Source organism: Nocardia sp. NPDC059236 (assembly GCF_042754085.1).
Classification (GTDB): Bacteria; Actinomycetota; Actinomycetes; order Mycobacteriales; family Mycobacteriaceae; genus Nocardia.
This window is the reverse complement of the sequence record NZ_JBHZAF010000006.1, coordinates 229,576-460,261: the sequence shown is the minus strand read 5'-3', so window position 1 is coordinate 460,261 and position 230,686 is coordinate 229,576. Positions and strand designations below refer to the sequence as shown.

Sequence of the window (230,686 nt, the reverse complement as noted above, 5' to 3'; positions counted from 1 at the left end):
GCCGGGCGGCGCGTTCGTCGGCCGGGGGGATGGCGAACGGAACCTGTGCCACCGCAAGGGTTTTCTTGGCGCGGGTGATGCGGGCCTGCACCGTCGCGGTGGGCACCAGGAAGGCCTTGGCGATCTCGTCGCTGGTCAGGCCGCCGACCACGCGCAGGGTCAGCGCCACCTGTGCTTCGCGGGACAGCACCGGATGGCACGACACGAACATGAGCGCGAGCACGTCGTCGTCGATCTGATCAGGATCCCAGAGCGGTTCCGCCCCTGGCGTTTCCGCGGGTGTCCCGCCGGTGGCGACCCCGCCCTCGCCCAGGTCGCGGGCGAGGGCGCGGTACCGGTCGTCGCGGGTGGCGCGGCGGCGGAAGGCGTCGATGGCACGACGCCGGCCGACGGTGAGCAGCCAGCCCGCGGGATTGCGTGGCACGCCGTCGCGCGGCCAGGTCACCAGCGCCTCGGCCAGCGCCTCCTGGGCGAGGTCTTCGGCCAGGGTGAAGTCGCCGGTGTAGCGGGCCAGGGCGCCGACGATGCGCGCGGATTCGATGCGCCACACCGCGGCGACGGCGTCACGACCGGTGGGGTCGGCCATGGCTCAGCGGCTCACAGCTGCCCGGTGGCCTCGCGCCAGGCGCGTTCCTTCTGGATCCACTCGTTGTCCTGCGGGAATTCGTCGATGGTGGTGACGCGCCGGATCTCGGTCTTGAATCCGGGACCGAACGACGGCGCCCGCCTGGCCCATTCGACGGCCTCCTCCTTGGAGGCCACGTTCAGGATGTAGAAGCCGCCGAACAGCTCCTTGGTCTCGCCGTAGGGTCCGTCGGTGACCAGCGGCGGCTCCGACGAGAAGTCCACCACCACACCCTCTTCCGCACTGTCGAGACCCTCCGCGGCCAGCAGGACCCCAGCGCGGATCAGCTCGTCGTTGAAGCGCCCGACGGATTCGAGCACCTTCTCGAAGTCGGCCTCGGCCATGGCCGCATTGCCCTCGTCGCTGGCGCGCCAGATCAGCATGTACTTCACGGGATTGTCCTCCTTGTCGCGGGTCGCTGTCCGACCCTCTCACACCAAGGTCGAACGACCTCCCCGACAGATCGACACGGCCGCGAAAAAAGATCGACAGGGCCCGATCGCCACGAGTGGTCAGCGACAGCCGCCGAGCTGTTGGAGGACCGCCCGGTAGCGGGTGTGCCATTCCGCGTTGCCCTGGCCAGCGAAGTCCCCGTCGCCAGTGAACTGCACGGTATACGCGAAGCGCACGCCCGTCAGGCAGCCCGCGGGGCACGCTTCCATCCCGGCGGGCTGCCACAGCTGCTGGGAGAGAATCTCATTGAACGGCTGGTCGTAGACCTTCTCCAGCAGCCAGGCGAGCACCTGGGTGTTCGCGCTGTTGTAGTTGAAGTGGACGCCCTGGGGTTCGACCCCGGGCAGTGATTTCAGGAATTCGTGGCGAAGTAGCCGGCGACGAGCGTTCCTCGATGTACGAATTCGAGGGCACGCTAACGGCGCCGCGACCAACGGGGCGTCGAGTGTGCCGATCCGGTTGTCCGGTTTCCCCACTCTTATGGCCGGATCGGCCCTCCTGGATTCGCGGCTCCGGCGGGTTGAATCCCCTTATTCTTCGGCACGCGAATGGAGAGTCCATGGCAGACAACGAAACTCAACCGGCACAGCGGCGAGTGTGCATCGTCGGCGCCGGTCCGGCCGGGCTGTCCGCGGCGCGGGCACTGAAGCGGCTGGGCATCGCCTATGACCAGTTCGAACGGCATTCCGATGTGGGCGGAATCTGGGATCTCGACAATCCGGGTTCACCGATGTACGAGTCCGCGCACTTCATTTCGTCGCGGAAGACCTCGGGATTCTTCGACTTCCCGATGCCCGATACCTATCCGGACTACCCGGGCAATCGGCAGATCCTCGACTACACACGGGCTTTCGCGGATGCCTACGGGTTGCGCGAGACCGTCCGGTTCAACACCGAGGTGACCGATGTCGAGAAGGACGGCGGCGACTGGCTGGTGACCCTCGCGGACGGCGCGCAACATCGCTACCGGGCCGTCATCTGCGCCACCGGCGTCACCTGGGCGCCCCGCCGACCCCGGCATCCGGGCGAATTCGCCGGCGAGATCCGGCACTCGTCGGAGTACCGCAGCCCGCTGGAGTTCCGCGGCAAGCGGGTACTCATCGTCGGCCTGGGCAACTCGGGGGCCGATATCGCGTGTGATGCCGCAGCCAATGCGGCCGCCGCATTCGTCAGCATCCGGCGTGGCTATCACGTGATTCCCAAACATGTCCTCGGGATCCCGAGCGATGAGCTCGCCGATACCGGGCCGCAACTGCCGCTCTGGCTGGAGCGGCCGTTCTTCCGCGCGTTACTCCGGCTCGTTCAGGGCGATCTCACCAAATACGGTCTGCCCGAGCCGGATCACAAACTGTTCGAATCGCATCCGCTGCTCAACAGTCAGCTCGTCCACCACCTCCAGCACGGCGATGTGGCGATCCGGCCGGATATCACGAGCCTGGACGGCACTCGGGTCCGGTTCGCCGACGGCAGTAGCGAAGAGGTCGACCTGGTTCTCTACGCCACGGGCTACGACTGGGCGATCCCCTATGCCGAGCGGCATTTCACCTGGAACGAAGGACGACCGGATCTGTATCTGTCCGCGTTCAACCGGCAGCATCGAAATCTGTTCGGGCTGGGCTATCTCGAGGTCAATTCGAGCGCCTACACCCTGTTCGATCACATCAGCAATGTGCTGGCGCAGTACCTGCACGATCAGGACCATGCCCCGGCGCGGGCGGCGGCGTTCGACCGCTTGATCGCCACCGATCATCCGAAGCTCAACGGCGGCATCAACTTCCTGCCCACCGCACGCCACCGCGCCTACGTCGACGCCCGCGCGTATCACCGCTACCTGGGCGCGCTGCGCCAGCGCCTGGGCTGGCAGACCCTCACCCCGGGCATGTTCGACGCGGTCGGATCCGCCCGCGATGTCCGGCAGACGCAGGCCTGAGCGCCCGGCACGGCACCGGTCTCACTCCGGTTCTCGCCGTATGGAACTCGGCGGATGCCCGTTCCAGCGGATGTACGCGCGTCGGAATTCCCGGATATCGCTGTAGCCGACTTCACGGGCGACCGCGCCGATGGACAGACCGGATCGGCGCAGCAGGAAGATCGCGCGCCGCTCCCGCACCCGGTCCCGCACCGTGCTGAAACTCGCACCGGCGGCGGCGAGTTGGCGGCGCAGGGTGCGCTCGGTGACATGCAGGTGGGCGGCGACCTCGGCCATGGTCGGCGGATGGCGGAGGTCGCGCTCGAGCACCGCTTCGACGGCCACCACGATGTCCGGGGCCGGACGGCCGACATCCAGCAGCCGCCGGCAGGCCGCGATGGCGACGGTCCGGGTCGGCGCACTATGGGTGGGCAGCGGAAGCTCCAGTGCGGCAACGGGAATGACCGCGCGGTTGGCTCCGGCGGAGAAGTCCACCGGGCAGCGCAGGAAGCGGTGGTACTCGGCGGCGTACGGCGGGGGCGGATAGCCGAGTTCCACCCGGGTCGGCGACCAGCCCGGGCCGAGCACCGAGCGCATCAGAATCAGCACGCTGCACAGCACTTCCTCGCACAGGAAGGCGAGCAGCCGGGGTTCGGGCCGGCGCTCGTGCAGCCGCAGCGCGACCTCCTGGCCCGAGCGCTCGACCTCCACATCCATCAGGGTCCCCGATGCCTGATGCAGATCGATCCCGACCGACAGCGCCTCGCCCACGGTGGCGCACGAGCGCATGGCCACCCCCAGCATCCCCATCGACAGCAGGCTGTCGCGCATGCCCACCCGCATGCCGAGCGGCCGGCCGGGCAGCGCCTCCACCGCGCGACGCAGGACGGTCACAGCTTCCTGGAACGACACCTTCACCGAGTCCACCGCGACCAGGCTGTCCGGATCCAAACCTGTTCCCGCGAACCAGGATTCGACGTCACAGCCGTCACGCCGCCCGATCTCGGCGACCCCGATCAGCACGGCGGGCGGAATGATCGGCAGGTCCAGCCGGGCGTCCACCCGGTCCCGGTGCCGCACGGCGGGGTCGGTCACCGCGCTACTCCTGAGGTGCCGGCTGCCGCCTGAGTTGCAGGGCCGGCTCGATATGCCCGCTGTCGAGCAGGAATCCGAGGAACATCGCACGGAAGGCCGCGTGCACGGTGTCCGGCGGCAGCGCACCCGGCGAGGCCAGCTCGTGCAGCGCGAGCCCATGCGCCAGCGCCGTGAAGGCAGGCGCCATGGCATCCGGATCCGGGGCCCCGGCCGCCCGCGCGCCCGCGGCGGCGGCCCGGCGCGCGGCGGTCAGCGCGCGGGTGACCGCGTCACGGGATTCCGGCCGACGCGCCGCGTGCAGGTAGGCCTCGAACAGCGCAAGGGTTTCCGGTGTGCGCGGCGTGGCGGCCGCGGTGAAGGCGGCCGCGATCTCGTCGGGTGAACCGTGCGCCTCGGCGAGCGACTCCGCGATCGCGATCTGGGTGTCGGCATCCTCTTCGGTGTAGACGCGCAGCGCCTCCTCGGTCAGCGCGTCGATGGAGTCGAAGAAGTAGCCGACGGTGGTCAGCGGCAGCCCGGCCTTCTCGGTGACCGCGCGATGGGTCACCCCGGCCACGCCGACCTCGGCCGCCACCTCGACTGCGGCTTTGAGCAGGGCTGCTCGCCGGGCCAGGGCGCTCGGGCGATGGCGGCGTTCGGTCACGCCACCCACCCTAGTCGCTCTCTGTAATTCCTTACAGATTTACCTGGGCAAAGTCTGTAAGTTCTTCTAGGCTTGCTCGGCATGACGCCCCTCCACGCCTTTCGCGACGATGCCCTCGGCGAACACGACGCGGTTGCCCTCGCCGACCTGGTCCGCGCCGGCGAGGTGAGCCCGCGGGAGCTCGCCGCCGCCGCCATCGACCGAGCCCGCGCGGTCGACCCCGAGCTGCACGCGGTCGCCTGCCCGCTCTACGACTCCCCGCGCTATGCCACCCGGCCCGGCAGCGCGCTGTACGGGGTCCCGACGTTCGTGAAGGACAACACCGATGTCGCGGGCCTGCCGACGAACCATGGCAGCGAAGCCTTCCGGGCCCGGCCCGCCGCGAAGGACGGGGCCTACACCCGCCAGTTCCTCGGCACCGGACTGACGCTGATCGGCAAGTCGCGACTGCCGGAGTTCGGCTTCAACGCCTCCACCGAGTACATGACCGAGCCGGCCGCGCGGAACCCGTGGAGCCTGGCCCATTCGATCGGCGCGTCGTCCGGCGGCTCGGCCGCGCTCGTCGCCGCCGGCGTCGTCCCGATCGCGCACGCGAACGATGGCGGCGGATCCATTCGCATTCCGGCCGCGTGCGGCGGACTGGTCGGACTCAAGCCGAGCCGCGGCCGGCACGTGGACGGCGAACAGGTGAAACACCTTCCCGTTCACATGATTTCCGAGGGCGTGGTCACACGCACGGTCCGCGATACCGCGGCGTTCGTGGCCGCCGCCGAGGATGTGTGGCGCAATCCGAGACTCGCACCGGTCGGGGCGGTGCACGGCCCGGCCCAGCGCCGGCTGCGAGTGGGGCTGATCATGCACAGTGTCACCGGCGCCGAGGTCGACGTGCCCACCCGGGCGGCGGTCGAGCACACCGCGAGCCTGCTGGAACGGGCCGGTCACATCGTGGAACCAATCACGCTGCCGGTCACCGCGCAGTTCGCCGCCGACTTCGTGCAGTACTGGGGATTGCTCGCCGATCTCGCGGTCAGCACCGGGAAGATCATCCTGGACCGGTCCTTCGACGCCGCCAAGGCCGACGGCCTCACCCGCGGCCTCCGCGACCATCACCGCCGCACCCTGCACCGCACCCCGGGTGCGCTGCGGCGACTGCGCCGGGTGCCGGCCGCCTACGCCCGGATGTTCGCGCGGCACGAAGTGGTCGTCTCGCCGGTGCTCTCGCACACCACACCGGAACTCGGATTCGTCTCGCCGACGGTTCCGTTCCCCGAATTGATCGAGCGGCTCACCGGTTACGTGGGCTATACACCGTTGAACAATGTCGCCGGAACCCCCGCCATATCGCTGCCCATGGGCCGAACCAGCACGGGACTGCCGGTCGGCGTGCAACTCTCCGGTGCGCACGGCGACGAGCGAACCCTTATCGAACTGGCGTATCTCCTCGAATCCGAACAGCCTTTCCCGCGTATCCACCTCCCGACGGAGGGCCAATTGCTGGGATGATTCCCGAAATGACGCCTGAGAATCGGGCATTCTCTCCGAAATTTCAGGACATTACTCGCACGTAGCCGCAACACCGGGTGCATTCTGGACTACAGGTAAGGAGTCTTCTCGGTTCGAGGGAGGTAGGGACATGGTCAGGGTGACGGCGGTCAAGCCGAACGGAGAGCACTGGCATCCGCATCCCGGTGACGCCATCGAGGACCCGGGCGAAGGCCCAGCTCTGGTGCTGTGCCTGCTCGGCATCGCAAGCCTCGGCATGACACTCACTGCCGCCGCGTCCGGCTACCACGGCTGGGCGATACTGGGCGCGATCGCGACCGCGGTGCTCATCGTCTCGGGTTTGCTGATGATCCGCTTCGAATATTTCCGCGAATTCAAGCGGGAGCAGCGTGCCGGGCGCCAGGGGCACAACCCTCTGGTCCGCGGGGCATGGCGTCCGCGTCAGGTCAGTTCGTGGCAAGCGCGGCGTGGAGTCGAGTCGTGACCGGTCACCCGGCCACGACCCGGAACTGAACTACTGAACTACGGAACCGAAAACGATCGGCTAGTCGGAGGTGACGGAAAGCAGGCCGAATCGGTTGACGGCGGCGTGATTGTGGCCGTCGGCGCTCGTGATGACCACCTCGGCGGGATTGGTCAGGGCAATGCAGCAGAAGAGCCCGTCATCCTGCTGAATGCCGAGCGACAGGAACCGATGATTGTTGGCCTGCTGCCACTCGTCGAGAGCGGCGCAGAGCCCTCGCATGGTGGCACTTTCGAAGTAGACGACATTGTGCTTGTTGAGTTCGGACACCGACCGATCATGCACCGGCCGCCATCAGGGCGGCCCGCAGATCGATGCGATCGTCGAGGCGGGACAGGTCGCGCCCGGTCAGGCGCTCGATCCGTTCGATCCGGTAGTGGACCGTATTGACGTGCAGGTAAAGGGCTTCGGCGGTGCGGGTCCAGGAGCCGTTGTGATCGAGGAAGGCGATCAGGGTGGCGCGCAGGGCCGCATGCGAGTCGTCCTCTTCGAGCAGGGAACCCAGGACGCGGGTCCGATAGGCGTCACGGATCGGTTCGGGGACGCCGGCCAGGAGCTCGTGCAGGGTGGCCAGATCCTCGGCGGCGGTGACGCCGGAGCGCAGGGCGTGGGCGGCGCGGCGGGCGTGGCTGGCGCGGATGCGGGCATCGGGGAGGTCGGCGAGCCCGGACGCGGTCGAGATACCCACGGCGAGAGTCGCATTCGGGTCGCAGGCGGCGACCGTGGGGTGGGCCGCGCGCAGGCGGTCGAGCAGATCGGGACGGTCGGGGATGAGGGCGAGCGCCTGGTCGCCGTCGGTCGCGATCGGGGTCGGCGCGTCGATCAGCTGGGCAACCAGCTCGCGCAGGGCGTCGGCGGCGGCCACGGGATAGCAGTGCGCGACGGTCGCGCACAGCATCCGGTACGGGCCGGGCTCGGCAGCGCCGAGCGAATCCACCTCCGTCGCAACGGAACCCGTCTGTGGCGCGCTCATCCAGAGCACGAACTCCGTTGCGGCACGGTCGCGTTCGTCCCGCTCCGCCAGCGTCCGGTCGCGGTACCGGCCCAGCACGTCGGCGATCTCGTGCACCAGTCGCGGCGGGGCGTGCGATCCGGCCGGTAGGTGCAGATACCACCGGTCGTAGGAGGAATCCGATTCCCCGACAGGATGATTCGAATCCGGCGCCCCGCGCAGTTCGCGCCGCACGGTCGCGGCGGTCGCCACCCGGGCCCCGGCCGATGCGGCCAGCACCCGCCCGGTCGCGGTGACCAGTGCGCAGGGCAGCCCGCCGAGCTGTACGGCGATCGCGTCCAGCAGTGTCGCGGGCGCAGCGCCCTCGCGAACGAGCCGGTCCAGCTCGGCCCGGTCGGACAGCGAATGCTGTTCGGACGCACTGAGATCGCTCCAGCGGCGCAGATAGATGGCGTCGGTGATGGTCCGGAAGGTGATGTCGGCGGGCACGGCCAGCAGCGGTAGGCCCTGCTCTCGGCAGGCCGCCACGATATCGCCGGGCACGCCGCCGTGCCGCGCGGTCCCGGCGACCAGTGCGGCCGCCCCGGCCGCCCGCAGGGCCGCCACGAACCGGTCGGCCTTGCCGCGGCCGCCGCGCGCGGTCCACCACACCAGCCCGCTGAGCACGACCTCACCCGATTCCAGGTAGCAGGTCGGGTCCTGCAGATCGGTGGCGGTGACGCCGCTGACCTCCCGCCGCAGCAGCGCGGGCTCGCCGCACACCAGCTGCAGGCCCAGCGCTTCCAACCGAAGCAGGTCATCCACCCGCATGAGCTGCTCCTAACGCACGTCCGCCCCGACTGCCGATATCGCATCGTAGAGGCGTTCGCAATCCTCACGGTCTTGGTCGATCAACCGAGAACTCGCGCGACGCTACCGGATTTTCCGTATGCCGCGGCCGATGGCAGGTCCCGGCCCGCGGATTTGAATCGGACGGCATGGACTTGAACACGGTGCTCGAGGTGTGCGATGCCCGCCACCACCGGAATTGGCAGGTCGGGGATGCCTGGCTGGGTGGCGGCACCTACCTGTTCTCGGAGCCGCAGCCGCATGTGCGCCGCCTGGTCGACCTGAGCCGGACCGGCTGGACTCCCCTGCGCCGCCTGCCGGACGGCGGCCTGGAGATCGCCGCGACCTGCACGGTCGCCCAGCTCTTCCGGGGCACCGACCGTCCCCTGTTCCGCGAGGGCTGCCATGCCTTCCTCGCCTCGTTCAAGATCTGGAACATGGCAACCGTCGGCGGGAACCTGTGCAATTCGCTCCCCGCCGGTCCGCTCATCTCCCTCACCGCGGCCCTGGACGGCGTGTGCCTGCTGCGCTCGCGCAGCGGCGCCGAGCGGCGACTGCCGGTCGCCGACTTCGTGACCGGCGCCGGAGCCAATGCGCTGCGGCCGGGCGAGCTGCTGCGTTCGGTGACCCTGCCCGCCGCGGCACTGGCCCGCCGCACAGCCTTCCGGCAGGCCTCGCTCTACGGCCTCGGACGGTCCGGCGCGCTGATCATCGGCACCGCCGACAGCCGGGGCGCGCTGCGCCTGACCATCACGGCGTCGACCACGCGCCCGTTCCGGGTCTACTTCCCGCAGCCGCCCACCCGCAACGGGCTGGCCGCGGCCATCGAGCGCACCGTGCCCGGCGACGCCTGGTTCGACGACATTCACGGGCTGCCGGAGTGGCGCAGGCACATGACCTTCCGCCTGGCGGAGGAGATTCGGGAGGAACTGGCATGAGCTTCGAAATCCAGGTCAACGGTGAGACTTTCGACGCGCAGCCGCGCCCGGGCCAATGCCTGCGCACCTATCTGCGCGAGCAGGGCTGGTTCGGGGTGAAGAAGGGCTGCGACGCGGGCGACTGCGGCGCATGCACGGTGCACGTCGACGGCGCGCCGGTGCACAGCTGCCTCTACCCGGCGTTCCGCGCCGAGGGCCGGGCGGTCACCACGGTGGAGGGACTGGCCCGCGACGGCGAGCTGCATCCGGTGCAGCAGCGCTTCCTGGCTGCCCAGGGCTTCCAATGTGGTTTCTGCACAGCGGGTTTCCTCATGACGACCGCCGCTCTCGACGACGAGCAGCGCGCCGATCTGCCGCGCGCGCTCAAGGGCAACCTGTGCCGCTGCACCGGGTACCGCGCGATCGAGGACGCCGTGCGCGGCGTCCGCCACACCGAGGATGCGGCGGCGGGCGCGGCCGTGGGCAGCAATCTCGGCGCGCCCGCGGGGCCGCAGGTGGTCACCGGGACCGCGCGCTACACCTTCGACATCGAGGTGCCCGGGCTGCTGCACATGAAGCTGCTGCGGTCGCCGCGCGCGCATGCCCTGATCATGGATATCGATGTGTCCGAGGCGCTTTCGGTGCCGGGTGTCGCGGCCGTCCTCACGCATCGCGACGCACCCGACCGCCACTATTCGAGCGCCCGCCACGAGCATCCCGAGGAGGATCCGGACGACACCCGCGTGCTCGACGATGTGGTCCGCTATGTCGGTCAGCGGGTGGCGGCGGTCGTCGCCGACAGCGAGGCCGCCGCGGAGGAGGGCTGCCGTCGCATCCGCGTCGACTACCGGGTGCTGCCGTCCGTGCTCGATCCCGAGGCGGCCATGCGCCCGGGCGCGCCGATCGTGCACGACAAGGATGCCGCGACGGCCCGCATCGCCCGGCCCGAGAGCAATGTGGTCGGCGAGGTGCACGGCGAGATCGGTGATGTCTCAGCCGGTTTCGCCGAGGCCGCGGTGGTGTACGAACAGACCTTCCGGACCCAGCGCGTCCAGCACGCCAGCCTGGAAACGCACGGTGCGGTCGCGTGGTTCGACGACGACGGCCGCCTCACCGTCCGCTCCAGCACCCAGACCCCGTTCCTGACCCGCCGCGCCCTGTGCGCGCTCTACGATCTGCCGCTCGACCGGGTCCGGGTGGTGGCGGGCCGGGTCGGCGGCGGTTTCGGCGGCAAGCAGGAGATGCTGGTCGAGGACATCGTGGTGCTGGCGGCCCTGCGGTTGCGGCGGCCGGTGAAGCTGGAATACACACGCGCGGAACAGTTCTACGGTGCGACCACCCGGCATCCGTTCACGGTCCACATCAAGGCGGGCGCCCGCGCGGACGGCCGGTTGTCGGCCCTGCAGGCGCGGGTGGTCTCCAATACCGGCGCGTACGGAAACCACGGTCCGGCAGTGCTCTTCCATGCCGTCGGTGAGTCGATGGCGGTGTACCGCTGCCCCGGCAAGAAGGTCGACGGATATTCCGTCTACACCAATACCGTTCCGGCCGGGGCTTTCCGGGGTTACGGGCTCGGGCAGGTGGTGTTCGCCATGGAGTCGGTGATGGACGAGCTGGCCCGCCGGGTCGACCTCGACCCGCTGGTGTTCCGCGAGCGCAATATGATCGGCCCCGGCGAGCCCATGGTCACCCCCGGCGGCCACGAGGAGGATCTGCACATCGCCAGTTACGGCCTGGACCAGTGCTTCGGCATCATCCGCCGGGCCCTGGCCGAACCGTTTCCGCCGGCCCCGCCGGGCTGGCTGACCGGCAGCGGCACCGCCCTGTCCATGATCGCCACCGGACCGCCCGGCGGACACTACGCCGACGCCCGGATCACATTGCTGCCCAATGGTTGCTACGACCTGGCGGTGGGCACCGCGGAATTCGGCAACGGCACCACGACCGTGCACCGGCAGATCGCGGCTCAGGAGTTGGCCACCGTCCCCGACCGCGTCGCCATCCGCCAGTCCGATACCGATGTGGTCCGCCACGACACCGGCGCCTTCGGGTCCACCGGCACCGTGGTGGCAGGCAAGGCGGTGCTGTACGCGGCGCGCAAGCTCGCCGCCGCGTTGTGTGCCACCGCCGCAACACATCTCGGCGTTGCTGCCGAGGACTGCGAGCTCGGCGCGGACTCGGTGCGCTGCGGCGATCGCCGCATCTCCCTGCAGGCGCTGCACGCGTTGTCGGCCGAGTCCGGGGAATCCCTTGCCGCGGACGGTCATTGGGGCGGCACACCCCGCTCGGTCGCCTTCAATGCGCAGCTGTTCCAGGTGGCGGTCGATCCCGATACCGGCGAACTGCGCATCCTGCGCAGCGTGCACGCCGCCGACGCGGGCCGGGTGATCAACCCGATGCAGTGCCGCGGCCAGGTGGAAGGCGGTGTCGCCCAGGCGCTCGGCGCGACCCTGTTCGAGAATGTCCGCCTCGACGAGCACGGCGCGGTCACCACCGCGGCCTTCCGCCGCTACCGTCTGCCCGCCTTCGCCGATGTACCCCGCACCGAGGTCACCTTCATGCGCACCTCGGACGAAATCGGCCCGCTGGGCGCGAAGTCCATGAGCGAGAGCCCCTTCAACCCGGTGGCCCCCGCCCTGGCCAATGCCCTCCGCGACGCCACCGGCATCCGCTTCACGGACCTGCCGCTCACCCGGGACCGCATCTGGCAGGCCCTGCACCACCGCCGGACCCGCCTCCCGGTCCGCGCGGCCACGCCCAGCCGCGCCGAATTGGCCCTGCTCACGGACTATCGAAAGCCGTAGGGCCCGTCAGTCGATGGTGTAGGCCTGGCGGGAGAGGCGGAAGCCGTGGCCCGCCCCGGCGCATTCGACGTAGTCGGTGGTGCTCAGGCAGGTGAGGCCGCCGACGGTGACGTTCGTGCCGTAGTCGAGGACCGCCGCGGTGGATTCGACCAGACGGTCGCCGTGGCAGTGGAAGTCGACGACGCCGGTGCTCTCCAGGACCAGGCGGTCCCCGTACTGGAGGTGGCAGTTCTCCGGCCGGGGCGGGGTGGCGTAGTCGTGCTGCGAGATCTCGCAGGCCGCGGTCGTCGCGGAGACGATGCAGCCGATATTTCCCGACGGCGTGCGGAACTGCACGAAGTCGGGCGGCGCCGCCTGGGCGATCGCCGGGCCCAGCGTGGACACGGCGATCAGGGCGGCGGCCCCGGTCAGGGCACGGATCGGAAATTGCATGTCGACTCCCCGGTTCGGCAGGTTTACCGGTTGATCGTCGCCACCGCCGGATGCGATAACGGACCCGGCGGCCATGAATGTTTGCCACGGAGTGGCCCTGGTCGGACCGGGTTGGGACACAAGGGATTACGAGGAACCGACCGGCCCGGATTTGACAAGCGGAACGACCGGGCTCACCATTGCCCAGTCAGCACCTCGCTAGGCGAGGCTCCTGTACGAACACAGGCCACTGATCCGACGACGTCGAGAGACGCCCAGGGTTAGGACAGATCACCCCGGATTAAGGGGTGATCCGAAGTGGCTTCCCGGGCCGCGAGCCCCCGGATACGTCGTGCAGTGCCGAAGCTCTGACGAGAGGGGTGCAGGGTCCACGCCATCGCGCGGGGCCCAGATCCCTCTTGCTGTGCGCGATGCGACACCCGATGTAGTGACGTCCACGTACGTCCCGGCGGCAAGGAGGTGAGGGACGAACAATGAGTTCCGGCGATAGTCCGTATCCGAGTACGGATTTCACTCCCCCGACGTCCCCGGCTTGCCGCATTCCGGTCACCGGCTGACCCGTTTCCCGCACAGGCGTGCCCGGCGTTCCACCGCCGGTCGGTAGCCCGCGCGTGCCCCGGGCCGGTCGATCCGTGCCCGAACTCGCTCGGCGGCCGGGCGTATTCCGCACGCCCGCACACCTGATGATCGAAAGCGAGGGACAGGCCATGGCCTTCTTCGCGAACGGCTCCAGCCGCCGCACCTCCACCGTCGCCGTGCCCGCCGCAGCCGGCCGGCCCGCTGCCGACGTCCACCCCACCGGCGCCGTCATGGACAGCGCGCACATCGGCGATATCGTCGGCGCGCTCGGCTCCATCGGCCGGCACGACACCCTCGAAGGCCGTTCCCGCCTCCAGCGTTTTCGCATGCTGCTGGCCATCATCGGGCCCGGCCTGATCGTCATGGTCGGCGACAACGATGCCGGTGGCGTGGCCACCTACGCGCAGGCCGGACAGAACTACGGCATGGCGCTGGTCTGGACCCTGGTGCTGCTGATCCCGGTGCTCTACGTGAACCAGGAGATGGTGGTCCGTCTCGGCGCGGTCGCCGGAGTCGGCCACGCGCGCTTGATCTTCGACCGCTTCGGCAAGTTCTGGGGCGCGTTCAGCGTCGGCGATCTGTTCATCGTGAACGCGCTCACCATCGTCACCGAGTTCATCGGTGTCTCCATGGCGCTCAACTACTTCGGGCTGCCCAAGGGCGTCGCCGTGCCGCTGGCCGCGGTCGCGCTGTTCGCCATGGTGGCCGGCGGTTCGTTCCGGCGCTGGGAGCGGTTCCTGTTCGGGCTGATCGCGCTGAACATCGTCATGTTCCCGCTGGCATTCCTGGTGCATCCCAAGGCATCCCAGGTCGCGCACGGATTCCTGCCGTCCTTCCCGGGCGGGCTGAACTCGACGCTGCTGCTGCTCATCGTGTCCATCGTGGGCACCACGGTCGCGCCGTGGCAGCTGTTCTTCCAGCAGTCCAACATCGTCGACAAGCGCATCACCCCCCGCTGGATCCGCTACGAGCGCATCGACCTGTGGGTCGGCATCGTCGTGGTCATGGTCGGCGCGGTCGCCATCATGGCGGCGACCACCTTCGGCCTCGCGGGCACGGCCGCGGTCGGCAACTTCACCGATGCCGGGGCCGTCGCCCACGCGCTGCACGACCACGTGGGCACCACCGCCGGCGCGCTCTTCGCCATCCTGCTGCTGGACGCCTCGCTCATCGGCGCCAATGCCGTCGGCTTGGCCACCACCTACGCCCTCGGCGACACCCTGGGCCGGCGGCACTCGCTGCACTGGAAGGTCTCCGAGGCGCCGGCCTTCTATATCGGATACGCGGCGCTGCTCGGCGTCGCCGCCGCGGTGTCGTTCAGCCCCGATCATGTGCTGGGCCTGCTGACCCAGGGGGTGCAGGCGCTGGCCGGCGTGCTGCTGCCGTCGGCGACGGTGTTCCTGGTCCTGCTCTGCAATGACAAGGCTGTGCTCGGCCCGTGGGTGAACACGGTCAGGCAGAACATTGTCGCCGGGGTCATCGTCTGGTCGCTGGTGCTGCTGTCGCTCGCGCTGACCGCGGCCACCTTCTTCCCGGACCTGGCCACCACGACCCTCGAAATCGGCTTCGGCGCGGGCGCGCTGGTCGGTGTCCTGGGCGGGGCGGGCATGCTCATCGCCTGGCAGCGCGGCCGGCGTCGCCGGGCCGAGCGGACCGCGGCCGAGCTCGGCGGACTGGATCCGGATCAGGTGGAGGAGCTGGACTCCACTCGCCTCACCAAGGCCGAGCGCAAGGCCATTCTGGCGGCGGACCGCGACACCTGGCGCACCCCCGCGCTCGACACCCTGGCGCGACCGGCGTTCTCCACGGCGCGCACGGTGGGTATGTTCGCCCTGCGCGGCTACCTGCTGCTCGCGGTGATCCTGGTGGGCGTCAAGATCTTCCAGTCCATCGGCGGCTGATCAACCACGGCGCGGCCGCAGTTCCCGCACATCGTCACCGATGCGCTTGGGCTGCGGCCGTTTTCGATGAAGTTCAGCAGGGTGCGGGATGAAATCGGACGGCACCGCACAGGTTTGGACGAATCCGGTTCGGGGAATACCCGGGGTGCACGAACGTCAGAGATCGTCGAGATCGGGAATGGGGGGCAGAACCGGCTCTGGCCACTCCTCCAGGGTTGCCACCTGCAGGTGGATGAAGGCTGCGATGCGGTGCCGGGCCGAGGACGGGAGTCGCTCGATATCGGCCGGGCTCAGGACGTGCGCGCCGAAGGAGTGGGACTGTGGCGCTTCGGGGTCAGGCGATTCGGGAACAACCTCTAGCTTTGGCCGCGAAGCAGTGGCCGGAATGTCTGGCTCATCCGGGTCTGCAGCAGCGGCGGCGGTTCGCACCATGCCGTGACCATAACCCTTTGATAACGCCCACGGGGAGGCGTTGGCGCACTTGTGTCTTCGGGCTGCGAATTCAGCGAAGCCATTGTATTGGCGAGATAAATGTGCAGGCAGCGGCGGCCCTTCGGAAATTCGGTGGGCCTGCGCCGGAACACTATGGTGATGGGCGTCACTCTGTCAACACTTCGGACAAAACTCCCCGGAATGGCGCGAAACCCCCCGGACTCCCCCGAAAACTCCCGCGGGCGATTCAGAGTGCGCGGCGCGCAATGGCATACAAATCACGCGCCGGACCGGTCGGCTTCTGTCCGATCGGCCATACCGCGCGCAGTTGTCGTTCCAGATCCAGACCGGTCACCGTGGGCGATATCAGGATTCCCTCGGCCAGTTCGGTGGCCACCGCCAGGGAACTCAGCACGGCCGGCGCGATGCCGTCGGCAACGGCGGTCTTGATGGCAGTGGTCGAGGACAGCTCCAGCGCGACATTCGGCTCCCAGCCCGGCATTCCGGCGGTCATTGCGCGCTCGAAGGAGTTCCGGGTGCCCGATCCGGGTTCGCGATAGATGAGCGGGCTGCGCGCCAGTTCGGCCGCGTCGATCTCGGACCGGCGGGCCCAGGGGTGACCGGGCGCGACCACCACGACCAGCCGATCCTGGCCCACCACATGGCTTTCCAGTTCGGTCGGCAGGCGCGGGCTCTCCACGAACCCGATCCCGGCCCGGCCCTCGAGCACCGCCTTGGCGACCTCGGCCGAATTGCCCGATTCCAGGGCGATGGAGGTATCCGGCATCCGGGCCCGCAGGCCCACCAGCCATTTCGGGAACAGGTACTCCGCGACGGTCTGGCTGGCCGCCACCCGCAGCCGCGAATCCCGCTGCGCGCGTAGGCTGTCGATCCCGGCGTCCAGCCGCGCGGCCGCATCCACGACAGTGCGCGCCCATTCGGCGATGAGCGAGCCGGCCGCCGTCGGCCGCGAGCCGAGCGTCGTCCGCTCCAGCACCGGCACGCCCACCAGCTGCTCGAGGTAGCGGATGCGCGAGCTGGCGGAGGGCTGACTGATGCCGTGCGCCTTGGCCGCCCGCCCGAGACTGCCCAGCTCGATCACCGACAACAGCAGATCGAGGGCGGCCAGATCGGGGACGCGCGGGGACAACGGCACAGAGCGAGTCTATGCAGGCCGCCCGGCCGGGCCCGGCGACCCGCGGTCAGCGAGCGGCGGCCACCCGCTCGACCACCGGCCGCCAGGCCTCGAGAGGATGGACGGTCAGGCCGGCCACCTTGCCCGCATCATCGGCGCGCCGCAGCGCGAGGGCCGCGGCGAAATCGGGATCGCACTCGAAGGCCGTGATCTCCGCGGGCGTCATGGGACCGCCCTGCGCGATCAGGGTGCGCCGGCTCGACGGCGAAAGCGCCTCGGCGTGTACCGAATCCGTGGCCGCCAGATACCGCTTGGCCACCACGTGCAGTTCGACCAGCCGCGCGACCCGTGCGCCGAGCAGGGCGCGGACCGCGTCGCCGCCGTGGACTCCGTGTCCCGCGTCGTCGCCGGGCACCAGCACGTGCCCGATGTCGTGCACCAGCCCGGCCACCTGGAGTTCCTCGTCGCCGGGAAAGTCGCGGCGCAGGAGCTCGGCGCACTGCCGGTCGTGGTCGAGGATGTCGACCGGATCGCCGCTGCGGTCGGGCATGTCCCAGGCGTCCGCGCAGCCGGCCAGCAGGGTCATGAGTTCGTCGACGGTGCCGATGGGCGCGCGGTTCACGCCCGCACCCTACGGGAATACCCGCGCCGCCACCCGGGTCGAAGTAGTTGACATATCAACGATATGGATTCGGGTGCGCCGCCGAGCCGATTCGGAACGCATCGGACACTATTCAGCAAACCAACTGTGTGGCCGGCGAACGGGTCACCACGCCTGCGCGCCGGTTCCTCTGGAAGGAGCCTCCCATGCACGACCTGAGCGGCAAGACGATTCTCATCACCGGCGCGGCCCGGGGCATCGGCGCCGCGGCCGCCCGGCAGGCGGTCGGGGCCGGGGCGAATGTCGTGATCGCCGACGTGCTCGACGAGGAGGGCAAGGCGCTCGCGGCCGAATTGGGCTCGCGGGCCGCCTATCAGCACCTCGACGTCACCTCCGAACTCGACTGGACCACCGCGCTGGCCGCGGCCTGCGACGCCTTCGGCGGCAGCGTGCACGGCCTGGTGAACAATGCCGGCATCTCGACCGGGGAGCTGCTGGCCAATGAATCGGTAGAGCACTTCCGCAAGGTCATCGACATCAATCTGGTCGGCGTCTTCCTGGGCATGCGGACCTTCATCCCCGCGCTCAAGCAGGCGGGCGGCGGATCGATCGTCAATATCTCCTCCGCCGCCGGGCTCATGGGCCTGGCCCTGACCGGCAGCTACGGCGCCTCCAAGTGGGCGGTGCGGGGGATGTCCAAGGTGGCCGCCATCGAGAACGGCACCGACCGGATTCGAGTGAACTCCGTGCACCCGGGCATGACCTACACCCCGATGACCGCACAGGTCGGCATCCAGCAGGGTGAGGGCGGCTATCCCAATACCCCGATGGGCCGGGTCGGCGAGGCCGATGAGATCGCCTCGGCCATCGTCTTCCTGCTCTCGGACGCGTCCTCCTACGTCACCGGCGCGGAACTCGCGGTGGACGGCGGCTGGACCGCCGGCCCGACGGTGAAATACGTGATGGGCCAATAGCACTCCAAGGCTCCCGGTCGAGGGGTTCCGGCGCTAGTGCTTCTCGATGCGGCTCGCGGGCGGGGTGACCGCCCCGCGGCCGCGCAGGTAGTTCTCCAGGGCGTCGAGATCGATGGGGCCGACCAGGGTTTCGCGGCTCTGCTGGAACACGGTGAAGCCGTCGCCCCCGGCGGCCAGGAAGTTGTTGGTCGAAACCCGGTAGACCGCCACGGGATTCAGCGGCTGCCCGGCCACCCGGACGCTGCCGTCGACCACCTTGTGTCCCTTGGGCGCGCCGTCGGAGTAGGTGTAGGTGATGCCCGCGACCGACAGCACGCCGGGCTTGCTGACATTGTCCCATTGCTGCTCCAGCAGATTCAGGATCTGCTGTCCGGTCAGCGCCACCGCCACCACCTGATTGCCGAAGGGCTGCACGGTGTATGCCTGCTCGTAGGTGATGTTGCCGCCGGTCAGCCCCGCGCGCACCCCGCCCGGATTCATGAAGGCCGCCACGGCCTGCACGGTGGTCATGGCGTCGAGCATGGCGTCGGCGATGACATCGCCGAGCGGGGAATCCCCGGCCGGAGCGGGCTCGGCGGGCACCGGCGCGGTGGCCTGGCCGATCACCCGCTCGGCCAGCGGTTTGGCTTGTCCGGCAAAGTAATCCACCAGCTGGGCGGCGGCGGGCGCGGGCGTGACATCGCGGGTGACGACCCGGTTGACGGCCTTCGCCTCGACCTTGCCGTCGTGGAAGCGCAGGGTGACGTCGGTGACGAGGCGGCCGAAGGAGGCTGCCTGGGTGACCACCTTGCCGTCCAGTGTGCAGTTGTAGGCCTGGTGGCTGTGCGCGGTGAGCAGCACCGACACCGCGGCATCGGTCCGGTGGGCCAGTGCCTGGACGTCGGGTGAGATGCCGGCGCAGCCGTTGTAATCGACCGGGCCGCCGTGGGTTTGCTGGGCGCCGCCGTCGTGCAGCAGCGCCACCACGGTTTCCGCACCCGCGGATTTCATCTCGGGCACATACTTGCCGATGGTGTCGGCCTCGTCGCCGAAGCGGTAGCCGCGAATGCCCTCGGGCGTGACGATGTGCTCGGTGTCTGTGGTGACGACGCCGATGACGCCGATCTTGTGGCCGCCCAGTTCGAGCATGGTCCACGCCTTCAGCCCGGGCGGCAGCTGCCCGTTGCCGTCGGTGACATTGGCGGCCAGGTACGGGAACTTCGCCCCGGTGAACGGCTCGCCCGGCGTGCAGCCGTCGGCGGCGCATCCGCCCTGCTGGAGTCGGCGCAATTCGTTGACGCCGTGGTCGAATTCGTGATTGCCGACCGCGGAGGCCGCGACACCCACCGAGTTCAGGAAGTCGATGGTCGGCTCGTCGTGGAACAGCGAGGAGACGAGCGGGCTGGCCCCGATATTGTCCCCGGCCGACAGGATGGCGCTGTCCGGATAGGCCGCCTTCAGCCGCGCCAGATGTGCGGCCAGGTACGCCGCTCCCCCGGCGGTGTACGTCCCCACCTTGCCGTTGGCGCCGTCCGGCGGTTGCAGATTCCCGTGCAGGTCGTTGATCCCGAACAGGTGTACTTCACCCGGTTGCGCCTTGGGCAGGTCGCCGGTCGACACCAGCGGCACCGCGGTCGAGGTGGCGGGGGCCGGGTTGTCCGCACCGCCGCAGCCCGCCACCAGGGCCAGACTCAGTACCGCCGCGCACAGACCCAGAACACGCCGCCGACCATTCATACCTGTCGACTGTGTCAGACGCGGTCGACGGTCGCACTACGACAGGGTGAATTCCGGCGTCTCCGAACCCTGTTCATCGAGGCCGCGATCCTCCCTGTTCACCCCGGCCACGGTCGGCGTGATTCACCCAGGCCACGATCTGCGCACGATTGGTGAAGCCGAGTTTGGTGAGGATGTGCTGCACATGGTTCTGCGCGGTGCGCTCGGACAGCACCAGGGCGGTGGCGATCTCGCGATTGCTCAGCCCCGCGGCGACCAGCTGCGCCACCTCCCGCTCGCGTGGGGACAGCACCGCCCGCGCGGACGCCTCGGCGGCAATGCTCCGCAGTCGGTCCGTCCACGGCGGCATGCCGATCGACTCGGCCTGCGGCAGCGCGGCTTTCGCCAGTGCCAGCGCCTCCTCGGTCGCCCCGCGCTCCAGCAGCACCGCGGCCAGATCAGTGCTCGCCTCGACCACGAAACCCTGGGCGCCGGTGTCCCTGCAGATCTCCAGCGCGGTCCGCAACTCGCGTTCCGCGGCTGCCGAATCACCCAGTGCGGCGGCGAATTTACCGAGCCAGAGCGGCACCGGGCCGAAGTAGTGCGCATTGCCCGCACCGCTGACGACGTGCCGATCGCGGTAGGGCCGCAGGCCCAGCTGCCGCGCCCGCAACGCCGCCACCAGCGTCTCGGCATCGCCGCAGCGATCGGCCAATGCCAGTGCCCGCGAGCTGGTCTCGCCGATCTCGTCCCACCGGCCCAGATACGACGCAGCCTCGGTCGCGCGGGCGAGCAGCCGTGCCCGCAGCGATTCCGGCAACCGTCCGGAAGGGCAGAGCGCCATGGATCGCGCGTCGAAATCCACAGCGCCGAACAGACTCCCCGCACCAGCGGCCAGTGCCGGATCGCTGCCGCCCGGCTCGGCCGTGGTCTTGTCCGCCTGGTAGCCATCTCCAAGTAACGCTTCCGCCGTCAGCGCTTCGATGCACCACTCGTGAATATCTCTGTCCCACAGATGATTTCCCACTGGATCCAGGATCAGGGCGCGCTCGGCGAGTAGGTTCGCGTCGCCGGTGCGGCGGGCCAGTTCACCTGCGGCCAGGCAGTCGGCGCGGGCGGGTTCGAGGTTCCCGGCACGGAAGTGGGCGGTGGCGCGGGTCAGCAGGAGGCGGCCGCGGTCGGCGGGCGGGCCGCCGGTCGTGTGGTCGAGGGCGACGGTGTACAGCCGGGCGGCTTCCTCGAAGGCCAGGTCGCGCACGGCATTGTCGCCCGCGCGGCGGGCCCAGCGCAGGGCGGGCGCGCGGTCACCGGCGAGCGCGGATTCGGAGTAGTGACGGGCCAGGGCGGCGGCGTGCTGGTCGAGGGCGTCGGGATACAGCTCCTCGATGGCGCGGGCGGCGCGCGTGCAGCAGCACCCGCTGTTGCAGGGGCAGTCCGTCGTGCAGGGCCGCGCGCACCAGGGCGTGCGTGAATCGCACAGTCCCGCTATGTGATTCGAGGACGAGCAGGCCGGAGGCGACGGCGGCGTCCAGCGCGGGGAGGCATTCCAGCACCGGGCGGCCGATCAGCCGCGCGGCGATCGCGACGGGGAAGGCGTCATCGAGGATGGCGGCCGCCCGCAACAGTTCCTGGGCGCGGGGTGGCACGGTGGCGAGGCGGCCGCGCACCACTTCCCGCAGCGTGGCGGGCAGGCGCAGCTCGTCGCCGGCGGCGCCGCGCAGGCCCCGCCCGAGTTCCCTCTTCGCACGCCAAGCCTCTCCGCCCGGAATGCGGATCACCGACCGCTACCCGCGCCGGTCGGTGATCTCGCCCTCGAAGGCCTCGCTGGTGGCGTCCGGGCCGGGTGCGATGCCGGTGCGCTCGAAGGCCGGGAAGAGCCGTTCGGCGGCGAATCTGTCTGCCGCGGCGGCGGATTCCCAGACGTCCACGATGTGCAGGGTGCCGTCCAGTTCGCCGACGATGTGCAGCAGGTTGCCCGCCAGGGGCTCGGGCCCCAGCGCCTCGTACACCTCCCGGTACCGCTGCAAACCGACGCCGGGCGTATGGCTGATGTGGATATAGGACATGGTCTCCTCCTCTCGGAGTCACCCGCGGTGGGTGCTGCCCGAAGCGTAGGAAGACCTGTCCCGCTGCCGCTTCCGCCGAATTACTCACGGCACGTACTCACCGGCCGCCGCGCCCTCGGGGTGCGGCGGCCGGGCCCGGCTACTTCGGGTCTAGCTGCTGGACGCGCTGGCGAACGGGGTCGAGACGGGAACGGCCGGGCGGCGGATCGGGTGCTGCCACAGGCCCTTTCGCTCCAGGATCGGCAGCACGCCCTCGCCGAACCAGTAGGCCTCCTCCAGGTGCGGGTAGCCGGAGAGCACGAAGTGGGAGATGCCGGCCTTCGAGTATTCGACGAGGCGTTCGGCCACCTCCGCGTGCGAGCCGACCAGCGCGGTGCCCGCGCCACCGCGCACCAGGCCCACACCCGCCCACAGGTTCGGGGCGATCTCGAGCCGGTCGGTGCTGCCGTTGTGCAGCTCCGACATCCGGCGCTGCCCCTCGGATTCGCTCTTGGCCAGGGCGTTCTGGACGCGCTCGATATCGCCCGGGTCGATCCCGGCCAGCAGCTTGTCGGCCACTGCCCATGCCTCCTCGGAGGTGTCGCGGGTGATGACGTGGATGCGCAGGCCGTAGTCCAGCTTGCGGCCGTGGTCCACGGCCAGCCCGCGGATCCAGTCGAGCTTGCGGCTGACCGCCAGCACCGGTTCACCCCAGGTGAGATAGGTGTCGGCGTACCGGGCCGCGACGGGTCCCGCCGGGGCCGAGGAGCCGCCGAAGAACACCGGCGGCACCGGATCGGGCCGATTGCTCAACAGCGCGTTCTCGACGTGAATGTGCTCGCCGCGGAACGTGACCGGCTCGTGCGAGTTCCACAGCGACCGCACCACATCCAGGAACTCTCCCGTCCGGGCGTACCGGGCCTCCTTGTCGGCGAAGTCGCCGTAGGCCGCCTGCTCCAGCGGTTCGCCGCCGGTCACCACATTGATGAAGAGCCGTCCCGCGGAATGCCGTTGGAAGGTGCCCGCCATCTGCGCGGCCAGGGTGGGGCTCATCAGGCCCGGGCGCAGGGCCACCAGGAATTTCAGCGTCTCGGTGGTCTCGACCAGCATGGCGGTGGTGAGCCAGGCGTCCTCGCACCAGGAGCCGGTGGGGGTGAGCACGGCCTCGAAGCCGTTGGTCTCGGCGGCCGCGGCGATCTGGTTCAGGTAGTGCAGCGAGGCCGGGCGGTCACCCGACATCGGGGTGCCGTGCCCGCCGGCCACCAGGCCGCGGGAGTCGCCGGAGGTGGGCAGGAACCAGTGGAACGACAAGCTCATGCGGGGACTCCTAGGAGGTGAATCGGTCGTTGTAGCGGGTGTCGATGAAGTCGGCGATCCGGACCTTGCCCGGAATCAGCTTGGCGTCGGAGAAACCGTCGGCCACTTGCTGTTCCGCGGCGATCGTCGCGTCATCGAGCGGGTGATCCTGGTAGTTGGCGCGGTTCACGGCCAGGAGCGTGACGTCGTAGGGCACCCCGGTGATGGCGGCCGACTGTTTGGCCCAGTCCTCCCGATGCCCGGTGATCCACCCGTGCGCACGCTGGATGCGCAACAGCAGGTCCCGGACCGCGGCCGCATTCGCCTTGTTCTGCAACGTCTTCGAGCCCGTGACGAAGAAGCTGTCCGGCTTCACGTAGCCGGTGCCGTCCACCAGTACCCGATTGCCGCTCAGTTCGGCCTGGGCCACATAGGGATCCCAGACCGTCCAGGCGTCCACCCGCCCGGTGGACAGCGCGGCGAGCGCGTCGGCGGGTTGCAGGTACTGCGGCTCGATATCGGAGAAGGTGAGCCCGGCCTTGGTCAGTACCGACAGCAGGTGGTAGTGCGCGGAGCTGCCCTTGGTAACCGCGATCTTCTTGCCGCGCAGGTCCTTCGGATCCTTGATCGACGAGTCCTTGGGCACCACCAGACCGTTCCCGGCCGCCCCGGAGTCGTAGGAACCGATGATCTTGATCTGGGACTTGGCCGCCGCCGCGAACACCGGCGGGGCGTCGCCGACGCCGCCGAAGTCGATGGATCCGGCATTGATGGCCTCGAGCAGGGGCGGTCCGGCGGTGAAGGTGGACCATTCGACCTTGTACGGGAGTCCCTTGCCCTCGCCGGAGACCTCCAGCAGGGCTTGCAGCGCAAGACCTTTCTGATCACCGATGTGCAGGGTCACCTGTGACAGGTCCACCGATCCGTCCGCGTTCACGCCCTTGGTGTCGTCATTGCCGGACGAGCACGCCGCGCTGACGAGGGCCGTGGCGACCGCCAGGGCGGCGAACAGGCGCTTGGATCTCATTCGGTGGTTCCTTCCGGGGTGACACCCAGCTCGGCGAGCAATGCCGTACGCAGGGCCAGGAATTCGGGATGGTCGCGCCGGCGCGGACGCGGCAGGTCGATGGGGATCTCGCGGGCGATGCGGCCGCCGTCGAGTACCAGGGCGCGATCGGCCAGCAGCACCGCCTCGTCCACGTCGTGGGTGACCAGCAGCACGCCGGGCCGATGCCGGGCCCAGAGGTCCAGTACCAGGCCGTGAATCGTGATGCGGGTCAGGGCATCCAGGGCGCTGAAGGGTTCGTCGAGCAGCAGCAGCTCCGGCTCCCGGACCAGGGCGCGGGCCAGTGAGGCCCGCTGCGCCTCACCGCCGGAGAGGGTCAGCGGCCAGGCCTCGCCGCGGGCCGCCAGGCCCACCTCGGCCAGCGCGGCTGCGGCGGCGGCCCTGGGGTTTTCGTGGCGCAGTCCGAGAGTCACGTTGTCGCGCACGCGTTTCCACGGCACCAGGCGCGGTTCCTGGAAGGCGACCGCGACCTCGCCGGACACGGTGAGCTCGCCACCCGTCTCGTCGTCCAGGCCCGCCAGTGCCCGCAGCAGGGTGGATTTGCCGGAGCCGCTGCGCCCGAGCAGGGCCACGAACTCGCCGGGGCGGATGTCGAGATCCAGTCCGTGCAGGACCCGGCGTTCACCGAAGTCCTTGACCAGACCCCGAATTCGCACCACCGGGGAATCGGCCGCGGCCGGGGCCGCCGCCGTCTCCTCCAGTTCGGCCAGCGTCGCCGCGATCACCGAATCGGTCAGGGTGCCAGGAAGCCGCGTCGCCATGACAGCGCTCTCCTCTCGATGGAACGAACGAGCGCGTCGGTGAGCAGCCCGAGCACGCTGTAGACGAGCAGGCCGACCACGATCACGTCGGTACGCAGGAACTCGCGGGCATCGTTGATCATGAAACCCAGACCCGCGTCGGCATTGACCTGCTCGGCGACAATGAGCGCCAGCCAGGCCACGCCCAGCGACTGACGCAGGCCGACCAGTGTCTGCGGCAGCGCGCCCGGCAGCACGATGTGGCGGATCAGGCCCGCCCGGCTCAGCCGCTGCACCCGGGCCAGCTCGGCCAGCTTGCCGTCCACGCCGCGGATACCCGCGAAGGTGTTGAGGTACAGGGGAATCGCCACCCCGAAGGCGACCAGCACGATCTTGGGCAGCTCCCCGATCCCGAACCACAGGATGAACAGCGGGATCAGGCCGTAGAACAGCAGCGTCCGCAGCATCTGCATCAGCGGGTCGACCAGGTACTCCCCGGCCCGGCTCAGCCCGGCCAGCAGGGCCAGCCCGATGCCGGCCACCGCGCCGATGACGAAGCCCAGCGCGGCTCGCTGCAGCGACACCGACACGGCCTTGGTGAGTGTGCCGTCCTTGATCAGGTCGATGGCCGTCTGCACGACGGTCACCGGGGAGGCGAGCAGCCGCTCGGGCAGTACGCCGGTCGCGCTGGCAATCTGCCAGACCACCACCAGCAGCACCGGCGCGACGAAGCGCGCCAGCACGGAGACGCTCGGCAGGCGTGGCCGGCCGGTAATGGGCCTGGCCTGCACGGCAATTGCGGACACGACAGCACCTCGGGCGAACGGGGACGGGGACGGTGGCGGCCGCGGGCCTTCGTCCGCCACACCCCGACCCTGCCGGTCCGGCCTCGCCCGGTCACCGGTTGTAATCGGCGTGATTCTGGGCCTGCCCCCGCCCCAGCTGCCACAGGTGGACGGCGACAGCCTCCGCTCACTGCTGCACCGGCACGGGCCGGGCACGCCGGAGGACGCGGTCGCGGTGGTCGAGCAGGTCGCCGCCGCGCTGGACGCCGCGCATCGGGACGAGCTGCTGCACCGGGACGTGAAGCCGGACAACATCCTGGTCACCCATGAGGGCTTCGTCTACCTGGTGGATTTCGGGATCGCGCAGTCGGCCACCGACGAGTCGCTCACCCAGGTAGGCGGGGCGGTCGGCTCCTTCCGCCGCGTTCGCGGTCCGGAATCGGAAGAAGTGCGCCTCGGGTGCGCCCAAGAACGACGCGGCCCTGCTCGCCTGGTTCCAGCAGCATTTCACGACATGGAAATAGGTGGTGCCGGGTTCCCTCCGCAGCTGGGAACCCGGCACCGGGTCGGCACCGGTGTGGGCGGTGGCCGACGTCTAGTGGCCGTCGCGGACGATCTCCACGGCGCGGGTGAGAATGCCCAGGCCGTGGGTGATCTCGTCATCGCTGACGGTCAGGGGTGGGAGCAGCTTCACGACTTCGTCGTTGGCGCCGGAGGTTTCGACCAGCAGGCCGTGCTCGAAGGCGACCTGGCAGACCTTCTCGGCCTGCGAGGCGTCCTCGAAGACCAGGCCGTGCACCAGGCCGCGGCCGCGGGTGGAGATGCCGGTGAAGGATTCGGTCAGCGCGACCAGGTGCTCGTGCACGCGCGCGCCCTTGGCCAGGGTGGCGAGCTGCAGACGGTCGTCGGACCAGTAGTGGCGCAGCGCGACCTCGGCGGTGACGAAGGCGGCGTTGTTGCCGCGGAAGGTGCCGTTGTGCTCACCGGGTGCCCACTGGTCCAGGTCCCGGCGCATGAGCACCAGCGCCATGGGCAGGCCGTAGCCGCCGATCGACTTCGAGAGCGCGACGATATCGGGGGTGATGCCCGCGACCTCGAAGGAGAAGAACGGGCCGGTGCGGCCGCACCCCATCTGCACGTCGTCGACGATGAGCAGAATGCCACGGGCCGAGCACAATTCGGACAGCTGCCGCAGCCATTCGGCGCGGGCCACATTGATCCCGCCCTCGCCCTGCACGGTCTCGACGATGACCGCGGCGGGCTTGTCCAGCCCCGACGAGCTGTCGTCGAGGGCGCGGCGCATCCACGAGAAGTCCTCGGGCTCATCCAGATAACCGTCGTAGGGCATCGGGGCGGTGTGCACCAGCGGGACGCCCGCGCCGGCGCGCTTGGCGGAATTGCCGGTGACCGACAGCGCGCCCAGCGTCATGCCGTGGAAGGCGTTGGTGAAGTTCAGGACGGTGGTGCGGCCGGTGACCTTGCGCGCCAGCTTGAGTGCGGCCTCGACGGCATTGGCTCCGGTCGGGCCGGGGAACTGGACCTTGTAGTCCAGCCCGCGCGGGACGAGCACCAGGTCGCGCATGGCCTCGAGCAGCCGGCGCTTGGCGACGGTGGACATGTCCAGGGCGTGGGTGATGCCGTCGCCGAGCAGGTAGTCGATCAGCGCCTGCTTGAGCAGCGGGTTGTTGTGGCCGTAGTTGAGCGCGCCCGCGCCGGCGAAGAAGTCGAGGTACTCCTTGCCGTTCTCGTCGGTGAGCCAGGCGCCGCTGGCGGTGTCGAACACCGTCGGCCAGGAACGGCAGTAACCACGCACATTGGATTCGAGAGCCTCGAAAACGTTCGTGTCGGCAATGGTCATCAGCGGTCCTAGCGTCGCAACTAAGTGAAACGCTGATGTTTCTATCACAGGAACCGGGCTGTGAAACCGTTTTCCCGCGAATCGGACGCGGATGCTCCGCGCGTGACGCACACCGCAACAAACCGGCATCGAGCATAACTCGGTCCCGCGCGAGGGGGCCACGCAACTCCATTGCACGACAACGACCGCACCCGTAGTGTCAACCTCTTGTGCGCAGCGACGTGGGGGTCTACTGGCAGCTGGCCAAGGCAGGGTTTCGCAGGCAATCGCATTACCGGCTCGCCATGCTGGCGGGCCTGTTCACCAATCTCGTGTTCGGCTTCGTGCGGGCGGCCGTGCTCATGACGGCCGTGCGCGTGAACAGCGGATTCGGCGGCTACGACCGCGGGACCATCGGCGCCTACATCTGGCTGTCGCAGGGACTGCTGGGCGCCATCGCCTTCTGGACGCTGCCCGACATCGTGGAGCGCATCCGCACCGGGGACGTCGCCATCGACTTCCTGCGGCCGATCGACATCCAATTCGCGCACCTGGCCGAATATCTGGGCCGGGCGGCGTTCTCTCTGCTACCGCGCGGCATACCCAGCATTCTCGTCGGCGTGCTCACCTTCGGGCTCGCGTTCCCGGATACGCCGGGACCGTACGTGCTGGGCGCTCTCAGCCTGCTGCTGGCGATGACGCTGTCGTTCCTGTCCATGTTCGCGGTCAGCCTGGCCGGGTTCTGGCTCATCGAGACCCGTGGGCTGCGCGCTCTGCACATGATCCTGGGCACCTTCCTGGCCGGGCTGTTCGCGCCGGTGCACCTGTTTCCGAGCTGGTTGCGCGACATTGCCTACGCCACGCCCTTCCCGTCCATGCTGCAGTGGCCCATCGATGTGCTGTCCGGTCGCACGGCCGGCCGGGATGCGGTGGAAATCGTTGTCGTGCAATGCTTCTGGTTGGTCGTCCTGGTGGGCGCCGGGCAGCAGCTACTGCGGGCCGGGCGCCGCAAACTGGAGGTGCAGGGTGGGTGAGGCACGTCCCTCCCGGCTGACGCCCTACCGTGCGGTGCTGGGTTCGCGGGTGCGCGCGCAACGCGCCTATCCGCTGTCCTTCGCCGCGGATGTGGTGAGCGCCTTCCTGATCGGGCTGGTGGAGTTCGCCGAGATGTGGGTGATCTTCCACAATGTGCCCCGGCTGGGCGGCCTGGATCTCAACGCCATGCTGCTGCTGTTCGGCATGAGCAACACCTGTTTCGCCATCGCCGACATGGTGGTCGGGCACGCCGACACGCTCCCCACCTACATCCGGATGGGCAAGCTGGACGCCTTCTACCTGCGGCCACAACCCCTGCTGCTGCAGCTCATGACCAGCGATATCCAGCTGCGCCGGGTGGCGCGCATCGCGGTGGCCGCCACCGTGCTGTCATTCGGCCTGGCACGCAACGACATCGAGTGGACCCCGGCGCACCTGGTGCTGTTCGCCGTCACGCTGCTGTCCGGAATCGCCATCTTCGCCGGGCTCTTCGTGAGCGCGGCCGGGGCGCAGTTCTTCCTCATCGACGGCGCGGAGCTGACCAACGCCTTCACCTACGGCGGGTCGTACGCGTCCATGCAACCCACCTCGGTGTTCCCGGCACCGATGAAACTCGTGTTCGGATTTCTGGTTCCGGTCGCCTTCACCTCGTATCTGCCCGCCATCGCGCTGCTCGGGCTGCCCGGGCCCGCCCTGCTGCCGAGCTGGCTGGCCTGGGCGGCGCCGGTGGCGGCGGCGTGGGTCTGGGCGGCCGCGCTGTTCCTGTGGCGACTCGGGACCAGGCACTATCAAGGAGGCGGCGGGTGAACCGTGACATCATCGATATCGAGGGCCTGACAAGGACTTTCGTACTGAGCAAGAAGGAGGGCCGCTGGCGGCGCCGGCGCGAGGTGCTCACCGCGGTGGACGACATGAGCTTCGGGGTCGAGCCGGGCGCGGCGGTCGGCTACATCGGTGCGAACGGGGCGGGCAAGTCCACCACCATCAAGATGATCACCGGCATCCTGGTGCCCTCGGCCGGTCGGCTGCGCACCTGCGGGCTGGACCCGGTGCGGCAGCGCCGCGAGCTGGCCGGGCGAATCGGCGTGGTGTTCGGGCAGCGCTCGCAGCTGTGGTGGGATCTGCCACTGCGCGAATCGTTCTCGATCCTGGCCGCCATCCACCGGCTCACCCCGGCGGCGGCGCGCACCCGCACCGCCGAGCTCGTCGAGCAGCTGGAGATGGGCGGCACCCTCGACACCCCGGTCCGGCAGCTGTCGCTGGGCCAGCGCATGCGCGCGGAAGTCGCGGCGGCTCTGCTGCATTCGCCCGAACTGGTCATTCTCGACGAACCGACCATCGGCCTGGATGTGCTGTCCAAGCAGCGATTACGCGAATTCCTCCGCTACGAGCGCACCCAGCGCGGCACCACCCTGCTGCTCACCACCCACGACATGGGCGATATCGAGCGGCTGTGCGAGCGGGTGCTGGTGGTGGATCACGGCCGGCTGGTCTACGACGGCTCGCTGACCGGTCTCGGCGCGACCGTCGGTGCGCAACGGGTGCTCACCGTCGATCTCGCCGAGCCCACCCCCGACCTGGCCGACCTGCCCGGCGCCAAACTGCTCGACAGTCAGGGCGCGGGCATGCGGCAGCGGCTGGCCTTCGACACCGAGACCACCACTGCCGCACAGCTGCTCACGGCCGTCTCGGCACGCGCGGAGGTCCGCGACCTGTCCATCGAGGAACCCGATATCGAGGCCGTGGTGCGGCGCCTCTACGAGGCCGCGGCGTCGGGCTCCCTCGCGCCCTGATCGAGCCGGAACGGTGGGTAGGCGTCGGTCATCAGGGACGCATAGGCGCGCACCCGCACCGTCCAGCGGTTGACGCCCATGGCGAAGTCGTACAGACCCCGCGGATACGCGCCGGTGAACAGCAGGCCGATGACGGCGACGATCAGCAGGATCGGCAGCAGTGACAGCTGATTGCGGCCGCCGCTCATGAACGCGGCGACGATCAGATACTGCGGAATCGCCAGCAGCCACCACTTGATCAAGACCATCCAGCGATTCAGTTGCTCGGGATAGTCGACTTCCAGATCAGCCGGGTAGTCCGGATCGGGTTGCAGGCTGAACGGCGGGTAGCGGTCGGTTCCCAGTTGCGAGAGCGCGTAGAAACGTACTCGCCAGCTCCAACGCAGCACGCCGACATTGAAATCGAAGAGCCCTCTCGGATACGAGCCGGTTATGAGGATCGCGAAGAAAGCGATGATGCTCACCACGAGATACGCGATGCTCAGGAAGATCAGCACAACATAGTGTGGAATGGCGAGTATCCACTTGACTATCCACATCCAGCGGGACAACCCCGGGTCGAGGTCTCCTCGCACACGCACCGGATAAGCGGGACTGGGCTGCATGTCCGTCACTCCTCTCGAGCGCGGCGGCCTCCTTCCGGCTGCCGCCGGAACAGCGGTGAGCCGTTGTTCACCCCAATGTTTCCCCGGCGACGCGAAGATCACATCTGCTTCTCACACATTGTGACCAGATTTGTAATAGCGCGCGCGACGGCGAGTTCCGCACACCACATCGACTTGTTTCGAATTGCGGCCCGGGGTCGGGTGTGCGACGTTGCTGACTATTCTCCATGTGCCCGGCCCGGGTCGGCACGACAGCTGATTTACGGGAGACCGAGTGAGAGTGCGTCCGGCGAAACTGTTGCCTACAGGTAACGTAAAGCTCACGCCGCCAATGGAATTGATCCGGCCACGCACTATCCGGGCTCGTCTGCGCCGCATTCTGATCCTGTCGGTGGCGCTGGTGCTGGCGCTGCTGACGATCGTCATCACCCGCGAGGTGAACGACTACCGCGACACCGGGGACACCGCCCAGTCGGTCCATCTCGCGCTGGCGGTACAGGACCTGGTCCACGAGGTGCAGCGCGAGCGCGGTCTCACCAATGGACTGCTCGGCGGCGACAACGCGTCCCGCACGGCGCTCGGCACTCAGCGCCTGGCCACCGACAGCGCATTGCAGGAGCTCAACTCCACGCTGAACCAGCAGCCGCCGGGCGCCGATCTGGTGCGCACCGCGCTCCAGCAGTTCTCCGGAGTAACCGCCACGCGCGCCGATGTGGACGCCGGTCGCGCCGACCGGTCGGCCTCGTTCACCTTCTATACCAACGCGATCGGCACGCTGAATCAGGCGCGGCCCGGCCTCGATCACGCTCTCGACAGCCGGCTGTGGCGGGGGCTGCAGAGCCTCTACGCCCTCGGCGACGTCAAGGAGTTCACCGGTCAGGAACGCGGCTTCCTCAACGGTGTCTTCGCCGCGGGCGCGTTCGCACCGGGCGAGTACGTGAAGTTCCTCGATATCCGAGCGGCCAAACAGGCCGCGGTGACGGCCTTCGAACGCGATGCCACACCCGCGCAGCGTTCGCAGCTCTACACCGCGATGCGAACCGACGAGTCGGCGCGGGCGGGCGACGCGGAGACCATCGCCCTGGCCTCCGAGCGCGGTCCGATCACCGAATCGGTCAACCCCGCCGACTGGTGGCGCCAGATGAGCTCCATCATCGACGGCGAACGTACCGTCCAGCGCAATATCGGCGGCGAGATCACCTCCCGGGCAAGCGAACTGCGCCGCGACGCCGCCCTACGCCTGTCCCTCTACGTGCTGGCCGCCCTGCTGGCCATCGCCGCCGAGGTGGCGTTGGTGATCGCCACCGTGCGGGCGATCGTGCGGCCGCTGGCCGAGCTGGCCGAGGAGGCCGACCGGGTGGCCGGTAAACGACTGCCGCAGCTCATCGAAGCCTGGCAGACCTCCGAGGGCGCGGACCCGGACCCGCCCGAACCGGTGCGCGCCGATGAGAGCGCGGGTGCCGAGATCGTGTCCGTGGCACGGGCTTTGGACCGGGTGCAGACCACCGCCTACGAACTCGCCTCCGCGCAGGCGCGGCTGCGCCGCAACAGCACCGAATCCATGGCCAACCTGGCGCGGCGCAATCAGAACCTGGTGCGCCGCCAGCTCGGGCTGATCAGCGAGTTCGAGCGGGAGGAGCTCGACCCCAGCACACTGGCCAACCTCTTCGAGCTCGACCACCTGGCCACCCGCATGCGGCGCAATGCCGAGAGCCTGCTGGTGCTGGTCGGCGAGTCCAGCCCGCGCCGCTGGTCGAAACCGATTCCGCTGACCGACGTCATCCGCGCCGGCCTGTCCGAGGTCGACGACTACCGGCGGGTGGTGCTGCGCCGGGTGGACGAGATCTCCATCGCGGGCGCGCATGTCAGCGAGGTCGCGCACATGCTGGCCGAACTCATCGAGAACGGGCTGTCCTTCTCCCCGCCCGATCTGGAGGTGGAGATCTACGGCCGCCGGCTCGGCTCGCGCTACATGCTCGCCATCGTCGACCACGGCGTGGGCATGCCGCCCGACCAGCTCAGTACCGCCAATGCCCGCCTGCGTGGCGAAGCCGACTTCCTCGTCGCGCCCACCCGCTTCCTGGGCCACTACGTGGTCGGCCGGCTGGCCCGGCGCCTGGGCATCGAGGTCGAGCTCACCGTGTCCCCCACCAGTGGCGTGGTGGCCCGGCTGCTGCTGCCGCGCGACCTGCTCGGCGACCCCGGCGCGGAACTTCCCGCCCCGCCCGAGGATTCGAAACACGCTGCGGGCGCGCAGCTTCCGACGGTCGCCGACACCATGCCGGACCCGAAACCGGGCCGCCACAGCTCGGGGCACACCCCCGGCTCCGGCGATACGGAACGTCCGCAGCCTGCGACACCCGTCCACGACGACGTCGCCAATGGCGCACCCGCGAGCCCGAACTCGATCAAGCTCGTTCCGCTGCCCACCCCCACCCCGACCGCTCCGCCGCACACCCCGGCGGCCCCCCCGCACGCCACCGCCGCCGAGCGTCTCTTCGGCGGGCCGACCACGGGTTCGTTCGCCATTCAGCTGCCGACGGCAGGGCCCCCGGCGGGCCCGGTTCCGGCGAGCTCACCGGGAGCGGCGACCGAGGTTTCGGGAGCTGTCCCGGAGGTGCAACGTACGCGAAACGGTCTCGTCAAGCGGAACCGGAAGACTCGCGAGAATCCGGGCGTCACACCGGGCGGCGCCCAACCGGCGGCCGCACGGCCGGCCGCCCCGCCGGTCGCGGACCGCTCCCCCGACGAGATACGCAGCATGCTCGCCGGATTCCGGTCCGGCCATCAGCGCGGGCAGACCGGCGAACCGCCGCGGCCCGGATCGACAGCATAGGAGGACACCGGGTGACGACCCACTACACCGACACCGATCCGCACACTTTCAACTGGCTGCTGGCCGACTTCGTGCGTACCACCGACGGGGTGCGCGACGCCGTGGCGGTGTCCTCCGACGGACTACTCATGGCCATGTCCCAGGGCCTGGACCGGACCGCGGGCGACCGGCTCGCCGCCATCGTCTCCGGGCTCACCAGCCTGGGCCGAAGTGCTTCGCGCAGTTACAATTTCGACGGCCTGCGGCTGATCATGATCGAGATGGGGCGCGGATTCCTGCTGGTCTCGGCCATGAGCAATGGCAGCTGCATCGGCGTGATCGCCGACAACGGCGCCGATGTGGGCCTGGTCGGCTATCAGATGGCCGTGCTGGCCGACCGCGCCGGCGCACTGCTGACCCCCGCCCTGATCACCGAATTGCGGGAGTCCTTGAGCCGATGAATGATTCGCATCGGTTGCCGGACGCGCGCATGATCGCGCCCGGCCGCCCGCGCGGCTGGTCCGGTGCCGCCGCGTCCGAAAAACCCACGCGAGATACGAGATTGGCCGACGATGAGGAACAGGTGGTGCGACCGTTCATGATGACCTCGGGGCGCACCACGCCGGTAGTCGACGGCCTGCGCATCGAAACCCTGGTGCGCGCCACCCCCGCGGCACTGTCCGCGCCGCTGCGGTTCGAGCTGGAACGGGTGGTACGACTGTGCCAGCGCCCGCACTCCATCGCCGAAATCGGTGCGGCCCTGCGGGTTCCGATCGGGGTGGCGCGGGTGCTGGTGAGCGATCTGGTATCCGAAGGACACGTCTCGGTCGGCCGGACCGATGAACTCTCCACCGCTGCTCTGGAAAGGATCCGGGACCTTGTTCGGAACCTCTGACCCCGCCGACGTACCGCTGGCCTCCTCGGTGAAAATCGTGACCAGCGGTGGATTCGGCGTCGGCAAGACCACTTTCATCGGAGCGATCTCGGAGATCGAGCCGCTCGCCACCGAAGCCGCCATGACCGAAGTGTCGGTGGGACTGGACGATCCGGGCCTGGCCACCGGCAAGACCACCACCACCGTGGCTCTCGACTTCGGCCGCATCACCCTCGACCCCAGCCTGGTGCTCTACCTGTTCGGCACCCCCGGCCAGGAGCGATTCGAATTCCTCTGGGACGACCTGCTCGACGGCGCGCTCGGCGGCGTCATTCTGGTCGACACCGGCCGCGTCGAGGACTGCTACCCCGTGCTGGACTTCTTCGAGCAGCGCGGCACCCCGTTCGTGGTGGCGGTCAACCGCTTCGAGGCCGGACCGCGCTTCGCGCTCGACGAGGTCCGCGAGGCGCTGGACCTCTCGCCCACCATCCACCTCATGGATTGCGATGCCCGCGACCGTGAATCGGTGAAACTCGTCCTGGTGGCCCTGCTCGAGCAGATCCTCCAGGCCCGCCGGGCTCCCGCCCTGGCCGTCTGACAAAAAGATCGCCCCGGATGCGAACGCACCCGGGGCGATTGCCCGAAAACCCTTCGCTCTATTGCGAATTAACGGCCGAAGGATCCCGTCCACAGGGTGTTGAGCAGACCACCCAGGGCCGCGCTACCGGTGTTCAGCACGCCGTTCAGCGCAGCGGAACCAGTCTGGATGATAACCGGGATCATGTTTCAACCTCTCTCTAGTGGACGCCGCCGTCCGGGATTTCCGTTCGGCGACCGGACCCACACTGCCGAGGGACACTGAGGCGAACCTTGTCGGTAGCTGAGAGGTCGCTAAGACGGGCTGTGCGACCCGTCACAGGGAGAGGACCGTCCAGTTCCTACTGCGGCGGCGCCGCGCCCGCCGAATACAGGCTCACTTCGCCGTCCTCCCCCAGAAACGCGTTGACCAGCATCGTTCCGCTGGAACGTAATTCGTCGGGGTCCGGCGCGGCGGTCGTGACGGAGACCTGCGGCAGCGCGCCCCAGTTCACGACAAACCGATCGGGCGGTCCGTTGTCGCTGGACAGATGCGCGAGACGGAACACCGACACCGTCCGGCGAACAATCAGATTACGGACGACTTCGGCAATTCGCTCGGGGTCTTCCAGCGCGAACATGAAACCGAATCGCAGTTCCGGCGATGACGCATAGGCGGGCACGAATATCGAGGCTAACGGACTACGGCGCGTCGCGCCCTCGGCGCGCCGCACAGATAGCTATTCATAAGCCTTGGTAACTGAACCCGTCGACGGCAAGCCTCGCCCCGGTCGAGCCCAGCCCTCGAACCTGTCTCACACACCGCCCGCAGAGGTGTCGATCGGCCTTCAACCGCCGCGGCCATGTGACCGTCTTGTAATGCTGTATAACGATTTTCAAGCAGCTTCGCCGATCACGCGCCGGATGGTTGCGCCCCTCCGACTATCGCGCTTTCCTGAATATGTCCCGCATTATCGGACAGTCTTCTCATCGCATCGTCGCGGATTTCCCGGTTACTTCACCGTGTCGCTGGTGGTGGGCTGTTGCGTTCCGGGTGCGGGGCTGCGCCGGAGCCGAGGGGAGCCCCTCCCCGAAACCCCCTCGGCCCTGGCGCATCCACGCATGCGACGCCGAGGGTGGGAATCATGGCAATCGACTACACCGGAGCGGGTTTCGGGGCCGAGCTCCCATCGCCATCAACGCTGTTGCGCGCCTTCCGGGAACCGGTCAGCTCCGATCGTCGCGATCGCGACGTCCTCGAATCAGCCCACGAACTGGTGCGATGCCATGAGCATCGATATCGCGCCCTGGACACGGCGCATGCCGCCGACGCCACCCCCGACGATGTCGCCGACAGCACCCACCGTGTCGACCGGATCGACGAGCGCCGGGCCGAACTGGTGGCCCGCATCGACGACTGGGTGGCGGTGAACATTCCGCACCGCGCCGGGGCCTCGTTGCACACCGAGACCCTCGGCGCGGTCATCGACCGGATGGCCGCGAAATGGGTTGCCGCACAACGGGCTCTGGGCAATACCGAGTCCGAGCCGGCGCGGGCTTCGAAAGCAGGCGACGGGCGAGCGCGGCCCCACCATGGGGTGGAGAAGGAGACACACCGCGCGGTGGCGCATCGCATCAGCGAGGACCGGCCCCGCCGCGGGGTGGACACGGAGGCCCACCTGCAGTGGTACCGGCTCGCCGAGCTCGCCGACGGCTATCGGGATCTGATCACGGAGGTCGCCCAGCATCGCCGGCGACTGCCGACCTGGTGAGGAGCCCGACTCTCGGGGCTCTCAGGGGCTTCGCCCCCGCACCCCCGAGAGCTAACGCGGGTCGATGACCTCTGCGTCGATGACGTCGGAATCGGTCACGCGCTCGCCACGGACCGGCTTCGTCGCCGAATCATCCTGTGCGGGTGCGGATTCCGGGGCTTCATCGACCTCGTCGTCGAGGTCGTCGGTCAGGTTCGCGGCGCGCTGGGCGGCCGCGTCCTGCGCGGCAGCGGCGGCAGCCTCACGCATCTCGATGGCGTCGGTGATCCAGTCACCGATCTCGCGGGTCACCTCGGCGACGGTGCCGGTGATGATCGAGGCGATATTGCCGACGTGTCGTGCTCCCGACGACGTCAATTCCTGGATCAGATCCTTGTTGCTCTCGAATTTGGAAATCATTTACACGCCCACTTCGCTCGCCTGCCCCCGGCGCATCACGATAACACCGGCCTGTGCTGAATTCTTGACCAGGAACGGCGGCAGCGCCAGCTTGAACAGCTTCAACCACACCGAACCGATCTGCCGGGAGAAGCGTCCGGTGTTGTAGGGCAGGCCGTGCTTTTCGCACAGCGCCTTCACCTCGGGGGCGATTTCCGGGTACCGGTTGGCCGGCAGATCCGGGAACAGGTGGTGCTCGATCTGGTGCGACAGGTTGCCGGACATGATGTGGAAGAGCTTGCTGCCCTTGATATTGGCCGACCCCAGCATCTGGCGCACGTACCACTCGCCCTGGGTCTCGTCGGCGCACTCCTCCTGGGTGAACGTCTGTACGCCGGTCGGGAAGTGGCCGCAGAAGATGATCGAGAACGTCCACAGGTTGCGCACGATATTGGCGGTGAAGTTGGCCGCCAGCGTGGACAGGAACAGCGGTCCGGTCAGCGCCGGGAAGACCACATAGTCCTTGAGCACCTGCCGGCTGGCCTTGCGCCACTGGCCCTTGACCAGCGTCTTGACCTCCTGCCAGGACTTCTTGCCCCGGACGATGTTCTCGACCTCGAGGTCGTGGCCCATCACGCCCCACTCGAACGCGACCATCAGCGCGAAGGCGTAGAGCGGGTTGCCCAGCCGCAGCACATTCCAGCTCTGCGCCTCGTCCACGCGCAGGATGCCGTAACCGATGTCGCGGTCCATGTCGAGGATGTTGGTGTAGGTGTGGTGCATGTAGTTGTGCGAGTGCCGCCACTGGTCGCCCGGGCAGACCGTATCCCATTCGAAGACACGGGAATTCAGGGTCGGCTCACGCATCCAGTCCCACTGGCCGTGCATGACGTTGTGGCCGATCTCCATATTGTCGAGAATCTTCGACGTGCTCAGCGCGGCCACGCCCGCCAGCCAGAACGGCGGCAGGAAGCCCAGGTAGAGCAGGCCGCGACCGGCAATCTCCAGGCCGCGCTGGGCCTTGATGACCCGGTAGATGTACTCGCGGTCCCGGTCGCCCAGGTCCGCGGTGATGCGGGCGCGCAGCGCGTCGAGCTCGCGGCCGATCTCCTCGACCTGATCGACGCTGAGCACCAGCGGGCCCTCGGTGGTTTCGGTGAGGATCGCCATGATCCCTCCTGTTCAGATGGCAGAAATGAGTCAGAGAGCGAGGTCGACGTCCCCGACGGGGGCGTTTATGCAGATCTGGATGGGCTGATCCGGGTCGCCGTCGAGCTCCCCGGTGCGCAGGTTGCGGGTGCAGCCGCTGCGCTTGACGGCCGTGCAGGAGAAGCAGATGCCCATGCGGCAGCCGTACTCCGGGCTCAAGCCCGCGGATTCGGCCTGCTCGAGCAGGCTCGCGCCGGTGTTCTCGGCGACCACGCCGCTGCCGGAGAAGGTCACCTTCCCCTCGGCCTTGGCCGGGTCCACGACCGCGGTGGTGAGGGTGAACTCCTCGCTGTGCAGCCGATCGCCGAGCTGTTCGGCCTCGTAGACGGTGCGTACCGCGCCCATCAGGCCGGGCGGGCCGCACAGGTAGGTCTGCGCGGTCGGGAACCAGGGAGCGAGGGACTCCAGCTCGTCGTAGCCGAAGTGGGCGTCGCGCTGGGTCTCCGGATAGCGGAATTCGATGCGGACATTGCCGTGTTGCATGGCGATCGCCTCGAGTTCCTGACGATGCGGCACCCATTCCGGAGAACGGTTGTAATGCAGGAACAGGATGCGGCCGCGGTAGCCCTCGTTGGCGAGGGTGCGCAGCATGGACAGCACCGGCGTGATGCCGCTGCCGCCGCTGATCAGCACGATCTGCTCGGGCCGCGACTCGGGTAGGCGGAACACGCCGGCGGCGGGCTCCAGGTCCACCACCATGCCGGGAATCGCGTTCTCGTGCAGGTGGTTCGAGACCAGGCCGTGCGGGTGGGCCTTGACGGTGAGTTCGATGTGCCGGTCGCGGCGCCCCTCGGCATTGACCGGCGAATAGCAGCGGGTGTGGCGGACGCCGTCGATCACGACACCGATCTGCACGTATTGTCCCGCCACGTGCCCGGACCACTGCCGGGCGGGCTCGAGGGTGAGGGTGACCGAGCCGACCGCGCTGCGCCGCACGTGGGTGATCTCGGCGCGCATCGAGCGCCGGGTCAGGGTCGGGCGCACCAGCTCGAGGTAGCGATCCAGCGGGTGCGGGGTGGTCATTGTCTTCTGCACCAGGTCGAGTAGTCCGACCATGTGAGCCTCCTGTCGCGTCGCCGGGCTGAGCGACGCCTCTTCGCAGTCGATGCGCCTCCGGCGTGACCTCGATGTCATACCGGACCCCGATACGGTTTCGGTGCACATCTGTACACTGAAATAGTGTGCCGGGCGAAGCCACTCCAGTTCAACCGGCAGTTCGTGTGACCCACACGACATCTTGCGAATGGAACGAATGTGAACGCATGTATGGTGATCGAGATGAGCGAGCAGGCAGCTACCCGAGTAGAGCGCAAGGAGCGCACCCGCGCGGCGCTACTCGACGGCACCCTCGCCCTGGCCGCGGACCGCGGCTTCGCCGCCCTGTCCCTGCGTGAGATCGCACGCTCGGCCGGCATCGTGCCCACGGCGTTCTACCGGCACTTCGCCTCACTCGACGAACTCGGCACCACGCTGGTCGAAGAGGGTGTGCGTCAATTGCGCTTGGCGCTACGGGAAATGCGGCGCACCCCCAACCCGACGCTGGCGCAGACCGTGCGCTTCGTCTTCGACCAGGTCGACGGCAAACGCGATCTGTGGGGCTTCCTGATTCGCGAACGCCACGGCGGCTCGGCCGCGCTGCGCGGGGCCATCGCGGTCGAAATGCAGCTCATCGAACGGGAATTGGTGGTCGACCTGTCCCGGGTGCGGGCGCTGGACGCGTGGTCACCCGATGATCTGGAGCTGGCCGCGGATCTCATCGTGTCCACGGTCGCCGACCGGATCGCCGACTACCTGATGGCCGAATCCCGGGAGAGCGTGCGGACCGTGGAGCGTGCGGTGCTGCAGGTGCGGCTCATCTCGCTCGGCATGGGCGCGTGGCGGCCCTCATAAGTGTGGTTCGTCCCTGAAATCAGCGGCCGCGCACATCATCTCCGTGCACCGGCAGCAAGAGCATCAGGCCGACGATCAAGACGAGCAGCAGGCCAACGATTCCCGCCCGCTCGGCGTCGAACGCCCAGACGAAGAAGCCGAAAAGGGTTGGGGCCAGGAAGGATACGGCGCGACCCGTGGTGGCGTAGAGCCCGAACATCTGACCCTCGCGGCCGGGCGGGGACACCCGGGCCAGGAACGAGCGTGCGGAAGCCTGTGCGGGGCCGACGAATACGGTCAGCGCCAGGCCGAAGATCCAGAACATGAGCGGGCCGGACAGCACCAGCAGGAACGCTCCGCACACGATCATGCCCGCCAGCGAGGTGACGATCACCGCCTTCGGGCCGGTGCGGTCGTCGAACCGGCCGCCGACCAGCGCGCCCAGGGCCGCAACCACATTCGCGGCAATGCCGAACAGCAGCACATCCGAGTCCGCGATGCCGTACACCCGCACCGCCAGGATCGCGCCGAAGGTGAACACCCCGGCCAGGCCGTCCCGGAACACCGCGCTGGCCAGCAGGAACGCCACGGTACGCCGATCGACGCGCCACAGTTCCCGGATGTCGCGGAAGAGCACCCCATACGAGCGCAGGAACGACCGGCCCCGCACCGCCGCACCGGGGTCGGCCGTGGTGCGCGGCACCTCGGGAACGAACAGGAACAGCGGCACCGCGAATCCGGCGAACCAGACCGCCGCCAGCACCGCGACCAGGCGGATGTTCAGCCCGTCCTCGATCGGCACGCCGAGCAGTCCGCGATAGTCGCCCTTGCCCGCGATGAAGCCGACATAGCTGATCAGCAGCAGGATGATCCCGCCGAAATAGCCCATGGCCCAGCCGAACCCGGACACCCGCCCGACATTGGCGGGCGTGGACACCTGCCGCAGCATGGCGAAGTACGGCACATGCGAGAGCTCGAACGTCGCCGAACCCACGCCCAGCAGGGCCAATCCCAGCCATAGGTAGTGGTAGTCGGCATGCACGAAGAACATGGCCGCCATCACCAGCACCGTCACCGAGGTCAGCAGTCCCAGCGCCAGTTTGCGTCGGGCGGTGGCGTCGAACCACTGCCCGGCCACCGGCGCGGTCACCGCCACCACCAGCCCCGCCGCTCCGAGCGCCCACCCGAGCCAGGCGCTGGGCGAGATCCCGCCCGGCAGATCCTTGCCCACCTTGTCGGTCAGATACACCGAGAACACGAAGGTCAGGATCACCGCGTTGAACGCCGCGCCCGCCCAGTCCCAGAACCCCCACGCCAGCACCGTCGCCCGCCCGGTCGCCTGACCCACGGTGACGTCTCCCGAGCGCTCGCTCATGCAGCGCAGACTAGGCGACCCACTCCCCTCCCGCGCGACATCCGCACACCCCGCGCGTCACGCACATGCGAGAACCGCTCACGCCCAGGCTCGGTCGTCGATCGCGAGGGTTCGGCCGTGGGCCTGCTCGACGTGTTCGGACCAGGGGCGACGGCGCTCTTCGGTCGTCATGGACAGCAGGGCGTGGAGTTTGTCCCAGGCTTCGGGGTCGGACGGCGTCCAGACCTGCATCCACGCGCCGGCGATGGAGGGCAGGGACATGCTGGTCATGTACATCTCGAGTTCGCCGACGGCGAGGTTGCGGATGATGCGGGTGCGGCCCAGTGGGAGGGCGACGTCGTTACGCGCCCAGAGTGCCGCGAAATGCGGGCTCGCCGAGACCATGTCGTCGATGAACTCCACCCATTCGGGGTCGCCGAGGTTGCGGGCGTACGCGGCGCGCAGGTAGCCGACCATGCGGGCCAGGTGGTCCGGCTCCGAGTGCGGCGGGTAGGGCGTGCAGCACTCGTCGGCCAGGAAGACCTTGCGCAGCACGTTCCCGGAGCCGCTCATGAACATCGGATACATCGTCGCGTAGGCGGTATTGCAGGCCAGCACATCGTATTTGGCGCTGAACAGGGCGGCGGGCAGCGGATGCATGTGGTCGAGGATGATCTGCACCTCCTCGGGCACCAGCTCCTCGACGATCGGCGTCGGCGCGGTCGGAACGTCGGCGAGCCGGTAGAGGTGCGCGTGCTCCGCGCCGTCCAGGCACAGCGCCCGGGCGATCGCATCCAGCACCTGGACACTGCAATTGATGTCGCGCCCCTGCTCGAGCCAGGTGTACCAGGTGATCCCCACCCCGGCCAGCTGCGCCACCTCCTCGCGCCGCAGCCCCGGGGTGCGCCGGCGCGCGCCCGCGGGCAGGCCGACATCCTCCGGGCGGATGCGCGCCCGCCGCGACTTCAGGAAGGTCGACATCTCCTCGCGCCGGGCCTTGCGCACCGACCGCGAATTGCCATTGCGCATCGCCACCTCGATGACGACATCGGTCACCTCACGGGATCCTGTTCCTGACACCATGACTCCATGGTGGCGACAACCGCGATCGGTATCCAGGTGGTACCAGTACCGGTATAGGCAGGCTCCTGGTATCAGGATCCGGCCCGGCGCAGACGATCCTGGCACGTGATGTGGCGCGGTCGACCCACGACAACGACCTGACCACTGGTGCGGGCCGCAAGAGCTTCATGTGCGGTCGCCGGCCTTACCCTGCCCTACAGCAACGGGCCAGTCGAAATCCGAAACCCCCGAGCGCGAGCACATCCTGCGCTCAAACATCTCTTTTGCGCCATCTGGCCGTTCCTCCATGGCCGCATCTGCGGCGTACAACGGGGCATCGCATCTCCGCGAACCTCTAGGAAGCAAGAATGAGCAAGCAAAAGAACTGGTTCGTTACCGGCGCAGGTCGAGGATTCGGTCGAGAGTTCGCCACAGCGGCGCTCGAGCGCGGCGACCGCGTGACGGCCACGGCGCGCCGGAAAGACACGTTGCGGGACTTGGCCGATCGGTACGGGGAGGCGCTGTTAGCGTTGCCCCTGGATGTGACCGACCGAGCGGAGGCCCAGGCTGCGGTCGACGCGGCGGTCGAACGATTCGGCGCGCTGGATGTGGTTGTCAATAATGCCGGCTACGGGTTGTTCGGGGCGGTCGAGGAGATCACTGACCAGCAGTTGCGGGATCAACTCGAGGTGAACCTGTTCGGGGCCTTCCACGTCACGCAGGCGGTGCTGCCGATCATGCGTAAGCAGGGGGCAGGGCACATCATTCAGATCTCCACCATCAGTGGTATCGCGAGCTTCCCGAACCTCGGTGGATACAGTGCGTCGAAGTGGGCGCTCGAGGGGTTGTCGGAGGCGTTGGCGCAGGAAGTCGCGGGATTCGGGATCAAGGTGACACTTGTCGAGCCCGGACAGTTCGCCACCGATTGGGCCGGCAGCTCGGCGGTGCACGCTGATCCGCTGCCGGAATACGACAGCCTGCGCGCCAGGTTCGACAAACAGCAGTCGGCGATGCCGGCGAAGTTCATCGGGGATCCCAAGGGAGTGGGCCCGGCAATGCTCGAGGTGGTCGACGCCGAAGAGCCTCCGCTGCGCGTGCTGTTCGGCGCGATGCCGACCAGCCTCGTTCCCTTCCTGTACGAGCAGCGGCTGCAAACGTGGAAGCAGTGGGAGCCGGTTGCTTTGACCGCCAACGGGCACTGAACCGGGAGCAATCCGTGAAGAGGCAGATGTGCCTTTGAAATAAGACCCAGCTGCGCCACCAGGTGGTGCCAGTACCCGTATAAACAGACTCCTGTCCGCCGGTTCGGCCGCCGCGCACGCTGATTCCCATGACCCAGAGCCTGACTCAGTCTCCACCCGCGGCGGCTCCCGCCCCGGTAGCCGTCCGACGTCCCCTCGCAGTCCTGACCGTCATCCTGCTCGGCCAGTTCATGGCCGTACTCGACGCCTCCATCGTGAACGTCGCCATCCCCTCCATCCGAACCTCCCTGCACGCCACCGGTTCCGGGCTGCAGCTCATCGTCTCCGGATACGTGATCGCGTACGCGGTGCTGCTGGTCACCGGCGCGCGGCTGGGTGACCGGTTCGGGCAGCGCACCCTGTTCGTCACCGGGCTGGCGCTGTTCACCCTCACCTCGCTGGCGTGCGGGCTGGCCTGGAGCTCCGGGGCGCTCATCGTCTTCCGGTTCCTGCAGGGCGTCGGATCGGCGGCCATGGTGCCGCAGGTGATGACCATCCTGCAGCGCTCCTTCACCGGACCCGCCCGGGCGCGGGCGCTGTCGGCCTACGCGACCGTCATTTCCGGCGGCATGGTCGTCGGCCAGATCCTCGGCGGCCTCATCGTGAGCAGCGATATCGCCGGAACCGGCTGGCGCGGCGTGTTTCTGGTGAATGTGCCGATCGGCCTGGCCCTGCTCGCCGCCGCCCCGCGCATCCTGCCGGCCGTCACCACCGGCGTGGACCGCAAACTCGACCTGGCCGGTCTCGCCGTCCTGACCGCATCTGTGCTGGCGCTGGTGCTGCCGCTGGTGTTAGGGCACGAACAGGATTGGCCGCTGTGGACCCGAATCATTCTGGGCGCGTCCGTGTTCGGCTTCCTCGCCTTCGCGTTGGTGGAGCGCTGGGTGCACCGCCGCGGCGGGGAACCGCTCTTCGCCGACCGCGTACTCCGGGCCCCCGGCCTGGTACACACCGCGGCCACCCTGTTCCTGGTCATGTGCACCTTCGGCGGCTGGGTCTTCGTCCTCACCATCCACCTCCAGTCCACCCTGGGCTACAGCGCTCTGCACGCCGGACTCCTGTTCCTCCCCAATGGCGTGACTTTCGGCCTGGTGAGCCTGAATTGGACCCGCATCCCCGCCCGCTTCCACCGCGCCATGATCCCCACCGGCCTGCTCATCGCGGCCGTCACCACCATCGTCATGGGCCTTTTGATGCGGAGCGGCCACGATATCGGCCCCCTCGACCTGACCGTCTTCGCCCTCATGGGCATCGGCTACGGCCTCGCCTTCAGCCCCCTCATGGCCCGAGCCACCAGCAAGATCCCCCTCGCCCTCGCCGCCGACGCCAGCGGCATCCTCGTCACCTGCGTCCAACTCGGCGTCGTGATCGGCGTGGCCGCCTTCGGCACGGTGTTCCTCACCCTCGCCGGTTCCACCGCCCTCTCCGCTGCCCACGCCGTCGGCACCACCGCCACGGCCGAGGGCATCACCATCCTGGTCGCCGCGGCCCTCGCGGCCAGGGCCGTCCGCTGACCCGCCGACCGCTGGGGATTCGAATCAGCGGTCGACGAAGCCGGATTCGTAGGCCAGAATCACCGCCTGGGTGCGGTCCCGGGCATCGAGTTTGGTCAGGATGCCACTGACGTGGGTCTTGACGGTCTCGGGTCCGATGTGGAGTTGGCCGGCGATTTCCCGGTTGGACAGTCCACGCGTCATCAGCAGGAGGACGGTTTCCTCACGGTCGGTGAGACCGGCGCGAACGAGTTGCTCACGGGCGCGCGGATTCCCGCGCCCGTGAGCGAGCGCGCGGACGGCGGCGGGATACAGCAGCGAATCGCCGGTTGCGACAGTCCGCACCGCGTTGGCGATTTCGGCGGGGCGGGCGCGTTTGAGAAGGAACCCGTCGGCGCCGGCGCGCAGGGCGGCGTAGACGTAATCGTCGTTCTCGTACGTGGTGATCACCAGGATCTTCGGTGGCCGCGCGGTGGAACGCACGATCGCGCGGGTGGTCTCGATGCCGTCCATCAACGGCATTCGCACATCCATGGCGATCACATCGGGATTCAGCTGTCTGCACAGCGAAACGACGGCCACGCCGTCGGCGGCCTCGCCGATCACCTCGATGTCGGGCTGGGCGTCGAGGATCGCGCGCAGGCCCGCACGAGCTAGGGGTTCATCGTCGACGAGCAGGACTGTCACCGGCATTCGATCACCTCCGGACCTCGATCGGTAGCTCGACTCGGACCTGCCACCTGCCGTCCTCGGCACCGAGCCGCACCGATCCGCCCAGCAGTTCGGCACGCTCGCGAATGCCGCGGAGCCCGGTTCCGACGCCGGCGGAGATCGGGCCGATCAGCTCGTTGACGATATCGAGGTCGAGCCGGTCCGGCCCGGACCGGACCCGAACCTCGATCGGCGCCCGTCCGGCGTGACGCATGGCATTGGTGATGGCCTCCTGCAGGATTCGGTAGCCCTCCCGCGAGACCGGACCCGGAATCCGGTGCAGCGGACCGATTACGATTGCGTCGACCGTCGCACCGGCGGACCGGGCTGCTTCGAACAGCCGCTCGGCGTCCGCGAGGGTTGGTCTTTCATGGATCGGACGGTGGGGCTCGCGCAGCACGAGCAGGACCCGATCCAGATCCTCGAGTGCGGCCCGCCCGGTGTCCTCGATGGCGGTCAGGGCGCGTTCGGTGAACTCGGGGTCGCCGGTCGCCCGCGCGGCACCGGCCTGCAGGACCGCGGCGGTCAGGGCGTGGCCGATCGAATCGTGCAGTTCGCGCGCAATCCGATTGTGTTGCAGCAGTTGCTCGGTGCTCTCCTCCAAGGCTCGCAGCCGCTGCGTCGCGGACGGCGCCAGCAGCGTGCGTGCCGCGGCGGTGACCAGGTCGCCCAGGACGATGACGACGATGCCGAGCAGGGCGATGGTCAGCGGTATCAGCAGCCCGAACCACCAGTGCGGGTGCATGATTCGGACGATGGCGTCGTGGGCGGGCGGGCTCCCGGTCGCCGCGCGCACCAGGTCCCGGGTGAGCAGCACGACCGGCACACACGTTTCCAGCAGGATCGCGCTCAGCCCGAGCCGGACTTCCAGCCACAGCACGGTCCGCCATCGATCCGACCGGTCCACCGAACGGGCGGCCGTGATCGAACGTTGGGGCGCACCGTGTTCGCGGTGGATCAGGAACAGCTGTGCCTGCAGACCCTCCGCCAAGCGTGTCGCAGGGACCAGCCCGACCGGTACGGCGAGCGCCGCAGGCAGGTACCAGTGGGTGCGATCGATGTACAGCCACACCGCCACCACGGCGAGCGGCAGCGCCAGATGCAGCCCGCGCGAGTACGTCACCGGATCGGAAAGGCGTGACGCGACCGAACTGATCATGGCTTCATCGTGCCAGCCGCCTTCCGGGGCTCGGCTCCCCCGAATTGGGGAGACGATTCACCCGGCAGCGGGAGGACACGGCCGCGACGCGGAACCAGGCTGAGGTCCATGACCACCATCGACCTTCACGAGCTGACCAAGGACTACGGCCCGAAGCGGGTGCTGGACCGGGTCACCTGCGCGGTGCAGCCGGGCCGGGTCACCGGTTTCCTCGGTCCCAACGGCGCGGGCAAGTCCACCACGATGCGGCTCGTGCTCGGCCTGGATCGGCCGACCTCGGGCCGTGCGACGGTGGCCGGTCGCCCGTTCACCGCTGCGCACCGTCCGCAGGGTCTCATCGGCGCACTCCTCGACCCGTTCGCGATGCATTCGGGCCGCACCGCGTTCGCGCACCTGTCGGCACTCGCCGCCGCGGGCGGGATTCCCCGGCGGCGCGTGGACGACGTGCTGGGGGTGGTCGGTCTCGAGACCGTGGCCGGCAAACGGATCAAGACGTTCTCGCTGGGTATGCGTCAGCGGCTCGGGATCGCCGCCGCGCTGCTGGGCGACCCGCCGGTCCTGATGCTCGACGAGCCGTCCAACGGGCTCGACCCGGAGGGCATCATCTGGCTGCGCAGCACGCTGCGCGGCCTTGCCGACGAGGGCCGGACGGTGTTCGTCTCCAGCCATCTGATGACCGAAACCGCGTCCTTCGCAGACCATCTCGTGGTGCTGGGTCGTGGCAGGGTCCTCGCCGACTCCGGACTCGACGACTTCATCGATCGCCATGCCCGGCCGCGGGTCCGGATTCGCACCGACTCCCCCGAACCCTTGCGCACCGTGCTGACCGATGCCGGCTTCGATCCGGTCGCGGATGATTCGGGGCGCTGGTATGTCAACGGGGCGCGGGTCGGCACGGTCGGTCCACTGCTCGTCCGGGCCGGGGTTGCGGTCCTCGAACTTGCCGACGAGTCGGGAACTTTGGAGCAGGCGTACCTCGCTCTGACAGCGGACGCCGCCGAGTTCGCCTCTGCCAGCTCGGCCCTCGCGACACCGGAAAAGGTGATGTGACAATGTCTTTCACAGCCGTCCTGCGCTCCGAATGGATCAAGGCCCGATCGCTGCCGGTGCTCAGCGGCCTGGTCGCGCTGATGTTCGCAGCCACCGTGGGGTTTTCGCTGACCGGGACCGCCAGTCTCGGCAGGCACGACGCGGGCAAGCCGGGTTTCGATGCGCTGCTGATCTCGTTCTACGGCATCAATTTCGGTCAACTCGCCGCCATCTGCGTCGGAGCCGTCTGCGCGGCAGCACAGTTCAGGAACAACGGAGCGCGCATCTGGTTCGCGGCGGTACCGCGCCGGGGCCTGGTCTATTCGGCGAACCTTCTGGTGATCGGCGTGAGCACACTACTGGCGGGTCTGCCGACCGCGGCGCTGTGTTTCCTCGTCGGGCAACCACTGCTGGGGGCACACCGGGTGCGGGTCGATGATCCGGCGGCGTGGCGCGCAATCATCGGCTGCGCACTCTATCTCGCACTGATCGCCCTGTTCGCCGCCGGCCTGGCGACAATGTTCCGAAACGCCATGGCCGCCATGGGAATTCTCGTACCCGTGGTCCTGCTGCTGTCGTTCACCCTCGGCGACGTCACCCACGACGGCGGCCTCGTCCAATTTCTCCCCGACCGGGCGGGCAGGCAGGCACTCGTCCATACCCCCTCGGGAACCCTCGGCCCCTGGACCGGCCTCGCCGTCACCGGCATCTGGGCGGCCGCCGCGATGTGGGCCGGATGGGAAACCCTGCGCCGCAGAGATTTCTGACTCCGGCAGCGCAACGCCTCGAAAAAGCACGAAACCCGCGCCGATCGGCGCGGGTTTGTGTTGTGTCGGCTCCTAGATGGCGCGGACGTTCTGCGCCTGCGGACCCTTCTGGCCCTGGCCGATCTCGAACTCGACCCGCTGGCCCTCGTCGAGGGACTTGAAACCGGAGCCGGCAATCTCGGAGTAGTGGACGAAAACGTCGGGACCGCCGCCGTCCTGCGCAATGAACCCGAAGCCCTTTTCGCCGTTAAACCACTTCACACTGCCTTGCGACATTCTTTTTAAATCTCCCTGTTGCGAGCCGAGTGATCACATCAACAACCCGTGCTCGCTACCAGCATGTCACACTCCCGCAAGCCGGTCAGCAACGCCCCGATCAGCGGCGTCCCGCGCGCCGACGGCGACGGGCTCCGCACCCGCCACAGAAGCAACATGACAGCGCACCCGACCTGCGGTCTGCTCCGAATTAACAGCCCCACATATATGAAATGCCATAGTTCCAAAGTGATCGACGGAACCATGACCACCAGAATTGGCCGTCGCCACACCGGCACCGGCCCGAGCGTGCGAGTCCTATGACGGCCGACACACCGCTTCGGTGTCACGGTCGAGACTCGGGTGGTGTCTCCGAGCATGTCCGATCGATGCGGGTAGCGAAGGAGCGTTGTGATGAAGGCCCTGATCGTGTGCGTTTCGGTGTCACATGGCAATACGCGGCGGGTGGCGGAGGCCATGGGCGAGGTACTGGAGGCCACGATCCTGGAGCCCGAGCAGGTCGAGGTGAGCTCACTCGGGGAGTACGACCTGGTGGGGTTCGGGTCGGGGATCTTCAACCAGATGTTCCACCCCCGGCTGCGCGGGTTCGTACGGTCGCTGCCGAAAGCGGAGCGCGGCAGGGCATTCGTGTTCGCCACCAGTGGGTTTCCGCCGCAGCTGTGGCCGATGGCACGGCTGGTCCGGCGCGCTGGGTTCGACGTGGTCGACACCTTCTCGGTTCGCGCGTTCGACACCTGGGCACCGCTGCGAGTGGTCGGCGGCGTCAACAAGGGGCGGCCGGATGCCGGTGATCTCGAGGCGGCGCGGGTCTTCGCCGCCGGACTGTGAGCACGACGACGCTGAACAAGCGCGCCCGAATGTGTATTGGATCCGGAAAGACGTGATGGTGTTCTTGTAGGTGATGTCCACCCGCAGCTTCGCGCCGCCGAACTCGTCCGGCGTGACGGTGGCCTTGTCGACGGTGATCTGAAATCAGGTTCGTGACCGGCCGCGTTAACCGACACACCAGCGAGTCCGCACCACGCCGAATCGTTATGCACTGAATTGCATAGTACGTCTCGTCTCAGTTACCCTGGCGGCATGGCCCTCGAACACGCGCTACTGGTATCGCTGACCGAACGTGCCAGCTCGGGATACGACCTGGCGCGCCGTTTCGACAAATCCATCGGATTCTTCTGGAACGCTACCCACCAGCAGATCTATCGCGTGCTCAAGCGCATGGACGAGCAGGGCTGGGTCATCGCGGAGACCGTGGCCCAGGAGGGCCGCCCGGACAAGAAGGTCTACACCGTCTCCGACGCCGGCCGGGCCGAACTGATCCGCTGGATCGCCGAACCCGCCGACCTGGAACCCATGCGCAATGAACTCGGCGTGAAGCTGCGAGCCGCCTCCCTCGGCGATGTCGGCGCGCTCACCGCCGAGGTGCAGCGCCACCGTGACCAGCACGCGCACCGGCTCGACCTGTACCGCACCTTCGAGAAGAAGGACTACCCCGCGCCGGATCAGCTCACCGGCCCCAAGCTGCACCAGTACCTCGTCCTGCGCGGCGGCATCCGCGTCGAGGAGGGAATCGTCGACTGGTGCGAGGAAGTACTCGACGCCCTGAAGCGCGACTCAGCCCGGTCGCAGGCGTCCGAACCGAAAGGCTCTCAGCGATGAGCGCGTACCCGCACCTGTTCGAGCCCCTGGACCTGGGATTCACCACGCTACGCAATCGCGTGGTCATGGGTTCCATGCACACCGGCCTCGAGGATCGGGCCTGGCACACCAACCGGCTGGCCGCCTACTTCGCCGAGCGGGCCAAAGGCGGTGTCGGACTGATCATCACGGGCGGCTACGCCCCCAACCGCACCGGCTGGCTGCTGCCGTTCGGCGCCAAGCTGACCAACAGGACCGAGGCCTACCGGCACCGCGCCATCACCAAGGCGGTGCACGCCGAGGGCGGCAAGATCGCGCTGCAGATCCTGCACGCGGGCCGCTACTCCTACATGCCGACCAGCGTGTCCGCCTCCGCCATCAAGGCCCCCATCAACCCGTTCAAGCCCCGCGCACTCTCGTCCAAAGGCGTCGAGGAGACCATCGACGATTACGCGCGCTGCGCCTACCTGGCCAAGTTCGCCGGGTACGACGGCGTCGAAATCATGGGTGGTGAAGGCTATTTCATCAACCAGTTCCTGGCCGAGCGCACCAACAAGCGCAAGGACAAGTGGGGCGGCTCGCCGGAGAACCGCCGCCGCATCGCGGGCGAGATCGTGCGCCGGGTGCGCAAGGCGGTCGGACCGGACTTCATCATTGTCTTCCGCCTGTCCATGGCCGACTTCGTGGAGAAGGGCCAGACCTGGGACGAAATCGCCGCCGTCGCACGGGATGTGGAGGCCGCCGGCGCCACCATCATCAATACCGACATCGGCTGGCACGAGGCCCGGGTGCCCACCATCGTCACCTCGGTGCCGCGTGCGGCGTTCGTGGAGTGGACCGCGAAGGTCAAGGACCTGGTGAGCATTCCGGTGTGCGCGTCCAACCGCATCAATATGCCGGAGACCGCCGAGGAGATCCTCACCCGCGGCGATTCCGACCTGGTGTCGCTGGCCCGCCCGCTGCTCGCCGACCCGGACTGGGCGCGCAAGGCCCAGGACGCGCGGGGGGACGAGATCAATACCTGCATCGCCTGCAACCAGGCCTGCCTGGACCACGCCTTCCAGGCCAAAACCGTGTCCTGCCTGCTGAATCCGCGCGCCGGGCACGAGACGGAGCTGAAGCTGCTGCCCACCCGCCGGACCCGGAAGTTCGCCGTCGTGGGCGCGGGCCCGGCCGGACTCTCGGCCGCGGTCAGCCTGGCCCAGCGCGGGCACCACGTGGACCTGTTCGAGTCCGACGACAAGATCGGCGGGCAGTTCGACATCGCCCGCCGGATCCCGGGCAAGGAAGAGTTCAACGAGACCCTGCGCTACTACACCAGGCAGCTCGAAATCACCAGTGTGCGTGTGCATCTCGAGACCCGGGCCACCGCCGAGCAGCTCATCGCGGGCGGCTACGACGAGGTCATCCTGGCCACCGGCGTGAAGCCGCGCATCCCCAATATCCCCGGCATCGACCACCCGAAGGTGCTCACCTACGCCGAGCTGGTGCGCGACGGCAAGCCGGTGGGCAAGAAGGTGGCGGTCATCGGCGCCGGCGGCATCGGCTTCGACGTGAGCGAATTTCTCAGCGTCGAAGGACATCCCAGCCTCAAGCTCGACGAGTGGAAGGAAGAGTGGGGCGTCTCCGACGATCCCACCGTCCCCGGCTTCGTCACCACCCCCAGGCCCTCCCCCGCCGCCCGGGAAGTCGTGCTGCTGCAGCGCAAGTCGTCCTCCTTCGGCAAGGGACTGGGCAAGACCACCGGCTGGGTGCACCGGGCCGCGGTCAAGGCCAAGGGCGTCGAGCAGATCGGCGGCGTCAACTACGAGCGCATCGACGACCGCGGCCTGCACATCAGCTTCGGCGAGAAGCGCCAGCGCCCGCAGATCATCGAGTGCGACAACGTGATCCTGTGCGCAGGCCAGGAATCCGTGCGCGACCTGCACGAGCCGCTGCAGAACGCGGGCGTGAAGGTGCACCTCATCGGCGGCGCCGACCTGGCCGCCGAACTCGACGCCAAACGTGCCATCAACCAGGGCACCCGGCTGGCGGCGGCCCTGTAATGCCGAACCTCACCCGCCTGGGACTGCCCGGAGACGAGCAGTCCTGGGCGGCACTGGGTTTCATCGTCAGCGGCGGCCGAGTGCAGATCGGCCGCGTCGCCTGCACCCTGGGCGAGCCCGCCTGGGGCTTCGACGAAACCCATGCCGCCCCCGAATCACTCGGCATCCCGTACCTGGAATCGACTACACCCGAAGCTGATTCCATGCCGGTGCATCCGAACGGCGTGACCACCGTCGATCACGTCGTCTACTGGGTGCCCGATCTGGACGACGCCGTCGCCGATCTGACCTCCGTCCTGGGTGTCCCGCCGCGCCGGCGCTTCTTCCCGCGCGGCCCGGAAGGACCCGAAATGGCCTTCTACCGGGTCGGCGAACCGTTCATCGAGGCCGTGTCCTCCGGCCGCGCGCCCGCCCTGACCGGCGTCGCCTTCCTGTCCCCCGACCTGGACGCCACCGTCGCCGCCGTCCGCGCCGCGGGCGGCCCCATCGGCGACCCCAAACCCGCCGTCCAGGGCGGCCGCATAGCCAGCGTGTGGCACGGTCACCTGAACTGGGGCATCGCCTTCATGGAGCCCAAGCCCCGCAATTGACCGGTCACGACATTTTCGGCCGGAATCCCGAAATGACCTATACACCAACCGATTCAGATGGTCGGGAATGTCGTACCACCCTGCCATGATCGCGGAGCACTTGCTTCAACGATCCTGGGGGAGAAATTCTCTATGCATCTGTCTCGTAAGGCCGCCGCCGGTGCGGTGGCCTCCGCCGCCGCGCTGATGAGCACCGGTATGGGAACGGCGCACGCCGACTACGACTACTACGGCTCCTTCGCCGTCGCCGACCGGGGCGACCAGTGGTCCATCGGCTACGCCTACAACGCGCCCGACCAGGGCCGCGCCGACGCCGACGCCATGGACGAGTGCGGCTACTCCAACTGTGTGGTGGCGCTGCGCTGGAACAACGGCTGCGCCGCCCTCGTGGACCGCGACGGCCGCCTGTACACCGGCCTGGGCAACAACCTGGCCGCCGCCGAGCGCAATGCTCTCGCGGCCAGCGGCCCGGACCCGAACCCCCTGATGGTGAGCCTGGGCAGCGCGGATCCCTCCCAGGCCAGCGTCCTCATCTCGAAGTGCACGGCCTGATCTCGAAGTGCACCGCCTGATCCGGGCAGGCACTTCCTGATCCGCCCGCCGGACACGCGCTGAACGGCGTGAACGCGGGCGTGCGGGTGGGGTGGTTCCCCTTTCGTCCACTCCACCCGCACGCCGCGCGCCCCATCCGCGCGAACATCGGTAGGCTCGGGTCCCGTGAGCCTGCCTGTACCCACCGCCGACAATCGTGCCGTCGTCACCGGAGCCTCCTCCGGGATCGGCACCGCCCTCGCCGAAGAGCTTGCCTCGCGGGGCTACTCGCTGATCCTCGTCGCCCGCCGCGGCGACCTGCTGGCCGAGCTGGCACAGCGGCTGACCGAGCGGTACGGCATCACCGCCGAGGTGCGCGCGGTGGACCTGTCCGACCGCGATCAGCGCGCGCCGCTGGCCAAGGAGCTGGCCGCGCGGGACATCGCCATCCTCTGCAACAACGCCGGTGTCTCCACTTTCGGCCCGCTGGCCAAGCTGGACCTGGACTACGAGCGCGACATCATGGAACTGAATGCCGTTGCCGTGCACGATCTCACGCTGGCCGTGCTGCCGGGCATGCTGGAGCGCCGAGCGGGCGGCATCCTCGTCACCGGGTCGGCGGCGGGCAATATGCCGATTCCGAACAACACCACCTACTCCGCGAGCAAGGCGTTCGTGAACACCTTCTCCGAGTCGCTACGCGGTGAGCTCAAGGGCACCGGCATCAATGTCACCCTGCTGGCTCCCGGCCCGGTCCGTACCGACAACCCGGACCAGGAGGAGATGGGCAACAAGATCCCGGAGTTCATCTGGGTCACCGCCGCCCACACCGCCAAGATCACCATCGACGCGCTCGCCCGCAACAAGATGCGCGTGGTCCCGGGCCTGATCAGCAAGGGTATGAGCCTGGCCGGGCAGTTCGGCCCGCGCTCGATCACCTCGGTGGTGGCCGGCGCCGCCTACAAGAAGCTCGGCAGCTGATCAGCAAACCGTCAAGATCGGCGGGACGCTCGTAAAGGGGACGTTGCCGGACATTTCCGGACCCCGTTATCGGGCGTAGTCCTGGTGTCGGCCCCGCATGAGAGAAAGCGGGGGGCTCTCACCAGGAGACGTCTTGACGCTGCTCGAGATCTTCCCGTCGCTGCGTGACGGGGGCATGGTTCCCCGGCTCGATCCGGCGGTCTGGCCACGCGAAACCCACTACGACGCCGACGGGCGCATCACCGTCGGCGGCGTGGCGCTGGCCGACATCGCCGATCAGTACGGCACGCCGACGTATGTGCTCGACGAGGGCGAGGTGCGCACCCGCTGTCAGGCCTACCGCACTCGGTTCCCCGACGCCGAGATCATCTATGCGGGCAAGGCGCTGCTCACCCGCGCGGTAGCCGAATGGATCACCGACGAGGGACTGTCGCTGGACGTGTGCTCGGCCGGGGAACTGGCGGTGGCACTGTCAAGCTGGGCCGACCCGGAGCGGATCGTGCTGCACGGCAACGGGAAACCCTTCGCCGAGCTGGAGACGGCTGTGAACTGCCGGGTCGGGCGCATCGTGATCGACTCGCTCACCGAGATCACGCTGCTCTCGGCGCTGGCCGAGCGGCCGCAGCGGGTGCTGCTGCGCGTCACCCCCGATATCGACATCGACGGACATCCGGCGGTCCGCACCGGCGTCACCGATCAGAAGTTCGGTTTCCCGATCGGCGGGCGGGCGGTGATGGAGGCGGTGGATCGCATTGTGCGGCAACCGAATCTGACCCTGGCCGGGCTGCACTGCCATATCGGGTCGCAGATCTACAACACCTTCCCCTATGGCGAGGCGGTGCGGCGCATGATCGCCGAAATGGCCCGCATCCGCGACGAATTCGGCGTCACCCTGACCGACCTGGACCTCGGCGGCGGGCACGCGGTGGCCTACCGCAGCGGCGACGCCGAGATGAACCTGGCCGAACTGGCGGACATCATCGAGGATTCGCTGGACGCGGCCTGCGCCCGGCACGGCTTCCCGCGGCCCCGCATCGCCCTCGAGCCCGGCCGCGCCATCGTGGCACGGGCGGGCGTCACGCTGTACCGCGTGCTGTCGGTCAAACACGTCGAGCACGGCCACACCTACGTGACCGTGGACGGCGGTATGAGCGACAACCCGCGGGTCGCCCTCTACGGCGCGCGCTACGACGCCGTGGTCGCCAACCGGCATCCCACCGGCCCGCACATGACCGCCACCATCGCCGGACGCTACTGCGAGGCGGGCGACATCCTGGCCCGCGACGTCCGGCTGCCGGCCGACCTGCGGCCCGGCGAGGTGCTGGCCATGCCGTGCACCGGGGCGTACCACCACAGCCTGGCCTCGTCCTACAACGGCGTCGGCCGCCCGCCGATCGTCGCGGTCCGCGACGGCGGGTGCCGGGAGCTGGTCCGCCGCGAAACCATCGACGATCTGCTCAGCCGCGATATCGGGCGCTGAGCCGAGCTACCGTTTCCGGGTGCCGAAGATGCTGCGGCTGATCTCGCGCCCGGCGACGGTGGCCGCCGACCGCAGGAAGTTCTTGAAGGCGGGATTCTTGACGATCTTCTCGGCCATCGAATCCTCCTGCGGGGCGGGCCTGGCCGAGCGCGAGCTCTTGGCCGCCGCCTCGTCGGCCTGCCGCTGCGCGGTCGCCTGAATCTTCGCGGTCAGGATCTCGTAGGCCGATTCGGCGTCGATGGTGGTCCCGTACTTGCCGTACAGCGTGGACTGCTGTGCGCGGGAACGGATTCCGTCGTCTCCGATGGTGTCCATGAGCGAGCGCGGCGGCTGCATGCGTGCCCAGGCGACCGGTGTGGGCGCGCCCTTCTCCGACAGCACCGTCACCACGGCCTCACCGATACCCAGTGAGGTGAGCGCCTTTTCGAGATCATAGGTAGCGGTCTTGGGATAGGTGCGCACCGTCTTCGACAGTGCCGCTTGATCTTCCGGCGTGAACGCGCGCAGCGCGTGCTGGATGCGCGCACCCAGCTGGGAGAGCACCGGATTCGGGATGTCGGTGGGCAGCTGGGTGCAGAAGAAGACGCCGACGCCCTTGGAGCGAATCAGCTTCACCGTCTGCTCCACCTGGTTCAGGAACGCCTTGGAGGCGTCGTTGAACAGCAGGTGCGCCTCGTCGAAGATGAACACCAGCTTGGGCTTGTCCATATCGCCGACCTCGGGCAGCGTCTGGAACAGGTTGGCCAGCACCCACATCAGGAAGGTCGAGAACATCTGCGGCCGGGCGGCCTGCGCACCCAGCTCGAACAGGGTGATGACGCCCTGTCCGCCCGCGGTGCGCATGAGATCGGCGGGCTCCAGCTCGGGCTCGCCGAAGAAGGTGTCGCCGCCGTCGGCCTCCAGATTCACCAGTGCGCGCAGGATCACACCCGCGGTCTGCGCGGAGACGCCGCCGATGCCCTTGAGATCTTCCTTACCCTCCGGGCTGGTGAGGTATTGGATGACCGCGCGCAGATCCTTCAGATCCAGCAGCGCCAAGCCGTTCTGGTCGGACCAGTGGAAGATCAGGCCGAGGGTGGATTCCTGGGTTTCGTTGAGCCCCAGCGCCTTACTGAGCAGGATCGGGCCGAACGAGGTGATGGTGGCGCGAATCGGCACGCCGATCCCCCCGGTGCCGAGGGAGACGAACTCGCACGGGAAGCCCTGCGGCTTCCAGTCCGGATCGCCGGTCTCCCGGGCGCGGGCCAGCAGCTTGTCGTTCGCCTGCCCGTGCTGCGCCAGACCCGACAGGTCGCCCTTGATATCGGCCAGCACCACCGGCACGCCCGCCGCCGAGAGCTGCTCGGCGATGCCCTGCACGGTCTTGGTCTTACCGGTACCGGTGGCACCCGCGACCAGGCCGTGGCGGTTCATGGTCTTCATCGGAATCCGCACCCGCGCATCGGGATGCACGGTGTCGCCGACGATCACGGTGCCCAGCTCCAGCGCCAGACCCTCCATGGCGTATCCCGCCGCGATCTCCTGTGCGGCGGCCTCGTCCTCGGCGGCCTGATCAGATTCAGCGGCAGCGGTTTTCGCCTTGCCGTTGCCCCCCGGAGCCGTCTCAGCGGCCTTGGCCGCCGCCTCCTGATCGGCGGCTTCCCTTTCCGCGGCCTCGGCGGCGGCCGCCGCCTCCGCCGCGATCCGCGCAGCCGCCTCCGCCGCCTTCCGTGCCGCCGCTGCCTTCTCCTGCGGGGTGGTCATCGCGCATCCTCCGTCTGCTCTGCCAACTGCGACTGCCCAGTGAACTACTGCCCTCGGAACTGCCCAACCAACATGCCGACCGCTCGTTATGCGGGACTGGTGTGAACGATACTGCTCGGTCGGGCGGCCGAGCGGGCTCGACGCGGCCGGGCCTCCGGGTCGCGGAACGCCGAAGCGTTAGTGTTTGGCGGGTGGACAAGTACGTGGTGTGGATGGACTGCGAGATGACCGGCCTACAGCTCGACAGCGACAAGCTGATCGAGGTGGCCGCACTCGTGACCGACAGTGACCTCAATATCCTCGGCGACGGCGTGGACATCGTGATCCACGCCGACGACGACGCGCTGGCCGCCATGCCGCCGGTGGTGGCCGAGATGCACGCTCGCTCCGGACTCACCGAGGAGGTCCGCCGCTCCACCGTCTCCGTCGCCGAGGCCGAGCAGCAGATCCTCGACTACATCAAGCAGTACGTCCCCACCGCGCGCACGGTCCCGCTGGCCGGCAACTCCATCGCCACCGACCGCGGCTTCATCGCCCGCGACATGCCGGCCCTCGACACCCACCTGCACTACCGCATGATCGACGTCAGCTCCATCAAGGAACTGGCCCGCCGCTGGTACCCGCGCATCTACTTCGGCCAGCCCGAGAAGGGCCTCGCCCACCGCGCCCTCGCCGACATCAAGGAATCCATCCGCGAGCTCGAGTACTACCGCCGCACCGCCTTCGTCCCCGCCCCCGGCCCCTCCACCGCCGAGATCGCCGCCGTCGCCGCCGAACTCTCCACCCCCGGAGCAACCGCTCCCGAGGCTGGCTAAACCCCATCTGAACAGCCGATTAGGTACTCGTCGTGGCGACACGTTAATATCTACCGCGCCGGAAGTTACGGCAATGGTGGCTGTAGTTCAGCTGGTAGAGCACCAGGTTGTGATCCTGGGTGTCGCGGGTTCGAGTCCCGTCAGCCACCCCGACGCGAGGCCCCGATCCCCACCGGATCGGGGCCTCGCCGCATTCCACCCGAATTCCGCTGCACCCCAATTCGATCCGCCCCGTCGGCGCCCGACGAGGGTTGAGCGCCGACCCATGTGGGGACGCGCCGCGGATTCGAATCCGTCTCACATGAATCGGATGATCGACAGCGTGCCCGCGATGATGCAGTAGGCCGCGAACGGGAGGAGGGTGCGTGTGCGGAAGTAGCGCTCCAGGTAACGCACCGCCAGCCACGAGCAGGTTCCGGAGACGAAGGCGCCGAGGAGTACCGGGCCGCGGATGGCGGCGATCCTCGGCTCGGCGAGCTCCGGCAGCTCGACCAGGCCGGCGCCCAGAATCGTCGGAGTGGCGAGCAGGAAGGCGAATTTGGCGGCGTGCTCGTTTTCCAGACCGCGCCACAGGCCACCGACCATGGTGAGTCCCGCGCGGCTGAAGCCGGTCAGCAGTGCGCCGGCTTGGGCGAATCCGACACCGATGGCGTCCAGGGGGCTCAGGGCGGCCAGCGGGCGGTCGGTCTGACGGGGGTGCTTCGGTCCGGCGGGGTGAACGGACCGGTGGGCCTCACGGCGGCCGAACCGGCGACCGTATTCCGCCAATGTCGGTTCGTTGCGCCTGCGCAATCCCTCGCCGATGACGAGCACGACACCGTTCAAGGTGAGGAAGACGCTGGTGTCGACGGGCGTGGTGAACAGCGCGTGCAGCGGACGATCCAGGAAGGGGCCCAGGACCGCGACGGGAAGAGTGGCGAGAACGATCAGCCAGGCGAGTCGCTGCGGAACGGTTTCCGCACGCCGGGTTCGCAACGTGGCCAGGAAACCGGCGATGATGGCCAGCCAGTCACGCCAGTAGTAGCCGAGCAACGCGATCGCCGTGGCCACGTGCAACGCCACCACGAAGGCCAGATAGGTCGCGCCCCGGCCGGATCTTCCTACTGTCACCTGCTTCCAGCTACCACCGACCCAATCCGCGACCAGGACCGAGTGCCCCAGGCTCGAGATCGGGAACAGTTCGGTGACACCTTGTACGGCGCCGATGACAGCGGCTTGCAAGTAGGTGATCATCGGCTCGAGTTTCGCACGGGTGTTTCGCCGCAACCCTGAGACCCCGATCGATGGGCAAATTGTCCGAATTCACTACTCCGCCAATCACTTACGAGGCTCGAGCACCGGACGCCGCACGCATCATTCGGCCTGTTCACACGGCTACCACGAGGCGAAAAGCAGTATGAGGACAGCAGATTCGCTGCCCGAAACCCGAATCTGGCGTCGACTGAGTGAATTTCGGGTCATCCCACCCTGTGAGCCGGAGTAGCCACCCGGCGGGTCCGACAGTCCACCAACCACTTGCTTGCCGAGAAAGTGAAAAGACGATATTTTGCTTTATCTGTCAGACGCTGTGACCTGCGTCATGGTCGACACCCTATGCGGGCTGGCCGTGGCCCGATGAGGATTTGCATTGACCAGTTCCTGGACTACAGGCCGGGCCGTGCTCCGGCTCCGGCTGGGCGCCGCCGTCGGCGTGCTCGCCGCGGCCGTGTCGGTGAGCACGGCCGACGCCGAACCGGCACCGGCACCGGGCCGCGCGCTCGTCGTGCTCGGTGACTCGTACACCGCGAACCCACCGTGCGATGCGGTGCTGGTGAAGTGCGCCGACGAGAACAGCACCGGTCTGCAGGCCTGTTTACACGGCCCCACCTCGTGGCCCGTTCAACTGAGTGGGCTGATGGGCATCGCCGCCGAGGACTTCGAGAACAACTCGTGCTCCAGCGCGACCATCGATACCGGTCCGGTGACATCGACCGGGGAGAAGGTTCCCGGCCGGGACGGATACACCCTGACGCAGGAGGCGCTCGAAGCCGCTCGGGACGGGTCGTTCGGGCCGCGGACCCAGGTGGTGGCGATCCAGCTGGGTTTCAACGACGCGTGGCCGAAGGATGACGCGATCACCGCCGACGCGACCAGGGTGTTCACCTGTGTGTTCAACGTCGTCGAGGGCTGCGACGAGAACGCGGTGGCCGAGGGCCGGTGGCCGGCGCTCGATGCGATCACCGGAGCGGCCTACGCCGACCGCATTCGCAAAGTCGTCGACTACGTGAAGTACTACGCGCCGAACGCGAGGATCGAACTGGTCGGCTATCCCGAGGTGGCGCCGGAGGACGCCTCGGAGTGGTGCTTCGACTTCCTCGGTCTCGTCCGCTGGGTGCAGCCGCGGGCACGCGCCATGGTCGAGTTCTGGAACCGGCTCCAGGATGCGCAACGCGACGCGGCCGGGATGCTCCAGATCGACTTCGTCGACGTCAAGCAGGCGACCGCGGGTCACGGATTGTGTGCTGCCGATCCGTGGTTCAACGGCTTCCTCGATCCGCAGATCAACCTGGCCGGCTTGCCGTTCCATCCCTCCCCCCGCGGGGACGCCGTCGTGGCCGCCACCGTCTACAGCCACATCGCGCACTGACACGGCCTCACCCTGCCAGCCGGTCGAGTACCGCCGTGGCGCATCCATCGGAGAAGCAATGACGCTCACGTACACCCCAGAATCCGAATCGACCTCGGCACCACCCGAATTCGCGTGGCGGGGCGTCCTGCTGGTCTCGGGGTTGATCACGCTCGTCTGGTCCGTCTCCGCGGCACGGTTCCAGCTCGCCGGTGACGAGCTGTACTACCTCGCGTGTGGCCGGCGACTGGCGGTCGATTACGTCGACAACGGACCGGTGATACCGCTGATCGCGCGGGCAGCCGACGTGATCGCCCCCGGATCTGTTCTCGCGCTGCGGATCCCGGGGTTGCTGCTGCTGATCGCGGTGTCCGTCCTCGCGGCGGCGGTGGCCCGAGAATGCGGTGCGCGGCCGCGCTACCAGATGCTCGCCGCGGCGGGGTACGCCGTCTCACCGTTCGTCGTCGCCTACACCGTGCTGGACAGCGTCGCATTCGACGTGGCGTTCCAGGCGTTGATCATCTGGCTGCTGGTTCGCTGGGTGCGCACCCGCCAGGACCGCTTGCTCATCGCCGCGGGTGTGGCGGCGGCGATCGACGTGCAGGACAAATGGCTGGTGCTGATGCTGGGGGCCTGTGTCGCCCTCGGCGTTCTCGCCGTCGGACCCCGCGAGGTCTTGCGCCGCCGCGCACTGTGGGCAGGGCTGTCGATCTTCGCGGCCGCCATGACGCCCGCCCTGCTGTGGCAGGCCTCCCACCATTGGCCACAGCTGGCGACCAACAGCGCCATCGCCCAGGAAACGGCGGGGAGCGACGGCGGACAGCTGGGGACGGTCGTGGCGATCATGGTGGTCACCGGATTCCTCGGCGGCGGGCTGGGCGTGCTGGGCCTGTACGGCCTGGCTCGGGAGCCGAAGCTGCGGCCGTATCGGTTCGTGCTGATCGCCGCCTTGCTGATGGTGGTTCTGGTCGTTGTCGGGCACGGCCGGTCCTATTACGTCGCCGGGATCGTTCCCGCGATCTTCGGCGCGGGCGCGTCGATCCTGTCCGGCTTCCTGGACGTCGCGGGTACCCGCGCCGTGCTGCTGCGGCGGTTGTTCACCGGCCTCACCGTCCTCTCCGCGGTGCTGACCGCCTGCTCGGCGCTGCTCCCCTACCCCAAGAGCTGGATCGACGTGCCGGACACCGGCTACTGGGGCTTTCTGCAGCACTACGGCAACGACAACTGGGAGGACCTGGCCGACGCGGTGCACAAGGTGGCGATCGGTCTGCCGGCCGAGGAACAGGCCGGTGCCGTCGTTGTCACCGAGGCCTACAACGAGGCCGGGGCGCTCGACCATTACGGTCGGTCGGAATGGATTCCGCCGGTCTACAGTCCCAATCGTGGCTTCGCCGAATGGGGCCCGCCGCCGGACTCGGCCACGACCGTCATGTACGTCGGCTACAACGACGGACCGGAGCTGCGGGCCTTCCTGGCCAATTTCGCCCACACCACACCGGCTTTGCAGATGGACAACCCGCTCGGCATCGCCGGACAGAATCACCACGTGACCGTGTGGATCTGCCGCGAGCCCCTGGTTCCCATGTCCGTCGCCTGGCCGAAGTTGACCTATATGGTTGTCCCACCGGCCTCTTGAGCGAGAGTGCCGACGTCATCGAGGATTTGCATTGATCAGTTTCAGGACCAGCAGCGGGGCCGTGCTTCCACTCAGGCTGGCCGCCGCCGTCGCCGTTCTCGCCGCGGCCGGCTCGATAGGCACCGCCGCCGCCGACGAACCGGCTCCGGTCGAGGGCAAAACGCTTGTGGTCATGGGTGATTCGTTCGCCGCGAACCCGCCGTGCGATGGGGTCCTGGTGAAATGCGACGGCAACAACGACGTCGCGGCACACGAATGCCTGCACCGCGACACGTCCTGGCCCGTCCAGCTGAGCACGCTCATGGGCGTCGCCGGAACCTCGGACTTCGAGAACGCCACGTGCACCAACGCGTCGATCGACAGCGGCCCCGTGACCTCGAGCGGGCAGCAGGTTCCGGGCCGCGACGGCTACACCCTGGCGCAGCTGGCGATCAAGGCCGCCAAGAACGGGGCGTTCGGGCCCCGCACCCAGGTGGTGGCGATCCAGCTGGGAGCCAACGACGAGTGGCCGCATGATTCGGCGACCACCGCCGATGCCCCCGCCCAATTGACCTGCGCGTTCAACATCTCTCAGGGTTGCGACGCCGATGCGGTGTCCCAGGGCCGATGGCCCGACCTCGACACGGTCAACGGACCGGCCTACGCCGACCGCATCCGCAAAGTGGTCGACTATGTGAAGTACTACGCCCCCAACGCCAAGATCGAACTGATCGGCTATCCCGAACTGGCCCCGGCGAACTCGACCGCCTGGTGTCTCGACGTCCTGGGCGTCTTCCGCTACGTCCAGCCCCGAGCCACTGCCATCAACGAATTCTGGAACCGCCTGGACGACGCCGAACGCGATGCCGCCCAAGCCCTTTCCATCGACTTCGTCGACGCCCGGACCCCCACCGCCGGCCACGGCCTCTGCTCCCCCGACCCCTGGCTCCTCTCCGTCCTGGACCCCAAGGTGAATCTCGTCGGCCTCCCCTTCCACCCCACGCCCCGCGGCGACGCCGCTTTAGCCGCCGAGGTCCACAGCCGCATCACACAGACCCGTTGATCCGAAGTAGCCGCTATCCCGCGTAGGCGGTTTTGCCGCCGTCGATCACCATCTGGGCAGCGGTCATGTACGGGAAGTCGTCGGAGGCCAGGGCCAGGGCGAAGGCGGCTATCTCGTCGGGGGTGGCCATGCGGCGCAGGCCGGGGACGTGCTGTTTGCCGTAGACCTCGGTCATGGTCTTCCATACCTCGTCGGGGAGGTTCATCGCGCCTGCCGCGCGCCGGACCAGTTCGGTGTCGGTGGTGCCGGGGATGAGGGTGTTGATGCGAATGTTCTTGTCCGCGTAGTCGTAGGCGGCCGCTTGGACCATGCCGACCAGCCCGCGTTTGGCGGCGGTGTAGGCGGCCCGGCCCTCGGTGGTGGCGATGGCGTTGGACGAGGAGGTGACGACCACGACCCCGCCGCCGCGGGCGATCAGGTGCGGGATCTCGTATTTCAAGGCCAGGAAGTTGCCGCGCAGGTCGGTGTTGACGACGTCGTCCCATTCGGCGGAGCTGTACTCGTGCAAGGCTTTCTGCAGCGTGATGCCCGCATTGTTGAAGCAGACGTCGAGCCCGCCGTACTTGTCGGCGACCGCGTCCACGAACTGGCGCACATCGGATTCCACCCGGACATCGGCCCGGATGTAGGTGGCTTCCCCGCCCGCGGCCCGGATCTGCTGTTCGACCTGGCGGCCGAGTTGTTCTCTGCGGCCGCAGAATCCGACGTGCCCGCCCTCGGCGGCGAACATCAGGGCGGCCGAGCGGCCGATCCCGGAGGTGGCGCCGGTGATCAGCACTACCTTCCGGTCGAAACGCCGTGCGCCGGAAGGCTTTACCACGGGGGTCGGCGCTCCGCCCTGGACGAGGGCGATGCCGCCGGCCGCGCCCGCCGCCGCGGTGAGGGTCGCGGCGACTCCGGTGGTGGTGAGGAGCCGTCGCCTGCTGACCCCCGAGGCGGGGCCGGGTTCGGCGGCGGATTCGGGCTCAGTGCTGGCATCCATAATGGATAGCGTAACTATCGGATAGTTCTACTGTCTACTCTCCGGATGGAGTTGCCGCACAGCCGGAACCGACCTCGAACATGGCCACACCGTGCGCCGGAATATCGGCGGCGCTCAGTGCACCGGTGGTCGTGGTGTCGGTGTGCGTCCACAGATTGCGCACCGAGTAACACTCGGCCTGCCGCAATCCGGTTGCGGCCAGCCCGGTTTCGATGGTCGCCGCCCGATCGCCAGGATTGAACACGGCCACCGCCACCGCGCCGCCGGCGAGCTGCTTGACCAGAATCCGCCCGTCCCCCGGCAGCGGCGTCGCCTGCGCCACCCGCGAATCCTGGTCCACGGCAATGACATCGGCATTGGTCAGCAGGGCGCGTGTCCGCTCGGACATCGCGCGTACATCGTTTCCGGCGATCAGCGGCGCCGCGAGCATGGCCCACAGCGAGAAGTGCGCGCGCTGCTCCTCGGGATCAAGGCTGAACTGCGGATCACGCAGGCGGCCGACCACCTCGGGCGACAGATCGAACGACGTCTCGAGTTCGAGAATCTGGCGGGTCGTCAACGGCCCGCCCAGAACGTCGGCGGGATAGCCCGCCAGATGCGCGCCGATGAACTCGGTCAGCGGCAGCCCGACCACCATCATGTCGGGATCGTTCCAGTAGCCCGGGCGGGTGCGGGTGGCCAGCGGCTCGGCGGCCCCCAGCTCGTCGGTGACACCGATCAGGCCGCGCCCGGATCGGGTGGCCAGGTGCTGATCCGGCGACCCGTTGTGCCACAGCGGAATCAGATCCGCGGTATTGCGGGTCATATCCGAGATGGTCGACCAGTCGTAGTCCCCGCCCGCGTGCAGGTTGCCGGAACTGTTCGGGTTGATGCTGTAGACGATCCGCCGCCCGCTGGCGCGCAGGGCATCCCGCATGGCGGTGAAGGCGGGCACCTGCTCGGCGAGGTCGGTGTCGGCCCGGCACCAGTCGTATTTGAGGAAGTCGACGCCCCAGCCCGCGAAAGTCCGTGCATCCGCGGTCTCGTGCCCGCGACCGGCATTGTCGGGCGTCTGCCCGCAGGTCTCGTTGTAGGGGCTCGAGTACAGGCCCAGATACATGCCGCGCGCGTGCGCGTAGTCGGCGAGCGCGGCCATGCCGTGCGGGAACCGCCGCGGATCGGCCCGCAGGTTCCCGGCGGCGTCGCGTTTCGGGGCAGCCCATCCGGCATCCAGATTCACGTAGCGGTATCCGGCGTCGCGCATGCCGGAGCCGACCATGGTGTCGATGACCTCGTGGATGTTCTGCTCGGTCAGCGGAATTCCGGAATTCCACGAATTCCAGCCCATGGGCGGGGTGAGCCGGCCACCGACCGCTGCGATCGGGGCGGGACGCGGCGGCGCGGCCGCGGTGTCGGCGGTCAGCAGGGCGGTGGCGACGACCAGCGCGAACGACAGGATTCCAACTCGCACGCGGGACGTCTCCTCGGATGACGGAAGGTTCAATTGTGCGGCGGGAGCTGGCCGTCGGCCTTCACAGTAGTGCCGGTGAGAGTAAAGGTGACCACGCTGGGTCCGCCCTGGGGGCAGCACATGGGGTCGTTGCCGTTGAGCCAGTGGTAGGTGAGCGACAGCGAGGTGCGGGTCTTGCCGGTCACCATCGTGTACATGTACGGGTTGGGGGTGGCCGTCCCCAGATACGTGCCGTTGGTGAAGAACAGAACGTGGGTGTACGGGTGGTTGGTGTCGGAATTCACCGTCATCCAGGACAGCACCCCGGCACAACCCGCGGAGATCTGATCATCGGCGGCCTGACCCGTCTTCCACCCGCCGACCGGCGGCGGCGACAGCCGCGCGATGGCCTCCCGGGCCAGGTCGGAATTGATGTCGAGGCAGAGCCCGTGGCCGCTGCCCGCCGGGGCGTCGGACTGCTGGGCGGCGACGGGAGCCGAGGTGGGGGCCGTGGAACTGGGGCCCGTCGAAGTGGTGGTCCCACAGCCGGTGGCCACCGCCGCGAGGGCAGCGCCCATCGCGAGAATCGCCACTGACCTGGTCTTGATGGCATCCCGCCGTGCACCTGTCACCTCTAGATCATCGGGGTGCCGGGAACTCGCGTTAGCGGCAGGGTCCCGATACGGGGGTCGCCGGCATGCCGTCGGCGGGTACCGCGTTCTGCCACAAGCGATTCGCCGGACTGTCCCCAGCCCCTACCTCTGATACGCCGCCACGAGCGGCGTGTCGACGCCCGCCGCGCCGAATCGGAAGGCGCGGCCGGCGCTCCGAGCGCCTCGGTGCGGCCGGGCAGTGGCTCGTCGAAGAACCGCCGATCCTCGGCGATGAACTCCTCCTGCCCGTCCGGCATATCGTCCTCGTAGTAGATGGCCTCGACCGGGCAGGCCGGTTCGCAGGCGCCGCAGTCGGTGCATTCGTCGGGGTTGATGTAGGCCATGCGGTCGCCGATGCAGACCGATCCGATCCGGGTCAGCGGCGGCTGCCGGCCGAGCCTGGGGCGCGGCGCAATCTAGGTGGTCCGGGGTGGTGGGGCGGTTGAGGATCGGATCTCGAGGTGGACCGGGACGACGATGTTGGGCTGGTCGATCGGGCGGGAGTGGAGGGCGTCGATCAGGAGGGTGGCGGCGCGGCAGCCGATGGCGTGGCGGTCCACGGCCAGGGTGGTCAGGGCCGGAGACAGGGAGGGGGAGGTGGGGAGGTCGTCGTGGCCGATGACCGAAACGTCCTCGGGTACACGGAGTCCGCAGTCGGCGGCGGACAGGTAGACGGTGTGGGCGATGTAGTCGCTGTTGGTGATGAACGCGGTGGGCCGCTCGTCCGGGTGCGCCCGCAGGGCCGCGGTGACGGCGGCGCGGGCCGCGGCGGCGGAGAGTTCGGTGGTCACCGGGAGGGCGGTGAAGCCGAGTTCGGCGCCGAGCCGCCGGAAGCGTTCCAGCCGTTCGGGATCCGGGGACTTCTCCGGTGGCGCCACCACCATGGCCAGCCGCCGGTGTCCCAGGCCGAGCAGATGCCGCACCGCGAGATCGACCGAGGTCTCCTGGTCCGAGCGCACGCTCATGGTGAGCCCGGGATGCTCGCGGTCGGCGGTGTCGAGCAGCACCACCGGCCGTCGGGTGACCGAATGCCATTCCCGCGCATGCGGACTCGTGCCGATGGGTGCGATGGCCAGCCCGTCCACTGCCCGATGCTGGAAAGCGTCGAGCAGCTGACGCTCCCGGCCGGCGTCGTAGCGCGAGGAGCCGACCATGACGTCGTAGCCCGCGGCGGAACAGGTTTCGTCGAAGCCGTCGATCACATCCAGGAAGTGCGGGTTGCGCAGGTTGCGGATGAGCAGTCCCAGTACCCGGGTGCGCCGGGTGCGCAGGGCGACCGCGGAGGCATTGGGCCGGTAGCCGAGTTCGGTGGCGCGTTGGAGAATGCGCTCTCGCAGCTGGTCGCTGACGCCGGGCCGCCCGGCGAGTGCCAGGCTGACCGCCGAAATGGAGACTCCGAGCGATATCGCCACATCGCGCTGCGTGATCGGTTCGCTCCCGGCTACCACGGAGAGAAACACTAGCGAACGGAGGCTGAACTCGGATGACCGCACTCTGAACTCTCGACAACGTCCGGGGCGAGTGCTCGCTTCGACGCCTCTACCTTTGCTAAAACGATTGAGCAATTCGATCTCCCCAGGAAGGACCATCGTGTCCAGCGATGCCTTTTCAGTCCTCGACTCCACCGAGCTGACCACCTTCCACCGCAAGGTGACCGTGCTCTCGGCCGCCGGCATGTTCCTCGACGGCTTCGACATCACGGTGATCGCGGTCGCACTGCCGACCGTCACCAAGCAGTGGCACCTGTCCACCTTCATGGCCGGTGCGCTGTCCGCGGCCGCGGTGGTCGGAATGTTCGTGGGCGCGTTGGTCTTCGGCCGCCTCACCGACCGGCTGGGCCGCAAGAAGATGTACCTGGTGAACCTCATCGGGTTCGTCTTCTTCGCCCTGGTCGCCGCGCTGGCCCAGGACGCCTGGCAGCTGCTGGTCTGCCGCTTCCTGCTGGGCCTGGCCCTGGGCGCGGACTACACCATCTCCACCTCGCTGCTCGCGGAATACGCACCCGCCCAACGCCGCGGCAGCCTCATGTGCCGCCTCGGCGCCACCTGGTTCGTGGGCGCGGCGACCACCTACGCCTTCGCGCTGGCCCTGCTCCCGCTCGGCGACGCCATGTGGCGCGTCATGCTGGTCCTGGGTGCGGTATTCGCGCTGATCGTGCTGTGGATGCGGCGCAGCATCCCGGAATCCCCGCGCTGGCTGGCCGCCCAGGGCCGCGGCGAGGAGGCGAACGCCGTGCTCACCGGACTGGGCGACGCAACCGCACGGCTGTCCGGACCCGCTGCGCCGCAGCATGATTCGCCGTGGCGCACGCTGCTGACCATGCCGCTGCTGCGCTACACGTTCTTCTGCTGCGGGTTCTGGTTCATGTACACGCTGTCGTACTACGGCATCACGCTGTATACGCCGACCATCCTCAAGCAGGTCACGACCAGTACGACCGGCACCTATACGGGTTCGCTGATCATCGCCCTGGTCGGCGTCGCGGGCGCGTTCACCGGTGTCGCCCTGGTGGACCGGGTGGGCCGCCGTCCGCTGCTGATCGTCGGCTTCATCGGCATGTTCCTCGCCCTGACGGTGCTGGCGCTGTGGCAGAACCCGGGACTGACCGGCCTGGTGGTGCTGCTCGGCGCGGCGGTGCTGTTCGCCAATTCCGGGCCGGGCATCGTGAACCTGGTCTATCCGAGCGAGGTCTTCCCGACCGCCGTGCGCGCCACCGCCAATGGCCTGGGCACCGCGGTGTCGCGGATCGGCGCGATCATCGGCACCCTGTGGCTGCCCACGCTGATCAAGTCGTGGGGCCTGCACCACGTGCTCTGGCTGTTCGTGGGCGCGAGTGTCATCGGCCTGGCCATCGCGGCCACGCTGGCCCCGGAGACCAAGGGCCGCACGCTGGAAGAGCTCTCGGCGGAGATCTCCGGCCGCGCGCAATCCGGTTCGGCCGCACCGGAATCCGTGGGCTGATCCGGTGACCTTTCCCGATCACACGATCCGGCCGGGCGCGGCACTCGACGCGGATGGCCGGTATCGGGGCCTGGAACGCGGTCCGGCCGAACCGCGGTCGGCCCGTACCGAACTCGCCCCCGGCGCCACCCTCGACCCGGGTGCGACCGTGGCGCGATTCGTCCAGCTGACCGACTTCCAGATCGCCGATCCCGTCTCCCCAGGCCGTCTCACCTTTCTGCACGGATTGGCGGGCCGGCCCGGGTGGGAGTTCATGTTCCCGGCCTACCGCCCGCAGGAACCGGTGGCACTGCAGGCCTTCGAGGCCACCATTCGCACACTGCGCGAACTCGGAACGGACACCATCGATTTCGTCGTCACCACCGGCGACAATATCGACAGCGCGCAATCCAACGAGCTGTCGGCCCTGTTCGCGCTGCTGGACGGCGACACCGTACTCGACCCGAACTTCGGTGCGACCGAGACCAGAACACTGCCCGCGTACGCCGTCTCGGCCGAGTTCTACAACCCGGAACCGGAATCCCGCGACGTCTACAAGCGCGAGCACGGATTCCCCGACGTCCCGGGCCTGCTGGCGGCCGCCGCCGGCCCCTTCCGCACCCGCGGCCTGGGCGTGCCCTGGCTGGCCTGCTTCGGCAACCACGACTGCCTGGTCCAGGGCCGCGCGCCCGTCACCGCGGAGTACCAGGCGCTGGTCACCGGCGACAGTGCGCCCACGGCGCTGGGCATCGACCCGCCCGCCGATCCGATCCGGCGGTACCTGCCCGATCCGACCGTGCTCTCGCAGGGTCCGGCCGTCCCCATCGCCGCCCGGACCGACCGCCGGGTCATCAGCCCGGCCGAATACGTGCGCGCCCATCTGGACAGCCCCACCGAGCCGCGCGGCCACGGCTTCACCGAGCAGAACCTCATCGAGGGCACCACCTACTACAGCTACGACGCGGTCCCCGGCGTGCGGATGATCGTGCTGGACTCCACCCACCCCGCCGGGCACGTCACCGGCAGTATCGGTGCACGCCAATGGGGTTGGCTGGTCGATCAGCTGATCGCGGCGCACTCGTCGTATCGCGGCGAGGACGGCGCGATCGTCCGGACCGGGAACCGGGACCGCGCCGTGATCATCGCCTCCCACCACGGTCTGGGCATGCTGACCAACACGACACCCGACCCGGACGGCGAAACCCGCTACCTCGCCGCCGATCTGGAGGCGCTGCTGCACCGCTTCGGCAATGTGGTGCTGTGGATCGCCGGGCACGAGCACCGCAACGAGGTGACCCCGCGCCACCGTCCCGATCCGCAGGAGGACCCCGCGGGCGGATTCTGGCACGTACTCACCTCCGGCCTGTGCGAATGGCCCTGCCAGACCCGCCTGCTGGAACTGGTCCTCCCCCAGCAGGATTCGAATCACCTGATCATCCGCTCCACCATGATCGATCACTCCGCCCCCGAACGCCCCGGCCCGGCCCTGGAGCTGCTCGACCTCGCGTCCCTGCATCGCGAGCTGTCGTTCAACGAGCCCACCCGGGTCGGCGGACCGCACTCCGCGGGCACCCCGGCCGATCGCACCGTGGACCTGATCGTCCCCGTACCCCCCGCGCTGCTCGCCTCCCTGCGCGGTGCAATCGCGAGTAGCGAAAGGCCCTCGACGGGCGATCATGACGGGAATGCCGTGGTCCTGGGCCTGAGCTGAGCCACGGCCGGCGGGCCGGAGCGACTTTTCCGGCCCGCCGGCCCCGGCCTGCGGCTGTGCGACAATGCGGCATGAGCATCAAGATCGACGGCCTCGATTCCGCGCTGCTCGCGGAGTTGGCGGCCGATCCGCGGGTGCCGATTCTGGAGTTGGCGCAGCGGCTGGGGATCGCGCGCAACACCGTGCAGGCGCGGATGAAGCGGCTCGAGGCGTCCGGCGCGGTGCGGGGGTATCCGCCGGATGTGGATCTGCAGGCCATCGGGTTCGCGGTGCACGCATTCCTGGGCATCGAGCTGAACCAGAACAAGATGAACGACATCGTCGAGGCATTGCGGGAGTTCCCGAACGTGCTCGAGGTGCACGCGACGACCGGGCGCGGGGATCTGCTGGTGCGGATCGCGGCCCGGTCCCAGCCGGATCTACTGTCCATCATCCAGCGCGTGCACGCGATCCCCGGTGTGAAGCACACCGAAACAATGCTGGCCCTCGCGACTCCGGTCGAGTACCGGTCGCTGCCGCTCGTCGAGCATCTGACGAGCCAGCCCCCCGAATGACGAACCGGGGGACTCGAGCGGACTTCCACGTGAACGCTCGAGCAAAATGCTACGTACGTCACAGTGTTCCAGATCACTTTTGAGCAGTCTGATCAACTTTTCGCGCATCTGTTGACACGGATCACACACCACGGCAGATTTCGCTGCACCGATCGCTTTGGTCCCTTGGTTTGCAGCTCACGATCTGGGCTGTGGAGAGTGTGGTGACTGTTCATGACCGACGTTGCCTGCGCGCCTGTTCGACAGGCCGAACCGGCTACGCCCTACGACCTCGCCGACCGCTACCGGTCCGGCGCAGGCCCGGTCCTTCTTACCGGTGTGCAGGCCATCGCCCGCCTGCTGGTGGAACAGCATGTCCGCGATATGCGCGCCGGCCACCGGGTCGCGACCTTCGTGTCCGGGTATCAGGGGAGCCCGCTGGGCGGGGTCGACAAGATGCTGCTGGGCATGCCGAATGTGCTGTCCGAACACGACATCGCCTTCGTGCCGGGCTTCAACGAGGAGCTCGCCGCCACCTCGGTGTGGGGTAGCCAGGCGGATCTGCCCGCCGGGACGGCGACCCACGACGGCGTCGTCGGTGTGTGGTACGGCAAGGGGCCCGGCGTCGACCGGGCCACCGACGCCATCCGGCACGCCAATATGTACGGGGTGAATCCGCGCGGGGGCGTGCTGCTGCTGGTGGGTGACGATCCGGCCTCGAAGTCCTCGACCGTGCCCGCGGTGAGCGAGCGGTCGCTGGCGGCCATGGGTGTGCCGGTGCTGTTCCCGCGCAATGCCCGCGAGATCATCACCATGGGCATGCAGGGGGTGGCACTGTCGCGGGCCTCGGGCTGCATCGTGGCCCTGAAGATCGTGGCGGATGTCGCCGACGGCGCGTGGACGGTGGATTCCTCGGTCGCTGAGCTCCCCATCGACGTACCCGAAGTGCAGTGGGAGGGAAAGACTTTCGCCTACCGGCAGCGGCCGATGGCGGCGCCCGCGGACAGCGTGCTGGCCGAGGCCGACCTGTACGGGCCACGCTGGGCCACCGTGCGCGCCTTCGGGACGGCCAATGACCTCGATGTCATCGAGGTGGATCCGGCGCACGCGCGGATCGGCATCGCGGCCACCGGCACCACCTTCGACGCGGTGCGTCAGGCGCTGGTCGATCTGGGTGTGGACGAGGAGGCCATGCACCGCGCGGGCATTCGCCTGCTGCGCATCGGCATGCCGTATCCGGTTGGGGCACAGCGGGTCACCGAGTTCGCCCGGGGTCTGGAGCAGGTGATCGTGGTCGAGGACAAGACCGCCTTCATCGAGACCCAGATCCGCGAAATCCTGTACGGCACCGTCGATGCCCCGCAGATCCTCGGCAAGCTGGACGGAAACGGCCTGCCGCTCATGCCGTTCGACGGCGAGCTCACCGCGGGACGGCTGCTGGCCCCGCTGCGGCGGGTGCTGCGCGAGCGGGTCGAGCTGAAGAAGGCTCCGCCGCCGGCGCTTTCGCTGGAGGTGCTGTCCGCCAAGCGCACCCCGTACTTCTGCAGCGGCTGCCCGCACAACCGCTCCACCGCCCTGCCCGAGGGCTCGATCGGCGGTGGCGGCATCGGCTGCCACACCCTGGTCACCCTGTCCGGGCGCAGCGACAGCGCGGTCACCGGCCTGACCCAGATGGGCGGTGAGGGCAGCCAGTGGATCGGGCAGGCGCCGTTCACCGATGTGCCGCACCTGTTCCAGAACATCGGCGACGGGACCTTCTTCCACTCCGGGCAGCTGGCCATCCAGGCGTGCGTGGCGGCGGGGGTGAACATCACCTACAAGCTGCTCTACAACGAGGTCGTCGCCATGACCGGCGCGCAGGATGTGGAGGGCGGGCTGACAGTCGCGAAGCTGACCCACAAGCTGACCGTCGAGGGTGTGAAGCAGATCGTCATCTGCGCCGACGATCCCAAGCGGCACAACAGGAAGGCGCTGGCCAAGGGCACGCTGCTGTGGCATCGCGACCGGCTCGACGAGGCGCAGAAGATGCTGCGCGAGATCGAGGGCGTCACCGTCCTGATCTACGACCAGCACTGCGCCGCCGACGCCCGCCGCCAGCGCAAGCGCGGCACGCTGCCGGTGCGCAATACCCGCGTGGTGATCAACGAGGCGGTGTGCGAGGGCTGCGGCGACTGCGGCACCAAGTCGAACTGCCTGTCGGTGCAGCCGGTGGAGACCGAGTTCGGGCGCAAGACGCGCATCGACCAGACCTCCTGCAATACCGACTACAGCTGCCTGGACGGCGACTGCCCGTCGTTCGTGACGGTGGAGTTGAACCCGGATGCCAAGGGGCGCAAGGGTTCCAAGTCGGCCGCTCCGAAGCGCCGGAAGGCGGCCGAGCCGCCCGTGGTGGCCGATCCGGGACTCGGCGCGCCGCTGGGCACGCAGAACGTGCTCATCGCGGGCATCGGCGGCACCGGCATCGTGACGGTGAACCAGGTGCTGGCCACCGCCGCGCTGCGAGCCGGGTACGCGGTCGAGAGCCTGGACCAGATCGGGCTCAGCCAGAAGGCCGGGCCGGTGCTGTCCCACCTGCGGTTCTCCACAACGGAATTGGAGCCGTCCAACCGGCTCACCCCGGGCAGCGCGGACTGCATCATGGCCATCGATCTGCTGACCGCCGCTGATCCCAAGAACCTGCAGTACGGCAATCCGGTTGCGACGGTCGTGGTCGCCTCGACCAGCCGGACCCCGACCGGTGACATGGTCTACGACAAGTCGGTCACCTACCCGGAGACCGGTCCGCTGCTGGATCGGCTTGCGGCGGTGTCGGATTCGCAGTTCGGCTTCGATGCCCTGGCGGCCGCACAGCAGCTGTTCGGGAATACCGCCGCCGCCAACTTCCTGATGGTCGGCGCGGCCTTCCAGACCGGCGGCCTGCGGCTGCCCGCCGCGGCGATCGAAGAGGCGATCACCATCAACGGGGTCGCGGTATCGGCCAATATCGCGGCATTCCGTTGGGGTCGCGTGGCCATCGCGGATCCGGCCGCCTTCGCGGCTGCCACGGATTCGGCGGCGGCACAGCGCACTCCGCGTATCGCCCCCGCCGAGCTGCTGGCGGGCACCAGCTTCGAGGGCGAGGTCCGGCGACTGGTGGAGCTGCGGGCCGCCGAGCTGATCGGCTACCAGAACGCCAAGGTCGCCCGCCGCTACATCGACACCGTCCAGGCCGCCTGGAACGCCGAGCGCGCGGTCACCGACCGCACCGAGTTCAGCGAGGCCGTGGCACGCGGGCTGTACAAGTTCACCGCCTACAAGGACGAGTACGAGGTGGCCCGGCTGCTGGTCGACCCGGCCTTCCTCGACGAGGTGCGGGCCCAGGTCCCCGGCGGCGAGAACCTCACCTACAAGCTGCATCCCCCGGTGCTCCGCGCCCTCGGCCGCAAGAAGAAGATCGGCCTCACCCCCAAATCCCATGTGGCCCTGAAGCTGCTCGCCAAGGGCAAGTCCCTGCGCGGCACCAAGCTCGACCCCTTCGGCTACGCCCATGTCCGAAAGGTGGAGCGGGAGTTGCTGTCCCACTACACCGGCATGGTCCGCCGCCTCGCGGCCGATCTCACCACCGACGGCTACGCCACCGCCACCGAGGCGGCGGCCCTGCCCGACCTGGTCCGCGGCTACGAGGACGTGAAGCTCGGCAATGTCGAGCTCTACCGCGCCCGCCTCCGCGAGCTCGGCCTCGACGGCTGACCCGGGCCGCTCACCCTTCCCAATTCCATACCCGACGCAGTACGGCGGCATCGTTCCCGCCGCCGTACCGCGGAGACCTGTGCCCGGAATCCGGGCACGACACCCGGCCGCCCACCACGCGGCCACCACCCAGCCGCCACAAGCGGCGTCCACGAAAGGAATCGATTGTGACCGCAATGCACACCGACGCAGGGGTTTTCGGCCGCTCGCGCGAGTTGAGCGCCCGGCGCCACGAGCAGGTGGTGTTCTGCGAGGACGACAAGAGCGGACTCAAGGCGATCATCGCGATTCACTCGACCACGCTGGGCCCGGCGCTCGGCGGCACCCGGATGTACCCCTACGCCTCGGAGGCGGCAGCGCTGGACGATGTGCTGCGACTGTCGTGGGGCATGACCTACAAGGCGGCGGCCGCCGGTCTGAACCTGGGCGGCGGCAAGGCCGTCATCATCGGCGATCCGGCCCTCGACAAGAGCGAGGAGCTGTTCGCGGCCTACGCGCGGTTCGTCGAATCGCTCGGCGGGCGCTACATCACCGCGGGCGATGTGGGCACCAACACCGATGACCTGGACGCCATCGGCCGCTACACCAGCCATGTCACCGGTCGCAGCACCGCGGCGGGCGGTTCCGGCGACAGCGCCCGGCTCACCGCGCTGGGCGTGTTCAACGCCATGCGCGCCGGCGCCGAATCCGTGTGGGGCGCACCCACGCTGGCGGGCCGCACGGTCGGCGTCGAGGGTGTCGGCAAGGTCGGCCGCGAACTCATCCAGCTGCTGCTCGCCGACGGCGCGGAGGTCTGCGCGACCGACGTGAACGAGGCGGCACTGGAACGCATTTCGAAGGACAATCCGTCGGTTCGACTGTTGAGCAACGTATCCACCGCTCCGGTCGACGTCTACGCCCCCTGCGCCCTCGGCGGCACGCTCACCGCGTCCAGCGCCGAGGCCATCGAGGCGAAACTCGTCTGCGGCGCCGCCAACAACCAGTTGGCCACGCCCGCAGTGGAATACGCCCTGAACGAGCGAGGCATCACCTGGGTCCCGGATTTCGTGGCCAATGGCGGTGGGCTCGTTCAGGTGGCCGGTGAGCTGCGTCAGGCAGCGCCGGCCGAGGTCGAAGATGCGGTGAGGGGCATCTTCGACCGCTGCCGCGACATCATCGCGGAATCCAAAGCCGAGGGAATCGGCACCGGAGCGGCGGCCAACAGGTTCGCGGAGCGGCGTCTCGACGCCATCCCGCGGGCCCTCTGATCGCCGCACCGTAGTTTCAGAGAGGAGACGACAAGTGGCGTTCGCGAGCGGAGTGTTCCGCACCAAATCGGTCGAGCAGTCGATCCGGGATACCGATGAGCCGGATTCCAAGCTACGCAAGGATCTGACGGCGAGGGATCTCACCATCTTCGGTGTCGCGGTGGTCATCGGGGCGGGCATTTTCACGCTCACCGCCCGGACCGCGGGCACGGTCGCGGGACCCTCGGTCTCGCTGGCCTTCGTGTTCGCGGCCATCGCCTGCGGGCTGACGGCGTTGTGCTACGCCGAATTCGCCTCGACCGTGCCGGTGGCGGGCAGTGCGTACACGTTCGCGTACGCCACTTTCGGCGAGATCATCGCCTGGATCATCGGGTGGGACCTCATTCTCGAGTTCGCCCTTGCCGTTTCGGTGGTCGCCAAGGGGTGGTCGCAGTATCTCGGCGAGGTGCTCGGCGGCCTGGTGAATCCGGTCGCGCACGTCGGATCCATCTCGTTCGACTGGGGCGCGGTGGTCATCATCGCCATCGTCGGCGTACTGCTGGCCACCGGCACCAAACTGTCCTCGCGGGTCTCGGCCGTCGCGGTGGCCATCAAGCTGGCCGTGATCGCACTCGTGCTGGTGGTCGGCGCCACCTACTTCAAGGCGTCCAACCTCAGCCCCTACATCCCGCCGTCGCAGCCCTCCGCGCAGGCCGGCGGCGTGCACCAGTCGCTGTTCTCCTTCCTGACCGGTTCCGGCGGAACGAGTTTCGGCTGGTACGGCCTGCTCGCCGCGGCCTCGCTGGTGTTCTTCGCCTTCGTCGGCTTCGACGTGGTCGCCACCACCGCCGAGGAGACCCGCAACCCGCAGCGTGATGTCCCGCGCGGCATCTTCGGCTCGCTGGCCATCGTGACGGTGCTCTACGTCGCCGTCTCGCTGATCCTCACCGGCATGGTCCCCTACACCGAGCTCGCGAGCGGAAACGCCACCCTGGCAACCGCTTTCGCCCTGCACGGTGCGACCTGGGTGAAGAACATCATCTCCATCGGCGCGCTCGCGGGCCTCTCCACGGTCGTCATGGTCATGTTCCTCGGCCAGACCCGCGTCCTGTTCGCCATGGCCCGCGACGGCCTGCTCCCCCGCAGCCTCGCCCACACCGGCAAGCACGGCACCCCCGTCCGCCTGACCGTCATCGTCGGCGTCGCCTGCGCCCTCCTGGCCGGTTTCGTCGACTTCGGCACCCTCGAGGAAATGGTCAATATCGGCACCCTCGTGGCCTTCGTCCTCGTCTCCCTCGGCGTCCCCATCCTGCGCCGCACCCGCCCCGACCTGAAGCGCGGCTTCCGAGTCCCGCTCGTCCCGGTCATCCCCATCCTCGCCGCCCTGGCCTGTCTCTGGCTGATGCTGAACCTCTCCATCGAAACCTGGCTCCGCTTCGTCATCTGGATGGTCCTCGGCATCGTCATCTACTTCACCTACAGCCGCCGCCACTCGATTCTCGGCAAGCAGCAGGCCCCCGCCGCCGAATCCATCCCAGCCCCCGAACCCGACCCCGTGTCCTGACCCAGCCCCGACAAGATCAGGGAGCTGTCACCGTGGGAATTCGCCCGAATTCCCACCCCGACAGCTCCCTGATCTTGTTCCCCGGCCGCCTGACGAGGGACGATAGCCCGATGGAACTGACAGCGGTGCCCATCGAGAATCCCGATGAGCTCAATGTCATCATCGGGCAATCCCACTTCATCAAGACCGTCGAGGACATGCACGAAGCCCTCGTCGGCACCGGCCCGCAACTCCGCTTCGGGCTGGCCTTCTGCGAAGCCTCCGGCCCGCGCCTGATCCGCTGGTCCGGAAACGACAACGACCTCGTCGACCTCGCCACCAAGAACGCAACAGCCCTGGCCGCCGGCCACTCCTTCATCGTCTTCCTCCGCGACGGCTACCCCGTGAACGTCCTCAACGCGATCCGCCACATCCCCGAGCTCTGCACCATCTTCTGCGCCACCGCCAACCCCGTCGAGGTCCTCATCGCCGAAACCTCCCTCGGCCGCGGCATCATCGGCGTCGTCGACGGTGCACCGCCCCTCGGAATCGAAACCGAGACCGACCGCACCGACCGCCACCACCTCCTCCGCGCCATCGGCTACAAACTCTGACCCCACCACCTCGGGGAAGTCGACCGCCGCTCTCGCATTCCAGCAGCGCTCGCGCTGCGTTCATTGCGAAGTGGAATCGGGCGTTTGTCGTACAGCGTCTAGTGGGTTGGACGTGGGCTGATACGTTGGCTGGGTGACGCAGATGCATGACGTGACAGCGGTGGAGCGGGCGGACTTGGAGGAGGCGGGGACCAAGGCTTATTACGTCGCGCAGGGGGTGGGGGATGAGGGGTTCGAGCGGTTTGGGGCTACCGGGTCGACGGTGAGTGTGTGGGCGGCTTCCATGCAGCACGGGGCGCCGCCTTCGGCGCTGCTGGCTCGGGCGGTGGAGCGGTGTGTGCCTCGGGAGGGGGCGCGGGTTGCCCGGTTGACGATGGAGATTTTGGGGCCGGTGCCGGTGGGGGAGGTCGAGGTGCGGGCGTGGGTGGAGCGGCCGGGGAGGCGGGTCGAGTTGGTGGGGGCGGAGTTGGTGGCGACGCAGGCGGATGGGAGCCGCCGGGCGGTGGCGAAGGCTTCGGCATGGCGGATTGCCACGTCGGACAGTTCGTCGGTGGTGCATACGGCCGACGCGCCGCTGCCGACGGTGCCGGAGGCGTCCGAGATCGGGTGGGGCGTGCCGGACGGGTGGGATGTCGGGTATGTGAAGTCGGTGGACATCCGGGCGGTGGAGAGTGACGACATCACCCGGCGGGTGTGGGTGCGGCCCCTCGTCGAGGTGGTCGAAGGGGAGGAGATCTCACCGCTGGTGCGGGTGTTCTCGGTGGCGGATGTGGCCAATGGGATTGGGGCGCAGCTGGATCCGTATCAGTGGACGTTCCTGAACACCGACCTGACGATCGACCTGTTCCGGCTGCCGGAGGGCGAGTGGATCGGGCTCGCGGTGCAGACGTCGATCGGGCCCGACGGGGTCGGGATGTGCTCGACCGTGCTGCACGACGAGCGCGGGCCGATCGGGCGCTGCCTGCAGATTCTCGAGGTGCGCGCCCGGGCCTGACCCGGCGATAAGGAAACCGATATCGTCGGTCGGGTGGATCCGCTGCGTCAGTTGCGCTACTTCATCGCCGTGGCCGAGGAGTTGCACTTCGGCCGGGCGGCCGAGCGGCTGCGGATCGCCCAGCCGGCGCTCAGCCAGCGAATCCGCAAGCTGGAGAGCGATATCGGGGCCCGGCTGCTGGAACGCGACAGCCGGCGGGTGGAGCTCACCGAGGCGGGGCAGATCCTCCTGGTGGAGGCGCGGGACCTGATCGCGCGCTGGGAGCGGGCGAAATCGCTGGTCGGCAAGGCGCATCGGGGTGAGATCGACGCACTGCGGGTGGGCGTGCCGCCCGAACTGGCGGGCCGCGTGCTGGCCGCCATCCTCACCGCGTTCGAGAGCCGCCAGGTGCGGGTGGACCTCCAGGAGCTGACCACCGCCGAACAGGTGCGGCTGCTGGCGGATCGGCAACTGGACGCGGGGCTGCTGCAGTACCCGGTGGATGTGGTCGGCCTGGATTCGGGCCCGGCGGTGGAGACCCCGCTGGGCGTGGTGCTGCCGCGCGATTCCCCGCTCGCCGCGCGGGCCGCCCTCACCCTGGCCGATCTGGCCGGGCACGGACTGGTGATCTTCCCGCGCGCCGCCGCGCCCGGCCTCTACGACGCCACCCTGCGCACCTGCTGGGAGCACGGTTTCCGCCCCACCTCGGTGCAGCACGCCCGCAATCCCGAATTCGTGCTCGGCATGGTGCTTTCCGGCCGCGGCGTCGCCTTCGACCAGGGCCTGGTGGCGCAGAAGGAGCCGCGCGTGGTGTGGCGGCCACTGCCCGAGGGCACGCTGACCTGGCGGCTCGCCCTGACCTGGCCCGCCGCCGCCCCGCACCCGCTGGTCCGGGAACTCGCCGACCTCATCGTCACGGTGGTGCAGGGTGACGGCGCGTCCCGTCCGGCCCCGATTCAAGACACGCCGCAGCGCCGGCCCTGGGACGTGGTCGCGGGCCGGCCGTGATCGATGCGCTCGACGGCCAGTCGCGCCGCCGCGCCGATGGCCCGATCCACCGCGGGCTGCCGCCCGGCCAGGCTGTGTGACGCGGTGAAAACCGCGACCGCGTACCGGCTTCCATCCGGATACCCGACCACCCCGATCTCATTGCGGATCCCGGGCAGCGTCCCGGTCTTGGACCAGATGTCCGTGCCCGGCGGAAACGCCGACGGCAGCCGATGCCCGAACACCTGCTGCCGCATCAGATCCCGCACGAACCGGCACGCCTCGGGCGAGCCCGCGCGATCCTCGCCGATGAGCCACAGCAGCCGGGTCATATCCCGCGCGGTCCCGGCCGTGGTGCGCAGCGGATCCACCGCCCGCGAGCCGAACACCTCCGCCGCGCTGGATTCCGGGTAGCGCCGGGCGAATTCGTACAGGTCACGCGCCCCGATGTCCTCGGCCATGCTGTAGAGGATGTCGCGCAGCGAGCCCATGATCCGGGTGCCGGTGAGCCCGAGCTCGCGCGCCAGCGACCGCACATTCTCCACGCCGACCCGATCGAACAGCAGGTCAGCGGCGGTATTGTCGCTCACGGTGAGCGCGAAGTAGGCGGCGTCACGCAAGCTGAATTCGACATCGTCGTGGCAGCCCGCGGTGCCGACGCCGCCCAGCCGGTCCGCCGCCGTGGCCCGCACCCGATCGGCCGGATCGAGCTGCCCCGCCGCCACCTGCCGCGCGAACTCCAGCACCAGCGGCACTTTCACCACCGAGGACAACACCACCGGTTCGTCGGCGGCCCAGCCGAATTCGCCGTCACAATCGAAACAGCGGGCATGCACCCGGCCCTCGACACCGGCCGTCCGGAAGATCTCGTCCACTCCCCCAGCATTCCCGGTGCCCCGATCGGCCCGTCAACCGCCCGTGACGCCACCCCAAGACACCCCGCACGCTGCGACGATATCGATTGCTATATCGGTTCTCATCCGTGTTGGTCTTGGACAGCCACCGGTGATCCATGTTGGGGTGGCTGTCATGGCAGAGTTCAGCAGGAAGGCCCTCACCGGTGTCTGCGCCGCGGCCATGCTGGTCACGGCGACGGCATGCTCCGGATCGGATGCCACGTCCGGACTGCCCAAGACGGTCGACGGCTTCGCGGACGCCCTCAACCGCGACGACGTACCGGCGGCCGCCAACGCCACCAGCGACCCGGCCAAGGCCTCCGCCGCACTCGGCCCGCTCTACGACAGCCTGGGCAAGCAGGTGCATTTCGCGGCGAGCAAGGTCGAGAAGACCGACGACGGCGGCACCTTCACGCTGGCCGCCACCTGGAAGCTGGGCAAGGACGGCAAGAACGAGTGGACGTACACCACCTCGGGCCGGGCCACGCAGTCCGGCGGCGACTGGAAGATCCAGTGGGATCCCGCGACCGTCGCGCCCGGCCTCAATTTCGGCCCGCTGTCCTACAGCCTCGTCTACCCCGACCCCGCCAAGGTCCTCGACAGCGCCGGCGGTGATCTGCTCACCCAGCAGGTGGTGACGCTGGTCAACGTCGCGCCCGGAGCCGACCCGGCGGCCGTCGCGGCAGCACTGCAACCGGTCGCACCGGATGTCACGGCCGCGAGCCTGCAATCGGATCTGGCCGCGGCCCAGGGCAAACCGATCACGGCGGTCACTCTGCGCGAATCCGATTACGCCACCGTCCAAGCCGCCCTCACGAACCTCGCGAATGTGACCACCGCCCAGCAGACCCGGCTGCTGGCCGTCGACAAGGCCCTGTCCTCCCCGACCTTCTCGGGCCTCTCCGACCTGTGGCAGCAGCAGGCCGACGCCGCCGCCGGCTGGGCCGTGCGCGCCCAGGGCAGTGACGGCACGCAGCGGGTGGGCGGTCCGGATCCCAAGCCGGTCACCGATATTCACACCACCCTCGATATCGGTTTGCAGCGGGCCGCCGAGGCCGCGCTGGCCCCGATCACCACCCCGGCGGCCATTGTCGCGGTGCAACCGTCGACCGGAAACGTGCTGGCCATGGCACAGAACGCGGCCGGTGACGCGCAGGGACCGATCGGGCTGACCGGGCTGTACCCGCCGGGCTCGACCTTCAAGACGGTCACCGTCTCGGCCGCGCTGCAGGCCGGCCAGGTCACTCCCGACTCCATGGTCGCCTGCCCCGGCAAGGAGAACATCGAGGGCCGGGAGATCCCCAATGACAACAACTTCGACCTCGGCCAGGTGCCGCTGCACACCGCCTTCGCCAAGTCCTGCAACACCACCATGGGCCGGCTGGCGGTCCAGCTCGCACCGGACGGGCTGACCAATGCCGCCGCCCAGCTCGGGCTCGGCATCGACTATGTGACGCCCGGACTGACCACCGTCACCGGCAAGGTGCCCACCGCCGACACGCCCGCGCTGCGGGTGGAGGAGGGCATCGGGCAGGGCAAGGTGACCGCCTCGCCGTTCGGCATGGCGCTGCTGGCCGGCGCGCTGGCGCAGGGCCCGGTCCAACCGCCGACGGTGGTCCAGGGCCAGCCCGGCAAGCCCGACAGGCAGCCGCCCGCGCTGCCGCCGGGGATTGCCGATCAGGTGAAATCCATGATGCGGGAAACGATTACGGGCGGCACGGCCACGGAACTGCGTGATATTCCCGGTCTGCTCGGCAAGACCGGCACCGCCGAGTACATCGACGACAAGCACGCGCACGGCTGGTTCGTCGGCATCGATGGGGATCTCGCGTTCGCCGTCTTCATCAGTGACGCGGGCAGCTCCGAGCCCGCCGTGCAGGCCGCGGGCCGCATGCTGCGCGCCCCGCACTGACTCCCCACGACACCGATTCCGTTTCTCCTCGACACCAATTCCATACGGCGCGAGCCGCATACACCTTCAGCACTCGAAAAAGATTGAGAGGCTTGTTTTGTCGACCCTGAAATATCGTGCCCTGATTTCGCTCCTCTTGCTGACACCACTCGCGGCAGGCTGCACGTCGGCGACGAAAAGCGAAGCTGCCCAAAGCAATTCCACCTCGGTCACCAGCACCGACACGGCGATCGAGACGCTCGAGCGCGACCACGGCGCCCGCGCGGGTGTATTCGTCACCGACACCGGCACCGGGAAATCCTTCGGCCATCGCCAGGACGAGCGCTTCGGCTTCGACTCGACGTTCAAGGGCCTGGCCTGCGGCGCGCTGCTGCACACGCACCCACTCGCCAGCGGATTCCTGGACCAGGTCATCCATTTCACCGCCGACGACGTGATCGGCGGCAGCGCCATCAGCAAGACCCGGGTCGACTCGGGCATGACGGTGCGCGAGCTCTGCCACGCGGCCATCACGATCAGCGACAATACGGCGGGCAACCAGGTGCTGAAGCTGATCGGCGGCCCGGAGGGTCTCAATACCTTCCTGCGGTCGATCGGCGATCAGGTCACCCACATGGATCGCTGGGAACCGGACCTGAACTCCAATATCCCAGGCGACCAACGCGATACCAGCACCCCCGCCGCCCTGGCCGCCGACTACCGCGCCCTGGTGCTGGGCGACGCGCTCGCCGCACCCGAGCGCGCCCAGCTGACCGACTGGCTGCTGGCCACCAGCACCGGTAAGGACCGCATCCGGGCCGGAGTCCCCGCCGACTGGAAGACCGCCGACAAGACCGGCACCAGTGACGGCCACGGAGCGGCCAACGACGTCGCCATCACCTGGCCCGCAGGCAGTTCCGCACCGCTGGTCATCGCCGTCCTGACCGACAAACCGGAGCAGACCGCCACGCCGGACAGTTCGCTGGTCGCAGCCGTCACCAAGGCGGCCGTCGGGGCCGTCCGCTAGCCCGCGGGCCCGGCAGCCGACGCGGGTCAGGGCTGCCGGGTCGAGCTGCCGCTGGCGAGGAAGGACGAATCGCCCTGCGGGTCGGTGCTGTTCATGATGGAGATCAGGTGCGTGCCATCGCTGGCCATCGACCAGAACGACACGGTGACGGTGCCACCGGGGGTTTGGCAGGTCTGGCCGGCGGGTGCGAGTTCGGCGGTGTTGCCGTGGGCGTCCAGGGTCCACGAGCAGCCGTCGTCGGTGTGGGCGGTCAGCGGTCCGGCACTCGAATCGATCTGCACCACACCTGTTTTCGGCTGGTATCCCGGTGAGGTGAGGTTGTTCAGGTAGGCGAGATTCGTGGGGTCGTACGCCCAGGAGCCGGTGAACAACCGTGCCGCGTCACCCGGATCGGCGGCGTCGGCTCTGGTCCGCTTGCCATTGGCGAGTTCGAAATCGAAAGTGCCGTACGGGAGATAGCTGTTGGCGCGGATCACCTCCTGCTCGTGCCCGTCGTGCACGGTGACGTGCCAGTAGTAGATGTTGTAGCCCGAGCCGATCACCGAGTTGAAGCAGTACTGGTCGGTGCTGGTCAGATCCAGGGCGTCGCCGTTCACCCGGAAGTGCCACGTGCAGCCCTGATCGGTGTGGCCGGTGATGTCCCCATCCGCACTCCTCGCGAAATCCACCGTCCCGACCTGCGGAAACGTCAGCAGCCCGAGGCCGAACTGCCCGACCGAGGCGATATCGGTGGCATCCGCGCGGTTGGGCTGATCGTAGTTCCAGACACCCAGGTACCGGTCCGCATCGGCAGCCCGATCGGCGTGCGCGGCCGGCGCGCTCCAGGTCAGCATCATCCCGAACAGCGCCGCTACCGCGAGTTTTCCGTGCCGCGCACGAATCCTGTTGTGAGTCATGAATTCAAGACGGGACGCCCGCCCGGAAAGTTACCTCACACATCCACGGTCGCCTCGATGCTCACGATCCGATCGCCCGCAATGGTCAGCACCAGCACGCCGAACAGCTCCCGATCCCGGTAGGCCAGCAAGGCGGGCCGCCCGAACGCCGAATGCGTGACCAGCGTGACCCCGGGCCCCCAGAACGCGATCATATTGGCGGCCACCATCTCCGGCCCCCGGCTCGGCCGCGCCACGATCGGCGAGTCCGGCCGGAACGACGCGATGCCCCAGACCTCCGGATCCAGCACCGCCAGCAATTCGTCCAGATCCCCACCGGCACAGGCGGCGATGAACCGCTCGGTCACCGCCCGGTGCTCGGCCGGGGCCACCGGGCCGCCGGGCCGCCGCGCCTCCGACATCTTGATGCGAGCCCGGCGCGCCAGCTGCCGGCAGGTGCCGACCGGCCGCCCGACGGTGTCCGCGACCAGCTCGAACGGCACCGCGAACACATCGTGCAGGATCAGCACCACCCGCTCGGCGGGCGCGAGGCGCTGCAGCATGCGATACAGCGCCAGCTGCACCTCCTCGTCGAGGGTGATGCGGTCGACCGGGTCGAGGGGCACGGCGTGCGCGACCGGTGTCTCGGCCTCCAGCTGCCCCGGATCCCCGGCCTGCTCGCGACGCGCTCGCGCACTGCGCAATTCGTCGAGACACAGGCGGCTGGTGACGACGGTCAGCCAGGCGCGCTCGTCGCTCACCTCGCCGGGTCGCATGCGGGCCAGCCGGGTGAACGCCTCCTGCGCGGCGTCCTCGGCCGCGCCGATATCGCCCAGCAGCCGGAAGGCCAGGTCCACCACGTACGCGCGATGCCGCCGCCAGGCTCCGGTGAACGGGTCGTCCGGCCGGTCTTCGGTGCTCATACCCATATGACGGGACATGCCCGCCGAAAGTTACCGGCCGCCGGAAACACTGAGCGGCGTGACGCGGGATGGGCCACCGCCGCTCGATCGGCGCGCTGCTCGGTTGATGACGCGATTCGGTTGGGGCGCGGTTCAATTGGTGATGCGCCCGCCCGCCACATCGGCGGGCAATCCCATGCGCCGCAGCGGATGCGACGCCGCCACCTGCTGCCGCACCACCTCGGGCATGTGGGTGGCGACGTTCTCGGTCTTCAGGTCGAGCAGCAGGTGAATCGGCAGAGCGCCGGGCGGTTCAGCGCCGGGACAGCACGGCTGCCACGGCAATCAGCCAGAGCAGACCACCGAAGCGGACCACCGGCAGCAGGAAGGCGAACCCGGAGACGATCAGCGCCAGCGTGGACAGCGCGGCCGCGGCGGCGACGGCCAATCCACACCAGATCAGCCAGGTCGGCAGCTTCCGTTCCAGCAGCGCCGGAATCGCGATGCCGACGGCCAGCAGCCCGAAGCCGGCCGCGTAGGCCGGGCCGCCGGACAGGAAGCCCAGATCGGCGATCGCGCGGGCCAGTTCCGGTGCGGCAGCAGCGTTCAGCCGCCCGCCGGCCCAGGAGAACAGCGCGCTGAAGGTGAGCCCGCCGGCGGCGAGCGCACCGCCGATGGTGGCGATGGACGGACCGCGCAGCACCTGTTGGATGAGCCCGGCGGCAATGGCCAGCGGCGCGGCGGACAACACCAGCAGCAGCGCTCCGGCATCGATGAGCCCGGCATGCGCGGTGGTGTAGGCCAGCACATCCGCACCGCTCGCGTCCGGGTGCGGGGTGCGGGCGTTGGTGGCGACGTAGGCGATGGTGAGCGCAGCGAACGCGGCGACGGGAGCGAGAACTGCGGGGTTGGTGCGAGCGATGGTGGTGCTCATCAGCGGTGATCCTCAATCTCGGGCGAACCGTGCTGACCTAATAATGATTACAGACTGTAATGATTGTCAATCGTCTATTATTTTCCCACTGCTACCATTTCGGCATGGATGCGAAAGATGAGGTCGCGCCGCAGCGCGCCGTGACGGCCGTCGGGTTCCTGCTGGCCCAGATCGGCGCCTATGCGGCCAATCGATTCGCCGAGCGCACGGCCACCCTGGACCTGACGCCGGCGCAGGCCGGACTGCTCCGGATGCTCATCGTGCAGCCGGGCCGCAACCAGCGTGAGCTCGCCGACGAACTGGGCATGCCGCCCAGCCGGTTCGTCCAATTCGCCGACAAGCTCGAGGAACGCGGAATCATCGAGCGCAAACGCAATCCCGACGATCGGCGGCAGCATGCGCTGTTCCTGACCGCGAAGGGACGAACCACCCTCGTCGAACTGGGCGCGGTCGCCCGCGAGGCCGAGGAGCACATGTGCCGGTCGCTGACGCCGGAGGAACAAGCACAGCTGTCCGGGCTGCTGGTTCGCCTGGCCGCCGACCATGGACTGACCCCGGGCGTGCATCCGGGCTACAAGACGGAGTGACGCCCCGCCGTGCCGTGGGATCGCTCAGATACGGTGCGGCACAGCGGTTGTCACGGGGTCAGCGCGTCGATGGTGGCGATCCGGCCCGCCATGACCTCGTGCAGCAGGCGCCGGAAGGTCGGGCATTCCGCGTGACTCGGGGCCGGGCAGGCGGCGGCGTGCCGCAGGCCGTCGCGCACCGCGGTCAATTGCGTGATGGTGCGGTCCAATTCGTCCGCCTTGCCGAGGAGCGCGGCACGGTCCACACGCAGGTCGCCCTGGGGACCGAAGGCGACGACAATGTCGTCGAGGGAGAAACCGGCGGTGCGGCCGAGCGCGATCAGGGCCAGCTGTTCCAGCACGGATTCGTCGAATTGGCGGCGGAGCCCACGCCGGCCGGTCGAGGCGATCAGGCCCCGCTCTTCGTAGTAGCGCAGTGTCGAGGCCGGGACGCCCGATCGGCGAACGACCTCGGCGATATCCAGATTGCTCACGGGATCACCTCGGAGCTTGACCTCGAGCCGACTTGAATTGGGACAGTGTAGCTCTCCGGCCCGTCCACCGACGAAGGACAGCAACCATGACGGCACCGCTCGACAATGACCAATCCGCCCGCTGGAACGGCGCTTCCGGCAATGCCTGGGTCGACGCCCAGGACCTCATCGCCCAGGTGATGCGACCGCTCCAGGACATCCTGGTGACACTGACGCGCGACACCGGGGCCCGGGACGTCCTCGACGTCGGCTGCGGCACCGGCGGTACCACCCTCGCCCTCGCGCGGGAGACCGGCGCACACTGCACCGGCGTCGACATCGCCGAACCGATGATCGCCGCCGCTCGCGCCAACGCCGAGCGGGCAGGCCTGCCCGTCGACTTCATTCGCGCCGACGCCCAGACCCAGCCCTTCGAAACCGCCGCCTACGACCTCATCACCTCCCGGTTCGGGGTGATGTTCTTCGCCGACCCGGTCGCCGCCTTCACCAACCTGCGCCGAGCCACCCGGCCCGGCGGCCGGCTCGGCTGTATCGTCTGGCGCGATCCGGAGGCGAATCCGTTCTTCACCGCGGCCGAACGCGCCGCGGCGCCGCTGCTGTCGAATCTCGAACCCCGAATCCCCGGCTCACCAGGCCAATTCGCCCTCGCCGACCACGATCACGTGGCCGGGATGCTGGCGGCGAGCGGCTGGGCCGATATCGATATCCGCCCGCTCGATGTCGACTGCGTCATGCCCGAACCTGCGCTCGTCGGTTACCTCTCGCGGCTGGGACCGGTCGGCCTGGCGCTGCTCGAGGTGGACGAAGCCACCCGGCAGCGGGTCATCGAGACCGTCCGGGCGGCCTTCGAACCCTTCGTGCACGGCGACGAGGCCCGCTTCACCGCCGCCTGCTGGCTGCTCGACGCCCGGGCTCACTGACCGGTCGCGACAGCTCCCTGCCGCGGCCGGACCTCCGGAAACTGGCGGATCTCATCGGACTTCGCTGAGCAGCCACTGGTCGCGGGGCGTGCGGCGGCGCTCGCGGCGGCTGCCGACCCGGGCGCGCATGGTGTACCGCGCGGGCTTGCTCTCCGCGGTCAGCTGGTGCCAGCCACTGCCGCCATTGATGTCGAACACGCCGATGTATCCGCCGGGCAGCAGCTGGAACGGCGCGGTGATGTGATTGCCGTAGTCGAACTGGGTGCTGCCCGCCTTGCGGAAGTTCTCGAACCAGGCGGGAAACACGAAGTCCGACACCTGGATTCCATTGATCGCGTACCCGTACTGGTCCGCCTCACAGGCGTCGGCGACCTCGTAGGCGTAGATGCGTCCAGCGGTGGCGCTGGAGAACACGTAGGCGGCCAGGTTGATATCGGGGTCACCGAGCATCTCCAGCAGCTCGTGGCTGGCCGTCACCGTCCACTGCAGGCCGGCATCGATGTCGCTGCGCGCGAACACCTTTCCCATCGGCAGACCCTCATTCGTGAGGTCGTGGTAGCCGAGCGCACCGGCCTGATCGGAGTCGTCGGAGACCACCAGCCACCAGGCGCCGGCCGGGGGCTGCGCGCCGGTCGCCACGAAACTCAGGTCGGCGTCACTCCCCCACACCGGTGCCCAGTCCCGGTGCACCTGCGTCTGCAATGCCGGGACCACGGCAGAAACCTGCGCGTCGGTCAGTACGGTACTGCGGTTCAACACGGCAATATGTATGGCAGACATAGCGATTCTCGAATTCCTCATCGGCGACTGTATTCGATCTTGCTGACTGTCATCATCGCGTGAAATCCACAGGGAGGCAGGCGGAAAGTGCGCATCATCGATCTTTCGGTACCGATTCGGTCCGGTATGCAGGTGTATCCCGGCGATCCGGAGGTCACCATCCGGCCCGCGCTCACCGTGGCCGCCGACGGGGTGAACGTGCTGCACCTCGATCTCGGGTCGCAGACGGGCACGCACGTGGACGCGCCGCGGCATATCGACGACTCGCTGCCGGCGCTGGACGAGCTGCCGCTGGACCGGTTCACCGGTCCGGGCGTGGTCATCGACGCGCGGGCGGCCGGGGCGGGCGGGGTGATCGGGCGGGAGTACTTCGCGGACCGGGTGGCGGCGGGGCAGATCGTGCTCATCGCCACCGGGTGGTCGCAGCACTGGGGCACCCACGCGTACCTGAACCATCCGCATCTCACCGTGGAGGCGGCCGAGTATCTGATCGCGGCGGGCGTGCGGACGGTCGGGATCGACGCGCTCAGTGTCGACCCGACGCCCACCGAGGAGATCCCCGTGCACCGGATTCTGTGTGGGGCGAACGCGGTCATCGCCGAGAATCTGACCGGATTGAGCGAGGTGCTCGCGGCGCAGCAGGCCGGGGAGCGGGTCGAGGTGTCGATGTTCCCGCTCAACCTGCCCGGTGCGGACGGCGCTCCGGCGCGGGCCGTGGCGCGTCTCGGCGGCTGAGACAGCGCGTCTCGGAGTGTGACAGAAACACCAGTGTGTCGCATTTTGCGGCGCAGGTCACGCGATCTTCGTACACTGCTCTGGACACCGGGGAGTCGGGGCCCCGACCCATGCTCGATCCGAAGGACTTCGCACGTGAACCGCTATGCCGTAACCACTTTGCTAGCCGTTGCGGCCATTCTGCCCGCCGCGCCCGCCGCGTCTGCGGAGATCGTTCTCACCGACGCCTCGCAGACCGCGACCACGCCCGGCACCACGACGACCACCCCGGGCACCACCACGCCGGGCACGACCACCACGCCGGGCACGACTACCGACCCGACCGCGGACAGCAACCCGATCGAGTCGGATGTCAATTTCGGGTCCTCCGCCATCAAGCTCGGCGGCGCGACCGGTTCGGCGACCACGGGTTCCTCGAAGAGCGGCTGCACCGTCGCCGGCAGCGCGGCGGCGCTCGCGGGCTACGCGGGACTGGGCTGCGGCAACCTCAATGGCGGCGGCGGCATCGGGCCGGGGACCATCGGCTGACCCCCACCCCCGAGATCGAGCGCGTCCCAAGGGGCATCGGCGAACACGCTGATGCCCCTTCGGCGCGTCCGCGACCAGCGGCGGGCGTCGGGGATCAGCGGTTGTCGTCGGCGTTGCCGGCCTTCCACTGCTCCCACGGAATGTTCCAGTCGCCCAGCCCGTCCAGACCGGACAGCGTGCCGCCGACGGTGTTCTTGACGATGGTGATGTCGCCGCGCTTGACGTTGTCGTACACCCACTTGGCGTCGGCCGGGCTCAGATTCAGGCAGCCGTGGCTGGTGTTGACCGAGCCCTGTGCGCCCACCGACCACGGGGCCGAGTGGAAGAAGATGCCGGAGTAGGAGATCCGCGTCGCCCAGTCGATCGGGGTGCGATACCCGGCCGGCGAGTTCACCGGGACGCCGTAGGTGGAGGAATCCATGATGATCTTGTCGAACTTGTCGCCGACGATGTAGACGCCGTTGTCGGTGGGCGTGGAGTTCTTGCCCATCGAGGTCGGCATGGTCTTGATCACCTCGCCGTTGCGCTCGACGGTCACCATCTTGGTGTCGTCGTCGGCGCTGAAGACGGTGGCGTCGCCGACGGTGAAGCTGGAGTGGATGTCGCTGTCGCCGACCAGGCCGTTGCCGAGATCCCGGCCGTAGGCGTTCACCGCGATGTCGACCTTGGTGCCCGGGGCCCAGAAGTTCTGCGGCCGCCAGCGCACCTCGCGATTGTTGACCCAGTAGAAGGCGCCCTCCACCGCGGGCGTGGTAGTGATCTTGATCGCCGCCTGGGCGGCCCTGCGATCCGGAATGTTCTCGTCGAACTGCACGGCCACCGGCTGGCCGATACCGACCACGTCGTCCTCCGCCGGCAACAGGTACGGGTGGGTGCGGTTATTGGGCGAGATAGTGGTGAAACTCATAGTCGTATTGGTCGCGCCGCCAAGGCCGATCGCGTCGACGCTCAACTTGTAGGTGCGCCCGAATCCCAGCTGCTCGGTCAGCCGCCACGAACGGCCGTCCGCCGCCAGCTCGCCGGGTACCGGCTTGCCGTCCGGACCGGTGAGCGCCACGGTCGCGAGCTGGCCGTCCTCCACCTTCAATGTCAGCTCCCCCGGTGACACCCCTTTGTCGCCGTCCTTCACCGGTGAGATCAGCTTCGGCTTCATGAGCTCGCCGATGGGATTGGAATCGATTGCCACCGTCGAGGATTGACCCTTACCCCCCGACGAGCACCCGACCAGCGCCAACGTCAGCACGGACACCACCACCCCGACACCCAGCAGCCGTCGCCGCCCCCGACCTTCACTCATCGCAACCCCGCTTCACGTCTCGGTGCACAACCGGCCACCGCACTACTCCCGGCCCCGACCACGCCTGTTCGATCACCACGCCCACCCCATCCGACCGAGACCCCCGCCCTGGCAGTCACAACCACCCCGGCTTCCAACCAAGCGTCCCGCCCACAGGGGCTTCGTCCGAAACATCCGTGATCACCCCCGCCGCGTTAACAACTCCCCAACCCTCCACAAACCCGCAGCTCAGGCGCCCGATTTCACTTTCCGCACTCCGCCCTGTTAATGTTCTTCTCGCACCGCAGAGCGGCCCAAGCGAAAGCCCAAGCCCCCTGGGGAGTAACACGCGCCATTAGCTCAATTGGCAGAGCAGCTGACTCTTAATCAGCGGGTTCGGGGTTCGAGTCCCTGATGGCGCACCACGAAAGGCCCCTTCCAACAGCAGCAATGCTGAACGGGAGGGGCTTTTCTCGTTGGCACTGCACATTACGCCACACACCAACCGCTCCGATCAGATGCTGTTGCGTCGAGCGCGCACCACCACGGCCGGGCCCGCTGATCAAATCCAGCGAAGACGACCGCTGCCGCCGAGCGGGCTGGTTGCGTGCGTTGGATCGGCACGCGCAGCCACTGCTGCCCCTACGATCCCCGCAGTGTTCTGCAACGCGGCGGCCACCACCGGCGTGCGGTTCTTCAGCAACGGAATCCATTTGTCGCCCTTGCGGCTGACCCCGCCACCAGCGATGAACAGGTCGGGCGACATCGCGTTTTCGATGGCGACCAGCACCTTCGTCACCTCCGGGGCCCACCGCTTGTAGCTCCAGGCGTGCCTTTCCTTGACCGACACGGCGCCCCGACGCTCGGCCTCCATTCCGCCGACCTCGATGTGACCGAATTCAGTGTTGGGCAACAACACCCCGTCATGGATCACCGCTGAACCGATGCCGGTGCCGAACGTCAGCAGCACAATGACGCCGTCCTTGTCCTTGCCGGCACCGAACTGGACTTCGGCCAATCCCGCCGCGTCGGCGTCATTGAGCAAGGTCACCGGCTGTCCGCCGAGTTCGGCGCTGATCATCTCTTGGGCGTTCACTCCGATCCAAGACTTGTCGAGGTGCGCGGCAGTACGGACTACGCCGCCACTGACCACGCCCGGATAGGTGACACCAAGCGGCGCGTCCCACTGGAAGTGCTTCACCACCTCGCGGATCGTATCGGCGAGAGCCTCCGGAGTAGCCCGCCGCGGGGTCGGGAGTCTGAAGCGGTCGCCGATCAGCCGCCCGGTGCCGAGATCGACGACGCCACCCTTCACGCCGCTACCGCCCACGTCGATGCCGAAGCCCCAGCGATGCGGCCCCTGGCTCGGCGTTTCGGTGACCGAAGCAGTGGTATCGGTCATGGACACTCCAGTACGTGGCGGCGGCGGCCCGGGGTCGGCTCGCCCCACAGATTCCGGGCTGGTCGTTACTGTGGGTTTCATCGAGTCCCCTGGTCACGAATCGGATATCGAGGCAGAGATTTCGGGAGGCTGCCCGTATTCCAACAAAAGGGCGCAAAGAGTTCATTCACAACGGCACTGCCCGCTTCGGGCACCCCGCTGAACGGACACGGCGCATGTCAGGGACATACCCCCAATATTGATGGTGCACATAACATCAAGCTTCTATTCTCTCTCCCGGACCGATATTCCTGCTACCTGCAAAAGCGGGCGACCCCGGCATAGGTGCGTGCGCACCCTTCTGCATGCTGCTGTGCTGGTAGGCGTGCACGGTGGCCTCGATGGTCTCGGGATCGAGATCGGCGGTGAGGCGCGTAAAGCCGACTGGCTGTGCCCCTGTCATGCTTGCGGTATGGCGGCAGGGGCGGTCGAAATGTTCGAGCGGCATCGGGCACGATTGCTCGGTCTGGCGTATCGAATGCTCGGTTCGGCGGCTGACGCCGAAGACATTCCGATGGCCTGCCACGGAATCGCCGCGATAGAGGAGCAGTCGTGGACACGCCTGTGAACTCTGCCGATGTCATCGTGGTGGGTGGTGGCCCCACCGGCATGACGGCCGCCGGTGATCTCGCTCGCGCCGGACGGTCGGTGACCGTGCTGGAGCGATGGCCGCAGATCAACCCGGCCAGCCGGGCATTCGCGACCATGGCTCGCACCCTGGAGATCCTCGACGCCCGCGGTCTGGCCGAGGATCTACTCGCACAGGGCAGCACCACACCGGCGGTGAACCTGTTCGCGGGCGCGAAGGTCGATCTGACTCGTCTGCCCTCGCGGTACCGCTGCGGGCTGATCACGCCGCAGACCAATGTCGACCAGGCCCTGGCCCGCTATGCCGAAGCACAGGGAGCGGATATCCACCGCGGTGTCGAGGTCGTCGGCCTGGTGCAGGATCGCGACCGTGTCACGGTGACGACCCAGCACAAGGACGCACCGGTGGACACCGAGACAACCCGTTGGCGCGCACCGTATCTGGTGGCCGCCGACGGTGCCCACAGCACCATCCGAACCCTGCTCGGGGTGGAATTCGCGGGCAAGTCGGTGTTGTCCTCGGTGGTGCTGGCCGATGTGCTCCTCACCAATGGACCAGCCGGTGTGGCTTTGACGCTCGGCGACACTCACGACGGCTTCGGATTCCTCGTCCCCTACGGCGACGGTTCCGGCTCCCGCTGGTACCGGTCGATGACCTGGGATCGCCGCAACCAGCTGCCGGACTCCGAGCCGGTGGACGAGCACGAGGTGGAGGACGTGCTCACGCGGGCGATGGGACGTGATGTCGGCGTAGCCGAGATCAGCTGGTGTTCCCGCTTCCACTGCGATGAGCGCCAGATCCACGAATACCGTTCCGGACGTGTGTTTTTCGCAGGCGACGCCGCACACGTGCACTCCCCGATGGGCGGGCAGGGCATGAACACCGGCATCCAGGATGCCGCCAATCTCGCTTGGAAACTGGACGCCGTCCTCGGCGGCGCGAACGACGCGGTGCTCGACACCTACCACGCCGAACGCCACCCTATCGGCCGCCGTGTCCTGCGGCAAAGCGGTGCGATGATGCGCGCGGTCACGGTGAAACCGCGCGTCGCGCGCTGGATGCGGGACCGCATCGCCCCGAAAGTGCTTGGCTTCGGCCCGATCTCGGACGCGATCGCGGGCAGCTTCGCCGGAGTTACCCTGCGCTACCCGTCCGGCCGCGGCCAGTCTCCGTTGGTCGGAACCCGCGCCACGGAGACTCCCCTGCGGGGAGACCGGCTCACCGTGCTACAGCGCACACCCGGCTTCGTCCTCATCCGGGAACGCGGCGCCGCCCCCGTCGCAACGAATCTCATCCAAGCCGAACGTACCGACACCGGCCCCGCCCTGCTGGTGCGTCCCGATGGCTACATCGCCTGGGCCGGACGCACCGCCGCCGACCACGGCTGGCGCGACACCCTAGCCTTCTGGACCCAGAAGAGTTGAGCCCCAACCCCGTCGAAAGGCGGCTTCGCGGCCGACAGGCAGGCCCTGCATAGTCAGGGTGCCAACGCCGACAAGCGGTTCTTCCTGACCTCACCAGGGTGAGCGCGGTCATGCTCGGACGTGCTGCCAGTCCTCGAGGCGGAGGTGGCGGCGGTCGCGGCGGAGGGTCCAGGTGCCGCCCGGGTAGGTGAGGGTGTTGGTGCCTTCGGGGTCTACGAAGTAGCTGGTGCAACCGCCGGTGGACCAGATTCGGGTGCTGAGGAGAGTGCGGGCTCGCGATACCCAGGCGCGTTCGGCGGATTGTGCAGGGGTGTAGCGGGGGACGGCGTGGGTGTGCATGTGGGTGATGGTGCGCGCTATGAGGCGGGCGGTGGGTTCGATGGCCAGGAATTGGGAGGTGTGGGGCAGGGCGGTGTTGGGGCCGGTGACGGCGAAGAGGTTGGGGAGGCCGGCGAAGGCTATGCCGCGGTAGGCCGTGAAGCCGTCCTCGGTGAATTTCTTTCGAGTGGACGTGGTTTCGGTGCGGAAGTCGGGGAAGCGGGCGATGGAGTCCTGGACGTGGAAGCCGGTGGCCCACACGATAGCGTCGACTTCGTGGTGGGCGCCGTCGGCGGTGCGCAGGCCGGTGGGGGTGATCTCGATGATCTTTTCGGTGACGAGGTCGACGGTGGGCCGGGCGAAGGCGGCATAGTACTCGTCGGACACCATCGGGCGCTTGCAGCCGAAGCGGTAGTCGGGGACCAGCTTTCGGCGAACCTCGGGATCGGGAACCTGATGCCGCAAGGCGGCCAGGCAGATTCGCTCGTAGAGTCGCACCAGGCGGGGATGGAACTCGGCGAAGTGCAGCGCCTCCAGGAAGGCGAAGACGAAGCCGCGGGCGGCGAGCCGCAGCGGTGGGATGTGGCGGAACAGGCTCCGGACCGCCGGCGGGATGGGGCGATCGCCGCGGGGCAGCACCCAGGCGGCGGTGCGCTGGAAGGACACCACCCCGCCGGCGGTGCGCGCCAGGGCGGGCACGATCTGCACGGCGCTCGCGCCCGCACCGACCACGGCGATCCGCTTGCCGGCCGGCTCGAAGTCTCGATCCCAGGCGCTCGAATGCATTTGCGGGCCGGTGAATTCGGTGCGGCCCGGGATGTCGGGGATGGCGGCGGTGTGCAGTGAGAAGTACCCCATGACGACGGCACGCGCCCGCACCGTCCGGCCGTCGCTCAGCCGGATCACCCATTCCGCGCCGGCTTCGTCGAAATCCGCGTCGGCCACTTCGCTGTTCAGCTGAACATGCCGTCGCAGGTCGAAGCGATCCACCACCGACTCGGTGTATGCGCGCAGCTCGGGCTGGGGCGCGTAGAGGCGCGTCCACTCCGTATTCGGTGCGAACGAATACGAATACAGCACCGAGGGCACATCGACCGCGCATCCGGGATAGACATTGTCCCGCCAGGTGCCACCGATGGCGTCGGCCCGCTCGAGCATGACGAAGTCGTCCATGCCGAGGCGGCGGAGATTGATCGCCACAGCCAGACCGCTGAATCCGGTGCCGATGATGGCGACGTCGTAACGGTCGGGGCCGGAGGGGGACTCGGACATGCGGGCACCTCGGTTCGTGAATGAGAAGTAGTGATGGGCGGCGAATCGTCAGGCGGAGACGGCCGCGACTTCGGCGGGCGCGGCGCTGCTTTCGCGCAGCCCGAATCGGGTGTGCAAGCGGCGCAGTGATCGCGGAGCCCACCAGGTCCAGCGTCCGCCCAGGCGCAGCATCGCCGGGAGCAGGAATCCGCGCACCACGGTGGCGTCGGCCAGCACCGCAAGCGGCAGCCCGATGCCGAAGGCCTTCATGAAGGTGATGTCGGAGGCGAGAAAGCCCAGGAACACGATGGAAATGAGGACCGCGGCCGCGGTGACGATGCGGCCGATCCGCTCCAGCCCGATCGCGACCGACGCCGTTGCGTCCCCGGTGTTCTCGTACTCCTCACGGATGCGGGCCAGCAGGAAGACCTGATAGTCCATGGCCAGCCCGAAGGCGACGGCGAACAGCATGACCGGCACCACCGCCGACAGGTCGCCGGTGGGGGTGAACCCGAGCAGCCCGGACAGCCTGCCCTCTTGGAAGATCCACACCAGTGCGCCGAAGGTGGCGGTCAGGCTCAGCGCGCTCAGGATCAGCGCCAGCACCGGTACCAGCACGCTGCCGGTCAGCAGGAACAGCAGCAGCGCCATGGCGATCACCACAAAGCCGAGCGCGAAGGGCGCTCGCGCGGTCAGGGCGTGGATGGCGTCCATATTGGCCGCGTCCACCCCGCCGACCAGCGCCCGCGACGGTGCAGGGGTGGCGCGGACGGCGCGGATGACGGCGTCCACCGTCCGCGGGTCCGTGGTGGTGGGCACCACGGAAAGGTAAGCGGCATCGCCGGTTTCGAACCGGTAGTGGGCGGTGGTGGCGGGTATCGCGAGCGCGCCCCTGATGTAGCTGCCCGTCGCGGTATCCACGCGTGCGACATCGTCGAGCGATGACAGCGCCACGGCGTACTCGGCGACCCTGGTCTTGCTGTCCGGCAGCACCACGAACAGTCCGCTGAGTTCGGCCGCATCGAAATCGCGCTGTACCGTCTCGGCCACCTGCCGCGCGGACGACCCCGCCGGCATGGACCGATAGTCGGGAAAACCGGGGTGGAAGCGCAGGAACGGCAGCCCCAGGGCGAGCAGCAACGCCACCGTGACGGTCGCGACCGGAATCGGCCGCCGCATGACCATTGTCGCGAGCCGGTGCCAGAAGCCCTGGTCCAGCGCGCGGGAGTCGCTGCCGGACACCCGTTTCCGGCCGATCCGGAACCTGTCGATGCGATCGCCCGTCACCAGCAGAATCGCCGGCAAGACCGTCAGCGAGACCACGGCGGCGGTGAGCGCCACCGCGATCCCGGCATACCCGATCGACCGCACCGCCAGCAGCGGGAAGATCAGCATGGACGACAGCGCGACGGCCACGGTCAGCGCGGAGAAGGCCACGGTCCGCCCCGCGGACCCCATGGTCGTGATCAGCGCCGCGCGCGGATCGGCGGCCGTGGCGAGCTCCTCGCGATACCGATTGACGATCAGCAGGCTGTAGTCGATCGCCAGGCCCAGCCCGAGCAGTGAGGCCACATTGGTGGCGGTGGAGGACAATTCGGTGAACTCGGCCAGCAGCCAGAGCACACCCATGGTGAGCATGGTGGTGACGGTTCCGGTGATGAGCGGTAGCGCCGCGCCCACCACGGTCCCGAAGACCACGAGCAGCGCGATCAGGGTCAGCGGAAACGCCACGGCCTCACCGGCGGCCACGTCCTTCTGCCCCTGCTGCACGGTTTCGTGCATCATCATGGCGTACCCGCCGACCCGGACTTCGATCCCGTCGTGCGTACCGCCGAATTCCGGTGCCAGATCGGCGATCCGGTGGTCGATCCGCATTTCATCGCCCATGATCGTCGCGACGATGAGGCCCTGACGGCCGGTCTTGTCGCGCAGCGCGGGCAAGTGCCCCGAGGTCCAGTACGACATCACCCCGGAGACATCGGACTCGGCCTGCAGACGCCGCACAAGTTCCGTTGCGGCATGCGTGGATTCGGCGTCATCGATGGTCCGGCCGGCGTCCACGAGCAACACCAGGTTCGGCGCGCCCTGGCCGAAGTGGTCCCGCAGCGCATCGGCGGCGGTGCTGGATTCCGCACTCGGGTCGAAGTATCCGCCACCCTGCAGCTTGCCGAACAGCGTGGTGCTCGCCAGTCCGGCGAGCACCGCCAGCACCCCGGCGACGACCAGCACCGCACGATGCCTGCGCACTACGAATCGCACCACGGTCAGCGCGCCTCGGCCCGCATGAGCAGCTTCTCCGGATGCACCAGCGCGCCGATCACGGTCTCCCGCACCGGGATACCCGGCACCGGCCGCAGCCGCCAGCGGGCGCAGATGGTCGCCACCTGCAGGGCGATCTCGGTGAGCGCGAACACGTTTCCGGGGCACTGCCGGGCGCCCATGCCGAACGGGATGTGCGCGCCCTTGGACATGTCCGCCATCCGCTCGGGCAGCCACCGGTCCGGATCGAAACGCTGCGGATCGGGATGCACGACGGGATCTCGATGCACTGCCACGGGACAGACGAAAAGCATACTGCCACCGGGGATTTCGATACCTCCGAGCGTATACGGGGTGGGCACGTGCCGGACCGTCAGCCACGGCGAATACTTGCGCAGCGTCTCGAGCACAATGCGCTTGGTGATCTCGAGCTCGGCCAGGTCGCCGAACTCCGCGGCCCGCGTGTCACCCTCCGTGCGCAACACGGCGTCCACCTCGGCGTGCAACGCGGCCTCCACCTCGGGATTCTGCCCGAGCTCGTGGAACACCCAGGCCAGCGTCGCCCCGATGGCCTCGGTGCCGCCGACCAGGAAGTTGATCAGCTCGTCGTGCACCTGGGAGTCGGTGAGCGCATCCCCGGATTCGTCGCGGGCCTTGAGCAGCGTGTCGAGCAGATCACCGTGATCGAGGTCCGGATCCGCGGCGAGTTCGGCGCGGTACGCGGCGATGATGGTGCCGGTGGCCGCCTTCATCTCCACCACCAGGCGGTCGAACCGGCGATTGCCGGGCAGCGGCAGCCGGTCGATCCAGGCGGGCCGGGTGACGCGCCGGGAGAGCAGGGTCATGACCGGCGGCAGCAGGCGGTGGATGTGTTCGGCTGTCTCGGAACCGAGTTCGCCGGTGAACAGCGATCCGGCCACGGTGCGCAGCGCCAGGTCGTGCATCTGCTCGTTGACCGCGAGGAAATCACCGTTGCGCCAGGACGCGGCGCGCTCCGCCCCGAGCCGTGTCATGACCGCCGCGTAGCGCGCGATCCGGGACTTCGCGAAGGCGGGTGCGATCATGCGCCGTTCGCGCCGATGCCGCTGGCCCTGGAGCACGGTCACGCCCTCACCGAGCAGCGCCTCGGCGCGTTCGATCATCAGCCCCTGGTCCGACAGCGCCACGAACGCCTCGCGGACCAGCTCGGGATCGGTGACGACATAGGTGTCGTAGCCGGGAATCCGCACGCGGACAACCGGTCCCACCGACGAGAGCGTGGACAGGAATCGGTAGGGCCGGCGGCCGAACCGCGGCCAGTGGCCGAGCAGCGGGACCGCGCCGGGCGCGGTGGGTGCCGCGCGATGCGCGATCGGCGTAACGGTGGCGGTGGATGTCATCGCGAAGGTGCTCCAAATCTGGCGGGCCGGATCGCGCGACGACGCGCGGACTCTTGGTGATTGCGGGCGATGGCCCGACTGTCGATTGCCGGAAGGGTGCCGGTTTCGGCCAGCGTAACCAGGAATTCCATGCCGTCGCAACCGGACTTTCGTCTTTGTCTCCGGAGCCAAAATCCGTTGTAGCTATTGGTTTTCCGGGAGCAGTGGCATTCGATATGACACCGCCTCCGGGTGATGTCTGTCGCTCTCGGGGCCGAGTTTCCTTGACACCGTATGGCGCTCGTCTCTAGCGTCCGGGGAATCCGAACCGAGCCACTGTTCGCCTCGTTCGATTCACATGGACGGCCCACTCGCCGGTTCCATCCATCCCATTACGATCGGGAGTCACGATTGTGAGTGCCGCGCGCCTCGGTGCGCTGGGAGCCGCTCTCCCCCAGCGCGAATACACCACCGACGAAGTACTGGCCCGTATGTCGAGCGGCGGGCAATTCGAAGTCGAGCGGATCACCGGAATCCGCACCCGGCGCATGGTCGACCGGTCCGCGGGCGAGGACAGCCTCTCCCTCGGCGCACGCGCCGCGCAGGACTGCCTGGCGCGCTCGCGGTACGAGGCCACCGACCTCGATGTGATCATCAGCGCCGGCACCACCGTGCACGACGGGTTCCACATGGTGTTCGAGCCCGCCGCCGCCCACGAGATCGCCCGCCGGATCGGCGCGGACCATGCCATGGGCTACGACGTCGTCAATGCCTGCGGTGGCACCATGACCGCGATCTATTTGCTGGAGAACATGATTCGCGCCGGTCTGGTGCGCACCGGCATGGTGGTGACGGCGGAGATCATCTCCCCGGTCACCGAGGGCGCACTCGCCGAGGCGAAGGACGCGCGCGATCTGCAGTTCCCGGCGCTCACCCTGGCCGACGCCGCCGTCGCGGTGATCGTGGACCGTGCCGAGGACGAACACGACCGCATCCACTACGTGGACATGATCACCTGCGCCGAGTTCTCGCCGCTGTGTATCGCCAAGCCCAGCGACGCCTCCGAGAACATGATCATGCTGACCGACAATATGACCATGCAGGCGGCCCCACGCCGGGAAACCTGGGCGAAACTGCACCGCGATCGGCTCGTCAAGCGCGGCACCACCTTCGCCGACGAGAAGTTCGATTTCATCGTCTTCCATCAACTCGGGGTGGCCTTCACCGAGAAGCTGGCCGAATCCGGCGCCAAGATCCACGAGGCGGAAATGCCGCCGCGGCTGGCGACCGTGCACAAATACGCGAATACCGGCGCCAGCACGCATTTCCTCGCGATATACGACTACATATCGCGGGGCGAAATACCGAAGGGTTCCAAGATCTGCGTGGTGCCGACCGCCTCCGGAATGATCTTCGGCGTCATGTCGGCCACTCTCGATTCTCTGGTGGGATGAGCATGTCTGTTGTCATCGAACAATCCGCGATCAGCGCCGCCCCGGCCACCGCGGGATCCATCGACCATGCCGTGGCCGCGGGCCGGGAATGCCTGGAGCGGGCCGGAATCGAGCCCGGCGATATCGACGTGCTGGTCAATGTCGGCGTCTATCGGGACGGCAATGTGGTCGAGCCCGCGAACTCCGCGCTCATCCAGCTCGGGCTGCGCATGCACCTGGACTACGAGGCTGGATCGGGCCGCTCCACCTTCTCGTTCGACCTGCGCAATGGCGCGTGCGGGGTGCTGAACGCCGTGCACGCGGCGACCGCGCTGCTGGCCAATGGCACCGCGCAACGGGTGCTGGTCGTCGGCAGTGATGCGCACCCGGGCGGAATCGCCCACCGGCCGGACGACTTCCGGTACGCGACCGTCGGCTCGGCCTGGCTGCTGAGCAAGGGGGTGGATCGGGAGACGGGTTTCGGCCCGCTACGTATTTCCCCGGTGCGCGACCGGGCGGCGGGCGCGAATCCGGGCGTCGCCGGATATCTGGACCTGAAGGCCATGGGAAATGCTGGACAGCAGACGATTACGGTCGAGGTCGCGCCGGACTACGACACGGTGATCACCGCGACGGCGGCCGACACGCTGCGCGGCTACCTGGCCGATCAGCCCGAAATCGACACGGGCAATACCGTTCTGGTCACCAATAACCCGGTGCCCGGACTCGCGAGCGGCCTCGCGGAGGAATTCGGATTCGCCCGCGGCTACCAGGCGATGACCGGCGACCGCGACGCCGGAAGCTCGGGCCTGGCCATCGCCTACCACCAACTTCGGGAGCAGGGCGCGCTGACGCCGGGCGCCGAGCTGGTATTCCTGGCGGCGGGTTCGGGTCCGATGGCCGGGTGCGTGAGCTACCGAGTGGAAGGGGCCGCGTGAATCCCGTACTCGACGATCCGGATCTGCTGCTGGCGCGCCAGATCGAGAAGTACGCCGATTTGCCCGCCGTCAGCTATCGGACCCGGCCTCCGGGCGGCGCGGGCGGCGTCGGCGTCGGCGCCGCCTTCGACGCGCTGACCTTCGCCGACCTCGGCGAGCGGATCGACGCCTACGCGCGGTCCTTCGCCGAGATCGGAATCACCGAGGGCGTCAAGACGATTGTGATGGTCCGGCCCGACCCGGATCTGTTCGCGGTGATCTTCGCGCTGTTCCGGGTGGGCGCGGTGCCGGTGGTAGTGGACCCGGGCATGGGCGTGAATCGCATGCTGCACTGCTTCCGCAGTGTCGGTGCACAGGCGTTCATCGGCGTCCCGGAGGCCCACCTGATCCGGATCGCCGCGCGTCGCACCTTCCGCTCGGTGCGCGTGCACGTCACGGCGGGCGCTCGCTCCTATTGGGGCGGTTACACACTGGCTCAGCTGGCCGAGCGCGGCCGCGCGGGCGAGCCGGTCGCGGTCGCCCACGCGCCCGGGGATCTGCTGATGATCGCGTTCACCACCGGCAGCACGGGCCCCGCCAAGGGGGTGGAGTTCACCCGCGCGGGCTTCGCCGCCTCGCTGCGGGTGGTCACCGATCTGCACGATCGCGCGGACGGTTTCGTCTCACTGGCGACGGTGCCGCTGTTCGGGCTGTTCGATCTGATGCAGGGCGCGCACGTGGTGCTCGGGCCGGTGGATCCGGTGAAGGTGTCGCAGGCCGATCCCGCGCTGCTGGTCGAGGTGGCCCGCGCCTTCCGGATCACCGATCTGACCGCCTCGCCCGCCCTGCTGGGCCCCCTCGGCGCCTATCTGGACCGGACCGGAATCGAGCTGCCCAGCCTCACCACGGTCATTTCGATGGGTGCGCCCGCGAACCTGGAGGCGCTGGTCGCGGTGCGCAACGCGCTCGGGCCGCGGGCCCGGGTCTTCACCACCTACGGTGCGACCGAGGCGCTTCCGCTGACCACCCTGGAGTGGTCGGAGCTCGAAACGCTGCGGGAGCGGACCCGGGACGGGGCCGGCACCTGCGTGGGACGGGCACTGCCGGAGTCCGACAGTGATACCCGAGTGCGGATCATTCGCATCACCGATGATGAAATACCGTTCTGGACAGACGATTTGGAGGTCGCGCCGGGCGAAATCGGCGAGATCGTCGCCGCCGGACCGCAGGTCAGTCAGCGCTACCACGGCAACCCGGCCGCCGATGCGCGCGCCAAGATCGACGAACGGCTACCCGACGGCACGCTGCGCCGCTGGCACCGCATCGGCGACCTCGCCTGGCGGGACACCGACGACCGACTGTGGTTCTGCGGCCGCATCTCCCAGCGGGTACGCACCGGCGCCGGGGATCTGTTCACCGTGCAGTGCGAACAGATCCTCAATACCCACCCGGATGTCCAGCGCACTGCGCTGGTCGGCGTCGGCCGGGCCGGCGCGCAGGTGCCGGTGCTCTGCTACGAGCGGCGTGCGGGCGTCGATCGCGGCGCAGGCCCCCGTATCGAGCGGGAATTGCGGCGACTGGCCGAGTCCCACGAGATCACCGCGCCGATCCGCACCTTCCTGCGGCACGACGGCTTCCCGGTCGACATCCGGCACAACGCCAAGATCGGCCGCGAGGTGCTGTCGGAGTGGGCCGGCGCCCGCCTCGGCTACGACAGTGAAGGAAAACAGCGATGAAAGTCCTCGTCACCGGCGGCACCGGATTCCTCGGCAGCCACATCGTCGACCAGGCCCTGGCCGCGGGCGACCAGGTGCGCGTACTCGCCCGCCCCACCGCCGATCTCGGCTATCTGCGCTCGCTGACCGAGGTCGAGATCGTGCACGGCGACCTCGGCGACCCGGAGTCGCTCACCGCCGCCTGCAAGGGCGTGGACGTGGTGCACCACAGCGCCGGCCGGGTGGCCGAGACCGGCCACCGCGACCAGTTCTGGGAGGCCAATGTCGAGGGCACCCGGCGGCTCATGGATGCCGCGCGGCGCGCCGGCACGGGCCGTTTCGTCTTCGTCAGCAGCCCGAGTGTGGCCACCGAATACGATCGCGAGCGGTTCGGCATCGACGAGTCCGAACCCTATGTGCGCAACCCGAAGAGCTACTACGTCGAGACCAAGGCGATTGCCGAGCGTGAGGTGCTGGCGGCGAACGGGCCCGACTTCACCACCTGCGCGCTGCGTCCCCGGATGATCTGGGGGCCGCGCTCGGGCGGCTGGATGACGCTGCTGCTGAACAAGATTCGCTCCGGCCGCCTACCCGATCTGTCGGGCGGCAAGCCGGTGCTGGTGTCGATCACCTACTGCGAGCATGCCGCGCGCGCGTGCGTACAGGCGTCGCGGTCCGACGCGGTGGCCGGGAAGCCCTATTTCCTGGCCGACGCCGAGGATGTCGACCTGTGGGGCTTCGCCCGCGATCTGGCGAGGGCCTTCGACCTGACACCGCCGACCCGGACCATTCCGAAACCGGTGCTGGACGGCATCATCGCAGTCTTCGACACCGTCTGGAAGATCCCCGGGCTGCAGTCGCGCGTCGCACCCCCGCTTTCCAGCTGGACGGTCGCGGCGCTCACGGTGTCGAGCACCTACGACACCGGCGCGGCCCGGCGCGATTTCGGCTATGCCCCCACGATTTCCCTGCGCGACGGGCTGGATCGCTATGTGGCGTGGGCGGAATCGATCGGCGGACTGTCCGCGCTTCCGTCCTGATTCACTCTGCCGTCCTGATTCCCCCACCGTCCTGGTCTGCTCACCAGAACACCGCAACGCTCCCGGTCCGGAATGGACCGGGAGCGTTGTCGTTTCGTCTCACCCCGCAGACGGCAGGGCGCGCTCCTCCGCGGGCAACAGCAGCGCGGTCAGCTCGTCGAGAGCGGCGTCCAAACCGTCGGTCAGGTACTCCATCGCCGGCAGCTTGTCGGCCGCACCCAGCACGCCGAAGTGCAGCGCGTCGAGGTAGCCCACACAGGTGACATTGAACGGGTTGCCGTGCATGAGCAGCGAGATCGGGTACAGCGACTCCAGCCGGGCGCCGTTCCAGTACAACGGAGTTCGCGGTCCGGGAACATTGGAGATGCCCATCGGATGCGAGGCCGGAGTGTTGGTGCGGCCCCAGGTCAGTCCCATGATCCACGGCAGGGTGACGGCCAGGCCGTAGCCGATGACCGTATTGGCCGGGAGGCCCGCCATCTCCTGCTTCGCGGCGCGGATGGCCGCGCGGACCGCAGCCAGGCGCTCGGCAGGGTCGGCGATATCGGTACCCAGCGCGGTGAACATCATGCCCGCGCGGGTACCCACCCGGTCGTCGTCGCCTTCCCGCAGGTCCACGGGGACTCCGGCGGTGAGCGGGCGTGCGGGGAGCTCCGCATGTTCGGTCAGGTAGTCGCGCAAGGCCGTGCCGACCAGATACAGCACGATGTCGTTGATCGTGCAGTCGGCGGCCTTGGCCAGCCGCTTGAACCGGCCCAGGTCATAGCGGCGCAGGGACAGGTCCCGGCGGCCGGTGATCGGCCCGTCGAAGATGGACGCCGGCTGCTGGTAGGCCCGCTGCGCCGGGGTCCGGCCGCGGGCGCGGCGCAGGGCGTCACGGCCCGCCGTGCCGATGCCGCGCACCAGTTCGAGCACGCCCCGCAGCGTCGCGAGCAGGGTCCGCAACCGACTCGCGGACGGAACCGGCTGCGGCGCATTCGGATTCACGCGGCCGACGGTGAACAGATTCGGTGTGTCCCGATCGGCCGGATCCGTCGAGAAGGTGTCGGTGAACAGCCGCATCAGCGACGCGCCGTCGAACAGGCTGTGATGCACCTTGAGAATGAGGGCGAAGCGGTCCGGTGCCAGACCCTCGACCAGGTGAATCTCCCACTGCGGCCGGGTCGCATCGAGTTGTTCGCGGTGGATGCGGGCGGCCAGCTCAACGAGTTCGCGGCGGTCACCGGGCCGGTTCAGCTGCCAGGTCCGGATGTGGTCGGCCGGATCGACCTCGGCGGCCTCGCGCATGAGGGCCACCAGGCGGGTCAGCGGACCGCCGACCGGCACCAGATTCCACGGCTGCGGCACCGCGATCGGCGCGACGACCTGTGCGCGCCAGCGCCGGACGAAGCGGGCCGCATCCCCGTCCGGGACGGTGAACTCCAGCAGGAATGCGACATGCATGGGCATATCGGGTGATTCGAGGGACAGCCAGACGCCGTCGGTGGCCGACAGCCGCTTGATCGCCATGCGCGATCCTTTCGTGCTCGGGAGTCAGTGGGCCGACCGGGGTGTGATATCCAGCCGCATTCCGGTCGGGATGACGGCGAAATGGAAACGGTCCCTCGGTGGTTCGCTGTTCGCCGGCAGCGCGATGTCGAAGTTGCGGCACACCATGCCGGTGACGCTCTTGACCTCCAGCATGGCCAGGCCGCGGCCCGGGCAGAAGCGGGGGCCGGAGCCGAACGGGGTGGAGGCGTCGGGCCGGTGATTGCCGGGGCCCTCGTTCAGCCAGCGATCGGGATCGAAAGTGTGTGGCTCGCTGAAGTTCTCCGCCTGCAGGCCGGCGTGCTGGACATTGACGATGACCCAGGTTCCAGCCGGGATGCGCACCCCGGCGATGGTCCGGTCGACGATCGCTTCCATGCCGATGAGAGGCGTGGTGGGCTGCAGCCGCATGGATTCGGCCGCGACCGCCTCCAGGTAGGGCTGCCGGTCCAGCACCGACGGGATCTCGGCGATCTCCTCCCGAATCCGCTGCTGCACTTCGGGTTTCCCGGCCAGGTGATAGAGCAGCCAGGCCATGGCATTGCTGGTGGTGTCCTGGCCCGCGATGAGGATCGTGAGCGCCTCCGCAAACAGCTCGTCATCGGTGAACGAGCCGCGGCCGTCCTGCGCCAGCAGCAACGCCTCGATGAAATTCGTGGGCCGCTCGGGGAGATTCGCGCGGGCACGGGCGATGACGGTGGTGAGATCCTGCCGCAGGGCCGCCAATGCGCGCTCGAGGGCCCGATCATCGGGTAGCTTCACATAGCGCCAGTACGGGAACGGCGTGGCGAGCCGGCGATTCAGGATGGGGAAGATCAGCTCCAAATGGCGCTGAATGACGTCGCCGGATTCTTCGATGGTGTTGATGTCGTAGTCGAAGGTCAGTTTCGCGGTGACATCGACCGTGTAGCGGGTCAATTCGGCGCGCACATCCTCCGGGGACCGGCGTTCCCAGCGCCGGCGCAGGCGTTCGGTAATGGTCTCCAGGGTGGGTTGGAAGCCGCGCAGGTGAGTCGCGTTGAAGGCGGGCATGGCCAGCTTGCGCCGCCGCCGCCATGCCTCGCCCTCCAGGGAGAACAGGCCGTTGGAGCCCATGTCGTCCATGACCGACTCGATGGCGGACTGCCGCCGGAAGCCGCCGGGGCGGTCCCGCAGGATCTCCCGATTGAGTTCGGGATCGCTCACCACCACGATGCGCCGACCGGGCATGCTGACCCGGTACAACGCCCCGTATTCGTCGCTCCAGGAATCGAATTGGCGATGCAGCAGGGAGGGTGTCAATTGCGGGAGATTGCCGACCAGTGGCCATCCTCTGGGCCCCGGTAGATCGTCCACTGACACCATTCGAGAAGTCGAGAGGGACACTACAGGAGCTTAACCGCGAATTGGCTCGAATGCGAAAGATGAAGAACTGCTTTGCATTCGGAGACAAGAAATGCGGTGCAATTTGGTCTCGCGAAACTAATTGACTGAAATCGAGTGAAAGTGACCGCACCTTGCCAAGCAACCGTTCGGTGTCATGCCGACCAGGGATGATGCTGTGCCGATTGGTATTTCGCACACACTCCTTGGTGCTCGAGTCTGTTCTTGGTGACAATCGGCAGATGCTCGCCCTCGTTCCCCCACTGGGTGATGACTCGCCCGTCCTGGCCCGCCTGCTGCCGCGGCTCCCGGAGATTGCCGCCGGTATCTTCGAAGCCGCACTGGGCGCGGTGCCCGGCCTCGAGAATCTGCCCGAGGACCACTTCGCCGATGTCATGCCCAGCTTGCTGGCCGGGACGGTGGCGTTCATCCGGGCCATCGAGGAGCGGCGCGTGATCACCGCCGAAGAGGTCGCGGAGTACGTCGTCCCGGTGGTGGAGCGGCACGCCGAGGACCGAATCCCCGTGCGCCAGCTCATGACCGGCCTGTTCGGCGGTGCCCGCTATGTCTGGGACGAGGTCGCCGCGACCGCGGAGCCGCACGAGTTGCCCGATATCGTGGCGATCGGCCAGCGGGTGCTCGAGGCGCTCATGCACATCACCATCACCATCTCCGAGGTGCACTCCGACGTCGAGCAGTCCATCTACACGGTCGAACGCGAGGCGCGCCGCGCCCTGTGCTCGGCCCTGCTGCGTGGCGCGCCGGTCGAGGAACTGGCGGCCCGCGCCGACATGGCGCTGGCGGACCGCTACGACGTCCTCACCTTCCACCTGCGCCCCGACCCGCTGGTCCTGGTGGCCGACACCATGGTCACCCGCCGGCGGATCCGGCAGTTCCAGCAGGCACTCGACGCACTGCTCGGGACGACGGTCCTCAATACCTTCGACGGATCGAACGGAATCGCCCTGCTGCCCAGCAGATCTCGTCCGGTCCCCGAGATCGGCACAGGCCCCTTCGAACGCCTGGCGGCGAGCCTCGCCGAACAGTTCGGCGTCGACGTCTTCCTCGCCGAATGTCGGAGCATCGACCGTGCCGACCTGCCCGGTGCGGCGCGGCAGACCACCGATCTGGCCGAACTCGCCCGCCTGCTCGGCCGCCCCACCGGCGCCTATCGCCTCGACGATCTACTGCTCGAATACCAGCTGACCCGCCCCGGCCCCGCCCGGGACCGCCTGGCCGAACGCATCGCCCCGATCCTGCGCCACCCCCACCTCTTCGAAACCCTCGACGCCCACATCCGGCACGGCTCCGCCGACCGCAAGGCCGCCGCCGCGGTGGTTCACGTCCACCCCAACACCTTCAGCTACCGCCTCCGCCGTGTCGCCGAACTGACCGGCCTGGATCCCAGCGACCCCAACGATTCCCGGCTGCTCGCCGCCGCCCTCACCATCCACCACCTCTACCCGGCCCCCGCCGTTCCGGATCCCGGCGACGGAGCGGCCATGTGACGAAATGCGCGCACCGGCTAGCGTTTGAAGCCGACGCCGCCGGCGATGCAGTGCCGCACGGCATTCAGAGGGGCGAGGCGGGGGCCGTCGGGCCACCAGTCGTCGCAGAGCACCAGGCCCGGGTCGATCATCTGCAGGTCACCGAACAGGGCCTGGATCTGGGCGCGGGTGCGGAAGCGACCGGAGCCCATCGGGCTGTGGACGAACTTCTCCTCCATCTTGCGGGCCAGATCGCTGTACTCGGCGGCCTCCGGATCATAGAAATGGGCGATCGCGACATAGGAACCCGAGGGCAGTGCGTCGATATAGGTGCGCATGAGGGCGGCGGCATCGTCGGACGGATAGTGGTGCAGCGTCCCGATCTGGAACATCGCCAGCGGGCGGGTGAAGTCGAGTTCGTCGCGGACCTCGGGGTGTTTCAACACCTCGAACGGCCGGAAGATGTCGGCAGTGACGATGGAGGTGTTCGGACTGCCGACCAGCAGGGCGTGGGCGTGGGCCAGCACCATGGGGTCGTTGTCCACATAGACGACCCTCGAATCCGGCTTGACGCGCTGCACCACCTGATGGGTGTTCTCGGTGGTGGGCAGGCCCGAGCCCAGATCCAGATACTGGTCGATGCCCGCTTCCTTGGCCAGGAAGCGGCACACACGGATCAGGAAATCCCGGTTGGCCCAGGCTAATTCGGCGACGCCGGGGGCCACCGTGCGGACCTGATCCAATACCCGGCGATCGACCTCGAAATTGTCCTTGCCGTTCAGCGCCGCATCGTAGACGCGGGCGATACTGGCGCGCGTGGCGTCCACTCCGACCGGTATCGCGCTCGGGTAACCAGGTGCCGGCCCGGACATCCGCGCTCCCCTCGATGCATCCAACCCTCGACCTCGATCATCGTAGATCCGAGCTCACCGCCCTGACCCGGATCTGCTCGAATTACTCGTTGCCATCGACGATCACGGCAGCCCGGGCGCTGCGGCCCGGGCGGCGGGGAGGGGACGAGGGAGGCCCCGGCGCAGGCTATCAGAGCGTGGCTGCCATCTTCTGCGCGGTGGCCGCGTGCCCGTACTGATTCGGATGGAATTGCGCGCCTTCGCCATTGTCGACCGAGGTGCCGTTGACCCAGCGGTCCGGGATCGCCTCGCAGACATCGTGACCGTTGTAGATCTCGTAGGTGCTGAAGTACTCGGTGCCGGCCTGGGAACGCAGCATGGTGTTCAATCCGCCGACGACGGTGTCACGCGCCCAGTCGACATCGGCGGGCAGCACCGGCTGCCGCCCGGCGCACAGGGCCGCGTTGTCGGGCAGGATGTGCGGGTAACCGACCAGGACGACCCGCGCCTGCGGGGCTCGGGTCTTGATGTCGGACACCAGTTTCGCGACCTTGGCCGAGGCCTGCGACAGCCGGGTCGGCATCGAGGCGTCGTACTTGTTCTTGCACCCCAGCAGCGCCTCGGCACTACCGCTGGCGATTCCCGTTCCGAGATTTTGGAGTACGGCGCTGCCCGTCCCGGATCCTGTGCCCAGGGTTCCCGCCGTCACACAGTCCTTCACGATGTCGGTGAAGCCGATGTCGTTGCCGCCGACACCCAGGGTGACCAGATTGGTGTCGGCGGTGACGGCGGAGAGCTGGGTGCTGGTCACCGAGTCGGTCGTCGCGCCGCCACACGTGACATCGGTGAGGCTGTAACCGCGTGCCGCCGCGAACAGGTGGGCGTAGTTGCGATCGGAGCGTGAGCAGGTCTTGTCGAGGATGTTGGAGATCCCGACTCCCGCCGCGTACGAATCCCCCAGCGCCACATACTTCGTGCCGGCGTCGGCGGTAGCGGGGGCGATACTGACGAGGGTCCCGGCGGCGACGATCGCAACAGTGGACAGGAAGTACTTCAGATTCACGATAAAGGTCCTCGCGGTCGAGCTCGGGCGAATAGCCACAGACGGTACGAGATGACCTGGCAGCCAATAGATCAAGCGACCGAATCGTTATCCCCGGTTCAGCTTGTGCCGTAATGATGGCCACATCGGTCGGGTCCGATCGATTCCGCTCATTCCCAGGCGAAACGGGGCTGGTCCATATGGTCGACGCGGGTGGGGCGGCGGTGCATGGCGACCTCGCGGAACTGGTGGAGGATCGCGGCAGCGGGGGCGTGCAGGTGGCCGCCCAGCAGGGGTAGCTGGATGGTGGGGCGGTCGGAACCGGGGACCGGGGCGAAGCGAGGGGTGACATCGAGGTCGGACAGTGGAATCCAGTGCACCGCAGCCACTTCGGCGGGGTTGGGGGTGAGAGCCGATGCGTCGCCGACCCACGCGACCACGGGGGTCATCACATAGCCGGAACGGGTCGGGTAATCGTCGAGCAGCCCGAGCACCGCCGATCTGGGCAGAGCGATTCCCAATTCCTCGTGCAGCTCGCGCAACGCCGCCGTTTCCGAGTCCTCCCCCGGATCCAGCCTGCCACCGGGCAAGGCCAATTGCCCGGCGTGAGCCCGCAGCCCCGACGACCGCTCGGTCAGCCAAAATCCTTGTTCCCCACCGTGATCGACTATCGCGATCACGACCGCGGCGGGCTTGCGGCCGTCAGGATCGACGGCTCGACGAGGAAACGCACCCAACGCCTCGGTCATTTCCTGCCGTAACCGGTCCGCGGGCACATCGCTCCAGCGGTACCCGCTGCTGTCCTCGTCGACCGGCATCTGCCGAACCTAGATCGCCCCGCCGCCCATCGTCAACGCCCGTTCCCGGACTCGCGATCAGGTCTACGAGGCGATCGGCGATTCAGGAGCTCCGCGCGAACCGGGCTCAGCCGACCCTGACGATTTCGTGGACGGTCGCGAGCACCGGCCGACATCGCGATCGCCGACCCGGATTCCTGGCGGCGGGTCGCACCTCGGCCTCGTCGCCGACGGGCGAGAACCGAGAAGATCTTCGGACATGGAAACCTCTCGAATGCGATACATAGCTTGCACGACAAGCGATTTCGCTCTCGCTATACCGCATACACCCATGTATGGGATCCGATCCGGCCGCCGCATGTTCGGGATGATCCGACTGCCCGCATCGATGCGATCCGCGAGAGGCCCGGCGTACGGTCGAGCCTACCCGTCCGCCTCGCCGCCGGGCGCTATTGCCGGAAGTTCCGGGCGGGACGAATCTCCCACTGCGGAAGGGATATCCGCGTACCGACGCTGTCATCACACCGCGCCCCGGGGGTAGCTGTGCGTCCCGCTCGCGCCGCTCCGATGCGGGCGGCGACGGGTCCGTTCCGCGAGTGCGGTGCGAAGCCCGCGGCGGCCCGGGGACGAATCGACACCGTGCTCGGGGAGCGAGCCGAATCTTCTTTCCGAGCAGGTCTCGGGAGCGTCATCGGAGGTGGCGGTCAGGAAGGCGTCCGGAAGGGCGAGCTTGTTGATCGTGCGCAGAGCAAGCAGGTACTGCCGCGGCAGTGGCCCGGTGGTGTAGGGCAGGTCGTATTTGTCGCAGAGGGCGCGGACCCGCTGAGCGATCTCGGGATAGCGGTTGCTGGGCAGGTCGGGAAACAGGTGATGTTCGATCTGGTGGGACAGGTGCCCGCTCAGAAAGGCCAGCACCGGTCCGGCATCGAAGTTCGCGGTGCCCAGCATCTGCCGCAGATACCATTCCGGCTTGGTCTCGTGCTCGATCGCGGCGGACGTGAACTTCTCTGCGCCATCGGGGAAATGACCGCAGAAAATCACGACATAGGCCCACAGATTGCGCAACGTGTTGGCGGCCGTGTTCGCGGCGAGGGTGCGACGCCAGCGCCGTCCGCTCAGCGCCGGGAAGAGCAGATAGTCCTTCCCCGTCTGCCGGCCGATCTTGCGGATCAACTCCCTGGTGTGCGTAGTCTTCTCGGCTCCGGTCGCCGCGCGATCACGTTCGGAGTACAGGCCATGCAGGGCGATCCCCCACTCGAAAGTTACTGCTAGAAAAAGGTTTTGCAGGGGCTGCACCAGCAGTCGCGCCCGCCACGGCTGGTCGCGAGTCACCCGCATCACGCCGAAGCCGATATCGTCGTCGATGCCGAGCACATTCGTGAACACGTGATGGCGGTAGTTGTGCGAGTACCGCCACTGCGACGACACACCGGCCATGTCCCACTCCCATGTGCTGGAATGGATTTCCGGATCGTTCATCCAGTCCCATTGGCCGTGGCACACATTGTGGCCGATCTCCATGTTCTCGATACTCTTCGCGCCCGCCAGCGCAACGACACCCAGCGCCACGCCGAGATTCGTTCTGCTACAGGCGATGACGAGACGTGATCCCAGGTCGAGGATGCGTTGAAACGCGATTGTCCGACGGATGTAGGCCGCGTCTCGGGCGCCGAGCCGCTCCTCGATGTCGCGGCGGATCGCGTCGAGCTCCCGGCTGAGCGCCTCGACATCCGCCGCGGTCAAGTGCGCGTAGACCGCGACCTGCGTAATCGCCATTCGCCATGCCCCCTGTTCGCCGGGGCAGCTGCCTCGGACAAGCCATCAACCTTGCGACGATGCCGGTCTTCTTCCCAGCTTAGATTGCTACTACAGACTATGTCTACGACGTAGAATGACAGCGTAGGTATTCCACTCCGATGCAGAGGCGCTGAAGCGATGAATCGAACCAGAGCCGGCCCGACCGGCGCCCACGCCCACCCGGCGAATCGGACGAACACCCGGAACGACCCCCTGACCCGAGACGCGATGCTGACCGCCGCGCTCGAGATCATCGACCGCGACAGCGTCGAGCGGCTCTCGATGCGACGTCTCGGGCAGGCGCTCGGCCGGGACCCGATGGTCCTCTACCGACATGCCGCGAACAAGGCCGCACTTCTCGACGGGGTCGCCGAGCTCGTGCTCGCACAGTTGACCGTCGACCCCACCGACTCCGACTGGCGCCACCAATTACGCAGTGTCGCACGCGATTTCCGCAAGCTTGCCGTCGCTCACCCGAACACCGTGTCGCTGCTGGTCACCCTTCCCCTGGCCACGCCACTGGCACTACGGCCCCTGGGCACCCTGCGGCCGCTGGAACACATCCTCGAATTGCTCACCCGAGCCGACTTCAGCGGCGCCGACGCGCTGCACATTTATCGCGCGCTGTTCGGATTCCTGAACGGGCACATCCTCAACGAACTCCAGGAACTCGTCGAACACCCCGAGGAAACCGACGATCTGCTGCGCCTGGGTCTGTATCACCTCCCGATCGGCGAATTCCCCCTGCTGCGCGGTCTCGCCTCGGACCTGGCCGGTTACGACGGCGCGACCGAGCTCGAACGCGGCCTCGACATCCTGCTCACCGGCCTCACCACCACCATGTCCGCGGCCGCGACCCGGCCGGGAAGGAAGCGTGGAGGATGACACCGCAACACAACGCAGATCGACCGGCAGGGCCGGCCCACCAGCTGCGGCTCGCGCTCGACACCGGCGGCACCGGGGCCGTCGACGGATTCTGGTGGCCGCACAGTCGCGACCTCGCCACCGAGCTTCCGGACCTGCTCACAGCGCTCACCCGTCGGCTCGGTCCGATCCATCGAGTGATCCACCACCTCTGCGAATGGGCCGCCGCACCGAGCACACTCGACTTCGACGGGCGGCAGGTACGGCTCGATGGCTACCGGCGCATGCCCGCCCGCATCCTCGAGGTTCACGGTGCCGACATCGGCACCCGGCTCATCCTTCGTGTCATCACCCCGGTCGAGAACATCGACATGGTCGCCGTACAACAGCGTTGGGAATCCGAGGGCGGGGCGCAGGCGGATGTCAACGCCTGGGATCGGGCAGCGTCGCAGTGAGACCGGTCAGCAGGATATCGAGGCCACGTTCGAGCTCGGCGGCGCCGTCGTAGGCGGCCAGGACCGGCGCGAGTCCCCGCACCAGCGGGAACTCCGCGAGCGGAAGGCGATACAGTCCCAGGCGCAGCACCTCGTCGGTCTCCTCGGGTCGCTCCACGATCTCCTGCAGCTCGTTGAGCACATGCCCGTAGAGAAATCCGAACAGGGCGCGGTAGACATGCAGCGCGTCGGCGCCGGAAAACCCTGCGCGGGTGAGCAGTTCGAGGATGTCCTCCAGGGGACGAACCACCGACGCCGGGCGCAGGCCCAGCGGGGTGGCCAGTGGCCGGGTCACCAGCAGCGGAACCACCCGCGGATGAGCCAATGCCAGCTGACGGAAATCCCGTGCGACGACCCGTAATTGGCCGATCCAATCGGTGTCCTCGGTATCGACCGACAGCTGTGCGAACACGATCTCGGCGACGCCGTCGAGCACCGCGGCCTTGCTCGCCACGTGCCGGTATATGACCATCGGATCACGCCCCACAGCTTCGGCCAGGCGTCGCATCGACAACCCGTCGACGCCGTCACGATCGATCAGCTCGAGCGCTGCGGTCAACACCACAGCCCGGGTGACCGTGCCGCCACCGCGGGCGACGATGCTCGGATCCGACTGCCGGTTCGCGGATCGGGTGGGCTTGCGACCGGCAGGGCGTTCGGCCATGCGGGAGATCCTCCATTCCCATCGGAGTATCCGATCGCTCGATCGTAGACAGACACCGTTGACATTGCGACGCAAACCGCGCCTCCGAGCGGCGGGCGCGCGCTTCGGTCCAGGTCGGCGGTATCTCCGCGGATTACCGGCGCGAGGGTGCTCTACACCGCGCCGCCTGCCGCATCTGCTCGTCGGCGCGATGGACCGGGGTGTCGAACGGGATGACGAGCAGGGTCAGTTGGCTGCCGTCCGTTCCGATCAGTCGCATGACGGCGGGCGGCTGGTCGATACCGGGGCCGCGCAGCTCGACGCCGTCGTCGTGATCGATGCGGCGTTGGGCCAGACTCCGTGCATTCCAGTCGAATCCGATGCGGGCTATCGACCCCATGCGCGGAGTGACGGCGCTGATCAGATCGTGCAGTTCGGCAGTGAGGTTGGCGGTCCAGGGCCACCATGCGCCGTCGACGTCGCCGGTGGCGGCGCCGCGCTCCTGCAACATCAGCCGGGGGGTGCGGGTCGGCGTCGGGAAAGGCTGGGCGCGGCCGGGAACAACACCGACGAACGGGCGTATCGCACCTACAAAGGGGATCATGAGCTGGGGCCTGCTTCCGGGAAGGTGGCCATCGAGCCGTTCACGGGGCCGATGGGCTCGGCGAGGACGCGGTTGGGCGCCCGCACCGCGCCCCCCGCAACCATCGGCGGCTGAACCGCGGCATACGGTGCCGCGGACGCGGTTTCGCGGGCCAGGAAGGCGCTGACCTCACCGATCGCGCTCATCAGCGGCGCCGGGAAGACCACGGTCGTGTTCTTGTCGACTCCCAGTTCGATGAGGGTCTGCAGATTGCGCAGTTGCAGCGCCAGCGGGTGCGCCATCATCGTGTCGGACGCGTCGCCGAGCGCCGCTGCCGCCAGCGATTCGCCCTCGGCGGCAATGATTTTCGCTCGCTTCTCCCGCTCGGCCTCGGCCTGGCGGGCCATCGCCCGCTGCATCGTCTGGGGCAACTGGATGTCCTTGAGCTCGACCAGGGTGACTTCGACACCCCATTCCAGGGTGGTGATGTCGAGGATCTGGCGGATGTCGACATTGATGGTGTCGGTCTCGGCCAGCGCCTGATCGAGCGTATGCCGGCCGACCACCTTACGCAGCGTGGTCTGGGCGATCTGATCGATTGCCGCATAAACGTTTTCGATCGCGACGACCGACTTCTCGACGTCGACGACCCGGAAGTACGCGACGGCGGAGATGTCGACGCTGACGTTGTCACGGGTGATGATGCCCTGCGACTGGATCGGCATGGTGATGATGCGCAACGACACCTTCCGCAGCCGATCGATCACCGGGACGATGAAGTTCAGCCCAGGTTCGCGGACGGCGATCACCCGCCCGAGCCGGAACAGCACACCCTTCTCGTACTGGGTCACCACTCGAATCGACAGGGCCAGCACGATCAGGACCGCCACGAGTACGACGATCGCGGCACCGAGTACGTTCACGACTCCTCCTCACAAGATGAGCGTCACATCCCAGCGTAGGCCGCTTCTACAGCTCATGTCTACGTCGTAGACAGCCAGAGTTGACACACCGCATCGCAAACCTCGGAAGGCTGCTGACCATGCATCCGCTGCGAACGTGCGGCACCCGCTCGTGAAGCGCGATGTTTCCGCGTCCCTCGACATCACCGTCCACGCCCAGCCACAATCCACTGACACCGACGCCCCTCGGCCGAATCTTCGCGTGGGCGTCGATCACTCGATGTCGTGCACGCCCGGCCGGGGAGGCCGGGCGACGGCCGCCCTCAGCGTGGTGTGCGCGATATCCGGATCGGCGGTCGATGCGATCACTTGCAGGACGAGCATGTCGTCAGCGCCGCTGAGGACGTACATGGTGTTGCCCAGCTCGAAGGAAAAGGCGTCGAGTTGGATCTGCACGCCGTCGATGGCGATGCGCCCGGGCGCGGGCAGCCAGCTCCGCTGGTCGTAGACGATGCGGTGTACCGGGCCAAGCCGGACCGCGAGTACCGCCAGCAGATCGGGCAGTTCGGTGACGAGGTCCGTGGATCGGGGCCACCACGCACCGTCGAGGTATTCCGCGGGCCGGTCCTTCGGCCTCAGTTCGAGGCGGGGCGTGTACCCGGGCCCGGCGCGATGGTGGGCGAGATGACGGTGGATGCGCAGCTGTTTCATGGCAGAACTCCTGATTCAGCGCCCGGGAGCCGGCCCCCGGCCACGCCGTATTCGTACCTCCAGTAGACGCCGGTCACGCGATGGTGTCAACGATGTAGGTCTACAAATCAGACCGACGGTGTTCGGCGTAGGCTGATCACATCGGCGGTGTATCGCATCCGGTCGTATCCAGACCGTTTCGGCAGCTGATTCTCGGAGAACCGGCCCGTTCGAGGCCGAGACAGGACGACGTCACACCATGACGACGCAAATGACCCGCACACCACAGCCGACCCGCGCCGATATCGACGGCCGACCAGGGCTGGGTGAACCCACTCCACGCGTGTTGCTGAAACCCGCAGCCCCGAAGACCGGGTACGTCGACGGAGCCTGGTGGCCCTACACCGGCGATCTCGTCACCGAGCTCCCCGGCCTGATCACCATCCTCGCGGCGCGCCTCGGCTCGGTCCTGCGAGTGGAGTACTACCTGATCGACTGGGACACACCGACCGGCCCGCTCACCGTCGCCGGGCAGCCGGTAAGGCTGGACTGGCACGGCTACACCCCGGCGCACACGGTCGAACTGACCGGCACGCCGCGCCACCGCAGGCTCGTCCTGCTGGTGGTGCCGCCCGAGACCGCTCCGAGCGACGCGTGCTCGGCGATGGACTCCGCGGCCGCAGCGAACAGCAACCCAACCGTGGACGGACTACTCCGACTCGGCATTCGCCGCCGCCGGGAACGCGCCGGAAGGAAGGCCGCGGCCCTCCACTGGGCCGCTCACACCACATCACCGAACTGATGCCCACGAGCAAACTGCGGGTCACTGGCGGAATCGCGTTCGAGCCGGGACGCTGCAGCGGCCGACGGCGATGCGAAGGGCCGCCGCTTCGCCGTGTCCGGCCGGTGCAGGTACGAGTTGGCCGGTAGGCTCGAGCGGTCCACTCGTCCGATGTGAAGGGGCCGGCCAATGGCAACAGGCACTGTAAAATTCTTCAACGCCGACAAGGGATTCGGGTTCATTACGCAGGATGCGGGTGGACCGGACGTATTCGTCCACTTCAGCGCGATCCAGTCCACTGGGTACAAGTCGCTGCAGGAGAACGACCGGGTCGAGTACGACGTGGTGCAGGGGGCGAAAGGACCACAGGCAGAAAACGTCGTGGTCGTGACGGGGTAGTAGTTCCCGGCCGCGGGCGTGGCCGGCAACGCCATGTTCGCGGCATTCCAGAGGTTCGGGTTGCCGATCACCCACGACCGAACCGACGAGCACACTGGAGAGAAGATCTGCCGGGGCTCCGCCATTGCGGAACGCAGCCCTTCATCGGTTGTGCCCGCACATGAATCAAGCCCCCGACCTGTGCGATCGAAGGCTTGCCGAGTATTTGGACGACGCGGAGGAACTCAACTCGGCCCCCAGCTATAGATCCAGGAACTTCCCCACGTCGCAGGAACACCATAACGGTGCGCGCACCCGGCCGCCATCAACTATGTCCAGCCCCACACCCGGGTCGGCGGGGCGCAGCCGCTGGGGTCCGCGCCGAGGGCCACTATCGGCTTGGTGAATCCCTCGTGCTGCAGTTGGGTACGACGGGGGGGCCGCTACTTCGGCGGTTTGAGGGTCGCCCAAGTGATCGCGGCCCCGATCATCGAGATGATCCCCAGGCCGCCGAAGACCTCGGCGGCGGCGGTGTACGCCAGCGAGAAGGTCGCGACCCCGAGAATCAAAAGCAGAAATCCGACCACCGCCAGTGATTGGACGGCAGACAGCTGGTTTCGCGTCATTTCGATCCTGCCGAAGTCTGGGTCATACCGATCCTGTCGAAGTCATTGAGCGCCAAGCCGTCTGTGATCCTCGCACGGGCCGGCAGGCGACGTCGCCGGATTCGCCGCGGCTGAATGGATGGAAACCAACGACGGTGGTTCAATCGTTTGCCGCGGCAGGCGTGCGGGAATCGAGGGTGGCGCCAGTATCGTTCGGGGATGCGCGATTTCGGGGCTGGGTTCACATATTTTGTGCGGGGGCAGCGGTGGGTGGCTCGGCGGCCGCGGGAGTTCGGGTTCGGGATCGTGCCGGCGCTGGTGACGTTGGTGTTGTACGTAGGGGCGTTGATCGCGGTGATGGCGTGGGGTGGAGATCTGACCGAGACAGTGACGCCGTTTGCGGATCACTGGCCGAGTCCGTGGGCGGGGTTGTTTCGCGGGGCGTTGAGCATCGCGCTGGTCGCGCTTGCGGTGTTGGCTGCCGTACTGACGTTCACCGCCGTGACTTTGGTGATCGGGGCGCCCTTCTATGACGTGATCTCGCAGCGGGTTGATCGGTCGGTCTCGCCGGATGGGATTGCGCCGGAGTCTGGGCTTTCCTGGTGGCGGGAGTTGTGGGTGTCGGTTCGTGACAGTGTTCGGATTCTGGTGCGGGCCATGGTGTGGGCTGTGCTGTTGTTCGTGCTGGGGTTCGTCCCCGTCGTCGGTCAGACTGTGATTCCGGTTGTCGCGGTGTTCGTCACCGGGTTCTTCCTCACGCAGGAGCTCACCTCGGTTGCACTCCAGCGACGCACGGTTCACCTGCGCGAGCAGCTGGCTCTGCTGCGCGCCCGCAAAGGCTTGGCATGGGGCTTCGGCGTTCCTCTCGGGCTGGCCTTTCTGGTGCCGCTGGTCGCGGTATTCCTCATGCCGGGTGCCGTCGCGGGCGCCACTCTCCTGACCCGCGAACTAATGCACGAACCGAACCGCCTCGCCGAAAACCGCGCTGACGTCTGAGCGAACCGACTCGCAGCAGCCGCGCAGGTGTTCGAACCTGACTCGGAAGCCGGCTGCGCGCAACGCCGGAGTCGGGATGGCGTTATCGGGCGAGGGCGAAGGTCAGGGATGCTGCGGCGAAGGCGAAGTACATTGCGGGGAAAGCGATGTTGTGGAGCACCCGGGCGCGGATGTGGACGACGATTGCGGCGATGAAGTAGAGGACCAGGCCGAGAGCGGCGGCGATGCCGAGGGGGCGGGCGCCGAGGAGGCCGAGTAGGAGGCCGAGGGCGCCGGCGGCTTTCGCGGTGCCGGCGAGGGGGATCCAGGACGCGGGGAAGTTCACCTCGGCCGAATTGGCCAGGACGAACTTTGCCCGGGCGAAGTCGGCGACGGCCATTCCACCGTTGATTGCGATCGTGACGAGGGTGATTACCAGATAGGCGATGGACACCCAACGATGCTGGCCGACCGCGACTTTCCGCGTCCAATACCTGCATCTATAACCTGATGGCATGGATGTGGACACGCGGTTGCTGCGGTATTTCGCGGCAGTGGCCCGGGAAGGGAATCTGACCCGCGCGGCAGAGGGGTTGTTCGTGTCGCAGCCGGCGCTGACCAAGCAGATCAAGCAGTTGGAGAACCAGCTCGGGGTGCGGCTGTTCACGCGGTCGAAATCCGGTATGGCACTGACGGAATCGGGGCGGGCGCTCGCGCAGTGGGCGCCGGAGGTACTGACCAGCTGGGATCGGGCGCTGACCGAGACGATGAGCGCCGCGAGCGCGGCGGCGCGCGTGCTGCGGGTCGGGTTCATCGCGGGCGGGGCCAATGAGGCCACCCAGCTCATCATCGCGGATTTCGTCCGCCGCCGTCCGGAATGGCGTATCGAGATGCGGCAGGCGGCCTGGTCGAACCCGACTGCGGGGCTGGCCGCCGGGGAGGTCGATGTCGCGTTGCTGCGGTTGCCATTTCCCGGTCAGGAGCGGTTCCGGGTGGAGTTGCTGCTGACCGAACCGCGTTGGGTCGCGCTACGCGCCTCGCACCCGCTCGCCACCCGCGAAGTGATCCCGTTCCGTGAACTATGGGACGAGCCGTTCGTGGCGGCCCCGCCGGAAACAGGTGCGTGGCGCGACTATTGGCTGGCGGCCGACGAGCGCGACGAACATCCGGTGCGGATCGGCGCGGTCACCGAACACCCCGACGATTGGCTGATCTGCATCGCCAACGGTGACGGGATCGCCCTCGCGCCCGAATCCGCGGCACGCTTCTACACGCGTCCCGGCATCGTCTACCGCCCGGTCAGCGGGGTGAGCCCGAGCCGGGCCGGCGTGGCCTGGCGGCCCGGCGCGGACACCGATCCGGTCGTACAGGACTTCGTCCGCAGCTGCCTCGATCACCGGCAGACGCCGCCCGCGAGCACCGCGTGAAAACCGGCACAGGCCCGGCGGATTGCCGGGCCTGAGCCGGTTTCCCTTGGAGCCGAGTCGGATCGGACCCGGTCGGCTCGTTCGGGCGCTGATGTGCGCCAACGCACATCGACCCGGACCGGTCAGTTGGCGGAGGCGGGGAAGGCCTGAGCTTCGGCGAAGGCGGCCATATCGACCTGACGGCGGGCATTGGACAGTGCGGTGATGGTGCAGACGCCGAGCTCGCCACTGCGGTCGTAGAGAGTCGCCGTGGAGACGGCAATGCCGTTCGAGGAGACGTGGTCTCGGGCTTGAAGACCCAGTTCCACCCCCTCGGGAAGGCGGGACAGCGTCATGGTGACATCGGTGTTGATGTAGCCGACGCCCTCGGTACCCCAGTTGCAGACGAGGTTGGTGGAGTCGCTCACGAAGGCCGCGCGCTCGAACGGGGTGATGAGCACACCCTCGATGAGGGACGGGACGTTGTTCCAGGCCGCCTTCCGGTGCGGATTGACGCCGGAGGCGAAATCGTGGGTCCAGTCGAAGGATCCGGACTTGAACAGCGGCGGGCTGCCCTCGGGGCCGTCGAGCCGGGCCGCGGGGGCGGGGAGGTCCTGGGCGGGCTGCCAGATCCGGCCCGGCGGCTCGGCGGTGGCGACCAGGAATTGCACGGTGGCGCGGGCACGCACGCGATCGTGCTGGACGATGGCGGCATCGGCCACCCGGATTCGATTGCCGTCGCGGACGATCGAGCTGCGCAGTTCGATGGGCTCGTTCAGGACCGGACTGAACAGGTCGACGGTGAAGCGGGCGGGCACGAAATCGGGTCCGGGGCGGTGCGTTTCGAGCTCGTGGGCCAGCAGGCCGCAGACGGCGGTGCCCGCGAGTTGCCCCGACGACCAGGCGCTGACCGCCATCCGAGTCGCCGTGAAGCGACCGTTCTCGTGGGTGAAGAACGCGGCCATGGTGCCTCCCCTACCGGTTGATGAGCTCCCGAATTAGAACACGTTGCAGAAACGGGAGGGAAGACCCACGTCCCAATCAGCGGATGATCAGTTCACCCACGGCGGATTGACGACGGTGCCGTCGAGCAGCTCGCCGGTGAAACCGACGGGCGCGTTGACGAGCACTTCGGCGGTCCGGTCATCCGGATTGTCCAGGCGGATGGTGGATCCGGCCGGAGCCACCGCCGCGTCACCGGGTGCCAGCCGCGCGGCCTCGCCGTCGATGGTCAGCGTGATCGAGCCCGCGAGCAGGACGAACGCCTCCTCACGGAGCACGCGGTGCGGGACACCCTGGGTGCCGGGCGCGACCTCCAGCCGCCACAGGCATAGTTCGCTGCTGCCGGTGCTGGGGCGGACCAGCGGGGTGAAGCGGGAGCCGTGCATTTCGTGGGACTGGGCGTCGGCGGCGTGGATTACAGGCATTGCCATCTCCTTTAGTCAAGCGGCTTGACTATATAGTCAAGCTTGTTGACTTCTTTGTCAAGTGCCAAGATTCCAGACATGCCCGGATACGCACAGGACCTGCCGCTGCTACTGCTCGCGGCCGCCGCGGAGGTCACCGACGCCATCAACGCCGGGTGCGTCGCGGCCGGATTCACCGACATCCGGCCCACCCACGGCTTCGCCTTCGTGCGCATGGCGCCGAACGGCGCGACGGTCGGCGAGATCGCCGACCATCTCGGGGTGACCAAGCAGGCCGCCAGCCAGCTGGTCGAGGAACTCGTCAAAAAGGGCTACGCACAACGCAATCCGCATCCGCACGACGCGCGCGCCAAGCTCGTCACACTCACCGAACGCGGCTGGGCGTGCACCCGCGCCGCCGACGCCGCCGCGGCCCGCTTCACCGAGCGGTGGGCCGCCACGCTGGGACCGGCGGCCACGGTCGAACTGCGCAATGCCCTCACGCGAGTCGTCACACCCGGCCGGGTGCGCCCGTCGGCCTGGTGACGAATTCCACTACCGCTCAGCCGAGTTCGAGGGAGGTCGCACCGTAGACCCGCTCCCGGTGATACGCCCGGACGGGCCCGGTGTACATCCGCGCGGTCTCGAAGCTCGGGGTCAACCCGGCCGCCTCCATCAACCGCACCGCGGGCTCGTTGACGAGCGGGACATCCACCGCCAGCGGCATACCCGCCGCGTGGGCGGCGAGTGCGGCCAGCAGCTGATGCGCGTCGCCGGGGGTGTCGGCGAACAGTGGGCCCACCCGTAGCGAATCCCGGGCCGGACGCAGGGTGGCGTAGCCGGTGACCGTGCCGTCGACAATGCGGGCGAAGGTCCGATGCCCCGGCTCGGCGAGCCAGGCGCTGAGGAACACCGGCCGATCCGCGGGATAGCACGCCGAGTCGTACGGTTGCAGCGCCGCGAAATCCGCCGGCGCGAGCGCGGTGACCGTGTCATCCGGCAGCGGCAGGCGCGGCACGCCCACGAATCGCGCACTGCTGTAGGCGAGTTCGAACCCGCTGCGCCGATAGTTGTCCTGCTGCGCGGGAACTCCGTCGAGCCCGACGACCCGCTCCCCCGCGTGCTTCAGCCCGGCTTCCCAGGTGACCAGGCCGAACCCGCGCCCGCGCAGGTCCGGGCGCACCAGATAGAAACCCAGGAACGCGTAGTCGTCGCCATAGTTGACCACCGAGACCGCGGTGGCGGGCTCCCCGTTCACCCGCCCGAGCAGGAACCCGTCGGGATCCTGCGCGAAGAACGCGGTGACATCACGCAGCCCCGGGTTCCACCCCTCGGCGGCGGCCCACTCCACCACGGTGGCCCATTCCGCCGGGGTGGCGCGGGCAATGACCAGACCATCGATACGCACGGCATCCGGCATGCGACCACGGTAACCGCAAAAGCTCTGCGACTCGCGGAGATTCGAGGACACGGCGGCATGCCCTCGATCCCGGCGGAGCGCCCGGCGAGCCGGCCCCGGCGCTCCGGTAGGGTCGAGGAGACATGGCCCGCGACCTGCGGGGTTGCGCGGAGTTCGAGGAAGACATGGCCGACTACGCACACTCCGATCACGCCAGCCGCAGCCGGGAGGAGAAGGCCCGGCGGCTGGCGGCCTATCTCTGGGCGCGCGGCATCAGCGGACCCGAACTGCTGGAACTGCCCGCCGCACAACGGCGAAAGCTGGCGCGGGCGGCCGACACCAATCCGCCCAGCACCGATGAGACCTGGCAGGTGGTGGCCGGGCTGCTCGGCGAGAAGGACGCCTGGGCCGAGCGCAATCCCGGGCATCCGCAGGCCCGCCGGGAGCGGTTGGACGAGAAGATCCTCTGGGTGAAACCGCCGGTCAAACCCTGGGAGTAGGAACGCCCGGAAACCCTTGACAGCAAGAAATGAACCGGGGTTCACTGCTTGAGTGTCCCCCGACTACGAGAACCACTCCGGCACCCGCCCGGCTGCCTGGCGCGACGATCTGACCGGCGGTGACGACTCGCTGTTCGCGGGCCGCCCGGAACCGGTGAACGAATACACCGGCCGCACGCTGACCTACGAGGTGACCGGCCGCATCGCCCGCATCACCTTCAACCGGCCCGAACGCGGCAATGCCATCACCGCCGACACCCCGATCGAGCTGGCCGCCGCCGTCGAGCGGGCCGATCTGGATCCGCGCGTGCACGTCATCGTGGTGAGCGGGCGCGGCAAGGGCTTCTGTGGCGGCTACGACCTGTCGATCTTCGCCGAGAACAACCACGGGGCCGGCACCGTTGCCCCGGCCGAGGGCGCCCAGCCGACCGAGGGCACCGTGCTCGACCCGATCGTGCAGGCGCGCAATCACAATCCCTGGGGCACTTGGGATCCCATGGTCGACTACGCCATGATGTCGCGTTTCAACCGCGGCTTCGCCAGCCTGCTGCACGCCAACAAGCCGACCGTCGCCAAGGTGCACGGCTTCGCCATCGCCGGCGGCACCGATATCGCACTGTTCGCCGACCAGATCATCTGCGCCGAGGACGCCCGCTTCGGCTACCCACCCACCCGGACCTGGGGTATTCCGGCCGCGGGCATGTGGGCGCACCGGGTCGGCGACCAGCGCGCCAAGCGACTGCTGTTCACCGGCGACAGCCTCAGCGGCAAGCAGGCGCTGGAGTGGGGCCTGGCAATCGAGGCACCGCCGGCCGCCGAGCTGGACGAACGCACCGAGGAACTGCTGGAACGCATTTCGCGGGTGCCGATCAATCAGCTGGTGATGGCGAAGCTGGCGCTCAACAGTGCGCTACTCAATCAGGGCGTGGCGAACTCCGGCATGGTCAGCACCGTGTTCGACGGCATCTCGCGGCACACCCGCGAGGGTTACGCCTTCCAATTGCGTTCGGCCACCGCCGGTTTCCGCGAGGCCGTCCGTGAGCGCGACGAACCGTTCGGCGACTGGAAGCGCGCCCAGTTCGAGCGGCCCGAGGACTAGGCGATGCCCTCCACGTCGGTGCGCTCGACCTCGGCGACGACCCGTTCGGCCAGCGAGCGCAGCGCGGCCGCCTCCTCGGTAGTCATCTCGTCGATGAACAGCCGCCGCACCAGCTCCACGTGATTGGGGGCGGCGGCCTCGAGCGCCCGGCGTCCGGCATCGGTCAGCCGCACCTCCCGGCCGCGGGCGTCGTCGACGGCCTGGCAGCGATCGACCAGGCCGCGGGTCGCCATCCGCGACAGATGCTTGGACAGGCGGCTCTTGTCCCAGCAGATCTCCGCGCCGAGTTCTTTGGCGCGCAGCTGGCCACCGGCCGCGGACAGCGCGACCAGCACCTCGTAGTCGGAGGTCGACAGTCCGTCCTGGGCCAGCCCGGCGGCGAGGGCGGCGTCCAGGCGTTGCCGCATGCGAATGTAGGCCTGCCAGGTCGTCTGTTCCGCATCGGTCAGCCAGCGAGTCATGGCATCCATAGTATCGGCGAATAGTTGACACGGACACCAAGAAGATACTCAGGAACTTCACGGCGAATCCGCGCGGCCATCGAGCATCGTTCTGCCGTACAGTACTGACCGTCCAATTTGCGTAGTTCTGGCGGAAATCGTCAATGCGCGAGCGCATTTCCGACCGGGGCGAATGAGACACCCACCGGCAGAAGAGGTTCCGGCATTCGGGGCAAATCCCCTAATTCACCTGGATGAATAGCCCATCCGGTTGACAATGCAACGTTGCGCCAGAAAACTCGACGCCGAGCCCGGACCGGTCACCGCGCCGCAAGCGCTTGCGGCGGCGGTGGCACATCCGCGCCGAACCGGGCCAGTTGCCACCCCTATTGCGCCGACATTGAGGAATACATGAACGTTCGCCGGCTTCTCGTCACCGCCAGCGTCGCAGGACTGACGACCATCGCAGCCCAGACCGTCGCCCTCGCCGACGTCCCCACCGGTTCCTCCGGCACCGGTTCCTCCGCCATCGACACCGGCTCCGCTGCCACCGGCTCGGCGGGCCTGTCCCAGACCGGTTCGGCCGGCGGACCCGTCTACGAGAACTGCGACCAGGCCCGCGCGGCCGGCGTGGCGCCGCTGTTCCGCGGCCAGCCCGGCTACAGCCCGCACCTGGACCCGGACGGCACCGGAATGGCTTGCCCCACCGTCTGACAACTCTCGGGCTCTCAGGGACACGCCCCTGAAACCCCAAAAGCCAATGCGGCCCGGTCCTTTCGGACCGGGCCGCATGGCATTGGGGACCCAGCGATACGAATATGGCCCGGTCCTGTTGGACCGGGCCATATTCGGGTTCGGGATTCAGGGGTGACCCCTGAGTGTCCGAGAGCCGGCGCTGCTCAGCGGCGGAAGATCTTGACCACGACGAGGGTCGCGACCAGGGCGCCGGCGCCGATGAGGCTGTATTTGATCTTGGGCTCGTTCAGCTTCGCCAGGACCGACCGCTTGGCATTGTCGGCCAGCCGCTGGGGATCGGCGCGGACCGCGAGTTCATCGAGGGTGCTCGCGAGCCGGTTGCGTGCTGCCTCGATCTCCCGCTCGATCGCCTCGGTATCTCTCGCCACGTCACACTCCTGTCTGGAAACCGCGCTGGAAGGCGGCATTGTCGTCTCGGGGCCGTTCGCGCGACACAGGCGCATGCGAGCCGACCTGTTCAGGAGTGTATCGCCAACACCGGCTCGAGCCCGTCGACTAGCGTGGCGGCATGACCGAGAATCACCGACTCAGTCCCGGCGACACCGCGCCCGCCTTCACCCTGCCCGACGCCGACGGCAAGGACGTCTCGCTGTCGGACTACCGCGGGCGCAAGGTGATCGTCTACTTCTACCCGGCCGCCAGCACGCCCGGCTGCACCAAGCAGGCCTGCGATTTCCGCGACAACCTGGCCGATCTCGAAGGCGCCGGCCTCGAGGTCGTCGGCATCTCCCCCGACAAGCCGGCCAAGCTCGCCAAGTTCCGCGACACCGAGCAGCTCACCTTCCCGCTGCTGTCCGACCCGGACAAGGAGGTGCTGTCCGCCTACGGCGCGTTCGGCGAGAAGATGATGTACGGCAAGAAGGTCACCGGCGTTATCCGGTCCACCTTCCTGGTCGACGAGAACGGGAAGATCGAGGTCGCGCAGTACAACGTGAAGGCTGCACACACAACAACCAAGATCAAGCGGTACATCGAGGTTGCTCAAGCGTCCCAGTCATCCAGCAAGTAATCCCTGTTCAGAAGCATGGAGCCAGGCAAAGCGCACATCAAAAGTGATGTGCGTCATGCTTTACAACCTCCACGCTGGGAGAGAGTGAGCGGAGAGAAGTGCCGGGCGTACCCCGTACCGCAAGGCACAGGAGCACCCCTCACGCCGGTCGGTCGGTCGCTTCGGTCGTTTGGTTTGCACGCCCGCCGGGGATTACTCGGCAGGCCGGGACTGGGTTACTGCACAGAGCCCGGACGTTGGACACAGAGCACGGGTAACCCGGTTGCCGTCCAACGATCCACCCGGCAACAACGCCAGGGCACTCCGAGTCCGCCTTTACATGCGGCTCTGTGTCATCGGAAAAGGTGCAGTGGCCCCTCTGACGGGCGACGGCACCGCTAGTGAAGCGGCCCAACCGTGGAGTTACGACGGTCGCAGCGCAGCAAGCGGGGAAGATGGCTGAATAGCCGAATGCGGTAGGCTGCGCCTACGGCGTCGGTCTGCTGTTCCCAGATCCTCGCCCAGGCCCCCGGCGGTGTTGGTAGCACTTCCGGGGGCTGACTTGTCTTCGGGGACTGTAACACACGGGTGACGACCTACCGGCGCTTGTACACCTTGGCCTGCCGCTTCTGTTCAACTCGGTACGCCTGCAGCGCTGCAGGAACATCCGTGACGTTGAACGTGAGGTGCGGCTGAGTCTTGACCAGCATCTGAACATCTTCCAACGTCACTCCTCCGCCCTGCGCCGGCTGAAGGCTGGAACCTGCGAAGTCCCGAAGTTGCTTCGGAGAGTTGAAGATCGGTTCAGGCGTACTCGACATGTTCACGGCCAAACCGCCCGGAGGCAGCCAGCCGCCCGTGTCGTACACAGCGGCGGACTTCAGGTTCTTCACCCAGTCCGGGACCTCTCGCTTCGAGTTGTACCCGAGCTGTCCCGCGAACGCGTTGGCACCGAACGTGCCGATGTTCTGCAACGCTTGAGAGACCGACGTACCGGCTTCGGTGTCATCCGAGTTCACAAGCGCTACAGCCTGATCGGCAACGTCCCACCAGCGAGAGCCCGAGATCTTGTCCGGAAGCTGAGTCTTGAACGCATCGAATGCAGCACCCGCGGTGCTGGATGCCCACGTGGTGAAGATGTCCTTGACCGTCTTCGCCGACGACTTCGAAGAGTCGTTGTTCTCCAGCTTCGAAATCGCTTCCTGAAGCGCGATATCCGAGACCTGCTTGTCAGCGTCGGTAGATGCCGGGTTGTCGTACACCTCGTTGCGGGACTTGTTCGCTTGCTCCACCGCTTGCAGAAGCGACGCATACGACTTCTCGTTGTCGGAGTACTTCTTGGACAACGCGGGGGCTTGGGGAGCGACCCGAGACCCGCCCAGGGACTGCCCGGCTTTGTCTTTCTCTTCTTGCTTCTTGACCACGGCGTCTTGAGCATCAGCGACGTCTAGATCCGCTTTGCGCTTGTCGGAGGCGGAGGCATCCGACTTGGCGTACGTCTCATCCCGACGCTTCTTTGCCTCGTCGACAGCGATCGTGAGCCGTTCCAGCTCACGCTCATTGGCGTCGGTCCATGTCGAGATCGTCCCACCAGTCGTCAACGAGCCGATACCCGCAACCAACGAGTTCGGAAGATGGAACTTGTACGGGAACTGTGAATCACCCGCACCCGCGCGGCCTGCGCCGATGCCCGAAGTGCCGTACTGCCCGCCGGACTCCACGTTGAGGCCCGCAATCGTGCCGGCCATGTGTTCTTCGGACACACCGACCTGGAACCAAGTCCCGGACGGTCCGAGACCGGACACCAAACCTGCTGTGGCACCACCGATCAGCGACGTCGTGGTGTAGATACGCTTTGCGACCTTGCCGAGACCCATCGCAACCTGCTGAAGGAAGCCGATGAACCCGGAACAGTCGAAGTTGTTGAGACCAACACCGGACCAGAAATACTTGTGGCCTTCGGCTTCTTGGGCAGCCTTGACCGCATCCGAGATACCGGCCGGCATGGCAGCGCCACCCTCAGCGAACCTGAGCCCGCCGGACAACGCACGGGCGCGGAGGTTGTACATCGCGCCTTGCCCACCGACCGCGTCAACCTCACGCGCGGTCCACACATGCTCACCATGCGAGAGAAGCGCTGGAATCGAGTCAGAGGTACCGGTGCCCGCACCGTTGATAGATCCACCGGTAGCGCGGTGCGCCGGAGGAAACACCATAGGTGCACGCCACTCGCCGGAAGCCGTAGCTTCGGCGTACGTGATGGTGACGGTTTTATCCGGGATCTTCAGAGAAACAAGGTTCTGAAGCTTGGTGAGGACTTCATCAAGCTTCGGTGCCGTGAGCTTCACCTCACCCGGCTTGGCGTTGATCTCGTCGAGTTTTACGCCAGCCTCATCCAGCGCCTTCTTGACCTCTTCGGACTTCGTCCACTCCAGCGGGATCTCAGTAACGCCTGAATTCGCTTTGAGAAGATCCTGGATGACCGCGAGACGTTGTGTCGTCTCGTCAGCGCCCTTCAGGTTCGCTGTGATCTCAATATCTCGTTGAACGAGTCCCTGAGCATCCGCAATCTTCTTGATGCCATCGGCACCGAGACCGGTAGCCGTTCCGAGTTCTTCGTACTTGGTAGCGAGATCCGCGAATACCGGTCCCAGATCTCCACCTGCATTCGCGACCTTCAGAACCTTGTCGCGAAGAGTGTCCAACTGGGTTTGGAGCCGATCACCGTTCTCGGTCTTCGTGGACAGCTTGCCGTTCTCAAGAAGACCTTCGCCGAAGCCCTTGGTTTGGTCCCAGGTTTCCTTAGTCGCCTCCGTCGTCTCACGGAGCGTCCGGTTGTAGTCCTGCATAGCCTTGTCAAGCTGCACTGGCCTACCGGCGATCACGTCCAGGGTGTCCTTCATAGCGTTCAGACGATCGTCCGCAGTAGACGATTCATCCGCCAACACCTTGATGGCCGAAGACAGCGTGCCGAATCCCGGAGTCGAGTTCTTCGCCTCGTTGGTGGCCTTCTGAATCTCGTCCCGGGTCTTCTTGATAGCGTCCAGAGCAGTACGGCCAGAGTCGCCGGTCTTTTCGAGACCAGCCACGAGGGCTTCATACTTAGGACCACCCGAAGCGATGACCGACCCAAGGTCGGACATCTCTAGCTTGGTATCGCCAAGGACCTTGTTCAGCGCTTCTTGCTGTTCGATCGCAGTCTTACGGCTGGAGAAGTCTTTGAGGAACGCGCTGGAGATCGGGTCAGAGGTTCCCTGCCCGAAGTGCATGAAGCCACGGATCTTCTCGTTCCAGCTACTAGCCTTGTCCAGCATCTGATCCCACGGACCAAGCGCTTCAGCGTTGGCACCGGTAATCGGCTTCAGATTCGCATCCGTGAGGGCTTGAGCCGCTTGCTTAGCCTGGGTACTCAGAGCGCCGTTCGAAGCGTCCAGCGCCGCACGGAAGTCCGATTGCGCCTTGGCCCCTTGAAGTACCGCAGTCTTCAGCTCATCCTGAACGCGCTTGGCACGCTCGGTCACCGACTGGTACGACATCAACCCGACAGCAGCACCCGCCATGGCGATACCCCATGGACCGCCCATCATGCTCATGAGACCGGAACCGGCACGTTGCAGACCGCCGAAGGCGGTTACAGCCGTAGCTTGTGCACGAGCAGTGACCGTGAGAGCGCCGGCCGCGACATTCCGCATACCAGCGACCAGCAACCCAGAGGTAGCCGCCGCGGCTCGTTGAGCGTTCGCCAGACCCATAAGCGCCGACGTCTGCGCCCTGGTGGCGATAGTCGCCGAAACCGAAGCCGCAGCACCCGCGATACGTTGCCGGATAGTTTGAGCCGCCGCGGGAACCTCACCACCGATCGCAGCGAGATAAGCCCGCTGCACCGCAGTGTGTTCAGCCAGAGCGGCAGTCTGAGCCCGCGTAGCCAAAAGCGTTGCAGGCGTGAAGATGCCGGTAATACCGCGGCCGATATTGCCCCACGTAGTAGCGAGCTCAGAGAGACCGCGCAGGGCAACAAAACCGATCATGGCTGTAGCAGCCACACCCGCGTGATCCGCGAGGTACTTCATACCGTTGCCCATGAGCCTGAGCGCTTGCGCTGCAACGGTTCCCGTGTCACCCGCCAGAGAAACCAGCGAGGTGGTGACGCTACCTAGAGCCTTGCCAAGCTTGGACACGGCTCCGTCGAAGCCGCCGGCCTGGTCAGAGATCTTCTTGAGTCCCGCTCCGGCCTTGTCGCCTTCGGTCCGCATGTCCGAGAACAAAGACTTGATCTTCGAGGTATCGAACGTCTTCAGGGCATCCCAGACACGGATGACACCTTCACGGATCTTCAGCAATCCACGGACAGCGCCGGAGTCCTCCGAGAGACCGAAAGTCATCGCGGAGCCCTTGAACTTGCCGTCCTTGATCAGGGACCAAACGCCTTGTATGCCATCGAAGGCTTGTCGGGCTTTGATGCCGAACTTCTCGTAGTTCGACGCTGCACCAGTGACGGACTGGCCATGCGTACGGAACGCATTGCCCATATCGCCCAGGCCCTCACGGACACCGACAGCCAGCCGCTTAACGACCGGGGTAGCTTTATCAGCCCAGCTGGTCATGTGCGCTAGACCCGTCTTCATCAGGTCCAGGAACGGCTCCATAGCGCCAGCGCCTAGCCGGCCCATAGCGGCCCGGAGGTTTGCCCTGGCACCTGTGAGGGTCTTACCCATGTTGTCAGAGGCGGTACCGACAGTTTGGGTTAGAACTTCCTGGAAGGTCTTAGCGTCGACCTTGCCATCCGAAACCATCTTCGAGAGGGCTGCAGCAGAGACACCGTAGTGTTCCGCGAGCTTCTGGAAGATCGGGATACCACGATCACCGAGCATGTTCAGGTCATCGGTGTAAGCTTTACCCGCAGTCTGAACCTTGTTGATGATGTGTCCCATTTCTTCGAGGGACGCACCTGACAACGCGGCGGTGTTAGCCGTCAGCTTCAGATACTTTGTTAGTTCTTCACCCGGCTTGATACCCGCTGCTACAGCCGAAGCCGCGATAGTAGCGGCATCACCTAGCCCGTAGGCAGTACCCTTCACCGCCGCTAGCGCGGAATCCATGATTCCGGCGACGGCTTCAGAGCTATTACCGAGACCTTCTAGCTTGGCCTTGGCATCATCGATAGCGGTAAGACGCTGGAAACCCGCAGACAAAGCGGTTCCGAGAGCCGCACCCGCGGCGAGTCCAACACCAGCAGCAGCAGTCTTGACCGTGGTTCCGATACCCGCGGCGAGACGAGATCCGATACCGTGGCCGGACCGCTCTGCGATCGGCTCGATACCTTTGAGTGACTTCTCTACCTGTCCAGGGATCTTGCTGGATTCGATCGATAGAGAGACGTAAGCGTGGCCAAGCTCCACTGACATTACTTCACGTCCTTCCGCAGGTACTCGGAAGCGCCGGTAATCACGGCTCCCTCCAATGCAGCCACCATCGCTTGCACAGAGACGGCCTCTTGATCCATTTGCTTCATGACGGCCGGCCACGTGAATGCCGCGAAGTAAACCAACGCGGCGGTGATCACAACCGGATCGGATTCACGGTTGATCAGGCTGAAGATTTTTTCTATGTCCCCGTTGGCGTCCATCAAGTTCAGCCAAAGATTCTGGGTTAGTTGCTTCTGAGTCATCCGCCACCTACTTGCGGAAGCGGCGACGGGCCTCCGCCAAGCCCGCAGCGATACCCGAACGAGTCTCGGTATCGTCCTGAGTATCGGTGTCGTCTCGGGTCAGCCATCCCCGGCGGATTAGTTCGCGCTGGCCTAGTTGTCGCGCGGTTAGCTCTTGATCAGTCATAGTGTTATCGCTTTAGTCTTCTTTAGCTTGATTGGGTTCACGTCCGGATACAAGAAACGGGCCGGAATTCGGCCCGGTATCGTAATCGCTTCATCTGCGGTCAGGCGTATTCGGTAAACATTCACAACCACCGGGTACCGCATGGTCAGAGCCAGCCATCGATTCGAGATTGCACAGCAGGATGCACCGCGCCGGATACGATCTCGGCACGGACCGCATCGTCGCCTAGTCGGGCCAGTCGAGAAACTTCGGCATTGATCCAATTGCTCCGGTCCTGAGCCTGTGCGGCTAGCTCCGAAGCTGTCGGGACCCAAAGATCTACCCCCGCGTCCCGTACAGCCCACAGCAGGAATTCGGCACCCCCGGTCGGCCACGGCGCGGGATATGGCACGAATTCCTCAATGAGCGAATTAAACGGTGGCTGTGCCGACCACGTAGGCCAGATGTCATCGATATTCTTGATCCGGGACGTATTCGCCCGGGGATCATCGGTATTACGGGACTGAGTCGAGACGAACATCTCCGGGTCCACGCTACGGACGATGTCCTGAGCCTCTAGAAGCTGTTCATACTTCTCCGCTGCATCTACGAATACGCTCCACGCATCCGCCACGCCGTTCTGGATCGCTTCGGTTGGCGAATCGATGCCTTCGAGTCGAGTAGCTGCATCGGATAGCGGTGCGAGTACCTCGCTCAGCTTCGCATTCAGGAACGAGAGGATATCGTCTACGGAGTCAATAATCTCTTCTTCGAGTTCGGTGTCCGCGCTGTCGATCAGAACGCCTAGCTGCTGAATCTTGTATTCGGTACCAGCTTCGATGAGTGCTTGCCGGGTAAGTGATTCGAGCCAATCCTTATCGATCTGTCCGGCCGCGAAGAACCGGTCTGCCGAGTCTTCCCCGACCTGGGTTCGATCGTTCTTGATATTATTGATCATCGCTTCCGCTTGATTGCGGACAGATATTACCCGCGTGATTCCGGGAAACGATTCGAGCGCTTCAGAGACAAGCGCGTTTCGGGACAGCTTGTTGTATCGGTAGGTGATCTTACGTCCGCTACCAGGGGTGTTGTTCATTTAGTATTTCTCCTTAGTAGCCCGACAGTCGATCGAGCAAAGCAACGGTCTCTTCAGTCAGGAGACCGGTAGTGAAGTAGTGTGCCGATGCGATAGCTTCGGCGGAGCTGACTGTTGTCAGCGAGTATTCGTATTCAGTCATCGGTGCGAACCTTCTTGAATCGTCGGGTGAACAGATAGAACGCCTGCTCTTTGTCTCGGACCGGTCCACCGTTGGCTACCGTGGCATCCCGGTACGGTTGCTTCGAATCCCACCAGTACTCGAAAAGCTCTCGTTGCTGAGCTGGAGTCGGGTTCTTGTATTTCTTCGATAGCTCGAAGTAATCCATTCGTTGATCCTTGTTTGTCATAGATTCCAGCCCGAAGGCCGTTAAGTGAGCCAACTCTGTTGGCGTTTGACCTACCCCGCGTTGAGGCGGAGAGTTATTAACCGACTTCGCTGACGTATGTCAGCCCCTGTCGTCGGGAGAGCTACATGAGCCCTAGTTCTTTTGTAAGCTTGCGTGCTTCTCGGCACGAAGACTGATACCGCCGATTAGCGGACTTCTGGCAAGCCCGGCAATGGCCGGATCTATATCTATCCTGAGGCCCCCTGATCGGGTGGCCATTGGTGCACATACCCATAGGGCATCTTCTTTCGTAGATACCGTTAGCAACGGTGGCCAAATAAAAAGGCAGCTCACGTGGTACGTGGCCGCCTAGGCGAGACCCGGGCACGACTAGGGATGCCCGGAAGCTGAAGCGCTCATGATTGGCAACGAGCGCTGAGCCACCAGTGGACCAGACCGGTGGTTATGAGGGAGATGGGAGCCGATCGGGTAGCGGTCGAACGCCAACGGAGTTGGCTCCGCCGGACGATCTTCGATCGCTCGGTACGTCTCTACCTGAACCCCCTCATATGTATATAGGTGTCACGGGGTTCTACCTGCGAAGTTACATGTAACGTGTGGTCTGAAGTGCAGGTTTACCGAGGGTGTAACACATACTTTTTGTTACACCGCACCGATTAAGTGATGGAATTCACAGAAAGCATTTCAGTGACCAGGGGTCTCGAGGAGTTCGTGTACTTACCCCTCTATATGTATATGCCTGTCACAACCCCCCGGATTTTGTCCAAGATCCCTAGATTGTGACCTAAATCTCTGGATTATTTTCTACAACCAGGGTTTTCGGTGATCTCACCGAAAAACTTCGGTCGCTCCCTCATATGTATGTACGTGTTACAACCCCCACGATTCCGTTACGCCTAGCTGGATTGTGAGGCAAGTCATTGGATTATTTTCTACGACCCGGATCTTTCACGGGTCCACGAAGGACTTCGGTCGTTCCTCCCTCATTAGTATATGGGTGTCACGACCCCCCTGATTCTGTCCACAAAGACAGGATTGTGTCGTAAGTCATGCAAGAAGCCCGGTCGCTACTGGTCAAATCTGACCAGTAGGTAGGGTGGGGCCAATACCCCGCATCCCCCCTCTACGGCGATATTCGCCTCTCAAGCACTCAACATGGGGAGGGGATACCCGAGTGTGCCCCGAGGGTAAAAAGTGGCTCAGAATCGCGAATAGAGCCCGATACGGGCCTCGACAGTGGGGTACGCCGGACGTACCCCATCACTGACAGGATCAGCAAATGGCATACGTCACCGGGCTATGTTGAACATAGGGCATGCATCGGCACTACCGATGTATGGTCTGCAGCCAACAACCAGGTCAGACGAACATCGCGATTCGCGATGTTTCTCGTGAACTGGGGTTTTCCGGAGGTCGGGCACCCACTCTCATCAACGAGGCCGGCCTGTACCGGTTGATCATGCGCTCGAACGTCCCGGGTGCTGTGAGCCAGGCTCATATCAGGTCCGGAGGGCTCATTACTGATGACCTCAGGATGACCAGCGGTTTCTATCCACCAGCATGTTTTGCCTGGTCAGCAAAACACGGTGAATCGCAGTGTTTCCCGTGACCTGGGAACATTCGATAGTGTCGAAGGTTTACGCGACTATCATTACTAATGATAGTCGGACAGGCACGTTTCCCCAGGTCAGAAGGGGTGAGCGATTCGCTCCCCCCTTGAGCAAGAACGCGCGATGCAGTCAGCCCAGAACCAGAATATCGACCTGACCAGCCATTTTGGGGGATCCCCCAAAAAGTCCTCCGGCGGTCGACCAGCGGAGGACTTTGAGCTGTCTCGCTTCGCTGCATATCTCGTGGCCATGAACGGGGACCCGAACAAGCCTGAAGTTGCAGACACGAAGAACCCCCGACCCTCTCCTACGGTCGGGGGTTCCCCGGGGGTTTGAAGACACGGCACGGTTGCCTATAGCCGGATCTTCCGCGAAGTGCTGTCAGCGTCTATCGACCACCCCCTCTCCGCGCTACCCGAGCTTCGGAGTGGTCTGTGTTCCCGGTGGGTTCCAGCGCTTCGTCCAACTCGCAGCGAGGGACTCGGGTGCGCCAGTGATAGCACCTAGCAGGTTCCACGGTCTGAAGGTCAGCGAAAGCTGTTACCCGCCGCGGGTTCCCACCGACGTGTGCCAGCGTGGGAGTGATGACCACCGCTGAGTCGATCCGGCGGAGAAGCCGGTACAGCATCCCGATACGGTCCGAGTCCGAGTTGTCCACTACCAGAACCGAAGACACCCGGAGACCGAGTTGTTGCGCTCTCTGCCGGGCGTAGAACTCCGCCCAGTCCAGATCCGCTTTCGTGGTCAGCAACGGCCGGAATATGTAGATCACAGCCCGGTCCGGCTGAGCCGAGGCACGGGCCACCTCGATTGCCTCCCGGAGTGATTCAGGCACGTCATCCGTCACGGGTTCCCCCTCGACTCGCCGGGTTGGTACGGCACCCAGAACCGGGCCTCTCGCACCGGTTCTGGACGCCTGGATCGACGCTACGAACCGCACCCGCGGTCCGGCTACGAGTGTGCCAATACTTGCCAAAATCCGGCGGTCCCGCTGCGGGCATCGGGCCATGTCAGCCACCATGGATGTGTTCTGCAAGAACTGGCATACCGATCGACAAAGGACACAGCATGCGGTTGCATCTACTCGGCAAAGGTGGGTCCGGCAAGGACGATTGCCCGTCGTTGTACGCGACGGACGAAGGAACGTACGTAGTGGTGGGCTGGAAGACCGATCAGGCTGACACGGTCGAGATTCCGCACCTGCTGACCGGTTTCGCGGAGCCCCGGAACTTCATCGGTGCCACGCTCAACGACACAGGCCGCGGGACGTTCCGAGTCTCCGGCCGGCCGATCACCGACCCGGACACTCTGGACCAGATGACCATGGAAGATTACGAGACCTGCATCGAGGTGACCCGATCAGAGAGGACGTATTTCGGTGGAGTTCCGGCAGACTCGTGACCTACTGCGGGAGTGCCAACACGAAGCGTTCCGGCTGGAGGTCCGTGACTTTTACGGGGTCCCGGGTGAATCCGAACCGCTGCAACGATTCTTGAACGATGAACCGTTCGACCTGCGGGAATGGTTCCGGGACTGGTCACAACTTGTCAGTGAATTGACAGGGCGTGGTGTGACCGTGCGGCGTGTACGCGTGGTGACCGAACCGCATACCGACTACCACCGATGGCTGTTGACGCTCGCCGAGCTCAACACCGAAGCCGGAGAACTGATCCGGTACTTGAACAGGCACACCGCCGGGGTAGTCCCGCCGGATGACTTCTGGTTGTTCGATGACGAACGAGTCGGGTTCACTCTGGCCGACCAAGAAGGCCGTGCGGTCGGTGGTGTTGCGGTCACCACCGATCCACGGATCGTTGCGTACTGCCGTGAGGTGCGAGAGCGGCTGTGGCCGTTGGCGACACCGTATGCCGAGTACGTTCAGTGACCAATTCTGTTGAGGAAGCAAGGCAGGCTCTCGGTCAGAGGCTCAGGGAAGTGCGTAGACGCGCTGGGCTATCCGGTCGGGAGCTTGCCCGCCTCGAAGGCTGGCACGAATCGAAGGTGTCCAAGTACGAGTTCGGGAAGCTGCACGCGTCGGACTCGGTGATCCGTGCGTACTGCAAACACTCCGGTGCCGAAGATCAGCTGGAAGACCTTCTAGCCACGCTGCACGCGGTCGATTCCGCGTACGTCGAGTGGAAGCGTCTACTCGGCTCCAGCCTGAAGACCGGGCAACAACGGCTCCAGCGAATCGAGGCTGAAGCCCGGGTTATCCGGAACTATCAACCGGTGATTGTGACCGGGTTGCTTCAGACTCCCGAGTACGCCGAAGCGATGCTTCGGTGGGTCGGTGAGTTCTACCAACTACCCGGCGACATTGATCAGGCGGTAGCCGCTCGGATGATGCGGCAGCAAGTGCTGTACAAGCGGGATAAGCGATTCCACTTCTTGATCGGAGAGCAAGCGCTGTACACCACGGTCGGCGATGACCAAGTGATGATCGGTCAGCTGGACCGGCTTCTGACGGCCGGCCGCCTCCCCCGAGTGACGTTCGGAATCATCCCGATGACCGCTGAAGCACGGGTGTTGTTCAACAACTTCGTGGTCTACGACAACCGGTTAGCCGCGGAAGAAGGCTCTACCGCGAAGCTGACGATCACCCAACCGCGAGAGCTCGCGCTGTACCTGCGAGCGTTCGATACGCTCGCTCACCAGGCAGTGACCGGAGACGAAGCCCGGCGATTGATACGCCTAGCACTCGAATCAAGGGCTGGATAACCTCCGGCCCCTTCCCTACCCCCACCCCCCCGGGGTGTGAGCGTGACTGTGGCCCGAATAGCCTGAGTCTGGGCCGGAGGGCCAGGGGAGGGGTATATCCCCTGGGTTCACCGATTCGATAACCGAGACTGGATCTCTTCAATGATCCGCTTGGGTCTTCTGGAACCCGGACATACACGATTGGATTCCAGTCATGCGATCTATTTCGGATCGCACCTCTACTAATTCCTGAACCATGGTCTTATCCACCTTGGCAGTCTACCCGCGTAGCCTGCCCTGGATCGAACCTGAGCGGTGCGGTAGCCCGCTCGGAGCGTGCACCTCCGGTGAACGCGTTGAGACGGACGAAGGCCGCCTGGGCATACCTGGGACATGCCCTAGACGGTCCTAACGTAATCACTCATGTAAGTGAGGGAGAGAGCGGAGCGAACGACCGAACGCTCATTCGGTCCTCAGACCGGTTGATGATAAGGCTTATCATGAAAGAGCCGAAGCAAACGGCTCTGGAATGATGATGATCATCATGTCTAATCATTACGGCACACTCGTCGGTGTGCCTTGGATAACAATGAATGATGATCATGACCGGGCAGAACAAACTGACCGGGAATGATGATACTTATGTCTATGGTTAAACATGATCAGTAGACCGAAGTCGAAGATACGAAGGTCTACGCTCTGAATGGCTTCGACCTTCTTAGGCGGGCCTCAGCCCGCTTACTCATCCATCATGGGCCGTGATCGGCCCTTCATCATCCATGAAGGAAGCGGCGGACTCCCAAGAAGGGAGCCGCTTCCCTGATCATTATCACCCAGTCATTGGAAAAGAGATTAATAATCAAGGTGGGGGTGGTGGGTGGTGAGGAACGAACCACACACATATAGGGGGACACCACCACCACCACCAGTCACCACCTGGGGAAACACACCCCGGGGTGGTGAGGGCCTACGCGGCTTCCCACACGGTCGAGTCGCCCTCACCGGTTCGAGTGACAAGAGCGGATACAGATCCGCGCGACATCTGGTCTTTCCAAGTCGCCCGAGAACGCTCCGGGAATGCTTCGGCGAGCTTCCCGGCTGCCTGGTTGAGCCCGACACCCTGGCAGTTGGCAACTAGATAAGCCGCCGCTTGTGCATTCCGGTCTAGCGTGGCGGCGGTTCGCTTAGGCGTGGGTTCTGCTGAGTCCTTGGTGTCGGCCTTCACGACCCAGGGGCCGCGCTGCACAACCCGGTAGTCCGGTCCCTGCATCGGTTCAGCCACGATCTCTTGCGGTTGTTCAAGCAGGTTCGACTGGATCACCAGGGCAGTGTTCCCGCCGCGTAGCCCCCGCCGGGCGGTCTGCCGAACCTGAATCCACACACGGGACTTCTGGACCGCCGTAGAAGCGCCCATAGGCGCACCGCCGGCGGTGACGAAGCCCTTCTCCGACTCATGGTGCAGGACGACCACCGGAACACCCCGGTTCGTGAGGCGGGTAAGGCCGTCGAACACGGTTGCCACCACCGCGGCATCGTTTGTGTCACCGGTAGCTCCCATCAGGTTGTCTACCACCACGAAGTTGTGGCCCTCGCTGAGCAGGTGATCGGTCAGCGCCTGCCACTCTTCGGGGCGGGCGGTGCGCCCGATATGGAATACTGGGACATCAATGTCCGTATCATCATCATCCGCAATCGCCCTGTGTATCCGTTCCCCGTACTCTTCGTCGGAGCCCGGGTCGGTCCACAGAATCGCCGGCCTCCACAGCTTCGTTTTATCGGTGGGCCGCATACCCAGAAACTCACGATCGTCGATCAGCAGCGACAGCAGAAGCGAACTGACCAGGTACGACTTACCGACGTTGGATCGGCCGTAGATCATGGTCACCGATGAACAGATCGTGTCAGGGAAAACCCAACGCTCGTTCTGTTTCGATCGCTCGAAGGCTTCACGAGTGGTCGTCCGAGGGAATCGGGCGGCAATATCAATCACAGACGTTCTCTCCCATGGTGTATTCTGTTGAGTGCCCTTGACCGGGGATGTTAGGTGCATCCCCGGTCGGGGGTTTACTTGTTTGGTCAGTCTTCGAGTCGGTACAACCGGGCTACACCCTTGTAGCCCGCCATTCTTTCGTCATCGTATCCAGCCTCGTACACAAGCGTATGCGGGTTCTCTTCCAAGAACTCGACCACCGACCTGTGATCACCTCTGCCGGGTATCACCCGGATACTCCGGTATTCGATGAAGTGGCGAACCCCATCAATCTCCTGGATCTCAGCCAAGAACATTGCCGGGCTGTAGGCAACAGTGTTGGTGACGGTCGGTTCGATCATCGTGGTCATTGGTTATCCTCATCATTCTTGTTCGAGTCACGGCACGTGGCGCAAAGTCCGTGATCCAGGTCTTTGAACCACTCCACAATCTGTCCGCACTGAGCGCAGGGGAAATTTATCGGAGATGGTGTATCCAAATCTTGAGGCCACGAATCCGGAATACGAATCCGAACGCTGTAACCGTGCAACCCGACAATAAACCCGGCTTCTCTGAGCACTTTGCGCCGGTCGGTCTCCGGGTCATTCCACAGTTCACCGTATGTCTTTCCGGTGCCTACGGTTTCCCACCGTGCAGGGACAATCGGCTCAGACTTCAACTCTCTGACCTTCGCCGACAACGAAGACATACGACTCTTCCAAGCGTCTTCGTTGTCGACCAGATTGTTGTCCGATTCCCAACGCAACCGCGTAAGCGATTTCTCGGCAGTCTCTAGCTCTCTCGTACGATCCGCACCCGGAACGAAGACCTCTCGGGTCACTTCGAGGTCCGAGTAATCCTCGATAATCTCATCGATCCGCCGGTTGATCTCGGAGAGCTTCACCGAACCACGGCACTTTTGCCCGCACCGGATGTACACGTGAACGTTCTCGGTACCGTCTTTCTTCTTGACGGTCCGGCGGTGTTGAGACAGCGCGTACCCGCATTCGAGACACTTGCCGAGACCAGCCAAAGGATTGTCTGTCATCTGCCGAGACTTGCCGAGCATGGTCCGCATGGCCAACGCGTTCTGGATCTGTTGCCACTCGTCTTCGCTGAACGTGGGCTCTGCCATTCGGATAACGGAGCCCTCAGCGTCCAACACGGGATTCTCTGTGCCACCCTTGCGGGTCATCTTGAGCCCTTGCGTCCGTTGCGAACCAAGCACCCGCCGCACGGTCATCACCGACCACGAACCCGCACCGCGGGCACGGGCAACCGAGGTCTGAACCCCTTCGTTGTTCAGCCACTCGACCAACGCTGTAAGCGACCACTGTTCATCCACCAACAAGCGTTTCATCTCGTGGAGCACGGCGAACGCCTCCGGATCACGCTCAAGCCCTTTGCCTTTGCCGGACGGGTGAGGTACCGACCGGAACCCGAACGGAGCTACCCCGTGTGACACCCGGTCGGTCATCTGTAGCTGACTCATCCGGTCTTGTGCCCGAGACTTGAAGCGGTTCAGTTCGATCTGAGCGAAGAACGATCCGATGTAGATGAAGAACTCTGCCATCTGTGACTCAAACGAGTTCGACCCACCATCTCGGTAGTTCAGAACGATCCCGTCTCCGGAGAACGCCAGGATCTTGTGGTGGGATTCGATGAACTTCGCGAAGTCCACACAGTCACGAGTCGACCGAAACGCCCGGTCGATCTTCGAGAACACGATCACGTCCCACTCGTGCAACCGCCCCGCGCTGAGCCACTGTCCCAGGTCGGGCCGTTCGAACGGCGTGGTCTTGCCTGCGGAGACCCCTAGGTCTTCGAAGGTGTCAACCACCGTGTAGCCCCTAGACTCGGACCAGCGGACACCCTCTTCCCTCTGGGCGAGGTGGGAAACCTTCTCGGGGCCTTGCATCTTCGATACCCGAGCCCCGACTATCGCTCTGAGCCTTTGTTGTTCCATGAGAAGCACAGTACAACGTGAAGGCCACCGGGCACGTCGCCAAGCTGCGCCGCGACCTGTCGGTCTGACCGCGAAAACCCGGAATCCCGGCCCTGATTCGGGCCGGGATTTCTCGGGAAAGCGAAGCCGCTACACCTTCGGCAACGCCTGTGCGGCCCACTGGAGCATCATGCGCCAGTGGTTGTCCCACCAGGAAGAGAACTCGGTCGTGTCCAACGGCGGGGGCGCGAGTTCGCCCGGGAACAGCCCGGATTCGGTGGGTGCGCCGACCGCGTGGGTCGGGGCCGGGATGATCGACCCCGAATTCGAGGCGACCTCCGGCTCCGGGCGGGCCTTGATCAGCGGCCTGGGTTTTCCGCCGGTCCGCGGGTCGTCGCTGCGCGGACCCCAGTTGAGCGTGGCCGGATCGATGGTCACCATATCGCTGGGCTGCAGTTCGGGTGTGGGCTGACCGTACGCGGGCTGACCGTAGTTGTTCGGCGTAACCCCATCCGTCGGATCGACCGGGCCGACCGGCAGCCCGTCGACGAAGGGACCGCCGGATCCGATGTCGGTTCCGGCGGGCGCCGGTGCCTCGCCGGCCGGATGCTCGGCACCGTTGCGCGGGTCGGCGGAGACCCGGGAATCGATGAGCATCGGGGCCGGAACCTTCTTGGAATCACTGCCCGAGGTATAGATCCCGCCCGCCACCAGACCGCCCGCCAGCACGCTGGCCGCCGCGAACAGGGCCGCGGTACCGCGGGCGCGGCGGATGCGGTCGGCGGCCTCGCCCGCGAACTCGGCCTCGGGCAGGGCGGCCAGGGCCGCGCCGATGGCCGGTGCGGCCGCCGCCACCGAGCACGGGATGACCGGTGCGCCGAAGCCCGACTCCAGGGCGGCCACCACCGCGGGTTCGGTTGCGGCCGAACCGATCAGCACTACCGCGTCCGGCTTCACACCCGCCGCGTCGAACTGGTCCCAGGCGGCGGTGACGGCTGTGCGCATGGCCTCCTCGGTGGCCGCGCCGCCGGTGAGCGTCACCGCGGCGAGCACCCGGCTGCGCTCGGGCGAGATGAGCGAGAAGGCCTGGAAGCCGGGCACCACCTCGCAGATGGCGAGATCCTCGAATTCATCCACCCAGGTCATGGCGCGCGCCATCGCGAGATGCGCGGCCTTGGCCGACACCAGGGAGGCGTCGCGCCAGGAGCCGGCGGCCAGCTTGGTGACGATCGCGCGGCGCTCGGCGGCATCCCGGTAGGCGACCGCCGCGCCGAGAATCTCACGGCCCGTACCGATCCGGTCGGCGATGTCCTCCAGCGCCACTTCCACCGCGACCGCCAAGTCGGCCTTCGTATCTCCGGTGATCGGTTCGACACGCTCGAGCACCACACGCTCGGACACCTTGTCGCCGTCTTCGGTGAGGGCCACCGCGCGCACCGTGCCGCGCTCGGTGGCGACGCCGATGGTCACCGCGGAACGAACAGGGGTAGAAGCAACCACAATCAGCCTTCCAACGTCGACGTACTGGCAACGGACAGTCGATATGCGCCGGCAGAGATCCGCAGCTGGGAGGCAGCTGCGATGGGTCTTCGGAGCCGAACGCGGCGTGGATGGGTGGGATGCGATGACACACGAAGTACCGCAGCGTGTCATGCGCGTGTCGCTACCCGTAGGCTGTTCATCGTGGAAGCACGCACGGGAACCGGGTCGACGCGACGACCGGACCCTGCGTTGGAGCTGCAGGACGATCCACAGGAGCTGATGCCCCGTCGCCGCCCGACGCAGGAACGATCAAAACGCAAGTTCGACGCCCTGCTGCAGGCATCCCGGGAATTACTCGTCGAGGTCGGCTTCGAATCGTTCACCTGCGAAGAGGTCGCGGCCCGCGCCGAAGTGCCGATCGGCACCCTCTACCAGTTCTTCGCAAACAAGTACGTCATCGTCTGCGAGCTGAATCGCCAAGACCTGGTAGCGGTTTCGCAGGAACTGGCCGATTTCCACGGCGAGATCCCGTCCATGGACTGGCTGCGGCACATGACGCAGCTGGTCGATCACCTGGCCGATCTGTGGATGACCGACCCGTCGCGGCGCGAGGTGTGGCTGGCCATGCAGTCCACCCCATCCACGCGCGCGACCGGCGCGATCCACGAAAAGGAGTTCGCCGAAGCGGTTTCGCAGATGCTGCGTCCGCTCATGCCGCGCACCCCACGCGGCCGCCGCTCCATGATGGCGCAGGTGCTGGTGCACGTCGTGTACTCGATGCTGAACTTCTCGGTGCAGGACGGGCTCAGCCATGAGGACGCCGTCGCCGAGCTCAAGCGCCTCATGGTGGCGTATCTGCTGATCGCGGAAAAGGAATCGCGCTCCGGCGGGCAGCGCACCACCTTCGATCCGGAGTAACCGCGACCCTCCCCTGCGGATCAGTCGCGCATCAGATCGGCCAGTTCGCCCGGATCCTCCAGCACCACCATGGCGGCGGCGGTGTCGCCATCGTGGGTGAGCGACAGGTGAACTCGCACCCGGGGCAGGAATTCCGCTGCCAGCCCGTGCAATTTGATGCTGGGCCGTCCCCAGGCGTCGTTCACGACCTCGATCAACGGGTACGGGTTGTCCCCGATCTGCGGGCTGCGGGCGAAGCGAGAGGTCGCCCACGCCTTGATGACCGCCTCCTTGGCGGCCCACCGGATGGCGTAACTCCGGGCCGGGTCGGTGCCCTTGCTTTCGCAGTAGCGCCGTTCCCCAGCGGTGAAACTCTCCCGGAGCATGGTGGTTCCGGTGCGTTCCAGTTGTTCGGCGAACTCGGAGATGGTGACCAAGTCCAGGCCGATACCCAGGATCGTCACAGTGCGGGACTCCTAGATTCCTTGTGCGTGCAGTCGAATTGGCTGCGAACATACCAGCGGACCTACGGCACCGTAGGCTCCCTACGAACACATGTCCCAGTCGTCGCAGTGCCATTTGGTCCGCTCGCGGACGTGGAACAGCGGGCTCGCGCCGCCACTCCGAGGAGCGCCGGCGCGAGCCCGCTGTGTCAGACCTGCCGGGGGCTACTTACCGACAGGCCGGTCTCTGTGGCCTACTGGCAGGCCGGTCCCTTCGGCACCGCCACGTAGACGGCGTCGGCGCCGAGCCGGGCCTGCTGCGACAGCAGCATGTCGGCTTCCAGCTGCCGGGACTGCTTGGCCGGGGTGCCGTCGCCGCCGAGGCGGCGGTCGGCGGGCCGCTCGTACAGCGGGGCGCCGCCGCACATGGCCTCGGCGAAGCGCTGACGGCCGGCCAGCTGCCGCTCCTCGGCCTTGCGCTGGTACGCCTCCCGCTGCTCGGCGTCGGCGATGGCCTCGACGAACGCCTGCGGGTGCACGATGGCCAGCAGGCCGGACACGTGCCCGAAGCCGAGCGAGGTGACCAGACCGGCCTTGAGCGGGAAGCGATCTCCCACCGCGAGCGGCTCGCGCAGCCACACCAGGTGCGGGTACTGGGCCATCTTCTCGTCCACGCAGTCGAGGCTGCGGTTGGGCGGGATGACGCCCTGCTCGAGCACCTGGCACAGGCCGATCATCTGGAACGCCGCCGCGCCGCCCTTCGCGTGACCGGTGAGGGTCTTCTGCGAAATCACGAACAGCGGAGCGCCTTCCGAGCGGCCGATGGCGGTGGCCAGACGCTCGTGCAGCTCGGACTCGTTGGGATCGTTTGCCGCGGTGGAGGTGTCGTGCTTGGAGATCACCGCGATCTCGTCCGGGGTGACGCCGAGCTTGGCGAGTTCCTTGGCCAGCTTGGACTCCGGGCCACCGCGACCCGCGCCCAGGGCGCCCAGGCCCGGAGCCGGAATCGAGGTGTGCACGCCGTCGGCGAAGGACTGCGCGTAGGCGACGACGCCCAGCACCGGCAGGCCCATCTCCAGCGCCACGGAACCGCGGGCCAGCAATACCGTTCCGCCACCCTGCGATTCGACGAAGCCGCCGCGGCGGCGGTCGTTGGCGCGGGAGAAGTACCGGTCGCTGATGCCCTTGGCGGACATGACGGCCGAGTCGGCGGTGGCGGACATGTCGCCGAAGCCCACGATGCCCTCGATGCCGAGGTCGTCGTAGCCGCCCGCGACCACCAGATCGGCCTTGCCGAGCCGGATCTTGTCCACGCCCTCCTCGACGGAGACCGCCGCGGTCGCGCAGGCCGCGACCGGGTGGATCATGCCGCCGTAGGAGCCGACGTAGCTCTGAACCACGTGCGCCAGAGCGACGTTGGGCAGCGCCTCCTGCAGGATGTCGTTGGCCCGTGGCTCACCGAGCAGGTTGTCGATGTAGAGCGAGCGCATGGACGACATCCCGCCCATGCCGGTGCCCTGGGTGTTGGCGACCATGGCCGGGTGCACCCAGCTCATGAGTTCCACCGGGCTGAAGCCCGAGCCCAGGAAGGCGTCCACGGTGCAGACGATGTTCCACAGCGCCACCCGGTCGATGGAGCCGGCCATATCGGCGGAGATGCCCCACTTGGTGGGGTCCCAGCCGGTCGGGATCTGACCGCCGACGGTGCGCGACAGCTTGGCCTTGCGCGGCACGCGAATCTCGGTGCCCGCCTTGCGGGTCACCTGCCAGTCGTCCGTGCCCGCGACCGGGGTGACGACCGTCTGCTCCGGGTTGGCGGCGAAGAAGGCCCGCGCCTCGGCCTCGCTGTTGACCACGAAGGTGAGGTCCTTGTCCAGGAACACCGAGGTGAGCAGCGGGGCGGCATTGTCGATCATGGCGCCGTCGTCGCCGTAGCGGCGCACGCCGCAACGCTCCACCACGGTGTCGTGGTAGCGGTCGGCCAGCTCGGATTCCTCGACGTACTCACCGGATTCGGTGTCGTACCAGCCGGGCTTGGGGTCGTTCTCCCAGGTGACCAGGCCGGTGGTCCAGGCCAGCTCCAGCACGCCCGCGGCGGAGAGCTGGTCGGAGACCTCGATCTCGAAGCGGGTGCGCGCCGAACCGTAGGGGCCGAGCTCGCCGGCGCCGACGATGACGACCATGTCGTCGAGATCGGCTGTGACCGAACCCCATTCGGGGGTGGGCAGCTTGGAGGACAGGGTCGGCGGGGCGGGCAGGGCCGAGATGGTCACGCCGTCACTGTCTTCCGACTCGTCGGCGGCAGCCTCGGCCTGCTCGCGGGCTTCACGGGCCAGCTCCGGCAGATCCAGCTTGGCTCCGGCGAGACCGCCGGTCAGGTCGATCTGCTGCGGTCCGGCCGCGGTCACCACGCGGGCCCGCGAGCTGCACCACTTGAGCAGTTCGTCGGCCATCTGCAGCGTGGACCAGGTGTGCACGCCCGCCTTCTCGACGGCCGTGACCAGCGGGTCGTTGCCGCCCATGAGGCCGGTGCCGCGCACCCAGCCGATCAGCGCGTGCACCAGGGTGACCCGCTCCGACCAGGACTTCTCCGCGCGCCACTTGGCGACGATGGCGTCCAGGGCGGCCTTGGACTCACCGTAGGCGCCGTCCCCGCCGAACATGCCGCGGTTGGGCGAACCCGGCAGCACCACATGCAGTTTCGCGTCCACGTCGTGGTCGGCGCCCAGCTTGGACAGACCGCCGATGAGGCGCTCCACCGACCACAGCAGCACCCGCATCTCCATTTCGGCGCGAGCGCCGGCGTCGGAGAGGTCACCGGCCACGCGGGGCGCGGCGAAGGGCAGCAGCAGGGTGGGGGTCATCGCCTCCTTGACGAGAACCTTGGCGCCACCGGCATTGTCGACCTGCTCGTTGCCGACCCAGTCGATGAGCGCGTCGATATCGGTGTAGGAGGCCATGTTCGCCGGGACCACCCACAGGGCGGCACCCTTGCGGGCGTTCTCGCGGTAGAGCTGCTTGTAGAAGCCCAGGCGCTCGTCGTCCAGCTTGGAGGTGGTCACCAGGACCGTGGCGCCACCCGCGAGCAGCCGGCCGGTGGCCGCCGCCGCGATGGAACCCTTACTGGCACCGGTGATCACGGCGATGTCGGAGGACCAGACGCCGGGATCCGCGCTGCTGAGGGCGGCCTCGGCGATCGCGCCGTAGACACCGGCCAGCACCGAGCGGGCCTCCTTCATTGCCCGGTTGCGCCACCAGGTGGCCTGCGCGGCAACGGCTTCACCGGCGCCGACGTAGCCGTCCACCACCGGTTCGGCCGGCAGCGAGCCGTCGTTGCCGAACCACAGGCGGGCGAGATCCTCACGGGCGCTGGCCCACCGGTCGTCGATGAGCACGGCCTTGCGGGCGTCGAAGGCAGGCGCGACCAGTCGCGGCCAGTCCGAACCCAGTTCGGCCGAGACCAGATCCACCAGGGTGTCGGTGGTGGCCTCCGGCGCGGACGCCTGCTCGGCGTGGCCCAGGGACTCCAGGATCACCCGGGCGGCCTGCGCCAGCACGCCGTCGCGGCCGGTGATCTGCTCGGTGAACTCGCCCAGCGCAGCCGCGTCGACGGTCGCGCCGCCGCCACCACCGGCGGACGGCATGGAGACCGCGACTCCGCGGCGCAGGGCCACGGCCTGCACGGCGGCGTCGATGGCGGAGTCCACGGACGCGCCATCGGAGAGGCCGCCGGAGACCAGGCCGCCCAGGTCGCCACCGCGGACCGACTGGCCCTCACGGGTGCCGAGCGAAACCTCGGCGGTGACGTGGCTGGCCCAGCCGTCGCCCAGACCCCAGACCTTCTTGACGCGGTCGCCGATGGCGGCGGGCCGCTTGCCGGAGGGGCCGAAGACCTTGCGCAGATGGTCGCCGATGGCGTCGGAGAGCACCGAACCGAACGGCTTGTAGGTGCGGGCCAGGCGGTCCACGGTGTTGGACAGCGCGCCCATGTCGGCGTCGGCGGCACCGTCGATGGCACCGAGCGAGAGCTCCGCGCCGAGGTCGACGAGCAGCTGGTTGCGGCGCGAGGACACGCCGTCGCACAGGCCCTCGATGGTGTCCACCGGGCCGATCTGGTCCATGCGCAGCTTGGTCCACAGCGCGATGAGCACGCGGGTGGCGTCGGCGGCGGAGAACGCGATGTCGTCCGGGGTGGGGCCACCGGTCGGCACGGCCACCGGGGCCGGGGCGGCGGCAGCCGCGGGAGCCGGTGCGGCAGAGGCGGCGTCCTTCGATGTCTCAGTGGCGGGGGTCTCCTCGGGCTCCTCCACCGGCGCGGGGTCGGTGTCGGTCGAGTAGACGACGCCGCGCTCGCGCTCGATGTTCAGCACCTCGACCACGGCGCTGCCGAACTGCGGCAGCTTCAGCGTGTTGGACGCCAGGTTCGCGACGGTCGGCGTTGCGGCCAAACCGATTTCGACGAACCGCTCGACGCCGACGCCACCGTGCTCGACATCGGTGAACAGCAGGTCCTGGGTCTCGATCCAGCGGACCGGGCTGGCGAACTGCCAGGCCAGCAGCTCGACCAGAACCACGCGGCACAGCTCGACCTGCTTGGCGGACCACTCGTCCCAGTTCGCCAGCACCTCCGCGAGAGGCTCGGACGGCACCAGATCGGCGATCTCCTGGACATATTCGCGCTCCAGGTTGAACACGCGCGGCACCAGGTTCGGGATGTAGCGGCCGATGAGCAGGCTCGGGTCCAGGTCCTGCGGCAGCAGCTCCAGCAGCTTGCCGCGGAATTCCGGCACACCGGCGCGCAACACGGTGGAGTGGAACGGCACGTCGATACCCGGGATGAGCACGAACGCCCGCTTGCCGCCGGTCTCGGCGCGCAGCCGCTCGATCTCGGTCTCGAGCGCCTCCATGCCCTTCACGGTGCCCGCGATGGCGTACTGCGCGCCGCGCAGGTTCAGGTTGACGACCTCGAGGAATTCCCCGGCCTGCTCGCCGAGGTCCTTCACCCAGCCGATGACCTGGTCGTCGGCAATGCCGATCTGCGAGGGCCGGATGGCCGCCATGCGGTAGTTGCTGCGGCCCTGGGCATCCCGGGGCACCAGCTCGTGCATGGCCGAGCCGCGCTGGAACACCACCTCGAGGACCGCGTTCAGCGGCAGCACGCCCGCGGCGGCGGCGAGGGCGTTGTACTCACCGACCGAGTGCCCGGCGAGCATGGCGCCCTCGATGAAGGCACCGGACTCGCGCAGCTCCGCGACCTGCGCGACACCGAGCGTGGCCATGGCCACCTGGGTGAACTGGGTCAGGTGCAGCACGCCCTGCGGGTGGCGGTACTCGACGCCGCGCGCCTTGAGGTAGGTCGGGTTGTCGCGCACCACAGCCAGAATCGAGAAGCCCAGGGCCTCGCGGGTGTGCTTGTCGGCGCGATCCCAGATGTCCTTGGCGGCCTTGGACCGCGTCCGGGCTTCCAGACCCATCCCCTTGGCCTGAATGCCCTGTCCCGGGAAGGCGTAGACCGTCTTCGGCGGCGCGATGCGGCCGGTGGCGGTCATCACCAGGTTGCCGTCGATGCGGCAGGAGACCTCGACGATCTCCGAACCCCGGTCCACCGCAACACGTTCCACGCGGACATCGATCTTGGCGCCGAGCCGGACCATGCCCAGGAAGCGGGTGGTCCAGGCGGTGATGGTGCGCGGCGGCACCTTGTCGCTCAGATCGATGGCCGAGACGGCGTGCTGCGCGGCGGCCGACAGCCACATGCCGTGCACGATCGGGTTGCCCAGACCGGCCAGCTTCGCGGCGTTGTCGGAGGTGTGGATCGGGTTGAAGTCGCCCGAGACCTGCGCGAAGGCGCCCATGGCGCGCGGCGCGACCAGGGCCACGTCGCGCCGGCGGCGACGCGGGGTGTCGGAGGCGTCCTCGGACAGCGAGCCCGCGGCGCGCGGCGGGTCGGCCAGCTCGGCCCGGCCGGTGCGGCCGCGAATGGCGAAGCGCTCCACCAGTTTCGCGACGGCCGGGGTCTCCAGTCCGTGGTCGCGCATGACGCCGACAGTGACCTTGACCTCGACCACGCGGCCCAGGTCGGTGTCGAGCACCTCGGCAGATTCGGCGCGGACGGCGAGCACGGCGTGCTCGGCGGGCAGCTCGCCCAGCAGCTCGATCTGGTGGTCCAGGTGGACCAGGTCCAGCATGCCCTCGATGACGCTCTGCGCGTCCGCGGTGCGGGTGGCGCCCAGGACCGCGAAAACGGCGGGCCAGCAGGCGCCGACGAGCACGTCGGGGGCGGTACGGCCGATGGTGCTCAGGTTGTCGGGCAGGCCCGCACCGGTGACACCGGCGTGGTCGGCGATCAGGTCCGGGCTCCAGGCCAGGTTGACGTGCGCCACCTGGGTGCCGTCGACGGCCTTGACCTCGGGCAGGGACTGGCCGGCGGCGACGGCCAGCAGCGCCGACATGGCGGCCTCGGCGTCGGTGTCCGTGATGACCGGCGCGCCACCGTTGTACACGGAGGCCGGGACGGTGATGCGAATGCGGACGGCATCCTTGCCCAGCAGCGGGACGGTCAATTCCACGTAGGCGGAATCGGATTCGGGGCCCTCGGTGGCGGACAGGGTGGAGCCGGTGCGCGGGTGCTTGGCGCCCTTGCCGTTCATCTCCCACTCATCCAGGTCGCCCAGGCGGTGGATGGGGTTGACGGTGGTGCGGCCGGCCCACTGCACGTCGGGGGCGGCGAGCACGATGTCGAGCAGGCCGTTGGCGACCTCGGCGCGGCGGCGGCCGTCCACGGCGGCCGGGACGACGCCCGAGCGCACCAGGGAGTAGGCGGTGTTCTGCTCGAAGCGGTCCAGCAGCTCACCGACCGGCTCGTCGACGCGGGTGATGCCCGCGACGGCGACGGTGCCGGGGATGATGCAGACCTGGTCGGCGGTGTAGCGCGGATCGTGGGCCTGCCACAGGGAATCCGAGCGCCACCAGCGGCGCACGTCCTGGTCGACGACCGGGACGAAGTTGACCGGCTTGCCGGGGGTCTTGCACAGCGCGACGAAGAACGGGACGTCGGCCGGGTGCAGTGCGGTGCCGGCGGCGGCCGGGTACTGCTCCTTCAGGGTGCAGATGGCCTGGACCGGGGTCTCGAAGGCGGAGTCGTCGGCGAAAAGGGTTGCGATTTCACCGCGGTCGGCCGGGTTGAGGCGGGATTCGGTGCGGCGCACCATCTCCGCGAACCGGTCGCGCCAGGTGATGTCCAGCCACACCGAGCGGGTGGCGTCGACGATGGCGTCGGAGAAGTCGGCGCCGCAGTCGAAGTCCTTGCGGCGGTCCAGGCCGACGGCCAGCTCGACGTAGCGCTCCAGCCACTCCAGGTAGGTCATGGTGGCGACGTCGCCGAAGTACGGCTTGGCGGTGGCGTCGAGGGCCGTGATGATCTCGGCGCGGCGGGCGGCCACGGCCTCGGCGTCACCGGCGACCTCGTCCAGCAGGCGGCCGGTGCGGGAGGCGGCATTGTCGATCTCGTGGATATCCGCGCCCAATTGGCTACGGCCGGAAGCCATGCCGCCGACAGCGGTGCCCGCGCCGACCCAGTCGGGGGTGCCGGGGGTGTCGACCAGCAGCTGCTTCACCTCGGGGGCGGTGGTGGCCTCGAGGGTGGCCATGGCGGCGGTGCCGACCAGCACGCCGTCCAGCGGCATGGCCGGGTAGCCGTGCTGCTGCGACCATTCGCCGGTGAGGTATTCGGTGGCGCGCTCGGGGGTGCCGATGCCGCCGCCGACGCAGACGATCACGTTCTCGCGGCTACGCAGTTCGGCGTAGGTCGCGAGCAGCAGGTCGTCGAGGTCTTCCCAGGAGTGGTGGCCACCGGCGCGGCCGCCCTCGATGTGCATGATCACCGGGTACGACGGCACGGCGTCGGCGATCCGCAGCACGGCGCGGATCTGGGCCACGGTGCCGGGCTTGAAGGCCACGTGGGTGATGCCGACCTCGGACAGCTCCTCGACGAGGGCAACGGCCTCTTCGAGTTCCGGGATGCCGGCGGTGACGATGACGCCGTCCAGCGGGGCGCCGGCGCTGCGGGCACGCTGCACCAGGCGCTTGCCGCCCAGCTGCAGCTTCCACAGGTACGGGTCCAGGAACAGCGAGTTGAACTGCACCGCGCGGCCGGGCTGCAGCAGCTGCTTCAGCTCCTCGACCCGGTCGGCGAAGATCTGCTCGGTGACCTGACCGCCACCGGCCAGCTCGGCCCAGTGGCCCGCATTGGCCGCGGCCGCAACGATTTTCGCGTCGACGGTGGTGGGGGTCATGCCCGCCAGCAGGATGGGCGAGCGGCCGGTGAGGCGGGTGAACGCGGTCTCGACCACGATGCGGCCGTTGGGCAGGCGGATCGGCTTGGGCGCGAATTCGCTCCAGGCCGCGGCGACCTCGGGGGCCGCGCCGGGGGTGAACAGGCTGCGCTGGCCCGGGCGGGTGGAGGCGGCGAGCACGCCGACGCCGGTGCCCTTGAGCGAGCCGGCGGTGAGGCGGGTCAGCAGGTCGCCGGGACCGAGGTCCAGGATCCACTGCGCGCCACGGGAGACGGTGTCGTCGACCGTGCCGACCCAGTCGATCGGGTCGACGAGCACTTCCCGGGCGAGGCGCGCGGCCAGCTCGGTGTCCAGGCCACACTGCTGGGCCCAGCCCTCGACCAGGTCGACGGTCTCGGCCAGCGCCGGGTGGTGGAAGGCGACCTCGACCGGGATGTCCTCGAAGACGGGGGCGAAGACCGCGCCGCCGCGCTTCTTGGCGTCGCGCTCGCCGGCCTGCTCGGTATTGATCTCGGCGGCGCGCTGGCGCACGCGGTCGAGCTGGCCGACCGGGCCGCTCAGCACGGCGCGGCGGCGGCCGTTGCGGATGGACAGCACGGCGGCCTTCTCCGGCGCGACACCGGCCATGACCTCGGCGACAACGGCTTCCAGGACCTCGGGGTCGACATTGGAGACGGCGACCATGGGGGACTTCTCCCCTACCGGCAGCAGACCGCGGCGGCGGGCGACCAGGCCGGCCGCGGCGCCGATCATCTGGGCGATGGCCAGCAGTTCGGCGTCACGCTGCCCGTGCGCCTCGGCGGCGGCGGCTGCGATGCGGCCCTGCGAGTGGCCGATGACGGCGGCGGGCGCGTGCGCGACGATGTCGAGGCCCTGCAGGCGCAGCGCGCGCAGCGCGGCGACCTGGGTCAGGAACACACCCGGCATCGAGACGGCGGCGGAGCGCAACACCTGCGCTGACGGCGCTCCCGACACCTCCCCCTGCTCCGGGTCGGCGATCTCTTCTTCCAGCATCCATGCGATGGGGTCGAAACCGACCGGCCGGACCACGAGCAGCTGTGCCGCGATCGGTTCCAGCGTGGTGGCGGCCTCGTTGACCAGCGCCGTCAGCTCGGGCTCCAGGGCGGAATCCCGCCCGATCTCCTCGAGCTCGGTAAGCCACTGCGCGCCCTGCCCGCCGAATGCGAGAGCGTACGGCGCGCCCCCCAGCAACCGGTCCAGCAGTGACGACCTGACACCACTCTCCCGTGACTTCCCCGCCGCCCTGGCCTTCGATCCGGTTCCGGTGCTCTCGTTGATCGTCAAGACGTTCGACTTCCTTCTCCTGGCGGCCAGCCTCCAAGGACTGGGCCGCGCTCACGGTGCGCAGGTATCCCTCCGGCCCGCAGGCCCTGGTAGAAGCCGAGGATGGCACAAAATCATGAGGATCTCCTCATGTTTGGTCACCAACCGGGTACTTACTGGGGAGTTTTTCCGTACGTCCGTACCAGAATGGCCCGAAACATGACCCTCCCTCATGTTTGAAGCCGCTGGTTGGCTCGGTTACGTTCGTGTAGGAAATGTGAGGCTCCCTCACATTGAGGTTTATCAAATCGTTATAATCCCTGGTGAGGTTACCGACCAGTACGGCACACCCTCCCGGTGCTTCGCGATCCCCGTTAGACCCGGTAAAGTTTGGACGGTCGTACCGTTAGCGCGAGTGGCGAAATTGGCATACGCGCCAGATTTAGGTTCTGGTGTCCTAGGACGTGCGGGTTCAAGTCCCGCCTCGCGCACAGAAGCGTGGCATCCGTGCCACGTATGACGAGCCCGGTGTTCGAGTGCCCTCACACACCGGAAGGCTAACCAGTGGCTATCGCTGAACCCCTGCAAGACTTTTGGCGCGCTTGCCATATTTCACCTACCGCGCCGCCCGCCCAGGCCAGGGTCGCAGATGTCGGACCGATGAAGATCCGAGCTAAAGGGTGCTGTCGAGGTCATCGGCGGCATTCAGCAGCGCTGCCGCGATGCGGCGGGCCTCAGGGCCGGTAAGCTCCGTTGTTTCGCCTTCGCGCACCGTCAGGCCCACAGCCAGTCGGCGATCGAAACGGGTGTCTGTGGCACACAACCGCACTCGGACTCTGCTACCGGACAGTTGCGGTCCTATCACCGGCACCGTCCACGGCCGACTGCTGTGCCACTGTTCGGCCTTCGGATCCATCGCCTCGTCGTGCTGTCTACACCACGGAGGGCAGGGATGGGCCTGCAGCAGGCCATCGGCCAGAATTCGGGAATCCCATAAATCCCCGGCGGCTACGAGGGCTTCGGCGAGCTGCCGTGCCTGTGCGGCGGTCATTTCGGAATGAACGCGGCTCGGCGCAATCAAATCGATCCAGCTGTATCGCAGCCCATGACAGTCGTGAGCGTTCAACTGCACGAACAACTCTGGAAGCCCGGACCGCGCCGGTATCTCAACCAGCACTGGCCGCTCCCGGCCACAATGGTGACAGCCTTCGCCCGGTGCGAACGGATCCGGGTCGTCGTGCTCTACGCACCACGCCGGACACGGCAAAACCGTGGACATCTCTTACCAATCCCTGTGCACGCCCTTCTGCGAGGGCTGCGCCCCCTTCGCGCAGCCCTCGCATCGGGGTCCCCGTCCTCCTCCTGCGAGGCGGGGAAACTGTGGGGCTCCGCACCATTCAGGGGGCTTCCGATATACGCGGAGCCGAATGCAACTACTCACCGACTCTGGGGTTGGTGTCCGAGGAGCCGGTGCGAGGGAAATAAGAACATGGCCGGATTGCGCTGGTAAAGACGCCGGGCGCACGCTGGCCAGAGGTACCTCTGGCCAGTGGTCGATTCGAAATAGGCGGGACCCACGCTCCCACTTGGGTTTCCGGTGTGCATGGGCTCAAACTCATTCGGGCTGTATCGCTTCCCGGAGAGTATCCTGCTCGCCGTGAACGCTGGCTACTCTGCACGGGGGGAAACCGAGATTGACCAGTTGCTGGCCCCCAACCTCGCTGACTTTGTCCGGACCCACCGCACGACTCCGAGGCACCCGAACCATCCCCGCGGCTTCAGCCGTCCGGCACTGGCCAGTCTCTGTGACGTCAGCGCCAGTTATATAGCTCAGATCGAGCAGCGCGAGAAGACCTCACCAAGTCCCGAGGTGGTGGACGCGATCGCCCGCGCACTGCAGCTGACGCCCGCCGAACGGCAGCATATGCACAATCTCGCTGCACCCAAGACTCCGGGCCCGCGTACCCACACACCGATGCCGGTCGCCGAGATGCGTGAACTGATCTCCGACGATCTACGCGCTGCCGCCGACGGCCTGATCCCACATCTGTCGGGGTATATCGACGAGCGATGGAATGTGTTGTGGACCAACCAAGCCTACGACCGCGCGTATCCACGGCTATCGGAAGTGGAGAACATTCTGGTCTGGTTCTTCCTGGTCCCCGAGTCGCACCGGGTAATGATCGAATGGGAGGACGAAGCCCGGCTGACCGTGAACTGGTTCAGATGGCACATGGGCAGGTACCAGAATCCACAGTGGGCTCTGGATCTGCTCGGCAGGCTCAGCTCATGCGCGGCCTTCCGGGCGATGTATCTGGCCGAGCACGTCGACTTCGAACGCCACCAGCCCTTGATGCACCTGCGTGACCCGGCTACCAGCGAGCCCTACAGCGTGCGCGTCCGGATTACCGATGTGCCCAGCGTCGATGCACCGTTTCAGTGGTTCATCGGCATGCGCCAGCCGTTCAGCGGGCCGTCGAGTTTGCTAACCGACTGAGAAATCCGCCGATCGCATCGTTGACCGGATCCGGGGCCGTCCAATTGGCTGCGTGGCCGGCGCCGGGAACCGTCATCACGGGACCGGACCCGGCCAGTCCGGCAGCCAATGCACCGGACTTGTCGGCGGTGCTCGAGGCGTCGAATTCGCCGCGTAGAACCATTGCGGGACAGGTGATCTCGCCCAGCCGGTCGAGGAGAGACTCCCGTTCGGTCAAGCAGGCGGCCGCCTGAGTGATCGCTGAACGGTCACTGGCCGCCCATTTGGCCCGCCACGGCGCCTGATCGGCAGCCGTGCCGCCGATCAGCTGTGGCGCCAAACCGTCTGCCAGCATTGCCAGTGGCACTTCAGGATTCGTCCAGGCGTCGAACAGCTCGCGATACTCGGCCTTCTGCTCGTCGGGCGAGTCACCGGCCTCCGTATCGAGCAGGATCAGCGCCTCCACACGCTCCGGTGCGAGCAGCGCGGCTCGTAGAGCCGTATAACCGCCCTGTGACATCCCCCCCAGGACCGCGCGGTCCACGCCGGCCGCGTCCATCACGGCCAGCAGGTCGCGCGCCGAATCCCAATAGCTGAAAGACCGATGCGGCTCTGTAGCAGTGCCACCGTGCCCCCGGGCATCCCAGCACAGCACCCGAAAACCCTTCGCTTCCAGATACTCCACCTGCGGTGCGAACATCGACAGGTCCATGAAGAACCCATGGCTCAACACAACGACGGAGCTTCGGTGATCACCAGAGTCGGTGTAGAAGATGCGAGCCCCATCGGTACTGACGTACGGCATTGGCGTAGCGTAACCCTGCTTTCTGCCTACTGTCGCGGCCCGAGCACACTCTGTCCAGAGGTGGGTCCGACCGGACAGCATGGCGAAATCCGTAATAGCGCAGGTCAACTCAGAAGTACCAGGGGTATGGCTTCCAGTCCGGTTCGCGCTTCTCGAGGAAGGCGTCGCGGCCCTCGACCGCTTCGTCGGTCATGTAGGCCAGGCGGGTCGCTTCACCGGCGAACAGTTGCTGGCCGACCAGTCCGTCGTCGGTGAGATTGAAGGCGTACTTCAGCATTCGAATCGCCTGCGGCGACTTGCCGAGGATATCGGCGGTCCATTCCAGCGCGACGTCCTCGAGCTGCTCGTGGTCCACGACCGCGTTGACCGCACCCATCTGATGCATCTCCGCCGCGGTGTAGGGCCGCCCCAGGAAGAAGATCTCGCGAGCGAACTTCTGGCCCACCATCTTCGCCAGGTAGGCGCTGCCGTACCCGGCATCGAAGCTGCCCACATCGGCGTCGGTCTGTTTGAACCGCGCGTGCTCGCGCGAGGCCAGGGTCAGGTCGCAGGTGACGTGCAGGCTGTGCCCGCCGCCGGCCGCCCACCCGTTGACCAGCGCGATGACCACCTTGGGCATGAAGCGGATGAGCCGCTGCACCTCGAGGATGTGCAGCCGCCCCGCACGCGCCGCATCCACGGTGTCGGCGGTGTCGCCGGAGGCGTACTGGTAGCCGCTGCGCCCGCGGATGCGCTGGTCGCCGCCGGAACAGAAGGCCCAGCCGCCGTCCTTGGGGCTGGGGCCGTTCCCGGTGAGCAGGACCGCGCCGACGTCGGGGCTCATCCGGGCGTGATCGAGCGCGCGGTACAGCTCGTCGACGGTGTGCGGCCGGAAGGCATTGCGTACCTCGGGGCGATCGAAGGCGATCCGGACCGTGCCCTGCTCGATGTGCCGGTGGTACGTGATGTCGGTGAGGTTCTCGAATCCCGGGACGACATTCCACAAATCTGGATTGAAGGTCACCGCGCCCACCCTAGCCAAGTTCACATTTCGCGAGATCCACGACCCATGTCCCTCTGGCAATGGCGAGCCGAAATGCTGTGCAATACACCACTTCTCGCCTGGTACGGGTCACGTTGCTCGGCATACGACGGGTCTGCACATCAACGCGTTCGATCTCGATCTAGTTGTATTCCGGATGGATCCAATGAGGATGCTTAGCAGCGAGGTGGTCGTCGATCGCGGCCTCGACCAGCTCCCGCCAATGCGGATTGCTCTGGGTGGTGTTCTCATCGCGAAACCACCGGCAACCAACCGTAGGGCATAAGAATCGATAGGTGCCGAGATTGTCAATGCGGCCGCCTAGGCTCACGGGGCGCTTACGACTCGCGCCAGCGTCGCGACGACTGCCGAAGGCTGAAAGTTCGTCTCCCACTCCAACACTCAATCACAGGCGGACATGGAGGCGACACTTACGAACCGTGTGGTATGTGATCTTGTGACTGGCGGCCTCTGGTTTCGAACGTGCACAGCTTCGTCGCTCTCGACGGGCGCTCGACGATTTCAATGCTGTACCGCGGCGCTGGCTCGATCGCTGCTGACGCCGCATCGAGCATGTGTTGTGCCACGTTGTGGGCCAGCAGATTTCAATCATGTTGGCTAATTTGCACAACGCGTGGGGCACCCGTAGGGTTCGGCCTGGGCCGACCTGCATACCCCCAAGCGGTGTCGACCCACGAGATGGTGGCCAGTTGCAGCTCGAACGCTGTCGGCTGCCGATGATGTCGATGTCGCCGGGTCAAATTCCCCCCTTCACCCGGCGGCATCGCTCTGTGTCCCCGCGGCGAATGCCTCGTCGACCAACCCCGAAATGCATTCGAAATTCTTGTCATTGATGATCGACGCGTATTCGGGGTCGCGTGTGATCGTCGGCAGTATCCGCCACCACTCGCCGAACACGTCGGCGACGAACCCGGCCACCCGCGACTCGTGGACGAACACGTAGTCCCGGGCACGGGCAGACCTGACCCGAGTTCACCAGGCACGCCGCGACCACGCGCCGCGCCGCGCTGCGATGGTCGGCGGCCGGATCGATGACGACCGGATTTTCGATGACGACCGTATTCTTGCCGCCGAGCTCGAGGGTGACCGGGGTCTTTCTCATTCCACGCCCGAGCCGTGCTCGCCGGTGACGACGGCCAGCTCACGCCCCGTGCGCAGGATCGCCTCGCCATTGCGGTCGGAGGTCGTCCGCCGCGCCGGGTCCGTCATGGCCGACAACTGCGACCCTGGACAGCCTCCACCGCCTTTCTGCGAACGGCCTTGCTCAACCATCTCAGTACCCGCCTGCCGACCAGCGCCGAGCACATGATCGAACTACGCCTGCGCGAGCTGGACCCTCGTCCTGGACGGCCTGACAAACCCGCCGCAGCGAGGCGGCCCGTCCACCACCGCGCCCGACTGGGCCGAGCTGCGACACCTGTGGGCCCCTGCCCGCATTCGAGCGATGGACACCGCGGCCTACGTGAAATTCACTATCCGCGAGGTTCCCGCGGCACTGTCTGCGCTCAGGCGCTGAACCGCATGCCGTCCAGCCGAGCCAGCCATGCATGCAGCGGGCCCGTCCAGCAGGTGGATGCCTGCGGCTCCTATCCTGCAGATACGCTGCGTCGTGTCGGACGGATTTGCGCCTCCCGGCCCTTGCCGACCAGCGCCTCTACTGGGCGGGGGTGGCAAAAATAGGTATGTCGTGGGTAGTTCTGCCGTCGCGGGTAGGGCCCTGCGTGACGCAGGCTCGTCAGTGACAGCGCAGGCAAGAACTGGCGAGGATTCCGATGTTCGACCACAAACCGGAGAACCCACGACACCACGGCGGCACGACCCTGATGATCCGGCGTTGCACCGACTGTGCAACGTTGGTCGCGCCAATGACCAACGCCTGCTCATCGTGCCGAGCCACGACCCTGGACTGGGTACCCTCCTCGGGCACCGGGTCGATCGTGTCGTGGAAGGTGGCACACCACCCCTCGAACGCCGGAACGTGGGAGCAGTCCACGGTCGCCATCGTCGAACTAGACGACGGCCCCTGGATCTACTCCACGATCTACGGTGAACTCCCACCACCCTCGGACCAGCCGATCCGTGTCCGATACGAACCCGACCCGCCCGAGGACCGGTTCCCGGTCTTCGCCATCGACACCACCGATCCACAGACCCCGAACGCCAGCACCCCGCCCGACCGCGCGCCCGCGAACGATCCCAGGAGCCCGCAGTCGGTGACATCCCCGGCGGCACACACCACCGGCGACCCGGGATGGGTTCGTTCGTCGATGACGCACTGCGATTTCCTGGCGGCCCACAAATCACTCGACACGGCCGCGAGATCCGTGGTCGAGTTCGCGATCCGACGGGCCCCCTCCGGCGGCGCCAGCGCCGGCGAACTGCTCGTCGCCTTCGGCGTCACCCGCTGGCGGTTCGTGCAGATGATCCGCGAGGCCCTCACCCAACGCCCCAGCGACACCCGCGACGCGCGCACGCTCAAACGCAACCTGCTCGACTCGCTGTCATGGGCGTGGCGCGCCTACCCCGACTCCTCGACCGCTTACGTCCCCGGCTAACACGAAAGTTTCGATTCCGCTGTTCTGCAAAGAAATTCGGCAACGAGTAAGGCGACAACGACGTGCCTGATCCGCTTCCTTCCCGACACGATCACCCCCAGGGGTCCGGCACCGTCGTGCACGGCACCTGGGAACACCGCTACGCCGATGCGATCGCCGCATTCGCGCGACTGTTCTCCACCGGCCGCGGCGGCGGCGCACTCGCGGTCTACCACCGCGGCCGCCCCGTGATCGACGTCTGGACCGGCACCGCCGACCCCGACCGCGGCATCGCCTGGCAACACAACACCGCCGCACTGTCGTACTCGACCTCCAAAGGCATCACCGCCACAGTGCTGCACCGGCTCGCCGAACGCGGACTGCTCGACTACCACGCACCGGTCGCCGAGTACTGGCCCGCCTTCGGCGCCAACGGCAAGAAGAAGATCACCGTCGCCGAAGTCCTCAGCCACCGCGCCGGACTCTCCCACGTCACACCGCTGGCCAAGAACCTCGACGAGCTGGTCGACCACCACCTGATGGAAGAGCGGATCGCCGCCGCCGCACCGGACCGATGGCGCGGAATACCCGCATACCACGCGATCTCCTTCGGCTGGCTGGCCGCCGGAATCGCCCGCGCGGTCACCGGTAAGGGCATGAGCGAGCTGTACAGCACCGAACTCGCCGAACCCCTGGGCACCGACGGCCTCCACCTCGGCACCCCACCATCATCGGCGAACACCACCGTCGCCGCCTCGCACGGATCACGCGTCCCGTTCGGCATCCCCGGCGCCGCCCACGTCCTGCGGATCGCCGGGCGAATCCCCCTCCCGGGCACCGGATTCGTCCGAGCCATCTACACCCACGGCATCGAACAGCTCACCTCCGGAACCGCCCCAGCGATCCTGACCGGCGAAATGCCCGCCGCCAACGGAGTATTCACCGCCCGCGCCGTCGCCTCCGTCTACAACACGATCGTCACCGACAACCCCCTACTGTCACGATCACGGGTACAGCAGATATCGCGCGTGCAGACCTGGCTCCCCGACCGAAACCTGCTGCTCCCCATGGGCTGGCGACTCGGCTACCACTCCATCCCCGCCCCCGGCGCCCCACGAGGCTTCGGACACGGCGGACTCGCCGGATCCGGCGGCTGGGCCGACCCCGACAGCGGCCTCGCCGTCGGACTCGTACACAACTGGCTCCCCGACGCACGACACCTACCCCGCGACCAATTCGTCCTCCCCCGCCTGCTCGCCCCCGTCGTCCGCGCCGCCACCGGCACCACACACCCCCAACCACGGGATCTCAGTACGGGGATCAGCTGACGGGCAGCGTCGGCTTGTTCGCCGGAGATCGAATCCTGCTTCTCGCCAAGTCATCTTGCAACTGTTCGGCTCCCTTCCCCGTCGCGGCGATGGATAACCCACTCGCCTCCACGCTCGGTAACCATCAGGCCTGCTCCGTTTGCGTGATTTGTCCGAGGATGTGGGCGGGTGTGGCCGAGGGGCGAGCGTTCGTCACGAAGTCGTGGCGGAGCCGGTGATAGGGCTCGCCCGCGCCATAGAAGTGTTGACGCATGCGGCCGAGTTCCTCGGATCGATACGCCGCCAAGGGTTTTGCCGCCTCGTCCACTGCGCGGCAGAGCTTCTTGTCGAGCAGTCGACCCGCTGTGGTGGACAGGGCCGCCGACAATGTGGCGGCCTCTCGCCTCACCCAGGCACGAAACTCTCCGACATCTGCCGGGACGACGCGGTCCACCAGGCCGAGAGCCTTGGCGGCGCGTGCACCGACCGGCAGTGCTTCCCGCATCAGGCGATCGGCCTGCTGTGTACCGACCCGGCGTGGCAATGTGTAGGTCCAATACTCGGACCCGTACAGACCCATCAGCCGGTAATGCGGGTTGAGCACGGTGGACTCCCGGCACCAGACCTCGTCAGCGGCCAGCGCCAGCATCACTCCACCCGCACCCGCGTTCCCGGCCAGCGCCGAGATCACCAATTTGTCCGTGGTCGTGAGAATCGCCTCGACCAGGTCGTCGACGGCGTTGATATTGCGCCAGGACTCGTCGGCGGGGTCCGCGGCGGCTTCGATCACGTTGAGGTGGATGCCGTTGGAGAAGAAGTCGCGCGCCGGCCCCAGCACGAGCACGGTTGTCGGTCGAGCGCACGCCTGCCGATACGCGTCGAGTAGCCGTCGGCACTGGTCTGTGCTCATTGCTCCACCGGCAAAAGAGAATTCGAGATGACCGACGTTCCCGAGTTCGTAGTACCGCAGCTCGGACCAGGTATCGCGGGTTGCGGCCTCGGCGGCCGAAATGGGAAGGTCCGGCACTCCGGCCAGGAGCTCGCGGTCTATCACCGCGGTGGCGGGCAGTTTGAAAGTCGCTGGGCCGCTGGGTATTCGGCGGCTGCGCAGCTGCGGTAGCCAGACCGCGCCGTCCACGGTGGCTCGACAGATCGCGCCATCCCGGGTAGCGAGAACGGCGCCCGGCGCCCCGCGCAGTCGATCCTCGCGATGCCCGCTGTGTACGAAGTACTGGCGTCCGTACAGCTCGTCCAGCACGCCGGGTTGGGAGTCGGCCGCGCGCAGCTTGCGGAGCACCATTTCCGTGCTGTCGCTGGACCAATCGATACGTCGAAACTCCTGCGCGTGATATGGCCGCTGCCGTCCGTAGACATCGGGACGGTCGTAGTCGAGGGGCTCGGGCTCGAAGCCCCCCTGCTCGAAATGGTCAACTGCCCGCAATACTGCACACATCGCGGCATCGGCGACCTCGGTACGGTACAACTCACTTTTCCCGCAGGGCCGCATCACAAACGGTTCCGAGGCCCAGATCGGACCCGCGTCCAATTCCGCGACGGCCTGCAGAACGGTGACGCCCCACTCGGTGGCGCCGGAACTGATCGCCCAGTCCAGCGCCGACGGACCTCGGTCACCCTTCGGACCCGGGTGCACGATCAGCACTGTGTTCTCCGACCAAATATCCTCTGGCACAGCGACTGTCAGCATCGGCGCAAGAATCAGATCGGGCCGGAATCGCGCTACACCAGCCCGTAGTGACTCGTCGTCACCGAGCGCCAACTCGACCCCCAAGCGGTGCCCCCGCTGCCGCAATTCCACGTGAACACGCTGCGTGAGGCTGTTGAATGTGCTCGAGAGAAGCAGGATTCGCATTGGTTTCCTTAAAACTGAGCTCGTGGCGGCACAAACCGATACCCACCAGAAATTCGAAACAATGACGAACAGAGAAATGTCTCAGGTGCTCCTACCCATCAGCAGCACCCTATGGGACGGACTGCGCTACGGATGCGCCCGCCACTCGGGAAACATATGAATCAACACCTTGCCCATGAGGGACCGGCCGACGCACCACAGACAACAGACCGCCCCAGCACAGCGCGACTGCCGCATCACCCTTGGAGCCGGCGACTCGCCTCCAGCCAGTACTGCGCCGCGAATCGGCTCGCACCGCCGGTCGCCACCTACCTCGGGGATCTGCTCACCTCAGCGATCTATGGCAAGTAGCCGTGTTCGTGCCGCAGTCGGCGCGGGAGCGAGGCCGGAACGGCGGACATACGGTCTACTTTGCTGGCCGGCGTACATGGCGTGGCGGTGCCGGATCGTTCCCGCCGAACCATCGATCCCGGTGATCGAATACGCATCGTGCATGGCTGCTGCAAAATTGCCGACTACTCGAAAGAGTTGAGGAAACGTCTCATTTCAGACGTCTGACCAGCCTAGACTGCGGCGCATGGAAGTTCATACTCGGCAGTTGCAGTACTTCATCGCGGTCGCGGAGGAATTGAGTTTCACCCGGGCCGCGCAGCGGCTCCATGTGTCGCAGCAGGGTCTGAGCACACAGATCAAGCAGCTGGAGCACGAGATGGACGTCACGCTGTTCTCGCGGACCACGCGGCAGGTGGAGCTCACCGCGGCTGGCGCGGTGTTTCTGCGACATGTTCGAGATGCGCTGGCCAACTTGGAGTTCGGGCTCGAAGAGGCCCGGGCGGTGCACCGCGGTGAACACGATCGCCTGGTGCTGGGCTGCCTCGAAGGGGCCGCGCTGACCTTGACCGAACCGATTCTGGCCGCCTTCCGCGAGCGTCATCCCGAGGTGACCGTCGAGCTGAGTCACTTCACCTACGACACCCCGTCCGCCGGTCTGGCGAGCGGCCTGGTGGATGTGGCCATCGTGCGCCGCCCGTTCGTCGACGAGGGGCTGAGGTTCGAGCCGCTGTTTGCCCAGCCGCTGATGGCGATGCTGCCCACGCATCATCGCCTCGCCGACCGCGCCGAGGTCACGGTCGCGGAACTGCTCGACGATCCGATCCTCGCGTCGGGGCCTTCCGATCCGGTGTGGAATGCCTTCTGGCGGCTCGAATCTCACCGTGACGGGCGCCCCGCCCCGGCCGTCTTCCCGGTGAAAACCCTGCTCGAGGAGCTGCATCAGGTCGCGACCGGCGCAGGCATCGCGATGACGGTGCCGTGTGCGGGCTGGATCCGATTCCCCGGTGTGCGCGTCGTTCCGGTGACCGACGCCGCCCCGTGTGAGGTCGCCGTGTGCTGGCGCGCCGCACACCAGACCCCATTGGTGCGGTCCTTCGTCGACGTCGCCCGGCGGGTCCGCGCAGCCAGTCCGGACCTTATCGCCCGGCTCGAGACACCGCACCGCTGCGAACGGCACACCACTCCCGTTTCCGCGTTGTCCTCCTGATCCACAATTACTCCTTGTCGATCATCTCCAATATTTGATTTCTGTTCTTTTCCTTTGTGCCATAACGTTTTTCGAGGTGAGCGAAGGCTCATTCGGAAACATCTGAAGGAGAAGCACAAAAATGGGTTCCCTGGCCAATCTCGTTGTGGACGCGCTCGTTTCGGAGCTGATCAAGCACCTGTTCAGCGGCTCCGCGGGAACCAAGGCGTAAATCACTCCGCCCCGGGCGCAATGACCAAAGCGGGGCCGAGTCGTTCGACAACGACTCGGCCCCGCTTCTTACGTTCGGTCACCTCAGCCCACGAACGAGGCCCGGAACCTGATGGTTCCGGGCCTCGTTCAGCGGAATTCGCGGCGCTATTTGCTCGAGCCGAGCCCGCCGAGGAGAGAGCCGAGGCCGTCGGAGCTGCCGGTGCCGCCGCCCGGGGCCGTGCCACCGACGGTGATCGCGGGTCCCTGGGTTTTGAAGTCGGCATGGTGGCCGAGATTGGACAGGTATTCGATGCCCGTGGTCATCGCGGTGCCCTTGGCGCAGTCGGCGCCCACGGTGTACTGGGCGCTGAACGTAGCGGGTTGCACGTCGCCGAGGTGCGGTATCGAGGGCGAGACCCGCCCCCGACATCACCAATGCGGCGGCCGCAATTCCGGCAGCCAATTTCGGGGTCTTACGTATGATTCCTTCCAACAGTTCCGGAGAACGCGGAACCGATTACCGGTGAGCCGATGGAGAATTCGAGCATTCGCTCACGACGGGAAACGCTAGAGCACAACGGAAGAGAACTTAAATCCTATTTTCGGGGTCATTCACAACCTGGTCTTGTAGATCGGCCCGGAATTACTGTTTCCGCTCGGAACGCGTGTGCCACTACGTTTTTCGTGCAGATACCGGGCGGCTTCCTTTCCCACAGTAAGTAGGTACACATGTCTCCACGTAAGGCCCGCCGGGCCGATACCGCGACTCTTGCGCTAGCCGGGATGATCACGCTCGGTGCCGCCCTCGGCGCGGCACCCGCGCCGGCGCAGCCGGCGGATATCGCCTCCGGGTCCGGTTCCGGCTCAGGAAGTTTCGGGTCATCGGGCTCGGCGGGGTCCGGTTCCGCCGGGGTGAACGACCCGGTGTCCACCCTGCCGGCCCCCGCCTCGACGGCGATCCGGCTCGACGGCGCCGCCAATTTCCGCGATATCGGCGGCTACCGCACCTCCGACGGGCACACCGTCCGCACGAGCGTGGCCTTCCGATCAAACCGCCTGGCCGGGCTCACCGACGCCGATCTGGCCAAGCTGGGTACCGCGGGCGTAACGCTGGATGTGGACCTGCGCAACGGCTCCGAGCGAAGCAGCGCGCCCGATCGGGTGCCGACGGGCGCGCAGTACAAGGTCGCCGATGTGATCAGCTTCGACAGCGGCATCTCGTTCCACGAATTCCCGGTGATCACCCTGGGGCGCGGCGTGATCGACGGCTTGCTCAACGGCTCCTCCGACCTCGTGCAATCGATCGACTATCCGCTGATGGTCGACTTCCACGGCTCGGACGTCGCCTTCGGCACCCTGCTGCGATCCATCGCCGCGAACACCAGCGGCGCGACGGTTTACCACTGCACCTCGGGCAAGGACCGCACCGGCTGGGCCACCGCGGTCCTGCTCACTCTGCTCGGCGTGCCCCGGGACGTGGTGAATGCCGACTACCTCGCCAGCAATACCGAACTCGGCGACCCGAAGGCAGTCCAATTGTCCTGGGTGGAGGCGGCTTTCAACGAGGTCGACCGGCTCTACGGGAGCTTCGACAAGTACGTGCGTGACGGACTGGGCCTGGATCAGGCCACCATCGACGCACTGCGCGCGAAGTTGCTGGCCTGATCGTACGGACCGCCGAGACCGGAGGCGGTCACCGCGGGCATCGGCGGTCCGCGATCTCCTCACCCACCGAAACCGGAATGTGGACAAGAAACGGATGCTCCCCCGTTCCAGCCATGGCGAATGCCCTGGAAAAACGCTAGTGCACCAGGAAGCCGAAGAGAAATCACTGTTCGCGGATAATTCACAAGACCCATTTGTCAATGAATGAGACTGTTCGACGATAGAGCTCGGTTCCGACCGTCCATCGACCTAGACTGCGCGCCATGGAAGTTCACACCCGTCAGTTGCAGTACTTCATCGCGGTAGCGGAGGAGCTGAGCTTCACCCGGGCGGCGCAGCGACTGCATGTTTCGCAGCAGGGCTTGAGCACCCAGATCAAGCAGCTCGAGCACGCGATGGACGTGGTGTTGTTCTCCCGGACCACCCGCAATGTCGAATTGACGGCCGCCGGAGCCGTATTCCTGCAGGATGTCCGTGGTGCGCTCACCGGCCTGGATGTCGCGATCGAGCGGGCACGATCGGTGCACCGCGGTGAACAGGACAGGCTGGTCCTGGGCGCATTGGAGGGCGCGGCCCTGACCCTGACCGAGCCGATCCTCTCGACCTTCCGCCAGCGCCATCCCGGGATAACCGTCGAAATGCGCCACTTCACCTACGAAGACCCGTCGGCCGGGCTGGCCACGGGTTCGGTGGATGTGGCCTTCGCCCGCCGCCCCTTCGTCGACGCGGGGGTCCATTTCGAGACGTTGTTCGCCGAACCGCTGATGGTGATGGTGCCGGCCGGTCATCGACTGGCCGCACGTACCGAGGTCTTTGCGCACGAATTGCTCCGGGAGCCGTTGCTCGGGGCCGCCACCACCGATCCGGTGTGGAATGCGTTCTGGGAGTTGGACTCCTACCGCGACGGATCCCCGGCCCAGGTGGTGTCGCGGTCGAACACGCTGCTCGAGGAGCTGCACAAGGTCGCAACCGGGGTCGGTGTGGCGCTCACCGTGGCCTGCGCCCGCTGGATCCCGTTTCCGGGCGTGCGCCTGCTGCCGATCGCCGACGCCCCGCCCAACGAGGTGGCGGTCGGCTGGCGCGGCGCACACGAATCGGCGCTGGTCCGCTCGTTCGTCGAGGTCGCCCGCGGCATCCGCGACACCCATCCGGACCTGGTCGCCCTGCTACAGGAACCCGATTTCGCGGACTGCACGGTTCCGCCCCACCTCTGATTGACAACCCTGGCTTGTCAATGATCGGAAAAAGCTGATTTCTCTGTAGTTGCGCTGTGTCCTAACGTTTCTCCGTGGCTCCACCGAAGAAATACCCGGACGCGCTGCGGGCGCACGCGATCCGCCTGTACCGAGAGTCGGATCCCAAACCGACTTTCCGCACCATGGCAGCGCATCTCGGCGTTCATCACGAGGCGCTGCGACTGTGGATCCGCCACGCCGAGCAAGAGCAATGCGCAACCGACGACAGCCCCTCCGCCACACTGGCCGCGGAGAACAAGCGGCTCCGCAAGCAAGTGGCCGACCTCGAGCGAGTTATCGCGATATTGCGCGCCGGGAGAGCTCACCAGCACGGAATTCGGCCGAATCCGGCCGTGATGAACAACAATTCGCCCCTGCCTTCCCCGGGCGATGGCGGTCGATCCCAGGAGAATCACAACTCGATGTTGTGAATGGACTCAAAATACTGATTTCTCTTCGGATACCGTGCCTCCTAACGTCTTCGATGCGAGCGAACTGCTCGCGGGGGCGGGTTCCGCACCGGACTGTGACCCGGGCCGGAGCCTGCCCCTCAGCTCTTCGAGGACTGCCCGGAAGGAAAGATGAGGGCCTTCACCATTCTGCTGCTGGCCGCGGGATTGCTGCTGGCCCCCGCGGTTCATCTCGAGCCCGCGGCGCAGGCCGCACCCACCGGACTGAAGGGTCCGCTGAGTACCCGCGGCCGGTATATCGTCGACGAGGCCGGGAATCGGGTGAAGCTGAAGTCGGGCAACTGGCACGGGTCCAGCGGTACCTGGACCGGTAGCGGCGACGACGAGGATCCGGCGAACAACTTCGCCCAGGAAATCGGGCATCGCGCGCCGCTCGGACTCGACCGCGTCCCGCTCGACAAGATCGTCCAGGACTTCAAGGACCTGGGGCTGAACAGCATTCGGCTGCCGTTCTCCAATCAGATGATCACCGACGACCGGCCGGTGCAAGGGCTGACCGCGAATCCGGCGCTCAACGGTCTCGAGCCGCTGGAGGTTTACGACAGGGCGGTTGCCGCGCTCACCGGCGCCGGGCTCGGCGTCATCCTCAACAATCACACCACGACCACCCGGTGGTGTTGCGCCGTCGATGGTAACGAACGCTGGAATTCCGGGCAGGACACCGACACCTGGGTGAGCGACTGGGCATTCATGGCCGCCCGGTACAAGGGCGATCCGGGGGTGATCGGAGCCGATCTGCGCAATGAGGTACGGCGCGACACCTGGGACAACCCCAACTGGGGTTTGGGCGACAGCCACGATTGGGAGGCGGCCGCGCACCAGGCGGGCGATCGGATCCTGAAGGACGCCAACCCGAATCTGCTCATCATGATCGAGGGCATCAACTGGTCCGGCATCCCGACCGATCTGACCTGGCACCAGCGCCCGATGCTGCGTGATCTGAAGTCGTTGTCGCAGACGATGGTCCGGTCGCACAAGGTGGTCTACTCGGCCCACTTCTACAGCTACATCGGCCCGGCCAACACCGGCGGGACCGGCCTGAGCGGGGGCGAGACACACGATCCCCGCTTCCGGGACATGTCCCGAGACGATCTGTTCAAGTCCATGGACGAACTCGCGGGGTATGTGGCCAGCACGCCGGACCAGCATTTCACCGCGCCGGTATGGGTGAGCGAGTTCGGGATCGGCAAGGACGCCGAGGGCCTGGACAAGGCGTGGTTCCCGAACATGGTCGATTATCTGATCAGCCGGGACCTCGACTTCGCCTACTGGCCGATCGTCGGCTTCCAACATCAGGACAAGGGCAACGCCTGGGGTCTGCTGCGTTACGACACCGACGGCAGCAAGCGCAGCGTCATGGACGCCGACGACTGGCGCGGGGCGCACCTGCGACGCCTCCTGGACGCCAGCGGTAAGACCGGCCAGGTAGCCCCGGTGCGAGCCTGGTCCATGCTCAACGCCATCCACGACGACCACAACGCGTCGCTGCGGGCCGCGAACGATTGGGATCCGGGCGCGCACAAGCTCGTCTGCCCCGACGACCAGCGCCTGATCGGGATCAGTTCACGCGGGCAGGGCGGCCTGTGCACCGACGCCACCGAGGGCAACCTGTGGCAGGCCAATACCTCGGCGACCAAGGTCGCCGCGGAGAAGGTGACAACCGACTGGGCCAACGGCTTCACCAAATACCAGTGCGCCGAAGGACAATTCATGATCGGTTACAGCGTGCGCGGCGACGGCACCTCGGCCGTCCTCTGCGCCCCCGGCCGCATTCCGCTGGCGGGCGCCGGCCGCACCGTATGGGATGACCGCGGTGACAATCGACCGGCCTCGGGCGAAGGCGGCGACTACGCGAACGGCTACTACAAGGGGCAGTGCAACGCGGACGAGTACGCCGCCGGCATCGCCTTCTCCTGGGCCAACGCCCGCTACGGGCATCCGGACGCCCTGTACTGCCGCAAGCTCAGGTAACCACGCACCCGCACGCTGCGGCAGGCAGACGACCCGTTGGCCCGCGCCGATGATCCGGTGCGGGCCAACGGCTTTCCCTCCGCCGTGAAACCACCGAATCCGATGGACAACTCGGACGACTCCGCCGCCCGCTGTGCCCGGCTTTCAAGCCGGGACGCGGTCGGGTCCCTGGAGGATCGAGAGCCGGATGGCGGCCAGCACCACTGCGCGGTGCGGCAATCCGAGCCGGCCCGGCTCCGGCTCGTTCGCCCAGTGCCAGCCCGGCTCGTGGTCGGAGGTCGGCAGCATGATGTGGCTGCCGCGGTCCGGCATGGTTACGCCGCTCTCCTGCAAGAAGGTTCGAAGTCGCTGAGGTACGGGGTGATACGGGAGGGGCGGGGCGACCAGGAAGGTCCAGAAGCGGTCGCGCGGGTCGGCGACCACCGGTGTGGACGGCAGCCAGGACAGCCGCAGGCGGACCCGGTCGCCCAGTGATTCGGGCAGCGCCAGTGCCTCGACCGCTGCGCCGACGGTGAGCAGCGGGCGGTCGGCGTACATCTCCACCGGAAGTCCATAGCGCGCTCTCAGCACGTGGGCCGATTCGTAAGGGGAACAGCACGATTCGAACATCCAAACCTCCGGGCGCGCGACGAGGGGTGCACCCGGTGCCAGGGTGTCCGCGGGTTCCCGTGGCCGACGCGAGGCATGAACGGAGGATTCGCGTCGAGTGCGGACACCGGGCGATTGGAGGCTCGTCGACCGGCACCGAGTGCGAGAACAGTCTCGACCATCAACCGTGCCACAACGGTGACACCCGGATGGCATCCGGATGACCGGCTGTAAATCTGTTTCCCCCAACAACGAACCAGTAACCGTGAGGAAGCTCACCAGCGAAACCGACCGCCCCGGAGGATCTTTCACTAGCTACTCTCCGATCCGCAGTGAAGACCGCCTCTCGGCCTGTCGGCAGATCATCGACGAACCTGTCGGCAGATTATCGACCAAACCGTCGGCAGATCATCGGCCTCGAGGGCAACGCCGGCCGCATCATCGGCATCGAAGTCAAGGCCGCCGGGACCGTCCGCAGCGACGACTTCCCCATGGTGGTTCAACGCCGTCTGCACTCGGGCGGTGCATTGAAAATTCGCGACCAGCGCAGGTATCGAGAATGCCGCGCGCCGATCCGTGGTGGGCTGCCGGAAACAGCGCCACCACGTCCGACGTGCGGCGTTGATCAGACGGTCGCGAGGTCCGCGGCGAAATCGCGCAGCGTCTCCACCGAGGCGATACCGGCCGCCATCGCAGCGAAGTTGTACAGCGACAGCGGCCCGAGCATCTGCAGGAATTCCGATTCGGCGAGGGCGGGGAGGTGCTTGCGCACCAGCTCGAGCGCCGCCGGATCCGACATCAGCACATACAGCGGCGAATCCAGAGACAGCCTGCCCGACGGGAATTCGTCACGCGGGGGCAACTGCTCCATGGCGAGCAGGGCTTGGTCGCGCTGGGCGCGCGCCAGCAGATGTTCGGGCCCGACCGGCCCGTGCTCGGGCAGGCCGAGGCGCTGGAACTGGCTCGGCGGCGCCTCGTTGGCGCGCATCAGGTCGACCATGAGCTGTGCCATGCGCAGTTCGATCTCGTCGTCCGCCAAGGGGTTCAGCTGTTGCGGGTCGGCCGACAGGTCGAACAGGAGTGTGCCGTGCATGTACGAGTTGACCAGACTGTGTCCGGACATGCGCAGGGTGCGAACGCCCTTGGTGAACCCGAACGGCTCGGCCAGCTCGAGATCGGCCAGCTCGGTGGGCGAGAAGCGCCAGCGCATATGTGTGGGCATCAGCGTATGTTCCTGCAGCGGAACGTTTTCCGGTGTCGGATTCGCGCGCATGTAGACATAGCGGCCATCGGTGACATTGACGTGGCCACCGAACATTCCGAACAGCGCGCCGGCGCGGATCTCGGTGTCCGCGGCGACCGGCAACGGCGCCCCCTGCGTGTCGGCGGGGATCCGGATGCCGAAGAAGTCGAGCAGGGTGGGAGCCAGATCGATGGTCTGCACCAGCGCCTGCCGCCGTTCCCCCGCGGCCCGGGTGCGCGGATCCCACGCGAACAACGGCAGGTGCACCAGCTCGTTGTACCAGGGCTGCACCGACTTTCCCCACCAGCCGCGTTCGCCGAGCAGGAAGCCGTGGTCGGTGTTGACGATCAGCATGGTGTCGTCCCACAGGTTCAGCTCGTCCATCATGTCGAGCACCCGGCCCAGCGAGTGATCGCACATCGACAGTAGCGCCGCGTATTCGTAGCGGGCGTGCTGCGCTTGGTCCTCGGATTCGGTGACGCGCTTGTAATCGGGCCAGTCGAAGTGCGGGCCGTCGTAGTCGTGCGGGTAGAGGTCCTTGTAGTTCTTGTGGCTGAAGAACGGCTCGTGCGGATCGAAGGTCTCGATCTGCACGAACCAGCGGTCGGCGGCGGCATTGGTGCGGATGAACTCGAGACCGGCATCGAATGTCAGCGTCTGCGAATGCTCCGCCTCGGTCGGCATGTGACTGCGGTTCACCCAGTCCTGCACATAGGCCGGCATCCGCATGGCCTTCAGATCCTCGACCGGCATATCCGGGGGTGCGACCTGGCCCTTCCACGGATCGCCCTCCTGCCCGCGGAAGAACTCCCACGTGCTGTAGCGACCGTGGTAGGTCGCGCCGCCGTCCTCCCAATAGTGGGGATGATCGCTGGCCAGATGGGTGTGAATCCCGTTCTGCTTCAACAGTTCCGGCATGGAATCGTCGAACGGCTCCAGCGGACCCCAGCTGCGGTGCAGGAAGTTGTAACGCCCGGTGTGGATCTCGCGGCGGGCGGGCATGCACGGCATGGACCCGGCCCAGGCGTTGTCGAAAGTGACGGCACGTTCGGCGAGCCGGGCGAAGTTGGGCGCGTGCGTCCAGTCACACCCGTACGGCGGCAGCATGCGCCGGTTCAGGCTGTCGAACATCACCATGATGGCTTTCACAGGCAGTCTCCTAGTCTGCGGGGTGTAACGGGAGAAGACGGTGCGGCAGCGTGTCGAACCTCGCGTCAGGGCTTGCCACGCAACGGAATCCGGCATGGCCGGTGGAGCTGTCAGGGGTATTGGCCGAGCGGGCCGCGACGCGATAGCGGAAGCAATAGGAGTCGTGGCACATGTGCGAGCCGCCGCGAATCACCTTGCTGTCGCCGGTCTTCGGCCCGGACGGGTCGATGGTGAGGCCGGGCCGGTGGCCGGTGGTCCACCAGTCGGCGCACCACTCCCACACGTTTCCGCAGGTGTTGTAGAGCCCGAATCCATTGGGCTCGAACGCATCCACCGGCGCGGTGCCGCGGTAGCCGTCGGCGGCGGTGTTCTTGGCCGGGAAGCTGCCGCGCCAGATATTGCACCGGTATTCGCCGCCGGGGTCGAGGTCGTCGCCCCAGGGGTAGCGGGCTCCGGACAGGCCGCCGCGGGCGGCGTACTCCCATTCCGCTTCGGTGGGCAGCCGCTTGCCGGCCCAGGTGGCGTAGGCGTGCGCGTCGTTCCAGGACACGTGGACAACCGGATGGCGGCCGCGACCGTCCAGAGCACTGCCGGGGCCTTCGGGCCGATCCCATTGCGCGCCGCTCACCCCGCACCACCACGGGGTGCGCTCCGGGCGCGGGGCGTCGCGGCGCAGCGCGGCGGGCAGGAATCCGGCGAAGACATAGGACCAGCCGAGCCGGTCGGCGTCGGTGCGGTAGCCGGTGTCCGCGATGAACTCGGCGAATTCGTCATTGGTCACCGCGCAGGCGTCGATCAGGAACGGGGACAGCCGGACGGGCCGCACCGGGCCTTCACCGTCACCCGGATAGCCGACCGCGTCGGCGGTGCCCATCAGGAATTCCCCGCCCGGCAGCGCGATCATGCCGGTGGTGTCCAGTCGCCCGGGCGTGACCGCCGGGACGAACGCCTCCGGCCGACTGTCCGAGCTCGAACGCGACGGCGGACAGCAGGTCGGCCGGGAGTCGCTGTGGGCGTGATCGGCTGGAATCATCGGGCTCTTTCACCTTTCGGACTCTGGTCGCGGCCGTCGAGGGCTTGCCTGCGGTTTCGTTGACACACTATGCCACAAGTGTCATGGTAGATCGTACTCAACTATTGGAATGCATGCCACAGAGCCGGCGCACCTGCCGGAAGGGATCGCCAATGAAAGTCATCTATGTCGACGTCGATACGCTGCGGGCCGATCACACGGGCGCATACGGATATCAGCGAGACATCACCCCGAATCTGGATGCGATGGCCAAGGATTCGGTGTGTTTCGACCGGTATTACTGCTCCGATTCGCCGTGCCTCCCTTCGCGGACCGCACTGACCAGCGGGCAATTCGGCATCACCACCGGCGTGATCGGCCATGCCGGGCAAGCCGCTCAGTACCGCATGGACACCGGTCATGCCCCGCAACTCCCTCGGCCGCTGCTCGGCCAGCAACTGGGGATGTTCGGCTATTACACCGCGGCCATCTCGAGTTTCGCCGAACGCCACCGGGCCCATTACTTTCTCGGGAATTTCCGGGAATCGATCCGCGCCACGAACGGCCTGGGCGACGAGCCCGCCGATGCGGTGACCGATCGCGCGGTCGAGTGGATCACCCGCCACCAAGACGAAGACAACTGGTATCTGCACCTGACGTATTGGGATCCGCACACCGATTACCTGCAGGACCGCGAATGGACCGACCGTGCCGCCGCCGCAGGCCCCGCCCCTGCCTGGCCGGACCAGGCCGCCATCGACGAGCATCAGGACGTCTACGGTCCGCGCACCGCTCGCGACCTACACTACGGAACGGTCGCCCGCAGGAGCCGGGTCCCGCACAATATGCCGGACCAGATTGCCGACCGCGCCGACTTCGAGCACCTCGTCAATGGCTTCGACGGCGGAATCATGTTCTGGGACAACCATTTCGGACGACTCCGCGCTGCCATCGCGGAACTCGGCCTGACCGAGGACATCGCGATCATCGTCAGCGCCGACCACGGCGAATCATTCGGCGAGCAGGGCTCCTACGCCGAGCACGGGCTGGCCAACGAGCCGGTCCACCGGCTGCCGATGGTCGTGTACTGGCCGGGCGTCACCGATCGCGCCGAGCATCGCCGCAACGACGCGCTGCTGTACAACATCGACTACGCACCGACCATCTGCGACCTGCTGGGCCTGCCGATCCCGCCGAAGTGGCAAGGTCGATCCTTCGCTGCTGCGGTGCGCGGCGAGGTCATCGAATCCCGCGACCACCTGGTGCTCAGCCACGGTGCGCACACCTATCAGCGCTCCGTGCGGACCCGCGACCATCTCTACATTCGCACCTACCACCCGGGCTGCTTCAAGGCCGAAGACGAGTCGCTGTTCGACGTGACGGCCGACCCCCATCTGACCCGGAACCTGATCGAGGACAAGCCGGATCTGGCGGACTCGATGCGCGCCAAGCTGTTGCGGTGGTGGCATCGGTACGCCGGAACCCCGGGCGCACTCCCGGACCCGATGCAGACCACGCTGCAACTCGGCCCGACGCTGTACAACCAGCCCGAGGAGTACATGCGGCATCTGCGCGAGACCGGCCGTGCCGAGCAGGCCGACGACCTGTACCGCCGCCTGCATCCGGACAACGGCGCGCTCGGCGCCTCCTGGACGGCCCAGGGCCCGCTCATGGCCCCCGAGGAGCGAGCAATCTTCATGAATTTCGTTGCCGCCCAGAAGAAGTCGGATGAACCGAAGGACTCCGGCGACGCCGACATTTTCCGTCGACTGCTGGGCGTGCGCGAAGCATCGAACGCCGAATCCGGCGCGTGATCCACGCACACGAATCCCCGTCCCCCACACCGGAGAAGAGATGAATCAACCCCTGCCCGCCGACGCACCCGATCTCGAAGCGCACCTAGCGGCGCTGCTGGACAAGCTGAGCCTGGAACAAAAGGTCCGGTTGCTGACCGGCGCCTCGGTCTGGTCGCTGCCCGCCGAGCCCGCCATCGGGTTGCGGTCGATCGTCATGTCGGACGGTCCCTCCGGCGTCCGGGGCGGGTCGATGGATGACCGGGTCCCTTCGGCCAGCCTGCCCTCCGCGACCGCGGTCGCCTCGACCTGGGACCTGGACACCGTGGACCGCCTCGGTGCGCTGATCGCGGCCGAGGCCCGGGCGAAGAACATCGACGTCGTGCTGGGGCCGACGGTGAATCTGCACCGATCACCACGTGGCGGACGCCATTTCGAGGCATTCAGTGAGGATCCGTGGCTCTCGGGCCGAATCGGCGCGGCCTATGTCAAGGCGGTACAGACCCACGGCGTGGCCGCCACCGCCAAACACTATGTCGCCAACGACAGCGAAACCGAGCGGCTCACCGTGGACGCACGGGTCGACGAACGCACCCTGCGCGAGGTGTACCTGGCGCCCTTCGAGCGGATGGTCGGCGAGGGCGGCGCATGGCTGGTCATGTCCTCCTACAACCAGGTCAACGGCGCCACCATGAGCGCGAACCCTTTGCTGCGCAAGCCACTCAAGGACGAATGGGGTTTCGACGGCGCGGTCGTCTCGGACTGGACCGCGGTCCGCGACACCGTCGAATCGGCCACCTCCGGCCAGGACCTGGTCATGCCCGGCCCCGACACCATGTGGGGCGACGCTCTGGTCGAGGCCGTCCGAGCCGGAAAAATCGACCCGGCCACCATCGACGACAAGACACTGCGGCTACTGCGACTGGCCGCCCGGGTCGGAGCGCTGGACTCCGTTGCACCGGTGGCCACTCCGCCCGCGCCGTGGCAACGCGACGACATCCGATCGCTGCTGCGACACGTCGCCGCCGACGCCATGGTGCTCGTGCACAACGACGGCCTCCTGCCGATCGCAGCCGACACCACACCTCGACTCGCCGTCATCGGCCACCACGCTCGCCGGGGCCGCAATCAGGGCGGCGGCTCGGCCATGGTGTTCCCGGAGACGGTGGTCTCACCACTGGAAGGCCTGCGCCAGCGCTACGGCGCCGACTGCGTCACCTACGCTCCCGGCGTGGTTCCGGAACCGGAACTGCACCACTTCGAACGCGGTACGGTCACAGATCCGGCAACCGGTGCACCCGGTATCCGGGTGCGTTACCTGGATGGAGAAGGCACGGCGTTCGTCGAAGAGGTCTTTCCGACCGGCCGATGCGGCTGGCTCGGAGACGAGCGACTCGCCCGGGCCGCCACGTTGGAGGTCGTCACCCGCTACACCCCTGCCTACACCGGCCACCACCGGCTCGGCTTCGCGGGCCTGGGCCACAACGTGTTCCGGATCGACGACCGCGTGCTGAGTGCCGGCCCGATCGTGGCGGACAGCGACGATGTCCTGCAAGCGATTCTGAATCCGCCGTCGCGGGCCTTCGATGTCGAACTCGAGGCCGGGCAGCCCGTCGAGATCACCCTCGAGTTCCAGCCCGATCTGCCCGGCGGCTTCCCCATCGCCCGGCTCACACTCGGCACAGAAGACGTATTCGACACGCCCGCAGAAGAATTGGCACAGGCCGAGGCACTGGCCGCAGCCGCCGATATCGCGATCGTGGTCCTCGGCACCACCGAGACCATCGAATCCGAGGGCTTCGACCGACCCACCCTGGCCCTGCCCGAAGGCCAGGACGAACTGGTACGCCGAGTACTCGCCGCCAACCCCCGCACGGTCGTAGTCGTCAACTCCGGTAGCCCGGTGCTGATGCCGTGGCTACATGACGTTCCCGCAACCCTGCTCACCTGGTTCCCCGGCCAGGAATTCGGCGCAGCACTGGCCGACGTCCTCAGCGGCAATGCCGAACCCGGCGGCCGCATCCCCACCACCTGGCCCGCCACCGAGACCGACGTACCAGTCTGGCAGGTGGAGCCGGTCGACGGGCGACTCGAATACACCGAAGGCATCCACATCGGCTACCGAGAATGGCAGCGCCGCGCCGCCCACGGCGGTCCCGCACCCGCCATCCCGTTCGGACACGGGCTGGGCTACACCACCTGGCAGATCGCGGACCCGAACCTCGCGACCACGACCGAGGACGAGATCACACTCACCGTCGACGTCACCAACACCGGCACGCGACCCGGCAAACATGTTGTGCAGGCCTACCTTTCGCGCACCGCACCGTCAGCGATCGATCGCCCCGAATGCTGGCTCGCCGGCTACACGGTGTTGCATGCGGAACCGGGCCGGACGGTGACCGCCCGCATCGCAATCGAGCCCCGCTCCCTCGAGCACTGGTCGGTCGACGAACAGGCTTGGCTCCGGGAACCCGGCGCGTTCAGCGTCCGAGTCGGCGCCAGCGTCGCCCAGCTCGGGGCAGCGGTCGAAATCCCCTCACCGCGCTAGTGATCGATCGAACGTCGGCCGGGACAGCCACCGCCGTCCCGGCCGACGCTCGTCTTCCCACCGAAGGAAACAGATGACTCGATCCGAACCCGCCACATCCGCTTCGCACCGGCTCACCGGGATCGTGCCCGGGCCACCCGCTCTATGAGGCGTGGACCATCCGCCGCTGCTGGGAGCTGCGTGCTCGTTACCGAACGCTGTGCAGCGCAGGAGGTTCGGTGTCCCCGGAACGGACCCGGCCGTTCAGCAGGTCCGTGCGCAAACGTTCGAGCTGCTCGATGTAGCGGTCCATTTCCGCACTCCCGAATTCGTGGAGCCGATTTCCGATCGCGGTCGCCAGCTCGCGGTCGAAAGGGAAGGCCGAGGTGTGCTCGAAGGTTCGGTCGCGGTCGCGGAATCGCGCGACCTGCTCATGCCGGGCGGCCAGCTCGATATCGAGGAGCTTGAGGATCTGCTCCTCGGACATGAATCCCGAAAAACTCATGCGCGACCGGAATTCCGGTTCCGTGATCGTCGGCGGCGGTGTATAAGGACCCGTCAGCCAATCCAGGAAGACCGTCATCCCCTCGGGCGTCACGTAGTACGTCTTGGCGTCCTGCGGCCCCGGTCGCGGGTCCACCTCGTAGCGCACCCACCCCTGCTCGGTCATCTTGGCCAGCGCCCGATACACCTGACTCATCTGGGTATTCGGGCGCAGGAAACGTCCGTTCTCATCGAAGAACTTCTTCAGGACATATCCGGTAGATGGCCGGATGCCAAGGATGCCGAGGAGCAGCAACTCCAACTTCACCCGACTCCCCCTTTCAGACCGAACGCCGCACGCATTCCACTAGTTGAATACGCACACTATGTCACCACCGCTCGCCAGGGTCAACGAGCTGGGCCGCGGCGCGACCGCCTTCATCTCATCGGCCACTCGCTCCGGAGATCGCCTCGAGCACCGCGCCCGCCAATTCCGGGCGGCACACCAGCAGATCCGGCAGGTACGGATCGGACCGGTTGTAGCGCAACGGCGAACCGTCGATCCGGGAGGTGTGCAGGCCGGCAGCCCCGGCCACACCGACCGGTGCAGCCGAGTCCCACTCGTACTGCCCGCCGGCGTGCAGGTAGACCTCGGCGTCACCGCGCAGCACGGCCATGGTCTTCGCACCCGCCGAGCCCATCGGCACGAGTTCCGCGCCCAGTGCGGCGGCGACCGCCTTCGCGCACTCCGGCGGACGGCTGGAGCTGACCACGATGCGCACGGATTCGACCGGCGACGTGAGCGTCGGCGCCGCGTCGCTGGCGTACACGACGCCCAATGCCGGTTGAGCCACGGCGGCCGCGGCGATCCCCCGGTCCCGTTCCCACAACGCCACATGGACCGCCCAATCCGATCGTCCGGGCATGGCGTATTCGCGGGTCCCGTCGAGCGGATCGATTATCCACACTCGATCGGCCGAGATCCGTCGTGGATCGTCCGCGGACTCCTCGGAGAGGACGCGGTCACCGGGACGGGACCGGTCGAGTTCGGACAGCAGGAACGCGTTGGACTCGAGATCGCCGCGCGCACCGAGTTCCCGCCCGGTCAGCGGGCCGGTTCGCAACCGCTGCAACAGATTTCCCGCCTGTTCGGCGAGTTGGGCAGCCAGCCGGGAATCCGCTGTCATCGGTCCATCCCTCGGTTGTGGTGAGCTGAGACACGCAATTACCACACAGTGTGTCTTGCAATGTCAACCACGAGAATCGAGCCTTGACATTTCAATACATCGTGTGTGGTAATTGCCTCCCCGGTCCCCCGCCGCACTCTCGGCGGGCTCGCACAGAGGACAGTGCATTGAACGAATCACTCACGCACACAACAAATTCCCAGACAACTCCGGCATCCGACGTCGCCTTCGGGTTCCTGGTGTCGACGGTGCAGAACCTCGCCGACATCGTCCGAGAGGATGCCCGCGACGCTCGCGAGCGACTCGAGGGATACCGCGTCATCAATCGGGTGCTCGCCATGTGCAGCGAACTGTGCCTGGACGTGGACCCCGGCGCTCCGCGGTTCTTCGCGATGACCACGCCGTGGCGACAGGTCGGCGGCCCCAACCCGGACGGCACCTACGACCTGTGCACCCTGACCCCGGGCCAGCGGTACCGGATCACCGGAACCCGGGGCAGCTCCGCCTATCTCGGCTTTCAGATCATGGCCGGGACCGGGCTGACACCCCGCCGCAGCGCGGCCTACGTCTCCGATCGCGATCTGGCGCTCGACGCCGACGGCCGATTCGATCTCGTTTTCTCGATGGATGATCCGGGATTGCCGGGCACCTGGATTCCGATCCCGGGCGATGCCTCCGCGATCGTCGCGCGGCAGTACATCGCCGACGCCGAGACCGAGGAATCGGCCGCGTTCGAGGTGGCGCTGATCAAGACTCCGCACCCCGCACCGCTATTGGACGACGCGACCCTCGCCGACCAGCTCACCGCGCTCACCTGGACGGCGGTCAAGATGCTGACGCTGCACCGCACCGTGCTGCCCGATCTGAAGGATCGCCCCAACACACTGGTGATCGCGGAGCCGGAGGCGCTGGGATCGGAGAACACCACCCCCGACAACCTGTACATGCTCGGTATGTTCGACCTGGAGGACGGCCAGGCGTTGCAGATCGATGTGATGCCGCCGGCGACCCGCTACTGGTCGGCCACCCTCGAGAACATCTGGCACGAATGCCTCGAACCTCATCTGCGGGCATCCTCGATCACGAATGCGCGTGCCGTCCCACGCGCGGACGGCACGGTGCGCCTCGTGATTTCGGGTTCGAATCCAGGAGTGCCGAACTGGCTCGACACCGGCGGGCGGCGACGCGGTTTCGTGGTGCTGCGCTGGCTCGACCACCCGGCCGCCCCCGAGACGCATACGCGCATCGTGGCGATGAGCGAGGTGTCGGCATGAAGATGGACGAATTGCTCGCCAGCGCAACCGATGCCACCGGGCTGACGGATTTCGGCGACGACGCGCTGTTCGGCGGCGACCTCTGGCGTGCGGGCCTGGCCGTCCTGCTGCCCAGCCTCGACACGGAAGCCCAGCTGCACGACCTGGGACGCCTGGTGGTCCAGGGCGAACTGACGATCTATCTGAGTAACAGGTTGCGGATCGTCGATCATCATCGGCGGCATCCGGAGATCCGCGACACCGAGGTCACTCCCCCGGTCGTGATCGTCGGTCAGGCGCGCACCGGCACCACCATGCTGTTCGATCTGCTCGCCCACGATCGCGACCATCGCGTGCCGATGACCTGGGAAGTCGATCGCCCGCTGCCACCGCCGCGCACCATCACATACCATTCGGACCCGCGCATCGCCGAGGTCGAAGCGACCTTCGCCGCGGTGGATTCGATCATTCCCGAGTTCCGGCATGTGCATCAGCTCGGGGCCCAGCTGGCCCAGGAGTGCATCCGAATCACGGCCGGCGCGTTCGCCAGCGCCATCTATCCCACCCAGTACTCGGTACCGACCTACCTGGACTGGCTGCTGCACGACGCGGTCGACGGCGGCCATCTGGCCGCCGCGTACACCTGGCATCGCCGCTATCTGGAACTGTTGCAGAGCGAACACCCCGGCAAGCGGTGGCTGCTCAAGTCTCCGTTCCACACCTGGACGCTGCCACAACTGATGCACGAGTACCCGGACGCGCTGCTGGTCCAGACCCACCGCGATCCCGCCCGCGTCATGGCGTCGGTCACCAGCCTGATCGCCACCCTGCGCAAACTCGGCACCGACCGGATCGATCCGCAGTCCATTGCAACGGAATTCAGCGAAATCATCTTGGACGGTCTCGAACGGTCCGTGGACGCCCGGCTGCACGGCGTCATCGCGGCGGACCGGATCGTGGATCTGACCTTCGCGGATCTAATGGATGCTCCCCTGCCCGGGGTGGACACCGTCTACGACCGATTCGGCTGGGAGCTTTCCCTCGATGCCCGCCGAGCCATGGTCGCCTTCGTCCTGGGCAATGCGCGCGTAACGGGCGGTGGACATCAGTACACCTTCGCCGACACCGGTTTGGATCTGGCCGCCGTCCGCGCGCGGACCTCCCGCTACCGCGCACATTTCGGCGTGCCCGAGGAACCCTGCTGAGCCCCAGGTAGTTTAGGACGCATGCCCCGCCTGCCAGACGCGGTGGACGCGCGGGTCCCCGGCAGACCCGCCGGGCGACCGCGCGACACCGCCCGCCATCGAGCCGTCCTGACCGCGACCCGTGAACTGCTCGGCGCCCACGGCTATGCGGGGCTCAACTACTCCGATATCGCGAGTCGGGCGGGCGTGACCAGGCAGTTGCTCTACCGCTGGTGGCCCAACCGGGCGGCGCTCGTCTCCGAGGCGCTGTTCGCCAACCCGGAGGATCACTGGCCGGCCCGCTACCCGGGGCCGCTCGCGGCCGATCTGCGACTGTTCATCGCCGCGCTGGTCGACTACATCTGCCGCCCCGACGTCCGCGCGGGCATCCTCGGGCTGATGACGGAGGCCGACCACGTCACCGATATGCCCGGTCTGGAGGCCGGGACGCTCGGACCACTCGAAACGGCACTGCGGACCATAGTCGACGCCGCGCACGAGAGAGGCGAAATCGATTGCGGCAGTGCCGAAGACGATCCGATCGACCCGCGTCTGACGCTCAATACCCTGCGCGGCGCGGTCGTGATGCACCTGATCGCCGACCAGACCCCGCCGGACCTCATCATCGGGCACCTGACCCAGCTGACCGTCCGCGCCCTAACCGCGCACGGCATCCCGGAATAGCGGCAACAGTATTCCACTTGTGGCATAGTCGAGAGGGATCCCGCGCCCACTCTCCATCCGCGGATCCCGCTCCCCCCGGAAGGACCCCCATGCCACTCGACGACCGGCCCAACATCCTCTGGATCGTCAGCGAAGACTGCCCGCCGCGATTCGGCTGCTACGGCGACGAACTGGCCCGGACCCCGAACCTCGACCGGCTGGCCCGCGAGGGCGTGATGTTCGAGCACGCGTTCAGCGTCAGCCCGGTCTGCGCGCCCTCCAGATTCGCCATGCTGACCGGCCTGCGCCCTGAAAGCCATGCGCCGGCCAACCACATGCGCGCCACCGCGCCGATGCCGTCCTGGCTGCGGACCTATCCGGAAATCCTGCGCGAGCAGGGCTACTACTGCACGAACAACGCCAAGACCGACTACAACTGCGACGTCGATCCGGATGTGATCTGGGACGAGTCGTCCCGCACCGCGCATTGGCGCAACCGCGCGCCAGGCACGCCGTTCCTGGCAGTGTTCAATTTCGATGGCACGCACGAGAGTTCGGTGTTCCGGCGGACCGTGCCCGCTCGGGTCGACCCCGAGTTCGTCCGCGTGCCCGCCTATCTTCCGGACACCCCCGAGATCAGAGGCGATATCGCCCGCTATTACGACAACATCGACGCGATGGACGCCTTCGTCGGTGATCTGCTCGCCCAGCTGAACGAGGACGGACTAGCCGATACGACGATCGTCATCCACACCTCGGACCACGGCGGTGTCAATCCGCGGTCGAAACGCTTCTGCTACGACGAAGGACTGCGGGTCCCGCTCATCATCCGGGCGCCCCAGCCCTATCGAGGGCTTTTCCCTGCCCCGGGCACTCGCGTCGGCGCGGCCGTTACCACCGACAGAATTCCCGCCACCGTGATCGACCTGGCCGGTGCCCAGCTGCCCGCCCACATGCGCGGAAACAGCCTGGCGCACACCGAGTTCGACCCGTACACGTCGCTCGCGTTCGGGGGCCGCGGCCGGATGGACGAGCGATACGACCTCATCCGCAGCGTCCGCGACCAGCGATACCGCTACATCCGCAACTATCACCCGCATCGGCCCTATGGCCGGCATCAGCCGTTCGCGTGGATCGCGGCCGGCTACCAGTCCTGGGAGACAGAGCATCTCGCGGGACGGCTCGACGCCGTCCAATCCGTCTTCTGGAAGGCGAAACCGGGTATCGAGTTGTACGACACCGAGACCGATCCGGATCAGGTGCGGAATCTGGCCGGTGACCCGCAGTACGCCGGAGTGGAGAAGCGGCTCGCGACAGCGTTGCGCGCGCACCTGATCGCGGTCCACGACAATGGGTTTCTGCCCGAAGGCTCGCCGCACGAGGGCTACGACGCCAGCCGCGTACCCGGCGCCTACCCGCTCGAACGAGTGCTCGACATCGCAGACGCGGTCACGGAACAACGCCCTGGCAGCACGGCGGTATTCGTCGCCGCGCTCGATGATTCCGATGCCACCGTGCGCCGCTGGGCTGCCATCGGCATTCTCGCCGCAGGTGCGATCGACGAGAAGATCGCGTCCCGGTTGCGGAGTCTCGTTGCGAGCGAGCCCGATCCGTTCGTCATGATCCCCAGCCTGGAGACCCTGGCACGCTACGTGGCGGATGCCGACGCGGTAACCCGCCTGGCCGGGTACCTGGATGCCGCGCAGCCACGGCCGGTCCGGCTCGAAGCGCTCTCGGCGCTGACGGCTCTCTCCGATGCGCAGATCGGTCCGCACCGCGCGGCCATCGACGCGGCCGCGCAGTCCAACGGGGAATACGTGTCGGGCGCGGCGCGATATCTGCTGGCGCGCATCGACGGGACCTACACCCCGAGCATGATCCTGTTCACTCCGCCTGCCGAAATGCTCGCGCAGGCAGCCCGATTCGGAGCCACCCCCGATCAGATCATGGCCCAGCTCGGAGGCTCGGCCGCGCCGGACGGACGCTGATCCGGATGTGCCAACGCCCCGGGGCTCCAGCCCCGGGGCGTCGAAGTAGAACGGTCAGTGCTTGCCGCTGCCGCTGCTGCTGCCGCCGCTGGAACCGGTCGCCAGCTTGGGCACTCGCAGCACCGAGTCGGGCACTCCGGCGCCGTCGGTGCCGTATCCGTCCTTGTGGTACTGACTCTTGCCGGGTTCGGCCGCCAAGGTGTTCAGATAGTTCCACGCGCCGTAGGCCGCCGCGCCACCGCCGGCCAGAATGGTGCCGGCCAGGCCGCCCGCACCGGCGAACACTCCGATGATGGGCAGTCCGGTCAGCAGGCAGCCGATCGTCAGGACCGCGCACGTCGCCAGTGCGACGACGGCCCCGAGGACAGCGCCGGCGGCGGCGCCCGCCAGCGGGCCGACCGCGGCCGCGAGTCCCAGTTTCGACAAGGCGTCATTGGCGGCCAGCTGGTTCTCCAGGGGCGAGGCCACCGGCTGTGCCAGCGGCGCGCTCCCACCCAGGTCGGCGGCCAGCCGCAGGGTGCGGCCGTCCTCCGAGATCTCCTGCTGGACAGCGTATTCCCGGTCCGCCAGCCGGAAGGCCAGTGGGATCCGGCCGACCGTCTGCCCGCCGTCGTCGAGGATCACGATGGAGCCACCGTCCGGCACGGGCGCGAACTGCCCGGCATCCAAAGAGGTTGCCACCCAGCCGTTCTGCATATCGGCGTGGAAGTTCACGACCGAATCCGCCGCTCCGGCATCGGCCGACGCCGGTGCGGCGGCGACCGCGGCGGCCGTCGACACGGCCACGGCTGTGGCCAGGACCAGAGTCTTCCTGTGCAACCTCACTGCGCACCCCCGTCGGCGGGCTCGGGCTGGTTGAAGCCGGGGAGCTGATCGGCGTACTTGCTGTGCCCCGGGGCCGCCTGCATGGTGGTGTAGTAGTTCCACAGACCCGCGGCCAAACCCGGTGCGCCGCCGAGCACGAGCCCGGCCAGCCCGCCGACGCCGCCGAGCAGGGTCACGATCGGGACGACAGCGAGTACGCATCCGATGCTCAGCACCACACAGGAGGCTCCGGAGACCGCCAGGCCCGCGCCGACGCCGATGACCGCGCCGATGACGGTGCCGATCAGCGATCCGGCCGACAGGCCGAAGCTCACCGAGTTGATCAGATCGTTCATGGCCAGCTGGTTCTCGAGCGGCGAGGCGACCGCGGTCGCGCTCGGCACCCCGGGCGGCACCTGTGGGGTCATCCGCAGCGACCGGCCGTCGGCCGAGATCCGGGCGTCGATCGGGAATTGCTGCCCGTCGACCGCAAAGGCCAGCGGCACAGTGTCTTTCACCGCGCCATGAGTATCGCGCAGCGCCACGACATGCGTGGTGTCGTCGATGGTGAAGCTTCCGTCCGTGATGGTGGCGACCATGCTGCCGCCGTCGGTTGTCGCCCGGTATCCGGCCGCGAGGGCCGCGGCGACGGCGTCCGGCTGCGCTGGAGCAGGAGCTGCCGAACTCGGGGCGGCAACCGCGGCGGCGGCCACGGCGACAGCGGCAACCGTTGTCGCCGCACAGATTCCATTTCTAATCTTCATCGAATTCCTCATCGAGAATTGGACAAGCGGAATATAGGTCGCGGAAGAATTCCACAGCCAGCGCGCGCTAGTGACGAAGACTAGATCACCGAACAGCCGAATACCGAGCTTTCGGATTATTCGCATCAAATTTTCCAACCGGCCTCGCAAGACTGCCGGAAACCATACAAAAATGGCCGTGACCCGCACAAACAAGGTCACGGCCAATGCTTTTCAGCAATATACGAAGCAATTCTTGGATACCGCATCAAATATATCCACGAGAGCTCTCGTGCAATGACACGGAATTTTCGGTCGCCACGACTGCCCGAGCATCGGGCAATGGTGCCGACGAGGCGGCACTCCCTTCGGAACTTCTTAGTATTCCACTAGTTGAGTGGAGCTTACTATGGCACTAATGTCATAGCCTGTCAATCGTCCCCAGATGCAAGGACTTCGATGACTTCACAGCCCTCCGCCGCCGGAAGCACGCCTCCCACCACGGCAACCCCGCCCCTGCACGCTGCCGAGGAGGAGCTGCGGTCGCAGGCCTTGCGCCGCCTGTTCATGACCGTGCCGCTGGCCAGCGCCGCCCCGCAGTTCTCCTACGGCATCGTGGGCTACTTTGCGGCACTGCAGATTCAGGGCTTCGACCCGGCGAACAAGGTCGAGAAGCTCGCCATGGTCCATGTCGCGATCGCCGCCGCGTCGATGGTGGCCCAGCCGCTCATCGGCCTCTTCTCCGATCGCACCCGAACCCGATGGGGAGCCCGGATGCCGTGGATGGCCATAGGCGCGCTGGTCGGCTGCGTAGGTCTGGTCGCCGCCGGTGCCTCCCGATCCGTGGCGATGCTGCTCGTCGCGGCGATCGTCGTGCATGTTGGATTCAATGCGTTCCAAGGGCCTTTGACGGCCATCCAGCCCGATCGCGTTCCCGTGGATCGCCGCGGCCGCTATTCCGCGCTCGCCGGCCTCGGCACTATTACCGCCGCCATTCTCGCGCCCGCGTTCGGTGCGAGTTTCGCGACTCGGATCCCGCTCGGTTATGTGGTGGCAGCGATCGCCCTGCTAGTGATCGCGATGGCCTTTCTCGTCCTCAATCCCGATCGTGACAATCGGGGTGTGAGCCGACCTGACCTCTCCATCGGCTCGTTTCTGCGATCGTTGTGGATCAATCCGGTTCAGCACCCCGACTTCGCGTGGGTGTTCCTCGGCCGCTTTCTCATCTGCGGCGGCTACTACATGGTGCTGACCTACCAGCTCTACATCCTCGAGGACTACATCGGGCTCAGCGTCCACGACGCTACGCATCTGGCCCCGGTGCTCAGCATTTCGAGCCTGCCCGGCTTCCTGCTCGCCATCAGCATCTCCGGACCGCTCTCCGACCGCATCGGCCGCCGCAAGCCGATCGTCCTCGTCGGCGGCCTGATCATCGCCGGGTCGGCCCTGATCCCGCTCATCTCTCCGACCCGGGGCGGCATAATCTGCTCGATCGTGGTGCTCACCATCGGATTCGGCACCTTCCTTGCCGTCGATCAGGCGCTGGTCACCCAGGTGCTGCCCCGGGAGGACAGTGCCGCAACCGATCTCGGCATCCTCAATATCGCCGCCACCCTCCCGAACACCATCGCTCCGATGACCGCAGCCGCAATCGTCACCGCCTTCGGGGGCTACGGGGCGCTCTATCCGTTCGTCGCGGCGATCGCGGCCCTGGGCGCTCTGGCGATCCTGCCAGTCAAGTCGCGCTGAGTCACCAGGCCGCACCGAGCTACGGAGTAAACAACATGCATGCGGCCAACCCCGCCGCGGCGGCACTCATGCTCGTAGTGTCAGTGCTCGGCTGGAGCCGGAATCGGCTGCTGCGCAATAACACCCACCCAGCGACCGCATACCTGATCGCTCTCACCTCCGCCGCAACCACGCTGACGGCCACCGCCTGCGCTGGTTCAGCCGTCACGCCGCCCTGACCGAACCAACGGTGATCCCAGCGCACGTAGCCGTCTCCGAACATGCCCGCCGACGGACGCGCACGACCTGTAATCGCAGGCCCGAGACAACAGCGGTTGCCAGCTCCAAATCGGTGAGCGGTGCACGGTCGGTCCGACCAGTCCGGGCTCGAAAGATCGCTGCCGGGTTATCGCAACCGGACCGGGAGGGCGGTGAGGCCTCGGACGATGAGGCTTTTGCGCCAACGGAGGTCCGTGTCGGGGGCGAGTTCGAGGTTGGGGTAGGTGGACAGGAGGCGGGTGAGGGCGATGGCGCTTTCGGTGCGGGCCAAGGGGGCGCCTACGCAGCGGTGGATGCCGTGGCCGAAGGCTATGTGGTTGGGGAAGCGGTCGGGGTCGAAGCGGTGGGGGTCGGGGAATTGGGTGGGGTCGCGGTCGGCGGCCGCCATGGAGATGAGGATGAGTTGGTCCTGGGGGATTTCGATGCCGCCGAGGGTGGTGGGGGCGGTGGTGTAGCGGAAGGTTGCTTCGGTGGCGGGGGCTTCGAAGCGGAGGACCTCCTCGATGAAGGCGGGGATGCGGTCCGGGTCGGCGAGAAGGGCCTGGTGAAGGTTCTTGTCGGCCAGGAAGATCGCGACGCCGTTGCCGATCAGGTTGACCGTGGTTTCGAAGCCGGCCACCAGGAGCAGGAAGACCATGCTGATCAGTTCGCGGTGGCTGAGGCGGTCGTCGTCCTGGCGGGCGGCGATGAGTTCGGAGAGCAGGTCCCGGCCGGGGGTCGCGTCCTTGGTGCGGATCAGCTGGTCGATGTAGCGGACGAAATCCATGACCGCGGTGGCGCGGGCCTCGTTGCTCTCCTCGCTGGACAACAGTGAGGTGGACCAGCGCTGGAAGGCGTCGCGGTCCGTGCTGGGGACACCGAGTAGTTCGCAGATCACCGACATGCCGAGCGGGACGGCGAAACGTTCCAGCAGATCCACGACTTCGCCACGGTCGGAAGCCAAGTCGGCGAGCAACTCGTCGGCGAGTTCGCTGATCCGCGGCGACAGCTCGGCCATGGCCCGTCCGCTGAAGGCCCGGTTGACCAGGCCGCGCAGGCGGGTGTGCTCCGGCGGGTCGTAGAAGACCATCATGTCCGCGAACATGCTGCCGCCGAGATGCCGGTCGCCACCCTCCGCCGCGACCGTGGCCTTGGCGCCGGGGGACTTGAGTACCTTGCTGATGGCGGGATCGGTGAACGCGGCCTTGGCGACCTCGTAATCGGTGATCAGCCATCCGAGTCCGGAATCCGGCAGGCGGACCCGATGCACCGCTCCCCGGGCCCGCAGCTGGTCGTACACCGTGTGCGGCTCATCGAAGAAGTTATCGGTCAATTCGGTGACCTCGGTCGCCAAATTGTCTGCCGGAGAGCCGATCTCGTACCCCATGTTTCGGAATGTATCAGTGCGGGTCCGGCGCGACCCGAACCGAACATCCCCGGCCCGTATATACAATCGCGTTGCATGCAGTACCCAGAGAGGATCCGCCGAGAGTGGTGAACGAGCCCGCGAAACAGTCGTTGGGGCAGCATCTTACGTTTCTGCGCAAGCGCGAAGAGGTCCACAGGCACGAGACCGGCGAGCTTCCCGCGGCGCGCAAGTTCAGCCGGGAAAAGGCTGCGGCCGAAGCGCATATCACCGCCAGCTACCTGACCAAGGTCGAGCGCGACGAGGTCGGACAGGTCGACGTCGGGATCCTGCGGGTGCTGGCGACGACCTATCAGGCCAGCGACGACGAGTGGCGCTATATCTGCGATCTGGCCGGCTACGCCTCGCCCTACCCGTCCATCACCGGAATCGGCCCGGCCCTGGAGATCCCGGATTTCGAGGTGTTCGAGACCGCGGTGACACCCATCATGGACACCGAAATGACCGAGGCGGCAGCCGATCTCGTGTCCTTCTACGCGCCGCAGCGCCGGCTGATCACGGCGAATCAGGCCTACTACGACACCTTCCCGACGCATCGGCCGGGGACGTACATGCTCGAGTGGTCGTTCACCGACGAGGCTCGGGAAATCATGATCAACTGGAATGACCAGGTGGGGATCGGAGTCGCCACCCATCGAGGATTCATGGGGCGCTACGGCCACACCTCGTGGGCGCAGGAATACCACGAACGGCTGGAGCGATTCCCCGACTTCCGGACCATGTGGGAAGCCGGGGCCGTGACGTACACGCTGCCACTGGATATGCAATCGCGCCTGCGGGTTCGAGGCGGGCTGTACTCGCTGACCATGGAGAACTGGCAGATGCAGCACCAGCTGCCGATCGTCCGTTCCCGGGGCCGGCTCCATCCCCTGGACGCCGGCGACTCCTGACAGCCCGCCGCCGGGCGGCTACTGGATCAGCTTGTGCTTCAACTGCAGGTAGGCGGCCCAGCCGGTGCGGTCCTTGCCCGCGGTGCAGTAGCGGGAACATCATTGACAACCCGGACTTGTCAATCCGTTCGGAACCGATGTTTCTCTCGGAGCCCTTGTGCCACTAGGTTTTCCGTGCACGCACCGGGTACCGCCCGGAGAAATCCTCGCGATTTCACGCCAGGGAGAGGTAGGACATGCTGATACGGGGCCGAGTTCTGGCGTCCGCCGTCGCGGCGGCGCTGCTGTTCACCGGCCTCACAGCCCAGGAAGCGGCGGCGGAGCCGGGCGGCTGGACCCTGCCTCAGCTCACGGTCGCCAATGGCACCATTACCGATGTCACCGGGCGCACAGTGCTGCTGCGCGGCGTGAATGTCAACCAGCTCAACGACTACGCGCAGAACGATCCGGCGCTGCCGGCCGTCGCGCCGCTCGACCGGACCGACTTCGCGCAGATGGCGGAGCTCGGCTTCAATGTGGTGCGGCTGAACCTGGCCTGGTCGGCGCTCGAACCCACCCCCGGCGCGCTCGACCCGGCCTATCTGGCCCGCATCCACACCGCCGTCGACGACGCCAAGGCCAACGGCCTCTACACCGTGCTGGACATGCACCAGGACGCCTGGGGCAAGGCCGTCGGCTCACCCAGGGGGCAGAGCTGCCCGCCCTTCATGAAGCCCGGCATCGGCTGGGACGGCGCGCCCGCGTGGGCGACCCTCACCGACGGCTGGACCACCTGCAACTTCGGTGGCGTCCGCGAGACCGCGCCCGCCGTGGCCCGCGCCTTCCAGAACTTCTACGACGACACCCAGGGCATTCAGGGCCACCTGGTCGACACCTGGGCGAAGCTGGCCGCCGAATTCAAGGACGAGCCCGCGATTGCCGGCTACGACCTGCTCAACGAGCCCAATCCCGGTCTGCGCGACCCGTTCTCGGCCGCCGACCAGCTCGGCAGGTACTACCAGCGGGTGATTGCCGCCATCCGACAGGCCGAGCGCGGCAGCCGGCCGCACCTGGCCATCTTCGAGCCCAGCGCGATCTGGTCGGCCATCGGCATCGACGCCACACCGCCGGCGCACTACATCGCCGATCCGCTGGCGGTGTTCTCGCCGCATCTGTACAGCGAGTCCATCAATATCGTGAACGCCTTCCCGACCATCGAGGTGGGCTTCAAGATCGCCCTCGACGCCGCCGCCAAGTACCGGGCGCCGGTGTGGAGCGGCGAGTGGGGCTGGTTCGGGGATCCGAATTCCGATGCGGCCAAGGTGGATCGGTTCGTGGACCAGCTCGATGCCAATCGCATGGGCGGGTCGTGGTGGTCGTGGAAGCAGGCCTGCGGTGACCCGCACACGGTGCGCGACGGCAATACGAACCAGCCGCAGGGCAATCTCAACCGCATCTCCTGCCCGTCGGGCGCGTCGCTCGGCGAGGCCGCCGGGTACGCCCGTCCGCTGGCCCGCGCCTACCCGCGCGCGGTCCCCGGCACCCTGAGTACGGTCGGCGCCACCGGTTTCACCGGTACCGGCACGGGCCGGGTGGAGGCCTGGTATCCCGGCGCCGCGCGCCCGAATGTGCAGTCCACCAATGTTTCCGACCTCACCCTCACCCAGGTGACGGGCGGCTGGCAGCTGACCGGGAACGCCGTCGGCTCCTATTCGATCAAGCAGTCCTGAGGATCAGGACCGAGGACGGACCCGGACGTCTCGCGCTGTGCCGGGATGGTCACGCCCATCACAACGGGGGCTGCTGACGCTGATCGCGGTGCCGCCGCGCCACCTCCCGTCACCAGCCGATTGACATACCTACCGGTTCCAAATACCGTCAGTATTTGAGTTCCTGGGGTATCCAACAAGGAGGTTGGGATGGGTGCGGCGCGGCAGCCTCGCATCGTGATCATCGGGGCCGGAGTGTCCGGCATCGCGAGTGCGATCACGTTGCAGCGCAATGGGTTCGATGACTTCGTAATCCTGGAGAAGGGGTCCGATGTCGGCGGGGTGTGGCATTGGAACCACTACCCCGGACTGACCTGTGACGTGCCCTCCCAGCTGTACCAGTTCGGGTTCGCGCCGAAACCGGACTGGTCGCACATCTTCGCGCCCGGCCCGGAGATCCAGCGGTATCTCGCCGATGTGGCCGAGCAGTACGGGCTGCGGCCGCATCTGCGGCTGAATTCCGAGGTGGTGGCGGCGACGTTCAGCGGATCCGGGTGGCTCGTCGAGACCGGCGACGGGAGCCGCTACGAGGCCGACTTCGTCATCGCGGCCACCGGCGTGCTGCATCATCCGGCGGTGCCGGATCTGCCCGGACTATCCGAGTTCACCGGCGAGGTGCTGCACACCGCGCGCTGGGACGACAGCGTGGCGACCGCCGAGCGGCGGATCGCGGTCATCGGCACGGGTTCGACCGGCGTGCAGGTGGTTTCGGCGCTGCAGCCGGAGGCCGAGCGCGTCACGCACTTCGTGCGCAGCCCGCAGTGGGTGATCTGGGCTCCGATGCAGATCCCGCAGCCCGCGATCGTCGGCGCGGTGCTGAACCGGCTGCCACAGGTGAATCGCGCGCTCTACCAGGCAGGTATGACGGGAGCCCGGCTGTTCACCGACGTGGTGACCCGGCCGAGCTGGCGACGGCGGGCGGTCCAGGAGTACGCCCGGCTGAGCCTGCGCGCGCAGATCCTCCAGCCGGAGCTGCGCGAACAGCTCACCCCCGACTACGAGCCGCTGTGCAAGCGGCAGGTGCTGTCCGGCACCTACTATCGCGCGCTGCGCGCCCGCAATGCCGAGCTGATCACCACGGCCATCGAGGAGGTGACCCCGACCGGCATCCGCACCGCCGACGGCCGCCACCACCAGCTCGATCTGATCGTCTTCGCCACCGGCTTCCGCGCCCACGACTACATGCGGCCGATGAATCTGACCGGCCGCGACGACATCTCGATCGACGACGCCTGGGCGAAGGGCCCGCGCGCCTACCGGATGACCGCGATCCCCGGCTTCCCCAATTTCTTCACGGTCCTGGGCCCCCACTCCCCCACCGGTTCCATTCCACTGCACCACGCCGCCGAGGTGACCGCCCGCTACATCACCCGGTGGATCCAGCGCTGGAGCACAGGCGAATTCGACACCGTCGAGGTCACCGAGGACGCCACCGACCGGTTCGAGACCGAGGTCTCCGCGGCCATGGGCCCCACGGTCTGGAACACCGGCTGCAACTCCTGGTACTTCACCGAGGGCGGCAGCATCGACCTGCTCCCCTTCGACCGCGCCACCATGGAGTCGATGCTGTCCGAGCCCGACCCAGCCGACTTCCGTCTGCAAACCAACTAATTACCAGGTCAATACTAAAATATAGAATCCTAGCAAATCTTCAGCTACGATCGGCTGGTTGTCTTTCCCGCGAGTTCGGCTACCAGGGCGGAGATACGCCATGATCGAACAGCACTCGTTTCGAAGACCTGCTCACCTTCTTGCTCTCGCGGTTGGGATCACGGCCTTGACCTGTGGGCCGGCCCCAACCGCACTCGCCGCCGGCTGGCACGACTGGGATGCCGTCGTCCAGTGCGAGGCAGGCGGGGATTGGGGGGCCGACACCGGCAACGGCTACTACGGTGGCCTGCAATTCAGCCAGGGCACCTGGAAGGCGTACGGCGGCAGGGGGAATCCCGCCGACGCCAGTCGCGAGGAGCAGATCCGCATCGCGGAACGGATCCTCGCGCACGAGGGTCCCGGGGCATGGCCCTACTGCGGGGCCTATCTCTGAGGCCACAACTCCTCCGAGGCCGCTACTCCTTCAAACTCACGACCTAGAACGACACGCGGGCAATTCGGTCACGGTTGCCTGTGAGTTGTCTTAGGCCTAGGTCGAACTCATGCCTCGCCCCCCGGGTGGTCGGCACAATTACCTGGCGGCTGTTGATCATCCGCAGGAAATTGCGGCAAACCACACATAGACGACGTCCCGGGCAGGCGTGCATCTGTTGCCCGCCATGGTTTTCCGGCTAGCTCCGAGCCTGGAGGGCACATGCGCAGAGTGAGATCCGTACGGGCGACGGATGCCGGCTTCTCGCGAGGCACATTTCTGTGTGGCGCACTGGGAATCGCCTTGGCCGGGTGGGGATTCACCGGCCTCTCCGATGCCGATCCCGTCTCGGTCGCCTCCGGACCCGGTGCGGCCAAACCGAATTGGAGCAGGCTGGAGCGGCTCATCCGTGGTCGCGTCGTCCGGGTCGGCGACACCGGCTACGAGATGGCCAAGCAGGTCTTCAACACCCGGTTCGACAGCGAAACGCCCACTGCCGTGGTGCAGGTCGCCTCGACCGCCGATGTCGTGTCCGCCATGAGTTTCGCGGCCGAATACCGCCTGCCCGTGGCCGCTCGGTCCGGCGGGCACTCCTATGCGGGTGTGTCGACGACGAACGGCGCGATGATCATCGACGTCCGGCAGCTCACCGGCGTGAGTGTCGATGCGGGACAGGCGGTGGTGGGACCGGGCCACACGTTGTACGAGGTCTACCGCGAGCTCGACCGGTCGGATCTGACCATCCCGACCGGTATGTGCCCGGATGTCGGCATCAGCGGACTCGCCCTCGGCGGCGGCCTCGGCTTCGAATCCCGTACCTACGGCCTCACCTGCGACCGGCTGGCCGGGGCGACGCTCGTGCTGCCCGACGGCACCGTCGCCGAGGTCTCCGAGACCTCCCGCCCCGACCTGCTCTGGGCGCTGCGCGGCGGCGGCCCACTGTTCGGCGTGGTCACCTCGCTGACCTTCGAAACCTGTCCCGCGACGTCGAAAGACCTGGTGCGCCTGACCTTTCCCGGCGACAGCGCCGCGCAGGTGATCGCCGGCTGGTCCACCTGGCTGCAGTCCGCGGACCGCTCCCAGTGGGCCGACGTGAGCGTCGACGCCGACGGCAACGGCAGCCTGGACTGCTGGATGCAGCTGGTCTGCCCGGCCGGGTCCGGCGAGCAGGCCGCGGCCGCGCTGACGGATGCGATCGGTCTGCAACCGTCGACCATCGACACGCAGACCCTCGATCACATGGACACCATCATGTATCTGGCGGGCGGCAGCCCCACCTCACCGCGGGCGAGTTTCACCAATGGTTCCGACGTCGTCGCCGAGCTCACCCCCGACGCCATCGCCCGCATCATCGAAGCCCTGACGATCTTCTCGCGCGCCGGCGGCACCGGCTGGGTGCAGATCAACACCCTCGACGGGGCGATCCGCGATACCGCACCCACCGCCACCGCCTTCCCCTGGCGCAACCACGCCGCCCTCGTCGAATGGGGCGCCTACCAACCGATCCCGCACGACACCGCCCAGGCCTGGGTCACCGCCGCCCACCAGCTCTTCGCACCGTTCTCGGTGGGGGCCTATGCCAACTACCTCGAACCCGGCGATCCCCTCAGCCGCTACTACGGACAGAACTACCCGCTCCTGGCCGCGCTGCGCCGAACCATCGACCCCGGCAACCGAATCCATACCGTGCTGACCGTCTGACTCGGCCCGAGCGGTGCCGGATCAGCTCAGCAGCGTGCGGGCGTACCAGTCCTTGGTGTCGGTGACGCCCGGCAGGACGAAGAAGTAGCCGCCGCCGAAGGGCTGGACGTAGTCGGTCAAAGGCTCTCCGGCCAAACGGGTCTGGATGGATTCGAACTGGCGCTGGATGTCCTGCTGGAAGCAGGTGAAGATGTGCCCGGTGGCGAGATTGCCGTTCGGGTCGACGCCGAGGTCGTAGTTGTAGGAGCGGCGCAGCAGCTGCTGGTCGGCGGTGTCGGGGGTGCGGGGATTGGCCAGGCGGATATGGGCGGTGGCGGGGGTGACGGTGGCGTCGGGATCGGCGGCGTAGTTGGGGACGTCGAATTCCTTGGTGCCGTCCAGGGGCGCGCCGGATTCGCGGCGGCGGCCGAACATGTTCTCCTGCTCCGCGATCGAGACGCGGTCCCAGAACTCCACCAGCATGCGGATGAGACGGACCACCTGATAGGTGCCACCCCGGGTCCACGCGGGCTCGTCGGGGCTGTCGGCCCAGATCAGAGCGGCGGCGTCGGAGCCGGTCGGATTGGCGGTGCCGTCCTTGAAGCCGAGCAGATTGCGGCCGGTGCCGGACGGCCGCGGCGGGGAGTTGTAACCCTGGATCTTCCAGCGCAATTGGATCCCGCCGCGGGTGTGGCGGGTGAGATCGCGGATGGCGTGATGGATGGTGTCGGGGTTGTGGGCGCACAGCTGCAGCAGCAGATCACCGTGCATCCAGGCCGCTTCCGGGGAGTCGTCGGGGAAGATCCGCATCGGCGTCAGGTGCGCGGGCTTCTGGGAAGCCAGCCCGTACCGCTGATCGAACAGGCTCGCACCGACACCGGTGGTGACGGTCAGGCCGTCGGCCGGGATGTCGGGTCCCAGGACGGCGCTGTCGGCGGGCGGGTGACTCGGGCCCAGATCCGGTGGCGGGCCACCCGCGGTGAGGGCACGGGCGCGCTCGGTGAGCGTCTTCATCAGGTCTGCGAGTTCGGCGCGGTTGGCGGCGGTCACGTCGAATGCGGCGAAGCAGGAGGCGTTCTGGCGATCGGCCGGAGCCGGGGTGAGAATGCCCGCCTGATGCGCGCCGTGGAACGGGTAGGCCGGTGTGGTCGTGGCCTGCCCGCCCGCGGCGGCGGCGTCCACGCGGGCGCCCTCGACGAGAACGCCTGCGGTCAGTGCGGTTCCGGCGGCGCCCGCGGCGGCGCCGGAGAGGAAGCGGCGGCGGCTGACAGTCATGGTGATGGCCTCGGTCCTTCGTAGAGAGTCAGTTCGCTTTGGTTTCCAGCAGCCGCGGCACGCGGTCCAGCGCTTCCAGGGCGGCGCCGATCGCGGCGAGCACCGCCTGCCGGGCGGCCTGCGGCGTCTGCGCGGGCGCGCGCCAGCGGCCGTTGTCCTGGGTGGCCAGCAGGGCGGCGCGCAGCCGGTCCAGCTCGGTCCCGAGGTCGGGGCGCAGCTGCGGGTCACGCTCGTCCAGCGGGACGGCGAGCTGATCCAGGACGGTGCGGGTAACCTCGACATCGGCCAGCGTCGCCGGATAGGCCGCGCCCGCACCCTGATCGTCCAGGCCCGAAAGATGGTCGCGCAGTGCGTCTTCCAGGATCTCGTGGGCGCGCACCGGCAGGGTGGCCGGATCACCGGCGATATCGGTGCTGGTCAGCTTGTCCCCGATCGCGGCGATATCCGCGGTGAGCTTGTCGACCACGGGCAGCAGCTGATCCGGGCCCTGGCCGTGCCAGAGGCCGTATTCGAGGCGGTGCAGGCCGGTGAATCCCGGATCGTTGACGCCGTCCGGCAGGCCGCCGGGCAGCCCGTCGACCGCGGTCCCCGCCTCGCCGAAGCTGTTGTACGACGCGCCGACCCGCTCCCACTCCTGCAGTGCGAGCAGCCAATCGGCCTGCGCGGCGGGGATATTGCGCGTCCGCAGATCCCGGCCGACCGTGCCGACGGCAGCGGTCAGGCGGGTCAGCACGCCCCGCACGTACGCCTGGTAGGCCTCGTTCGGCCCGTGCAGTTCGCTGGCGCGCGCGGGTTTGAAGGCCGGCGGCGCGTCCGTCTGCGGACCGGTGGCCTGTACACGCGGCGAGGACAGCGACGGGCGGCCCGACATCAGGCAGACGATGGTGTAGCTGCCCGGATTCAGGGTCGCGGTCAACTCGGCGGTGGTGCCGGGACCGATGTTCTCGATCTCACCGGCCACCGCGCCGTCCGCGTCGACCAGATCGATCTCGCCGGACTTGCCGGACGTGTTGTGCACCGCGATGGTCTGGGTGCCGGTGTGCGCCGAGGTCCATTCCGGCGCACACGCATCCGCGGTCACGGTGACCGTGCGCGCGGTGTTCGAGCCGCCCGACGGCAGCAGGGCGATGGCGGTGCCGGCGGCCAGCACCGGGACCAGCACCAGGGTCGCGCCGACCAGCACCGGACGCGGACCGGCGATCCGCTCCCACCAATCCGCGTGCGCGGGTTCGGTTTCCGGCTTCTTGCCGGTGGGCTCGATTTCCGGCTTCGCCACCGGCCCGGCCTCGGTCGAAGGGGTGCGGCCCGCGTGGACGAACAGCGGAATCACGGTGGCCAGGTAGGCGATCCACGCCACCACCTGCAGCACCGTCATCTTCGGCGACAGGTTGGTGATGCCGGTGATGATCGAGACCCACCACGAGTTCGGGTCGACGTGCGCGGTCAGGTCGAACGCGATCCAGCGCGCGCCCGGCAGCCAGCCCGCCTCCTGCAGGTCACCGAGGCCGTAGGCGAGCACGCCCGCGGCGATGATGATGAGCAGCACGGCGGTCCGGTTGAAGAAGACACCGAGGTTCAGCCGTACCGCGCGCCGGAACAGCAACCAGCACAGCGCGATCGCGATACCCAGTCCGAGGGCCGCGCCGACCAGCGGAGCGGCTGTCGATCCGGCCGCCTTGATGGCCGTCCACACGAACAGCGTGGTTTCCAGGCCCTCGCGCCCGACGGCCAGGAACGCCGTCACCGCGAGCACGCCCGCGCCCAGTCCCGCGGCCCGCGCGACCTCGCCGCGCAGCTGTCCCGACAGCGAGGCCCCGGTGCGCCGCATCCAGAAGATCATCGCGGTGACCAGGGCCACGGCCAGCACGCTCAGCACGCCCGCGACGGCGGCCCGGGCCGAACTGGTCAGTGCGGCAGTCGAATACGTCAGCACGGCGGCGAAACTCCCGGCCACCGAGATCGCGCCGAGCACGCCCAGCCAGACCGGCGTGGTCGAGACCGGGCGTTCAGGTGTCGACAGCCGGCGCACGGCGGCCAGCAGGATGGTCACCACGAGCCCCGCCTCCAGGCCCTCCCGCAGGCAGATCAGCAGATTCGGCACAGCTTCGGCAACACTCACGGCTGCCAAGGTAAGCCATACCTATATGCCCGTCCAGCCCACCCCCGTCCAGCCCCGCTGACTTGTCGTCGCTGGTAGCGCTGGTGGCCGGGTATCGAGCACTCGCGCTAACGACGCGAGCGGCGGCTGGACAGGGACCAGGTCCGGAAGACGAGCAGCCGCATCGACGCGTACATGAACAAACCCTCGCCGAGGCCGCCCAGGATGCGGGCGATTCGGTAGTCGATGCCGAGGGCGGCCACCCCGCTGGTCACGCCGAGGATGAACACCAGGTAGTTCACCGCGACCACCACGACATAGATGGCGACCTGCGGACCGACCGCGGCGTGCGACTCGAAGTTGAGGGTCCGATTCAGCAGATAGCTCGCGCCGAATGCCGTGCAATAGGCCACGGTCACCGCGATCGGCAGCGCCAGGCCCGCGACCCCGTGCAGGGCGGTCAGCACCACCAGATCCAGCGTGAAGGTGAACCCGCTCACCAGCAGATAGCCGACGAAGGTCGGGGCCACGAACCGGCCCAGCCCGAACGGCAGCCGCGCCACCACCTCGTCGCACACCAGGTGGAACCAGCGCACCGCGCGCACCGGCCGCTCCTGTGTCTCCGTCCGCACGCGACCACCGTGGCACCTCTACATGACCCAGGGGTGATCATCCGACCAACTTCATGGGACCGATTTTTCCGCGACGGCACCCCCACCATCCGCGCTTATAGCGAAAAGCGCTGGCCAGGACACGTTTCGGGCGCTGCGGACCGGCGGGCGTGCCGGTAGCGTCTGCGGCGCCGCGATGGCTGGGGACAGACGACGGATCGGAGATTTCTGATGGGGCGTGGATTCGCCAGGACGAATCGGCGAACGGTGCTGGGGTCGATGCTGGCCGCGGGCGCGGCGGGGGTGACCGGGCTGCCGGAGGGCATGGCGGAGGCACTGGCGGAACCGGGGCGCTCGGGCTCCCTGGATCAGGTCCAGCACGTGGTGATCCTCATGCAGGAGAACCGATCCTTCGATCACTACTTCGGAACCATGAGCGGCGTACGGGGTTTCGGTGACAATCGCGCCCTGCGGCTACCCGCCGGCGGCTACGACCCGATCCTGCAGGCAGCCATGGACACCGCCCTCGCCGGCGGACCCGGGACCGATCTGGGCAGCGGGTCGGCGGGCACCGGGAGCGCCAGCGGGTCGGCGAGCGGGTCGAGCAGCGGGTCGGGCAGCGGGAGCAGCAGCGGATCGGCGGGCGGCGACAACCGGGACGCGTTCCACCAGCCGGATGCGTTCAGCAGCACCGGGTTCCTGCTGCCCTGGCACGTCGACACCAGCCGGGTGGACGGGCAGGATCTCGGCGATCTGGCGCACGACTGGAACACCACGCACATGGCATGGGCCGATGGCGCCTACCACTCCTGGATCGCGGCCAAGTCCAAGATGACCATGGGCTACTTCACCGAGGCCGACATTCCCTTCCATCGCGCACTGGCCTCCGCGTTCACCATCTGCGATCACTACTTCTGTTCGATCCAGGGACCCACCACGCCGAACCGGCTGTTCCACTGGACCGGCACCATCGACGCCGCCGGCCGGGCGGGCGGGCCCGCCGTGTCCAATCCCCCGGACTATCGGCCCGTCTACACCTGGACCACCTATCCGGAACGCCTGCAGCAGGCCGGAATCTCGTGGCAGGTGTACGCCGACTCGCACAGCGGCGGCGACTTCCTCGCCGACTTCGGCGACAATCCGCTGTGGCTGTTCCGCGCGTATCACGACGCGGCGGCCTCGTCCGATCCCGCGGTCCGCCAGCTGGCCGACCGCGCCAAGGTGACCACCACCGGCATGACGCCCGCACCGGCCGGCACCGACGGCACCAATGTCGATTACGTGCTGCAGCAGTTCATTTCCGATTGCGCCGCCGGCACCCTGCCGCAGGTGTCCTGGGTGGTCGCGCCCGCCGGCTACTCCGAGCACCCCGCCTACCATCCGGCCGACGGCGCCGCCTATATCCAGCGCGTCCTGCAGGCCCTGTGGGACAACCCGAAGCTGTGGGAGTCGACGGTCCTGCTCGTCAACTACGACGAGAACGACGGCTTCTTCGACCACGTGGTGCCGCCGACCGCGCCGCCCGGCACCCCCGACGAGATCCTGCCGTCGCTGGAGATCACCGGCACCGACCTGAATTCCGGCTCCGCGACCCTCGGGCTGGCCTCGGGCTCGGCGACCATGGACACCCTGATCAGCCGGGCCGGGGCGCTGCTGGGCGGGCAGTCGCCGATCGGCCTGGGACCGCGGGTACCGATGCTGGTCATCTCACCGTGGAGCCGCGGCGGCTACGTGAATTCCCAAGTGTTCGACCACACTTCGGTACTGCGCTTCCTGGAGCAGTGGACCGGCGTCGCCGAACCCAATATCTCGGCCTGGCGGCGCGCGGTGTGCGGCGACCTCACCAGCTGCTTCGATTTCGGCAGACGCGACACCAGTATTCCCACCCTGCCCGACGCCAATGCCGAGCGCGCCCGCGCGGCCGGTCAGAAGAACCTGCCCAAGCCGACCCCGCCCTCCCCCGCCGGACAGCAGATGCCGGTCCAGGACGCAGGCCGCGCCAAGGCCCGGCCGCTGCCCTATCAGCCGGTCGCCTGGGTGGAGGTCTCCGGCAACGCCGCGACGACCCGGTACGGCAACCAGGGCACGGTGGCCATGCCGTTCCAGACCTTTGCCTACCACGACAATTCGATCCGCCAGACCGTGGTGGCCCCGGGCGGCACCGCCCAGGAGCGATTCCAGCTCGGCGGCTCCTACGACTTCGCGATCCACGCCCCCAACGGATTCCTCGTCGAGGCCGCGGGCACCGCCGATACCGCGGCGCTCACCGCTACCGCCGCCGTCGGTGGCACCACCGATCAGCCCACTTTCATTGTCACCGTGAGCAATTCCGGCGGTTCGGCACTGACGGTCCAGGTGAGCGGCGGTTCCCCGGTCACGATCGACGCCGGATCCAAACGCGACATCACGGCCCCGCTCGACCAGGGCTGGTACGACCTGACGCTCAGCCTCTCCGGAAACTCCAACTGGCGCAGGCACTTCGCCGGTCACCTGGAGAACGGCAGCGCGAGCAGCACCGCGTAGTCGCGGCCGCACGGCCTTCGGATCCGGACTTCCGGATCCGGAGGCCGGCTTCAGGATTCGAACGCCGCGGCACGCCAGCCCGGGAGGGCGTCGGGGTTGGCTCGCAGGTATTTGAGGGACTGCTTCATGTAGACACGGGGGTTGGTATCGAGGTGAGCCGACCAGGCGGGGCGAGGGTCGCCGCGCATGACCGTCCAGCAGGCCAGGGCGTAGCCGTACATGGGCTGGGAGAGGTAGCCCAGGCGCTGGGAGCGCCAGCCGCGGCTGTTCTGCGAGAACTGGAAGGCCGCATTGGCATTGAAGACGCCGAGGCCGAGGTAGACCGTGGCCAGATCGGTGAGTTGTTCGCCGTCGTGCCGGTCCGGCGCGATGCGCTGCTCACCGAGCAGCCGCTCGTGGGCGAGTTCGTGGGCGACCGTCGCCACCAGGGTGACCGGTGAGCGCAGGCGCGCCAGTTCGAGCGTCACCACCGCCCGCCCGTGCTCGAGCCGGTAGTGCCCGGCCTCGCCGCGGGCCGCGCCCTCCAGCTGCATGAGCTGGTCGGGCGGCGCCGCACCGGCCGAATCGAGTTCCACGACAATGCGATCCCGCCCCACCCCCATGTACCGGACCACCCGCTCCACGACCGCGAGCGCCTGCGATTCGGCGCCCGAGTAGGTATCCGGGAAGTAGTCGGAGGTCGGGAGGATGACGGGGGTGCGCAACGTCCTGGTACCGAATTGGGTGGCGCACCAGGACAGCATCTCCTCGACCCAGAGCCGTTCCACCTCCCCCACCGGGCAGCGCGGCCTGAAGAAACCCATGCCGCATTATGTCCGGGTCACGCGCGAGACGCGCGGTGAGAACATCGGCGGCGCGTATTCGCCGACCAGGTCACGCACCCACCAGGCATGGGTCTCCAGCAGTTCACGGGGACTGGTGAAGCGGTACTCGTAGAGCCGGGCGCGGATGTAACGGGGCGGGACGTCCGGGAAGGGATTGCGGCGCAGCAGGCGCAGGGTGGCGGGGTCGTTGCGCAGCAGACGCTGGAGGAGGCCGTCGAACCACGGCCGGGCATAGCTGGACGAGTGGGCCGCGAACCACATGAGCCAGTCCAGGCGCAGGTGGTACGGGGCCCACTGGCGGGGCAGCCGACGGGGGTCGCCGGGCTTGCCCTTGAACTCGTATTCGCGCCAGTGGGTGTGGGCGGTGAGCGAGGCTTCGTCGGTGCCCTCGACGACCACCTCGTAGCGGATGCGGTCGACGACCCCGAACGCGCCGAACGTATTGATCAGGTGGAAAGGATTGTAGGACTGGTTCATTCGCTGATGACTCGACAGCATATTGCGGACCGGCAGGTAGCTGAGCACCACGGTGCAGGTCGCGAAGACGAACACCGGCACCGTGAACCAGAGCGGCGAGTCCGGCAGTGCCGGTGCCGCGGGTATCGGAAACACCGTTGCCGCCGCGGAATCGGAGACGGCGGACCAGGCGAGCACGACGACCAGCCAGTTGAGGAAGGCGAAGTTGCCCGACAGCACCAGCCACAGCTGCGTGACGATGATGATTCCGGCGGCCACGCTCGCGATTGGCTGTGGCGCGAAGAGTCCGAAGGGCACCACCAATTGCGCAACGTGATTGGCCCCCGCCTCGATCCGGTGTACCGGCCGCGGCAGCTGATGGAAGAACCAGCTCAGCGGGCCGGGCATGGGCTGGGTCTCGTGGTGGTAGTAGAGGCAGGTCAGATCCCGCCAACAACTGTCACCGCGCAGTTTGATCAGTCCCGCCCCGAACTCCACCCGGAACACCAGCCACCGGGCCAGCCACACCACCAGCACCGGCGGGGCCACCCGGTCGTTACCGAGGAACGCGACCAGAAAACCGGCCTCCAGCAGCAGCGACTCCCACCCGAACGAATACCAGACCTGCCCCACATTGACGATCGACAGGTACAGCACCCACACCAGCAGCCACACCACCACGGCCGCCCACAGCGGCAGCAGATCCGCGGCCCCGGCCACCAGGGCCGCCGACACCGCCGCCCCGCTCCAGGCCACCGTCGCGTAGAACCGGTCGGTGTAGTGCAGCTGAAAGACGCTCGGCGCCACCCGGAACGGTCGCCGCGCCACGAACCGCGGTACCGGCAGCATGCCGTGTTCCCCGGTCAGCGCCCGGAACTGCCGGGCCGCCGCCACGAACGCGATCAGATAGATGGCCGCGATCCCGCGCTCGATCACCTGCCGCGCGAACCAGTATTCCGGTGCGATGAACCACTCCATCCCGCGCCTCCTGCGCCGGCCGTGTCACCTCGGGCACTAAGTCCGTCCACTTGGAAGCGTACTCACCCCGCGCGCGCACCGGCCCGGGTCGCTGACCCGGGCGGCCGTTGACTCCCCGCCCGCCAACGGCCGCGGGCGCAGCCGGTGTGCGGGCCGGACCCGCACACCCCACTGCACGGTTCACTTTTCCGTAGCCGGACGGCTCTGTCTGTCCGATGTTCGACGGACACCGCGGCGCCCGCGGGGATGCCATGCTGGCTCGAATCCGGTTCGGTACCGTGACCGGGTGCTGCGCGAAGCCGACCCGACCCACGCCGCGGTCGCGCAGGAGGCGACGTGGCTGGCCATCCGGTTCCGGCACGCCGCGTGCCTGCTGCTCACCGTGGTGCATCTGGCCGGCGGGGCCGTCGATCCGGGCGCGGGGCGCACGGTCACCATGCTGCTGGCGATGTGGTCGGCGGGCCGGCTGTGGGGGCGGCGCCTGGGGCCGTGGTGGACCGCGGCCGATGTCGCGGTGGTGGCGATCTACCTGCTGGGCACGGTCAGTGTGGCCGCGTCCGGCGTCGGCACCGGAGACCTCATCGATGTGAAGGTCGTGGCAGCAACGGTGATCTCGGTGGGTATCGCTGAGCGGGTGCGGATATCGGCGGCGGTGACCGTGCTGGTCCTCGCCGCGCTCTACTGGGCCAATCGCAGTACGCCCGGTCTCACGCCCTGGGGGTTCCTGTCCGATCTGGCCGTCGCCTACCTGCTGGTCGAATGGCTGCTGGCGGTGGGGGTGCGCCGGGTGGTGCTGCGCGCGGCCACCGTGCACGACCAGACCGTGACCGCGGCCGCCGACTCCCGCATCGCCGGTGAGGTCGCCGCGGCCCGGCGGCGCTACGAGCACGAGCAGTGGGCGGTCATGCACGACACCGCCGCGGCCACCCTGCTGATGGTGGGTCAGGGCGCGGCCGCCGATCGCGAACGCATCGCCCGCCAGGCCGCGCGCGATCTCACGGTGCTGGAGTCGGGAATCCCGCTGCCGGGCGATGATTCGCCGGCCGACCTGTCGGAATTGTTGCGCGAGTTGAGCATCGAATGCCCGGTCCCGGTCACCCTGAGCACACCGGGTCCGCTGCCGATCCGCCGGGCGCTGGCGTGGACGGTGACCGCGGCCGCGCGGGAGGCGCTCACCAATATCGACCGGCACGCCCAGGCCTCGAACGTGGTGATCAGCGCCGGACCCGGGACGCTGCTGATCACCGACGACGGCATCGGATTCGACGGCGCGCCGGGCGAGGACCGCTACGGCGTCCGGCATTCGATCATCGAGCGCCTGCGGGCCGTGGGCGGCGACGCCGAGGTCACCGGCACCCCGGGGCACGGCACCGAGGTCCGGCTGCGCTGGCCGGTCGCCGCACCGGTTGCCGCCGAGGATCATTCGTTCGGCGCACCGGCGGCCGCCTCCGGAATCGACCGGCTCGGGCGCAGTTTCGGGTACGGCATGGTGGGCATCGCGGTCGCCGACACCCTGTTGCAGTCGACCCTCACCACCGCCGCGGTGACGCCCCCGGCGGCGGTGAACGCGCTGCTGGTCGCGGTGAACGTGGCCTGTGCCCTGGCGGCGCTGGCGCCGCGCCGCCGCGAATCGATGACGCTGGCGCTCATGGGCGTGGCGATCGCCGCCTCGCTGCTGCTCATCATCCTGCTGCCGCCGGATGCCGGACTGGCGGGCGCGGACTGGTCGATCGGCGCGTCCGGCTGGGCCGTGGTCGCGCTGGGCTTCCGGCTGCCGCCGCGGCTGTCGCTGTCCGCGCTGAGCGTCTGGTGGGTCCTGGTGTGCGCGCTGGTACTGGCCCGCGCGCCGGGCGTCGAAACCCTCACGGTGCTGGGGTATCACACGGCGGCCATCTTCTTCCTGCAGATGCTGACCGCCTGGTTCGCCGCCACCCTCGATCGGGCCACGCGACAGGCCGCCGCCCTGCACCGGGAACGCCTGCGGCACCGCACCGCCGACGCGGTCGGGCGCATGACCGAACAGGAGTGCCTGCGCCGCTATCGCGAACTGCTGACCGAATTCACCCCGCTGCTCGCGGGTCTCGCCGACGGCAGCCGGGATCCCGCGGACCCGGCCGTCCAGGCCGCCGCCCGCACCGAGTACGCCCGCCTGCGCCGCCTGTTCACCCAGCAGGACGGTCTCGGCCACCCGCTGCTGTCCGACCTGCGCACCGGTATCGACGCCGCCGAACGGCGCGGGGTGGCGGTGACCGTCGAGGCGGACGTCGAGGTCGGCCGCGGCATCGGGCCCGTGGGGCGCGACCTGCCCGACGTGGTCCGGGGCCATCTGGTGGCCGCGACCCGGATCATGCTGGACGCCAGCCGTTCCCGCGCCCGGGTGGTGGTGACCGCGGACGCCGCGGGCTGTACCGTCAGTGCGCTGGGCGACTGCCCGGCCGACACGCTGGACCGCCTGTCCACGCTGTCCGGCACCGCCCTCGACGCCGCCGGGGCGGTGCACACCGAGGTGGTCACCGCGGGCGAATTGCTGTGGGCGCGACTGCATCACCGTTTCCAGGTCGAGGGGGCCCGATGATCCGTATCGCCATAGTCGACGACCACCCGCTGATCCGCGACGGCGTGCGCGGCTGGTGTGCCGCGGCCGAGCCGCGCATCGAGGTGGCCGCCGACCATCCGGATCCGGCGGCCTTCCTGGCCGCGGGCGGACCGGATCGCGGCGACCTGGACGCCATCGTGCTGGATCTCCAATTCGACCAGCGCGCACCGGATCTGAGCGCGCTGGGCACGATCTGCGCGCGCGGTCACCGGGTGGTGGTCTATTCCCAGTACACCGAGCCCCACCTGGTCCGGGACTGCCTGGACCTGGGCGCGGTCACCTATCTGTCGAAAACCGAAGGGCGCGAACATCTCATCGCCGCCCTGCACGCCGCCGCCGAGGTGCGGCCGTATCTGAGCCCGACCATGGCCCGGGCCATGAGCGCCGATGGCGACGACCGGCCTCGGCTGTCCGGCCGGGAGCGCGAGGTGCTGCTGGCCTGGTTCCAGACGGAGTCCAAAGCCCTTGTCGCCCAACAGCTCTACATCACGGTCGGCACGGTCAACACGTATCTGGAACGCATCCGCGCCAAGTACGCGGCGGTCGGACGCTCGGCCCCGACCAAGGCTGCCCTGGTGGCCCGCGCCATCCGCGACGGCCTGATCACCACCGACGAGCTCTAGTCGCCGCTGTCCTCGTCGAGGTCGACCTCGATCCGGTCGCGGTCGGCCCACTCCAGCAGCGGTTCGATGTCGAACACCGCCTCGTCGATGCCGGCGTGCAGGTCGCCGAGTTCGGCATAGCGCGCCGGCACGGTCTTCATGGTGAAGTCGCCGGGGCGCACCTCGGGAATCTCGTTCCAGCGCACCGGAGTCGACACCGTCGCCTCGGGCACGCCGCGCACCGAGTACGCCGCGGCGATGGTGTGGTCGCGCGCGTTCTGATTGTAGTCCACGAACAGCTGCGCCGGATCGCGATCCTTGCGCCACCAGGCGGTGGTGACGTCCGCGGGCGCGCGCCGCTCCACCTCGCGGGCGAAGGCCAGCGCGGCCCGGCGCACCTCCTGGAATCCGAAGCGGGGCGCGATGCGGACGTAGACGTGTAATCCCCTGCCGCCGGAGGTTTTCGGCCAGCCGACGGCACCCAGCTCGTCGAGCACCTCGTGCACGACCTCGGCCACCCGCTGCACCCGCGACCACGGGCAGTCCGGCATGGGGTCGAGGTCGATGCGCCATTCGTCGGGGAGTTCGGTATCGAACCGGCGCGAGTTCCAGGGGTGGAACTCGACCGTCGACATCTGCACCGCCCAGATCACGTCGGCGAGCTTCTCGACGCAGAGTTCGTCGGCGGTGCGGCCGTAGCGCGGGAAGTACAGCTGGACAGTCGGAATCCAGTCCGGCGCACCGCCGGGCAGGCGTTTCTGGTGGACCTTGCCGCCGGGCAGGCCCTTCGGGAAGCGGTGCAGCATGCACGGCCGGTCCCGCAAGGCGTTGACGATCCCGCCGCCGACGCTCAGGTAGTACTGCACCAGGTCGAGCTTGGTCGCCCCGGTCTCCGGGAAGTACACCCGATCCGGATTGGACACGCGCACCGTGTGTTCGCCGACCGGCACCTCGATCGCCGGTGCGGCTGACTTGCTGGCCACCCGTCCGACGGTAACCGGCCTTCCGGTCATCCGCGACCGGCTCGCCGCGAACCACACACCTAACTAGAACACGTTATAGTTCACCTCGCTGGGATTTCTTCACTCGGGAAGGTGGACGCAACGGTGCGGACCTGGGACTCTTCGGCCGATGTGGTGGTGGTCGGATACGGCGGCGCGGGTGTCGCGGCGGCGCTGGCCGCGCGGGAGTCGGGCGCCGACGTGCTCGCCCTGGACCGCTACCTGGGCGGCGGGGCGACAGCGCTGTCCGGCGGAATCGTGTACGCGGGCGGCGGCACCTGGGTGCAGCGCGCGGCCGGAGTCGAGGACGACGTGGAGAACATGCTCGCGTATCTGCGCGCCGAGGTCGGCGACACCGTGAGCGAGCGGACACTGCGCAGGTTCTGCGAGGAGTCGCCCGCACTGATCGATTGGCTGACCGGGCACGGGGTGCCGTTCCAGCCGTCGCTGTGTCCCTTCAAGACCTCGTACCCCACCGACGACTACTACCTGTACTACTCGGGCAGCGAAAACTCCGGCGGCTTCCGGGAATTGGCGCGACCGCGGCAGCGCGGGCATCGCGCGCACGGACGCGGCGTGTCCGGCAAGAAGCTGTTCGGTCCGCTCGCCGAGTCGGCGGCGAAACACGGAGTGCGCGTTCGAACCGGCACCCGGGCAACGCAACTCGTGGTCGAGGACGGCCGGGTGGTCGGCATCGAGGCGACCACGATCAGCGGCGCGCCCGCGGCGGTGCAGCGCAGGTTCGCCGCGCTGGCCCGGATCTCGGCGAAACCCGGTGTGTACCACCAGGGTCTGCGCAAGGCGGTGCAGGCGCTGCTGGCCCGCATCGAGCGGCGCTACGGGACGCCGGTGCGCATCCAGGCGCGGTCGGGGGTCATCCTCACCACCGGTGGCTTCATTGCCAATGGCGCGATGGTCGCCGAGCACGCCCCCGACTATCCGTGGGCCGAGGGCCTGCCGCTGGGCACCGCCGGTGACGACGGCAGCGGTATCGCCATGGCCCAGGCGGCGGGCGCGGCCACCGGTCGCATGGACGCGCTGTCCACCTGGCGTTTCATCGCCCCGCCGAGTGCCTACTTCGGCTCGATCGCCGTGGATGCCAACGGGCAGCGCATGATCGACGAGTCCCGCTACGGCGCGGCCCTGGGCGCGGCCATCGTCGCCAGTCCGGGGCATCGGGCCTGGCTGCTGGTCGATGCGCGGCTGGCCGCCGAGGCGCGCCGCCAGATCGGGAAGCAGTCGGTGTGGTTCCAGCGCATGCAGGCCGAGCGGCTGCTGCGGTTCGGCAGCGTGACCGGCCGGACCGTCGAGGAGGTCGCGGCCCGGGCCGGTATCGACCCGGCGGCCCTGCGCAAGACCGTGGACGCGCACAATCGCGCCATCGAGCAGCAGCTGCCCGACCCCATGGGCAAGCCCGACGACATCCGCCGCCCGTTGCACGCGGGACCCTTTGCGCTGCTGGATATCTCGTTCAAGTCCCGGCTGACCTACCCGATGCCCATGCTCACCCTGGGCGGGCTGCTGGTGGACGAGGAGACGGGCGCGGTCCGCACCGAATCCGGTGCGGCCATCCCGGGTCTGTTCGCGGCGGGCCGGGCCGCGGTCGGGGTGTGCTCGAACTCGTACGTGAGTGGCCTGTCCCTGGCCGACTGCGTCTTCTCGGGCCGCCGCGCCGGCACCCACAGCGTGGAGCTGGCGGCCACGCACTGACCCCGGCGGCCGGCCGCGGCGTCAGTCGGTGGTGCGCGCTCCGAGTTCGAAGGTGTGCAACAGATCCGCCGCGACGCTCACCGCGATGACGGCCGGTTCCTTCCCGGTGATATCGGCCAGCCCGATCGGAGTCTTGATGCGGCCCAGGGCTTCCGGCGAATGACCCCCCTCGGTGGTGAGCCGCTTCCGGAACCGCGCCCACTTGGCCGGGGATCCGATCAGGCCGATGGTGCCGAGGTCGTCGGCGCGCAGGGCGGCATCGCAGAGGGCGGCGTCCTCGGCGTGATCGTGGGTCATGATCAGGATGTGGGTGCCGGGCGGCAGCCGGTCGAGGACCTGCTCCGGCAGCAGCGGTGTGTGATGGGTATGGACCCGGGCGATGGCGTCGTCCAGCGGCGCGAGCCGTTCCCCGGTGAGCACCTCGGGCCGGGAGTCGATCAGGTGCAGGTCGACATCCTGACGGGCCAGGATGCGGGCCAGTTCCAGCCCGACATGACCGACCCCGAAGATCGCCACCGCCGGGCGCACCGGCAGCGGCTCGAGCAGCACGGTCACCGTGCCGCCGCAACATTGGACGCCGTGCTGACCGACGACCTTGTCGTTGAGGGCGAATTCCATCAGCTCGGGTTCGGCGTGCGGTTTCGCGATCAGCTCGCGGGCGCGCTCGACGGCGACGGCCTCGACATTGCCGCCGCCGATCGAACCCCAGATATCGGACTGTCCCACCACCATTTTCGCGCCCGCCCGGCGCGGCGCATGGCCGCGCACGGACGCCACCGTCACCAGGACGCCGGGTTCCCGCCGGTCGCGCAGGCGCGCGACCGCGGTCACCCAGGTCATGTCACGCACGGGCGGAAACGCTTTCCTCGGTGGCGAATTCGCGGGCCCGCCGGGCCGCGTCGAGGGCCCAGTACACCGCCTCCGGCGTGGCGGGTGCGCCCAGCTCGACGCTCACCCCGTCCGGTCCGAAGGCCGCGGCGGCCTGGCGCAGCGCCTCGCGCACCGAGAACGCCAGCATGAGCGGCGGCTCACCCACCGCCTTGGACCCGTACACCACGCCCTCCTCGTGCGCGTGCTGCAGCAGGGTGACATTGAAGACCTCGGGCATCTCCGAGAAGCTGGGCAGCTTGTAGGTGCTCGCCGCCTGGGTGAGCAGCCGCCCGCGGCCGGGTCCGTCACCGGTGTCCCAGCGGATGTCCTCGAGCGTCAGCCAGCCCGCGCCCTGCACGAAACCGCCCTCGATCTGGCCGATGTCGATGAGCGGGGACAGGCTGTCGCCGACATCGTGCACGATGTCGACGCGGCGGATGTGGTACGCGCCGGTGAAGCCGTCCACCTCCACCTCGGCGGCGGCGGTGCCGTAGGCGAAGTACTTGAACGGCGAGCCGTGCATGGTCTTCGCGTCCCAGTGCAGGCCCTCGGTGCGGTAGAAACCGGCCGCGGACAACTGAACTCGCTGCAGATAGGCCGTCCGGCACAGGTCGTTCCATTCGACGACCGCGTCACCGGGCCCCAGGGCGCGGGCGACACCGTCGGCGATGCGGACGTCGGAGGCATGGACCCCCAGCCGGGCCGCCGCCACCTGCAACAGGCGTTCGCGCAGCTGTTCGCAGGCGTTCTTGATGGCCGCGCCGTTCAGGTCGGCCCCCGAACTCGCCGCGGTCGCGGAGGTGTTGGGCACCTTGTCCGTTCGCGTCGGCGCGAGCCGCACCTTGTCCAGCGGGATGCCCAGCGTGGTGGCCGCCACCTGCAGCATCTTGGTGTGCAGGCCCTGCCCCATCTCGGTGCCGCCGTGATTGATCAGCACCGACCCGTCCTTGTAGATCAGCACCAGCGCCCCGGCCTGGTTGAAGGCCGTCATATTGAACGAGATGCCGAACTTGACGCCGGTGACGGCCAGCCCGCGCTTCACGTGCGGATGCGTCGCGTTGAAGGCCGCGATCTCCCGTGTGCGCGTGGCGATCTCACCGCGTTCGAGCACCTGGTCCCAGGTGGCGGTGATGCGTTCGGGGTGGCGCACCTGCTGCCCGTAGGGGGTGGACTGCCCGGCACGGTAGAAGTTGCGGCGGCGCAGTTCCATCGGATCCAGGCCGAGCAGCGGCGCGCACCGGCCCAGCAGGTCCTCCATGACGAGCATGCCCTGCGGGCCGCCGAAGCCCCGGAAGGCGGTATTGGAGGGCTTGTTGGTCTTGGCGATGCGACCGGTGAAGCGCGCGTTGGGAATCCAGTACAGGTTGTCGACATGGCAGAGCGCGCGGGCCAGCACCGGTTCCGAGAGGTCCAGGCTCCAGCCGCCGTCCGAGGTCAGGGTGGTGTCCAGGGCCTGAATGCGCCCGTGGGCGTCGAATCCGACCCGCCACTGCGCGTGGAATCCGTGCCGCTTGCCGGACATGGTCAGGTCCTGGGTTCGGTTGAGCCGCAACCGGACCGGACGCCCGGTGAGGGTCGCGCCGAGCGCCGCGATGGCCGCGAAGCCGTGCGGCTGCATCTCCTTGCCGCCGAATCCGCCACCCATGCGCAGGCATTGCACGGTCACCTCGTGACTGTGCAGCCCGAGTACGTGGGCCACGATCTCCTGGGTCTCCGACGGATGCTGGGTGCTGGACTGCACGAACACCTGCCCGCCCTCGTCGACATGCGCCAGGGCGGCATGGGTTTCGAGGTAGAAGTGCTCTTGATCGGAGAAGTGGATTTCACCGGTGAACACGTGCGCCGAGGACGCGAACCCGGATTCCGGGTCGCCGCGCCGCACCTGGGGATGCGCGCCCTGGAAGCTACCGGCCGCCACGGCTTCCTCGATCGTGATCAGCGAGGGCAGCGGCTCCAGCTCCACCTCGACCGCCGCCGCTCCCAGCCGGGCGGCCTCCAGGGTCTCGGCCAGCACCCAGCAGACGGCGTGGCCGTGGAAGCAGACCTCCTCGGGGAACAGCGGCTCGTCGTGCTTGACGCCGGCATCGTTGATGCCGGGCACGTCCGCGGCGGTGAGCACCCGAACCACACCCGGCACTCGCAGTGCGGGCGCGGTGTGTAGGGCGGTGATGCGCGCGTGCGCGTGCGGCACCTGCACCGGATAGGCGTGCAGCACATCCTTGGTGCGATATACCAGGTCGTCGGTGTAGAGCGCGGCCCCGGTGACGTGCAGGGCGGCGCTCTCGTGCGGCAGCGCCACACCCACCGCGGGATTCTCGGGTCGTTGCGACAGGTGGCTCATGACAGCACCCCCGCGGGTTCGGTGGTCTCGGCGAACAGTTTGCGCAGGCTCTCCCCGAGCATGGCGCTGCGATACCGCGCGCTGGCGCGGTGATCGTCGAGCGGCGTGCCCTCGTCCCGCAGCACCTGCGCGGCCGCCATCACGGTCGATTCGGTCCAGGGCCGGCCCACGAGGGCCGCCTCGGTGTCGTAGGCGCGCACCGGGGTGGCGGCCACACCGCCCAGCCCGATGCGCGCGGTGCGGACCAGACCGTCCTCGATGTCGAGCGCGAAAGCCACTGCGACACTGGAGATGTCGTCGAAGCGGCGCTTGGCGATCTTGTGGAAGGCGGTCACCGGCGCCAGCGGCAGTGGAATCCGGACGGACTTGATGAGCTCGTCCGGCCGCCGCACCGAGCACCGGTAGCCGGTGAAGTAGTCGGCCAGCGCGACCTCGCGCTCGCCGTCGGCATCGGTCAGCACGACCGACGCCGCCAGCGCCAGCAGCACCGGCGGCGCGTCGCCGATGGGCGAGCCGGTGCCGAGGTTGCCGCCCAGGGTGGCCGCATTGCGGATGAGCCGGGAGGCGAACTGCGGGAACAACTCCGACAGCAGTGGCACCCGCCCGGTCAGGCGGCGCTCGATCTCGGTGAGGGTGAGCGCGGCGCCCAGCTCGATCCGGTCCGCGCCGATGGTCAGCTCACGCAGCTCGGGCAGCTGATCGACGGCCAGCGTGTACTCCGCCCGCCGGCCGCGGAGGTTCACCTCGACGCCCAGGTCGGTGCTGCCCGCCACCACTGTGGCGTCCGGGTGCTCGCGCAGCAGCCGGAGCGCGTCGGCGAGGGTCGCGGGCCGGACGAAACGCTGCCCACCGGAACTGAAGTCGGTCGCCACCGTTTCCGGCGGGTCGGAGGCGAGCCGCCGGGCCAGTTCGTCATCGGCCTCGGGCTCACCGACCGCGAAGGCCGCATCGCGGATCGGCCGGTAGCCGGTGCACCGGCACAGATTGCCGCTGAGCGCGTGCAGATCGAAGCCATTGGGACCGGTCTCGGCATGCGCGCAGTCGGGTGCGATCTCGTCGAGCGCCCGCCGATCCGGCCGGTAGTATTCCGCGGCCATGCTGCACACGAATCCCGGTGTGCAGTAACCGCATTGCGATCCGCCGCGCACCGCCATCTCGCGCTGCACCGGATGCAGCCGCGCGGGGCCGCCCAGGCCCTCGGCGGTGACGATCTCCTGCCCGTCCAGCGCGACGGCGGGCACCAGGCAGGCATTGATCGCCACCCATTCGGTCGGCTCGGCCACTCCCGGCCGTGCCACCAGCACCGAACACGCGCCGCATTCGCCTTCCGCGCAACCCTCCTTGCACCCCGTGAGCCCGAGCTCCCGGAGAAAGTCCAGCAGAGAGGTATGCGGCGCGGCGGGAGAAATCGTCGTGGTCTTCCCGTTCACCGTCATGAAAATTGCCATTGCAGGCTGCCTTCTACGTCGAGTGCACTATCCAGTGTTCGCGGATTAATTCCGCTCGTCGAGAAAGCCGTGCCTCAGCAGCCGTGCGCTACGCGGCCGGGCACCCACACCGTCCGGTGGGCGAGGCGACGCAGGTCGGAATTGGTGGACATCCGGTCGCCTCCTGCCTGTGACCACGGGTTACGAGGCACCGAACCTACGTCGCGGCACGATATTAGGTCAACACGAAGGGCCGCGGGCCGCGGGATTCTGTAGGAAAATACGAAGGCGGCCGGGAGGCGCGCCGAACCGGCTGGACAATCGAACAATCTGCTGCGGGACAGGTATTTCCTGCGCCATCATTCGGGTCGTGGTCGCGGCCTGTTCGGGCCGTTGTTCACGCGTTCCAGGAGGCATCATGCAAATGCGCTTTTCGCGCCCCTCCCGTAAACCCGATATCGGCGTCGCCCGGCCCCGGCATCCGGTCGACGAAATCCCGCCGCCCCCACGATTGGCGCTGCTGGGCCTGCAGCACCTGGCGATCATGTACGCGGGCGCGGTCGCGGTGCCGTTGCTCGTCGGCGGAGCGCTGAAACTGCCGGCCCACACCATCGGCCTGCTGGTGAATGCCGATCTGCTGGTCTCCGGCATCGTCACCATCATCCAGTCGGTCGGCATCGGCCGGATTCTCGGTGTCCGGCTGCCGGTGGTCGCGGGCGCGACCTTCACCGTGGTCTCACCCATGATCCTGATCGCGCAGCAGTTCGGCGGCGGCGAGGCCGGGCTGCCCACCGTCTACGGCGCGATCCTGGTGTCGGGCGTGTTCGGTCTGATCATCGCCCGCTTCTTCGCCAAGGTGGTGCGGTTCTTCCCGCCGCTCGTATCGGGCTGCGTGATCTGTGTGATCGGGCTGTCGCTGATCGGCGCGGACGCCGGGCTGATCGCCGGCGACGACCCGAAAGCGGCCGACTACGGCCAGATTTCGCATATCGCGCTGGCCGGGCTGGTGATCGCGCTGATCGTGGTGATCCACCGGTTCGCCCGCGGGCTCATCGCCCAGCTGGCCGTGCTGATCAGTGTCGTGATCGGCACGCTGGTGGCGGTGCCCATGCATCTGGTCGACATGTCGGCGGTCGGGTCCTCGGGCTGGTTCGCGATCTCGCGGCCGTTCATCTTCGGCGCCCCCGAGTTCCATCTCGGCGCGATCATCTCCATGTGCGTGGTCATGCTGGTGACCTTCACCGAATCCACCGCCGATATGGTCGCCGTCGCCGAAATGGTCGACAAGCAGCTCGAGCCCGCGGACCTGGGACGCGGCCTGGCCGCCGACGGACTCTCCGCGGTGCTGGCCGGATTCATGAACTCCTTCCCCGACACCGCCTTCGCCGAGAATGTCGGCCTGGTCGGGCTGACCGGCGTGCGCAGCCGCTGGGTGGTCGCGGCCTGCGGCGGCATGCTGGTAGCGCTGGGGCTGGTGCCCAAGGTCGGCAGTGTGGTCGCGGCACTGCCGGGTCCGGTGATCGGCGGCGCGGCCACGGTCATGTTCGCCATGGTCACCGCGGTCGGGCTGCGGGTGCTGCACAAGGTCCAGTTCGAGGGCACCAGCAATATGCTGATCATCGCGGTCACGCTGTCGGTGGCGCTGCTGCCGGCGGTGGCCCCGAACATCTACACCAAGTTCCCGGCCGACTTCCAGATGATCGCGGGCAGCCCGATCACCTCGGCCGTGATCGTGGTCTTCGTGCTCAATCTGGTCTTCAATCACTGGGGTGCGAGCAAAACCGGCACACCGGTGAACGAGGCGCACTGACCGATCACACCGGTTCCACTGCACCGCTGGGCAACTCGGCTTCCACCGGGTCCGCCCGGCGGGCATAGCGCTGGGCCAGAGCCGCGCAGGTGAAGAGCTGGATCTGGTGGAAGATCATGAGCGGCAACACGATCAGACCGACCGGATGCCCGGCGAACAGCACCGAGGCCATGGGCAGGCCGGTGGCGAGGCTCTTCTTGGAGCCGCAGAAGGTCAGCACGATGCGGTCCGCGCGGGAGAAGCCGAGCAGCCGGCCACCCAGCGTGGTCAGGGCCAGCACGGTGGCCAGCAGGGCCGCGCAGACCAGCACCGTTGACACCAGCACCCGGGCCGACAGTCCGTGCCAGATGCCGGATGTCACACCGGCACTGAACGCCGCGTAGACGACCAGGTAGACCGAGCCGCGATCCACCGTCTTGGTGGCGGCCGGATGGCCGAGCACCCAGCCCAGGCGGGGGCGCAGCAGCTGCCCGGCCAGGAACGGCAGCAGCAGCTGGACCACGATGGCGAGCACCGCCGACGGTGAAACATGCACGCCCGCCGTGGTTTTCATGCAGGCCATCACGAGCAGCGGGGTCGCGAGAACGCCGATCAGATTCGACAGTGAGGCGCTCACCACCGCGCCCGCCACATTGCCCCGGGCCATCGAGGTGAAGGCGATGGAGGACTGCACCGTCGAGGGCACCAGGCACAGGAACAGCACACCGGTGTACAGGTCCGGGGTGAGCACGCTCGGCACCAGCACCCGCAGGGCCAGGCCCAGCAGCGGGAAGATCACGAAAGTGGCTGCCAGCACTCCGGAGTGGAGTCGCCAGTGCCGCAGTCCGGCCAGGGCCTCACGGGGTTCGAGGCGGGCGCCGTAGAGCAGGAACAGCACCGCGATGGCGACCTTGGTGGCCCAGTCCAGCACCTCGGCCGCGTCCCCGCGCGCGGGCAGCAGGGCGGCCAGCGCCACGGTGGCGAGGATGCCCAGCATGAAGGAGTCGATGCGGAGTTTGGCGAGGAGCTGCACGTTTCGACGGTAGGAGCGCGGACGCTGATCGCGATAGTCGTTCGATCCGATATCTCTCATCGGGATACGTGATAATTACCGGCATGTTCGAACCCGAGCTGCTACGCACCTTCCTGGCCGTGGAGCGGGCCGGCGGCTTCACCGCCGCGGGCCGTCAGCTGGGCCTGCGGCAGTCCACCGTGAGCGGCCATATCGCCCGGTTGGAACAGGCCGCCCGGCGGGAGCTGTTCCGCCGCGACACCCGCAATCTGGCGCTCACCGCCGACGGCGCGGCCATGATCGGCTTCGCCCGCGCCATCCTCGACGCGCAGGCCCAGGCCCAGGCCTACTTCTCCGGTTCCGCCCTCACCGGCCTGGTCCGGCTGGGCACGTCCGACGATGTGATGGCCCGCGCGCTTCCCGACATCCTGGTGGAGTTCCAGCGCACCCATCCGGGCGTGGATCTCGAGCTCACCGTCGGCCTGAGCGAGACCCTCAAATCCCGCATGGCCGCAGGCGAACTCGACCTGGTCTTCGGCAAACGACTGCCGGGCGAGCGGCACGGCACTCTGCTGTGGCGGGACCGGCTGGTGTGGGCGGGGCGTTCGGCCACAACGGAATTCGAGGATCCTGTGCCCTTGGTCACCTATCCGGAGCCGAGCCTGACCCGGCAGCAGGCGTTGCGCGCGCTCGAGCACGCGGGCCGCACCTGCCGGGTCGCGTGTGTCAGCGACAGCCTGCTCGGACTGCGGGCGGCGGCCCTGGCCGGGCTCGGGGTGATCGCGCACGCGGCGGGTGTGCTGCCCGATGGGCTGGTCCCGCTCACCGACCCCCGGCTACCCGAGTTGGGGGAACTGGATTTCGTTCTCATGCACCGCCGCACCCGGCTGGCGGATCCGGAGCAGGCGCTGGCCGACGCCATCATCGCCAATGCGCGCCGCCTATCACTCCAGACCACACGGTCGGGCATGTGACCGCACCGCTCGCCGTGGACGGTAGGGTGCTGAGAATCCGAATTCGCGCTACGCAGAGCGCGGATCGGCCGGCCGATGGCCGGCAGCGTCAAGGCGGGTGGGCTGAAGCGTTCGTGTTCAGCATTTCTCGAGCCCGGCAGGTTGTATCGCACATCCGAGGTGGGTCTGGTGTTGATCGGTGCAAGGACGAACGACAGTGCTGTCATTGCGGATTCCGGTGGGCCACCGCCGGTATGGAGCAGAACGACGCTGATCGTGCTGGCCTTCGGTGCGGTGCTGTCGCTGGTGCTGATCTTCACGACCGCGGATCCGTGGCTGGACCAGGTGGGTTTTCTGGCGGGTGGCTTCGACGTCCACGTCTACCGGGACGGCGCGTGGAAGATCTACCACGGCCATCCGCTCTACACCGAGACGACGCATCGCGGCCTGTCCTACACCTACACGCCGTTCTCCACGCTGATGTTCCTGCCGATCCTGATGGTGCCGTGGGGCTACGTCACGAATTCCTGGCTGGCACTGAACATTTGCGTGCTCTACGGCTGTGTCCTGTTGTGCTGGCGCGTACTCGGCCACCGCCTCACCTGGCGGCTCGCCGGGATCAGCGCTCTGCTGGCGGCGACGGCCATGTTCCTGGAGCCGGTGCGCACCACGCTGTACTACGGCCAGATCAACCTCGTCCTGATGGCGCTGATCCTCTGGGACTTCTCGCGCCCGGAGGGCAGCCGGTTGCGCGGCGTGGGCACCGGGCTGGCCGCGGGCATCAAACTGGTGCCGCTGTATTTCGTGGCGCAGTTCCTGGTGCTGCGGCAGTGGCGGGCGGCAGTGGTGGCCGCGACCACCTTCGTCATGACGATCCTGGTCGCCGGCGCCGTCCTCCCGTCCGATTCGAAGCAGTACTGGACCAGGACGTTCTTCCAGTCGGACCGCATCGCTCCCGACACCCAGCCGGCCAATCAGTCGCTGCGAGGCGTGATCGCGCATCTCTCGGGCCATCAGGTGCCGCAGTGGCTGTGGCTGCTGATCGCCGTCCCGGTCGCGGTCGGCGGCCTGCTGCTCGCTGCGGCGCTCTACAGCCGCGGCGAGAGACTGCTCACCGTCACCACCGCGGGCCTGACCTCGTGCGCGGTCTCCCCGTTCTCCTGGAACCACCACTGGGTCTGGTTCCTGCCGCTGTTCGTCTACCTGATCAACCGGGCCACGTCGGAACCGCGTTGGTGGTCGGCGGCCGGTTTCCTCTACCTGACCACCGGCGCCTGGGCCTACCACTGGACCGATCGCTGGGTGGTGGTCGGCTGGTTCCTGTTCCCGCCGTCCTGGCCGATCTCGCAGATCCTGCTGAACTGCTATGTCATCGTCTACGTGGTCATCCTGGGCGGCCTGATCGCCTGCCTCCGGCGCTCCCCCGATCGCGGATAGGCAACCGACCGGTCGGCTATTGGGCCGCATCCGTTATGGAAGAGATGCCGAGGGTATATCCGAATCAGGCCCAGGATGGGAATCCCTCTCGCGCATACCTTTCGCGAGCGATGACCGAGGAGGACGCCATGAAGGAGCCGGTGTGCATCGATTGCTGGCGGCGTGACAACCTCACCTTCGCCCAGCGGCTGGACCCCGCCTTCATCAAGCCGGGGCCGAAGTACCGGTGCGCCATGCACCGGGCGCAGTGCGAGGCGGACGGCATCGGACCGGACCACACCGAGCGCACCGACCGCGCCGCCTGACGAACCCGGACGCGGGGCGCGTCACGGCGTCTCGATGACGAGACCCGTTCGCGCGCTCCGCTTCTCACCCCACTCGTAGAGCGCCGTCAGCACCGGGACCAGACTCCACCCCTCGTCGGTGAGGTCGTACTCCACCTGCGGCGGGACAGCGGGAAACACCGTGCGCCGCACCAGCCCATCGGACTCCAGCTCCCGCAACTGCTGAACCAGCATCTTCTCGCTGGTGTCCGGCATGAGCCGCCGCAACTCCCCGTACCGCCGCACCCCTTCCTTGAGGTGCGCCAGAATGACCGCCTTCCATTTGCCCCCGATCAGATCGACGGTCACCTCGACCGGGCAGTGGTAGCGCTTGGTTGGCATCTCGCCTCCGGTACTTACCGAAAAGTGCGTTCTTGTAACACTGTAATCATGGGACTTTCATGAATTCCCATGAAGGTCATTACATTCGATCGATTCAAGCCCGGCGTCACGCTGGAGACCATCACCCCGTATCTGCCCGAGGAGGTCGCCAATGTGTGGCGGCTGTGGAAGGCGGGCATCGTGCGGGAGAACTATGCCCGCGCCGACGAGCCGGGGGTGGTCATCGTGTTCGAGGTCGACAGCGTCGAGGAGGCGCAGCGGTACGTGAACGACTTCCCGCTCACCAAGAAGGGGTTCCTGGAGTGGACGTATGTGCCGGTCACGGCGCCGCTGCCGATCGAGGCGCTGATGGACGCCTCGGTGGATGTCGCGGAACCCTACGACCGCACCCGGTGAGGCCGTCATGCGACAAGCCTACGGCCTGACCATTCCGCAAACCGTCGAGGACGCCTGCCACCCGGAACGCATGGCGCTGCTGATCTACGACATGCAGGTCGGCATCGTGGGGCAGCTGCCCGACGGCGAGAGCATCGTGAAGTCCTGCGTGCGGTTGCGGGATGCGGCGCGGGCGACCGGTTTCCGCGTCTTCTACACCCGCCACATGTCGATTCCTCCGGCGGCGGCGGGGATTTCGCAGTTGCGCACAGCCATGGAGTGGCAGCACGTGGACGATCCGGCCGAGGTGCGGGCCGCCTTCGCACAGGGCTCGCCGCAGTACCAGTTGGTGCCCCAGCTGTCCCCGGATCCGGACGAGGTTGTCTTCGACAAGATCACCATGTCCGCCTTCGCCGGGACGCCCCTCGATATCGCCCTGCGGGACTTGGGAATCGGCGCGTTCGCGGTGGCGGGCATCGCCATGGAGGTCGGCATCGAACCCACGGTGCGGCACGCCACCGACCTCGGCTACCTGCCCATCGTGGTGACCGACGCCTGCGGTGCGGGCCATGCCGAGGCGGCCGAACGCTCGCTGGCCGGACTGGCCTTCGCGGGCGGTTCCCGCACCATCGGCACCGATGCCCTGAGCGCGCTCATGAATCGCCGCTAGCGGGCAGAATCTCGGTGTAGGACAACGGGATCGCGGCAGGTCCGCGCAGCGTGACGTGTTCCCGGTACGGCGGACGCTCGCAGTCGAGCCGGGGTTCGCGCACGCGCCGCGCGAATCGGGTGAGGGCGATATCGGCCTCCAGCCGGGCCAGCGGTGCGCCCAGGCAGAAGTGCTGGCCGAGACCGAAGGCCAGGTGCCGGTTCTCGCGGGCCGGATCGAAACGGCCGGGCTCCGCGAAGACCTCCGGATCGCGGTTGGCGGCGGCGAGCAGCATGATGATCATGTCGCCCGCCGCGATCTCGATGCCCGGCAAGGTAATCGGGTCGCGGGCGATGCGCGGAACCAGTTGTACCGGCGGGTCGTAGCGCAGGGTCTCCTCGATCACCGGCCCCGCGAACGATCCGGCGGTGCGTAGATTCGCCAGGTGATGACGGTGATCGAGCAGTGCCAGAGTGGCATTGGCAATGAGGTTCACCGTGGTCTCGTGCCCGGCGATCAGCAGCAGCCCGCAGGTCGCGATGAGCTCCTCGTGGGACAGCGCGTCCCCGGACTCCTCGGCGGCGATCAGCGCGGACAGCAGGTCGTCCCCGGGCCGCCGGCGTCGCTCGCGCGCCAATTGTTCGAAGTAGGAGTGCAATTCGTTGTTGGCCCGCACCAGCTCGACCGGGTCGGGGCGGCCGGAGGTGGCGGTCCCCGACACCGGGTCGAGGGTGCGGGCCAGCATGGACGACCACTCCCGCAGGCGCGGTTCGTCCTCGATCGGCACCCCGAGCAGTTCGCAGATCACCGTGATCGGCAGCGGATACGCGAGATCCGCCACCATATCCAGCCGCCCATACTCCGCGGCCCGATCGAGGGCGGCGTCCGCGATCGCGGTGATCCTCGGGGCCATCCCCCGCACCACCGCCGGCGTGAACGCCTTGGCCACCAGCCGCCGCAACCGCGTGTGATCGGGCGCGTCCCGGAACAGGAACGACATCGTCCCCGCCAATTCCCCGGCCTGCTCCCCCGCGAGATCGTAGGTCGGCGTCGGCCCCAGCGGCAGCGACGCATGCCGCCGCTCCACCACCGCCCCCGGATGCCGCAGCACCGCCGCGCAATCCCGATACGACGTCAGCACCACCACCGGCCCGCCCCCGAGCCGCACCGGCCCGTGCTCGCGCATGCGGTCGTACAGCGGATAGGGATCGGCCCGATTCGCCGGATCCAGCAACCCGGCGAAGAAACCGGGAGCGGACGGGGAGTGCGCAGTGGTCATGGATACCGCCTAGAGGTCCGCCGAACCGACAAAGCTACAGTTGCTGTAGATACACTGACTGTAGTATTTGCGCGACAGATCCAGATGTCAAGGCAGCTCCGAAGCAGAGAGGTGAATCGTGGCCGAGCGCCGAAACCGCGCCTACGCACCTCGGATGGCACCCGAGCAGCGACGGGAGCAACTCCTCGACGCGGTGCTTCGGGTCATTGTCGAGGAGGGCATTCACCGGGTGTCCATCGA

The 230,686-nt window shown here is 67.6% G+C and carries 200 protein-coding genes, 3 tRNA genes, 6 pseudogenes and 1 riboswitch (2 of these 210 running past the window's edge); of the genes and pseudogenes, 105 read left to right on the top strand and 104 right to left on the bottom strand.

The window, feature by feature from the left end; genetic code table 11:
* The 3 genes from ACFXIV_RS19190 to ACFXIV_RS19180 all read right to left on the bottom strand — a co-directional run.
* A protein-coding gene (locus ACFXIV_RS19190; RefSeq protein WP_379400958.1) for an RNA polymerase sigma factor crosses the window boundary here: on the bottom strand, positions 1-586 show its 5' end (the start). 695 nt of this gene lie to the left of the window's left edge; the window shows 586 of its 1,281 coding nt (coding positions 1-586); the start codon lies at positions 584-586; its stop codon lies off the left edge, out of view.
* Between the two features lie 11 nt (positions 587-597).
* On the bottom strand, positions 598-1,017 hold the full coding sequence (locus tag ACFXIV_RS19185) for a YciI family protein (protein ID WP_357011886.1): 420 nt from the start codon (positions 1,015-1,017) through the stop codon (positions 598-600).
* Positions 1,018-1,137: 120 nt separating this feature from the next.
* Positions 1,138-1,554, bottom strand: coding sequence for a serine hydrolase (locus ACFXIV_RS19180; RefSeq protein WP_379400957.1), 417 nt, complete (start codon positions 1,552-1,554; stop codon positions 1,138-1,140).
* Positions 1,555-1,637: 83 nt separating this feature from the next.
* Between ACFXIV_RS19180 and ACFXIV_RS19175 the strand changes: the two genes are divergently transcribed.
* Positions 1,638-3,008 carry a flavin-containing monooxygenase gene (locus tag ACFXIV_RS19175; RefSeq protein WP_379400956.1) on the top strand — a complete coding sequence of 457 codons (1,371 nt, stop codon included), beginning with the start codon at positions 1,638-1,640 and terminating at the stop codon, positions 3,006-3,008.
* A gap of 21 nt (positions 3,009-3,029) precedes the next feature.
* Here ACFXIV_RS19175 and ACFXIV_RS19170 read toward each other — a convergent pair whose 3' ends face one another.
* Both ACFXIV_RS19170 and ACFXIV_RS19165 read right to left on the bottom strand, forming a co-directional pair.
* On the bottom strand, positions 3,030-4,082 hold the full coding sequence (locus ACFXIV_RS19170; RefSeq protein ID WP_379400955.1) for an AraC family transcriptional regulator: 1,053 nt from the start codon (positions 4,080-4,082) through the stop codon (positions 3,030-3,032).
* A gap of 4 nt (positions 4,083-4,086) precedes the next feature.
* Positions 4,087-4,725, bottom strand: coding sequence for a TetR/AcrR family transcriptional regulator (locus ACFXIV_RS19165; RefSeq protein ID WP_379400954.1), 639 nt, complete (start codon positions 4,723-4,725; stop codon positions 4,087-4,089).
* Positions 4,726-4,806: 81 nt separating this feature from the next.
* On the opposite strand from ACFXIV_RS19165, the gene ACFXIV_RS19160 reads away from it, so the two are divergent.
* Together ACFXIV_RS19160 and ACFXIV_RS19155 are read left to right on the top strand one after the other, a co-directional pair.
* A complete protein-coding gene (locus ACFXIV_RS19160; RefSeq protein ID WP_379400953.1) occupies positions 4,807-6,228 on the top strand; it encodes an amidase in 1,422 nt (473 codons plus the stop codon).
* Positions 6,229-6,367: 139 nt separating this feature from the next.
* Positions 6,368-6,712 (top strand): hypothetical protein, encoded by a 345-nt coding sequence (locus tag ACFXIV_RS19155; RefSeq protein WP_379421300.1) that lies wholly within the window; start codon positions 6,368-6,370, stop codon positions 6,710-6,712.
* 60 nt (positions 6,713-6,772) lie between these two features.
* Here ACFXIV_RS19155 and ACFXIV_RS19150 read toward each other — a convergent pair whose 3' ends face one another.
* On the bottom strand, positions 6,773-7,021 hold the full coding sequence (locus tag ACFXIV_RS19150; RefSeq protein WP_379400951.1) for a hypothetical protein: 249 nt from the start codon (positions 7,019-7,021) through the stop codon (positions 6,773-6,775).
* A gap of 7 nt (positions 7,022-7,028) precedes the next feature.
* Positions 7,029-8,513, bottom strand: a complete 1,485-nt coding sequence (locus ACFXIV_RS19145) for a helix-turn-helix domain-containing protein (protein ID WP_379400950.1) — start codon at positions 8,511-8,513, stop codon at positions 7,029-7,031.
* 167 nt (positions 8,514-8,680) lie between these two features.
* On the opposite strand from ACFXIV_RS19145, the gene ACFXIV_RS19140 reads away from it, so the two are divergent.
* Positions 8,681-9,469, top strand: a complete 789-nt coding sequence (locus ACFXIV_RS19140; RefSeq protein WP_379400949.1) for an FAD binding domain-containing protein — start codon at positions 8,681-8,683, stop codon at positions 9,467-9,469.
* Positions 9,466-12,252: a molybdopterin-dependent oxidoreductase gene (locus tag ACFXIV_RS19135; RefSeq protein WP_379400948.1), complete on the top strand. Its 2,787-nt coding sequence runs from the start codon at positions 9,466-9,468 to the stop codon at positions 12,250-12,252. Before ACFXIV_RS19140 ends, ACFXIV_RS19135 begins: the two co-directional genes overlap by 4 nt.
* Before the next feature lie 6 nt (positions 12,253-12,258).
* Here ACFXIV_RS19135 and ACFXIV_RS19130 read toward each other — a convergent pair whose 3' ends face one another.
* Positions 12,259-12,684: a DUF6636 domain-containing protein gene (locus ACFXIV_RS19130; RefSeq protein WP_379400947.1), complete on the bottom strand. Its 426-nt coding sequence runs from the start codon at positions 12,682-12,684 to the stop codon at positions 12,259-12,261.
* A gap of 187 nt (positions 12,685-12,871) precedes the next feature.
* A riboswitch (M-box (ykoK) riboswitch) is annotated at positions 12,872-13,050 on the top strand.
* Positions 13,051-13,391: 341 nt separating this feature from the next.
* Here ACFXIV_RS19130 and ACFXIV_RS19125 point away from each other — a divergent pair.
* Positions 13,392-15,164, top strand: a complete 1,773-nt coding sequence (locus tag ACFXIV_RS19125) for an NRAMP family divalent metal transporter (protein ID WP_379400981.1) — start codon at positions 13,392-13,394, stop codon at positions 15,162-15,164.
* A 156-nt stretch (positions 15,165-15,320) separates the two neighbouring features.
* Here the strand turns inward: ACFXIV_RS19125 and ACFXIV_RS19120 are convergent, their stop codons facing one another.
* From ACFXIV_RS19120 to ACFXIV_RS19110, 3 genes are all read right to left on the bottom strand, one after another.
* Positions 15,321-15,596 carry a hypothetical protein gene (locus ACFXIV_RS19120; protein ID WP_354834502.1) on the bottom strand — a complete coding sequence of 92 codons (276 nt, stop codon included), beginning with the start codon at positions 15,594-15,596 and terminating at the stop codon, positions 15,321-15,323.
* 247 nt (positions 15,597-15,843) lie between these two features.
* Positions 15,844-16,752, bottom strand: coding sequence for a LysR family transcriptional regulator (locus tag ACFXIV_RS19115; protein WP_379400946.1), 909 nt, complete (start codon positions 16,750-16,752; stop codon positions 15,844-15,846).
* Positions 16,753-16,798: 46 nt separating this feature from the next.
* Positions 16,799-17,353 (bottom strand): inositol oxygenase family protein, encoded by a 555-nt coding sequence (locus ACFXIV_RS19110; RefSeq protein WP_379400945.1) that lies wholly within the window; start codon positions 17,351-17,353, stop codon positions 16,799-16,801.
* A 185-nt stretch (positions 17,354-17,538) separates the two neighbouring features.
* Between ACFXIV_RS19110 and ACFXIV_RS19105 the strand changes: the two genes are divergently transcribed.
* Entirely contained in the window at positions 17,539-18,306 is a 768-nt protein-coding gene (locus ACFXIV_RS19105; RefSeq protein WP_379400944.1) for a glucose 1-dehydrogenase, read from the top strand.
* 33 nt (positions 18,307-18,339) lie between these two features.
* On the opposite strand, the gene ACFXIV_RS19100 is transcribed toward ACFXIV_RS19105, so the two are convergent.
* The 8 genes from ACFXIV_RS19100 to ACFXIV_RS19065 form a co-directional block, all read right to left on the bottom strand.
* On the bottom strand, positions 18,340-20,022 hold the full coding sequence (locus ACFXIV_RS19100; RefSeq protein ID WP_379400943.1) for a bifunctional metallophosphatase/5'-nucleotidase: 1,683 nt from the start codon (positions 20,020-20,022) through the stop codon (positions 18,340-18,342).
* A gap of 73 nt (positions 20,023-20,095) precedes the next feature.
* A complete protein-coding gene (locus tag ACFXIV_RS19095; protein ID WP_379400942.1) occupies positions 20,096-21,259 on the bottom strand; it encodes a LuxR C-terminal-related transcriptional regulator in 1,164 nt (387 codons plus the stop codon).
* A gap of 46 nt (positions 21,260-21,305) precedes the next feature.
* The gene (locus ACFXIV_RS19090; RefSeq protein ID WP_379400941.1) at positions 21,306-21,779 is read right to left on the bottom strand and encodes a hypothetical protein; all 474 of its coding nucleotides are present in this window, start codon (positions 21,777-21,779) and stop codon (positions 21,306-21,308) included.
* Positions 21,780-21,785: 6 nt separating this feature from the next.
* Positions 21,786-22,067, bottom strand: a complete 282-nt coding sequence (locus ACFXIV_RS19085; RefSeq protein ID WP_379400939.1) for a hypothetical protein — start codon at positions 22,065-22,067, stop codon at positions 21,786-21,788.
* 150 nt (positions 22,068-22,217) lie between these two features.
* Entirely contained in the window at positions 22,218-23,363 is a 1,146-nt protein-coding gene (locus tag ACFXIV_RS19080; RefSeq protein WP_379400938.1) for an LLM class flavin-dependent oxidoreductase, read from the bottom strand.
* A gap of 10 nt (positions 23,364-23,373) precedes the next feature.
* Positions 23,374-24,369 (bottom strand): ABC transporter substrate-binding protein, encoded by a 996-nt coding sequence (locus tag ACFXIV_RS19075; RefSeq protein WP_379400937.1) that lies wholly within the window; start codon positions 24,367-24,369, stop codon positions 23,374-23,376.
* Positions 24,366-25,169 (bottom strand): ABC transporter ATP-binding protein, encoded by an 804-nt coding sequence (locus tag ACFXIV_RS19070; protein ID WP_379400936.1) that lies wholly within the window; start codon positions 25,167-25,169, stop codon positions 24,366-24,368. The genes ACFXIV_RS19075 and ACFXIV_RS19070 overlap by 4 nt, the downstream gene beginning before the upstream one ends.
* Complete coding sequence (locus tag ACFXIV_RS19065) at positions 25,142-25,954, bottom strand: ABC transporter permease (protein WP_379400935.1); 813 nt, start codon at positions 25,952-25,954, stop codon at positions 25,142-25,144. The genes ACFXIV_RS19070 and ACFXIV_RS19065 overlap by 28 nt, the downstream gene beginning before the upstream one ends.
* A gap of 148 nt (positions 25,955-26,102) precedes the next feature.
* Here ACFXIV_RS19065 and ACFXIV_RS19060 point away from each other — a divergent pair.
* Positions 26,103-26,351 (top strand): annotated as a pseudogene (locus tag ACFXIV_RS19060) (protein kinase); the annotation flags it as partial.
* A gap of 177 nt (positions 26,352-26,528) precedes the next feature.
* On the opposite strand, the gene ectB reads toward ACFXIV_RS19060, so the two are convergent.
* The gene (gene ectB / locus ACFXIV_RS19055) at positions 26,529-27,791 is read right to left on the bottom strand and encodes a diaminobutyrate--2-oxoglutarate transaminase (RefSeq protein ID WP_379400934.1); all 1,263 of its coding nucleotides are present in this window, start codon (positions 27,789-27,791) and stop codon (positions 26,529-26,531) included.
* Between the two features lie 209 nt (positions 27,792-28,000).
* Between ectB and ACFXIV_RS19050 the strand changes: the two genes are divergently transcribed.
* From ACFXIV_RS19050 to ACFXIV_RS19040, 3 genes are all read left to right on the top strand, one after another.
* Positions 28,001-28,804 (top strand): ABC transporter permease, encoded by an 804-nt coding sequence (locus ACFXIV_RS19050; RefSeq protein WP_379400933.1) that lies wholly within the window; start codon positions 28,001-28,003, stop codon positions 28,802-28,804.
* Positions 28,797-29,612 carry an ABC transporter permease gene (locus tag ACFXIV_RS19045; protein WP_379400932.1) on the top strand — a complete coding sequence of 272 codons (816 nt, stop codon included), beginning with the start codon at positions 28,797-28,799 and terminating at the stop codon, positions 29,610-29,612. Before ACFXIV_RS19050 ends, ACFXIV_RS19045 begins: the two co-directional genes overlap by 8 nt.
* A 104-nt stretch (positions 29,613-29,716) precedes the next feature.
* The gene (locus ACFXIV_RS19040) at positions 29,717-30,598 is read left to right on the top strand and encodes an ATP-binding cassette domain-containing protein (RefSeq protein ID WP_379400979.1); all 882 of its coding nucleotides are present in this window, start codon (positions 29,717-29,719) and stop codon (positions 30,596-30,598) included.
* Here ACFXIV_RS19040 and ACFXIV_RS19035 read toward each other — a convergent pair.
* Positions 30,562-31,203 (bottom strand): DUF4389 domain-containing protein, encoded by a 642-nt coding sequence (locus ACFXIV_RS19035; protein WP_379400931.1) that lies wholly within the window; start codon positions 31,201-31,203, stop codon positions 30,562-30,564. The genes ACFXIV_RS19040 and ACFXIV_RS19035 overlap by 37 nt on opposite strands.
* A 331-nt stretch (positions 31,204-31,534) precedes the next feature.
* On the opposite strand from ACFXIV_RS19035, the gene ACFXIV_RS19030 reads away from it, so the two are divergent.
* From ACFXIV_RS19030 to ACFXIV_RS19015, 4 genes are read left to right on the top strand one after another with little or no spacing between them, the layout of a single operon-like run.
* Positions 31,535-34,039: a nitrate- and nitrite sensing domain-containing protein gene (locus ACFXIV_RS19030; RefSeq protein ID WP_379400930.1), complete on the top strand. Its 2,505-nt coding sequence runs from the start codon at positions 31,535-31,537 to the stop codon at positions 34,037-34,039.
* Between the two features lie 11 nt (positions 34,040-34,050).
* Positions 34,051-34,479, top strand: a complete 429-nt coding sequence (locus ACFXIV_RS19025) for a roadblock/LC7 domain-containing protein (protein WP_379400929.1) — start codon at positions 34,051-34,053, stop codon at positions 34,477-34,479.
* Positions 34,476-34,913: a DUF742 domain-containing protein gene (locus tag ACFXIV_RS19020; RefSeq protein WP_379382751.1), complete on the top strand. Its 438-nt coding sequence runs from the start codon at positions 34,476-34,478 to the stop codon at positions 34,911-34,913. Before ACFXIV_RS19025 ends, ACFXIV_RS19020 begins: the two co-directional genes overlap by 4 nt.
* 16 nt (positions 34,914-34,929) lie before the next feature.
* Complete coding sequence (locus tag ACFXIV_RS19015) at positions 34,930-35,490, top strand: ATP/GTP-binding protein (RefSeq protein WP_354835302.1); 561 nt, start codon at positions 34,930-34,932, stop codon at positions 35,488-35,490.
* Positions 35,491-35,830: 340 nt separating this feature from the next.
* On the opposite strand, the gene ACFXIV_RS19010 is transcribed toward ACFXIV_RS19015, so the two are convergent.
* Positions 35,831-36,151 carry a hypothetical protein gene (locus ACFXIV_RS19010; RefSeq protein ID WP_379400928.1) on the bottom strand — a complete coding sequence of 107 codons (321 nt, stop codon included), beginning with the start codon at positions 36,149-36,151 and terminating at the stop codon, positions 35,831-35,833.
* 462 nt (positions 36,152-36,613) lie between these two features.
* Here ACFXIV_RS19010 and ACFXIV_RS19005 point away from each other — a divergent pair, with 462 nt between their 5' ends.
* Positions 36,614-37,240 (top strand): DUF4254 domain-containing protein, encoded by a 627-nt coding sequence (locus ACFXIV_RS19005; RefSeq protein ID WP_379400926.1) that lies wholly within the window; start codon positions 36,614-36,616, stop codon positions 37,238-37,240.
* A gap of 51 nt (positions 37,241-37,291) precedes the next feature.
* On the opposite strand, the gene ACFXIV_RS19000 is transcribed toward ACFXIV_RS19005, so the two are convergent.
* From ACFXIV_RS19000 to ACFXIV_RS18990, 3 genes are read right to left on the bottom strand one after another with little or no spacing between them, the layout of a single operon-like run.
* Positions 37,292-37,639 (bottom strand): hypothetical protein, encoded by a 348-nt coding sequence (locus ACFXIV_RS19000; protein ID WP_379400925.1) that lies wholly within the window; start codon positions 37,637-37,639, stop codon positions 37,292-37,294.
* Entirely contained in the window at positions 37,640-38,788 is a 1,149-nt protein-coding gene (locus ACFXIV_RS18995) for a fatty acid desaturase family protein (RefSeq protein WP_379400924.1), read from the bottom strand.
* Positions 38,789-38,818: 30 nt separating this feature from the next.
* Positions 38,819-39,883, bottom strand: coding sequence for a ferredoxin reductase (locus ACFXIV_RS18990; protein ID WP_379400923.1), 1,065 nt, complete (start codon positions 39,881-39,883; stop codon positions 38,819-38,821).
* Positions 39,884-40,105: 222 nt separating this feature from the next.
* Between ACFXIV_RS18990 and ACFXIV_RS18985 the strand changes: the two genes are divergently transcribed.
* Entirely contained in the window at positions 40,106-40,717 is a 612-nt protein-coding gene (locus ACFXIV_RS18985) for a TetR family transcriptional regulator (protein ID WP_379400922.1), read from the top strand.
* 19 nt (positions 40,718-40,736) lie between these two features.
* On the opposite strand, the gene ACFXIV_RS18980 is transcribed toward ACFXIV_RS18985, so the two are convergent.
* Both ACFXIV_RS18980 and ACFXIV_RS18975 read right to left on the bottom strand, forming a co-directional pair.
* A complete protein-coding gene (locus ACFXIV_RS18980) occupies positions 40,737-42,071 on the bottom strand; it encodes an MFS transporter (RefSeq protein ID WP_379400921.1) in 1,335 nt (444 codons plus the stop codon).
* A 78-nt stretch (positions 42,072-42,149) separates the two neighbouring features.
* Positions 42,150-43,133, bottom strand: coding sequence for a helix-turn-helix transcriptional regulator (locus ACFXIV_RS18975; protein ID WP_379400920.1), 984 nt, complete (start codon positions 43,131-43,133; stop codon positions 42,150-42,152).
* Between the two features lie 347 nt (positions 43,134-43,480).
* Between ACFXIV_RS18975 and ACFXIV_RS18970 the strand changes: the two genes are divergently transcribed.
* Together ACFXIV_RS18970 and ACFXIV_RS18965 are read left to right on the top strand one after the other, a co-directional pair.
* On the top strand, positions 43,481-44,314 hold the full coding sequence (locus ACFXIV_RS18970) for an oxidoreductase (RefSeq protein ID WP_379400919.1): 834 nt from the start codon (positions 43,481-43,483) through the stop codon (positions 44,312-44,314).
* A 128-nt stretch (positions 44,315-44,442) separates the two neighbouring features.
* On the top strand, positions 44,443-45,867 hold the full coding sequence (locus ACFXIV_RS18965; RefSeq protein WP_379400918.1) for an MFS transporter: 1,425 nt from the start codon (positions 44,443-44,445) through the stop codon (positions 45,865-45,867).
* Between the two features lie 24 nt (positions 45,868-45,891).
* On the opposite strand, the gene ACFXIV_RS18960 is transcribed toward ACFXIV_RS18965, so the two are convergent.
* Positions 45,892-46,539, bottom strand: a complete 648-nt coding sequence (locus tag ACFXIV_RS18960; protein ID WP_379400917.1) for a response regulator — start codon at positions 46,537-46,539, stop codon at positions 45,892-45,894.
* A gap of 4 nt (positions 46,540-46,543) precedes the next feature.
* Positions 46,544-47,716, bottom strand: a complete 1,173-nt coding sequence (locus ACFXIV_RS18955) for a sensor histidine kinase (protein ID WP_379400916.1) — start codon at positions 47,714-47,716, stop codon at positions 46,544-46,546.
* A 108-nt stretch (positions 47,717-47,824) separates the two neighbouring features.
* Here ACFXIV_RS18955 and ACFXIV_RS18950 point away from each other — a divergent pair, with 108 nt between their 5' ends.
* Positions 47,825-48,766, top strand: a complete 942-nt coding sequence (locus tag ACFXIV_RS18950; RefSeq protein WP_379400915.1) for an ABC transporter ATP-binding protein — start codon at positions 47,825-47,827, stop codon at positions 48,764-48,766.
* 2 nt (positions 48,767-48,768) lie between these two features.
* Positions 48,769-49,512 (top strand): hypothetical protein, encoded by a 744-nt coding sequence (locus ACFXIV_RS18945; RefSeq protein WP_379400914.1) that lies wholly within the window; start codon positions 48,769-48,771, stop codon positions 49,510-49,512.
* A 72-nt stretch (positions 49,513-49,584) separates the two neighbouring features.
* Here the strand turns inward: ACFXIV_RS18945 and ACFXIV_RS18940 are convergent, their stop codons facing one another.
* The gene (locus tag ACFXIV_RS18940; protein ID WP_040813159.1) at positions 49,585-49,788 is read right to left on the bottom strand and encodes a cold-shock protein; all 204 of its coding nucleotides are present in this window, start codon (positions 49,786-49,788) and stop codon (positions 49,585-49,587) included.
* A 393-nt stretch (positions 49,789-50,181) separates the two neighbouring features.
* Between ACFXIV_RS18940 and ACFXIV_RS18935 the strand changes: the two genes are divergently transcribed.
* The 7 genes from ACFXIV_RS18935 (at position 50,182) to lysA (ending at position 57,053) form a co-directional block, all read left to right on the top strand.
* Positions 50,182-50,616, top strand: a complete 435-nt coding sequence (locus tag ACFXIV_RS18935) for a flavodoxin family protein (RefSeq protein ID WP_379400913.1) — start codon at positions 50,182-50,184, stop codon at positions 50,614-50,616.
* A 252-nt stretch (positions 50,617-50,868) separates the two neighbouring features.
* Positions 50,869-51,447, top strand: coding sequence for a PadR family transcriptional regulator (locus ACFXIV_RS18930; protein ID WP_379400912.1), 579 nt, complete (start codon positions 50,869-50,871; stop codon positions 51,445-51,447).
* Positions 51,444-53,471: an FAD-dependent oxidoreductase gene (locus tag ACFXIV_RS18925; protein ID WP_379400911.1), complete on the top strand. Its 2,028-nt coding sequence runs from the start codon at positions 51,444-51,446 to the stop codon at positions 53,469-53,471. The genes ACFXIV_RS18930 and ACFXIV_RS18925 overlap by 4 nt, the downstream gene beginning before the upstream one ends.
* Entirely contained in the window at positions 53,471-54,061 is a 591-nt protein-coding gene (locus ACFXIV_RS18920; protein ID WP_379400910.1) for a VOC family protein, read from the top strand. The genes ACFXIV_RS18925 and ACFXIV_RS18920 overlap by 1 nt, the downstream gene beginning before the upstream one ends.
* A gap of 132 nt (positions 54,062-54,193) precedes the next feature.
* A complete protein-coding gene (locus ACFXIV_RS18915; RefSeq protein ID WP_379400909.1) occupies positions 54,194-54,613 on the top strand; it encodes a DUF4189 domain-containing protein in 420 nt (139 codons plus the stop codon).
* Between the two features lie 165 nt (positions 54,614-54,778).
* Positions 54,779-55,573, top strand: coding sequence for a mycolate reductase (gene cmrA, locus ACFXIV_RS18910; protein ID WP_354834405.1), 795 nt, complete (start codon positions 54,779-54,781; stop codon positions 55,571-55,573).
* Between the two features lie 133 nt (positions 55,574-55,706).
* Positions 55,707-57,053: a diaminopimelate decarboxylase gene (gene lysA / locus ACFXIV_RS18905; RefSeq protein WP_379400908.1), complete on the top strand. Its 1,347-nt coding sequence runs from the start codon at positions 55,707-55,709 to the stop codon at positions 57,051-57,053.
* A gap of 6 nt (positions 57,054-57,059) precedes the next feature.
* On the opposite strand, the gene ACFXIV_RS18900 is transcribed toward lysA, so the two are convergent.
* The gene (locus tag ACFXIV_RS18900; RefSeq protein ID WP_379400907.1) at positions 57,060-58,796 is read right to left on the bottom strand and encodes a helicase HerA-like domain-containing protein; all 1,737 of its coding nucleotides are present in this window, start codon (positions 58,794-58,796) and stop codon (positions 57,060-57,062) included.
* A gap of 191 nt (positions 58,797-58,987) precedes the next feature.
* Between ACFXIV_RS18900 and orn the strand changes: the two genes are divergently transcribed.
* Complete coding sequence (gene orn, locus ACFXIV_RS18895; protein ID WP_379400906.1) at positions 58,988-59,611, top strand: oligoribonuclease; 624 nt, start codon at positions 58,988-58,990, stop codon at positions 59,609-59,611.
* Positions 59,612-59,687: 76 nt separating this feature from the next.
* Positions 59,688-59,760, top strand: a tRNA-His gene (locus ACFXIV_RS18890).
* A 148-nt stretch (positions 59,761-59,908) separates the two neighbouring features.
* Here the strand turns inward: ACFXIV_RS18890 and ACFXIV_RS18885 are convergent.
* Positions 59,909-60,844 carry an undecaprenyl-diphosphate phosphatase gene (locus ACFXIV_RS18885; protein ID WP_379400905.1) on the bottom strand — a complete coding sequence of 312 codons (936 nt, stop codon included), beginning with the start codon at positions 60,842-60,844 and terminating at the stop codon, positions 59,909-59,911.
* Between the two features lie 394 nt (positions 60,845-61,238).
* Between ACFXIV_RS18885 and ACFXIV_RS18880 the strand changes: the two genes are divergently transcribed.
* The 3 genes from ACFXIV_RS18880 to ACFXIV_RS18870 are packed head-to-tail and all read left to right on the top strand — an operon-like array spanning position 61,239 to position 64,894.
* Positions 61,239-62,237 carry an SGNH/GDSL hydrolase family protein gene (locus ACFXIV_RS18880; protein WP_379400904.1) on the top strand — a complete coding sequence of 333 codons (999 nt, stop codon included), beginning with the start codon at positions 61,239-61,241 and terminating at the stop codon, positions 62,235-62,237.
* A gap of 58 nt (positions 62,238-62,295) precedes the next feature.
* Positions 62,296-63,852 carry an ArnT family glycosyltransferase gene (locus ACFXIV_RS18875; protein ID WP_379400903.1) on the top strand — a complete coding sequence of 519 codons (1,557 nt, stop codon included), beginning with the start codon at positions 62,296-62,298 and terminating at the stop codon, positions 63,850-63,852.
* A gap of 31 nt (positions 63,853-63,883) precedes the next feature.
* Positions 63,884-64,894, top strand: coding sequence for an SGNH/GDSL hydrolase family protein (locus tag ACFXIV_RS18870; RefSeq protein WP_379400902.1), 1,011 nt, complete (start codon positions 63,884-63,886; stop codon positions 64,892-64,894).
* A 13-nt stretch (positions 64,895-64,907) separates the two neighbouring features.
* On the opposite strand, the gene ACFXIV_RS18865 is transcribed toward ACFXIV_RS18870, so the two are convergent.
* The 5 genes and pseudogenes from ACFXIV_RS18865 to ACFXIV_RS18845 form a co-directional block, all read right to left on the bottom strand.
* Complete coding sequence (locus ACFXIV_RS18865; RefSeq protein WP_379400901.1) at positions 64,908-65,876, bottom strand: SDR family NAD(P)-dependent oxidoreductase; 969 nt, start codon at positions 65,874-65,876, stop codon at positions 64,908-64,910.
* Positions 65,877-65,910: 34 nt separating this feature from the next.
* Positions 65,911-67,326 carry a glycoside hydrolase family 27 protein gene (locus ACFXIV_RS18860; protein WP_379400900.1) on the bottom strand — a complete coding sequence of 472 codons (1,416 nt, stop codon included), beginning with the start codon at positions 67,324-67,326 and terminating at the stop codon, positions 65,911-65,913.
* A 29-nt stretch (positions 67,327-67,355) separates the two neighbouring features.
* Entirely contained in the window at positions 67,356-67,937 is a 582-nt protein-coding gene (locus ACFXIV_RS18855; protein WP_379400899.1) for an LppP/LprE family lipoprotein, read from the bottom strand.
* 123 nt (positions 67,938-68,060) lie between these two features.
* Positions 68,061-68,311, bottom strand: a pseudogene (locus ACFXIV_RS18850) (ferredoxin family protein); the annotation flags it as partial.
* Positions 68,312-68,374: 63 nt separating this feature from the next.
* Positions 68,375-69,406, bottom strand: a complete 1,032-nt coding sequence (locus ACFXIV_RS18845) for a LacI family DNA-binding transcriptional regulator (protein WP_379400898.1) — start codon at positions 69,404-69,406, stop codon at positions 68,375-68,377.
* On the opposite strand from ACFXIV_RS18845, the gene ACFXIV_RS18840 reads away from it, so the two are divergent.
* From ACFXIV_RS18840 to ACFXIV_RS18800, 9 genes are all read left to right on the top strand, one after another.
* Positions 69,345-70,919 carry an MFS transporter gene (locus tag ACFXIV_RS18840; RefSeq protein WP_379400897.1) on the top strand — a complete coding sequence of 525 codons (1,575 nt, stop codon included), beginning with the start codon at positions 69,345-69,347 and terminating at the stop codon, positions 70,917-70,919. The two genes, ACFXIV_RS18845 and ACFXIV_RS18840, sit on opposite strands and share 62 nt — an antisense overlap.
* A 4-nt stretch (positions 70,920-70,923) precedes the next feature.
* On the top strand, positions 70,924-72,609 hold the full coding sequence (locus tag ACFXIV_RS18835) for a hypothetical protein (RefSeq protein WP_379400896.1): 1,686 nt from the start codon (positions 70,924-70,926) through the stop codon (positions 72,607-72,609).
* Between the two features lie 71 nt (positions 72,610-72,680).
* On the top strand, positions 72,681-73,163 hold the full coding sequence (locus tag ACFXIV_RS18830) for an Lrp/AsnC family transcriptional regulator (RefSeq protein WP_379400895.1): 483 nt from the start codon (positions 72,681-72,683) through the stop codon (positions 73,161-73,163).
* A gap of 213 nt (positions 73,164-73,376) precedes the next feature.
* Complete coding sequence (locus ACFXIV_RS18825; RefSeq protein WP_379400894.1) at positions 73,377-76,871, top strand: indolepyruvate ferredoxin oxidoreductase family protein; 3,495 nt, start codon at positions 73,377-73,379, stop codon at positions 76,869-76,871.
* Positions 76,872-77,047: 176 nt separating this feature from the next.
* Positions 77,048-78,118 (top strand): Glu/Leu/Phe/Val dehydrogenase, encoded by a 1,071-nt coding sequence (locus ACFXIV_RS18820; protein WP_379400978.1) that lies wholly within the window; start codon positions 77,048-77,050, stop codon positions 78,116-78,118.
* 34 nt (positions 78,119-78,152) lie between these two features.
* Positions 78,153-79,661, top strand: a complete 1,509-nt coding sequence (locus ACFXIV_RS18815) for an amino acid permease (protein ID WP_379400893.1) — start codon at positions 78,153-78,155, stop codon at positions 79,659-79,661.
* Positions 79,662-79,771: 110 nt separating this feature from the next.
* Positions 79,772-80,254: an adenosine-specific kinase gene (locus ACFXIV_RS18810; protein WP_379400892.1), complete on the top strand. Its 483-nt coding sequence runs from the start codon at positions 79,772-79,774 to the stop codon at positions 80,252-80,254.
* A gap of 142 nt (positions 80,255-80,396) precedes the next feature.
* Entirely contained in the window at positions 80,397-81,248 is an 852-nt protein-coding gene (locus ACFXIV_RS18805) for a thioesterase family protein (RefSeq protein WP_379400977.1), read from the top strand.
* A 33-nt stretch (positions 81,249-81,281) separates the two neighbouring features.
* Complete coding sequence (locus ACFXIV_RS18800; protein WP_379400891.1) at positions 81,282-82,235, top strand: LysR family transcriptional regulator; 954 nt, start codon at positions 81,282-81,284, stop codon at positions 82,233-82,235.
* On the opposite strand, the gene ACFXIV_RS18795 is transcribed toward ACFXIV_RS18800, so the two are convergent.
* Positions 82,184-83,089 (bottom strand): serine hydrolase, encoded by a 906-nt coding sequence (locus ACFXIV_RS18795; RefSeq protein ID WP_379400890.1) that lies wholly within the window; start codon positions 83,087-83,089, stop codon positions 82,184-82,186. The two genes, ACFXIV_RS18800 and ACFXIV_RS18795, sit on opposite strands and share 52 nt — an antisense overlap.
* Before the next feature lie 154 nt (positions 83,090-83,243).
* Here ACFXIV_RS18795 and ACFXIV_RS18790 point away from each other — a divergent pair, with 154 nt between their 5' ends.
* A complete protein-coding gene (locus ACFXIV_RS18790; protein ID WP_379400889.1) occupies positions 83,244-85,022 on the top strand; it encodes a penicillin-binding transpeptidase domain-containing protein in 1,779 nt (592 codons plus the stop codon).
* 136 nt (positions 85,023-85,158) lie between these two features.
* Positions 85,159-86,028, top strand: a complete 870-nt coding sequence (bla, locus tag ACFXIV_RS18785; protein WP_379400888.1) for a class A beta-lactamase — start codon at positions 85,159-85,161, stop codon at positions 86,026-86,028.
* A gap of 26 nt (positions 86,029-86,054) precedes the next feature.
* Here the strand turns inward: bla and ACFXIV_RS18780 are convergent, their stop codons facing one another.
* The 4 genes from ACFXIV_RS18780 to ACFXIV_RS18765 form a co-directional block, all read right to left on the bottom strand.
* Complete coding sequence (locus ACFXIV_RS18780) at positions 86,055-86,924, bottom strand: hypothetical protein (RefSeq protein WP_379400887.1); 870 nt, start codon at positions 86,922-86,924, stop codon at positions 86,055-86,057.
* Positions 86,925-86,959: 35 nt separating this feature from the next.
* Positions 86,960-87,826, bottom strand: coding sequence for an RNA polymerase sigma factor SigI (gene sigI, locus ACFXIV_RS18775; protein ID WP_379400886.1), 867 nt, complete (start codon positions 87,824-87,826; stop codon positions 86,960-86,962).
* 132 nt (positions 87,827-87,958) lie between these two features.
* Positions 87,959-88,150: a hypothetical protein gene (locus ACFXIV_RS18770; protein ID WP_379400885.1), complete on the bottom strand. Its 192-nt coding sequence runs from the start codon at positions 88,148-88,150 to the stop codon at positions 87,959-87,961.
* Positions 88,119-88,739, bottom strand: a complete 621-nt coding sequence (locus ACFXIV_RS18765) for a DUF4386 domain-containing protein (RefSeq protein WP_379400884.1) — start codon at positions 88,737-88,739, stop codon at positions 88,119-88,121. The genes ACFXIV_RS18770 and ACFXIV_RS18765 overlap by 32 nt, the downstream gene beginning before the upstream one ends.
* 104 nt (positions 88,740-88,843) lie before the next feature.
* On the opposite strand from ACFXIV_RS18765, the gene ACFXIV_RS18760 reads away from it, so the two are divergent.
* The gene (locus tag ACFXIV_RS18760; protein WP_364621118.1) at positions 88,844-89,326 is read left to right on the top strand and encodes a MarR family transcriptional regulator; all 483 of its coding nucleotides are present in this window, start codon (positions 88,844-88,846) and stop codon (positions 89,324-89,326) included.
* A 50-nt stretch (positions 89,327-89,376) separates the two neighbouring features.
* Here ACFXIV_RS18760 and ACFXIV_RS18755 read toward each other — a convergent pair whose 3' ends face one another.
* Complete coding sequence (locus ACFXIV_RS18755; protein WP_379400883.1) at positions 89,377-89,799, bottom strand: helix-turn-helix domain-containing protein; 423 nt, start codon at positions 89,797-89,799, stop codon at positions 89,377-89,379.
* Between the two features lie 86 nt (positions 89,800-89,885).
* On the opposite strand from ACFXIV_RS18755, the gene ACFXIV_RS18750 reads away from it, so the two are divergent.
* Positions 89,886-90,719, top strand: coding sequence for a class I SAM-dependent methyltransferase (locus ACFXIV_RS18750; RefSeq protein WP_379400882.1), 834 nt, complete (start codon positions 89,886-89,888; stop codon positions 90,717-90,719).
* A 51-nt stretch (positions 90,720-90,770) separates the two neighbouring features.
* Here the strand turns inward: ACFXIV_RS18750 and ACFXIV_RS18745 are convergent, their stop codons facing one another.
* A complete protein-coding gene (locus ACFXIV_RS18745) occupies positions 90,771-91,475 on the bottom strand; it encodes a hypothetical protein (RefSeq protein ID WP_379400881.1) in 705 nt (234 codons plus the stop codon).
* A 111-nt stretch (positions 91,476-91,586) separates the two neighbouring features.
* On the opposite strand from ACFXIV_RS18745, the gene ACFXIV_RS18740 reads away from it, so the two are divergent.
* Both ACFXIV_RS18740 and ACFXIV_RS18735 read left to right on the top strand, forming a co-directional pair.
* On the top strand, positions 91,587-92,234 hold the full coding sequence (locus ACFXIV_RS18740; protein ID WP_379400880.1) for a cyclase family protein: 648 nt from the start codon (positions 91,587-91,589) through the stop codon (positions 92,232-92,234).
* A 135-nt stretch (positions 92,235-92,369) separates the two neighbouring features.
* A complete protein-coding gene (locus ACFXIV_RS18735; RefSeq protein ID WP_379400879.1) occupies positions 92,370-92,762 on the top strand; it encodes a hypothetical protein in 393 nt (130 codons plus the stop codon).
* A gap of 94 nt (positions 92,763-92,856) precedes the next feature.
* Here the strand turns inward: ACFXIV_RS18735 and ACFXIV_RS18730 are convergent, their stop codons facing one another.
* The gene (locus ACFXIV_RS18730; protein ID WP_379400878.1) at positions 92,857-94,059 is read right to left on the bottom strand and encodes an Ig-like domain-containing protein; all 1,203 of its coding nucleotides are present in this window, start codon (positions 94,057-94,059) and stop codon (positions 92,857-92,859) included.
* A gap of 328 nt (positions 94,060-94,387) precedes the next feature.
* Here ACFXIV_RS18730 and ACFXIV_RS18725 point away from each other — a divergent pair.
* Positions 94,388-94,463 (top strand) — tRNA-Lys (locus ACFXIV_RS18725).
* A gap of 137 nt (positions 94,464-94,600) precedes the next feature.
* Here ACFXIV_RS18725 and ppgK read toward each other — a convergent pair.
* Positions 94,601-95,440 carry a polyphosphate--glucose phosphotransferase gene (gene ppgK, locus ACFXIV_RS18720; protein ID WP_379400877.1) on the bottom strand — a complete coding sequence of 280 codons (840 nt, stop codon included), beginning with the start codon at positions 95,438-95,440 and terminating at the stop codon, positions 94,601-94,603.
* 328 nt (positions 95,441-95,768) lie between these two features.
* Between ppgK and ACFXIV_RS18715 the strand changes: the two genes are divergently transcribed.
* Together ACFXIV_RS18715 and ACFXIV_RS18710 are read left to right on the top strand one after the other, a co-directional pair.
* Positions 95,769-96,047, top strand: coding sequence for a hypothetical protein (locus ACFXIV_RS18715; protein ID WP_379400876.1), 279 nt, complete (start codon positions 95,769-95,771; stop codon positions 96,045-96,047).
* Entirely contained in the window at positions 96,032-97,492 is a 1,461-nt protein-coding gene (locus ACFXIV_RS18710) for an FAD-dependent oxidoreductase (protein ID WP_379400875.1), read from the top strand. The genes ACFXIV_RS18715 and ACFXIV_RS18710 overlap by 16 nt, the downstream gene beginning before the upstream one ends.
* A 108-nt stretch (positions 97,493-97,600) precedes the next feature.
* Here the strand turns inward: ACFXIV_RS18710 and ACFXIV_RS18705 are convergent, their stop codons facing one another.
* Genes ACFXIV_RS18705 through ACFXIV_RS18695 form a run of 3 tightly spaced genes read right to left on the bottom strand, consistent with a single transcriptional unit; the run spans position 97,601 to position 102,699 of the window.
* The gene (locus ACFXIV_RS18705; RefSeq protein ID WP_379400874.1) at positions 97,601-99,082 is read right to left on the bottom strand and encodes a flavin-containing monooxygenase; all 1,482 of its coding nucleotides are present in this window, start codon (positions 99,080-99,082) and stop codon (positions 97,601-97,603) included.
* 48 nt (positions 99,083-99,130) lie between these two features.
* A complete protein-coding gene (locus ACFXIV_RS18700; RefSeq protein ID WP_379400873.1) occupies positions 99,131-101,323 on the bottom strand; it encodes an MMPL family transporter in 2,193 nt (730 codons plus the stop codon).
* Positions 101,324-101,325: 2 nt separating this feature from the next.
* Complete coding sequence (locus ACFXIV_RS18695; protein WP_379400872.1) at positions 101,326-102,699, bottom strand: cytochrome P450; 1,374 nt, start codon at positions 102,697-102,699, stop codon at positions 101,326-101,328.
* Positions 102,700-103,091: 392 nt separating this feature from the next.
* Here ACFXIV_RS18695 and ACFXIV_RS18690 point away from each other — a divergent pair, with 392 nt between their 5' ends.
* The 4 genes from ACFXIV_RS18690 to ACFXIV_RS18675 are packed head-to-tail and all read left to right on the top strand — an operon-like array spanning position 103,092 to position 107,783.
* On the top strand, positions 103,092-104,132 hold the full coding sequence (locus ACFXIV_RS18690; RefSeq protein WP_354834250.1) for a 3-oxoacyl-[acyl-carrier-protein] synthase III C-terminal domain-containing protein: 1,041 nt from the start codon (positions 103,092-103,094) through the stop codon (positions 104,130-104,132).
* The gene (locus ACFXIV_RS18685; RefSeq protein WP_379400871.1) at positions 104,129-105,049 is read left to right on the top strand and encodes a hypothetical protein; all 921 of its coding nucleotides are present in this window, start codon (positions 104,129-104,131) and stop codon (positions 105,047-105,049) included. Before ACFXIV_RS18690 ends, ACFXIV_RS18685 begins: the two co-directional genes overlap by 4 nt.
* A complete protein-coding gene (locus ACFXIV_RS18680; protein ID WP_379400870.1) occupies positions 105,046-106,764 on the top strand; it encodes a fatty acid CoA ligase family protein in 1,719 nt (572 codons plus the stop codon). Before ACFXIV_RS18685 ends, ACFXIV_RS18680 begins: the two co-directional genes overlap by 4 nt.
* Positions 106,761-107,783 (top strand): NAD-dependent epimerase/dehydratase family protein, encoded by a 1,023-nt coding sequence (locus ACFXIV_RS18675; protein ID WP_379400869.1) that lies wholly within the window; start codon positions 106,761-106,763, stop codon positions 107,781-107,783. Before ACFXIV_RS18680 ends, ACFXIV_RS18675 begins: the two co-directional genes overlap by 4 nt.
* A 99-nt stretch (positions 107,784-107,882) precedes the next feature.
* On the opposite strand, the gene ACFXIV_RS18670 is transcribed toward ACFXIV_RS18675, so the two are convergent.
* Complete coding sequence (locus ACFXIV_RS18670) at positions 107,883-109,292, bottom strand: wax ester/triacylglycerol synthase family O-acyltransferase (protein WP_379400868.1); 1,410 nt, start codon at positions 109,290-109,292, stop codon at positions 107,883-107,885.
* Between the two features lie 24 nt (positions 109,293-109,316).
* Positions 109,317-110,645 carry a cytochrome P450 gene (locus ACFXIV_RS18665; protein WP_379400867.1) on the bottom strand — a complete coding sequence of 443 codons (1,329 nt, stop codon included), beginning with the start codon at positions 110,643-110,645 and terminating at the stop codon, positions 109,317-109,319.
* A gap of 269 nt (positions 110,646-110,914) precedes the next feature.
* Between ACFXIV_RS18665 and ACFXIV_RS18660 the strand changes: the two genes are divergently transcribed.
* Entirely contained in the window at positions 110,915-112,180 is a 1,266-nt protein-coding gene (locus tag ACFXIV_RS18660; RefSeq protein WP_379400866.1) for a PucR family transcriptional regulator, read from the top strand.
* Between the two features lie 17 nt (positions 112,181-112,197).
* On the opposite strand, the gene ACFXIV_RS18655 is transcribed toward ACFXIV_RS18660, so the two are convergent.
* From ACFXIV_RS18655 to ACFXIV_RS18640, 4 genes are all read right to left on the bottom strand, one after another.
* Positions 112,198-113,031, bottom strand: coding sequence for an SAM-dependent methyltransferase (locus tag ACFXIV_RS18655; RefSeq protein ID WP_379400865.1), 834 nt, complete (start codon positions 113,029-113,031; stop codon positions 112,198-112,200).
* Between the two features lie 169 nt (positions 113,032-113,200).
* The gene (locus tag ACFXIV_RS18650) at positions 113,201-114,073 is read right to left on the bottom strand and encodes an SGNH/GDSL hydrolase family protein (RefSeq protein WP_379400864.1); all 873 of its coding nucleotides are present in this window, start codon (positions 114,071-114,073) and stop codon (positions 113,201-113,203) included.
* A gap of 149 nt (positions 114,074-114,222) precedes the next feature.
* A complete protein-coding gene (locus ACFXIV_RS18645; RefSeq protein ID WP_379400863.1) occupies positions 114,223-114,870 on the bottom strand; it encodes an NUDIX hydrolase in 648 nt (215 codons plus the stop codon).
* A 498-nt stretch (positions 114,871-115,368) separates the two neighbouring features.
* Positions 115,369-116,625 (bottom strand): fatty acid desaturase family protein, encoded by a 1,257-nt coding sequence (locus tag ACFXIV_RS18640; protein WP_379400862.1) that lies wholly within the window; start codon positions 116,623-116,625, stop codon positions 115,369-115,371.
* 159 nt (positions 116,626-116,784) lie between these two features.
* On the opposite strand from ACFXIV_RS18640, the gene ACFXIV_RS18635 reads away from it, so the two are divergent.
* Together ACFXIV_RS18635 and ACFXIV_RS18630 are read left to right on the top strand one after the other, a co-directional pair.
* Positions 116,785-117,531 (top strand): TetR/AcrR family transcriptional regulator C-terminal domain-containing protein, encoded by a 747-nt coding sequence (locus tag ACFXIV_RS18635; protein WP_379400861.1) that lies wholly within the window; start codon positions 116,785-116,787, stop codon positions 117,529-117,531.
* Positions 117,528-117,965 (top strand): DUF5994 family protein, encoded by a 438-nt coding sequence (locus tag ACFXIV_RS18630; protein ID WP_379400860.1) that lies wholly within the window; start codon positions 117,528-117,530, stop codon positions 117,963-117,965. Before ACFXIV_RS18635 ends, ACFXIV_RS18630 begins: the two co-directional genes overlap by 4 nt.
* Here ACFXIV_RS18630 and ACFXIV_RS18625 read toward each other — a convergent pair.
* The 4 genes from ACFXIV_RS18625 to ACFXIV_RS18610 all read right to left on the bottom strand — a co-directional run bounded on the left by ACFXIV_RS18625 (position 117,934) and on the right by ACFXIV_RS18610 (position 120,843).
* Positions 117,934-118,668, bottom strand: a complete 735-nt coding sequence (locus ACFXIV_RS18625; protein WP_379400859.1) for a TetR/AcrR family transcriptional regulator C-terminal domain-containing protein — start codon at positions 118,666-118,668, stop codon at positions 117,934-117,936. The two genes, ACFXIV_RS18630 and ACFXIV_RS18625, sit on opposite strands and share 32 nt — an antisense overlap.
* A 133-nt stretch (positions 118,669-118,801) precedes the next feature.
* The gene (locus ACFXIV_RS18620; RefSeq protein ID WP_379400858.1) at positions 118,802-119,251 is read right to left on the bottom strand and encodes a DUF5994 family protein; all 450 of its coding nucleotides are present in this window, start codon (positions 119,249-119,251) and stop codon (positions 118,802-118,804) included.
* Complete coding sequence (locus ACFXIV_RS18615) at positions 119,248-120,153, bottom strand: SPFH domain-containing protein (protein ID WP_379400857.1); 906 nt, start codon at positions 120,151-120,153, stop codon at positions 119,248-119,250. Before ACFXIV_RS18615 ends, ACFXIV_RS18620 begins: the two co-directional genes overlap by 4 nt.
* 252 nt (positions 120,154-120,405) lie before the next feature.
* Complete coding sequence (locus ACFXIV_RS18610) at positions 120,406-120,843, bottom strand: DUF5994 family protein (RefSeq protein WP_379400856.1); 438 nt, start codon at positions 120,841-120,843, stop codon at positions 120,406-120,408.
* 250 nt (positions 120,844-121,093) lie between these two features.
* On the opposite strand from ACFXIV_RS18610, the gene ACFXIV_RS18605 reads away from it, so the two are divergent.
* Positions 121,094-121,624 carry a DUF5994 family protein gene (locus ACFXIV_RS18605; RefSeq protein WP_379400855.1) on the top strand — a complete coding sequence of 177 codons (531 nt, stop codon included), beginning with the start codon at positions 121,094-121,096 and terminating at the stop codon, positions 121,622-121,624.
* A 168-nt stretch (positions 121,625-121,792) separates the two neighbouring features.
* The gene (locus tag ACFXIV_RS18600) at positions 121,793-122,002 is read left to right on the top strand and encodes a cold-shock protein (RefSeq protein ID WP_379388808.1); all 210 of its coding nucleotides are present in this window, start codon (positions 121,793-121,795) and stop codon (positions 122,000-122,002) included.
* Between the two features lie 422 nt (positions 122,003-122,424).
* On the opposite strand, the gene ACFXIV_RS18595 is transcribed toward ACFXIV_RS18600, so the two are convergent.
* Entirely contained in the window at positions 122,425-122,607 is a 183-nt protein-coding gene (locus ACFXIV_RS18595; RefSeq protein ID WP_379400854.1) for a hypothetical protein, read from the bottom strand.
* Between the two features lie 198 nt (positions 122,608-122,805).
* Here ACFXIV_RS18595 and ACFXIV_RS18590 point away from each other — a divergent pair, with 198 nt between their 5' ends.
* Positions 122,806-123,582, top strand: a complete 777-nt coding sequence (locus ACFXIV_RS18590) for an EI24 domain-containing protein (RefSeq protein ID WP_379421298.1) — start codon at positions 122,806-122,808, stop codon at positions 123,580-123,582.
* A gap of 82 nt (positions 123,583-123,664) precedes the next feature.
* On the opposite strand, the gene ACFXIV_RS18585 is transcribed toward ACFXIV_RS18590, so the two are convergent.
* The gene (locus ACFXIV_RS18585; protein ID WP_379400852.1) at positions 123,665-124,015 is read right to left on the bottom strand and encodes a DoxX family protein; all 351 of its coding nucleotides are present in this window, start codon (positions 124,013-124,015) and stop codon (positions 123,665-123,667) included.
* Between the two features lie 61 nt (positions 124,016-124,076).
* On the opposite strand from ACFXIV_RS18585, the gene ACFXIV_RS18580 reads away from it, so the two are divergent.
* Positions 124,077-124,988 (top strand): LysR family transcriptional regulator, encoded by a 912-nt coding sequence (locus tag ACFXIV_RS18580; protein WP_379400851.1) that lies wholly within the window; start codon positions 124,077-124,079, stop codon positions 124,986-124,988.
* Positions 124,989-125,110: 122 nt separating this feature from the next.
* On the opposite strand, the gene ACFXIV_RS18575 is transcribed toward ACFXIV_RS18580, so the two are convergent.
* Positions 125,111-125,932: a thioesterase family protein gene (locus tag ACFXIV_RS18575; protein WP_379400850.1), complete on the bottom strand. Its 822-nt coding sequence runs from the start codon at positions 125,930-125,932 to the stop codon at positions 125,111-125,113.
* Between the two features lie 87 nt (positions 125,933-126,019).
* A complete protein-coding gene (locus ACFXIV_RS18570) occupies positions 126,020-126,394 on the bottom strand; it encodes a cupin domain-containing protein (protein ID WP_379400849.1) in 375 nt (124 codons plus the stop codon).
* A 78-nt stretch (positions 126,395-126,472) separates the two neighbouring features.
* Between ACFXIV_RS18570 and ACFXIV_RS18565 the strand changes: the two genes are divergently transcribed.
* On the top strand, positions 126,473-126,919 hold the full coding sequence (locus tag ACFXIV_RS18565) for a MarR family winged helix-turn-helix transcriptional regulator (RefSeq protein WP_379400848.1): 447 nt from the start codon (positions 126,473-126,475) through the stop codon (positions 126,917-126,919).
* A 16-nt stretch (positions 126,920-126,935) separates the two neighbouring features.
* Here the strand turns inward: ACFXIV_RS18565 and ACFXIV_RS18560 are convergent, their stop codons facing one another.
* A complete protein-coding gene (locus ACFXIV_RS18560) occupies positions 126,936-127,793 on the bottom strand; it encodes a GNAT family N-acetyltransferase (protein ID WP_379400846.1) in 858 nt (285 codons plus the stop codon).
* A gap of 164 nt (positions 127,794-127,957) precedes the next feature.
* Between ACFXIV_RS18560 and ACFXIV_RS18555 the strand changes: the two genes are divergently transcribed.
* The gene (locus ACFXIV_RS18555) at positions 127,958-128,272 is read left to right on the top strand and encodes a hypothetical protein (protein ID WP_357010865.1); all 315 of its coding nucleotides are present in this window, start codon (positions 127,958-127,960) and stop codon (positions 128,270-128,272) included.
* A 52-nt stretch (positions 128,273-128,324) separates the two neighbouring features.
* Positions 128,325-129,371 (top strand): crotonase/enoyl-CoA hydratase family protein, encoded by a 1,047-nt coding sequence (locus ACFXIV_RS18550; protein WP_379400845.1) that lies wholly within the window; start codon positions 128,325-128,327, stop codon positions 129,369-129,371.
* Here the strand turns inward: ACFXIV_RS18550 and ACFXIV_RS18545 are convergent.
* Positions 129,368-129,832 carry a MarR family winged helix-turn-helix transcriptional regulator gene (locus ACFXIV_RS18545; RefSeq protein ID WP_379400844.1) on the bottom strand — a complete coding sequence of 155 codons (465 nt, stop codon included), beginning with the start codon at positions 129,830-129,832 and terminating at the stop codon, positions 129,368-129,370. The two genes, ACFXIV_RS18550 and ACFXIV_RS18545, sit on opposite strands and share 4 nt — an antisense overlap.
* A 390-nt stretch (positions 129,833-130,222) precedes the next feature.
* Here ACFXIV_RS18545 and ACFXIV_RS18540 point away from each other — a divergent pair, with 390 nt between their 5' ends.
* Complete coding sequence (locus ACFXIV_RS18540) at positions 130,223-130,525, top strand: excalibur calcium-binding domain-containing protein (protein WP_364621204.1); 303 nt, start codon at positions 130,223-130,225, stop codon at positions 130,523-130,525.
* Positions 130,526-130,710: 185 nt separating this feature from the next.
* Here the strand turns inward: ACFXIV_RS18540 and ACFXIV_RS18535 are convergent, their stop codons facing one another.
* On the bottom strand, positions 130,711-130,935 hold the full coding sequence (locus ACFXIV_RS18535; RefSeq protein ID WP_354834192.1) for a DUF3618 domain-containing protein: 225 nt from the start codon (positions 130,933-130,935) through the stop codon (positions 130,711-130,713).
* 140 nt (positions 130,936-131,075) lie between these two features.
* On the opposite strand from ACFXIV_RS18535, the gene bcp reads away from it, so the two are divergent.
* The gene (gene bcp, locus ACFXIV_RS18530; RefSeq protein ID WP_379400843.1) at positions 131,076-131,576 is read left to right on the top strand and encodes a thioredoxin-dependent thiol peroxidase; all 501 of its coding nucleotides are present in this window, start codon (positions 131,076-131,078) and stop codon (positions 131,574-131,576) included.
* A gap of 575 nt (positions 131,577-132,151) precedes the next feature.
* On the opposite strand, the gene ACFXIV_RS18525 is transcribed toward bcp, so the two are convergent.
* From ACFXIV_RS18525 to ACFXIV_RS18510, 4 genes are all read right to left on the bottom strand, one after another.
* Positions 132,152-136,960: a tape measure protein gene (locus ACFXIV_RS18525; protein ID WP_379400842.1), complete on the bottom strand. Its 4,809-nt coding sequence runs from the start codon at positions 136,958-136,960 to the stop codon at positions 132,152-132,154.
* Complete coding sequence (locus tag ACFXIV_RS18520; protein ID WP_379400841.1) at positions 136,960-137,223, bottom strand: hypothetical protein; 264 nt, start codon at positions 137,221-137,223, stop codon at positions 136,960-136,962. The genes ACFXIV_RS18525 and ACFXIV_RS18520 overlap by 1 nt, the downstream gene beginning before the upstream one ends.
* 311 nt (positions 137,224-137,534) lie before the next feature.
* Entirely contained in the window at positions 137,535-138,464 is a 930-nt protein-coding gene (locus ACFXIV_RS18515; RefSeq protein ID WP_379400840.1) for a hypothetical protein, read from the bottom strand.
* Between the two features lie 134 nt (positions 138,465-138,598).
* On the bottom strand, positions 138,599-138,793 hold the full coding sequence (locus tag ACFXIV_RS18510) for a hypothetical protein (RefSeq protein WP_379400839.1): 195 nt from the start codon (positions 138,791-138,793) through the stop codon (positions 138,599-138,601).
* A gap of 2,699 nt (positions 138,794-141,492) precedes the next feature.
* Between ACFXIV_RS18510 and ACFXIV_RS18505 the strand changes: the two genes are divergently transcribed.
* The 3 genes from ACFXIV_RS18505 to ACFXIV_RS18495 are packed head-to-tail and all read left to right on the top strand — an operon-like array spanning position 141,493 to position 143,142.
* The gene (locus ACFXIV_RS18505) at positions 141,493-141,825 is read left to right on the top strand and encodes a hypothetical protein (RefSeq protein WP_379400838.1); all 333 of its coding nucleotides are present in this window, start codon (positions 141,493-141,495) and stop codon (positions 141,823-141,825) included.
* Positions 141,803-142,309 carry a DUF6879 family protein gene (locus tag ACFXIV_RS18500; RefSeq protein ID WP_379400836.1) on the top strand — a complete coding sequence of 169 codons (507 nt, stop codon included), beginning with the start codon at positions 141,803-141,805 and terminating at the stop codon, positions 142,307-142,309. The genes ACFXIV_RS18505 and ACFXIV_RS18500 overlap by 23 nt, the downstream gene beginning before the upstream one ends.
* Positions 142,270-143,142: a helix-turn-helix domain-containing protein gene (locus ACFXIV_RS18495; protein WP_379400835.1), complete on the top strand. Its 873-nt coding sequence runs from the start codon at positions 142,270-142,272 to the stop codon at positions 143,140-143,142. The genes ACFXIV_RS18500 and ACFXIV_RS18495 overlap by 40 nt, the downstream gene beginning before the upstream one ends.
* Before the next feature lie 946 nt (positions 143,143-144,088).
* On the opposite strand, the gene ACFXIV_RS18490 is transcribed toward ACFXIV_RS18495, so the two are convergent.
* The 3 genes from ACFXIV_RS18490 to ACFXIV_RS18480 form a co-directional block, all read right to left on the bottom strand.
* Positions 144,089-145,111 carry an AAA family ATPase gene (locus ACFXIV_RS18490; protein ID WP_379400834.1) on the bottom strand — a complete coding sequence of 341 codons (1,023 nt, stop codon included), beginning with the start codon at positions 145,109-145,111 and terminating at the stop codon, positions 144,089-144,091.
* An 86-nt stretch (positions 145,112-145,197) separates the two neighbouring features.
* Positions 145,198-145,461 (bottom strand): hypothetical protein, encoded by a 264-nt coding sequence (locus ACFXIV_RS18485; RefSeq protein ID WP_379400833.1) that lies wholly within the window; start codon positions 145,459-145,461, stop codon positions 145,198-145,200.
* Positions 145,458-147,056: a recombinase family protein gene (locus ACFXIV_RS18480; protein ID WP_379400832.1), complete on the bottom strand. Its 1,599-nt coding sequence runs from the start codon at positions 147,054-147,056 to the stop codon at positions 145,458-145,460. Before ACFXIV_RS18480 ends, ACFXIV_RS18485 begins: the two co-directional genes overlap by 4 nt.
* Positions 147,057-147,061: 5 nt before the next feature.
* Between ACFXIV_RS18480 and ACFXIV_RS18475 the strand changes: the two are divergent.
* A pseudogene (locus tag ACFXIV_RS18475) lies at positions 147,062-147,124 on the top strand (peroxiredoxin); the annotation flags it as partial.
* 61 nt (positions 147,125-147,185) lie between these two features.
* Here the strand turns inward: ACFXIV_RS18475 and ACFXIV_RS18470 are convergent.
* A complete protein-coding gene (locus ACFXIV_RS18470) occupies positions 147,186-148,505 on the bottom strand; it encodes a hypothetical protein (RefSeq protein ID WP_379400830.1) in 1,320 nt (439 codons plus the stop codon).
* Positions 148,506-148,796: 291 nt separating this feature from the next.
* Here ACFXIV_RS18470 and ACFXIV_RS18465 point away from each other — a divergent pair, with 291 nt between their 5' ends.
* Positions 148,797-149,435 carry a TetR/AcrR family transcriptional regulator gene (locus tag ACFXIV_RS18465; protein WP_230329926.1) on the top strand — a complete coding sequence of 213 codons (639 nt, stop codon included), beginning with the start codon at positions 148,797-148,799 and terminating at the stop codon, positions 149,433-149,435.
* A 20-nt stretch (positions 149,436-149,455) separates the two neighbouring features.
* Here the strand turns inward: ACFXIV_RS18465 and ACFXIV_RS18460 are convergent, their stop codons facing one another.
* Positions 149,456-149,878, bottom strand: coding sequence for a holo-ACP synthase (locus ACFXIV_RS18460; RefSeq protein ID WP_379400829.1), 423 nt, complete (start codon positions 149,876-149,878; stop codon positions 149,456-149,458).
* A gap of 233 nt (positions 149,879-150,111) precedes the next feature.
* Positions 150,112-159,456, bottom strand: a complete 9,345-nt coding sequence (locus ACFXIV_RS18455) for a fatty acid synthase subunit beta domain-containing protein (protein WP_379400828.1) — start codon at positions 159,454-159,456, stop codon at positions 150,112-150,114.
* A 388-nt stretch (positions 159,457-159,844) separates the two neighbouring features.
* On the opposite strand from ACFXIV_RS18455, the gene ACFXIV_RS18450 reads away from it, so the two are divergent.
* A tRNA-Leu gene (locus tag ACFXIV_RS18450) sits at positions 159,845-159,926 on the top strand.
* A 182-nt stretch (positions 159,927-160,108) separates the two neighbouring features.
* Here ACFXIV_RS18450 and ACFXIV_RS18445 read toward each other — a convergent pair.
* A complete protein-coding gene (locus ACFXIV_RS18445; protein ID WP_379400827.1) occupies positions 160,109-160,714 on the bottom strand; it encodes a DUF6907 domain-containing protein in 606 nt (201 codons plus the stop codon).
* Positions 160,715-161,092: 378 nt separating this feature from the next.
* Between ACFXIV_RS18445 and ACFXIV_RS18440 the strand changes: the two genes are divergently transcribed.
* Positions 161,093-161,932, top strand: coding sequence for a helix-turn-helix domain-containing protein (locus ACFXIV_RS18440; protein WP_379400826.1), 840 nt, complete (start codon positions 161,093-161,095; stop codon positions 161,930-161,932).
* Here ACFXIV_RS18440 and ACFXIV_RS18435 read toward each other — a convergent pair.
* The 4 genes and pseudogenes from ACFXIV_RS18435 to ACFXIV_RS18420 all read right to left on the bottom strand — a co-directional run.
* Positions 161,901-162,716: an alpha/beta fold hydrolase gene (locus tag ACFXIV_RS18435; protein WP_379400976.1), complete on the bottom strand. Its 816-nt coding sequence runs from the start codon at positions 162,714-162,716 to the stop codon at positions 161,901-161,903. The two genes, ACFXIV_RS18440 and ACFXIV_RS18435, sit on opposite strands and share 32 nt — an antisense overlap.
* Positions 162,717-162,825: 109 nt before the next feature.
* A complete protein-coding gene (locus tag ACFXIV_RS18430; RefSeq protein WP_379400825.1) occupies positions 162,826-163,719 on the bottom strand; it encodes a 1,4-dihydroxy-2-naphthoyl-CoA synthase in 894 nt (297 codons plus the stop codon).
* 789 nt (positions 163,720-164,508) lie between these two features.
* A complete protein-coding gene (locus ACFXIV_RS18425) occupies positions 164,509-164,697 on the bottom strand; it encodes a hypothetical protein (protein WP_379400983.1) in 189 nt (62 codons plus the stop codon).
* A 22-nt stretch (positions 164,698-164,719) separates the two neighbouring features.
* Positions 164,720-164,860: pseudogene (locus ACFXIV_RS18420) on the bottom strand (hypothetical protein); the annotation flags it as partial.
* 670 nt (positions 164,861-165,530) lie between these two features.
* Here ACFXIV_RS18420 and ACFXIV_RS18415 point away from each other — a divergent pair.
* Positions 165,531-166,313, top strand: a complete 783-nt coding sequence (locus tag ACFXIV_RS18415) for a Zn-ribbon domain-containing OB-fold protein (protein ID WP_379421296.1) — start codon at positions 165,531-165,533, stop codon at positions 166,311-166,313.
* 62 nt (positions 166,314-166,375) lie between these two features.
* Entirely contained in the window at positions 166,376-167,620 is a 1,245-nt protein-coding gene (locus ACFXIV_RS18410) for a serine hydrolase domain-containing protein (protein ID WP_379405023.1), read from the top strand.
* 124 nt (positions 167,621-167,744) lie between these two features.
* Here ACFXIV_RS18410 and ACFXIV_RS18405 read toward each other — a convergent pair whose 3' ends face one another.
* Complete coding sequence (locus ACFXIV_RS18405) at positions 167,745-169,259, bottom strand: enoyl-CoA hydratase-related protein (RefSeq protein ID WP_379405025.1); 1,515 nt, start codon at positions 169,257-169,259, stop codon at positions 167,745-167,747.
* Positions 169,260-170,046: 787 nt separating this feature from the next.
* Between ACFXIV_RS18405 and ACFXIV_RS18400 the strand changes: the two genes are divergently transcribed.
* On the top strand, positions 170,047-171,009 hold the full coding sequence (locus ACFXIV_RS18400) for a LysR family transcriptional regulator (protein ID WP_379405027.1): 963 nt from the start codon (positions 170,047-170,049) through the stop codon (positions 171,007-171,009).
* Positions 171,010-171,366: 357 nt separating this feature from the next.
* On the opposite strand, the gene ACFXIV_RS18395 is transcribed toward ACFXIV_RS18400, so the two are convergent.
* Positions 171,367-171,588, bottom strand: coding sequence for a hypothetical protein (locus ACFXIV_RS18395; RefSeq protein WP_379405029.1), 222 nt, complete (start codon positions 171,586-171,588; stop codon positions 171,367-171,369).
* A 342-nt stretch (positions 171,589-171,930) separates the two neighbouring features.
* On the opposite strand from ACFXIV_RS18395, the gene ACFXIV_RS18390 reads away from it, so the two are divergent.
* The 4 genes from ACFXIV_RS18390 to ACFXIV_RS18375 all read left to right on the top strand — a co-directional run bounded on the left by ACFXIV_RS18390 (position 171,931) and on the right by ACFXIV_RS18375 (position 176,542).
* The gene (locus ACFXIV_RS18390; protein WP_379405031.1) at positions 171,931-172,866 is read left to right on the top strand and encodes a tyrosine-protein phosphatase; all 936 of its coding nucleotides are present in this window, start codon (positions 171,931-171,933) and stop codon (positions 172,864-172,866) included.
* 263 nt (positions 172,867-173,129) lie between these two features.
* Complete coding sequence (locus ACFXIV_RS18385; RefSeq protein WP_379405033.1) at positions 173,130-174,080, top strand: LysR family transcriptional regulator; 951 nt, start codon at positions 173,130-173,132, stop codon at positions 174,078-174,080.
* A gap of 74 nt (positions 174,081-174,154) precedes the next feature.
* Positions 174,155-174,532 (top strand): transposase, encoded by a 378-nt coding sequence (locus tag ACFXIV_RS18380; RefSeq protein ID WP_379405035.1) that lies wholly within the window; start codon positions 174,155-174,157, stop codon positions 174,530-174,532.
* 150 nt (positions 174,533-174,682) lie between these two features.
* Positions 174,683-176,542 carry a glycoside hydrolase family 5 protein gene (locus tag ACFXIV_RS18375; RefSeq protein ID WP_379405037.1) on the top strand — a complete coding sequence of 620 codons (1,860 nt, stop codon included), beginning with the start codon at positions 174,683-174,685 and terminating at the stop codon, positions 176,540-176,542.
* A 144-nt stretch (positions 176,543-176,686) separates the two neighbouring features.
* Here ACFXIV_RS18375 and ACFXIV_RS18370 read toward each other — a convergent pair whose 3' ends face one another.
* From ACFXIV_RS18370 to ACFXIV_RS18360, 3 genes are all read right to left on the bottom strand, one after another.
* Positions 176,687-177,085: a hypothetical protein gene (locus ACFXIV_RS18370; protein WP_379405039.1), complete on the bottom strand. Its 399-nt coding sequence runs from the start codon at positions 177,083-177,085 to the stop codon at positions 176,687-176,689.
* Between the two features lie 670 nt (positions 177,086-177,755).
* Positions 177,756-179,522, bottom strand: coding sequence for a sulfatase-like hydrolase/transferase (locus ACFXIV_RS18365; RefSeq protein ID WP_379405041.1), 1,767 nt, complete (start codon positions 179,520-179,522; stop codon positions 177,756-177,758).
* A gap of 10 nt (positions 179,523-179,532) precedes the next feature.
* On the bottom strand, positions 179,533-180,426 hold the full coding sequence (locus tag ACFXIV_RS18360) for a formylglycine-generating enzyme family protein (protein WP_379405043.1): 894 nt from the start codon (positions 180,424-180,426) through the stop codon (positions 179,533-179,535).
* A 281-nt stretch (positions 180,427-180,707) separates the two neighbouring features.
* Between ACFXIV_RS18360 and ACFXIV_RS18355 the strand changes: the two genes are divergently transcribed.
* Positions 180,708-182,348: a sulfatase gene (locus ACFXIV_RS18355; protein ID WP_379405045.1), complete on the top strand. Its 1,641-nt coding sequence runs from the start codon at positions 180,708-180,710 to the stop codon at positions 182,346-182,348.
* A gap of 40 nt (positions 182,349-182,388) precedes the next feature.
* Positions 182,389-184,878, top strand: coding sequence for a beta-glucosidase (locus tag ACFXIV_RS18350; RefSeq protein ID WP_379421295.1), 2,490 nt, complete (start codon positions 182,389-182,391; stop codon positions 184,876-184,878).
* 187 nt (positions 184,879-185,065) lie between these two features.
* On the opposite strand, the gene ACFXIV_RS18345 is transcribed toward ACFXIV_RS18350, so the two are convergent.
* Positions 185,066-185,668, bottom strand: coding sequence for a PadR family transcriptional regulator (locus tag ACFXIV_RS18345; protein WP_379403083.1), 603 nt, complete (start codon positions 185,666-185,668; stop codon positions 185,066-185,068).
* Positions 185,669-185,801: 133 nt separating this feature from the next.
* Positions 185,802-186,527, bottom strand: a pseudogene (locus ACFXIV_RS18340) (3'(2'),5'-bisphosphate nucleotidase CysQ); the annotation flags it as partial.
* Positions 186,528-186,694: 167 nt separating this feature from the next.
* On the opposite strand from ACFXIV_RS18340, the gene ACFXIV_RS18335 reads away from it, so the two are divergent.
* The 4 genes from ACFXIV_RS18335 (at position 186,695) to ACFXIV_RS18320 (ending at position 191,615) form a co-directional block, all read left to right on the top strand.
* Positions 186,695-187,801 carry a DUF1214 domain-containing protein gene (locus tag ACFXIV_RS18335; RefSeq protein ID WP_379403082.1) on the top strand — a complete coding sequence of 369 codons (1,107 nt, stop codon included), beginning with the start codon at positions 186,695-186,697 and terminating at the stop codon, positions 187,799-187,801.
* Entirely contained in the window at positions 187,798-188,985 is a 1,188-nt protein-coding gene (locus ACFXIV_RS18330) for a sulfotransferase family protein (protein ID WP_379403081.1), read from the top strand. The genes ACFXIV_RS18335 and ACFXIV_RS18330 overlap by 4 nt, the downstream gene beginning before the upstream one ends.
* A 21-nt stretch (positions 188,986-189,006) precedes the next feature.
* The gene (locus ACFXIV_RS18325) at positions 189,007-189,648 is read left to right on the top strand and encodes a TetR/AcrR family transcriptional regulator (RefSeq protein WP_379403080.1); all 642 of its coding nucleotides are present in this window, start codon (positions 189,007-189,009) and stop codon (positions 189,646-189,648) included.
* A gap of 89 nt (positions 189,649-189,737) precedes the next feature.
* Positions 189,738-191,615: a sulfatase-like hydrolase/transferase gene (locus tag ACFXIV_RS18320; protein ID WP_379403079.1), complete on the top strand. Its 1,878-nt coding sequence runs from the start codon at positions 189,738-189,740 to the stop codon at positions 191,613-191,615.
* A gap of 54 nt (positions 191,616-191,669) precedes the next feature.
* Here ACFXIV_RS18320 and ACFXIV_RS18315 read toward each other — a convergent pair whose 3' ends face one another.
* Together ACFXIV_RS18315 and ACFXIV_RS18310 are read right to left on the bottom strand one after the other, a co-directional pair.
* On the bottom strand, positions 191,670-192,440 hold the full coding sequence (locus ACFXIV_RS18315; protein WP_379403078.1) for a hypothetical protein: 771 nt from the start codon (positions 192,438-192,440) through the stop codon (positions 191,670-191,672).
* Positions 192,437-193,183: a hypothetical protein gene (locus ACFXIV_RS18310; protein ID WP_379403077.1), complete on the bottom strand. Its 747-nt coding sequence runs from the start codon at positions 193,181-193,183 to the stop codon at positions 192,437-192,439. Before ACFXIV_RS18310 ends, ACFXIV_RS18315 begins: the two co-directional genes overlap by 4 nt.
* A 438-nt stretch (positions 193,184-193,621) precedes the next feature.
* Between ACFXIV_RS18310 and ACFXIV_RS18305 the strand changes: the two genes are divergently transcribed.
* Entirely contained in the window at positions 193,622-194,911 is a 1,290-nt protein-coding gene (locus tag ACFXIV_RS18305) for an MFS transporter (protein ID WP_379403076.1), read from the top strand.
* Positions 194,912-194,946: 35 nt separating this feature from the next.
* A complete protein-coding gene (locus ACFXIV_RS18300; RefSeq protein WP_379403075.1) occupies positions 194,947-195,129 on the top strand; it encodes a hypothetical protein in 183 nt (60 codons plus the stop codon).
* A gap of 167 nt (positions 195,130-195,296) precedes the next feature.
* Here ACFXIV_RS18300 and ACFXIV_RS18295 read toward each other — a convergent pair whose 3' ends face one another.
* Entirely contained in the window at positions 195,297-196,535 is a 1,239-nt protein-coding gene (locus ACFXIV_RS18295; protein WP_379403074.1) for a cytochrome P450, read from the bottom strand.
* A 107-nt stretch (positions 196,536-196,642) separates the two neighbouring features.
* On the opposite strand from ACFXIV_RS18295, the gene ACFXIV_RS18290 reads away from it, so the two are divergent.
* Complete coding sequence (locus ACFXIV_RS18290) at positions 196,643-197,464, top strand: helix-turn-helix domain-containing protein (RefSeq protein ID WP_379403073.1); 822 nt, start codon at positions 196,643-196,645, stop codon at positions 197,462-197,464.
* Between the two features lie 18 nt (positions 197,465-197,482).
* On the opposite strand, the pseudogene ACFXIV_RS18285 reads toward ACFXIV_RS18290, so the two are convergent.
* A pseudogene (locus ACFXIV_RS18285) lies at positions 197,483-197,551 on the bottom strand (tyrosine-protein phosphatase); the annotation flags it as partial.
* Positions 197,552-197,700: 149 nt separating this feature from the next.
* Here ACFXIV_RS18285 and ACFXIV_RS18280 point away from each other — a divergent pair.
* The 4 genes from ACFXIV_RS18280 (at position 197,701) to ACFXIV_RS18265 (ending at position 202,996) form a co-directional block, all read left to right on the top strand.
* Complete coding sequence (locus ACFXIV_RS18280) at positions 197,701-199,173, top strand: glycoside hydrolase family 5 protein (protein WP_379403072.1); 1,473 nt, start codon at positions 197,701-197,703, stop codon at positions 199,171-199,173.
* A 189-nt stretch (positions 199,174-199,362) separates the two neighbouring features.
* On the top strand, positions 199,363-200,823 hold the full coding sequence (locus ACFXIV_RS18275) for a flavin-containing monooxygenase (RefSeq protein ID WP_379403071.1): 1,461 nt from the start codon (positions 199,363-199,365) through the stop codon (positions 200,821-200,823).
* A 100-nt stretch (positions 200,824-200,923) separates the two neighbouring features.
* On the top strand, positions 200,924-201,256 hold the full coding sequence (locus ACFXIV_RS18270; RefSeq protein ID WP_379403070.1) for a transglycosylase family protein: 333 nt from the start codon (positions 200,924-200,926) through the stop codon (positions 201,254-201,256).
* A 342-nt stretch (positions 201,257-201,598) separates the two neighbouring features.
* The gene (locus tag ACFXIV_RS18265; RefSeq protein ID WP_379403069.1) at positions 201,599-202,996 is read left to right on the top strand and encodes an FAD-binding oxidoreductase; all 1,398 of its coding nucleotides are present in this window, start codon (positions 201,599-201,601) and stop codon (positions 202,994-202,996) included.
* 21 nt (positions 202,997-203,017) lie between these two features.
* Here ACFXIV_RS18265 and efeB read toward each other — a convergent pair whose 3' ends face one another.
* From efeB to ACFXIV_RS18250, 3 genes are all read right to left on the bottom strand, one after another.
* Entirely contained in the window at positions 203,018-204,250 is a 1,233-nt protein-coding gene (efeB, locus tag ACFXIV_RS18260) for an iron uptake transporter deferrochelatase/peroxidase subunit (protein ID WP_379403068.1), read from the bottom strand.
* 28 nt (positions 204,251-204,278) lie between these two features.
* Positions 204,279-206,369 (bottom strand): iron uptake transporter permease EfeU, encoded by a 2,091-nt coding sequence (gene efeU, locus ACFXIV_RS18255; RefSeq protein ID WP_379403067.1) that lies wholly within the window; start codon positions 206,367-206,369, stop codon positions 204,279-204,281.
* A gap of 107 nt (positions 206,370-206,476) precedes the next feature.
* A complete protein-coding gene (locus ACFXIV_RS18250) occupies positions 206,477-206,980 on the bottom strand; it encodes a GtrA family protein (RefSeq protein WP_379403066.1) in 504 nt (167 codons plus the stop codon).
* A gap of 303 nt (positions 206,981-207,283) precedes the next feature.
* On the opposite strand from ACFXIV_RS18250, the gene ACFXIV_RS18245 reads away from it, so the two are divergent.
* A complete protein-coding gene (locus tag ACFXIV_RS18245) occupies positions 207,284-209,482 on the top strand; it encodes a phosphocholine-specific phospholipase C (protein WP_379403086.1) in 2,199 nt (732 codons plus the stop codon).
* 50 nt (positions 209,483-209,532) lie between these two features.
* Here ACFXIV_RS18245 and ACFXIV_RS18240 read toward each other — a convergent pair whose 3' ends face one another.
* Both ACFXIV_RS18240 and ACFXIV_RS18235 read right to left on the bottom strand, forming a co-directional pair.
* Entirely contained in the window at positions 209,533-210,285 is a 753-nt protein-coding gene (locus ACFXIV_RS18240) for a hypothetical protein (RefSeq protein ID WP_379403065.1), read from the bottom strand.
* Between the two features lie 6 nt (positions 210,286-210,291).
* A complete protein-coding gene (locus ACFXIV_RS18235) occupies positions 210,292-211,740 on the bottom strand; it encodes a lipase maturation factor family protein (RefSeq protein WP_379403064.1) in 1,449 nt (482 codons plus the stop codon).
* A 286-nt stretch (positions 211,741-212,026) separates the two neighbouring features.
* Here ACFXIV_RS18235 and ACFXIV_RS18230 point away from each other — a divergent pair, with 286 nt between their 5' ends.
* Complete coding sequence (locus ACFXIV_RS18230) at positions 212,027-214,315, top strand: hypothetical protein (RefSeq protein ID WP_379403063.1); 2,289 nt, start codon at positions 212,027-212,029, stop codon at positions 214,313-214,315.
* Positions 214,312-214,959, top strand: a complete 648-nt coding sequence (locus ACFXIV_RS18225) for a response regulator (protein WP_379387733.1) — start codon at positions 214,312-214,314, stop codon at positions 214,957-214,959. The genes ACFXIV_RS18230 and ACFXIV_RS18225 overlap by 4 nt, the downstream gene beginning before the upstream one ends.
* On the opposite strand, the gene ligD is transcribed toward ACFXIV_RS18225, so the two are convergent.
* Positions 214,956-215,921, bottom strand: a complete 966-nt coding sequence (ligD, locus tag ACFXIV_RS18220) for a non-homologous end-joining DNA ligase (protein ID WP_379403062.1) — start codon at positions 215,919-215,921, stop codon at positions 214,956-214,958. The genes ACFXIV_RS18225 and ligD overlap by 4 nt on opposite strands.
* A gap of 111 nt (positions 215,922-216,032) precedes the next feature.
* On the opposite strand from ligD, the gene ACFXIV_RS18215 reads away from it, so the two are divergent.
* Positions 216,033-217,649, top strand: a complete 1,617-nt coding sequence (locus tag ACFXIV_RS18215; protein WP_379403061.1) for an FAD-binding protein — start codon at positions 216,033-216,035, stop codon at positions 217,647-217,649.
* Between the two features lie 21 nt (positions 217,650-217,670).
* Here ACFXIV_RS18215 and xdhC read toward each other — a convergent pair whose 3' ends face one another.
* From xdhC to ACFXIV_RS18200, 3 genes are read right to left on the bottom strand one after another with little or no spacing between them, the layout of a single operon-like run.
* Positions 217,671-218,489: a xanthine dehydrogenase accessory protein XdhC gene (gene xdhC / locus ACFXIV_RS18210; RefSeq protein ID WP_379387902.1), complete on the bottom strand. Its 819-nt coding sequence runs from the start codon at positions 218,487-218,489 to the stop codon at positions 217,671-217,673.
* A 1-nt stretch (position 218,490) separates the two neighbouring features.
* Positions 218,491-220,860 (bottom strand): xanthine dehydrogenase molybdopterin binding subunit, encoded by a 2,370-nt coding sequence (gene xdhB, locus ACFXIV_RS18205; RefSeq protein WP_379403060.1) that lies wholly within the window; start codon positions 220,858-220,860, stop codon positions 218,491-218,493.
* Positions 220,857-222,308 carry a xanthine dehydrogenase small subunit gene (locus ACFXIV_RS18200; protein ID WP_379403059.1) on the bottom strand — a complete coding sequence of 484 codons (1,452 nt, stop codon included), beginning with the start codon at positions 222,306-222,308 and terminating at the stop codon, positions 220,857-220,859. The genes xdhB and ACFXIV_RS18200 overlap by 4 nt, the downstream gene beginning before the upstream one ends.
* Before the next feature lie 397 nt (positions 222,309-222,705).
* Here ACFXIV_RS18200 and ACFXIV_RS18195 point away from each other — a divergent pair, with 397 nt between their 5' ends.
* Entirely contained in the window at positions 222,706-224,097 is a 1,392-nt protein-coding gene (locus tag ACFXIV_RS18195; protein ID WP_379403058.1) for a nucleobase:cation symporter-2 family protein, read from the top strand.
* A 4-nt stretch (positions 224,098-224,101) separates the two neighbouring features.
* On the opposite strand, the gene ACFXIV_RS18190 is transcribed toward ACFXIV_RS18195, so the two are convergent.
* Positions 224,102-225,109, bottom strand: a complete 1,008-nt coding sequence (locus ACFXIV_RS18190; protein WP_379403057.1) for a bile acid:sodium symporter family protein — start codon at positions 225,107-225,109, stop codon at positions 224,102-224,104.
* 83 nt (positions 225,110-225,192) lie between these two features.
* Here ACFXIV_RS18190 and ACFXIV_RS18185 point away from each other — a divergent pair, with 83 nt between their 5' ends.
* From ACFXIV_RS18185 to ACFXIV_RS18175, 3 genes are all read left to right on the top strand, one after another.
* On the top strand, positions 225,193-226,062 hold the full coding sequence (locus ACFXIV_RS18185; RefSeq protein ID WP_379403056.1) for a LysR family transcriptional regulator: 870 nt from the start codon (positions 225,193-225,195) through the stop codon (positions 226,060-226,062).
* Between the two features lie 168 nt (positions 226,063-226,230).
* Positions 226,231-227,478 (top strand): glycosyltransferase 87 family protein, encoded by a 1,248-nt coding sequence (locus ACFXIV_RS18180; protein ID WP_379403055.1) that lies wholly within the window; start codon positions 226,231-226,233, stop codon positions 227,476-227,478.
* A gap of 110 nt (positions 227,479-227,588) precedes the next feature.
* Positions 227,589-227,783 (top strand): hypothetical protein, encoded by a 195-nt coding sequence (locus ACFXIV_RS18175; RefSeq protein WP_354841682.1) that lies wholly within the window; start codon positions 227,589-227,591, stop codon positions 227,781-227,783.
* Positions 227,784-227,804: 21 nt separating this feature from the next.
* Here ACFXIV_RS18175 and ACFXIV_RS18170 read toward each other — a convergent pair whose 3' ends face one another.
* The gene (locus ACFXIV_RS18170) at positions 227,805-228,143 is read right to left on the bottom strand and encodes a winged helix-turn-helix transcriptional regulator (protein WP_379403054.1); all 339 of its coding nucleotides are present in this window, start codon (positions 228,141-228,143) and stop codon (positions 227,805-227,807) included.
* 69 nt (positions 228,144-228,212) lie between these two features.
* On the opposite strand from ACFXIV_RS18170, the gene ACFXIV_RS18165 reads away from it, so the two are divergent.
* A complete protein-coding gene (locus ACFXIV_RS18165; protein ID WP_213557582.1) occupies positions 228,213-228,539 on the top strand; it encodes a hypothetical protein in 327 nt (108 codons plus the stop codon).
* A gap of 7 nt (positions 228,540-228,546) precedes the next feature.
* A complete protein-coding gene (locus ACFXIV_RS18160) occupies positions 228,547-229,188 on the top strand; it encodes a cysteine hydrolase family protein (protein ID WP_379403053.1) in 642 nt (213 codons plus the stop codon).
* On the opposite strand, the gene ACFXIV_RS18155 is transcribed toward ACFXIV_RS18160, so the two are convergent.
* On the bottom strand, positions 229,172-230,446 hold the full coding sequence (locus tag ACFXIV_RS18155; protein WP_379403052.1) for a cytochrome P450: 1,275 nt from the start codon (positions 230,444-230,446) through the stop codon (positions 229,172-229,174). The genes ACFXIV_RS18160 and ACFXIV_RS18155 overlap by 17 nt on opposite strands.
* A 154-nt stretch (positions 230,447-230,600) precedes the next feature.
* On the opposite strand from ACFXIV_RS18155, the gene ACFXIV_RS18150 reads away from it, so the two are divergent.
* Positions 230,601-230,686, top strand: partial view of a TetR/AcrR family transcriptional regulator gene (locus ACFXIV_RS18150; RefSeq protein ID WP_379403051.1) — the start only. It continues 511 nt past the right edge of the window; only the first 86 of its 597 coding nucleotides appear in the window; its start codon is at positions 230,601-230,603; its stop codon lies off the right edge, out of view.

Bases quoted from the DNA above. Each gene is read 5' to 3' on its own strand.
- ACFXIV_RS19175 (WP_379400956.1), top strand. From the start codon at position 1,638: ATGGCAGACAACGAAACTCAACCGGCACAGCGGCGAGTGTGCATCGTC.
- ACFXIV_RS19160 (WP_379400953.1), top strand. From the start codon at position 4,807: ATGACGCCCCTCCACGCCTTTCGCGACGATGCCCTCGGCGAACACGAC.
- ACFXIV_RS19145 (WP_379400950.1), bottom strand. From the start codon at position 8,513: ATGCGGGTGGATGACCTGCTTCGGTTGGAAGCGCTGGGCCTGCAGCTG.
- ACFXIV_RS19140 (WP_379400949.1), top strand. From the start codon at position 8,681: ATGGACTTGAACACGGTGCTCGAGGTGTGCGATGCCCGCCACCACCGG.
- ACFXIV_RS19135 (WP_379400948.1), top strand. From the start codon at position 9,466: ATGAGCTTCGAAATCCAGGTCAACGGTGAGACTTTCGACGCGCAGCCG.
- ACFXIV_RS19130 (WP_379400947.1), bottom strand. From the start codon at position 12,684: ATGCAATTTCCGATCCGTGCCCTGACCGGGGCCGCCGCCCTGATCGCC.
- ACFXIV_RS19125 (WP_379400981.1), top strand. From the start codon at position 13,392: ATGGCCTTCTTCGCGAACGGCTCCAGCCGCCGCACCTCCACCGTCGCC.
- ACFXIV_RS19120 (WP_354834502.1), bottom strand. From the start codon at position 15,596: ATGGTGCGAACCGCCGCCGCTGCTGCAGACCCGGATGAGCCAGACATT.
- ACFXIV_RS19105 (WP_379400944.1), top strand. From the start codon at position 17,539: ATGCACGACCTGAGCGGCAAGACGATTCTCATCACCGGCGCGGCCCGG.
- ACFXIV_RS19100 (WP_379400943.1), bottom strand. From the start codon at position 20,022: ATGAATGGTCGGCGGCGTGTTCTGGGTCTGTGCGCGGCGGTACTGAGT.
- ACFXIV_RS19085 (WP_379400939.1), bottom strand. From the start codon at position 22,067: ATGTCCTATATCCACATCAGCCATACGCCCGGCGTCGGTTTGCAGCGG.
- ACFXIV_RS19080 (WP_379400938.1), bottom strand. From the start codon at position 23,363: ATGAGCTTGTCGTTCCACTGGTTCCTGCCCACCTCCGGCGACTCCCGC.
- ACFXIV_RS19075 (WP_379400937.1), bottom strand. From the start codon at position 24,369: ATGAGATCCAAGCGCCTGTTCGCCGCCCTGGCGGTCGCCACGGCCCTC.
- ACFXIV_RS19070 (WP_379400936.1), bottom strand. From the start codon at position 25,169: ATGGCGACGCGGCTTCCTGGCACCCTGACCGATTCGGTGATCGCGGCG.
- ectB (WP_379400934.1), bottom strand. From the start codon at position 27,791: ATGACCATTGCCGACACGAACGTTTTCGAGGCTCTCGAATCCAATGTG.
- ACFXIV_RS19040 (WP_379400979.1), top strand. From the start codon at position 29,717: ATGAGCTTCGGGGTCGAGCCGGGCGCGGCGGTCGGCTACATCGGTGCG.
- ACFXIV_RS19035 (WP_379400931.1), bottom strand. From the start codon at position 31,203: ATGCAGCCCAGTCCCGCTTATCCGGTGCGTGTGCGAGGAGACCTCGAC.
- ACFXIV_RS19030 (WP_379400930.1), top strand. From the start codon at position 31,535: ATGGAATTGATCCGGCCACGCACTATCCGGGCTCGTCTGCGCCGCATT.
- ACFXIV_RS19020 (WP_379382751.1), top strand. From the start codon at position 34,476: ATGAATGATTCGCATCGGTTGCCGGACGCGCGCATGATCGCGCCCGGC.
- ACFXIV_RS19005 (WP_379400926.1), top strand. From the start codon at position 36,614: ATGGCAATCGACTACACCGGAGCGGGTTTCGGGGCCGAGCTCCCATCG.
- ACFXIV_RS19000 (WP_379400925.1), bottom strand. From the start codon at position 37,639: ATGATTTCCAAATTCGAGAGCAACAAGGATCTGATCCAGGAATTGACG.
- ACFXIV_RS18995 (WP_379400924.1), bottom strand. From the start codon at position 38,788: ATGGCGATCCTCACCGAAACCACCGAGGGCCCGCTGGTGCTCAGCGTC.
- ACFXIV_RS18990 (WP_379400923.1), bottom strand. From the start codon at position 39,883: ATGGTCGGACTACTCGACCTGGTGCAGAAGACAATGACCACCCCGCAC.
- ACFXIV_RS18985 (WP_379400922.1), top strand. From the start codon at position 40,106: ATGAGCGAGCAGGCAGCTACCCGAGTAGAGCGCAAGGAGCGCACCCGC.
- ACFXIV_RS18980 (WP_379400921.1), bottom strand. From the start codon at position 42,071: ATGAGCGAGCGCTCGGGAGACGTCACCGTGGGTCAGGCGACCGGGCGG.
- ACFXIV_RS18975 (WP_379400920.1), bottom strand. From the start codon at position 43,133: ATGGTGTCAGGAACAGGATCCCGTGAGGTGACCGATGTCGTCATCGAG.
- ACFXIV_RS18970 (WP_379400919.1), top strand. From the start codon at position 43,481: ATGAGCAAGCAAAAGAACTGGTTCGTTACCGGCGCAGGTCGAGGATTC.
- ACFXIV_RS18965 (WP_379400918.1), top strand. From the start codon at position 44,443: ATGACCCAGAGCCTGACTCAGTCTCCACCCGCGGCGGCTCCCGCCCCG.
- ACFXIV_RS18960 (WP_379400917.1), bottom strand. From the start codon at position 46,539: ATGCCGGTGACAGTCCTGCTCGTCGACGATGAACCCCTAGCTCGTGCG.
- ACFXIV_RS18955 (WP_379400916.1), bottom strand. From the start codon at position 47,716: ATGATCAGTTCGGTCGCGTCACGCCTTTCCGATCCGGTGACGTACTCG.
- ACFXIV_RS18950 (WP_379400915.1), top strand. From the start codon at position 47,825: ATGACCACCATCGACCTTCACGAGCTGACCAAGGACTACGGCCCGAAG.
- ACFXIV_RS18945 (WP_379400914.1), top strand. From the start codon at position 48,769: ATGTCTTTCACAGCCGTCCTGCGCTCCGAATGGATCAAGGCCCGATCG.
- ACFXIV_RS18940 (WP_040813159.1), bottom strand. From the start codon at position 49,788: ATGTCGCAAGGCAGTGTGAAGTGGTTTAACGGCGAAAAGGGCTTCGGG.
- ACFXIV_RS18935 (WP_379400913.1), top strand. From the start codon at position 50,182: ATGAAGGCCCTGATCGTGTGCGTTTCGGTGTCACATGGCAATACGCGG.
- ACFXIV_RS18930 (WP_379400912.1), top strand. From the start codon at position 50,869: ATGGCCCTCGAACACGCGCTACTGGTATCGCTGACCGAACGTGCCAGC.
- ACFXIV_RS18925 (WP_379400911.1), top strand. From the start codon at position 51,444: ATGAGCGCGTACCCGCACCTGTTCGAGCCCCTGGACCTGGGATTCACC.
- ACFXIV_RS18920 (WP_379400910.1), top strand. From the start codon at position 53,471: ATGCCGAACCTCACCCGCCTGGGACTGCCCGGAGACGAGCAGTCCTGG.
- ACFXIV_RS18915 (WP_379400909.1), top strand. From the start codon at position 54,194: ATGCATCTGTCTCGTAAGGCCGCCGCCGGTGCGGTGGCCTCCGCCGCC.
- ACFXIV_RS18900 (WP_379400907.1), bottom strand. From the start codon at position 58,796: ATGACCACCCCGCAGGAGAAGGCAGCGGCGGCACGGAAGGCGGCGGAG.
- ACFXIV_RS18885 (WP_379400905.1), bottom strand. From the start codon at position 60,844: ATGATCACCTACTTGCAAGCCGCTGTCATCGGCGCCGTACAAGGTGTC.
- ACFXIV_RS18875 (WP_379400903.1), top strand. From the start codon at position 62,296: ATGACGCTCACGTACACCCCAGAATCCGAATCGACCTCGGCACCACCC.
- ACFXIV_RS18865 (WP_379400901.1), bottom strand. From the start codon at position 65,876: ATGGATGCCAGCACTGAGCCCGAATCCGCCGCCGAACCCGGCCCCGCC.
- ACFXIV_RS18840 (WP_379400897.1), top strand. From the start codon at position 69,345: ATGGAGACTCCGAGCGATATCGCCACATCGCGCTGCGTGATCGGTTCG.
- ACFXIV_RS18830 (WP_379400895.1), top strand. From the start codon at position 72,681: ATGAGCATCAAGATCGACGGCCTCGATTCCGCGCTGCTCGCGGAGTTG.
- ACFXIV_RS18825 (WP_379400894.1), top strand. From the start codon at position 73,377: ATGACCGACGTTGCCTGCGCGCCTGTTCGACAGGCCGAACCGGCTACG.
- ACFXIV_RS18820 (WP_379400978.1), top strand. From the start codon at position 77,048: ATGCACACCGACGCAGGGGTTTTCGGCCGCTCGCGCGAGTTGAGCGCC.
- ACFXIV_RS18810 (WP_379400892.1), top strand. From the start codon at position 79,772: ATGGAACTGACAGCGGTGCCCATCGAGAATCCCGATGAGCTCAATGTC.
- ACFXIV_RS18805 (WP_379400977.1), top strand. From the start codon at position 80,397: ATGCATGACGTGACAGCGGTGGAGCGGGCGGACTTGGAGGAGGCGGGG.
- ACFXIV_RS18790 (WP_379400889.1), top strand. From the start codon at position 83,244: ATGGCAGAGTTCAGCAGGAAGGCCCTCACCGGTGTCTGCGCCGCGGCC.
- ACFXIV_RS18780 (WP_379400887.1), bottom strand. From the start codon at position 86,924: ATGACTCACAACAGGATTCGTGCGCGGCACGGAAAACTCGCGGTAGCG.
- sigI (WP_379400886.1), bottom strand. From the start codon at position 87,826: ATGAGCACCGAAGACCGGCCGGACGACCCGTTCACCGGAGCCTGGCGG.
- ACFXIV_RS18765 (WP_379400884.1), bottom strand. From the start codon at position 88,739: ATGAGCACCACCATCGCTCGCACCAACCCCGCAGTTCTCGCTCCCGTC.
- ACFXIV_RS18760 (WP_364621118.1), top strand. From the start codon at position 88,844: ATGGATGCGAAAGATGAGGTCGCGCCGCAGCGCGCCGTGACGGCCGTC.
- ACFXIV_RS18750 (WP_379400882.1), top strand. From the start codon at position 89,886: ATGACGGCACCGCTCGACAATGACCAATCCGCCCGCTGGAACGGCGCT.
- ACFXIV_RS18730 (WP_379400878.1), bottom strand. From the start codon at position 94,059: ATGAGTGAAGGTCGGGGGCGGCGACGGCTGCTGGGTGTCGGGGTGGTG.
- ppgK (WP_379400877.1), bottom strand. From the start codon at position 95,440: ATGACCGATACCACTGCTTCGGTCACCGAAACGCCGAGCCAGGGGCCG.
- ACFXIV_RS18705 (WP_379400874.1), bottom strand. From the start codon at position 99,082: ATGTCCGAGTCCCCCTCCGGCCCCGACCGTTACGACGTCGCCATCATC.
- ACFXIV_RS18695 (WP_379400872.1), bottom strand. From the start codon at position 102,699: ATGACATCCACCGCCACCGTTACGCCGATCGCGCATCGCGCGGCACCC.
- ACFXIV_RS18685 (WP_379400871.1), top strand. From the start codon at position 104,129: ATGAGCATGTCTGTTGTCATCGAACAATCCGCGATCAGCGCCGCCCCG.
- ACFXIV_RS18675 (WP_379400869.1), top strand. From the start codon at position 106,761: ATGAAAGTCCTCGTCACCGGCGGCACCGGATTCCTCGGCAGCCACATC.
- ACFXIV_RS18670 (WP_379400868.1), bottom strand. From the start codon at position 109,292: ATGGCGATCAAGCGGCTGTCGGCCACCGACGGCGTCTGGCTGTCCCTC.
- ACFXIV_RS18660 (WP_379400866.1), top strand. From the start codon at position 110,915: ATGCTCGCCCTCGTTCCCCCACTGGGTGATGACTCGCCCGTCCTGGCC.
- ACFXIV_RS18655 (WP_379400865.1), bottom strand. From the start codon at position 113,031: ATGTCCGGGCCGGCACCTGGTTACCCGAGCGCGATACCGGTCGGAGTG.
- ACFXIV_RS18645 (WP_379400863.1), bottom strand. From the start codon at position 114,870: ATGCCGGTCGACGAGGACAGCAGCGGGTACCGCTGGAGCGATGTGCCC.
- ACFXIV_RS18640 (WP_379400862.1), bottom strand. From the start codon at position 116,625: ATGGCGATTACGCAGGTCGCGGTCTACGCGCACTTGACCGCGGCGGAT.
- ACFXIV_RS18635 (WP_379400861.1), top strand. From the start codon at position 116,785: ATGAATCGAACCAGAGCCGGCCCGACCGGCGCCCACGCCCACCCGGCG.
- ACFXIV_RS18630 (WP_379400860.1), top strand. From the start codon at position 117,528: ATGACACCGCAACACAACGCAGATCGACCGGCAGGGCCGGCCCACCAG.
- ACFXIV_RS18625 (WP_379400859.1), bottom strand. From the start codon at position 118,668: ATGGCCGAACGCCCTGCCGGTCGCAAGCCCACCCGATCCGCGAACCGG.
- ACFXIV_RS18620 (WP_379400858.1), bottom strand. From the start codon at position 119,251: ATGATCCCCTTTGTAGGTGCGATACGCCCGTTCGTCGGTGTTGTTCCC.
- ACFXIV_RS18610 (WP_379400856.1), bottom strand. From the start codon at position 120,843: ATGAAACAGCTGCGCATCCACCGTCATCTCGCCCACCATCGCGCCGGG.
- ACFXIV_RS18605 (WP_379400855.1), top strand. From the start codon at position 121,094: ATGACCCGCACACCACAGCCGACCCGCGCCGATATCGACGGCCGACCA.
- ACFXIV_RS18600 (WP_379388808.1), top strand. From the start codon at position 121,793: ATGGCAACAGGCACTGTAAAATTCTTCAACGCCGACAAGGGATTCGGG.
- ACFXIV_RS18595 (WP_379400854.1), bottom strand. From the start codon at position 122,607: ATGACGCGAAACCAGCTGTCTGCCGTCCAATCACTGGCGGTGGTCGGA.
- ACFXIV_RS18590 (WP_379421298.1), top strand. From the start codon at position 122,806: ATGCGCGATTTCGGGGCTGGGTTCACATATTTTGTGCGGGGGCAGCGG.
- ACFXIV_RS18580 (WP_379400851.1), top strand. From the start codon at position 124,077: ATGGATGTGGACACGCGGTTGCTGCGGTATTTCGCGGCAGTGGCCCGG.
- ACFXIV_RS18575 (WP_379400850.1), bottom strand. From the start codon at position 125,932: ATGGCCGCGTTCTTCACCCACGAGAACGGTCGCTTCACGGCGACTCGG.
- ACFXIV_RS18570 (WP_379400849.1), bottom strand. From the start codon at position 126,394: ATGCCTGTAATCCACGCCGCCGACGCCCAGTCCCACGAAATGCACGGC.
- ACFXIV_RS18565 (WP_379400848.1), top strand. From the start codon at position 126,473: ATGCCCGGATACGCACAGGACCTGCCGCTGCTACTGCTCGCGGCCGCC.
- ACFXIV_RS18560 (WP_379400846.1), bottom strand. From the start codon at position 127,793: ATGCCGGATGCCGTGCGTATCGATGGTCTGGTCATTGCCCGCGCCACC.
- ACFXIV_RS18555 (WP_357010865.1), top strand. From the start codon at position 127,958: ATGGCCGACTACGCACACTCCGATCACGCCAGCCGCAGCCGGGAGGAG.
- ACFXIV_RS18545 (WP_379400844.1), bottom strand. From the start codon at position 129,832: ATGACTCGCTGGCTGACCGATGCGGAACAGACGACCTGGCAGGCCTAC.
- ACFXIV_RS18540 (WP_364621204.1), top strand. From the start codon at position 130,223: ATGAACGTTCGCCGGCTTCTCGTCACCGCCAGCGTCGCAGGACTGACG.
- bcp (WP_379400843.1), top strand. From the start codon at position 131,076: ATGACCGAGAATCACCGACTCAGTCCCGGCGACACCGCGCCCGCCTTC.
- ACFXIV_RS18525 (WP_379400842.1), bottom strand. From the start codon at position 136,960: ATGTCAGTGGAGCTTGGCCACGCTTACGTCTCTCTATCGATCGAATCC.
- ACFXIV_RS18520 (WP_379400841.1), bottom strand. From the start codon at position 137,223: ATGACTCAGAAGCAACTAACCCAGAATCTTTGGCTGAACTTGATGGAC.
- ACFXIV_RS18515 (WP_379400840.1), bottom strand. From the start codon at position 138,464: ATGAACAACACCCCTGGTAGCGGACGTAAGATCACCTACCGATACAAC.
- ACFXIV_RS18510 (WP_379400839.1), bottom strand. From the start codon at position 138,793: ATGGATTACTTCGAGCTATCGAAGAAATACAAGAACCCGACTCCAGCT.
- ACFXIV_RS18505 (WP_379400838.1), top strand. From the start codon at position 141,493: ATGCGGTTGCATCTACTCGGCAAAGGTGGGTCCGGCAAGGACGATTGC.
- ACFXIV_RS18485 (WP_379400833.1), bottom strand. From the start codon at position 145,461: ATGACCACGATGATCGAACCGACCGTCACCAACACTGTTGCCTACAGC.
- ACFXIV_RS18480 (WP_379400832.1), bottom strand. From the start codon at position 147,056: ATGGAACAACAAAGGCTCAGAGCGATAGTCGGGGCTCGGGTATCGAAG.
- ACFXIV_RS18465 (WP_230329926.1), top strand. From the start codon at position 148,797: ATGCCCCGTCGCCGCCCGACGCAGGAACGATCAAAACGCAAGTTCGAC.
- ACFXIV_RS18445 (WP_379400827.1), bottom strand. From the start codon at position 160,714: ATGTCCACGGTTTTGCCGTGTCCGGCGTGGTGCGTAGAGCACGACGAC.
- ACFXIV_RS18435 (WP_379400976.1), bottom strand. From the start codon at position 162,716: ATGCCGTACGTCAGTACCGATGGGGCTCGCATCTTCTACACCGACTCT.
- ACFXIV_RS18415 (WP_379421296.1), top strand. From the start codon at position 165,531: ATGTTCGACCACAAACCGGAGAACCCACGACACCACGGCGGCACGACC.
- ACFXIV_RS18400 (WP_379405027.1), top strand. From the start codon at position 170,047: ATGGAAGTTCATACTCGGCAGTTGCAGTACTTCATCGCGGTCGCGGAG.
- ACFXIV_RS18390 (WP_379405031.1), top strand. From the start codon at position 171,931: ATGTCTCCACGTAAGGCCCGCCGGGCCGATACCGCGACTCTTGCGCTA.
- ACFXIV_RS18385 (WP_379405033.1), top strand. From the start codon at position 173,130: ATGGAAGTTCACACCCGTCAGTTGCAGTACTTCATCGCGGTAGCGGAG.
- ACFXIV_RS18375 (WP_379405037.1), top strand. From the start codon at position 174,683: ATGAGGGCCTTCACCATTCTGCTGCTGGCCGCGGGATTGCTGCTGGCC.
- ACFXIV_RS18360 (WP_379405043.1), bottom strand. From the start codon at position 180,426: ATGATCGCGCTGCCGGGCGGGGAATTCCTGATGGGCACCGCCGACGCG.
- ACFXIV_RS18355 (WP_379405045.1), top strand. From the start codon at position 180,708: ATGAAAGTCATCTATGTCGACGTCGATACGCTGCGGGCCGATCACACG.
- ACFXIV_RS18350 (WP_379421295.1), top strand. From the start codon at position 182,389: ATGAATCAACCCCTGCCCGCCGACGCACCCGATCTCGAAGCGCACCTA.
- ACFXIV_RS18330 (WP_379403081.1), top strand. From the start codon at position 187,798: ATGAAGATGGACGAATTGCTCGCCAGCGCAACCGATGCCACCGGGCTG.
- ACFXIV_RS18325 (WP_379403080.1), top strand. From the start codon at position 189,007: ATGCCCCGCCTGCCAGACGCGGTGGACGCGCGGGTCCCCGGCAGACCC.
- ACFXIV_RS18320 (WP_379403079.1), top strand. From the start codon at position 189,738: ATGCCACTCGACGACCGGCCCAACATCCTCTGGATCGTCAGCGAAGAC.
- ACFXIV_RS18310 (WP_379403077.1), bottom strand. From the start codon at position 193,183: ATGAAGATTAGAAATGGAATCTGTGCGGCGACAACGGTTGCCGCTGTC.
- ACFXIV_RS18305 (WP_379403076.1), top strand. From the start codon at position 193,622: ATGACTTCACAGCCCTCCGCCGCCGGAAGCACGCCTCCCACCACGGCA.
- ACFXIV_RS18300 (WP_379403075.1), top strand. From the start codon at position 194,947: ATGCATGCGGCCAACCCCGCCGCGGCGGCACTCATGCTCGTAGTGTCA.
- ACFXIV_RS18295 (WP_379403074.1), bottom strand. From the start codon at position 196,535: ATGGGGTACGAGATCGGCTCTCCGGCAGACAATTTGGCGACCGAGGTC.
- ACFXIV_RS18280 (WP_379403072.1), top strand. From the start codon at position 197,701: ATGCTGATACGGGGCCGAGTTCTGGCGTCCGCCGTCGCGGCGGCGCTG.
- ACFXIV_RS18275 (WP_379403071.1), top strand. From the start codon at position 199,363: ATGGGTGCGGCGCGGCAGCCTCGCATCGTGATCATCGGGGCCGGAGTG.
- ACFXIV_RS18270 (WP_379403070.1), top strand. From the start codon at position 200,924: ATGATCGAACAGCACTCGTTTCGAAGACCTGCTCACCTTCTTGCTCTC.
- efeB (WP_379403068.1), bottom strand. From the start codon at position 204,250: ATGACTGTCAGCCGCCGCCGCTTCCTCTCCGGCGCCGCCGCGGGCGCC.
- ACFXIV_RS18245 (WP_379403086.1), top strand. From the start codon at position 207,284: ATGGCGGAGGCACTGGCGGAACCGGGGCGCTCGGGCTCCCTGGATCAG.
- ACFXIV_RS18240 (WP_379403065.1), bottom strand. From the start codon at position 210,285: ATGGGTTTCTTCAGGCCGCGCTGCCCGGTGGGGGAGGTGGAACGGCTC.
- ACFXIV_RS18235 (WP_379403064.1), bottom strand. From the start codon at position 211,740: ATGGAGTGGTTCATCGCACCGGAATACTGGTTCGCGCGGCAGGTGATC.
- ACFXIV_RS18225 (WP_379387733.1), top strand. From the start codon at position 214,312: ATGATCCGTATCGCCATAGTCGACGACCACCCGCTGATCCGCGACGGC.
- xdhC (WP_379387902.1), bottom strand. From the start codon at position 218,489: ATGACCTGGGTGACCGCGGTCGCGCGCCTGCGCGACCGGCGGGAACCC.
- xdhB (WP_379403060.1), bottom strand. From the start codon at position 220,860: ATGAGCCACCTGTCGCAACGACCCGAGAATCCCGCGGTGGGTGTGGCG.
- ACFXIV_RS18200 (WP_379403059.1), bottom strand. From the start codon at position 222,308: ATGGCAATTTTCATGACGGTGAACGGGAAGACCACGACGATTTCTCCC.
- ACFXIV_RS18195 (WP_379403058.1), top strand. From the start codon at position 222,706: ATGCAAATGCGCTTTTCGCGCCCCTCCCGTAAACCCGATATCGGCGTC.
- ACFXIV_RS18185 (WP_379403056.1), top strand. From the start codon at position 225,193: ATGTTCGAACCCGAGCTGCTACGCACCTTCCTGGCCGTGGAGCGGGCC.
- ACFXIV_RS18175 (WP_354841682.1), top strand. From the start codon at position 227,589: ATGACCGAGGAGGACGCCATGAAGGAGCCGGTGTGCATCGATTGCTGG.
- ACFXIV_RS18170 (WP_379403054.1), bottom strand. From the start codon at position 228,143: ATGCCAACCAAGCGCTACCACTGCCCGGTCGAGGTGACCGTCGATCTG.
- ACFXIV_RS18165 (WP_213557582.1), top strand. From the start codon at position 228,213: ATGAAGGTCATTACATTCGATCGATTCAAGCCCGGCGTCACGCTGGAG.
- ACFXIV_RS18160 (WP_379403053.1), top strand. From the start codon at position 228,547: ATGCGACAAGCCTACGGCCTGACCATTCCGCAAACCGTCGAGGACGCC.
- ACFXIV_RS18155 (WP_379403052.1), bottom strand. From the start codon at position 230,446: ATGACCACTGCGCACTCCCCGTCCGCTCCCGGTTTCTTCGCCGGGTTG.